Here is a 165721-nt window from a genome sequence, read left to right as displayed (position 1 = left end):
GATGTTCCGCGTTCAAGTTATTACGACTATAAACATCGAGTGAAGTCTAACAATACCGATGAACTTGCGTTACGAGCCAGGATAAACGAGCTATTCACATTAAGCCGGAACTCAGCGGGCAGCCGAACAATCATGGCAATGCTGGCTGACTCTGGAATAAAAGCAGGCCTTTTCAAAATCAGGCGCGTTATGAAGGGTATGCAGCTCATATGCAAGCAACCAGGTTCACATAGCTATAAAAAAGCAACCGTTGAACGGCTAGATATACCTAATCGTCTAAACAGGGAATTTGATGTTAGTTCACCAAATCAAGTGTGGTGCGGTGATATTACCTATATCTGGACAGGAAGGAAATGGGCCTATCTGGCTGTAGTATTGGATTTATGCACACGCCGTGTAGTGGGCTGGGCTATGTCTTCTCAACCAGATGCCAACTTAGCCGTCAAAGCGTTAGACAGAGCCTATGAACAAAGAGGTCGGTCATCGGGCGTGCTGTTCCATTCTGATCAGGGCTGTCAGTATGTTGCCACAAAATTCAGGCAAAAATTATGGCGCTATCGTATGACTCAAAGTATGAGTCGCCGGGGTAATTGTTGGGACAACGCACCAATGGAAAGGCTATTTAGGAGTTTAAAAACAGAGTGGGTTCCGTCAACAGGCTATGATTCCTTCAAAGAAGCTGAAAGAGATATTAGTTATTATTTAATGAACTACTACAACTGGCAAAGGCCGCATAGTAACAATGAAATGCTTGCGCCAGCAGTTGCGGAAGAAAAACTTTATTTACTGTCCGGGATTAGTTGACCACTACAAAGTGGAACTTGAACTGGTATGTGGGCTTTAGCCTTTTTATAGGAGGGAACTCATCCCAACTTAAAGAGTTAGCTTCTAAATATGACCAGTAAGCAAGAAGCGCCCTTGAATAAGAATTTATGTCTTTTAGTCTCTTGCAGGCTACCAGGTCAAAAAACCAAGCATTCACAGGGTGAACGAATTTTGCTTCAGACGTGTATAGGGTTGGTAGGGATACTAAACCTTCTGATTCAGTTTCTTGATCTTTTACCTTCACCATAGCTGAGCGAATAAGCTGAGCCATATTTGCCTCTGTCTAAAATAAAAAAGCCAACTAACTTCAAGCTTAAGTATAGCTGGCTTTTGAATTTTTCCAGATTTTTAAAAGTGTAGTGCTAAGTTTTCTACACTAACCTGTCATAGTAACAAACTCTTCTGACCCCGTCGGGTGAATTGCCACTACCGAATCAAAGTCTGCTTTGGTGGCGCCCATTTTCATGGCTACGCCAAAGCCCTGGATCATTTCATCTACGGCAAAGCCGATGCCGTGCAGGCCAACGATTTTTTCGTCCTCACCGGCACACACCAGTTTCATTTTGCATGGCTGGCGGTGCTGGGTTACTGCGGTATACATGGCCGCAAAGGTCGAAGTGTAGACCTTGATGTTGTCTTCACCGTACTGTGCGATGGCTTCTGGTTCGGTCAGGCCGATGGTGCCGATGGGCGGATGGCTGAAGACCACAGTCGGGACCAGGTTGTAGTCCATTTTGGCGTTGGGCATATCCGGGTTAAACAGCCGCTCTGCCAGCATACGACCAGCTTTAACCGCGACAGGGGTCAGCTCAATGCCGCCATCCATAATGTCACCCAACGCATAAATGCCAGATACCGAGGTGTTCTGATATTCGTCTACTTTGACGTAGCCGCCTTCTGTGATGGCCACATCGGTGGCAGCCAGGTTGATTTTATCAGTCACTGGCTCACGACCAATCGCCCAGATCACTTGCTCCACTGTGTGTGACTCGCCGTTTTCCAGGTGCAGCGTCACACTGCCGTCGTCGTTTTTGTTCAGTGATTTAGGCACGCTGTGGGTGTGTAGTTTGGGCCCTTCTTTGTCCATGACTTCGGTCAGGGTATCGACCAGGATAGGATCAAAGGTACGTAGCGGGGCATGTTTACGCACAAACAGATGTGTTTCTGTGCCCAGGCTGTGTAGTACGCCTGCCAGTTCAACGGCAATGTAGCCTGCGCCAATCACGGCTACGCTTTTGGGTTGTGCCTTGAGCTCAAAGAAATCATTAGAATCTATACCCAGCTCCGCGCCTGGGATATTCGGAATAGACGGGCGGCCACCCACAGCGATACAGATATGGTCGGCGGTGTAGTGCTCACCGTTGACTTCAACCGTGTTGTTGTCGACGAATTTAGCAAAGCCATTGATCACGGTCACGCCATTGCTGGCCAGGTACTTGTTGTAGCCCTGGTGAATACGACCAATGTAGGCTTCGCGGCTTTCAACCAGTTTGCTCCAGTCGAAGTCTTTAACTTCTACATCAAAGCCATAATCCGGTGCGTACAGCTTAATGGCTTCGGCCACCTGGGCACCGTGCCACATCACCTTTTTGGGCACACAGCCCACGTTTACACAGGTGCCGCCCATATGCTTAGCTTCGATGAGTGCCACTTTGGCGCCACGCATTGCAGCGCGGTTGGCTGAGGCAATACCACCGCTACCGCCACCAATGGCGATATAATCAAAATGTTGTGCCATGATTAATTCTCTATAAATGCTGATAAATGGCACTAGCTTAACACTATATTAGCCGGGGCAAAGTCCGGTGGGATAAATTTTTCCGATAGAGGTCATCGCTTTTTTCGATGGCACACGGATAAAGTCCATCAGGTCAAACTAACACCGACTGAACAAACCCCGATTTAATTTGTCCGGATTGGCTGGTGTACCTTGTTTTTTTTAAAGAAACACCCCAAATACAAAAGATAATCAAAGATCAACAGAGAGGCGTTATGACTAACCCGTTAATTGGCATGGAAGGCTTGCCACCGTTTTCAAAAATTAAACCAGAACACGTTGTGGAGGCACTGAAACAAGCCATCGCACATTGCCGAGACACCATAGACGAGGTGCTGAAAAACGATTCATACAGCTGGGAAAACCTGGTGCTGCCACTCGAAGAAGCCGACGATAAGCTGTCGCGCATGTGGTCGCCGGTTTCGCATATGCACTCGGTGGTTAATAACGATGCATTACGTCAGGCATTCGATGCTTGTCTGCCTTTGATCTCAGAATACAGTACTTATGTAGGTCAACATCAGGGCCTGTATCAGGCATACAAGTCGCTCAAAGAATCAGACACCTTTGCAACACTGAGCACAGCCCAGCAAAAAACCTTAGAAAACGCATTGCGTGACTTCAAGCTGTCGGGCATTGCGCTGGCACCAGAACAACAAAAGCGCTACGGCGAGATCAGTGCGCGTTTGTCTGAATTATCGTCTAAGTTTGGCAATAATGTGATGGATGCGACACAAGCCTGGACTAAGCATGTGACCGACGAAGCTGCGTTATCAGGTCTGCCTGAGTCCGCACTGGCACTGGCGGCACATACAGCGCAAAGCAAAGAACTTGAAGGCTGGGTGTTCACGCTGGACATTCCTTCGTACCTGCCGGTCATGACGTATGCTGATAATCGTGAGCTGCGTGAAGAAATGTACCGTGCTTATGTGACCCGGGCGTCTGATCAAGGTCCGAATGCCAACGAATTTGATAACTCAGAGTTGATGAGCGAAGAGCTGGCACTGCGCCATGAACTGGCTCAATTACTGGGTTTTGACAGCTATGCGCATAAATCACTGGCCACTAAAATGGCACAATCTCCTGAGCAGGTATTTGCTTTCCTGAACGATTTGGCGCTACATGCCAAGCCTCAGGCCGAAAATGAGCTGGCAGAGTTAAAAGCATTTGCAGAAAAAGAGTACGGAGCCACAGAGCTGGCTGCCTGGGACTATGGCTATTATGGCGAGAAGCTGAAACAGGCCAAATATGCTATTTCTGACGAAATACTGCGCCCTTACTTCCCGGCAGATACCGTGTTAAATGGCTTGTTCGAAACCGTGAACCGTCTGTTCGGTATTAAAGTGACTGAAATTCAGGACTTTGATACTTATCACCCGGATGTGCGCTTCTTTGCAATTCACGACGCACAAGGCACTCTGCGTGGTCACTTCTATCTCGACCTGTATGCCCGTGAGCACAAACGTGGCGGCGCCTGGATGGACGACTGCATGGGTCGTAAAGTACGTGCCAGTGGCGAGTTACAAACGCCAGTTGCCTACCTTGTGTGTAACTTCAATAAAGCGGTAGGTGATAAACCTGCACTGTTCACTCACAACGAAGTAACCACTTTATTCCATGAGTTTGGCCATGGTATTCACCATATGCTGACTCAGGTTGATGCATCAGCGGTTGCGGGTATCAACGGGGTAGCCTGGGATGCGGTAGAGCTGCCAAGTCAGTTCCTGGAAAACTGGTGCTACGAAGAAGAGGCACTGGCGTTTATTTCCGGTCATTATGAGACGGGTGAGCCATTACCAAAAGCACTACTGGACAAGCTGCTGGCGGCGAAAAACTTCCAGTCAGCCATGCAGATGTTGCGTCAGATAGAGTTCTCTTTGTTTGACTTCCATATCCATGCGGACTTTGACCCGGCCAAGCCATGTCAGATCCAGCACACTTTGAATGCGGTCAGAGAGAAGACTGCAGTCGTCAAGGCGCCGGAATTCAATCGCTTCGCACACAGCTTTAGCCATATTTTTGCTGGTGGTTACAGCGCAGGTTACTACTCGTATAAATGGGCTGAAGTGCTGTCGGCTGATGCGTTCTCGCGTTTTGAGGAAGAAGGGATCTTTAACGGTCAGACAGGTACCGATTTTATGCAGCATATCCTTGAGAAAGGGGGATCTGAAGATCCTATGACGCTGTTCACGCGTTTCCGTGGTCGTGAACCCAGTGTCGACGCACTGCTGCGTCACAGTGGCATCGAAAAAGCGGCATAAGCCGTCTTTCTGGCGGCTTTTTGAACATCTGTTCCCCGCATGCCGCCAGACCTGACTTAAAAACACCACATAAGTCGTTTGTGTGGTGTTTTCCATTCGCAAATTAGACAGTTCGCGCTATGCTGTTTTAGAGAACCAACCTTGTAGGGACCGCTGCATGAGCAATTTAGTACTGGCCATTGATGACGATAAACTGGTACATCACATTGTCGAACAATCCTTATTGCACAGCTGCAAAGTTATCCACGCATATAGTGGCGAAGAAGGGCTGAAAATGGCCCAGGAGCAACAGCCAGATATTATATTGCTCGACATAGAAATGCCCGGCCCATCGGGCTTTGAAGTGTGTGAGCGGCTCAAAGCGAATCCTCAGTTGTGTGATATTCCGGTGATGTTTTTGTCGTCTAAGAGTGCCATTTCTGAGCGAATGCGCGGCTACAATGCCGGCGGGGCCGACTATATTGTTAAGCCTTTCGACAGCGATGAAATGCTGGCGCGCATTAAGGTGCTGGATGAATACCGTCGCCAATCGCTCAAGCTTAAGCAGGATGTGCAAAAAGCACAGATCACAGCCGAAATCGCAATGTCGGATTCTGGCGATATGGGTCGGATCATGCGTTATGTGGGTCAGTCCTATCATGCTCATGACCTCAATACCCTGTCTGAGTACTTTTTTGAATTTTTTGTACCCTTGCAATTGCAGGTTGCGGTGGCGTTCTGGTATCACGAGGGCGAAGTTTTTTATTCTCAGGAAGGCGCCATTCAGCCACTGGAGCAGGAGCTGCTGGAGAAACACCGCGATGGCGATCGTTTTGTGGATTTTGGTCGTCGCACCATTATTAACTATCCCAAAGTATCTTTGCTGATTAAGAACATGCCGATGGATGACGTAGGATTATATGGCCGTTACAAAGATTTATTGCCGCATATTCTGGAAGCCACCAATGCCAAAATTAAGGATATGGAAGTCAGTGAGGTGGCTTTGAATAAAGTAGAGCAAATTGGCCTGGCGTTTGAGTCGCTGAGCGATCAACTGGGTGATGTTGCCACGGCATTTAACAGCAAGCTGACTGAGTTTTCGGCGTATGTGGCCGATGAGCACGCCAATGGCAAGCAGGCTGAAATAAAACAATTGTATGAGCACTTTTCACTGGTTAATGATGAATTCTCGATTATTCGCTATAAACTGGGTGAAATCACCGAAGTTCGGCATGAACTTATCCAGAGTTTAAACCAGATGGCTAAACCCTGGGGTGAAGAAGACGTGCCAGCACAGACAGATATCGAGCTGTTTTAATCGCAGCTCAGCATGCGCAAGACAGAGATTTCATAACCGTGATGATCCAGATATAATCTCTGCGTTACTATTTGCGGAGCCTGCTGTTGATCATCCATACCCCTTTTGCCGAAAACCGTCCTTATTTAGCGCGAATTGAACAACAGTTTGCCTTGCAAACCTGGCAGCAGGACAATCCTAATTTTCGTTTAACCTTTGATGAGGCCGGATTGCAGCTATTAAAGCTTGATGAGCCTAAGCTGGGGGGTATCCGGGTTGACTTTGTTACGGGAGCGAGCGCACATCGTCGTAAGTTTGGCGGTGGTAAAGGGCAGGCCATAGCGAAGGCGGTGGGGCTAAATAAAGGGGCAACTCCTGTGGTACTGGATGCCACTGCGGGGCTAGGGCGAGATGCCTTTGTGCTGGCAGCGCTGGGCTGTGAAGTGATCTTACACGAGCGCCACCCGGTTGTGGCGGCGTTGTTGTTTGATGGTCTGGAGCGCGCTTATCAGGATGCTGAGATAGGTAGCTGGATGCAGCAAAATATGCGGATGGTGTTCGGCTCCAGCCACGATCTGCTCGCACAGAGCGAGCTACAGCCAGATGTGGTGTATCTGGATCCTATGTTTCCGCATCGTGAGAAATCGGCGCAGGTTAAAAAAGAAATGCGGGTGTTCCAGTCTTTGGTCGGCGGAGATGCCGACGCCGATGCCTTACTACCGTTTGCTCATGCACTGGCATCGAAACGTGTGGTGGTCAAGCGACCCGACTATGCGCCATTTTTGAATGAGCAAAAACCCAGTATGCAGATCGAAACCAAAAAGAACCGCTTTGATGTGTATGTTAAAGCGGCAATGAAGTAATACCAACCTCCAAAATTCTGCTTGTTATCTCGCACTCGATTTGAGCGCTAAGAAACAGGCGGCTCATCCGGTCATCCCGCACTTGATGCGGGAACTACCAGCAGACGGCTCAGCAGATCACCCATGGCACCAACACCAAACCCACCTCCGGTCTTCCCGCACTTGATGCGGGAACTACCAGCTGGCGGCTCAGCAGAGCACCCATGGCACTAACACTAAACCCACCACCGGTCATCCCGCACTTGATGTGGGAACTACTAACAGACGGCTCAGGGGGGCATTGGTGGCCGATACAAAATGCTCATGGTTCCCGGCTCGGGGGCCGGGATGACAAAGGCTCGGGGGCCGGGATGACAAAGGCTCGGGGGCCGGGATGACGGAGGTTGTGAATCATCGATACCGTATTCAATGGCATTGAGCTGGTATATCGGCAGAGTAGCGAGCGGCAGAGCCCCTCAGTCAGGACCACACGTAAAGTCATAAAAATGGATGTCCAAACAGATTTTGACTACAACAGAAAGACTGCCAAAGCACCTGTCAGAGCTGCTTGTCATCTGTATGAAGTAAAGTTCCTGTAAAAGGTATTTACTTCTTCTACGCCAAAAGTATGTTTTTAAAATTGGCTGGTTGATTTCTGAGCAATCTACATCAAACTGTCATAAAACATTAATAGTCTACGCCCGAATTTGAATCAATATGGCTGTAGTATCTAATGCGTGTTTCTACTTTTACTCGGCTGCTTGCCGTGTTACTGGCTCTGGCCAGTATCGTGCTGGCCGCCACTTTGTTCTGGGCCAGTCAGGTCTTTAGTGAATTAGACAAACAAAACAACGCTTATGTTACGCTGAAAAACACCATACTGATCGATCTTGCCGGTACGATCGAAGATTATCTGAGCACAGGTGACAGCCAGGAGCTCAGCAAGGCCAGCGAACAAATAGCGACCCTCAAACAGCATCAATTGACAGCGTTGCCTTCAGTGCTTGCTTCTGACATGACGAATCAACTTGATGCACTCGATAGCGACATTAATGGTAAATACCGTGCCCTTGGTAAGCTGTCGGGCAATGAAATGGCGCTGCTGGACAACGCCATCAGACAAATGTCGGGCTCGGCATCCTCTTTAATGAGCTATACGGCCAAAGCTCCTGATCATCCGCTTGCACCACGCTATTACGCGCTGGCATCAGATTACTATGGGGAAGTCAGCAACCTCAGTATTTACACCTATCAACTGGTGATCCACTTTGAGCAGCAAACACGTCAAAACCTGTTAAACAGCGTGCGTCGCCTTCAGGATTTGGCACAGCAGATAGACCGCCTGGCCGACTTAGGGGTAATGAGTGAAATTGACGAAGACGAGTTATTTCTGGGGGCTGAGGCAGAAGATTTAGCATTGGAGATCAAAGCAGAGTTGATCAGCTGGCCTAAGCGTTTCAGTCGCGACCTGGAAAATACCTTGGCTCAGGCTGAACAGCGCCAGCAAGGCATAGCTCAGCTGCGAGGGGATATTAAGGCGATTTCTGCCTTGGTACTGAGTGCTGAAGAAGCCCTGCAGGCAGAGCAAAATACACTTAAGCAAAACGTCTTTACGATTTTTGGTGTGGCCATTGGTTTACTGGTGTTGTTGGCTATTGCTGTGTATATCGTGCAGTTTAGTCAGGTACTGACGCCACTTCGCCAGCTCCGCAATGGCTTTGCGTTCCTGATAGAAAGCAATGAGCTGAAAAATATCGACAGTCAGAATGCCAATACTGAGATTGGCGAAATAGCCAGTTACTTTAATCAGCTGATTGAACGTCAGCGTGGTGAAGCGCAGGAACGGGAGCAAATGCTGGCGGTGATCAATGACTTTATGCAGGATATGAACACCAATCTGGCCAGTATCAGTGAGCTGGCAGAAACCACCTCCTCTCAGGTAGAGCAGAATCAGCATCAGCTTGATGAGATCAAAGCGCTGGGTTCAGAGGCCAGTGAAATTAATCAGCAGGTCTCGGATAACGCCAGTGAAACTTTCTCTGCGATGAAGCAAAGTGTGAGCTATGCCGAGTCAATGCTCAGCGCAAGTTCCAGTACCCAGCAACGAGTGGAGCAGGGTTTGTCCAGTCTCAACGAGCTGTTAAACGGGGTGGCTGATGTGGGCAAAGTGATTGAAATGATCCGCACCATTGCAGAGCAAACCAACTTGCTGGCACTGAACGCGGCCATTGAGTCGGCGCGTGCCGGGGAACACGGACGAGGGTTTGCAGTGGTGGCTGATGAAGTACGTAAGCTGGCTCAGCAAACCCAGGACTCGTTGTCAGACATCAATGAACAGCTGAATATTCTCAGCGATAACTCAAGCAAAGTGTCGTCGCAGATCAGCGCACTGGCAGACGAAGCACAGCAACAAACTGAACATGCCCAGGAACTGAAGAGTAATTCCGAAGGGGTTGCTGAGCGCGCTCAGGGGGCCAGCCAGGTGGCTGAGCATGCCATGGAGCTGGCTCAGCAACAAAGTTCGCTGGTAGATAACTTCAGCAGTGCGATGGCCCTGATGAAACAACAGGTGAACGGCTCAAATCAGCAGGTAAGGGATATTCAATGCAGCTTGCAGGAGCAGATGATTAAAATTCGTGAAAGTATTGGTATTCAATAACTCACATAGATGTTCTTTGCTCGCTGACATAATTCATTGATGTCGGCGAGCAGCTGCTCACCTTTTCGTCTATTTCTGGTAACTTGCCGATATCTTTGCTACAACTTGGCCATGCGTTATCTGCTATTAAGGACAGCAAGATGAATTGGTTAGTTAACACGCTGACGGCAAGTTTATTTGCTCTGGCTCTGAGCGCCTGCTCCGACAGTGCACAACAAGCCGACCCTGATTTCACTCCGCAAAACACCGAGCGCAGCTTTTTATCCGACAATAGTCCGGTCGTTTTTATCGATGAAGCTCACCATAACTTTTTAACCATGAATGGCCGTTTCCGGCCTTTTACGCAGGTACTACAAAGTGATGGCTATACGGTTAAAGCGAGCAAGGTTGCGTTTAGCGCTGCGCACCTGAATCAGGCTGATATTTTAGTGATAGCCAATGCGCTGGACAAACACCGGGCTGACTGGAATCCCCCCTTTGGCAATGCCCTGACCATGCAAGAAGTCACAGTGGTGACAGAGTGGGTTAAGCAAGGTGGCGCGTTGTTTTTAGTGGCCGATCACACGCCGTTTCCTAAAGTGATAGAAAACCTGACCCATGCACTGGGGTTTGAATTCAGCCATGGTCACGTAGGTAATGCACAGTTCACAACTCATGATAATACCTTAGCACAGCACGCAATTACCTTAGCGATCGTGCCTGCGCTGAGAAAGCTGCCTGGTGCGGCATCCATGACAGGGTTTGGTCTGACGGGCGCAGTGGGTGGTGCAGCTTCAGCGGCAGCAACAGACCAATCGACAGGTCAAATCGAACAGGTTCGCTCGTTTGGCGGCTCGGCATTCAAAGCGCCAGAAGGTGCGATTTCATTGCTTACACTTGGCCCGCAAGCTATGTCGGTTAACCCTCAGGTTCCTTTTCAGATCACGGCGGACACGCCACGTATGTCTGTGGATGGCTGGAGCCAGGGTGCCGTACTTGAGCTTGGTAAAGGGCGGGTCGCCGTATTTGCCGAAGGCATGATGTTTTCCTCACAAGTGGATACACAATCAGGAGAAAAATATGGGCTGGCCTCAGAAGGGGCTGAGCACAATGAAGGGTTTTTACTTAATGTGATGGGTTGGCTCGCAAACGCCGAGTGATCGTCAGGGCATACTACGGGTGACTTGGTGTGTCAGTTTGTGAGCCGATTTAGTAGCGACTATCTTTATCAAGGTGAGTGTCTTACAAAAAAGTTGAAAGCAAGCAGGAGTAATAATGAGCGACAGTAACTTAACTGAGAACTTTGAACATAAACTCAATCTGCGCAGCCTGGAGGTGGAGGATTATGCAGATCTTAAAGAGGTGATGGGGATTGTTTACCCTGATCTGGGAGGCGCCCCGTCAGAGAAGCAGTTCAAGGCTCAGCTCAGCAGCTTTCCCGAAGGTCAGATCTGTATTGAAGACCATGGTAAAGTGGTCGCTGCGGCATTCTCCCTGATTGTGGATTATGACAAGTTTGGCGACCACCATACCTATGATGAAATCACCGGTGACGCCTATCTCACCACACATGATCCGCAGGGAGATGTGCTGTACGGTGCCGAAGTCTTTGTGCACCCTGACTATCAGGGCATGCGTTTGGGGCGTCGTTTGTATGAGGCCAGAAAAGAGCTATGCCAAAACCTAAATCTTAAATCGATTGTGGCCGGTGGGCGCATTCCTAACTATCAACACCATGCGAGCGAGATGTCACCACAAAAGTATATTGAGCTGGTAAAGAAAAAAGAAATCTACGACCCCATACTCAGCTTTCAGCTGTCTAACGACTTTGAAGTAAAGCGCGTACTCAATAAATACCTACCGGAAGACAAAGAGTCCAAAGGGTATGCAACCTTACTGGAATGGACCAACCTGTACTACGAGCGCCATGAATCTCCTTTGTTTGGTGCGGTCAAAAAATCCGCCCGAGTGGGCTGTGTACAGTGGCAGATGCGTCCGCTTAACTCCGTTGCAGAGTTGACTCAGCATGTGGAGTTCTTTATTGATGCACTGGCCGACTATCAGTGCGATCTGGCATTGCTGCCCGAGTTGTTTAATGCGCCATTGATGGGCATAGAAGCGCACGACAACTCGCTGGACTCCATCAAAGCACTGGCTGCGTTTTCCAATGACGTGGTGGAAGCCATTTCCCATTTGGCGGTCAGCTACAACATTAATATTATCGCAGGGTCAATTCCGGTGATAGAAGACAAAGCACTCTATAATGTGTCTTATTTTTGCCGGCGCGACGGCACCATAGAATCGCAAACCAAAATTCACCCGACCCCGTATGAAAAAAGTGCCTGGATCATGCAAGGTGGCGACAGCCTGAGTGTGTTTGATACCGACTTTGGCAAGATTGGTATTCTGATTTGTTACGATGTGGAATTCCCGGAACTGGCGCGGCTGTTGTCAGAGCAGGGGATGCAAATCCTGTTTGTGCCTTTTTGGACAGATACTAAAAATGCCTATTTGCGGGTACGTTGTTGCGCGCAAGCCCGTGCCATTGAAAACGAATGCTATGTGGTGACGGCGGGCAGTGTGGGGAACCTGCCCAAGGTGGATGGAGCCGATATTCAGTACGCTCAGTCAGCGGTGTTTTCTCCATCTGATTTTGCGTTTCCTCACGATGCGACTATGGCTGAAACCACCCCGAACACAGAAATGACCTTGATTGTCGACTTAGACCTGGAGAAACTGCATGAACTGCGTCATGAGGGGTCTGTCAGAAACTATCTGGACAGACGACGGGATCTTTACCGCATCAACTGGCTGGGTGAACAAAAAATTAAGTAAACGGGCTATGCGCTGTGTTGGTATAGCCAGTTCACCACGTCCGGCCACAGAGATGCCGCATGTTGTCTGCGAAAAAAGCCGAAGTGACCGACTCGGCCACCGTGTTGTGCGCTCGACTGAATATGCTCTATCTGTGTACTGGCATTGCGGTAATAGCTAGCCAGCGCATTGACTGCTCTAGGCGGCGCAAATGCCTGATCGTCGTCAATCTGGATAAACTTCATCGCGCAAGTCAGGCGCTCAAACCCATCTCGAATAGGTTGTCCGGCGTTATCGACTATATAATGCGGGTTGCGGCCCCAGTAGGCCCATTGTCGGGCAATGCGTTCCGGTAAGCATTCTCCACCGAGCAGGCGTCCAGGCACTCTGCCTAGCAACAAAGACAAGACAGGGATCACCGCATACCAGAGGGTAAATATTTTTGGTTTGTGAAAAGCTTCCCAGTGTTTCCAGTATCCGCTTTGTGATGCAATGCAGTAGACGCTTTTCAGGTTACTGTTGTTGTCGGCCAGCCCGACCAGCTGGCCTCCAACGCTATGACCAATGCAATGCCAGTTGAGCTCAGGATAATGTGTTTGGGTCCAGTCAATGATGGCAGCAAAGTCAAAGGCGCCCCAGGCATGCATTGTCAGGCGCGGATCGCGGAAGTTAGCGATGGCAGATTTGCCAATCCCACGGTAATCATAAGTGATCACGGCGAAGCCCTGCTGGGCCATAAAGGTTGCAAAGGCTTGGTAGTAGGTTTGTTTAACGGCGGTTGCGGAGTTGATCACAACACCCCCTGTGATTGGCTTATCTGGTAAGTACAAAGTTGCGCTCAACGCTATGCCATCCTGAGTCTGGATTGTGATTTCTTGCGTCATTTTAGTGCTCCGTGACTGTTTAAGTATTCAGCGGGTCTGTCTGAAGCGTTGATATTAGCAAGTCAGCTTTATTAATATTGGACTAAATAAGCCTTAAAGTGGTTCAAAATGGACAAGATAACCAGCTGTAGTGACGTATCCCAGCGGACGATTCAGATTGCGTTTTTTATGCCGGAACAATACTGGTCGGGGAGTATCGCACTCATTGTCGATGTGTTTACAGGTATCAATATGCTCAGAGAGCAGGCCGGGCACTATGATACGCCAACCTACAACACGCACTTTTTACATGAACCTGATATGTATCCAAAGGGCCTTTCGCCGTGTCAGTTTCCTTTGCGTCCACTCGATGCTGAGCATTACGATGTCGTTGTAATACCTGCAATCTGGTCTATCACACCCAAGGCGCTTGCGCAGTACAGTCAGGTTTTCGACTGGCTGAGGCACCAGCAGCGCTCAGGTGCACATTTTGTCAGCATCACCAGTGGCGCCTTTTTTCTGGCTGAAGCCGGCGTATTATTTGGTGAAGACATTACATTACACTTCGCGTTTCAAAGTCTTTTTCGCTCTTTATATCCGGGTAACCGAGTGAGGACGGATAAACAGTACCTGACGTCAGGAAAAGTGTGGAGTAGTGCAGGGCTCAGTCCAACATTTGAGGTGATATATCAGTTAGTACGCAAGTACAGTGGTGAGGCACTGGCTCAGGTATGTGCCAGATATTTTATGCTGGACTACCACGTGCAACCACCCGTTGAGGTCGCTGATGCGAACAGCCGGGATATGTTGATCAGTGCTGTCCGTGATTGGCTAGAGCGTCATTATTATCAGGCGCCGACGAATCAGGACATTGCCAGACAGTTTCATATGAGTGCTCGTAACCTGAATCGGCGTTTCGCCAGTGAGACCGGGCTGACACCTCAGGGCTATCTGCAAAACTTGCGTCTAGAGAGAGCAGCCAAGTTGCTGGTCAGCACCAAAATACAGGTCGAGCATATTGCGCTGCAATGTGGGTATAGTTGCGCAAGTGTGCTGGGCAAAAGGTTTAAAAAGCAGTATGGTCGCAGCCCCCTGGCGTATCGAAACTATATGAGCAGGCATAGGGGGTCTGATTGATTAGGTGCCGTTGAAGGGCGATATTCGGCGCCACTGCTGGATATCACGACTGGGTTAATCTGATTCTAATCCGTCGATTTCAATACCGAATTGTGTCCTGATGACGGGCTGCTTATTTGTGCAAGCCAGGATTCGGTTAATCGATTTACCGAGCAGTGTGTGCAATGAATAAACCACCCTGGTTTACGATCAAGATTAAGTCGCATACCCTGGTAAAAATACTACAGGCTTTCGCTTTTCGCTCATGTTTTGGTGTAAGCTGTTGTTTTTATGGTTTTTGGTGAGTGAGGTGTTTTGGATTACATTCAATTTGCAGCCAAGGTGGAGCGTTTAGCTTAAACAACAAAGGAAATGACTATGTTAAACAAGAATAAATGAAAAGTCTCTCTTCTGACTGCAATAACATGCCGCGCAATATGACCCCTCAAGTTGCTGGTGGTACGGATCCCCTCATCGTATGTGATACAACAAGTGGTTATGGGCTTACTCATTGTGTTGCCAAAACTTGTGGTATGCATAACTATCGGGTAGTTATTTAGGCCCACTTGCTCATTGCTTAGAAACGCTTCACCGATACGTTGCTATGTAATTAGATGACATAGTGGTGAAAGCTGAAGCTTACTGTTATTTTTAAACTGCAGTTGATTACAGACCATGCCCGATTGATATTCTACTAATTGCTTACTATCTAATATACGGTGTAATTACCTCACGTATTATCTTTCCCAGACTCGATATTTAGCGTTTATGCAATCATTCTGGATTTACATACCAAGGCTGTTACTAAAGCTGAATACGAAAGTTCATTTATTTCTTTGCGGTTTATCATGAGTGAATTGTATTAAAGGGAGAAACTCCTCGACACGGCTCTTTGCCCGGAATGCAAATCAGCGTTTTATTGCCTGAGTTCGTCCAGTCTCACTGTTAACTCACTTTAGCGTTTTTATGGCCTAAAAAAAGGAAGCCGCTTAGCGGCTTCCTTTTTTAAAATAAACAACAATTAATGATTGTTACAGGCTTTCAATTTTCGCTTTTTGCTCAAGCAACTTAGCTTTGGCATCGCTGTACTCGGCCAGTTTGGCCTTTTCTTTGTCTAGTACCGCCGCAGGGGCGTTGTTGACGAACTTCTCGTTTGCCAGCTTTTTCTCAACCTGTGCCAGACCTTTTTCTGCTTTTTCAAGCTGCTTGGCGATACGGGCCATTTCGGCTTCAACGTCAATCAGACCCGCCATTGGGATCATGATCTCCAAATCGCCGATAAAGGCCGTTGCCGATGCCGGCGCATCGTCTTTGCTTGCCAGTACCTTGATGTCTTCCAGTTTAGCCAGTGAACTCAGGAAGGCCTGGTTGTCGTCCAGACGACGCTGATCTTGCTCAGACACATTGGCCAGTAATACACCAAGCGGTTTGCTTGGGCTGATGTCCATTTCCCCACGGATGTTACGAATAGCCAGGATGAACTGCTTAACCCACTCCAGGTCTTCCATCGCTTGTGTGTCTACCTGCGACGCATCAAACTGCGGGAAGCTCTGTAGCATGATGGTATTGGCTTCGATCCCAGCCAGCGGTGCAACACGCTGCCAGATGGTTTCTGTGATGTAAGGCATTAGCGGGTGCATTACGCGCAGCAGGCCTTCGAGCACAGTGATCAGGGTATGACGTGTACCGCGTTGTTGCGCTTCGTTGCCCTTGAACAGAATTGGCTTGGTCAGCTCCAGATACCAGTCACAGAACTGGTTCCAGGTGAACTCATAAATGGTGTTCGCTGCCAGGTCAAAGCGGTAGTTGTCCAGGTGCTCACTGAAGGTTTTCACTGTGTTTTGGAACTGGCCCAAAATCCAGCGATCGGCCAGAGAGACCTGCATCTCGCCACCGTTGAAGCCACAATCCTGCTCTTCGGTGTTCATCAGCACGTAACGGCTGGCGTTCCACAGCTTATTACAGAAGTTACGGTACCCTTCGAGACGGTTCATATCCCAGTTGATATCACGACCGGTTGAGGCCATGGCCGCCAGGGTAAAGCGCAGCGCGTCGGTGCCGTGTGCTTCAATACCATCCGCAAAGGTCTTGCGGGTGTTCTTTTCAATCTTAGCGGCCAGCTGTGGCTGCATCATGTTACCGGTACGTTTTTGAACCAGGCTTTCCAGATCGATACCATCGATCATGTCCAGTGGATCCAGTACGTTACCTTTCGACTTTGACATCTTGTCGCCATTTTCGTCGCGGATCAGACCGGTCACGTAAACGGTTTTGAATGGTACCTGGGGCTTGCCTTGGTCGTCTTTCACAAAGTGCAGTGTCATCATGATCATCCGGGCAACCCAGAAGAAAATGATGTCGAAACCGGTTACCAGCGTGTCTGACGGGTGGAACATTTTCAGGTCGTCAGTGTTCTCTGGCCAGCCTTGCGTTGAGAAGGTCCACAGCGCAGAGGAGAACCAGGTGTCCAGTACGTCATCGTCCTGGCTCAGCACCACGTCATCTGCCAGGTTGTTGTCGCGGCGTACTTCGGCTTCGTCGCGGCCAACGTATACATTGCCTTCGTTGTCGTACCAGGCCGGAATACGGTGTCCCCACCACAGCTGACGAGAAATACACCAGTCCTGAATATCACGCATCCAGGAGAAGTACATGTTTTCGTACTGTTTAGGCACAAACTGGATGTCGCCGTCTTCAACGGCTTTGATTGCTGGCTCAGCCAGTGGCGCAACGCGTACATACCATTGGTCAGTCAGCAGCGGCTCGATGACGACACCAGAGCGGTCGCCGTATGGCACGGTCAGGCTGTGGTCGTCGATTTTTTCCAGCAGGCCGGCTTGCTCAAACTCGTCAACGATCAGTTTACGGGCATCGAAACGGTCCAGGCCATGGAAGCGCTCAGGTAATGGCGCATCCAGCTCCAGTGGCTTGCCATCAAAAGTGAAGGTTTCGCCTTCGCTTAAAATCGCCGCATCTTTGTTGAATACGTTGATCATAGGCAGCTGATGACGCTTACCAACTTCGTTATCGTTGAAGTCGTGCGCTGGTGTGATCTTCACACAACCAGTGCCTTTTTCCATGTCTGCGTGTTCGTCGGCAACGATTGGGATACGACGGTTGACGATTGGCAGTAAGATCTCTTTGCCGATCAGGTCCTGATAACGCTCATCATCCGGATTGACTGCCACACCCGTGTCACCCAGCATGGTTTCAGGACGCGTTGTTGCAACGACTATGTAGTCTTTACCGTCTTTGGTTTTAACGCCATCGGCCAGCGGGTAGCGCAGGTTCCACATGTGGCCCTGCTTGTCTTTGTTTTCTACTTCCAGATCAGAAATCGCAGTGTGCAGTTTCGGATCCCAGTTCACCAGGCGCTTACCGCGGTAGATCAGGTCATCTTTATACAGACGAACAAACACTTCTTTCACCGCTTCTGACAGGCCGTCGTCCATGGTAAAGCGCTCACGATCCCAGTCTACTGACGCGCCAAGGCGACGTAGCTGTTTTGTGATGGTGCCACCTGACTCGTTTTTCCACTGCCAGATACGGTCGATGAATTCATCGCGGCCCAAATCATGACGGGTTTTGCCTTCTTCGGCTGCCAGTTTACGCTCAACCACCATTTGAGTTGCGATACCGGCATGGTCCGTTCCCACCTGCCATAAAGTATTTTTGCCCTGCATACGCTGGTAGCGGATCAGGGTGTCCATGATGGTGTCCTGGAAAGCGTGGCCCATGTGCAGGCTACCCGTGACATTCGGTGGCGGGATCATGATCGAATAGGCATCGCCCTGACCTGATGGCTTAAAGTAGCCATTCTCTTCCCAGCCTTGGTACAAAGACTGTTCGATATCTTGCGGATTGTAGGTTTTATCCATTACACAGAACCTTAAAAAATACTTTAGTTGTCAATTTCTTTGGTTGAAATTTCAGCGCCGAGCTGACGCAGTTGCATGAACCGCTGGCGTGCCGCGTGTTTGGCATTGCTTTCAACCGGCACAAAATCATAGATTTTGTCGAATCGGCGCACAAAATCTGGCAGCTGTTGTGCCAGATTAATTAATATGGTGCGTCTGCCAACAGGTGGCATTTGGCCGATCTCGACCGGTGCGCCCCCTTTGGGGCCTTCGCCTTGCAGGTTATGAGGCACAAAACTGTCGGCCTCAAAACACCACAAATGCTCGTCAACCGCATGGGCATCTTCAACGCTGTCTACGTAAATAAAGACACGTTGTCCGGCGCGATACAGCTTAGCGGCGCTGCGTGCGGCGAGATCAAAATGAGCCGGCACTGGTTTGCCCGGCTCATTGTCTTGCTTTAATACAAAAAAGCGTGCGTTGATGGTCATGACATGTGGTTTTCTAGCTAGCGAAACGCCCTGTCATAGTGGGTAAGTCTGCATATGACACGGCGTTCAAAATAAAGCCGCATTCTGACACAGAATGCGGCTATCATCAATCAACGTGGCGGGGTGACATGGGATGTCACGCCATCAATTAGTCCTGAGGTTGCTCAGTGACGTCCACGCGGTTAAGCAGGTATTGCATTAACATAGGCACCGGACGACCAGTTGCGCCTTTGTTGGCACCACTACGCCAGGCTGTACCTGCGATATCCAGGTGTGCCCAGTTGTACTTCTTGGTGAACTTAGATAAGAAGCAGGCTGCGGTGATGGTACCAGCAGGACGTCCACCCAGGTTGGTGAAGTCGGCAAACGGGCTTTTCAGTTGTTCCTGATAGTCATCCCACAATGGCAGCTGCCATGCACGGTCACCACTTTGCTCTGAGGCTTTTAGTAAGTCATGGGCCAGCGGGTTGTGGTTCGACAATAAACCTGTTGCATGGTGGCCCAATGCAATAATGCAGGCACCGGTCAGGGTCGCCACGTCAACCACGACTTCTGGTTCAAACGCTTCAACATAGGTCAGTGCATCACACAGTACCAGTCGACCTTCGGCATCGGTGTTGAGTACTTCAACCGTTTGACCCGACATCGTGGTCAGGATGTCACCCGGGCGGTAAGCGTTGCTGCTTGGCATGTTCTCACAGCCAGCCAGTACGCCGATAACGTTGAGCGGCAGCTGCATCTGTACCACGGCACGCATCAGGCCCAGTACGCCCGCGGCACCACCCATGTCGTATTTCATTTCATCCATGCCTTCGCCTGGCTTAATTGAAATACCACCGGAATCAAATGTCAGGCCTTTACCGACGAACACGATAGGGGCTTGCTTTTGCGGGGCACCATTATAGTGGATCACCGACATCACGGATTCATTGTCACTACCGCGACCAACGGCCAGATATGAGTGCATACCCAGCTCTTCCATTTCTTTTTCGCCAACCAGGTTAACCGTGACGTTGTCGAATTCATCGGCTAATGCCTGAGCCTGCTCACCCAAGTAGCGAGGGTTGCAGATATTGGGCGGCATGTTGGCAACATCTTTACACAAGGTTGCGCCCGCAGCGATAGCCAGGCCATGCTCGATGGCGCTCTCACCAATCGGCAATTCGCGACGCGTTGGGACGTTAAAAACGATTTTACGCAACGGACGACGCGCTTCGCTCTTTTTGCTCTTCAGCTGGTTAAAGGTATAAAGGCTGTCCTGAGTGGTTTCGACGGCCTGGCGAACTTTCCAATAAGTATCGCGTCCTTTAACGTGCTGTTCAGTCAGGAAGCAAACGGCTTCCATTGAACCTGTGTCGTTTAAGGTGCTGATGGTCTTGGCGATGATCTGTTTGTATTGTTTGTCGTCCAGTTCGCGCTCTTTACCACAGCCCACAAGTAGCACACGTTCACTCAATACGTTTGGTACATGGTGAAGTAAAAGCACCTGGCCGGGTTTACCTTCTAGGTCTCCGCGGCGCAGCAGGTTAGAAATATACCCTTCGCTGATTTTATCCAGCTGCTCCCCGACGGGTGAAAGGCGGCGTGGTTCGTATACGCCGACAACAATACACGCACTGCGTTGTTTTTCTGGGCTACCACTTTTTACGCTGAATTCCATTGCGACTCCTGAGTCAATGTGCTGTCTTTTTTGAACTTTTTATGCCTCAGCCACTCAATTTCTGAAGGCTGAACTAAAAACCGGCTAATTGTCGCGTGCATTTGGCGCTTTAGCCTGTTGCTTTAGTAGGATATTTGGATCCGATGGCATATAATAAAGTGATTAAAATAACCAGTTTACTCAAAATTTCCTACTATTCCAGTGAAATGAGACGTTTTATAGGGGCGGACATTGCTTATTTTTCGATACCTGACTGCTGAGATATTAAAATCTCAGGTCGCCGTTTTTATGACCCTTATGACCATTTTCATCTCGCAGAAGTTTGTCCGGATCCTGGCAGAGGCCTCAGGCGGCAGTATTCCGGGTAAACTTGTCATGTCTTTTCTTGCACTTAATTTGCCCAAACTGGCGGTGTATATTCTGCCATTGAGCTTATTTTTGGGCATTATTCTGGCCTATAGCCGGGTCTATGCCGACAGCGAAATGACGGTGCTTAAAGCCTGCGGTGTCAGTGAGTGGTACGTCGTGCGGGTAACCTTGGTATCGAGCTTTGTGATTTCATTGATGGCGGCCGCGCTGAGCTTATATGTGGCGCCATGGGCTGGTGAAAAAGAAAACCAGCTGCGTGAACAGGCCAATGCAGAATCCGGACTCAGCCAGATCCGGGCCGGACGGTTCCAGCAAACGGGTAACGAAAAAGCCGTGGTGTTTGTACACAACACCAGTGATCAGGGCAAAGAGCTGAATCGTGTGTTCGTAGCCCAGTTACCCGATCGCGAATCAAATCAGGCGGCACGGATCGTCTTTGCTCAGAGTGGCCGAGTAGTGGAAGAAGGCTCTGGTGAGCAGCAACTGGTACTCAGTGATGGCAAGCGGTTCGAAACAGACGGCTTCAGTCAGGCCCTGAACAAAACCGAATTTAGCAGCTATCAGGTGCAGATCCGCGAGCAGGAAATTGAACAGCGGCGCCGCAAACTCGAAGACTTACCCTCGGCTAGCCTGCTGAAAATGGGCACACCCGAGGCCATTGCTCAGTTCCAGCTACGTTTATCTGTGCCAATTTCTATTATTTTGCTGACCTTATTGGCGGTACCGCTTAGTGTGGTGAACCCCAGGCAGGGTAAGTTTGCCAAACTGGTGCCAGCGATTTGTATTTATCTTGGCTACTTTATCATGCTTAATGCAGGTAAATATCTGGTGGCAGAAGGCAAAGTACCGACTTCGGTGGGACTGTGGTGGATCCATTTGTGTGTGTTGTTTATTGGTGCTTACCTGATTGCTAAAGGGCGGCCTTTTGGTGTCTGGGTGCGTTCCATGCTGTTGAAACGGGAGCCACAACAATGATGAAAACTTTGGACTGGTATCTCGGACGCAGTATTTTGCAAACCACTGGCTTTGCGCTGCTGGTGTTTGTGGGTATCAATACCTTAATCAAATTTATTGAACAATTGCGCTCAGTCGGTCGTGGTACCTATGAAGTGATGGACGCCTTGTTGTTCACTTTGTACAGCATGCCCAGCGATATTGTGGTGTTTTTCCCAATGGCAGCCCTGATTGGTGGCCTGACCGGGTTGGGCGCGCTGGCTTCGAGCAGTGAATTGGTGGTGATGCAGGCGGCGGGCATGTCGCGGTTGCAGATCATCGGCTCAGTGATGAAGTCGGCGATTGTACTGGCGCTGTGTATGATGGCGTTAGGCGAGTGGGGCGCACCACAGGCAGAACAAACCGCTAAGCAATTGCGTAACCAGGCAATTAATGGCGGCGAGGTATTTGAAGCACAGCAGGGGGTGTGGGCCAAAGATGGCAGTAATTTCATCAATATTGCCAATATTGAGAAGTCCGGCAATCTGCAAAATATTAATATTTATCATTTTGATGATGACCTGAATCTGCTGAAAATCACCAGGGCTAAGTCGGGCACGGCAACTGACGAGGGCTGGCAGTTACGAGCCATTGAAGAAGTGCTCATCGAAGAGGAGCAGATCCGTACAGAGTACGCGCAAACGCTTGTTTATGCTTCTCAGCTTACACTGGACCGCCTGGATGTCGCTTCAGTCGAGCCTGACGCATTGTCCTTTTCCGGTTTGTGGTCGTATTTACAGTACCTTGAACAGAATGAGCAGGATACCAGTAACTATGAGCTGGCGCTGTGGCGCAAGGTCATGCAGCCGGTGACCATTGCAGTGATGTTGCTGGTTGCTTTGTCCTTTATTTTTGGACCTCTGCGCTCGGTGAGCATGGGCGCACGTATTATCATGGGCGTGATCACCGGACTCATCTTCCACCTGAGCAACGAGATTTTTGGTCCAATCGTTATGGTCTATCAGATCCCGCCTGTGGTGGGGGCGGTGATGCCCAGTGTGCTATTTACCGCGACGGCATTTTACCTGTTAAACCGACAGCGCGGTTAGTAAAGGTATTGAACACAAAAAAGCCTGACTCGGTCAGGCTTTTTTGTTGCTGTTCTTGTGCTCGGCAAGCTAGTCCAGGCTATCGTAAATACGTTTATTTTCTTCTTTACTTAATACCACCACTTCGGTGCCACAGATCATATCCTGAAGCGCACGTTTGTGTTTGAAATCGACCAGCACCAGCAGGTTACCTAGGCCTAATAGCGCACATAATGCCCGTGCACAGGCTTTGGGCCAGCTTAGCAACTGGCCATCTGGGGTTTGTACTTTCAGTCGCCAGGCACGCATACCTATGGTCTGGCCGCTCTTGGTCCAGAAGTAAGCAAAAAACAGCACAGAGACGGCAATCAGCACAAAACCACGGAAAAATGACAACAGAGGAGAGGCCTGGATCAACGCTGAAACGTCTTCATGGTTGCCTTGTGAGAGCCAGCCTGCCGAGATAAAGCCTTCAATCACCAATAAAAAAACCACCATTGATAGCATTGCAAATGCAATCACGACCAGACCATCATAGATCAGAGATGCAAGACGACGGGTTAAGCCCGCACGGGGAAACGAAGCCATGTAGTTCACTCATTAAAGTCGAAATATGGCTTATTCTACCTGATTTTTAATCTAACACTAAAAAACCCGATTAGTTTTCAGTAGCTGTTCATTTACCAAGCACTTGAACGACGTTTTGTAAAAAACGCTTGCTACCCTCCCGCCAATTTGTATAATGCTGGGCATAGAGACGAAGGCATATAAAACAAAGCCTAAGCTCAAAGTGGTTTTTCTTTATTTTCTCTAAGTTAGAAGATAAAAGAAAAATTATGCCAGTGTGATGGAATTGGTAGACATGACGGATTCAAAATCCGTTGCCTTCGGGCGTGGCGGTTCAAGTCCGCCCACTGGTACCACTTTTTATAACCCAGCTTTTTAGCTGGGTTTTTTTATGTCTGAAATTCAAGGCAACATACTGAAGCAGTGTGGTGTCGGACTTGAGCCCCACGCCGGGCGTGGCACTGATGTAAGTTAAGAGTCCGCCCACTGGACCCACTTTTTATAACCCTGACCGAATAGGTCGGGGTTTTTTTATGCCTGAAACTTATATGTTAAGTAGAGTCGGACTTGAGCTCCACGCCGGGCGTGGCACTGATGTAAGGTAAGAGTCCGCCCACTGGTACCACTTTTTATAACCCAGCTATTAAGCTGGGTTTTTTTATGCCTGTAATTAGATATGTCATATTTATGCCGAGTGTGGAGTCGGACTTGAGCCCCACGCCGGGCGTGGCACTGATGCAAGGTAAGAGTCCGCCCACTGGACCCACTTTTTATAACCCAGCTATTAAGCTGGGTTTTTTTATGTCTGTTTTTCAGCATGAGATTTTTAGCGAAGCAAAGTGGAATCGGACTTGAGCCCCACGCCGGGCGTGGCACTGATGTAAGGTAAGAGTCCGCCCACTGGTACCACTAGCTATTAAGCTGGGTTTTTTTATGCCTGTAATTAGATATGTCATATTTATGCCGAGTGTGGAGTCGGATTTGAGCCCCACGCCGTGCGTGGCGCTGGTGTAAGGTAAGAGTCCGCCCACTGGTACTACTTCTTATAACTCTGACCGAATAGGTCGGGGTTTTTTTATGCCTGAATTTTGATTGCTACAAAATGAACTGCGCACTATTTAAGGACGTATTTTTGATACAGGAAACTGGTCTGACCGGTCCCCTTTTCTTGGGCGCAATAATCACGATTGTGCCGGATTTTGAGTGTTATTCTTTACGGAGGTATTGTGCGTCTTTTCCATATGATTTATCTGAGCATGTTGCTACCTGCCGGTTATGTTTTTTCAGCAGAGCAAGTGACAGCACAACAGTTTGTTAATTTACAGCAAGGTAATACCAGCGTTGCCGGGTTTCGGCGAGCGCACGCCAAAGGGGCTTGTGTTACGGGGTATTTTGAGCCCAATGGGCAATTGTCTGCTTTAACTCAGGTGCCGATTTTTGCGCTAGGCACAGCGCCCTTTATTGGACGCTTTTCAATCGCCGGTAATAATCCCACCGCGCCTGATCTGAAATCACCCGTCAGGAGTCTGGCTGTCAGCTTCAATATCAGCCCAACGCAGCAATGGCGCATAGCGATGAATACGCCACCGGTGATGGCGGTATCGAATCCGCATGATTTTTATCAGCAAATCGTTGCAATACAAAGTGGTCCGCAAGCACTTAAAGCGTTTTTTAACGCACACCCTGAGACCCAGGATTTCTTAAACTGGAAGGCGAGCTACACACCAGCCCAGAGCTTGGCGCTGGAGCGCTATCACAGCATCAATGCATTTTACCTTGAAAATTCACAAGGAGAAAAACGCGCGGTGCGTTGGTATTTTGAACCCTTGGGTCATCCTATGGGGCCGACATCGGATACCGACAACGCTTTGTTCGACGAGCTGTCAGCCAGACTGTTGAAGGGGCCCGTAAAATTCAACTGGGTTTTTATCCTGTCAGAAGAGACGGATGATGAGAATGACCCAGCTCTGCGTTGGCCAGAGAACAGAGAACATGTGGTTGCGGGCAAGATCGTCATTGAGCAGATTGATATGGGACTGAATGCGCAGTGCCAGTCAATAAACTACGATCCTTTAACTTTACCGAGTGGCGTTACGGCAACGGCTGACCCCATATTAAGAGCCCGCTCAGCGGCTTATGCAGAATCCTACCGTCGCCGGGCGAAGGAAAAGTTACTGGAGGTACTTCAATGATGACCGATTCAAAGTACAGCTTGGCACTTCGCATTACACATTGGCTAATGGCGGTCTTGTTAGCGTTTATGCTTGTTTCCGGGCTGCTCATGATCCGGTCTTTGGAAGGGTGGCAACTAAACGTGTTGGGGTTACATAAAGCGATTGGGTTTGTTGTGCTTGGGCTCTTTTGTTTGAGAGTTGTCTTTAAATTCACTCATCCAGCCAACCGGGCATTGCACAACGAGCTAGGCTGGAAAAATAAGGTGGCAGACTCGGTGCACGGGCTAATGTATGTGTTGATGGCAGGCATGCCAGTGACTGGTTTATTATCTCAGTACTTTGCAAGCAGGCCAGTCAGTATTTTCGGGCTCTTTAGTTTTCCTGCGGCTGAGCAGAGCAATATTATTTTGTATTCGATGGCCAGAGAGCTGCATGGTTTGCTGGCAGCTGGTTTAATCGCGCTGATTTTATTGCACCTGGGTGGTGTGATGTATCATCAGTTCATTAAACAAGATAATACACTCAAGCGGATGATATAAAAGTTGCGAGCAGGGCAATTGCAGCTAAGTCTAAAGCTTACGACTGACTGTATCAATCTTGCTCTGAAGAGAGTGAGTTGGCCAGACTTATCTGTTCTGGTTGGCTTTATATTGGCATACCTGACAGGTGTGCCTAGTTGGGTGTATTTGTGCTCTGATAAGTGTGCTAACACGTATTACGGGGGTTGAAATAAGAGCTGAGTTACTCCGGAACTGTGTCATAAGGTAACAAATGATAAATTTTTAGCTTTGCTCAACGTCTAATACTGATAGAGTAATGCGGTTTTTAGTGTGTGCTTGTATCGAAAGAAAAATGGACCGGATCAGAGTAAGTAGCAAGTGATGTCAATTGCAACGTGCATAATGCCGTCACGGATGTACGCCATTCAAGCTCTGAGGAAGTTCACTTTGTTGTATCTTAGGCCGATTATGGGCGGTTAAACAACTTCCATCATTTGACCGACTTTGTCAGTACGCCATACTTATAAACCATCTTTTTGACACTTATATTTCAACGCTAGAGAGATTAAATGAAAACGTTAATTGTATTGCTTATGACCGCTGTATTTGCTTTTTCAGCCCATGCAGATGAAAAATCCATTCAGCACCTCAAGGTCGCAAATGTGACGTCGGTTGAAGATGCGCGCAAGATTTTTATTGAAAAAACGTCAGAGATTAGAAGTAAAAGAGACCTGGATGCGGCCGAGCTTCAGGACATCCATGTTATCACTTACACTCTTGAGAAAAGCGTCGAGTTTTTCACACTCAACCTGATTGGTGACAAGAAAAAGCTGGCAGAAGACATTGCGGTTGTGGTTGAAGATATTCACATCAATTCAGAAAGAAACCGTAAAGAAGAGACACAAAAGCACTTAAATCAGTACTTTGTGCTGGCAGACAAATTCATCAAGAGTTTCTAATTTAATCCCTTTCTTTGATTCATGTCTTGAGTACGAGCCATTTCAAATGGCTCGTACTCATCCTCTGATAAACGACAAGTTCCGCAAACCGACTGATCTGGCCCTCTTGTAACTTATGGCCAGCATGCAAGTGTTATCGATGGGATAATAAAAATTTCACCTAATATCTATCCAATTTGATGGAGCAAATAGGATGCTAACTGTGTTAAAAATTTTTGATGTAGACCCTTTACCTAAGGTATGGGTTCGCAAATTTTTGCCTGGTTATTGAACATGTTTTCTCGCCTCAAAATAGAACACTTGATTAAGCAAATTGGTATGAAGCCCGGTCAAATTACCCAGCCTGGCTATCCGATGTAAAGGACTGCGACTTTGCATATTGCTTTGCCGTCATACCAAATTGCTTTTTAAAACACGCACTGAAATATGAAGGTGAATTAAAGCCACAGTGTTCAGCGGTTTGAGCTATATTGTACCCGGCAAGTAACTGTGGCAGAGCCTGATACAAACGGTACTGACGCAGATATTCATTGGCTCCGATAGACGTCACGGATGTTAATTTACGGTGCAGCTGACGTTCGCTCAGGGCCATTTCGCTGGCGACCATAGAGACGGTTAATGTTGGATCGCTGAACAGAGTCTCCAGCACCGATTCCAGTTTATCTAAAAACGCGAGCGTGGCGGGGTTATTGGCAAACTGTTGCTTCGGCGTTTCCGGTGCTTGTTTCAGGCGCTTAGTGGCAGGCATAAGCTGCGCTTTCAACTGAGCTTGCGTTGCTTCTATCAGTTTGAAGGTATTGCGTATTTTTAGTTTGAAAGCGTCCAGGTTAAAGGGCTTAGTGAGGTAATCGTCTGCTTGTAGTGCTAGTCCTTTAAGGTGTTTTTCTTCATTCAGGTTCGCAGTGACTAACATCAACGGAATATGGGCGGTCAAAGGGTCGGATTTTAGCGCTTGTGTGAGCGCAAAGCCGTCCATAACGGGCATCATGACATCAGAGATGACCATATCCGGTAACTGAGCACGAGCCAGTGCTAACCCAGCTTCACCATTGCTAGCTGTGAGCACCTGATAGTCCGGATCTAATACGGAATGCAAAAATTCAAGCATGTCGGGCGTGTCATCAATTAACAAAATACAGTGAGCCTTATCAGGTTGCACTTGCGAACTCGAGGCTTTGACGCTGCCGTGGGCCTGAGTATGCGCATTGGTAAGGGGTAAGCTCACGGTAAAACAACTGCCCTGGCCGATTGCAGACTCAAGCTGGATCTGACCACTGAGCAAAGTGACTACTTCTTTGACTCGGTTCAGGCCCAGTCCCAATCCGGAGCTAAATTCATGACCCGCCCGGGTTCGGTACTCGGGTTCAAAAATAGGATCATGATGCTCAGGTGCGATGCCAATTCCCTGATCCGATACTCTGAGTATCACATGCTGCGTTAAATGATCTGCTTCCAGAGAAAGATTGATTTCACCGCCGTCATAACTGTATTTGACAGCATTGCTAAGCAGGTTGCTGATGAGTTGCTGTAGTAGGTCTGGCGGTGCGCTCACCATTAACCCGGGTTCTATCTGTTGAATACAGCTAAGGGACTTGTCGGTCAATAAGGACGCAAAGGCGCTGAGCTGCTCTTGCAGCAACGCAGATATATCCTCACGTTGCCATTTTTCCAGCGTGATAGTCGCTGCCGGTGAGTTGTTCGATGAAATAAACATCAGATGCTCAATGAGTACTTTGAGTCGCTTGGTGTTACTGATCACCAGATTGACCATCTGGGTTTTCTGGCGTTCGTCAATACTATTGCGTAATTGCTCTGCCGGGCCCTGAATTAAAGTAACCGGCGTCATCAGCTCATGCGATAAAGTTTTAAGCAGGGCTGTTCGTTGTGCTTGTGCTGCCTCAAGCTGGCTGTTTTGCACTTGCATTGTATGCGTATGGGCACGAATTGTATCCTGCAATTGTTGTTGCCGACGTTTCAGTGCTGACACTCTGATGCGATAGGTGCAGTAAATCAGCAAAATTGCCAGCAGAACATAGCTTGTCTTGGCCAGTGCAGAGGCATACCATGGTGTGCGCACCTTAAAGTGTAATTCAGACACTTGTTCAGACCAGTTGCCCTGATTATCGGTGGCCTTCAGTCGCAGGGTATATTCTCCCCATGGCAGGCGTGGCATCATCAAGGTATGCTCATTCCCTAGTTCGACCCAGGTATCGGCCACGCCAGACAGCTGATAGCGAAACTTTTGTTTAATGTTATTGATCAGATCACCATTGGCCACGCGCAGACGCAGGCTTGCATGCCACGGGTCAATGGCTGGAACAGTACGGGTATTGTAATAGTGTTGCTGTTCTCCCTGAGGCGCCGTGATTGTCATAAGGCTGATTTGAGGACGTGGGTCAATCCGTACTAGCTTATCCGGACTCAGGTGCGTTATTCCTTCTGTGGATGCGAACCAAATGTGTCCGTCAGAGTGTGTCGCAGTGCCTTCCAGGTAGCCCTTCCTAAACAACCCGTCTCCATGGTTATAAAATGCGACTGCACCTGAACTATTCTGCCAATGCCATACCCCTTGTCCGGTTGAGACCCACACAGTGTGTTTATCATCAAAAGCCAGACTGGTCGCACTCAGTTTATTTAGTGGCTCGGGTAAGTCCTGCCAGCGTTGCTGCTCAGAGTTGTAAAGGCGCAAGCCGCGGTCTGTTTGCACCCAGATTTTTCCATCGGGTGCAGGCATGACTGAATATGTTGCAGTAAAGGGCTGACTGGCAGAGCCCGGAATGGCTTTAAACTGTTCAGAGCTGAGCGAATACACCTGTAACCCTGAATCGGTTGCCAGCCAGAGCGTGTCTTGTTCTTTTGCCAGGTGATGAAGCTGATTGCTCAGTAGTGGGCTATTTGTACTGGTGAAGCGGGTAGTTGCCCGGGTATCCGGAGCAAATCGACTCAGGCCATTAAAACTGTGTGCCAGCCACAGTGACCCGTCGTCGGATTGCACCAGGGTATTGATTGCCTCAGGAATCGTGTAGTCAGCCAGGTTGTAGCGGGCATCAACCTGTGCATTTTCCGGATTCACCACCAATAATTCGTGATACATAGCGGCCCACAGGCGTCCGTCTGGTGTCGGTGTCATCGCCTGAGCAGAGTGACTATCGGAAGACACGCAACGTTTAAACTTGCCGTTTAGTGTGTACTGACACAGGCCTGCCAGTTGATCTGCAAGCCACAGATAGCCATTGAACTGCATCAGCTGATTAATTTCATACTTGCCTGTGTCACTGGGGTGAGAAAATGCAAAGTTACTCATGGCGCTGTGATTAACGGATTCAATAATCACGCCTTCGTTAAAGGTGCCATAGATGCGTAGGCTGTTGTCTTTGTATAAAGATAAAAGGGGCGGATATGATTGTATGTGAGTTATCACTCCATCGCTAAGTTTTAGCATTCCTGTATTCAAAGACGCTGCATGTATTTCTCCTTGCTCTTTATACAAGTCAAAAACATAGCCAACCGTATCAAACTCATTGGGATCCCGGTAGGTGAGCTCAACCTTATTCTGGCTCTGGTTATACACACCCAGACCAAGCCCGTGCATTGCCACCCAGATTTGACCGTCTTCGACAGTCCAGAGTTTATTGGCCATAACGGACTCTCCGGGTGGCAAAGTGACGGGGGTAGCCTTGCCACTGGTCGGGTCAAATAAATACAAACCGCGTGTGGTTGCCAACATCAGAGTGTGCTCTGATGCCTGTGCTATCGAGAGGATCTTAAAGCGCTGCACCACGTTGTTAATATGAGTCTTGACGGGGAGTAGTGCATCTTGACTCACCATATACAGACCGTCAGCAGCGCCTGCCCAGAGTCGGTTGTCCTGAGCCAAAAACAAGGTATAGATATTTAGTGGCTGAGTGCGTCCGGCGATGCTGAGGGGGCGAAAGTGCTCGGAATGCGGCCTACGCACCTCCAGCCCCTGTTTGCCAGCAACCCAGAGCTGCTGCTGTGCATCAATCAGGATGTCTCTGATCCACAATGCGTTGCTGAGGGTCGGAGTATGGTCACGAGAAAAAACCTCAATGGCAGCGCCATCGTAGCGCGCCAGCCCTTTGTCGGTAGCGAACCAGGCAAACCCCGTGTGATCCCGCTCAATATCAAATATCCGGTTGCTTGGTAAACCATCTGCCACGGTTAATGTTGTGTAGGCGGTTGCAAGTGCACTAAAACTAAGTTGCAACATCAATAGAAGCGTTATGAGTTGAAGTAAAGCAGGTCGCGAGGCAAATCTCATGTATTTAAATCTTTGTTATTGTTGTTTTTATTTTTAATTGAGGGAAGTTTTAACCAATTATGAGTGGGTATCATAGCCTGCAAGCAGGCAAAAACAAACCGCCGGTTTTAGAGGAAATGGCTGGAAATTATCGAAATATGTCTGATTTCGGATACAGAACAAGACCGTGAACAAGGTACAATTTGAACCATTATCACTCCTGAACCAGTGCTTATTTGGGGGTTCTGTGTATCAGGTGAAGCAGTACAAAGGAAGAAACAATATGAACAACAAACAACTTAGCTCGCTCAGTTTACTGGCCTTATGTATCGGTACTCTCTCGGCATGCGGAGGTGGCTCAGATAATAGCCTCAATCAGCCTGACTCAGTCAATGTGGCTGCCAATAAAAATAGTAATACTCAGAATAACTCTGATACTGGTTCGAGTAATGGAGACCAGGTGACGGGTGACGAGAATAAATATAGCCAGCGTGGCCGGGTGATTGATGGCTATGTATCCGGGGCCAAGGTTTGGCTGGATCTGAATAATAATGGCTCGCACGATGCTGATGAGCCCAGCGCGCGCTCGACAGATCAGGGAAGCTATCTACTTGAACTAACAGCCGCTCAGAGACAATGTAGTGTGTATGTACCCACTTATGTTGATGTGCCAGTAGGTGCGATTGACGAAGATTTAGGTGAAGTGACTAAGGCCTACCAGCTGGTATTACCTCCTTCACTTGAGGCCATTGAAGATGACCGTATTGCGGCGCATGTCACGCCACTGACTACGGTATTGTGGCAGTCACTGAGTGAGTCTGAGACCTTCAAAGGAAAAAGCTGTGCTCAATTGCAACAGGAGCCCAGATTATTAAGTGAGTTGCTGAACATCTTACGTCAAACCACGAACGAAGTAATTGCACATTACAACATCTCTGAACAGCAGCTGTTCAGTGATTACATTGCGAATGAGGACGAGCAGGCAAAGCAGTTGGCAGAGCGGATTGTATTGGGGCTTCAGGCAAGTCTGAAAAAGCGCCTTGAGTTAGCAGAGCAATACCCGGATGCGGATGAGATCCGCGTTATTCACTACCCGAAAACGCCTCGGTCTGAGCACAGCAGCGAACAACTCTGGTATCGCGACATTGTGGTATTTGGCAAAGGCGATAGCACTTTTTTCAGTGAAACGGCACAAATGGATAGCGAGCTGGAAAACGTGGTATTTGTCGAGTATCTGAGAAACACGGTATACCAACCCTGGGGATCAGCGGGTCAATACAAGCAGCAAATTGACCTCATCAGAGAGAATGCGGAAGATACAGGTCGTTGTGTGTTTGAAGAGGGCGTTTCGGTATCCCTGCAAGGGATTGAATATAAGCTCTCAAACTCACTGGATCATAAACGTGACAATGAAGTACAACGCTGCGACTGGCAACAGGACTTTAGCGCGAGGACTGAGCGTTTGCTGTCGATCTCATATGGCACAGAATTGGTAGAAAAGCATACTCAGATAGAACAGCGCAACGAGATGCTTGACGGGTTGACTGACTGGCATTCTCTGGTAAACAAGCACACCGTACTGGCCCCGCAAGAGTTGGCAGACTATTTCGTTGCAAGCGGCTATGAATTAGAAAAGACACTGACCCTGCCTGCTTTTAGCTGGTATAAGCGGGTGACGGATGATAGCGGTGAGCACCGGGTGATGACGGAGCGATTTGCTGACAAAGACTGGCTCAGAACCACCTATCAAAGCGATGGCACTTACACAAAACAATGCAGTGAAGATGGTATAACCTGGGGATCATGTCAGTGATAATTGTGTTTACGCTCTAAGTGCAGAATCAGTAATTTCACGCCCTCTTGAATTTGATTGATTTGTTTTGCGCAATAACCGCGTTCAACTATGCTTATCATCAGACAGAACAAGGGGGTTGTGATGGCTTTAGTTGAGCTCATTTATGTCAGTACTGTTACTGCGCCTTTGTCGGACGAGCAGCTGATAGAGTTAAGCCGTTACTGTAAAAGTACCAATCAACTCATGGGGATTTCCGGTATGCTACTGTACGACGGTCATCATTTTATGCAAGTGATTGAAGGCGAGAGAGAGCACGTTGAGCGCTTGTATAAAAAAATCCAGCAAGATTCGAGGCATTCAGGTGTCGCTGCGCTGATTGTGAATGATATTGCCAGGCGTAATTTTGCGCGTTGGTCCATGGGTGTCATTGATCTGTCAAAGCATGCGAGCTATCGCAAGGTGAAAAACTTGCGTCCACACAGGCGCCTGCCTTTGAGTTATAAGCTACTTAAATCGTTTCGGGATCATGAAATGGAGTTCGATGAGCGAGTTCGCAAATCATTTGGTTAAATATATATTTTGGAAAACATAGCTGCTGCCACACACAGCAGCTATGTTTAGGTATTTGCGCTAAGCTAGCTTTCTTGACCTGTCTCGGGTTTTGGATGAGGAAGCACAAGGTTAAGCACTATGCCCAAAATGGCACACAGGCTTACCCCTTGGAGGCTAAACTCGGTGCTGCCAAGCTGCATACCGCCAATACCAAACACCAGGATCAGGGCGATGATACTCAGGTTACGCGGTGCACTGAGGTCAGTGTCTGACTTAACCAGTGTGTTTAGACCAACCACCGCAATAGAGCCGAATAACAGGGTCATAATCCCGCCCATAACCGGGGTTGGGATGGTCTGTAACCCAGCCCCCATTTTGCCAACAAATGCCAGTACAATCGCAATGACAGCGGTCCAGGTCATTACCTGAGGGTTGAAGTTACGGGTAAGCATCACCGCCCCGGTGACTTCTGAGTAGGTGGTATTGGGTGGGCCACCAAACAAAGAGGCCGTAGAGGTGGCCAGGCCGTCGCCCAGTAAGGTGCGGTGCAGGCCGGGCTTTTCCAGGTAATCTTTACCGGTAACATTACTAATCGCCATCATATCGCCTATGTGTTCAATGGCTGGCGCAATGGCTACGGGCACCATAAACAAGATGGCAGGCCAGTAAAACTCCGGCCAGACAAACGCAGGGACGGCCAGCCAGCTAGCATTGGTCACCGCATCAAACTGCACTATGCCGAAAAACAGTGATAAGGCATAGCCGGTAATAATGCCTGCCAAAATGGGAATGAGACGAAAAATCCCTTTGGCGGTGACGGCAACCACTAAGGTCACAACGAGTGACAACAAGGAAATGATCAAAGCCTGTTCATAGGCAACCAGTTGCATGCTGCCATCTCCACTTTTACCCATGGCCATATTAACCGCGACGGGGGCAAGCGCGAGGCCGATCACCATGATCACAGGGCCGACAACGACAGGAGGTAAAATTTTGTGAAGAATATCAGCCCCTTTAAAGCGTACCAGTAAGCTCAGTAAAATATAGGCAAACCCGGCAGCCATGAGTCCCCCCATGGTCGCTGGGATCCCCCATACCTGTACGCTGGCAATGATGGGCGCGATAAAAGCAAACGAAGAAGCCAGAAAAACAGGCACCTGTCCGCGTGTCACAAACTGGAACACCAAAGTACCCAGACCTGCGGTAAACAGCGCTACATTAGGATCCAGACCGGTTAGTAGTGGCACCAGTACCAGCGCGCCAAAGGCAACAAACAGCATCTGGGCACCGCTCACAATAGTTTTGAGCGATGTGAAAGAAGTCATTGATATGTTGGACATTCAGCGTGCCCTACACTGTGCCAAAGATTTTATCACCTGCATCACCGAGGCCAGGCACTATGTAGCCTTTCTCATTCAGGTGACTATCCAGTGAAGCGGTAAAAATCTCTACGTCCGGGTGGGCTTCCAGAGTTTTGTCTACCCCTTCAGGTGCAGCAACCAGCACAATGATTTTGATTTCTTTACAGCCCGCTTTTTTCAGCATGTCGATGGTCGCAATCATAGAGCCACCTGTGGCCAGCATAGGGTCGATCACCAGACTCATTCGCTCTTCAATGTTACCAACCAGCTTCTCAAAATAAGGCACAGGTTCGAGCGTTTCTTCGTTACGTTGCAGGCCGACCACACTCACCTTTGCGCTTGGGATTAACTGCATCACGCCTTCCATCATGCCCAGCCCTGCGCGCAGGATTGGTACAACGGTGATTTTCTTGCCTTTGATGTGTTGTACAGTCAGGTCGTCACCCTGCCAGCCCTTGATCGTGATATCTTCTAATGGAATGTCCTTTGTTGCTTCATAGGTCAGCAGGGTACCCACTTCCTGACATAACTCGCGGAAGCTCTTAGTGCTGATCCCATGCTCACGCATCAGGCCTAGTTTATGCTGTACAAGGGGGTGTTTGATTACATGAATGCTCATTGAAAAGATACTCCAGATAAAATTTATCGCTATTTTAGCTTAGCTCTCCGATAATTACCCTGAGATAACGCAAATAATTTATTCAATGAGTTAGGCGAAGTTTACAGGGGTAACCCGGGCTCAGTTCTGGACGAGTTGTTGGCTTAGTGTGAGGATAAAGGAAGCGGTATTGTCTGCCCCTGGTTTTGGGGTAAAGAGAGCGAAATGACACGTCTTGCTGACAGTTTGTGACGATGCTGCAGATAGCCAAAATGCTTGCTTAGTAACCGTGATTGTAAGCCATTGTCCCGGGCTTTTTCCAATGCCCGGGTCAAAATAGAGATATGCACTTTATTGTCTGGATGAAGATAGAAATGAAAATCCAGTGGATAGCTCAACACCAGGTGAGGTTCTATGATTAATCCATCACTGAGAGTGTAATCATCAATTTCATTGATACCCCGTGAAAAGTAATCAAAGCCACGGTTACCGTCGACCAACATGCGCAAAATAGTCGCGTGATCGCTGGCACTTTCAATGAAGGGTAGGCGGTTTGCCTGCCAGATTTGCGTGTCATACCAGCCTGGGGCAAAGACGCCAATTAATTCACTGGCTCGTAAAGCATCCAGTGATTGTATCGCGTCAAAACGAGACTGGTTACGCTGATGGATTAGCAGTAGTCTTTTACCTATCAGCCCTTGTGTCAGCGGCACTGCTATTTTGTGGAAAGTCGCATCGCGCTGTGGTGTTGCCAGGCGCATGATCATGGTGATCCGGCCACTGTTAAGCAGGCGGGATTCTCTCATGTATAAGGGGTTAGGTGTCATGGTTAGTGCAAGCTCATAGCCTAAGTCAGCCAATGCGCGATGGAGTAATTCACTGATATACTTTTGCAACTTAACCTGACGAACAGGCAGGGTGATCTCAATGGTATAGTTAGAGGCTGTGTCTGATTCCGACGCTTGGCTAACACCTGTCAGGAAACAGAAAACGCACAATATCAACACAGACTTCATTGACAACTCCAACCAGTTTACTTCAATCTGACATGGCAGGTTACCCTCACTGCCGTTGCTTAGAGTATAGCTGAGATGTACTTTCTCGGAAGAAAATTGGTCTAGTCAGAAAATTGGAAGGTTGGAGTCTTTCTAGAAAAAGGCGCATGGCGAGCAAACCCCGCCATGCTTTAGCGCATATTTAGAATAGTGTGCGGATAACACGTAGACCAGATGATGGAGCCATTTGGTCAGCGATGACTGTAGCACCATCTTGCGCTTTAAGCGTCCATGCAGGTGAAGAGTTGAGTGCCGGACTGTAAAGCGCGTCTTTTCTGACAAACCCCAGGTGAGAGTCAAAATAAACGTTGTAGATGGTAGAGGGCGAATATTCCATACCGATTGCATTAACAGACCCATCAGGATCCACATGCATGGCTGACTGCCAGGCTAGGTTAATGTTTAGGCTCTTGTTATGGCTGGACAGAACATTTAACTGCTGGTCCAGTTTATAAGTCGTGATAGTAAAGGCCGTATCCTCACCAAACACTAAAATGTTCTTCTGATCGTCTAACTTTATTGCTCTATGAAAATCGCTCACAATATTCTTACTTTGCCAGCTGTGTGTCGACTTAAACGTTTTGTCTAGCTTAGCGACAAACACAGCGACATAGTTAAGGCCAAATTCAGAGTGTGTTTCCTTTAACAAGCTACCAGAGATGGCTAGCTGATCGGAGTCGATAACCACTAACTGAGCGGCTTCAATTCTGTGAGCACCAAAATTATGTACGAATGGTTCACTGATCAGAATTTCACCAGAGGTCAAATCAATTTGTTGAATCGTGGTTGCGTAACTTTCATCCTGAGCACGTACGCTTTGCAGGCGGTAATACTGGTCATTCCAAAGCACTGCGGAGGTAATATCACCAAACCTTTCGCCGCCAGTGTTATTTTGCGTTTGTGTATACCAAACCTCATCTCCAGTTTCAGAGAATTTAGCTGTAACACTGTAAGACTTTCCAGCGTTGTAATCGGTAAAGTTGCCACTGGCGACTAATTCACCACTCGGTAGTTCTAACAATGTCTTAAGTGGCGGGTATCCGGGTTTAGAAATCGTCTTTTCCCACACCAGGTTGCCATACACGTCCAGTTTTGCCAGCCAGTTGTCATTGCCTTTTTGAGATAAGATGATGGTGCTATTGTCTGCGGTAGATATGGCGGTACTTGGATTAGAGCTTACATTTTCAAATTGTACATCATATACAGCAACCGAGAGGATCTTTGTGTCGCTCCACATGGATTCATTACCTGCGATATCAACAACCTGCATTTGCCAGCTATATTCACCAGCAGGCAGCATCAGATCGAGCGTATTTTTATCTGTTGCCTTGGCTGTATAGTGCTCATGCGTTGAGTTATTGGTTGCGCTCACTACATAAGATACTAAGTTGTCGTTGTTTTCCCAGTTGAATGTCACTTTGTGTTGTTCACCTTGTACATTCATTGTCGTGACCACATTTGCAGGTGCTTGCGGTGCTTCCAGTACAAGCTGCCATATTGTTGGCTCTGATTTGTGGCCATAGGCATTGGTGATGCTTGCCTCAAGCTGATATGAACCAGGCGTTAGCTCGCTAAACACCAGTGGCTGGCCGTCTTTTGAATCCAGGCTCAGGTTAGCCGGTCCATGTAGTGACAATTGCAGATATAAACCGTCTTCCTGCTCGGGTGGTGTGTAAGTCAGGGAGTATCCAGCTTCAGTCAGCTCAATGTTTGGCTCTGTCATCGCTGCTGGAGCCTCAGGGCCGAGCAAAGCAAACTCCTGCGCTTTTGACCAAGGACCAGCCTGACCCTGAGCGTTTGTTGCGCGGTAGCTCATCTTATAGTCGCCAAGGGTGAGCTCGGTTAACTCAACCTGAGCTTGTGCCGATCTTAAGATGGTTTCAGATTTATTGTGTTCGACTTTGAGTTCATAAAATTCAGCATGGTTCACTGGATTCAGGGAAACACTGAGCGAGTCTGTATTGCGCAGTTGTGCGTCTAGTTCACTAAACGTCAATGCAGTGTTCACTGCGTTGGTTACTTTGACATTGAAAGGTGCGGCACTGGTGTGTACTTTATTGTCTTTATCAACGGTTTCAATGGCTAGTGTTACGGATGAGTTACCCCAATAATAGGCATCCCAATCCAGTACCCATGGTGCAGACTGGATAGTGTCGACTTTCTTGCCGTTCACTAACAATGAGATCTCTTTGACTTGGCTTTCATCTGAGACTGACACGGATACCTGAGTAGCGGTTGCATTTACAACACTGTTTGCAGAGTGCGATACCACAGACACAGAGAGAGTCTGATTATCATCGTTACTATCTGGTTTTTTTTCAGTATCCTTATTGTCTGTTTTCGCAGTATCAGAGGCTTTCTCAACAAGCTGCGAGTTATCGGAACTCGAGCCACATCCGGTTAAGGCAAGGCATACTGCTAAACTGAGTGAAGAAAGAGGTAAGTTTATTATTTTCATTAAGTTAACTTCCGTGATTTTTGAGCGTTTCAGTATATTGTACCCCTTTTGTATCGGAATAGAAAACAGCATAGGCGGATGGCATTGTGCGCTAAATTGTATTCAACTGGTGCAATGTGTGTAATAATGTCAACAGGTGTAAACGGGGCAATTATGAACTACATAATTAAGTCAAGTGTATTGATGCTGGTTGTGCTGGCTTTTGCAGCTCAGGGCTTGTCCACAGTCGTGATGAACTGTGAGGTACATATGCAGGGTCATACAATGCATGGCTCTGCTATGCAGCACAAAGCTCAGACAAATCATATGCATGGTGGTGAACACAGAGCTGAGACTGTGCTTGTGCACACAGATTCCGCAGCAGACTGCTGTGAGAGTGATTGTGCATGTCCCGCAAATGCCTGTAGTAACGTACAATTATTACCTGTTGCAGAATTTTCTCTCACAACAGACTTAGTGTTCCTTGCTGCCATTTGGCATGACGATCAACTCCCCATTGCCGTCGCTCAGTCCTTATATCGCCCCCCCATTTTTGCCTGACCCAGGTGAAGTGCGTCTGAAATTCGGCGCCTGACCTGTCAATCCAACTTCTTAAGATGACTTCACTGCGCGGTGCAGTGTGATGTTTATATGATTCTGATCTGCTCTCGTTATTTGAATGGGCAGGCAGAAGAAGACGGAGGCAAATGATGTCTTTTACTACCAATAAATATGGTCTATTTCTGAGCGCCTGTTTGTGCTCGCTGCTGAGCCTGAGCAGCCAGGCTCAGCCGGGCCCGTTACAGGCGTTAACTGTTTATAAAACGCCAACCTGTGGCTGCTGTAAAAAGTGGCTGTCACACCTGTTGGCGCAAGGCGTTGCGGCGCAGGGCAGGGAGCTGGCGTCTTTAAGTGCGCTTAAATCACGTCACGGTATTGCACCGCGTTACCGCTCTTGTCATACCGCGCTCAGCCATGACGGCTGGGTATTTGAAGGGCATGTCCCGGCAAAGTTTATTCAGCAATTTCTGGCCAACCCTAAAGCGGATGCCATTGGGCTGAGTGTGCCTGCCATGCCGCTGGGCTCGCCTGGCATGGAAGTGGATGAGCGTTTTATGCCATATCAGGTCTTACTGCTGATGAAAGATGGCAGCCATCAGGTTTATGCGCAAATCGATACTTATGAGGAGCAGTTTTGATGCCGTTTTTAATTCCTGCAACAGCCCGTTGCGCGCTACTGGGCGCACTGATAATGGCAACCAGCTCTGTACAGGCCTCTTTGCCTTTACAAAAAGCCATAGAGCAGGCAATTGCTCAGGATCCTTTATTGCAAAAACACCAACATCAGCAGCAAGCGACTTATGCGCAAGGCCTCGCCGCTGGTACGCTACCCGATCCCAAAGTGTCCTTGTCTATGATGAATCTGCCGGTGGATGGCTGGCAACACGACCGCGAGGCAATGACTCAGCTTAAGGTGGGCGTGAGCCAGCATTTTGGCCGTGGCGATGAGTTAGCACTTAAACGCGAGCAACTGCAGATTGCCAGTGAAGAATATCCATTGCTTCGCGCCGATCGGGTTGCGCAAATACGGGCACAAGTCAGTCAGCTATGGCTCGATACCTATCTGGCCGAGCGTACCATTGCTTTGATTGAGCAGGATAAAGCCCTGTTTGAGCAACTGGTCGATGTCAGTAAAGCCAGTTATGCCAATGTGGTCGGGCGGACCCGCCAGCAGGATGTGATCCGCGCGCAACTCGAGTTGGTGCAGCTCGATGACCGCCTCAGCGTTGAATACCAAAAACGGGAATCTGCGCGTGCACAGCTGCTGGCCTGGCTGCGAGGCGCTCAGGCGCATATCGCCTGGTCTGATATCAATTTGCCAGAGACCTTGCCTCAGCTAAAAGTGGCTGTCCCGGCTATTTTTATGCAGGGTAAGCCGGATGCAGCGCGACTACTGGCACGGCTTACCAGCCATCCGGTGGTGCTGGCACAGGATGTACGTATTGAGGCGGCTGGCAAAGGGGTTGCGATTGCTCGCCAGCAATATAAGCCGCAGTGGGGTGTGAATGCCAGCTATGGATATCGCAGTGATATGCCAGATGGCAGCAGCCGCGCCGACTTCTTTTCGCTGGGGGTGACGCTGGATGTGCCTTTATTTACCGACAACCGTCAGGACCAGTGGCTGAGCTCTGCTCAGTCAAATCGCGAAGCCATCAAAACCGATAAATTGCTGTTGCTGCGTGAGCTGTCCGGTCAGGTTGAAAAAGAGGCGAGTCAGCTAAGGCGATTGTCAGAGCGTCAGACCTTGTATCGGGAGCAGTTGCTGCAACAAACACATGAGCAAGCAGAAGCTGCGCTCACCGCCTATACCAATGATAACGGCGATTTTGCCGAGGTCGTGCGAGCCCGCATTGCCGAGCTCAATGCCAGAGTCGCGGCCAAACAAATTGACGTCGATGCCCTTAAAGCCGTTGCCAGACTGAACTATTACCTCACCACCTATCAGCCAGGAGTGAATGATGAATAATACGCTGAAACTATTGCTAGCTGGCTTATCAGGGGGCGCGCTGAGCTATGTCCTGATGACGCTGACCGCCACACCCTCTCATACCGCTGATGCAGAGGTCGATAGCAACCAGCCGCTCTACTGGGTGGCGCCAATGGACAGTAATTATCGCCGTGATAAACCCGGTAAGTCGCCTATGGGCATGGATCTGGTGCCTGTTTATGCCGAAAGTGAAGAGCAGGTGCCCGGCGCCGTCACCATTTCTCCTGAAGTCGTGAATAACCTGGGCGTGAGAACCGCTGCGGTTGAAGTGGGGCCGATGCACAGCACGATTTCGACGGTGGGTTATGTGCAATATGATGAAGACAAACTGGTACACATTCACCCGCGCGTCGATGGCTGGGTTGAAACCCTGTACATCAAAGCGGCCGGCGAGCCGGTGGAGCAGGGGCAGCCTTTGTATTCGCTCTATTCGCCGCAGCTGGTGAATGCGCAGGAAGAATTTTTAATCGCGTTAAATCGTAATAATGCCACCCTGATCAAAGCGGCACGCGAGCGTTTAATGGCGCTGCAATTGTCGGCCGATTTTATCGCCAGTTTAGAGGCGCAGCGTCAGGTGCGTCAGACCATCACCTTCTACGCCCGCCAAAGCGGTGTGATAGCCGAGCTGAAGATCCGCGAAGGGTTTTATGTCAATCCAGGTAATACCCTAATGAGTATTGCCCAGCTGGATCAGGTCTGGGTGGAAGCCGAAGTATTCGAGCGCGATACCGCGCTGGTCAAAGCCGGTCAGCCCGTTACTATGACGCTGGATTATCTGCCCGGTGCGCGTTGGCAGGGCAATGTAGACTATGTTTATCCAACCCTCAATGAAACCACTCGGACCCTGCGGGTACGTTTGAAGTTTGACAATGCAGCAGGGCAACTGAAACCCAATATGTTTGCGCAGGTACTAATTCAGGCCGGCAGTAAAACACAAGCCATGCAGGTGCCGAGCGAGGCGGTGATCCGCACCGGTAAGCAGGACAGGGTTGTTGTGGCGTTGGGCGACGGGCGCTTTAAATCTGTGGCCGTTACTTTGGGTCGGGTAGGGCTGCAAAGCACTGAGATCCTCGATGGACTTCAGCAGGACGATCGGGTTGTCACTTCAGCTCACTTCCTGATTGATTCGGAGTCCAGCAAAAGCTCTGACTTTAAGCGTATGAGTGCGGATGCAAAACCAACTCAGGTCTGGATGGCCGGTACTGTGAACCACTATGAGGCGCAATCGGACGTGATCAACATGACTCATGATGCTGTGCCCGAGTGGGAATGGCCCGAAATGACCATGGATTTTCAACTTGCTGAGACGCTCGACAGCAGTGCGCTTAAAGCCGGTCAGTCGCTGCATTTTGAGGTCACCAAAACGGATGCCGGGTATGAAATCACCACCATTCACATCATGGCTGAACCGACCTTACCAACGGCGACCGTGGATGGCCATATCAAAGCAATAGATGCCGCCTCGCGTACCGCGACTATCCATCGCGGCGCCATAGAGAAATGGGGGCGGGCAGCGGCCACCATGGACTTTGTGATAGCCGAAGACATCGACCTGAGTGCGTTTAATGTTGGCGATCAGATAACCTTTACCTTCGAGGTGGGGGATGATTTTGTTGTGACCAAGATGCAGCACGGTGAGCAAGACTCTGCCATGTCTGAACATGCGCATCATTAAGCCGGGAGTATTATCATGATAGCAGCAATCATAACCTGGTCTTTGCACAATCGCGTACTGGTCTTGTTGAGCACGCTGATGCTGGTGGCAGGCGGCCTGTTTGCACTGAAGCAAACGCCGGTCGATGCCATTCCGGATCTATCGGATGTGCAGGTCATAGTCAAAACCAGTTATCCGGGCCAGTCGCCGCAAGTGGTCCAGGATCAGGTGACTTTTCCGTTGACCACCGCCATGTTGTCAGTTCCGGGGGCAACCACAGTGCGGGGATACTCCTTCTATGGCGATTCCTATGTGTATGTGATCTTTGATGACGACACGGATCTTTACTGGGCGCGTAGCCGGGTACTGGAGTATCTCAGCCAAGCGGCCAACTTACTGCCACCGACTGCCAAACCACAACTTGGACCGGATGCCACCGGGGTGGGCTGGGTGTACATTTATGCCCTGACGGATCGTTCGGGTAAGCACGACATTAGCCAATTACGTAGTCTCCAGGACTGGTTCTTAAAATACGAGTTACAGACGGTGCCTGGGGTCTCCGAAGTGGCTTCTGTGGGTGGTATGGTTAAGCAATATCAGGTGCAGGTTGACCCGGATAAACTGCGCGCCTATAACCTGCCCCTGAGTCATATTCAGCAGGCGCTGCAACGAGGTAACCAGGAAACCGGCGCGTCAGTTATCGAGATGGCAGAAGCTGAATATATGGTGACGGCCACCGGATATATTCGTTCGGTCACTGACATTGCCCAGATCCCGCTGGGCCTCAATGCACAGGGCACCGCATTGACCTTAGGTGATGTCGCGCAAATAACCATCGGCCCGCAAATGCGACGCGGCATTGCCGAGCTTAACGGCGAAGGTGAAGTGGTTGGCGGCGTGGTGGTCATGCGCTTTGGTGAAAATGCGCAGCAGACCATAGCCGGTGTGAAAGCCCGGCTGGATGAGTTGAAGGCCTCCTTACCCGAAGGGGTTGAGGTGGTCACTGTGTATGACCGCAGCCAGCTGATTGAGCGGGCGGTTGATAACCTGTGGCAAAAGTTGCTTGAAGAGCTATTGGTGGTGGCCGTGATCTGTGCCGCTTTCCTGTTCCATTTGCGCTCCTCGCTGGTGGCGGTGATCACTTTGCCGTTGGGGATCCTGGTGGCCTTTATTGTTATGTATTTTCAGGGGATCAACGCCAACATCATGTCGCTTGGCGGGATTGCCATCGCCATCGGTGCGATGACCGATGGGGCAATCGTGATGATAGAAAACCTTCATAAGCACATGGAAAAGACGCCGCTGACCGACGACAATCGCTGGCAGGTTGTGGCGAAAGCCGCCACGGAAGTGGGTCCAGCCCTGTTCTTCAGCCTGCTGATCATCACCGTGTCATTCCTGCCGGTGTTTATTCTCGAAGCGCAGGAAGGGCGCATGTTTGCGCCGCTGGCATATACGAAAACCTATGCCATGGCAGCAGCTGCCGGACTGGCAATTACCCTGGTCCCAGTGCTGATGGGCTACTTTATCCGTGGCAAAGTCACGCCGGAGCGCAAGAACCCGCTCAACCGGCTGCTTATAGCCGCTTATATGCCACTGCTGCGACAGGTGATGCGTTTCCCTAAGACCACGCTTTTGGCAGCGATCGCTCTGACTGTGGTGGGCTTTTATCCGCTGAATAAAATCGGCAGCGAATTTATTCCGCCACTGGATGAAGGCGATCTGATGTATATGCCCACCACTTATCCGGGGATTTCCATCGGTAAAGCGCGTGAGCTGTTACAGCAAACCGACAAACTGATTGCCACAGTGCCCGAGGTAGAAAATGTGTTTGGTAAAGTCGGCCGTGCCGAATCGGCCACCGATCCTGCGCCACTGACTATGATTGAAACCTTTATTCAGCTTAAGCCTCGCAGCGAATGGCGTGAGGGCATGACCACAGAAAAGCTCAAAGCCGAACTGGATCGTCTGGTGAAACTACCGGGTGTCAGCAATGCCTGGGTGATGCCCATCAAAACCCGTATCGATATGCTCGCGACGGGGATCAAAACGCCGGTCGGGGTTAAGATTGCAGGCCCAGATCTAACCGTTATTGAATCGCTTGGTCAGCGTCTCGAAACCATTCTCAGCAAGGTACCTGGCACGGCGTCTGTGTATTCTGAGCGAGTTGCGGGCGGGCGTTATATTAAAGTGGATATTCGCCGCGAGCAGGCCAGTCGTTTCGGGCTAAACATTGCCGATGTGCAGCAAGTGGTGGCCACCGCCATTGGTGGTATGAATGTTACCCAAACCGTAGAGGGGCAGGAGCGCTACCCGGTCAATTTGCGTTATCCGCAGGATTATCGTAGCTCGCCCGAGCAGCTGGCACGGTTGCCAATCGTGACGCCTACCGGTCAGCGTATTGCGCTTGGGGATGTGGCCGATGTGTACGTAGAAAGTGGCGCGCCGGGGATCAAAAGTGAGAACGCCCGCATCAATGGCTGGACCTTTGTCGACATAGACGGTGTAGACCTGGGCAGTTATGTTGAGCTGGCGCGCAGTGTGGTCGCCGAAGAGCTGGCATTACCCGCCGGGTACTCATTAAACTGGGCGGGTCAGTATGAATATATGCTCCGGGCTCAGGAAAAGCTCAGTTATGTGCTGCCGCTGACTTTGGCAATCATCATGTTGCTGTTATACCTTAACTTCCGTCGTTTTGGTGAGGTGGCGCTGATCCTCCTGACTCTGCCTATGGCCACTGTGGGCGGTCTGTGGCTGATGTATTTGCAAGGCTTTAACTTCTCCGTCGCGGTGGGGGTTGGCTTTATTGCGCTGGCCGGTGTGGCGGTCGAGATTGGCGTACTCATGCTAGTGTACCTGGAGCAGGCGTTTGAAGACCTGCAAAGCGAGGCCAAAGCACGGCAGGTTGCTGTAAGCGAATCACAATACATAGATGCTTTGCTACATGGTGCTGCACTACGGGTACGGCCGGTGATGATGACCGTCGCGACTATCATCATTGGTTTGCTGCCGATTTTGTATGGCACAGGCACTGGCTCTGAAATCATGAGTCGGATTGCTGCGCCTATGGTGGGTGGTATGCTCAGCGCACTGGTGTTAGCGCTATTGGTATTGCCAGTATGTTATAGCCTGATGAAAAAGCCCGCGCTGCAACGCTTTAACGCGCAAATTCAGCAAGGTATTTAACAGCTAGGTTGGAAAAGTCAGGCCATTATTGACTTGAGTGGCGGCCAGAAACTCATCAAAGGCACTGACTTTTCCCAACAGCGCCACTTTGGTGGCGTGCCATTCACGGCGCTGATAACCGCCAATTTCCTGCCAGGCGGCCATCTCATCGGCACTCGGGTAATAAATGGTGGCGCCATTTCTGAGCAGGCCACGCTGACAGTAAAGCGCGGCCCGACGTGCCATTGGCAGGTGCTGGGTAAAGGTTTTCTCTGCGCCTTCCCAAACGGCAATGCGCAGCTTTCTTGGCAGCGAATTGAGCCACTGCTGATTAATAACCGATACCCAGCCATCCTGCACCGAATTAATCAAAGATACGGCCCCTATGTGGCGATTTAGCCCATTTGGACCGTTATATAATCCCGTTACCGACGGGTCCAGGGCATCGAAACGTTTACTCGCCGCCAGCATGGCTGCTTTTTTCCAGGCCACCTGAACCGGTGTGGTGCCACAGAGTTGATAAAACTGTCTGAGTACCTGACTGGCGGGCACACGAAAGATCACATCAATGATATCGCTGGGCGTTTTCAGCAACTTGCCGTACTGACGTGTAGAGGTCAGGGTTCTGGCGCCGGGCAGATGATACAGCAAGATTGCAATCTCGCTCTGAGCACGGATCTGATCAGTGACCTGTTGCTGCCATAATTTTGAGGTGATGAGATTCAGGTAAGACTGAGACTGTGCAGCCCAAAAGGGAATATTGAGAATATCGAGCTTAGGCACAATAGGTGACAGGTTAGAGACACTCAGCAGTGCCCCCTGAATGGCACCTCTGGAAACCTGTACAGCTAGCTCACGGCCAACGCCCTGTTGGCCTTTATCGCGGATCTCCACGCAGATTTTGCCATTAGAAAAGTCTTCAATATTGCGTTTCAGCTGCTGGTGCATATGAGGGGAAGACAGCCATAGCTCGGTATTATAGGGGGAGGCAAAAACTAAACGGTAACGTGCTCCGGTGCAGTCTGGTTGCTTTGCTTGAAGCTCTGTTCCCAGCAGAGGCAGCAAGGCGGTACTCTGGCGCAAAAAAATACGCCTGCCAGGGGATAACAGACTATTGGGTTTACCTAAGCTGCTCATACCTTCACTCTAAGTAACTGCAACCCAACTGCATCAGGTCTAAATGAACTTATGCTGTTAAGTCTAGACCGCATTGAGTTAAATGAAAATCAGTCTATGGATCACCATAACGAGCGGTGCTTTGTATAGGAGGCGATTTTTAATCATAAGTGAATGATGCAAAGTCTGGGTAATGCTCGCCGAACACGATTATGTTGTCTAAGCTTATGAGGACTAGGGGCAAGTCAGGAACTTATTTGTGCAGTTAAAACAGTCACTTTTGTTATTCAAAGTGGCCGCCATTGGTGCGGCGTTGATCATTGCGACGGTGAGCTGGTTTCTCTACCGGGAGCTGGATCATAGCAAGCAACTCAACGATCATTTATTTAAATTACAAACCCAAATCCAGCGGCTGTTGGATCAGGAAGAGCGGTTTGTGATTGAAAGGCAGAAAGCCTCCTTGCTCTCTATTGATGACTATCGTTATGCATATCGGGATAGCTTCAATGAGCTGGTCGCTTTACTGGTGACTGATCATCAACATCTTGAGTTGCTGTTTAAGCTCGATGAGCAGGTTAATCAGTTCGCCGAATTGTATGAGCAACTGGCCTCTATGCAGGCGTTGCTGGGCTATGATAAAGACGATGGCGTGTATGGTGAGTTCCGCAGTAAAGCACATGCTTTGCAGGCGCTTGCCAAAGAGGCTCAAGATCCGCAACTGGAGATCTTACTTTTGGAGTTGAGGCGACGGGAAAAAGACTTTTTGCTCCGGCTCGACAGAAGCTATCTAAATCAACACGGCGACCTGATCCTGCAAGCTAAAAATCGTATCCGGACAAAGTTCCCTGAGCGTGCAGAGGCATTTGGGTTGACGCTGGAGCATTATCAGAATGGTTTTGTCGTATACACCAATGTATTGCAAAAACAGGGGCTGGATCATAACCAGGGCGTACGTGGTGAGTTGGGTGAGCTAAAGTTGGCGATACGCGGCCATTTTACGATTGTGGCTAAACAGCTGTTCAGTGCGTATCAGGAGGAGCAGCAACAGCTGATCTTGATCAGTTTGCTATCAATCGTACTCAGTAGCGGCTTTAGTCTGCTCCTGTTGTACTACCTTAATAGTCGGGTATCCGCGCAGGTTATGGCGATTGGCAGAGTGCTTGTCAGGGTCGCTAAGCATGAAGACTTTTCTTTACGTGTCAATCTCAAAAGTGAAGATGAAATTGCCCAGATAGGTCACCATCTGGATGAACTGCTCGACTTTATCGAGACCCTGATGGCCAGGCTCAGTGCAGCCCAGCAGCGGCTAATTGAAGAGGCCAAAATGGCGAGCCTGAGCAATATGGTCAGTGGCTTTGCCCATGAGCTAAACACCCCGCTGGGCATTGCCATTACCAGCCAGTCTCATCTTAAAGCGCAGGTTGAAAATATGCGCCGCGATTTAGATAGCGGACAGCTGAAGAAAACCACGCTGACCAATCTTATTGGGGAGGCAGAGTCGGCTCTTTTTTTGCTGGAAAACAACCTGCATCGCACAGCTTCACTCATTGACGACTTTAAAAAGGTATCGGCACAGCAGCATTACGACACGGAGATGGAATTTGACTTGAAAACCCTGGTGGAAGGGGTGTTTGACTGTTATCGCAGCGAACTGCCTGAGAAGGAGTACAAAATTGAAATTGAAATACCGGATAATCTGATCCTCAGTAGCTATCCCAATGTGTTTAATCAGATCATCGGATATAGCCTGAACAACAGTGTATTACATGGTAAACATCCGGACAGACAGCTGACCATCATAGTCTCGGCGCATATCGTGAATGACTATGTACACTTCTATTTTAAAGACGATGGACAGGGTATTGATAAGGAACTACTGCCTGTGATTTTTGAGCCTTTTGTCACGTCAAAACGTCACTCGGGCGGCACAGGTTTGGGATTAAGTATCATCTACAACCTGGTGACTCAAAAGCTAGGTGGGGAGATTAAAATACAAAGCCCCGCTCATGGCGGGGCTTGCTTACACATTATTCTGGCGAATACCGCGTTTAAGATGGTATCGCCAGAGCCATGTGATTAGGCTTTTTTGCTGGCAACCCATTCGTTCACGAATTGCTCTAGCACGTTCAGTGGCACTGGACCGTTTTTAAGTACTACATCGTGGAACTGACGGATATCGAACTTGTCGCCCAGCTCTTTCTTAGCAGCTTCACGTAGTTCAACAATTTTCAGCATACCAATCTTGTAAGCCGTCGCCTGAGATGGGATCACGATGTGGCGCTCTACCATTTTCACTGCATCAGACTTCGCGTTTGGCGTGTTGTTTACATAGTAATCAATACCTTCCTGACGCGTCCACTTCATTGCATGGATACCTGTGTCTACAACCAGACGACAAGCACGCCATAGTTCCATCGCTAAGCGGCCAAAGTCAGAATATGGGTCTTCATACAGGCCCATTTCTTTTGGCACCAGCTCAGAGTATAGTCCCCAGCCTTCAGTGTAAGCGGTATAGCGGCCAAATTTACGGAACTTAGGCATGTTTTCTAGTTCCATAGCAATGGCGATTTGCATGTGGTGGCCAGGAATACCTTCGTGGTAAGCCAGTGCTTCCATCTGGTAGGTTGGCATGGCTTCCATGTCATACAGGTTGGCATAATACACACCCGGACGTGAGCCATCCGGAGCTGGCTGCTGATAGAAGGCTTTACCTGCTGATTTTTCACGGAAAGCTTCTACGCGTTTAACTATCATGTCGGCTTTTGGTTTGACGATGAACAGCTCGTCAAGACGACCTTTCAGATTGTCGATCATGGCAGTCGCGTCTGCCAGATACTTGGCTTTACCTTCTTCAGTGTTAGGCAGGTAGAACTGCTTGTCGGTACGCATGAACTGCATAAAGGCTTTCAGATCGCCTTTAAAGCCGACTTTTTCTTTGATTTCACGCATTTCATCATGAATACGTGCAACCTCAGACAAACCAATTTTGTGGATTTCTGCCGCAGTTAAATCTGTGGTGGTGGTGCGCGCCAGCGCATTGTTGAAAAACTTCTCACCATCAGGGAACTTCCAGGCACCATCACGAGTATCAGCACGCTTCTCAAGCTGTTGCAAGTAGCTGATTAGTTTAGAGTAGGCTGGTTTAACTGCGGTTTTAAGTGCTTCTGTTGCCTCACCGATCAGGGCTTGCTTCTCACTGTCTGCAATGTCTAATTTATTGACCTTACGTTTAAAATCAGCCAACAGAGTCGAATCTTCACCACTGGCAAACGGTGCCCCTTTGATGATGTTTTTGCTTGAATCAATGACGTGAGGGAATACAAACTTAGGCGCAATAATACCTTTGTCAGCACGTGTAGTCAGGTCTTTTTCCAGCTGCTCGAATACCACAGGCACTCCATTTAGACGTGAAATATACGCTTTGGCGTCTTTTACGTCAGTGATTTGGTGCTGGTTGATCAAAAATGCCGGGACCATTGAGTGAGTACCGTACATCTGATTGACTGGATAGTTGTGATAACGCCATTTGTAGTCGGCAATCTGATTTTCTAAGCCTTGCTTGAACAAGTCATAGCTTACCTGAGTTTGTGCATCCAGTTTGCTACGGTCAATCGCTTTTAAAGCAACCAGGTCTTTCTTGGTGAGTTCCAGATCCTCTTTTGCTCGCGCTTCAGAGCCATCATCCCATTTGTCGTAGTCTTGCTTAATACCCAGGTAAGTTTGGTAAACCGGGCTGCGCATAACGCCGCGCATAAAAACTTCATCAAAAAAGGCATTGGCCTTTTCTACTTCGCTTTGTACTACTTGTTGGGTTACTTCCGCCTTGGCGGTGTTAGTTGGTTGCTCTGCAGTTTGCTGACAACCTGAGAGGAGCGCTGCTGCCACGGCTGCGGCAAGGAGTGTCATTTTACGCATGGGTTACCTTTTTTATTGTGTTCCACTTGGATTAGGGTGTTGGTGCATTATCACCAACAAAAATTGTCTCCGGCAGGTGTATTTTCATCTACCGGCAAGCTTACCAGCCCAATCTTATCCTAAGAGCAGGTATCAGACGAACAATTCTAGCAGGTCATTGAGATATCTGTGGCCCTTAATTGTTACCAACCATGAATCACCCTGATCTATCAGCAGGTTTTGCTCTATCGCCCGGGCAATTGCGGGTTCAATATCTTTCAGTGATAAACCGGTATAATCGCAAAAATCCTGTTTTGCACAGGGGGCATGCAAGCGAAAACAGTTCATAAAGAATTCAAACGGGCGATCTGCGGGCTCTACCTGCCAACTGTCGTATAAATAGGGTTTAGTGAGATCCATGTAACCGCGCGGATGCTTAACTTTAACGGTACGCACTATCTCGTTGCTATCTGGTTGTGTAATTTTGCCATGAGCCCCACATCCAATACCCAGATAATCGCCGAATTGCCAGTAATTCAGGTTATGTCGACATTGATAACCGGCCTTAGCATAGCCGGAAATTTCGTATTGCTGATAGCCGTGTTTGGCAAGCAGTGCCTGGCCTTGTTCCTGAATATCCCACAAGATTTCGTCCTGAGGCAGCGTCGGTGGTTTAGAGGCAAACTGTGTGTTTGGCTCAATGGTGAGCTGATACCAGGATAAATGGGGTGGGTTCAGATCAATCACCTGTTGCAGGTCGCTCAGTGCGTCTGCAACGGACTGGTCTGGCAGGCCGTGCATCAGGTCCATGTTAAAGCTGTTTAGCCCGGCATCGTGGGCTTCCTGAGCTGCGTGGCGGGCTTCCTGCTCTCCATGAATACGACCCAGAGCCTTGAGTTTATCCGCCTGTAGACTCTGTACCCCGATGGAAATACGGTTGATACCTGCTGCGACATAGTGTTTAAAGCGGTCGGTTTCGACTGTGCCCGGATTGGCTTCCAGGGTGATTTCTATATCATCGCTAAAGCCTGTCAAGGCTTCAATTTCGCCCAATAGTTGCGTGTAAGCGTCACCACTGAGCAAGCTGGGTGTGCCACCACCTATAAAAATGCTATGCAGTTTACGGCCCTGTACCAGGTGCAAATCGGCACGCAAGTCCGCAAGCAGGTGCTGAATATATTCCTGCTCGGGGATCTCGCCTTTTTGACCATGACTGTTAAAGTCACAATAAGGGCACTTTTGCACGCACCAGGGCACGTGAATGTATAAGCTTAACGGTGGGAGTTTCACAGCTGACCTTTAAAATGTGCCAGCAATTGCTGTAATGCCTGACCTCGATGGCTGAGGGCATTTTTCTCTGCTTTGCTCAGTTGTGCTGAGGTACACTGATTGCTTTCCACCCAGAATACTGGATCATAACCAAAGCCCTGTAAGCCTTGTTGATCGTCGGTTATGCGTCCGTCCCAGCTGGCCTGGCAAATGACCGGCGTTGGGTCATCGGCATGGCGCATGTAAACCAGTACACACCAGAATCGGGCAGCACGCTCTGTAACGCCTGTCATTGCTTCCAGCAGTTTATCGATATTATCCTGATCGCTGGCACCTGCACCGGCATAGCGGGCCGAGTACACACCAGGCGCGCCGTTAAGTGCGTCAACCTCCAGACCGGAGTCATCCGCAATGGCAGGCAAGCCCGTGATTTTGGCTGCATGACGGGCTTTAATAATGGCATTTTCCACAAAGGTTGTGCCGGTTTCTGCGACATCACCTACGTTAAACTGGCTTTGCGGCAGGATTTCGATATTCAAATCTTTAAGCATGCTGCCAAGCTCGGCAACTTTGCCCGGATTACCTGTGGCGAGAACGATTTGTCTGGTCATATTAATCTACATAAAACTTTTGCTGAAATTTAAGCACGTGTCGGGTATTGCCCTGGCGGATCGTCACTTCAAACCGATAGGTGTCTTCATGATCTACGTCCATTTGTGCCAGGTAGTACACCGCATCACCCTCAACCACCTCTTTAAATGTCAAGTTAGTTTTGGTGCCGATCAGGCTGCGCGCATGCCCGGTTAATGTTGCACGCTGTGCGGTGTGGTTAGCATCGTCTGCCAGCACAGAAATATTAATGATGGCTTTACTGTTACTGCGGGTTAACCCATACGCGCTGGCAATGTTGGGTTGAATAAAGGTCGACGGAAAAGCGATATAGTGTACCTGCCAGTCACCGAGTTGTTTGTACTGGCCTCCTTGTGGATTAGAGGCCTGTGCTGGCTGAGCAAAAAGTAGCACGGCCAGCATTGAAATAAGTGTCAAAAAGGGTTTCATTATTACTACTCCGAATGCTTAACGTAGCAGATCCATCACTAAAATTTGTAAAAACTGCATGCCAATCAATACCACTAGAATCGACAAGTCGAGGCCGCCCAGAGGTGGAATAATTTTACGAATAGGGCGCAGCATGGGTTCAGTAAGCTGATCAAATACCGCAGCAATCGGGTTATAGCCCTGTGCCACCCAACTAAGAATTGCGCGGATAACTAATACCCAGAACACCAGTGAGAAGGCTTCTTTGACCACGGTCAGGGCACCTGAAATAGCAGCCTGCATAGCGTCCCAGTAGCCGCCAAACATCAGCATCAGCACCGACATTTTGGCAAACCCAACCAACAGCGCCAACACCAATGAGGCCAGATCTAAACCGCCTAACCCCGGGATCAGTTTACGCAATGGGTTCACGGCAAACGATGTCGCTTTGATCACGGCCTGACTCAGCGGGTTATAAAAATCCGCTTTGACTAACTGTAGCCAAAAACGCAACAGTACGACCATTAAAAACAGGTCAAAAATAATCCCTACCAAAAATTGCATGGCGTTCATTGTGTGTCCTCTAGATTTGTTGTTCCATTTCTTCTGCCCGTGCAATACAGGCATCCATGGCATCGGCCACGGTTTGTGGTAACTGGTTTGCTTTTAAATGTTCAACGGCTGCGTGTGTGGTGCCGCCTTTCGAGGTAACGTTAGCACGCAATTGCGCAATGCTGATGTCAGGTTGAGACAGCGCCATTTCGGCAGCGCCCAGTGCGGTTTGTTGCACCAGTGCACGTGCCTGTTGTGATGAAAAACCCAATGCAATGGCCTTTTCTTCAATGGCTTCCATAAACAGGAAAAAGTAGGCAGGTGACGACCCGGTAACGGCAATGACATCATTAATTTGTGACTCTTCATCCAGCCAGATGGCGATGCCGGTTGATGAAAAGACCTGTTCAATATAGGTTTTTTCTTCATCACTGATATCAGCGGCAAACAGGCCAGATACACCGCGACCAAGCAATGATGGGGTGTTCGGCATGCAGCGCACAAGCTTAACGTCTTGTGCCAGCATTTCTCTGAGACGTTTGACGGTGATCCCTGCCGCGACAGAGACAAACAGTTTAGTGCTGATATCCAGCCCGGCGTCCACAAAAGTCTGGCACAGCTCGGCCATCATTTGTGGCTTTACAGACAGTACGATGACATCGGCTTGTTGAACTGCTTTGAGGTTATCTTGCTCGGTACGCACCCCGAAATCGGCATGGGCCTTAGCGAGCTTTTCAGCATTGCGATTGGTTGCGATGATGCTCTGTGGCGCAAAGCCGTTTTTTATCATGCCGCCAATGATGGCGTAGCTCATGTTTCCGGTCCCGATAAATGCAATCGTTTTATTAGCCATTAGGAGTGTGTCACCTTATTGTCGTTTGCCAAAAATGTCCGTGCCTATGCGTACCATGGTTGCACCACCCTGAATTGCCATTTCAAGATCGCCACTCATGCCCATCGACAAGGTATCCAGCTGTTGATATTGAGTCTTTAGTCTATCAAAGCAAGCCTTCATTTGGCTAAAATATTCCAGCTGTTGTTGTGAATCATCGGTTTGCGCTGTGATTGTCATGAGCCCGCGCAGCTCCAGCTGACGCGCGCCGTCGATATAGGCGGCCAGTTCATCAAGCTCATCCAGAGCACATCCTGATTTTTGCTCGTCGTTACTGATATTCACCTGGATCAGAACGTTAATCGGCATCAAATTATTGGGTCTTTGCTCATTGAGACGACGCGCGATCTTGAGACGATCGACACTTTGTACCCAGGAAAAATGCTCTGCAATCTGGCGCGATTTGTTAGATTGAATGGGACCAATAAAATGCCATTCAATGTCTTTTTGCTGCTGGAAGTAGCGGACTTTATCTACGGCTTCCTGGACATAGGACTCACCAAACCGGCGTTGTCCGGCAGCATACGCTTGCTCAATGAGTTCAACCGGTTTGGTTTTTGATACGGCCAGTAATGCGACCTCTTGGTCTGTGGCACACTTTTGCTGCGCTTTTGCTATGCGATCATAGGCGTTGTTCAGCCGTTCTGCTATTGTAACCATATTATTATTTGCTCGTTGTGGAGTCTTAGATGGATATTACTGAATTATTGGCCTTTAGTGTGCAACACAAAGCATCGGATTTACACCTTTCGTCGGGGGTTTCACCGATGATCCGTGTCGATGGCGATGTACGCCGGGTAAACATTCCTGCACTGGAAGCGAAGGATGTTAACAGCCTCGTTTACGATATTATGAATGATAACCAGCGCAAGGACTATGAGCAAAATCTTGAGGTGGATTTCTCGTTTGAAGTACCTAACCTGGCGCGCTTTCGTGTCAATGCGTTTAACGCCAGTCGCGGCCCTGCGGCGGTGTTTCGGACCATTCCCAGCTCAGTGCTGACACTGGAGGACTTGGGCGCGCCGGACATTTTCCGAAAAATTTCGGATTGTCCGCGTGGTTTAGTGCTGGTCACGGGCCCTACCGGGTCGGGTAAGTCAACAACACTGGCTGCGATGGTGGATTACATCAACAGCAACAAGCATCACCATATTCTAACCATCGAGGATCCGATTGAGTTTGTGCACGACAACAAGTTGAGCCTGATCAATCAGCGTGAAGTGCACCGTGACACGCACAGTTTTAATGCTGCACTGCGCAGCGCGCTGCGTGAGGACCCGGATGTCATCCTGGTGGGGGAATTACGTGATTTGGAAACCATCAGACTGGCGATGACTGCCGCAGAAACCGGTCACCTGGTATTCGGCACACTGCATACTACCTCAGCGCCTAAAACCATTGACCGTATCATTGACGTTTTCCCTGGTGAGGAAAAAGACATGGTGCGCTCTATGCTGTCTGAATCATTGCAGGCGGTTATTTCGCAAACCCTGGTGAAAAAAGTCGGCGGTGGCCGGGTCGCAGCTCATGAGATCATGATGGGGATCCCGGCAATTCGTAACCTGATCCGTGAAGACAAAATTGCGCAAATGTATTCATCCATTCAGACTGGTGCTATGCACGGTATGCAGACGATGGATCAGTGTCTCACCAATTTGGTGAATCGTGGCCTGATCACCAATCAGGATGCACAGGCAAAAGCCCATGATAAGAGTCAGTTTGGTACCACATATTAACCCCCGGAGGTCATGATGGAGCTTGTACATTACCTGCAAATGATGAAAGACAAAGGCGCATCGGATTTGTTTGTATCTGCCGGATTGCCTGTGAGCGCTAAAATTGATGGCGAGTTACGTGCACTGGATGATGATGTGCTTGATGCTGAGGCATCTCAGGCAATGGTCGAGTCGGCCATGAGTGAGAAGCAAAAGCAGCTGTTTCACGACGAAAAAGAGTGTAACTTTGCGGTGGCAAATGAGATTGGTCGTTTCCGGGTCTCGGCGTTTTGGCAGCGAGACTGCGCGGGCATGGTGATCCGCCGTATCGTAACGGATATTCCTGAAGTCACCGACTTGGGCCTGCCCTCTGTGCTGACCGATGTGATCATGTCTAAGCGTGGTTTGGTGTTGTTTGTGGGTGGTACCGGCACGGGTAAATCAACCTCATTAGCAGCTTTACTGGGCTATCGCAATCGTAACCAGCGTGGCCATATTCTGACTATCGAAGATCCCATTGAATTTGTCCACCAGCATCGCAAGAGTATCATTACGCAGCGAGAAGTCGGACTGGATACCGAGAGCTTCGAAGCGGCATTGAAAAGCTCTTTGCGTCAGGCGCCTGATGTGATCCTGATAGGTGAAATCCGTTCTCGGGAGACCATGGAATACGCCTTAAGTTTTGCTGAGACGGGCCACTTGTGCGTAGCGACTTTACACGCCAATAATGCCAACCAGGCGATTGACCGGATCATGCATCTGGTGCCGAAGGAAAAGCACGATAAGCTGAAATATGATCTGGCATTGAACTTGCGCGCCATTGTTGCGCAACAACTGGTCCCGTCGGCCAAAGGGGAAGGGCGTGAAGCTGCTATTGAAGTACTGCTTAACTCACCCATGATCGCGGAACTGATCAAGAAAGGGGATATTGGTTCAATCAAAGAAACCATGTCTAAGTCCAAAGAAATGGGTATGCAAACCTTTGATCAGGCGCTGTTTGACTTGTACAAGCAGCAAAGGATCAACTATGCCGATGCATTACACCATGCCGATTCACCCAATGATCTTCGCTTGATGATAAAATTGCAGAACAATGAGCAGCAAGGCGCGGGCTTTTTGCAAGGGGTTACTGTTGACGGCCTGGACGATAAAAAGCGCTGATAGTGCGTTGCACGGGGCCACACTGGCCCTGTGTTTGCTTGCCTGTTCGCTGTCTGTGCAGGCAGCGGCGAAAAGCAGTGAGCAAGTTGATGAGACACATAACGCGGTGGAAATGTATATCCGTGACGATGTGTATAACGACTATTTGCGGTTTCTGAATGGCCGTGCACCACTTGAAGTCACCCAGTTTTCTGGCGATTACACCCGCAGAGATGTGGTGGATATGGTGCTGGTACAACAGGCCCTGGCGCTCGGTGGCTTCAAAAAAACTTTCATCTATCGACCCGGGAACGTTAATTTTCGTCATTCCAATCTGCTTGTGCAGGGTAAGTTACTACTGAGTTTTGATAGCTTCTGGCTTGATGATGCGCAGGCCAAAGCCGATAAACTGTTTATCAGTGATGCGGTGATCCGTCGCGGTGAGTATTTTGCCGGGATTTTTTATGCGCCGGAAAATTTAGCTGTTGCGCGCCTGACCCGGTTAAGTGAGTTGGGTGCACTCAGTGCTGTATCAACCAGCCGCTGGCGGACAGACTGGAAAACGCTAAACAGCTTGGGTCTTAAGCACATAATGAATGAGCCCGTGTGGGCCTCACAGGCGCAAATGGTTAATCGTCAATGGGTGGATTTTATGTTGATGCCTTTGATGCCAAGCCTGAATAATGAGTTCAGGCTCGATGACATTTTGCTGGTAGCACACCCTAATTTAGTGGTCCAGCTTGATGGCAGTCGCCATTTTGTGGTATCGCGGCTTCACCCTGACGGAGAACGGGCATTTAAAGCATTGCAAAGCGGGTTAAAGCAACTCAGATCACAAGGACGGATCCGCCAGGCCTATCAGCAAGCTGGATTTATCCCCGATCTGAGGCGTTACCGGGTACTTAACCCCATTGCGCCTCAAAAAAACTCTCCAAAATGATGATGGCCGACATGCCGTCTATCTTATCTTTCGCCAGTGAACGGTACCCACCTTGTTCAAATAAGCGCGCTTTGGCATCGGCGGTTGTCAATCGCTCATCCTGAGTCTCGACAGGAAGCCTGAATTGATTGTGCAGGCGGTTGGCAAATTTCTTAGCACGGAAGGTCAGATCCTGGTTTGTCCCGTCCATATTTAATGGCAAGCCGACTACCAGCAAATCGGGCTTCCACTGTTCGATATAGGGCGCGATATCCTGCCAGTCGGGAATGCCATCACGGGCTTTTACGGCGCCCAAACTGCTGGCCGTGCCAGTAAGCTCCTGGCCAACGGCCAGACCGATACTGCGGGTACCAAAATCAAACCCAATGACCGTACGCTGGCCGGGTGCTTTTTTTTCGTTATTACTCATTGTGTATTCTCAAACATTAGGCGCAGAAATCGCCACACCAGTGTGACGATTGCGTGAGCACTCAAGCGTGGCCGGCCTCGGTGCTCAGTTGCCCGGCATCAATGCCCAGCATTTCGACGGCTTTTTCCCAGCGCTTCTCCGGTGGGGTATTAAAAATGATGGCCGGATCAGCTTCAATGATCAGCCAGGAGTTTTCCAGGATTTCTTTTTCGAGTTGCCCTTGTTCCCATCCTGAGTAACCCAGTGTGATGATAAATGAATCAGGACAGTTATGTGAGGTCAGCGATGCAAGCACGTCTTTTGAAGTGGTGATCATGATATCTGAACTCAATTCACGACTGGACGCATAGCCAGGTTTGGGGGTATGCAGAACAAATCCGCGGTCAGTATGGACTGGCCCACCCGCAAACACAGATTGACCTGCAGCCTGACTGGATTTGTCGTTATCTATTTCTATCTGGTCGAGCAGCTCACCCACAGTCACATTAATAGGGTGATTGACGACCAGGCCCATTGCGCCTTCTTCGTTATGCTCACAAATGTAAGTGACTGTGTGCTTGAAGAAGGGATCTTGCAAATTTGGCATGGCGACCAAAAAATGATTGGCGAGTGATTGCATAGCGAGACCCCCTTTTCGTTACTCTTTAGTATGGTCGAGTTTTGCCGCAATGGCATCAAAAAACTTGTCCATGATGGAAATATCATACGCGGCTTCTATTTCCTTCACACACGTTGGCGCTGTCACATTAATTTCGGTCAGCTTGTCACCTATGATGTCCAGACCAACAAAAATGAGTCCTTTTTCTTTTAAAACAGGCGCAACGGCTTCGGCAATTTTACGGTCACCGTCACTGATAGGGCGTGCTTCACCGCGACCACCCGCAGCCAGATTTCCCCGGGTTTCGCCGCCTTGCGGAATACGAGCCAGGCAGTAAGGCATCACCTCGCCATCAACCACCAGAACGCGTTTGTCGCCGTCTTTGATAGCCGGGACATAATTTTGCGCCATGGCAAAACGACTGCCGTGCTCGGTGAGGGTTTCGCAGATCACGCCGATGTTTGGGTCGTCGTGGCGTACTCGGAAAATAGAGGCGCCGCCCATGCCATCCAGTGGTTTTAGAATGATGTCACCATGTTTTGTCAGAAACTCGCGGATCTGTGCACTTGAGCGTGTCACTAAGGTGTCTGGTGTGTGCTCGCTAAACCAGGCTGTAAAAAGCTTTTCGTTGGCATCACGCAAACTTTGTGGCTTGTTAATGACCAGTGTGCCGGCTTGTTCTGCACGTTCCAGCATGTAAGTGGCGTAAATGTACTCGGTATCGAAAGGCGGATCTTTACGCATCAGGATCACATCCAGAGCGCTCAGTGCGATATCGTCTTTCTCTGCCAATTCGTACCAATGTTGCTCGTTGTCAAACACGGTTGCTTTGGCGGCGGTTGCCCGGGCTTCACCCTGGTACAAGTACAGATCCTGCATTTCCATGTAATAAAGCTCATAACCACGTGCCTGTGCTGCCAGCATCATGGCGAAGCCAGTATCTTTTTTGATATTAAAGCCACTGATTGGATCTGAGATGATCCCAAGTTTCGCTGCCATTGGGGTAACCTTATATAAAGTGAATCAATTCAACTGCTAACTGTATGACTAGGATATGAGGGCGAAACTGGCGTTTTAAAGGGCCAGGTCGCCGAACTCAAGTTGTAATGCGCTGAGTACGGTCAGAGCGGCTGTTTCCGTGCGCAGCACGCGTGGGCCGAGGCGAATATCGACAAACCCCTGTTGTGCCGTTGCAGCCATTTCTTCATCGGTAAAGCCCCCTTCAGGGCCAACTAAAAAGCGAATACCGTGCTCAGGCACCGGCAGCGTTTTGATAGAGTGCTCAGCTCTGGGGTGAAGCGTGAGCTTAAGTGCCTCACTGGATTGCGCCAGCCACTCATCAATTGAAACGGGCGGGTGGATAGTGGTAATGGTGTTGCGGCCAGATTGCTCCGCAGCTGCGATGGCGATTTTTTGCCATTGCTGATGTTTCTTTGCCAGGCGCTCACCGCTGAGCTTGACGCCACAACGGGTGGTAAATAAAGGGGTAATTTCAGTGATCCCCAGCTCAACTGATTTCTGGATGGTAAAGTCCATCTTATCTCCGCGGGAGATGCCCTGACCAAGGTGAATGGACAGCGGAGACTCAACGTGCTTATCAAGAAACTGCTCTGGTGTGACTCTGACTTTCTTTTTACTGACTTCGCTGATGGTTGCCAGGTATTCTCCGCCCTGGCCATTAAACAAACTCAGTTTATCTCCTTCGCTCATGCGCAGTACTCGGGCTACATGCCCGGCAGCATCATCGACAAGATCAATCGTCTGGCCTATGGCAAGGTCGGAAGGCTGGTAAATATGAGGTATGCGCATGGTGGACTATTCCGCTGTTAAATAGCCGTAATGGTAAGGGGTTATGTACAGCGAGTCCAGCACCTATTCGGCTTTGTCAGTGTGGTGCTGTGCAAAGTCGATAACGGTATCCTGGGTGGTTGCGGAGACGGTGGAATGGCATGTCAGATGGTTGTTATTAAAGGGGTCTCTGAGCGGGTGATAGACATACCCCCGAGCCGTTTGCTCGACGGTGATGCGTTGACGATGTAATGAATTAAAAATAAACCTTTGTGTCTCGTCGGCGAGGTGATAGTCAATTGCGTAGATCAACACGCCACGTACTTTATGATGCTCGTGCAGGTAAGAGGCCAGCTCAGATACACTGATTTCATTTGCAAAGTCACAGTAGCAGTAATCTTTCACCTGTTCCTGAAACATCATTTTCAGCATCTGTTTGGTGTTGTCTCCAGCGATCAACAACTCACTGGGCACGTCAGGGTGCTGCGCTTTCAGATGCGCAGCGAATTCTCTGCTGAATTCCCAGTTGCTGTCGACCAGCAAAAAGTTTTCTAGGTTTAAACGCACTAACAGGCCTGGTTACATTGAGAACATGTTAATAAGTAAATAGCCTATTGCGCAGAAAACAGCAAACTCCAGACAAGCAATCCCAATATTGTCCTGATGGTCGACTTCCAGCCCAATGTCCACTCTGGGTAGCGCCAGTTGCAGCAGTAAGTAACTGATACCATACAAAAGTAGCCACATGACGCCGCAATGCATGACAATCACAAACAGGTTTTCGACCACTTTGGCACCATGGTACGGCGCACTGTGCAAACCGGCATAAATCGCCAGTGCCAGCCCAATGCTCTTGCCAGCATAGCGGATCCCGATAGAGGTATTGGCCAGATTAAAGTTTTGTTGCAAAGAAGCACCCTGGTTATATTTGGCAAAACGGCGCTCACGAATTTTACTGTCCAGTGCACACATTAACTGAACGACCAAAAAGCTCAGTGTAACGACCAGTAAATTGCCAAAGCCTTGTGGGTGGATCCAATGGTACAGCCCAAGGACTAAAATCGTATTGCCAATCAACATGCCTGAGTCGACCACCGCGGCACAAACATTTTGTTTTAAAATAGCCTGCTCTTCATTGAATTGATAGAGGATCCACTTTCGATGAATATGCTGGCCAAAGTAAATAAAGACCAGAATAAGCAGTAGTATAACGCCACTGCGAAATGATTCTGCTTGTAACACCATCATGCCAGTGTCATTGAATACATAGGCACAACAGATCACCAGCACGGCAAGGTGGGTGGCATAACTGATCCCTAAAGCAAAATTATCCCGTTTAGCCAGCTCGTCTTCCAGCATTTGTCTGGCGCTGAACTGGACATATAAACGTAAGGCGACCGTGAACAGACAAATCACGACAAAACTCACTAAGATGGCGAAAAAGTTGATATTGGCTAAAGACAAATAACTCATGCTAAGTGTAAGGTGATGACAGTTAAGTTTACTATAACACCGCTTTTTGCAATTGCACTGGAGATTTTTCTATGGATTTCGGTGGCTTGCCCCATGCGCTTGGGCATCTTGCACTCGAACGCTGTCAGGCACTTTTTGCCCAACACACGAATAATCAGGCCGTTTTAAGGCTACTCGCCCTGAGTGATTTTGCCTATCGTATTTTGCAACGTCACCCCGAGTGGGTCGATTGGTTGCTGGATGCCGAACAGATGCGGCTGCGGACTTGTCCACCACCACTGACTGAGCCGCTTTGTGAACTCGATGAAGTTAGCTGCTTTAGGCAGTTGCGGGAATACCGCAAGCGCTACTGGCTCAAGCTGATGTGGCTCGACCTGGTGGAAGGCAATCCTATTGACGACAGTATCGCTTATCAGTCACGGTTGAGTGAAAAGCTGATCGACGCGGCAAATCGCTGGGCACACGCGAGTGTGGCAAAAAGTAATGGACAGGTGTGCGATGAGCTGGGCGAGCCTGTACCTATGCTGGTGCTGGGGATGGGCAAGCTGGGCGGAGGAGAGCTGAATTTTTCCTCAGATATCGACCTGATTTTTACCTATCCATTTGCCAAACCCACTGAAGGCGGACGCCGCAGCATTGAGGCACAGGTGTTTTATACCAAAGTGGCACAAAAGCTGATTGCAGCATTGGATCAGTGCACTGCCGATGGTCAGGTATTTCGGGTCGACATGCGTTTGCGCCCCTTTGGTGATAGCGGCCCCTTGGTGATGAGTTTTGCTGCCATGGAAGATTATTATCAGGATCAGGGCCGAGAGTGGGAAAGGTATGCCATGCTTAAGGCACGTCTGCTGGGTGAGAAAAATCACTACTGGGATGAGTTTAAAACCTTGATACGTCCGTTTGTTTTTCGACGTTACATCGATTTTTCAGTCATTGAATCCTTGCGCAAAATGAAGCACATGATTGCGCAGGAAGTAAGACGCAAAGGGCTTACAAACAATATTAAGCTTGGTGCTGGCGGGATCCGGGAAGTCGAGTTTATTGTTCAGGCGCTGCAGATGATCCGCGGTGGCCGTGAGCCTGAGCTACAGACACCGTCTTTGTTATCGGCATTGCAGCAACTTCAACATCTGTCTTTAATCCCCGTCGAAGTGGGCCAAGTGCTGTCGCAGCAGTACCTTTTGCTGCGCCGCACAGAGCAGTATTTACAAGCTTTTGACGATAGTCAGACACAAACGCTGCCGGATAACGAACAGGATCAGTTGCGTTTGACTGTGTTGCTTGAATGCACCCAATACAGCGAGGTACTCAAAAAGCTGGAGCATGCTCAGGCCGCGGTCAGAGCAGAGTTTACCCAGGTGATAGGCGAGGAGCCTGAGTTGGGGGAAGCGCTTGCACCAGAGTTTGTTTCAGCGTGGGAGCAGCGCGATATCAGTTATCTGGAATCGCCCCTGCCTGAAGCGGTCAGTGAAGCCTGGCAAAAATCACTCGATGCGTTTCATCTGGGATTGAGCAAAATACAAATGGGGACGCGTGGTAGAGATGTACTGGATAAACTGATGCCTGCACTACTCAGTGAGATTACTCGGGCACCCGTTGCAGAGATTCTGGAGCGGGTGTTGCAGGTGATACTGAAAGTTGCCTCGCGAACGGCGTATCTTGAACTGTTGTTTGAAAACCGCGGAGCACTGCAGCAGCTTATTAAATTGTGTGCGCACAGTGTCTGGATAGCAGAGCAGGTGGCCCGCTACCCGATTTTGCTGGATGAGCTGATCGACCCGGCGGTGCTTTATCGTCCTTTACCGCTGAGCGCCTATTACAGTGAAGTACAGCAGTACTTTTTGCGCATCGACAGCGAGGACCTCGAATTACAAATGGAAGCGCTGCGCCAGTTCAAGCAAACTCAGGCGCTGCGTATAGCTGCGGCAGATGCTACGGGTGTATTGGATATCATGAAAGTGAGCGATCACCTCACTGCACTGGCAGAAGCCATTATTGCTAAGGCCGTAGATATTGCCTGGCAACAAATGGTGGCGCGCTATGGTGCACCTGAAGGGGCTGATGTTGAACACAAAGGCTTTGCCGTCGTGGCCTACGGAAAAGCGGGTGGGCTGGAGCTGGGGTATAACTCAGATCTGGACCTGGTGTTCGTCCATAATCGCGATGGTAACAGCGTCACGACAGGTGATAAGTCGATCTCTTCCCGTCAATTCTACTTAAAGCTGGCGCAGCGCCTGATGCACTTGTTCAATACCCGCACTAACTCGGGGATTTTGTATGAACTAGATACCCGCTTACGACCGGAGGGCAATTCGGGCTTGCTGGCCATCAATATCGAGAGCTTCTATCAGTATCAACAGCAGCAGGCCTGGACCTGGGAACATCAGGCGTTGGTGCGCTCGCGTATGGTGCTGGGTGAGCCTGAGCTTGTCTCGCGATTTAACGAGATCCGCAGCGAAATTTTGTGTCACAGCAGGGACAGTGACGCACTTCGTAAAGACATTGTTGAGATGCGTGAAAAGATGCGGGGACATCTGGATAAGAGCACAGATACACAATTTGATCTTAAGCAGGGCGTAGGTGGTATGACAGACATTGAGTTTCTTGCTCAGTATCTGGTTTTGAATTATAGCTATGCGCATTCCGAGTTGGCGCGTTTTCCCGATAACATTCGCATTTTCGAGATGGCATATCATGCAGATGTCATAGATGAGGCCACTCAAAGGGCACTGACGCAGGCGTATTGTGAGTTTCGCGATCGGTATCACTTACATAGCCTGAACGCAGCAGGACGTTGTGTGCCCATGCAGGATGTCTCTGAACTGGTGGTTGCAGTGCGGGCTGCCTGGCAACAGTTATTAGGGTAAGGCCAGAGAAAGTGCTGCTTTCTCTGGCTTCAATAACTATTTAGTCAGGCGGCGACAGTTTTCACGCACAAAGCGTGATGGGTTTTGGGTAATGACTGCCGCCCTCTGGCGGTGACAGAAGAAGGTATAGACTTCAAATTCAAAGTCGTCGTTAATGGCGGTGCCAACCTGATAGAGGGTTGAGACAAAGTTCGTGTCGACTCGGAAGTTGTGTTTTACGACATAGTCTTTGTCCAGATACCAGAAAAGCTCAATGTCTTCTTTTTTCGCGTAATTGCTCAGTACACCACGCAGGGTCTCCCCGCTGTCAAAACGACGGGGCTGGATCTCACCGGTCCAGCGCTGTGGTGCGGGTTTTACCACTAAGCCGCGCTGTGCGATGGCATCGTCCAGCGGGTAGGTGGGTTTACCCAGTTCCAGTACGTACTTGTCCCGTTCAGTATTACGCTCGTTGAAGTTGCGTTTAAACCCCTCGTAGAACTGCGTAAACCCCTGTGCGGCGGCATTGGTGGTATCTCTAAATTCCATTGAGGGGAGATTGCCATACAAAAAATAATACGCAGCCCACACCAATAATACACCTAACGACAGGTGTTTGGTCCAGAACCACATGTTTGATAAGCGTTTTGAACGTTTCTTAGCCATACTGTCACGACACACTTAATGCTAAAGGTTACTAATAATACGACGGCGCGTTTTCATCCGGGCGCGTTTTAAAGCGTCGGTGCAACCACATATACTGTTCCGGGGCCTGTGCAATGGCCAGCTCCATACGCTGATTAACCCGTGTGACGTCGGTTTGAGGGTCGCCACTGGGAAAAGCTGCAAGCGCGGGCTGAATTTCTATATGGTATTTGCCCTGATCATCCCGGGCGCCATGTAAACTTAATGTCTCACAATTTTTGCTTCCTGCAAAGAGCAGCGTTCCCGTTGTAGAGGCAGCATCAGGTACAGCAAAGAAAGGGGCAAATTCACAGCGGTTACGACCATAGTCCTGATCGGGCAGGTAATAACAGAGCTTTTTATTCTTAAGTGCCTGTAGTAACCCCTTTACGTCACGCTTACCAATTAAGAATTCATTTGAGCGCAGCCGGCCTTTGGTCATAAAGTACTCCATCAGCGGGTTATTATGCGGGCGATAAAAGCCGATACCAGGCTGCTCTGTGCCCAATACTCTGCCAAGCATTTCCAGGTGCAGCATATGTGGCACTAATAAAAGGACGCCTTTGCCATTACTCTGTGCCTGTTCAATATGTTCCATACCTTTGATTGAGCCTATCACGCGGTTGATACGCCACTGTGGCCACCACCATGCCATCGATGTTTCGAATGTAGCTATGCCGGTGTTTTCCATATTTTTTAATACCATATTGGCACGCTGCTGTTCATCCATTTCAGGAAAGCACAAACGCAGATTAACATCGGCAATATGACGACGCTTCTTCAGCAGGCGATGCACCAGGCGGCCAAGCATTTTTCCCAGCCACAGTTGCAGGCCCTGCGGAAGCCAGGACAGGGCATATAAGAAAAACACGCTGAGCCAGGTTGGCCAGAACTTAGGGGCTAAAAATGCCAGCTTAAAGGTGGGGTTGTTAACCAAAGGTGGACTCTCGTTCAAACTTCAAAGGGTTAGTTTAGCGATATCGGCTGACCAGCTCAAGAGAGTGGCAATGAGCGCCGACCTCTTATTCATGCCAGAGCATGGCTGAATGGGGGCAGAAAAAAACCGGCTTGCGCCGGTTTTTTCAGAATTTACTTAGGGTTAGCCTGCAACCAGGCCTTTATTGATGGCTTCTAAGTCGCTGCGACTCAGGGTACCCGCTGCCTGCTTCAGTCTCAGTGTCGACAACACGTATTGATAGCGAAGATCCGACAGGTTGCGCTTGGCGTTATACAGGTTCTGAGTACTGATAAGTACGTCAACAATGGTACGTGTACCAACTTCAAAACCTGCTTCTGTTGCTTGTAATGCACTTTCAGCTGACACAACGGCCTGCTCCAGCGCACGATACGTAGCAACATCTGACATCACCTGATTGTAAGAGGTGATCACTGAGCGAGTTACGTTACGCATTGCAGCTTCCAGGTCTTCACTGGCAGCAACGTAAAGTGCACGCGCCTGATCGGTGGCTGCTACAGTTTTACCGCCAGAGTAAATTGGCACGTTTAACGTCAGGCCAATACTGGTGCCATCAGTGCGAGGCTGTAATTCAGCGCCTTCGCTGTTGCTCAATGTATCAGTATAAGACGCAGTCAAGTCTAGCGTCGGGTAATGGCCAGACTGAGCCAGGTCGATTTGATCCTGAGCGATATCTAACGCCGATTTAGCAACCTGCAATGACAGGTTTTGCTCTTTAGCCAGAGCAATAAAGTCGTTGGTCTGCTTGGCGGGCTTCACCGTTGAGAATCTATCGGTATTGAGTTTATTCAGCTTAGCATGGTACTTACCTGTGATAGTACGTAGGGTCTCACGGGCAGTTTCGACATTATTCTGTGCCAAAATCTCGTTTGCCACAGATTGGTCAAACTGTGCCTGAGCTTCGTGTACGTCTGTGATGGCGGTCAGTCCCACTTCATAGCGCTGTTTGGTTTGCTCCAGCTGGCGCTCAATGGCGCGTTTTTCGGCCTGTACAAACTCCAGTGTATCCAGCTTGCTCAGTACGTCGAAGTAGCCTTCTGCAACACGTACAATCAGATCCTGCTGCTGCTGTTCATAATTGGTCAGCGACTGCATTGCTTGTTTTTCTGCAATGGTCAGGTTCTGCCAGGTCGCCATACTAAAAAGAGTTTGGTTCAGTGTCACTGTGCGGGTCAGTTGGTCTCCCCAGGTATCAACAACGGTGTAGCCGGTTGTATCGCTTTCACCAGGCAGTGTAGATTCACCATCGTTGTCCGTATAATTCATGCGGAATCCCAGTGACGGTAAAAGATCGCCAAGGGCTGCGTCCTGGGCATATTTTTGTGCGTCAGCCTGGGCTTTGGCTTTTAATACAGTGGGATCGTTTGCTGTGGCAATTTCGTACACTTGCAACAGATCTTCTGCCTGTGAGGCTGTGCTGGAAAGGGCGCAGGCAACACCGATAAACAGAGATAGAATGCTTTTTTTCATTATTTGCTCAGTCCTTAGACAATTTTCATTGTCGGCATGTTACCTTGTTTTCGTCAATTCCTATATAAGGAAAGTGGCAAATCCGTCAGAACAAGTGTAACAGAATATAATACGGTTCAGTTTGGGGCTTCCCCGGTTAAAGAACGGTAAAATAAAGTAAAATTCGAGAACCCCTATGATGGGGGCTTGGGGTCAAAAATTAAACCCCGATCATGAAAAAAATGGGATTAAACATGAAACCAATTGCACAATTTAATCATCAGGATGTCGAATTTAATGAGCCCGAGCGCTGTTATGACAAATTCTTTAAGATTGACCTGTATGCATTTAAACATGCCCTGTTTGCAGGTGGCCAGTCACAGACCATTTATCGTGAAATTTTAGAGCGGGGCCACGCGGTAGCTGTACTGCCATACGACCCCAAAACGGATCAGGTATTGCTCATTGAACAGATCCGTATTGGTGCGCTGGCAACGAAGGACTCTCCCTGGCTACTTGAGTGCATCGCGGGCATGGCGGAAGGGAGCCAGGATTATGAGGGGGTGGTGCGCAAAGAAGCGATGGAAGAAGCTGGACTGGTGTTAGATGAGTTGCATTATATGACGTCGTATTTATCTAGTCCGGGTGGTTCCACGGAGCGTTTGTACTTATATCTGGCCAAAGCCGACCTCAGTGAGGCTGGTGGTATTTATGGTTTGCCTGAGGAAGGTGAAGACATCAAAGTACATGTGATGCCTTTTCCCGAGGCCATGGCACGGCTCGAAAATGAGGAAATAGATAACGCTGCTACTGTGATTAGTCTACAATGGTTGGCGTTACATAAACCCGAGATGTTGGCGCAGTGGCAATCTCAGTCCATCTAAAATGAGGTCGTTTGATCAGCGGTTATGCAAAAAGAGTACATCCAGTCATTACCCAAATACATAACTTTATGCGAACGCAACTATCTGCGGGCGCTAAAACTGCTTCCTGAAGAAAGCGTAGGTAGCAGCCGTGAAGTACACCTGGGCGCAGCCAGCTACCAGATCCGCGTTGACGGCATTGCCCGTTACACCACAGATATTGCGGTGGTGCAGAAACAAAAGATCAGCGCCCACCTGGATGATTTTGCTTTATCTGTCCGTCTATACCACGATGCCAAAGTGGCCGAGGTGATCCATCACGATTTCCATCAGCGCATTAAACCGTCCTATCGCTATCCCAATCCGGACATGCACCATAAAGACGAAAAATATCAGCTCAATGCCTTTTTGGCCGACTGGTTAATGGCCTGCCTGGAAAGCGGCCGGGTACCACTCAACTGGGATGTCAATAATGGCCTGGTTTGAGCAGTCATATCAGTTCAGCGGTACTGAGTTACGTCTGGCACATATCACAGACAGCCACCTGTTCGGGACTCGTGAGGGATGTTATTTTGAGGTCAACACGGCGGCGCATTTTAGCAGGGTGCTTGATGCCCTGGCTGGCGAGCAGCTCGATGGCGTGGTATTTGGTGGTGACCTGACTCAGGATCACAGTAGCGCCTCTTATGCATTGTTTGCAGAGTTATTGGCGCAATCAGCGCTCGATTGCCCACTCTTTTGGGTGCCGGGCAATCACGATGATCTTGCCTTGCTGGCGCAGATCAGCGAGGGACAGATCAGTGCCGCTAAGTACCTGCAGTGCGAGCAGGGTGATATTGTGTTGCTTAACAGCAAGGGCCCGACACCCGCAGGCTGGTGCGATAAAACGCATCTGGCAGAGCTAGAGGCAGTACTGTGCGACGCAACACGGCCGGCATTGGCATTTTGCCATCATCATCCGGTCCCGATTGATGGTTATCTGGATAAACATATGCTGGAAAACGGCCCTCAGCTGCTCAATACACTGGTAAACAGCAAGCGGGTTGAGGCACTCATTCATGGCCACGTACATAATGCGTATTCATTGCGGTATCGAGGGTTATCTGTTTATGCCACGCCTGCCACCTCTATTCAGTTCGCTAAGCATACGATGCAATGGCAGCAGCATAATACAGGCCCGGCTTACCGGTTAGTTCACTGGACCGAACAAGGTCTGCACACTGAGGTCAAATGGCTCGCAAATTAATCTATATTCATGGCTTCAACAGCTCGGAACAATCCTTTAAAGCACAACAATTAGGGCAGTGGCTTGCTCAGCAGTCGATAGACTGCACGTATCTCACACCCCGCTTACATTACGACCCGGCGATAGCAATGCTCCAGCTGGAGCAATTGATAGACAAAGACACTGCGCTGATCGGGAGCTCACTGGGTGGGTTTTACGCGACTTATTTGTCACAACACCATGGTGTGCGCGCTGTGGTCGTGAATCCGGCGGTCAGGCCATTTGAACTATTGCATGACTATCTTGGACCTCAGTATAATCCCTATCAGCAACAGCATTACACGTTGACGCACCAACATGTTGAAACTCTGCGTCAGCTCTACGTTGAGTCACTGCACTCACCAGAAAATATTTTATTGCTACAACAAAGCGGTGATGAAGTGTTACCCTATCAACAGGCTGTAAACTACTTCAGCGCCAGCCCCAGTCGCATTGAGTTTGGCGGGGACCATAGTTTTATTGGTTTTGAGCGGTACTTTGACACCCTTGTCAGGTTTCTCGAAATCACCAACACGAACAAAGAAAATCAGATCCAATTATGAGTCAGCAGAATTATAATGCCGAAGCCATTGAGGTGTTGAATGGCCTGGAGCCGGTGAAACGCCGGCCTGGCATGTATACCGACACCACACGACCCAATCACTTGGGTCAGGAAGTAATAGACAACAGTGTCGATGAGGCCCTGGCTGGCCATGCCAGCAAGATCGATGTGATCCTGCATGAAGACAATTCGCTCCAGGTGATTGACGACGGGCGTGGCATGCCGGTTGATATTCACCCCGAAGAGGGGATCCCCGGCGTAGAGCTGATCCTGACCAAACTGCACGCTGGTGGCAAATTCTCAAATAAGAACTATCAATTTTCCGGTGGTCTGCACGGGGTGGGGATCTCTGTGGTCAACGCCTTATCAACCCGGGTTGAAATCACGGTTAAGCGGGATGCCCAGGTATACCAGATGGCATTCGAACATGGCGACAAAGTCGAAGACTTAGAAGTGACTGGCACAGTTGGTAAACGCAATACTGGTACTTCAGTGCAATTCTGGCCAGATCCCAGTTATTTTGATTCCGCCAACTTCTCGCTCAGCAAGCTCAACTATCTGCTCAAAGCCAAAGCCGTGCTGTGCCCGGGTCTACGTATTCGCTTTATCAACAAGCAAACCAAAGAAACGCAGGAATGGTGTTATGAATCAGGTCTGGAAGATTACTTAAAAGACAGTGCCAAAGGCTATGAAACACTGCCGAAAAGCCCGTTTGTGGGTAGTTTCAGTGGCTCTACAGAAGGCGTTGACTGGGCATTGCATTGGCTGCCAGAGGGTGGTGAGTCGATCACCGAAAGTTATGTAAACCTCATTCCTACCGCGCAGGGTGGTACGCATGTCAATGGCCTGCGTCAGGGTCTGCTGGAAGCCATGCGTGAATTTTGTGAATTCCGTAACCTGTTGCCACGTGGCGTGAAGCTGACCCCCGATGATGTCTGGGACAAGTGTAGTTATGTGTTATCGGTGAAAATGCAGGATCCGCAATTTGCCGGTCAGACCAAAGAAAAACTCTCATCGCGTTCTTGCGCCACCTTTGTTTCTGGGATTGTCAAAGATGCTTTCAGTCTGTGGCTGAATGAGCACACCGACACCGCCGAAGCATTGGCTGAGCTGTGTATCAGCAATGCCCAGAAACGTATGCGAGCGGCCAAGAAAGTGGTGCGTAAAAAGGTCACCAGTGGCCCGGCATTACCCGGTAAGCTAACCGATTGCTCAGGTTCAGAAACCGAACGTTCCGAGCTGTTCCTGGTGGAAGGTGATTCCGCGGGGGGCTCTGCCAAACAGGCGCGTGACCGCGAGTTTCAGGCCATCATGCCGCTGCGTGGTAAGATTCTGAATACCTGGGAAGTGGATTCCGGGCAGATTTTGGCCTCGCAGGAAGTCCACGATATCTCTGTGGCGCTGGGGATCGATCCGGACTCTGAAGACTTGTCAGCGCTGCGCTACGGTAAAGTGTGTATTCTGGCCGATGCTGACTCCGACGGACTGCACATTGCGACTTTGTTGTGCGCCTTGTTCGTTAAACACTTTCCTGAGTTGGTGCGTCGTGGTCATGTGTATGTGGCCATGCCGCCGTTGTTCCGTATCGACGTGGGCAAAGACGTGTTTTACGCGCTGGATGAAGATGAAAAGCGCGGCATATTAGACCGCATTGAAGCTGAGAAAAAGCGCGGCAAAGTAAACGTACAGCGCTTTAAAGGATTGGGTGAAATGAACCCGATGCAGCTGCGTGAAACCACCATGGATCCCAATACCCGTCGTCTGGTGCAACTGACCCTGGATGAACCAGAAGAAACGCTGGAAGTGATGGATATGCTATTGGCTAAGAAGCGTGCCGGCGACAGAAAGACCTGGCTGGAACAACATGGTGATAAGGCAGAAGTGTAAGCTGGCTGCCATGGTGCTGCGCCGATGAAGCGTGCCACCAAGTATTAAATTCGGATGATTACGCCAACGCGATAACTCGTGTGCGGTACAACAAACAATAAGGTGTATCATGACAGATCCGCAAACCCTGTCGTTACAGGGGATTGAACAACTGGCGATGGGCCGCTTCACAGAAGACGCCTATCTCAATTACTCCATGTATGTGATCATGGACCGGGCCCTGCCACACATCGGCGACGGCCTTAAGCCAGTACAACGGCGTATTGTGTATGCCATGAGCGAGCTGGGCCTGTCGGCCGCAGCCAAATATAAAAAGTCTGCCCGTACTGTGGGTGACGTGCTGGGTAAATACCACCCGCACGGTGACAGTGCTTGTTACGAAGCCATGGTACTGATGGCGCAGCCGTTCTCCTATCGCTATCCATTGATCGACGGTCAGGGAAACTGGGGTGCAGCTGACGATCCTAAGTCATTTGCAGCAATGCGTTATACCGAAGCGCGTTTGTCTAAGTTTTCAGAAGTGCTGCTCAAAGAGTTGGGCCAGGGCACGGTTGACTGGATCCCGAACTTTGACGGCACCATGAATGAGCCGATGGTGCTGCCGGCTCGATTGCCACATATTCTGCTTAATGGGGTTACCGGTATTGCCGTAGGTATGGCAACTGATATTCCACCACACAATGTGCGCGAGTTGGCTGAAGCCTGCTGTACTTTGCTGGACAAGCCGAAAACTACACTGGAAGAAGTGCTGGAGATGGTACAGGCGCCGGATTATCCGACCGAAGCCGAGATCATCACACCGAAAGCAGAAATCCAGAAGATTTACACCACCGGACGCGGCTCGATTAAAATGCGTGCGGTGTATGAAGAAGATCAGGGCGAGGTGGTGATCACCGCGCTGCCCCATCAGGTATCCGGTGCCAAGGTGCTGGAGCAAATTGCGGCGCAGATGACGGCTAAAAAGCTGCCTATGGTGGCTGATTTACGTGATGAATCGGATCACGAAAACCCAACCCGCATTGTGGTGGTACCGCGCTCTAACCGGGTGAAAGTTGAGCCACTGATGGCACATTTGTTTGCCACCACAGATCTGGAAAAGAACTACCGGGTTAACCTCAACATGATTGGCCTGGATGGCCGCCCTCAGGTCAAAGACTTACGTACTATCCTGGCCGAGTGGTTGGTGTTCCGTCGTGATACGGTACGCCGTCGCTTGCAATACCGCCTCGATAAGGTGCTGGCGCGCTTGCATATTCTTGAAGGTTTAATGATCGCCTTTTTGAATATCGACGAAGTGATTGAAATCATCCGTACCGAAGACAAGCCTAAAGACGAGCTGATGAGCCGCTTCGGGCTGTCGGACAAACAAGCCGAAGCCATTTTAGACTTAAAGCTGCGCCACCTGGCGAAGCTTGAAGAAATGAAGATCCGTGGCGAGCAGGATGAACTGAGCGCCGAGCGCGACAAGCTGGAGCAAACGCTGGGCTCAGAGCGCAGAATGTCGACGCTGCTGAAAAAAGAAATTCGCGAAGCCGCCGAATTGTACGGTGATGAGCGCCGCTCACCGGTTGTTGAGCGCCTTGAAGCCAAAGCCCTGAGCGAGAAAGATCTTATTCCATCGGAATCAGTCACTGTGGTGCTGTCTGAAAAAGGCTGGGCCCGGGTTGCCAAAGGCCACGACATTGATGCCGAAGGGCTCAATTACCGTGCCGGAGACAGTTACAAGGCATCGGCCAAGGGCCGCAGCAACCAACCTGCGGTGTTCCTCGACAGTTCTGGCCGGGCATTTGCCACCGATGCCCACAGTTTGCCATCAGCCCGAAGTCAGGGGGAGCCCATGACCGGGCGCTTCAACCTGGCAGCAGGCACCAACTTTGAGCATGTGGTAATGGGCGAAGAGCAGTCGCTTTATTTAATGGCCACCGATGGCGGCTACGGCTTTATTACCGAGTTTAACGACCTGGTCAGCAAAAATAAAAACGGTAAGGCCCTGGTCAGCATCCCGAAAGGGGCTGAGCTGATGGCACCCATCACAGTGGGCGATGTGGCGACCGACCGGTGTATGGCCATTTCTAACGAAGGCCGGATGCTGATCTTCCCACTGCGCGATCTGCCTAAGCTGGCCAAAGGTAAAGGTAATAAGATCATCTCTATCCCAAGTGCCAAAGTACAGGCCCGGGAGGAGTTTGTAAAAGTGCTTGCCGCAATTCCGGATGGTTGCGCTGTAACCTTACATGCCGGCAAGCGCAAACTCACACTTAAACCCGGCGACCTGGAGCACTACTATGGTGAACGCGGTCGTCGTGGTAACAAGCTACCCAGAGGCCTGCAACGGGTCGATGGGTTTGAGATTGAGTACAATGGCAATGACGTCGCTGAAGCAGACGACAGCGAACAGCCATCGAGCGAGTCTTAATCTATCGAGTGGACATTGTGCATGCATGATGTCCACTTGCTTTTCTACACTCTGTACTCATGAACATCAAACTTATCACCAGACAGAGGTTTCCTCTTCACGTGCCCGGGTATTACACAGTGGCTGTTTTTTTATTTAAAAAGACAGGTGTGGACACTCACAACAGGGCGACTACTTAATCATCTTTTTGTATGTAATTTCTTCTATTTTCTAATGCTGCTTTTCTGGCAAACTAAGAAAGTTTATAGGGAAAAGAAGAAAAAAAGCATAGCGCTAAATGTATTTTTGATCTTCCTCGTTTTAAATATGTTTGTACATTTGAGATGGTTTTTGAATGGTGAATTTGGGCCTATTGTTGTTGAAAGGGAGGATGTTTTAACTGATTTACTATCTATTTTTTCTTGTTTTTCTTTGCGTTTGTTCCTTTGAGGAGATTAAACAAAAATGCTCGGACAGGAGTGATAAACTTGGGTAGAAGATGATAATGAGCTGGAGTCATCAGGCCATACATGGATGCTAAAGCCATGTAATTCTTGATGTCGATCACCTAACAAAAAGGCAGGAAAGTATACACATCAAGAAGGTGATTACCGAGGTACGTGAATGTGTCTCTGCCGAGTGTCAAATTGCAGAAGCTAGATGGGTAGCTTTAAACTGACTGGATAATCGTTAAGGGCTGGCAGAGCGGCCTGCTTTTGGTCAGAGGCCGCCTGTATGCCATGGCGTGAGTTTTAGTTAACCAATGACCGATAACTCTCAATCGCACTGGCTTTTTCTTCACGAATAAGGGCGAGCAGATCCAGTCCGTCCTCCTGCCAGCGAGCGGGGATCGCCATGTCATCAATGCGGAACTGATCTGAATCTTCGTTCACAATACACAGCTCGTCGTGTATCGCAAAGACCCCATGGTCGAACGGCTTGCCAGGAGCAGCTTGTTTAACATAGAACCTTTCTCTTTGATTCTTAGCTGCTTTTTTCAGTGCTCTGTGATGACAATAGGGGTTATTACCGCGCTTGCCAAAAAACACATGAGCGGTCCAGTGACAGCCTGCACGGCATACAGAGGCAAACTCACAGCTGCTGCATTCGCCCCACAGGTGGCGGGTGGCATCTTCGGGTGTGGTGATGTCATTGATACGCAGCTCCGGACTATTCTGGTAAATGTCCTGCAACTTACGGTCGCGAATATTTCCGCCTGTATATTGATCGCTTGGTAGTGATGGACAACCCTTGATGCTGCCATCGGCCTCAATGCCTATTGCATTTTGACCTGCGCTACAGCCACGGGTGAAGGCCCACTTTGCCTCGGATGCAATGGGCTCTTTCAGTAATCGCTCATAAGGTCCAAAATAGCCAATGTTATTACCCATGTGCACACGTATACCCTCGCTGTTACCCCGTTTGGACAGGTAGGCGAGCAACGGGAACACATCCAGGAGTTCATAGGGCTGTAATAAGATATGTGAGTTTTCGACGGCATTTCCCATAGGGACCGTGAGAGCCAATTGCCACGCGGAAATACCTGCTTTGAGTAACTCTTCGTACAGGGAAGGAAGTTCGGCAATGGACTCGCGATTGACCTGTGAGTTACAGCCAACCGGGATCCCCGCTTCACGCAGGTGTGCAATGGTTTCAAAACACTTTTGCCAGGCGCCTTGTTTGCCTCTGAGTAAGTCATGGCTGCGTTCCATCCCGTCAATGGATAAAGAGACCGCCGCAATCCCTGCTTCCTTCATCCGTTTAGCTGTGCCGAGAGAAATCCCGTAGCCACCCGTTGTCATGGTTGCCTTCATGCCTTTTTTGGTGATCTCTGCCGCAATTTGCAGCCAGTCGGGGCGCATAAATGCTTCGCCCCCGATTAGGGTGACTTCTTTAATACCCAGATCTGCCATCTGTGCGACTAAATCCAGCGCTTCACTGGTAGATAATTCATCAACTCTCGCATCGCCTGCTCTCGAACCACAGTGGTTGCAGGCGAGATTGCATTTCAATGTAATTTCCCAGACTGCATAAGTTTGTCTGTATGCAGCATTTATTCGAACATCAGATCTGTGTGTTAAATCAGTCATACTGGCCCCTAATCATTTGGTATTGTGCGTATTACTAAGCAGGCTGTTAGTCAGCCAGACTGCATCCGTAGATTTGTACACCCGGACCTAGCGTATCTGCACACATCAAGTCATGTGCCATACCTTTACTCAGATAGTTGTTGCTCAGCTTTGAGCCACCTTCAATTTTTGCTAATAGCTCTTCTGCTTCGATGACTGCTTTTACGTTTTGTTTAGTTGTTTTCATGGTATTTCCTTGTAATGAGTTATTTATCAATCATATGGCCTGTTGACCTTGTCAGTAGCGATAACTGAGCTACTGATGCACCGAGTTCGATATGCAAGTCAGTTCTAATCGGTACGCCGTCAATCATGCGAGTTCTCTTGATGGCTGTCAAAATCAGTGAAAATATAAAATAAACTTTTAAAACAGATATTTAAGTCGTTGTGTTATAAGTGGGATTGAACTCAATAAGGTTTGATAAGTGGATATTGTGGAGGAGCTGAGTTTGAGGTGTGGCCGGTTAACCGTAAGGATGGTTAAGATGAAATGATCGGGCAAGTGATGCGATTGCACTCAAATAAAAGTGAGTAAATATTTTATTGCGCAGGGCGTCATAGCTGGCGGTGATCAAACAAGGAACCATTATGAAACATCTACCGCATATATTAGGACTGGCTGCTCTGGTAGCCACATCATCAGTGAGCGCGGCTGCATTACCTGACCCCCAGGCATTGTTGCAACAATATCTTTCAGGTGATTACAACGATGGGGATGCGCCTCTAAATGCCGTTATGGGCTATTTTCAGCATCATGATCGAGAATTGAGAGAGGTGCTTTCAAATCAATCTCCGGAATTGGTCGATATACTGGAGAGCGCGAGCTATTGTTATGCCGCAATTGCCACAAAACCCAGCCCGGATTTATTACCGGAGCTTTTTCACTACCAAGACGGGCGCTGTCTTGTAGTCCAGGATGAAGTGAAGGATCAAGGACGCTATTACAGTGACAGTCAGTGTCGAATTGATATCGACTATAAAACTGAAACAGACATCGATTTTTGTGTGCGAGAATTTGACCACAAAGCGGAAAAATATGGCAGCACCGCTGATTTGCACTCTACCAGCGATGCATGGATGCCTGGCTACAGTGCCACATTACCTGTTACCACTCGTCCTCAGTCTTTTAGTGAGATCCCACTGTTGCAACGCAGCACCTACAAAAGAGTGCACAATGAGCAAGGTACGTGTCACCTTGAAATGCGTGTGTATAAAAACATGGATCAACATAGCGCAACTCCCGTCATGCTCATCCATGGCGGCGGGTGGTTAGCAAGGCTAAAAACGGCACGCTTGATGGAGGCGCAAATAGCCCAGCTGACCGAGGCTGGCTTCGTTGTGTATATGCCTTTTTATCGTCTTGCTCAGGACCAGGAGGCGGGACCTGCGTGTAATAATGTGTCGATTGAGGATAGTAAAAACGACATAAGAGATGCTTATTTGTGGGTATTGTTTAACAACTACAAGTACACACACAGCTTCAAATCTATTCGTTTATTGGGGCAGTCTGCCGGCGGGCATATGGCGGTATGGCTGTCGCAGCAGTTTCCATTCTTAATCAACAAAATCGCGCCTATGTTCCCGGTTGCAGATTTTGCTCATCAGCTGAAGGAATTGCAAGATGGCAGCTATCCACACAGCTATATCAAAAATATGCTTGCAATTTTGTCCGGCAAATCGGATTGGCAAGAGCTCAGTGGTAATGAGCCACTGATCGTGAATAACAGCCTGTTGGAATACATAGAGCAATATCCTGGCATCGCCCCTGATATGTTTATCAGTCATGGGATGGCGGATATCATCGTTTCTCCCAGCCAATCGCTGAGGCTTTGTAACGCACTTTCAGGCGATATTAGCGATGGACCCGCTCAGGTTAACACGCTTAAGTTTAATCAGCAGTATGCGCAAATCCAGTGTCGCAGCGGTAGCGAGCTACACCTGCTGGAAAATGCGGGGCATCACTTTGATGGCTGCGGGTTAGGTTTATGTGATGTTGGCGGTGAGGAAGGGAGTGTTGCCACCAAAACACTGATGGAAAATATGGTGAACTGGCTGAAATAACCAGACGCAAATAGCCATTCATAGAGTGTTGCGGGCCTGTCTGATAACGACGACAGGCACGCAACGCTTTTATTTCAGACGAGTACTACATAGTCAGGCCCTGCTTTATGTGTGATAGCAGTGCGGTTACTTTTTTCTGCGGGTACTTTCTGCCCGAATAAAATGCATAGAGAATAAGGTCTTCAGGCTCATGGTCTAACGGAATTTTGACCAGTGTACCCGCTGCGATTTCCGCCTTGCAGGCATGCTCAGGCAAGATGGCAAACCCCAGTCCTTTAAGAGCAGCAGCTTTAGCCATATGGCCACTGTTTACCTTGTAACGTGATGGCAGGTGTAGGGTCTTATTGCCCTTAAAGCGCCAGGGTGCCCCCTGAAGTACAGTGAAACTGGAGATGCAGGGCATCTTGCTGAGCATATCAAGAGAGTCAGGCATACCCCGGGAAGTAATTAATTCCGGGGAGGCGACAACGCAACTTGGAAAATGGAGCAGTGTTTTAGCCACCCAGCCTGAGTCTTCCAGTGTGCCGCGGTCAAAGCGCACTATCATATCAAAGCCTTCGAGCACCCCTTCAGTTGGATTGAGTTGCGTGTCACAGCTGAGTTGTATATCTGGATGCAGCTGGCAAAAGTGCGTAACAAGCTCTGCCAGAATGGGCAGATCCGGGATGACAATTTTAAGGTGGCCCGACAGCTGACTACTTTGCTGTGACACTTCAACCAGTGCATCATTCATCGCCAGCGTCAGTGGCTTGAGTGTCTGATAAAGCTCGGTACCAGCAGCAGTGGGACGCATTTTACGGGTTGTGCGCTCCAGTAATCGGACATTCAGGTGTTGCTCCAGCAAAGCGACATGCCGACTCACATTAGAAGTGGGTAACTGGCGTTGTTGTGCTGCGCGTTTAAAACTCAGTTGTTCATACACAGCCAGAAAGCTTAGCAGCCACTGAAGATCGCTTCGCTCTATCATGATTCTCTCATTAAATGGGATTAACAAAGTCATACTAGCATATTTATCCCATTTGGTTGCTTTGTAACACTTCATGAAGACATCAATGAATGGAGAAAAGCATGCAAGAAAAACGTCGAATTGCGATTGTCGGCGCAGGTATCGCTGGCATGGCATTAGCACTGCTGGTCAGAAAACAAGGGCATCAGGTTGTTTTATACGAGCGTGCGCAGGCACCTGCTGCGATGGGGGCTGGCGTTACCTTGTGGCCAAATGCATTATTTGTATTGGATCAAATGGGTCTGACGCAGCAAATCGTTCAGGCTGGTGGCTTGCCTGATGCACTATGTCAGTATGACCATCAGGGCACTGAGATCAGCGCGCTGAGTATTAAGCAGTTAAACAAATTAAGTGGTTATTCAACGGTAACTATACTGCGTCGTGATTTGATCCGCTTATTGGCTGACGCGTTAACAGCCCTGGGGGGCGTGATCCGGTTTAATACGAGCGTTTCTCACGAGGAAATTGACGGGCTTAGGAAAGAATATGACCTGGTTGTTGGAGCGGATGGCAGGATGAATTCGGCGGTACGTCAGTACTTGTATCCTCAACATGTTCAGCCAGTGTATCAGGGCGTGGTAAATGTCATTGGCATAAGTAAGGCTGAGCCAGGGACGCTGAACAATAGCATTTGTGATTTTCGTCGTCCGGGCGAACGTTTTGGCATTGTACCGGTAAAAAATAACTTCTGTTTCTGGGCTGGTGCCTGGCGTTCAGTAATTGAGAAAAACCGACCTGGAAAATCCTTTTATCATGAGTTAAATCAGCGTTTTAGTTCTTGGGCTGAGCCCGTTCGGTCAGTGCTCAAAACGGCTGATACTGACGCGATACAGGGTATTTTTGTGCATGATCTGGATACACTGCCATATTGGCACAAAGACAATGTTGTTCTCATCGGAGATGCGGCTCATGCATCACTGCCGACTTCGGGGCAGGGAGCCTGTCAGGCACTGGAAGATGCCTGGCACCTATCAGAATTGATATCAAAATATGATGAACCGTCATTTTTGCTCAGTACATTTTACCAGCGACGTATTACCAAAGCGACGGCTGCTCAGCATAGTGGCCGACAGCTGGCTCAACAGCTCTTTTTTGAGCATAACAAAATACCGTCAGAGAGTGCAGCGCTTCCTCTGAAAGAGCTGAGTCGGCTATGGATGCAAGGGTTAGCGCTGTAGTAAAAATGGAGACTGTCACAGCAGGTGAAACAGTTTGCCATAGTCTGTTTCACCGTCACTCGTACATCTGTACCAGCCAGTTTATTGCTGCTCCGTTGGCTGACAATTGGCAAAAGAAACGGATTCGCTAACGCTGAGTTCGCCCTGACGCTCAACCACAAAAAAGTAATAGGGGCGATGGGGGCGATACTCCTCCGTACAGGTTTGCCCGTCAGACAGGCACTGCTGGGTCTCAATGTTAAGCCGAGTGGTTGCTGTGGACAGTGGGTTACCCTCACTGGAGGTATAGCTGGCCGTGAGTATTTCTGCAGTCAGGGTGTCGAACCGGTAGTCGCTGTTGCAATGATTGTCGTTCCGCGCCCCCATATCTAAAAGTACTACACTGTGGGTTTTGAAATCGACATCAAAAACTTGTTCAATACTGTATTGATAAAACGTGTCTTCAAATTCAGACGCGTTATTGAATACCTGAATATGTTTTGAAGCAGGTTGCCAGGGATCAATATATTTGCCCCAAAAGAGCACCTCAGCAGAGGCTTCGCGCATTGTGATATTAGGCTGAGGTTGCCATGGCGCGGGTGCTGCTGCTTTTGCGCTTACCTGTTTTCCGGCCGTGTTAGTATCGGTCGATGGCGTGTTGCTGGCCTTGCTGTCCTGAATACACCCTGTCAGCAGTAATGAGATCCCGGTGAGTGTGATTATTTTAATAAGCATATGGTTGTCCTTTGCGTTGTTTATCTCAGTTCACTTTAATCAATCTCCTGGTAAAGGTGTTTATGCTAAATGTTATCGCCTGTAACCATTGTGGTTTTTTGTGTACCTTCTTCGATTGTGGCGATGGGCTGTGCGTTTGATCGTGGGGTAGAGCTGCAAGGTTGCCGCTGAATACGGTTCATGACTCAGGTGGATCGCCGGGGTCGGCCTGGCGTTTACGTTGTTCCTGCTTTGCTTTGGCGACATTTTTGAACACAGGTGGTGGGATGGGAAACAAAGAGAGTAATGGAAAAATCGCCATCACCAGATAGGCTCCTTTGGGCATGCCTTTGGCCCACCTGACTATCCTGACCAGGCACCAGAGGCAGGTTACAACCAGTGTGAAGAGCAGCGCCACTCGCATGAGCAGGTCAATTAGGGTGAAACCTTCGGTGTCCATAGTCTTTGTTCCTTTAAGTCAGATAGGATACGAGATAGGGACGTGGCGGCGAAAAATCAAGCAGCTTGTATTACATTGAGATTATTTAAAAAATTTTAATTTCGCATATTTTTAAGTGTAAATTAATCCATTTTTCGTACTTTATTGTTGATTTTTTGTGTTTTGAAGCGCATCATATCGGCAGATTGCAAAGATAATAATGGAAGCACTCATCCTAATGGAATAGGAAATCGCATCGTACAATGGACGTGGATGTGTCATTACTTTGTGTTGTATTAGCCTGAATTTGGATGAACCGAACGAGTTTATTACCATGCTAAAAACATCACTTTCTTTGATTGCCCTGGTGGCGTCTTCCGTATCTTCCTTGAGCTATGCAAATACCTGTACTGGTCAGCTATATGGCATTAATGCAGGGCGTGGCGATGTAGGGATCTTATTTGGTCTGAATGAGCAAAATAACAGTGCGTTTGCTCAGACACTGGCAGAATTTAGTGCATCTGCACTGGCCTACGATGAAACCAGCAAGCGAATGTATTATCTCTCAGCCCCCAGGCCCTTTGAATATCAGGTTGACGTGAGTCATCTGAACCTCAGTGCTGAGCAATTAACACACTTACCGATTGAAGGTAAACGCTTTAAATATCTGCGCCTGGCCTACTATGACTTTGCAACTGACACCCACACTGTGGTTGGCAGGAGCTCTCAGGTATTAAGTATGGTCTACGACCCTGAGCGTGATGCGCTGCTCGGTACCGATTTTAAAAAACTCTATGAGATTAACAAAAATACGGGTGAGGCGACGGAGCTGGGCGCTCTGGGCTCGCTCAAAGGTAAGTTTCGCGGCGACCTGGTGATCCAAAATGGCAACTGGTACCTGATCACCAGTCGCAGTGTTTATCAGATAGACAAAACGACCTTCCAGGCAACCAAGCTGGCAAATCACAGCCTGACTGCGGCAACCGGAGCTGCGTTGAACCAGGCTGGTGACATAGTTGTCAGCCGCACGTTGATCAACGACTATGGTCACGTTAACCGTTCTAAGCTCTATAAGCTGAATCCACAATCAGGTAATACGTGCTTGCTTGCTACCGTGCCGGTCAGGCTTAATGATTTAGCGGTGAATACGGATCAGCCTGTTGCCTGTTATACAACACCAAGCTGTGAGACAGATCCTGAACCGACCTTTACGCTGGCGCCACTCACAGATACTGTGCCTGAAGGTGGGCTGCTGCAATACCAGGTCACTCTAAGCAACTCTTATTATCAGGATGTGACACTCGATGTCAGTGTTCTGGATGGTACGACGTCTGCGGATGACTATACGGCGCCGATTTCCAGTATCACCCTTAGTGCCGGACAAACGGACGCGACTATAGCAATTCCGACCCTGGATGATGCAACGCACGAAGCCGCTGAAACACTGACTTTACGGGTTGAGGGTGTGGCAAATACCAGTGGGACAGCCACATTGAGCGGGACTATTGAAGACAATGACCCAGCCTGTATACCAGATGACTACACGCGTATCCACTATCAGTTTGTCAGTGAAAGTGCGGGTTATAACAACGACTGGGGGATCAGGGTCAATGGCAGTTATGTCAAGTTGCTGGATGAGTACGGTGGTGCAGGTAGCTATGATGTGCTAGATGGCGCCAGTTATGACTATGTGTTGTCAATCAATGGCAACCCAAATCAGTTGACCTCCAACTATCGTGTATACGGTGATAAGCAATACTGGGAAGACCAAAACGACCGTGACTACAACGATTTTGTATTGAAAGTCTGGACATCCAGTATTCAAAAAGGGTGTGATTAATAAGTTCAGGACTGCCTCAGGCAGTCCTGACTAGCAGGTGAGGGCGGTTATTCACCTTGTATAAATGCGTGATATTCCGGACCCAAATGCCTTAGCAATTGCTCACGTCGCATCTCGGTGTCATTGCCCTGCAAATAGCCTTTGATGGCATATCTTAGCGTCATCGGCTCCTTATCCTGTGGGTCGAGTAAGTAGTTTGCCAATGTTTCATCACTTTGCGAATAGCCCAGTGTTGCCAGGTTTGCAATCCCATCCATCGCTGCAGCGCGAATACTCAACTCACGAGATTCATAGGAAGGGCCATGCGTATGATCAGAAGAGATTTTTGGCGCGTACGTATAGTCCGGTTTGGAGATGGCAATCTCGTATAGCTTGTTGTTTGCCAACGGGCTGTTTAGTTCACTCAATATATGAACCGCAGACCAGCGTCGCATCTGGCCCGCAGCAGTGAGCTCAGTATCGTCGTAAATTTTGATCAACTCAGGTACAACTGTGTGCGCGTTTGCACGCAGGGCTTCCAAAGATTCCGCATACTGTTGATTGGCATCCTCTCCCATACCAAACAAGTTATTGAGATGGGCTTCAATCATTTGCTCCAGCTGAGCATTACTGTAATTTATTGCACTGAGATCAGGCTGTGGATTCAAATCTTCTGCTTCAGTGATAAGTTCTGTTGGGATAAGACTGAACAAATCAAAAGGGTAATGCTGAATACGTACCCCTGCTTCTACGCGGATACTTTTCGCTCTGAACTGTCCAATTTGTGGTGTGTTGTCTGGTAAAGCTGCCAGGGTTAGTCCCGCAGCAGGCGAAAACCATACGCCGTCGAGACGGTGTGAGAGTGTGACCTCGCTTGTGCCCAGGTATATCACTGCTAACGAGCCACGAGTATGATTTTCAATAGCGGGCAATGTTGCCAGATCGCCATATATGTAAAGTGTCGTGGGGGTGTTTTTTTGCTGTTCTTGTTGTATGACGATTTTACTGTTGTCACCTGCTGTCAATGCCATCAAGTGAAACACCCCGGGAGTAAGATGCCAGCTGGAGTTGGGCTCAAGAGTGACACTTTGGTAATTACCCGGCTGACTAACTTGTGCTTTGTTGAGCGGTGCCTGCGCTGCTGTGACACTGAGCTGGCTTTTTGCTGTACCTATCTGCCAATTCAACGCTTCAATGTTCATGTCCAGTGCCGTTAGTGGCTGTAAGTTAGCCCCTGGTTTGAGTGGTTGATTGTTATATTGCCTGGCATAGAACTGTGTGTTGCCAGGTGGCACCAGTTCAAAGCTCAGTTCTGTAAACGCCAGTGCATGGCGCATAACATGATCTTCCCCTGATATATCGAACGTTTTATAACTGACTGCGGATCCCGGAACTTTCTTAACATCGCCCGATGACAGGTGTTCAATTGCACTCAACTGCACTGAGCTGGACAGTTCTAGCGACTCTGAAGCTATCAGAGGTATGTGCTTTATTGCTGTGGTATTTAGCCTGAATAGTGCTACTGAGCAGGTAACATCCGTCTCTGTTGTTTCGCAGGTTACGGGCTTAAGCGGGTCTGACACTTCAGCATTATTGTCAGCAAATGCAGATACAGGCAGGCCGAGTGCTATGACCACAGGCAGAAAATGGGAGTACTTCATACAATACCTCTCAAAAGCCCCTTTGCAGGGGCTGAGTGTTAAAACGAGTGTTATCTTGGGCCTGTCGCGACACAGATCCACGGAGGTGGCCCCATACTGTGTGGGTTATGACGGCATTCTACTTTGGTTGGTTGTTTACCGTATTTATTTACAAAGCCAGATTTTGCTTGTGAACGAACGGTTGATTCAACTCCTCCCGCAGCAGTATAAGTGACTGTTTTTGAAGGCTCCATTGGGCGTGTTAACCCAGATGCTGTTGATTTATTAATAATTTCAGCATCTTTATCTGCATGATATGGCGGTGGCGTAACAAAACGATGATTGATAGTGTAGTTTGCCTGCTGTTCCGCGCTGGCACGCATGGCCGGAGTTGCATCTTTGCCATTTACTGCGAACCACCACAACCACAAAGCTTCATAGGTGTTCGAGCCATTATAACTCCAATTGGAATCACAGCTTGAACCACTACAGGCGCCACCGGCGCTACCATGTGCTTTGTCCATGTGTCTTGCTTCGTGCACTAAGGTTGCAGCCCGTCCAATCACATCCTGATCATACAAACCCGGACGGCTGATGCTCATTTCTGACCGTTTTACCCATTCCCAGCTGTAGAATTTTTTCTTCCATTTGAATCTGGCATAAACACCTTCATCGCAAATAGAATGGGTGTTGTGTACGTCTTTTTGAGTCTCGTGATAGGCCCAGCCTAAAATCGAGTTATCACCAGATTTATCTGCATTATCCAGTAACCAGATACTGTTAAATAAGCGCCCCTTAGGCGACGTGTAATCACATGCATTACCGGCAAAGCTGCTTTCATTGACTGCGAAATTTGAGCGATAGGTCGAGTACTTGTTACTGTCACAGGATTTTCGACCAATGGCAGCTTCGAATCTCGCCGTCGCATCATGTTTACTGTGTGAGCGTCCACACATTTCATAGCTGTCACTCCCGTAAGAGAGCGTTGCAACCTGGGCCGTTGCTGTACAATACCATGGTAATGGATAACTTTCTGAACGACAGCTGGCACGTACGTTGGAAAGTGGATTACCATTTGCACGTTGCTCAAGCGAAGAGATTGCCGCGGCTTTCCCTTGTTCCTGAGTATGACCATAGGCGCTTGCGGAAATTGTTCTAGCAGCGTTTGCGGCAAAGGAAGTTGTCGCGATTGCTACTACCAGTAGGGTATGTTTCATTCATTTTCCTTATTGATTTTGTAGTGTCACAGAGAACCTGATTAGGGTACATTGCGCGGAATTTAAACACAATATATTAATTTTTAAATTACATTAGTTTTATTCATGTATCTGAATGTAATAGTTCTACGTCAGTGTGATAAGGAACTTGTAGCCAGGGTGCTCACGCTGGATAGCTCTGATCTGGCAAGTGGACACCTGCAATAGCGAATAAACCAGGGTAAAGTGTTTGCGGCTTCCGTTATACCAATTTGCTATATCTGGATGTCGACATTGCCAATGAGCAGCAGTAGATCTGTATCACCTATATCTTCACCCAGTTGAGAAAAGAGAGTAGAAACTTGCCCCCTGTGATGAGTCTGATGATTAAAAAAGTGCATAAGCACACTATTCAGAGGCTTGCTGAAAACAATGCCTTTGGTATTTCGGTAGGTCAGGATGGCGTTTAAATCGGATTCTTGTAGTTCACTGATAAAACATAAAATGTGTTTGTCGAGCCACTGACGATGTGTAGTCAGGCGAGTCAGGTCATTAAAAAGGCACTGGTCCAGGCTGGTGGGGTCTGGCTGTTCCAATATGGGTTGCAGAGCTCTGGCGCAGGCAGCGTTTGAAGCAAAGCGCTTTAGCCAGATAGTGTCAGCCACCACAAGGTGGTTTAAGGTGCCCAGTACCGAGCCAAAAAAAGCCCCCTGGTCCTGTGTTAATGCCGCTTCGCTCAGACGCGCCGCTGCCTGAAAGACTTTTTTATTCATCCATTGGTTGTAGTCGGCGAGTAATCCGAACTGAGTAAGTTGGTTCATAGCTGTTTCCTTCAGAATACCTGCGCAGAGTTATAAACCACGGTGAGCCGGTAACACAAGTCTTATTCAGGTTCATCATCTTGTAAAAAAACTGCGCTAGCGCAAGCAATTTTTTTTCGACTCAGCTAAAATACTCGGTTATACGTTATTCTCAGCCGTGCTGTCTGATGGGGTGCTTGTAATGGTACCTGTTTCACTCAGGTTTGTGCGGTGTTCTTTGCTCAATGACACGGGGTTTGTATGTCTGACAAGTGCTATATCACGGCGCAACAATTACTTGAAGATTCATTTCGACTGGCGGCTCAGGTTTATGAAGACGGCTTTCGTCCTGACTTTATTATCGGCATTTGGCGAGGTGGTGCGCCTATCGGGATTGCGGTTCAGGAATACTATGATTACAAGGGCATAGAAACAGACCACATTGCGGTGCGTACGTCGTCTTACTATGGTATCGGCAAGCAGTCGAAAGAGATCAAAGTACACGGTTTGCATTATATTGTTGAAAACGCCAATGCAGGTGACTCTTTGCTGATTGTGGACGATGTGTTTGATTCGGGCCGCAGTATTTATGCGCTGCGTGAAAAGCTCGAAGAGCTGATGCGCCTGAACCTGCCAAAAGACATTCGTGTTGCCTGCCCGTACTACAAGCCGACGAATAAAAAAGTCCCAATGACGCCGGATTACTTTATCCATGAGTCGGACGAATGGCTGGTCTTCCCCCATGAGTTATCAGGATTAACGCCGGACGAGTTGATTGCCGGAAAATCAGATTTGGCCAATATCAAAGACTTGTTTACGAAGTAAATCAGGCTGAATTGTTATCTAAAAAGCCGCACTGAGCGATATCAGTGCGGCTTTTTTGTGGGCGCAGATCTGTTACACTCGCGCTATTGTGCTTATTGATATGAATTTAGCTCTCTATGACTACTGCTACGCCCGATTATCAGGCCATTTTGCAACAGGTTGCACAGCAAGTGCAGCCCCTGTCCCATCAGGGAAAAGTGGCTGATTATATTCCTGCTTTGGCTGAGCAATCTCTGGGACAATTTGCCATCGCCTTGCACACTGCCGACGGGCAGACTTATCGTGCGGGTCACTGCGATAGCCGTTTTACCATTCAGTCAGTCTCCAAGGTGATGACTCTGACGCTCGCCTTACAGCGTTATGGCGATGAGCTTTGGCAGCGGGTAGGTAAAGAGCCGTCTGGCACGGCATTTAATTCATTGACTCAGCTTGAGTTTGAAAACGGCATTCCCCGTAATCCTTTTATCAATGCCGGTGCAATCGTCACCTGCGATGCTCTGTTCAGCCGCCTGAGTGCGCCCATCCACACTATGCTGGAGAGCTACCGCAGCCATACCGCTAATCCTAAGGTGAGCATTAACAAGGTGGTGGCACAGTCTGAGTACGACCATCGCTACCGCAATGCCGCCATGGCCTATCTGATGAAGTCATTTGGTAACTTTGACAATCAGGTTGAAGAAGTGCTGTGGTCGTATTTTAACTTTTGCGCTATTGAGCTGAATGTGTGTGAACTGGCGCAGGCATTTTCTTATCTTTCAACCGGCGGCGTATGCCAGCAAAGTGGCCAGCGGGTACTCAGTGCACGGCAGACACAGCAGCTTAATTCTCTGTTGTTTACCAGTGGGTTGTATGATGCTGCCGGAGACTTTGCCTATCGGGTAGGTATGCCGGGTAAATCCGGGGTGTCGGGTACCATAATCGCAGTGGCGCCAGAGCGCTTTACGGTAGCGGTGTGGTCGCCGGGGTTAGACAAAGTGGGTAATTCCGTGGCTGGTATTGCGGCGCTGGAGTTACTGGCAGAAAAGCTGGGCACCGCTTTGTTTTAGCGTGATGTGCAAATAAAAACGGGCGCTGCGGCGCCCGTTTTTATTACTTACTGGTCCCAGTAGGTTTGTTCCAGCGAGTCTTCTCGCTCTGGCAAACCTCGCGACAGGCGCGGCGAGTGCTGAACTAAGACTTCATAGCTGGCGCGGTTAGCATATTTGCTGATCTGCGCCAGTGAAGAGTAGGTGATGGCATGCTGCTCATGCTTGGCCGAATTGGGTACATTGATCTTGTGATACACATTGGCAGACAGGTCATGCAATACCGCTGCTAGTGCACAATCCCCGGCACCATTGGTGTTTTTAATGGTGTCAGGACCACCCATGTAAGGGGCGGTGTGGCTGTATGCTTTGATTGGCTTTTCGCAAGCGCTGCGACGCATTGCTCTTGAGAATTCATATTGATTGAATTCAGGAATGGCGCCAGGCAGTAGCGGGTATTCGGTTTCGCGTTTCTTCTCATCATCAACGTAACCGGCCATAAACAGACCTTTTGGACCGGCCGTACAGATCACTAAATCTACCCAATCGAGTGCTTTATCAGCAGCCAGTAAGGGATCGTCAAAGCCAGTGATGGCTTCGCCTTCTTCCTCGTTCATGGCCAGAATATCAACGTGTTTTTCAACAAATTCTGCCCACCACGTGGGGTCTTGTTCGATCAGGAACTTAGTGCCGAGCGTGAGTACGACAGGCACACCCGCATCGTTGGCATACTTCACTGCCTGCATGGTTGCCTGAGTCATGGTTTCTTCGCCTGAGGTACGCATCAGATAGGCGCTGATCACCAACGCTGAGGCGTTTTCAATCAACGACTTGTCGATAGACTCTGGTTTCAGGTGGTTCATCATACCGGCGCTGATCGCGAAGGTACGTTCGCCACTGTCGTCAATCAGGGTAAAGCAACGACCGATAGGACCGGGCACAGGTTGCAGGTAATCAAGATCGACGCGGCTGGAGGTGTTACACAAAAACTTGTAGGCATAGCTGCCTATTTGAATGTTTTCGCTCATTACGCCCAACAATACCGAACGGCTATCTGCCAGCACGGAGTAGTTGTGCATGGTATTGCCTATGGTGCCGCCAGCAAATTCATAGTCAATCATGTCATCACGTTTCAGGCGGTCATAGAGCGCGTTGGTGACATCATTGTCTATCACTTGAGACATACCGCGTTGCAGCCCAAACTCATCAAGGAAGGCCTGATCAACCTTAGCTTCGATATCCACTACGATTTGGTCAATACCACAAATGTAGTTGCGTTTAAGTCGATCAACGACATGTAACTGGTTAATTATAGGGTCTTTATCTTCGACTGGAAAATAATGTTTATGTCTTCTGCGGCCCGGAAATTTCATGTTTTACCCGTGTGTGTTGAGCTCGTCAAATAAAAAAAGCGGCGAATTATAGCTTAATTTGATGTCAATGAGCCATGGCAATTTGCTAATTTTAGCAATATAACTGTCACAGTGCGCAGTTCGCGACAATACGCTAGAATATCTCTCATTTTGTACCCAGGAGCACACAGGTGGACGAACAACAGCAAGATCTTTATTGGATGCAGCGGGCACTGGAGTATGCCGACAAGGCCGAGCAGGAAAATGAGATCCCGGTTGGTGCCGTGGTGGTAAAAGACGGTGAGCTGGTTGGGGTGGGCTGGAATCGTTCGATCTGTTGTCATGACCCTTCCGCGCATGCCGAGATGTTGGCGATCAGAGATGCCGGTCAGCGCGTCGAAAATTATCGACTGGTGGATTGCACCCTGTATGTCACGTTAGAGCCTTGCCCTATGTGTGCCGGCTTGCTGGTGCATAGTCGTATTAAGCGGGTGGTGTATGGCGCATCGGATGCAAAAACAGGTGCCGCGGGATCGATTATGAACTTATTGCAGGAACCCAAACTCAATCATCAGGTTGAGGTTACGTCAGGGGTATTAGCGGAGCAATGTGGTGATAAGTTATCGGCGTTTTTTCGCCGTCGTCGTAAAGAGATAAAAGCACAGAAAAAAGCCAGGCAGGCCGACTTAAACGACAAAGCGGCTCAGGGTTGAGCCGCTCTTTCGTCTGCCGCTATCTGGATCAATGCATAGATACGGCGGCGCAGTAAAATTTTACGGTGAATGTTGCGGAGCATAATACGGCGACGATTTGGGCTCGTGTTGCGCGTGTTACGCTTAAATTGATGAGTACGACGTCTTCTTAGCATCGTAACCTCCATTTTGAGTGAGAGAACAACTACGCGCGACAGCTATATCGTAATAGTGTGTCAGCCTGATGACAGGCGCTGAAATTCACACCGGATACCTAACTGGACGCCTTGCAGATCAGTGAGTGGGTTTCTCTGAGTCCGTATTGGCTTGAAGGGCCCCATTTTCGTCTAACCAGATCAGGGCGTCGTAGTACCGGCGAATATTATCTACATAAGTTACTGCCACATCGCCGCGCGCATATCCATATTTAGTCTTTCGATAGTAGCGCTTTTTGGTGAGCAGTGGTAGTCGTTTTTTCACCTCGGCCCAGCTCATTGGGTCTGCGCCCTGGCGTTCGGTCAGCTTACGAGCATCATTCACATGACCCCACCCAACGTTATACGCAGCCAGTGCGAACCAGGTTCTGTCTGGTGCACTGATTTGCTTGGGAATGCGGTTAATAAGCTTACGCAAATAGCGAGCTCCACCACGAATATTTTGTTCGGGTTTCAGTCTGTGGGTTACGCCCACCTGCTTGGCGGTACGTTGGGTCAGCATCATGATCCCACGCACGCCTGTGGGAGACTTAGCTCTGGGGTTCCACATGGATTCCTGGTAGCTCAATGCGGCCAGTAAGCGCCAGTCGAGCTGGTGTTGCTCCGCATATTGGATAAACCAGTCCTGATATTTTGGCAGCGTGGATTTACTTGCTTCGACGAAAGCCAGAGTGTTGACATAGTTAAAGCGTTTGACATGACCAAAGTACTTTTCTTCAAGTGCCGCCAGCTGTGCAGAGTGTTGCATCTTGGCAAAAAACGGCGGCAGTAACGCAAATAATGAATCGTCTTTATCGTGACGCAGCACCCAGGCAACCGGATCGGCCTGAGTGACTGAAAAGGCGATACTGACATTGGGATGATAGCGCCGAAACAGTGCCAGAGAGTGCGAGTCAACAACGGTATACTGAACATCACCGTCTATGATCCCTTGCAATAGTTCTTCCTGATCACGGTCGTCGACCGCCTGCCAGCTAAGTTCAGGGTATTGCTGCTGTGCTGTTTGTAAAGAGAGCACATGGTGGCTGTCGGCTAAAACGGTAACGGGGCCGTTTAACTGAGCAAAATTACGTGGTCGGGCGTTCCCTTGCTTAAACACTAATTTTTGGCTGATCTCCCGATAGCTAGGGCCAAACCTAAAGTGAGCTGCTCGCTGCGGATGATAGCTGAGTCCGGCTGCAGCAATGTCCAGATCGCCATTTTGCAGGCGTTCAAACAGCTTTTTCAAACTGAAAAAAGGCACCATCTGCAGCTCAACGCCTAGTTCATCAGCAAACTGCGCTGCCAATTCATATTCAAACCCCTGTTCACCGCCAATACCCTGATAAAAGGTCGCGGGCCCAACCAAAGTCCCAATGCGGATCACTTCCTGCGTTTTGATCCGCTGCAACTGAGTGGCAGGCATTTTTTCGCAGCTGCTCAATAACAGCACACAGCACAGTATCAGCACAGAGGAAAGTACGCGCATAACTGACTTTTGGCTCCTTGGTTTAACGTCGGTGACAGAGGGGTCCATGCTCGCAATTAACGGCCCTTTTGTGAAGGGGCTTTTTTTCGATAATTGCTAAATTTGAGTTAAATAAGGAGGCCAAATCGACTATAATGGCGGCCCAAAATATCGTTCAATCCTTAACCCCGGATGAAAATACCTATGTTGATCCTACGTGGTGCACCTGCACTTTCTGATTTCAAAGTTCAAAAAATCCTTAAAAGCTGCAACGATGCGCAATTGCCAGTTACTGGCGTGTATGCCGAGTTCATGCATTTTGCTGATCTGACAGCGGAACTTTCTGAGTCTGAACTGGACAAGCTGAGCAAGCTTTTAAAGTATGGCCCGACCATTGCCGAACATGCGCCTGAAGGAACCCTGATCTTAGTGACGCCGCGCATTGGCACGATTTCGCCCTGGGCTTCTAAAGCCACAGACATTGCCAATAACTGTGGTCTGGATAAAGTACACCGCGTAGAGCGTGGTATTGCCTACTATGTTGAGGGCGCGCTGAGCGCTGAGCAGACAGCTGAGGTAGCTAAGCTATTACACGACCGCATGACTGAGTCAGTGCATAGCAAACTGGAAGATGCGGGTCAGTTATTCCGCGTGGAAGAGCCGCGCCCAATGTCATCTGTAGACATCCTTGGCGGTGGCCGTGAAGCGCTTGTTACTGCAAACGTAGAGCAAGGTTTTGCATTAGCGGATGACGAAATTGACTACCTGGTAGAAAACTTCACTAAACTAGGTCGTAACCCGAACGACATCGAATTATTCATGTTCGCACAGGCGAACTCAGAACACTGTCGTCACAAAATCTTCAACGCTGATTGGACAATCGATGGCGTAGAGCAGCCTAAGTCGCTGTTCAAAATGATCAAAAACACCTTTGAGACGCACCCGGAAAATGTTCTGTCTGCCTATAAAGATAACGCAGCGGTCATGAAGGGGTCTAAAGCGGGTCGTTTCTTCCCGAATAAAGACGGTGAGTACAGCTACAATCAAGAGAACATTGAAATCTTGATGAAGGTAGAAACGCACAACCACCCAACGGCGATTGCGCCATTCTCAGGTGCATCAACCGGTTCTGGTGGTGAAATTCGTGACGAAGGCGCAACCGGTCGTGGTTCTAAGCCAAAAGCGGGTCTTGTTGGTTTTACTGTCTCTAACCTGCGTATTCCGGGTTTTGAGCAGCCGTGGGAAACTAACTTCGGCAAGCCAGGTCGTATTGTTGATGCTCTAGACATCATGATCGACGGTCCACTGGGTGGCGCGGCGTTTAACAACGAATTTGGCCGTCCTAACCTGCTGGGTTACTTCCGTACTTACGAAGAAAAAGTGAACAGCCACAATGGTGAAGAGGTACGTGGTTACCACAAGCCAATCATGCTGGCAGGTGGTTTAGGTAACATCCGTACTGAGCACGTTCAAAAAGGTGAAATCCCTGTAGGCGCTAAGCTGATCGCACTGGGTGGCCCGGCGATGAACATCGGCTTGGGAGGTGGTGCAGCCTCATCAATGGCATCGGGTCAGTCAAACGAAGATTTAGACTTTGCTTCGGTACAGCGTGAAAACCCGGAAATGGAGCGTCGCTGTCAGGAAGTGATCGACAAGTGCTGGCAGCTAGGCGACGAAAACCCCATTGCGTTTATCCACGATGTGGGCGCGGGTGGTCTTTCAAACGCATTCCCTGAGCTTGTAGATGACGGTGGCCGTGGTGGTAAATTCCAACTACGTAATATCCCGAACGATGAGCCGGGCATGGCACCACACGAAATCTGGTGTAACGAATCACAAGAACGTTACGTACTTGCCGTAGCGGCAGAAGACTTTGCGCGTTTTGAAGAAATCTGTAAGCGTGAGCGCGCACAATACGCCGTTATCGGTGAAGCAACAGAAGAGCGTCACTTGACCGTTGCGGATAGCCATTTTGATAACAACCCGGTAGACCTTCCACTTGAAGTACTACTTGGTAAAGCACCTAAGATGCACCGTGACGTTGAGTCAAAACAAGTTGAAGGTGAAGCACTTAAAACAGATAGCATCGACGTAGAAGAAGCGGCTAAGCGTTTACTGCGTCTACCAACTATCGCTGAAAAAACATTCCTTATCACCATTGGTGACCGTACGGTAACAGGCCTGGTGGCACGTGACCAAATGGTTGGCCCTTGGCAGGTACCAGTAGCAAACTGTGCTGTAACGGCAGCTGCGTTTGATACTTACCACGGTGAAGCCATGTCAATGGGTGAGCGCACACCTGCAGCACTGCTAAACTATGGTGCATCAGCACGTTTAGCAGTAGCAGAAGCGTTAACTAACATTGCTGGCGCAAACATTGGTGGTCTTGAGAACATCAAGCTATCTGCAAACTGGATGGCAGCAGCGGGTCACCCAGGTGAAGACGCAGGTCTTTACGAAGCAGTTAAAGCTGTGGGTGAAGAGTTATGTCCAGCACTTGGCCTAACGATCCCAGTTGGTAAAGATTCAATGTCGATGAAGACAACATGGCAAGATGACGGTGAAGATAAAGCGGTTACAGCTCCTCTTTCTCTAGTAATCACTGCATTTGGCCGTGTAGAAGACATTCGTAAAACAGTTACACCTCAGCTTCGTACAGATAAAGGTGACTCAAGCCTAATCCTAGTTGATTTAGGTGCTGGTCAAAACCGTATGGGTGCATCAAGCCTTGCACAGGTTTACAAGCAACTTGGTGATAAGACGCCAGACGTTGATAGCCCAGAGCTGTTAAAAGGTTTCTACAATGCGATGCAAGCACTTGTAGCTGACGAGAAGCTACTTGCTTACCATGACCGTTCAGACGGTGGTTTATTCACAACGGTCGCGGAAATGGCCTTCGCAGGTCACACCGGTGTGACAGTAAACCTGGATAGCCTGACAGGCTCTGACATCGAAGCGCTTTACAACGAAGAGCTGGGTGCGGTAATTCAGGTTCGCAACGACGACCTTGCAGCAGTTGAAGCTGTGTTAGCTGATAACGGTCTTGCAGCAATCAGCCACACTATCGGTGCACTAAACACGGAAGACAAAGTTATCTTCAACCGTGGCGGCGAAGCAGTACTTGCCAATACACGTACTGAACTACGTACTATCTGGGCTGAAACGACTTACAAGATGCAGGCACTGCGTGATAACCCTGAGTGTGCTAAGCAAGAATTTGATGCCAAGTTTGACGAAAAAGATCCTGGTTTGAACGTAAAACTAAGCTTTGACATTAACGAAGACGTAGCAGCACCTTACATTGCAACCGGTGCTAAGCCTAAGATGGCTATTCTACGTGAGCAAGGCGTTAACTCACACGTTGAAATGGCAGCAGCATTTAACCGTGCAGGCTTTGCTGCAGTAGACGTGCACATGAGTGACATCCTTGAAGGTCGCCTGACGCTAGAGCAGTTCAAAGGCCTGGTAGCCTGTGGTGGCTTCTCTTACGGTGACGTACTGGGCGCGGGTGAAGGTTGGGCTAAGTCAATCCTGTTCAATGACATGGCACGCGATCAGTTCCAAACCTTCTTTGAGCGTCAAGACACGTTCAGCTTAGGTGTGTGTAACGGCTGTCAGATGCTATCGACACTGAAAGAGCTAATCCCGGGCACTGAACACTGGCCACGCTTTGTAACCAACAAGTCAGAGCGCTTTGAAGCACGTTTCAGCCTGGTTGAAGTACAAGAAAGCCCGTCAGTATTCTTCCAGGGTATGGCTGGTTCTCGTATGCCAATCGCGGTATCTCACGGTGAAGGTCACGCTGAGTTTGCAAACGACGCAGCAGTAAAAGCAGCACTTGAGTCTGGCACAGTGGCAGTTCAGTACGTTGATAACTTTGGTAACCCAACCACGCAATATCCGAACAACCCGAATGGTTCACCAGAAGGGATTACCGGTATTACGTCAATGGATGGCCGTGCAACAGTCATGATGCCACACCCAGAGCGTGTATTCCGTGCCGTCGCTAACTCTTGGCACCCGGATGAGTGGAAAGAAGATAGCCCGTGGATGCGCATGTTCCGTAACGCACGTAAGAATGTTGGGTAAAACACGACCGAAACGAAGTTTCGCAGCGTGTTTTACGTCAGTCTGGATGACGAGCCGGATCGCCGCTTCAGGACGAATCAATATGCAGTGCCTTAATAACCGAAACGAAGTTTCGCAGTTAGTCGAACGCTTTTCAGGGACGAAGAGCTGGGCCGCAGCTTCAGGACGAATTAGTTTGCACTGCCTTAACTAACTTTAAAGAAAAGGTCATTTCGGTGGCCTTTTTTATTGCCTGTAATATCAGCCTGTTCATCGTTTAGTATTATTTGCCCCTTATACTTTCTCTCCTTAAGTTTTCTGTGCAAATACCGATAAGTTGTTTGAATTAGTGGCTCTCTTAATCGCCAGAGCGATGCAGGAGGCCAATAATGGCAATCAAGGAGTGAGTATGGATATACAAATCCACCCAGGCAGCGCGTCTGTAGGTAAACCCGTATCGCATTCACAGGTTCGTGATAACAGCGACAAAGTCTCTGCTGCTACCCCAGACCAAGAAGCACACAGTGACGAAGAAGTCGACACAGTCCCCCCGTTGCTGTCAAAAGAGCTGGATGAAGAGGCGGGACAATACAAAGAAGACAACCCGGTATTCAAAGAGGATTATGAGGAGCTGGAAAAAGCCATGGAGTTGATCCAGGCTTTGATGCGCAAATTACAGTCCCAGATCAACAAGTTAATGCAGTCCGTTCAGCAGCGCCACTTGCAGGTGCAACAGCACGCAGAAGCTGAAACGCCTGAGGAATCAGTGGCGATTGAGCATATAGGGTTGAAGCAGTATCGTGACGCCTCAAAAGTGGATGAAATTGAAGTGCTTGAACAGCAATTGTCCGAATACAAGCAACAGGAAGCCGATATTCGCGTTAACATGATAAAAATGATCCTCGCTGAGCGCGAGCGACTGGAAGAGCTCAAGCGCAAGGGCAAATTATAATAGTGGGTATGGCCAAAGTGATGACTAACTTGTAAAGGACTTTTGCAGGCTTAACATCTTCTTACTTTGGCAGACATTACATCGCCATCAAGATCCCTTACACTTAAGCCTGTTTCCACTAACTGCCAGGTACCTATGCGGCGCTTTTTTCTTATTCTGCTATTTGCTCTGTTTACGATAGGGATCACTGTCTATTATTTTCGCGTGCCACTGACACTTACCATTGGCAAGCAAATACTGACTGAAGAGCAGGGCTTACTTGAGTGCTTGGACTGGTCAGTAGACAGCTGGGATCGCCTGGCGGTAGAGCGACTTTGCTGGCGCAGTGAAGCGGTGTCGGTTGAAGTCAGTAACGCCACCTTTGATGGTGAGCATTTTCAGGTAGCCAGTATGATGGTGACTCATCAGCATACCCAGACAGATAATGCGACTGAGGTTGCTCATTCTCCGGCACCTTTAGAGCTCGACTTGCCAGAAGGTATGCCTAGTTTTGAGGTTGAAGCGCTTACCGTATCCAGTCCTTTGCTGCCAGAACCACTCAATCTCAGTGTAACGCAGACAGGGGATTTCGCTTTTGCCGTCAGCGGAGATGTAGAGGCAGATGTTGTCCTCAGTGATACACAATTGCGTACAGAGCTGAGATTGTCCAGCCCGGTTATACAGACGTTTTTACAGCAGATAAAACTCCCGGTTGCTGTTTCTGAGCTCACCGGAACTATCGGATCAACATTTGATGGTCAGGCTGTCAATATGAATATCCAGCTGGACAGCTTATTGGTCTATCCATCGGCTCAGTGTCAGTCAGTGCTCCAGGTTAACGGGGTTATCTCAGGACACTGGGATCTTACCAGTCTTAGCGGTAAGCTGGACTTGAGTCAGCTTCCGATTAAAGTGAATGCATCCGGTTGTGATTTGCTGTTTGCCCAGGTGCCAAAGCCCTGGTTGGACACCTTCTGGTCCGGGCAGTGGCAGATCCGCATGCCTGAGCCTGTGACATTTGATACAAGCATGGTCAACTTACCAATATTGCGTATGAATGGGGCGAATGAAGTCACGTATGCCACGCTCAGCGAACTTGACTATCAGGCTGCTGAGAACCGGGTACGCGGTAAGTTGAGAATCTCGCATAAAAGTGAGGTACTTAATCTGCTCGATGCACAAGCGGATTTTGTACTGGCTGGCAAGCAGCTCGATAGTGCGGGCACCACTATAATTGAAGTGTCTCAGGCACCGGCAGAAATGCCTCTTGATTGGCAGGATCTGGCTTTGCAAGGTCAGTTCTCATTGGCTGGAAATATTGCTGAGCTGCTGACATTCAATACCACAATACGGCCGCAGGCCAATTCAGTATCTCTGAAAGAGATGCGATTAGATAACCTGTCAGCCACCCTGTCCACTAGTACAGTATTGGCCATGACTGCAGACAATAAACCGGCAGAACATAGACCATTTCAACAGATGCAGTGGGAGCTGGAAACGCAAGCTGAGCGCTATCAGATAGGTTCAATTCAGGGACGTAATCTGGCGTTGAGTAGTCAGGGAGGTGTCAATGGTCAGCTGGAAACGACCATGAAAGCAGACATTCAGATTGGTTCAGTTAAACGTGATGAGTTCCGTGGCAAAGGCCTCAGCCAGCAGCTGGAATTTACAGGTCACTGGCAACCTGCGGGGCCGCTAGGCAAGCTAACAGGTAGCTCTGCTATTGAGCTGCTCGCGCATCCGCAATTAGTACTCAGAGATGTTGTGCTGCAAAGCGAAGGGAGTGTTGCAGGAACCGAGCAGTGGGCATTAGAACACCGGCTCACTTTGGATAATCTTGAGCTGCAGCTTACACATCGCCTGGAAGCCGGGTTAATGCCATTTACGCTGACTCTGGCCGAGCATGGTCTGGGTGCATTGCAATCGCTGGCTAGTCAGTTTGTACCTAAGCTCAAGATTGAGCAGGGTCTGGTAAATGCTGAGGTTTCCGGCGAGTTGACCCGTCAGATATTTGATTTTAGATTTGATGTGGATGATGCTGCATTGTTGTATGAGCACCATTATGTCTCTGAGCTGGATTTACCTGTAGAAGGCAAATGGCATGCTGGCGAATTAATCATAGAGTCTTCCCCTTTAAGCATTAAAGAAGTGCGCTCAGGACCGGTATTAACAGAGGTGCGTGGCCAGCTAACGTCTGATAATAATCTGCCGGTATTACGAGAGTTTAGTGCCAGGGTCTTTGATGGTCAGTTAGCAGCTGAGCAGATCTTGCTGAGTAAACAAGATCAGGAGATTTTAGTAACAGCCAGTGGTCTTGATTTGATGTTGATCTCCGAAGCCGGCCGGGAATCAGGGGTTGAGCTGCATGGCAGGATTTCTGGCAGATTACCTGTGTTTATGCGTGGTGGTCAGGCTGAGATCCGCGATGGTTTTCTCAGTAATGAGATAGATAGCATGCTGAAAGTAGAAGATAATGCGTCATTTAATGCGTTAAAATCTCAGCGCCCAGAGCTGGAAACTGTGTTTGGTGTGCTGGATGAGTTAAGTATTGAAACCCTGAGCTGTGATGTGAATATGGCTCAGAACGGACAGCTGGACCTGGCTGTGAAAATTGCCGGTGAGAACAAACAGCAAAAACAACCTGTGAATTTTAATTATACGCACAGTGAAAATATCTATACCCTGTTCAGGGCATTGCGCCTGAGTGATGAAATCACTCAGGAAGTGGAAAAAGCTTTAAACCAATAGGAGCAACTCAGCATGAAATGGATGCTAATTTTGGTGTTTGCTTGTTTGGTATCGGCCTGTACACACAAAGTACAGGTGGAAACCAAAGAGCCTATCACCATCAACTTAAACGTCAAAGTTGACCACGAGATCCGTGTTAAGGTCGACAAAGAGCTGGATGATCTGTTCAGCGATGACAGTGAACTATTCTAAGGAGCCAGATCATGAATGCATCTAAGTTACTGACAACGATTGCCGCGGCTTGCATGAGCTTTTCGGTGTTTGCTATTTCACTGGATGACGCCAAGTCCCAGGGCTTGGTGGGAGAAACCGCTGCCGGCTATCTTGGCGTGATTAAAGGCAGCAGTGAAGTCCAAAAGCTGGTTGATGAAGTAAACAGCAAGCGTAAGGCCAAGTATCAGCAACTTGCCAAGAAAAATGGCATTAGTCTGAGCCAGGTCGAAGCTATGGCAGCTAAGAAAACCTTTGCGAAAACGGCGCCGGGCCATTTTGTTAAAGTTGATGGTAAATGGGTTAAAAAATAGCATTTAGGGCGGCTCAAACCGCCCAATGCTTAATCCTGGCGCGGGTGACACTGGCGTAGCAGTTGCTGCCAAAATGCGGCGCCTTTTCTGCGTGCCAGGCGGATATTATTATCCGGAATAGATTCCGGGTCGTCGTAGGTTTCCAGTGCCTCAGCCATACTTGCTTCACGGATCACATGCAAAGCAGGGTAAGGGGCACGGTTGGTATAGTTGGCCGGATCATCTTGCTCTGAATCAGCGAATACATAATCTGGGTGGAAGTTGGCAAGCTGGAAAACCCCTTCGTAGCCTTGTGCGACCAGCAATGCATTCGCTAAATCTACCAAATCTAAGAAGTCATCAAAATCGTTAAAGCCAGCGGTGAAAATAAGCAGGCTGGTTTCCCGCTCTGGTGTGTCGGCCAATACCTGACACTCATCCAGCATGTCCATGACGGCATCTTCGTGTTTTTGTGACTCGCAGACACGGTAATGAATGGCGTTTTGCTCAACTTCCTTGCGGGCAAACGGGCAGAAGTTATATTTTACAATTACTGAGCTGACCCAGTTTTGCATCGCTTTGACGGCAATATGGTGCATTTATTTTCCCAAAAGAGCGTTTATCATAGAAATACTGCGCGCTATGGCGCCTTGATTGCGTGCCAGGCAGGCTTTTGCGCGTGCCCCAAGTTCTGTGGCATCTTGCTTTGCGCGCAGATAGACCAGCAAAGTATCGGTAAGCATCTGAGGATCTGCCACCTCTATAGCACCTTGCATCGAGATCAGCTCGGGGTAAATATGGGCAAAGTTATAGGTATGTGGTCCAGTCAGCACGCCCACCGAGCAGGCCGCGGCCTCCAGCGGGTTGTGGCCGCCGCGTTCAATCAGGCTACCGCCAATGTAGGCAACCTGACCACATCCGTAAAGGAGCTTTAACTCACCCAGAGTGTCTGCCAGCAGTACTTGTGAGGATGCGTTGTATTGCTGAGAGCGACGGCTATAGCTAAGTGTCTGTGCTTCAATCAAAGCCGCGACTTTATCGAATTGTTCGGGGTGTCTGGGGGCTATGATCAACAGCGCGTCGGGTAACTGAGTCAATAGTTGTTGATGTGCCGCTAACACCTGCTCGTGCTCCAAGGGATGCGTGGAGCCAGCAACCCAGACTGGGCGTGTACCCAGTTGCGCTTTAATCGAATCAATTTTTTCCTGCTGATTATCATCCAGGCTGATATCAAATTTGATGGATCCCGTTACCGCTACTTTTTCTCTTGCCAGTCCCAGCTCGACAAACCGCTCCGCATCTTCTTTGTTGTGGCTTGCAAGCATGTCTATCTGGTTCATCAGAAATTGGCTTAGAGGTGCTACTTTTTGATAACCGGCCTGAGATTTTTCTGACAGGCGCGCGTTGACTACAGCAACGGGGCAGGCTGCCTTTTTAGCGTAATAGAACAAGTTTGGCCAAAGCTCAGTTTCAAGCACCAGCAGGAGTTTAGGGCGTAGTTTTCTGATAAATCGTCGTGTCGCGAAGGCAAAGTCGATTGGCAAATAGCAAATCGTGATGTCTCGCTCCTCTTTGTGAAACAATTGAGTGAGTTGCTCCCGTCCTGTTGGTGTGTTGCATGTCAGTACAAAAGGGGTATCAGGGTATTCGGCCAGTAATGCCCTGATAAGCGGCGCGGCGGCCAGTACTTCGCCGACAGAGGCACAATGCATCATAATCGCTTGCTGTGATGTGCCAGAGGGAACAACACCGAATCGTTCAGAGAAATTTGCTTTATAAAAAGCGTTCTTTTTTCCTCTGATAACGTATAGATATGCCACAATGATTGGGCACAACACGAGCAGTAGCAGGGAATATAAATGTCGAATCATGGCAGCCATCAGTGTAAAAAAACGCTTATTTTACCTTGTCGGTCTGAAAAAGCGATAACAGGCGTACAAATTATCACAGTTGTTGAGGTGCCCCGTGGACTGGAATTTGCTAGGATCGGACAAAATCTCCAATTTCAAAGGTTTTAAGTTGTCCTTTCGTAAAATCACGCTGTCTTCTTTGTGTCTGCTGGGTGCAGCGCAGTCTTTTGCCATGCCAACGGCTTTTTTACCGTTAGGCAAAGACAACATTCTTGAATACCAAATAGATCAGATGTTTGCCTTAACGGGTACAGTGCCTATGGCTAAGCCTTATCGTATTACAGAGATCAATAAAACCTTGTTTCAGCTTGAAACACTTGATCCGGCTTTGTTTCAGAGTATTAAAACCCGATTAGCGCCTTATCTACAAAGAGACGCGATTACGCGCCGTGGCGTTAAGTTGCGGATAGACTCGGGTGAAACACAGCAACTTGCGAATGATCGTGGAAACCACAGTAGTGAGTATGCGGAGCTATCGATTGATGGAGTATGGCGTGGTAGTGACACCAGCCTGGTTCAAATCGGCGCGGAGTATCGTGTGGATGCTGGTAAGGTTGTGCCCTATAACACTTTCTATGCCTTAGGTGGAGATAACCTGCAGCTCACTTTAGGCTATAAAGAGCATTGGTTCTCACCGTTCAAGCACAGTGCTCAGGTATATTCAAACAATGCCAAAGCCCCATTGTCTGCTTCGTTAGGATTAAACCTACCGCTGGATAATTGGTGGAATTTTGACTTCGAGCTTTTTTACTCCGAACTGGATCGTGTTGAAAAAGGCATTAATTACCAAGGCGAGTTGCATGACGGCACACCAAAACTTGCAGGTACGCACATCAGCTTTGAACCGCTGGACAATTGGAAAATCGCCATAAACCGCATGATGCAATTTGGTGGGGGACCGAGAAAAGTTGACGTTAAAGATGTTGTAAAAGCCTATTTTGACCCTGCCGGCAATGACAATCGAGGATTGACAGGCAGTATGGATAATGAGCTGGGAGATCAATGGGCTACCATCACCAGTACATTTACAACCAACTGGATACAACCTGTTCAGTGGTATCTTGAATATGGTGGGGAAGACACCAAAAATCATAAGAACTACCAATTTGGTAATACGGTAGCCAGTTTTGGTGTGTACTTACCGTCATTGACCACAGATATCACATTGCGCTATGAGTATACGAATATGCACAGCCTCTGGTATGTCAATGAGATATACTCCAAAGCTGGCAATACCATAGACGGTTTTGTGGTGGGCCATGCTGCGGCAAATCAGCGCACATTTGGTGATGCGGCGCCCACAGATGCGCATATGCTGGAAGTGAGTTATCGAGAGAATCTTGAGTCTCTGTGGCGAATGAAACTCTCAACGGTTGACAATACCAGTAATTACCTCAATGAACTTGGTCAAACTGGCGATGTGTATGAGCAAGCTGTCGAGCTGTCTGTGTCCAATACTCGACAGATGTACGACAAGCAAGTGGAAACATCATTGACCTACGGGAAAGACGTTTTCGGAGAAAGCTACACTTGGTTGTCCGTCAATGTATACTGGTAACTGGGTGCGAAGCGTCTCCCCATTATTTAAACACGGGTTATATTTGATTTTGCAACGAATGCAAAGTCGCATTATTTTTTAAGGATCACTATGTCAATCAATGATCACATCAAACAAAGTTATCAGGCCAGCTTAGAGCGACACATGGCATTGTTCGCAAAAATGGCTGATTATCACGCCCAGTCACTGGAATTGTTGGCTGCTTGTAAAGCAACGCTGGAAGCGGGTGGCAAGGTGATCTGGTTTGGTAATGGTGGTAGTGCGGCTGATGCGCAGCATTTGGCTGCGGAGTTTGTGGTTCGTTATAAGTTAGAGCGTGGCCCTTTGGCGTCCATTGCGTTAACAACTGATACCTCCATTTTGACCGCACACAGCAACGACTACCACTTTGACACGGTCTTTGAGCGCCAGGTTCAGGCCCTTTGTAAACCTGAAGATTTGGTGATTGGTCTGACGACATCCGGTACCAGTGAAAACATTAACCTTGCGCTCAAAGCGGCGAATGAGATCGGTGCTTTTACGGTTGCTTTAACTGGCCGCAGTGGTGGAACAGTGAAGGACATTGCCAGGTTGCCAATTATCATAGATTTTGACGAAACCGCGCGGATCCAGGAAGCACATATGTTTATTGGCCACTGGTTATGTGAAGCCGTGGACATGGTCATTGCGGAGCAATCAGCATGAATCTGAGTGCGCTGAGAAACTTAAACCAGGCTAAAGTTCTGGTAGTCGGTGATGTTATGCTGGATAGATATTGGCATGGCGACACAGGGCGCATATCTCCGGAAGCGCCCGTCCCGGTCGTCAAAGTCAGTAGTCTTGAAGATAAGGCCGGTGGTGCCGCAAACGTGGCGAAAAACATCGCCCACCTGGATGGACAGGTTGGGTTGTTGGGTCTGATTGGTGAAGATGACAATGGTCGCCAGCTGGAGTCTATTCTGGCAAAAGAGCAGATTGCGTCGCAATTAGTAACGGTTGCTGAACTGCCAACCATAGCCAAAATGCGCGTGATTAGCCGTCATCAACAGGTTGTCCGGTTAGATCTTGAAGAGCCATTTGTACAGTCTCATAGTCAGCTGCTTTTGACCCGTCTGGAACAGGTTGTCAACGACTATGATTTTGTCCTGTTCTCGGATTACAACAAAGGGGCCTTAACCTGCATTGAAGAGATGATTACCGTGGCCAAAGCGGCAGGAAAAACGGTTCTGATTGACCCGAAATCGTCTGATCTAAGCCGCTATCGAGGCGCAGATTATATTACACCTAACCTCAATGAATTCCGCCTTGCAGGTGGAGATAACCGTGATGAAGTGACGCTGACAACCAGTGCCAGAGCGCTGATAAAGCAAGCTGGCATAGGGGCTATGCTGTTGACTCGCTCAGAGCAGGGTATGTCGCTGATCACCCAAGATGAGAAACACGATTTTGCTGCACAGGTCCAGGAAGTGAGCGATGTGACAGGTGCAGGCGATACTGTGATTGCGACACTGACGACTATGCTGGGGGCAGGGTTTTCACCCAGTGAAGCTGTGGAACTGGCTAATCTGGCGGCAGGCATCGCCGTTGCTAAGCTGGGGGCTGCCACAGTGACCCCGGAGGAGTTGAGCCGTAAGTTGGGCCAGTACTTGCGCCAGACTGGCGAGCATTACCAGACGCCATATGAGGAAGTGCTCAAGCATATTGAGTTTGCCAAGCAAAACGGCGAAACCATCGTGTTCACCAATGGCTGCTTCGATATTCTCCATGCCGGGCATGTCCGTTATCTGGCGCAAGCAAAAGCCAGAGGTGACAGACTGGTCGTGGGACTTAACAATGATGAGTCAATTTCCAGACTGAAAGGTCCGGAGCGGCCAATCAACCCACTCAATGAACGGGCTATGGTGTTGTCTGCGCTGGCCTCTGTTGACTGGGTGATCCCCTTTGGCAAGGAGAGTGAAAACGATACACCTGCTAAACTGATTGAGCAGATCAGCCCCCATATTCTGGTGAAAGGCGGTGATTATCAGGTATCCGAAATAGCCGGCGCTGATCATGTCTTAGCAATGGGCGGGCAGGTTGATGTCCTGCCATTTCTGGATGGATGCTCGACGTCTAACATCATTGCCAAAGCACGAGAAACAGACTAACTCTGCGAACTAATAGAGCGAAAAGCCGGTTTATACCGGCTTTTTTGTCATTGCATTGCGATAGGCATCGAGACATGTTTGCCAGTCGCCCTCAGAGCAGAAGAATTGGGTTGAACGGGATGCCTCTTTTTTAAGCGAACGTGCCAGCCGGTCGAGGTTCGCTTGTTGCCAGGCGGTCTCGGGTGTTCTGAGTGCGCCCTTATCAAAATCAATCAGATAAACCTCGCCGCTCTTGTCAAAGAGAATATTGTTGCAATTTAAATCGTCATGATACGCTCCGGCCTGATGAAAGCGAGCAAGAGTGGATGCGACCTGCTGCCAATCTTGTACAGATAGCGGTGCCGATTGCAGCCGTTCACATAAGCTTTGTGCACCAGCGATGGCATCCGTTAATATATCGGCGCGATAAATTCCGGCTGATACGCTCACGCGAGCTCCTAAAGGCGTTGGAACCGGTAAGCCCAGATTGGCAAGCTGATTGAGTAAATCCAGTTCCAGATACACCCGGGTATGTTTTAGGCCGGTATACAAGTATTGATCTTTGAGTAACTTGCCAATCAAGCCACCACGCCAATAATGTTTGAGCACCGCAATATTATGCGGTCTATAGCGCACGAACCAGGCCGCTGCACGCCCTTGCTTAGACGTCACAACGGCGTTGTGTTGTTGCCAGTAGGTCAGGTTAAACCAGTCCAGAGACAGGGTCTCAGGTGTATGGCTGGTGCGAAGCAAATAATGAGTATGGTGTTTTTCTATTTTTAGCATGACTTCTCTGTAGTGCGCGCTGCAACGACAAGCGCCAGTGTAACGACTTTTCCCTTCGGGGAAAATCTCACTGGTTGCAAAATGATGGGTTTTATTTAAGATCGGATGCTTATTTTCAGTTACAGGCGAAGTGTGTGTCTCAGGCAATTTCTTCTATTTGTATTCTTCGGCTTTCGGCCATTGGTGATGTATGCCATGCCGTTGCAGCGGTTCAGGCGATTCAGCGGGCGCACCCTCAGGCAAAGATCACTTGGGTGATTGGCAAGGTTGAAGCCATGCTACTGGCGGATCTGCCTGGGGTGGAGTTTGTTATTTTTGACAAAAAGCAGGGCAAAGCGGCGTTTAAGCAGCTAAAAGCCCGCTTCAAAGGACACAAGTTCGATGTGCTTCTGCATATGCAGGTGGCATTTCGAGCTAATCTGGCCGCCCGGTGTATTCCTGCAAAAGTTAAAATTGGCTTTGATAAGGGTCGCTCCAAAGAGCTGCATTCACTGGTGATCAACCAGCGCATTGAGCCACAAAGTGAACCGCATGTGCTCGAAGGGTTTCAAAATTTTGCCCGTGCGATAGGGGCTGAGTGTGACGCCCCACGCTGGGAAATGCCGGTGAGCGATACAGATAAGCAGGAGGCAAGCGCTCTTTTAAACGGGCTGACACGCATTTTTGTGATTTCTCCCGCGGCCAGTAAAGCCGAACGAAACTGGTTGCCTGAACGGTATGCTGCACTGGCTGATCATGCTGCGGCGCAAGGCTTTAGCGTGGTGCTTACCGGTGGACCGACCGAACTCGAGCGTAACCTCAGTGATGAAATACTCCGCCACGCTCAGTGCGACATTGTAAATCTGGTCGGTAAAACCAAACTAAAAGCCTTGTTGTGCGTGTTGGAGCAAGCACAGCTGGTATTGGCGCCAGACACCGGACCTGCCCATATGGCGGTGACGGTTGGCACGCCCGTGATTGGTTTATACGCTCACTCTAACCCTAAACGCACCGGTCCATACCTTTATCAGGATTATGTGGTCGAGGTTTACCATGACAACGTTTTGGCACAAAAGGGCAAAACGACACAGCAGCTCAAATGGGGCACTCGTGTGAAGGGCGGCGATTTGATGAGTCAGATCTCTGTTGAACGGGTGACCCAGATGTTCGATCATGTAGTACAGCAGGAACAGTTATGACACACAAAGCCGTATTTTTGGACAGAGATGGCGTGATTAATCAAGACCATGCCTATGTTCACAAGATTGAAGACTTTCAGTTTATTGATGGTGTATTTGAAGCATGTCAGCACTTTCAGGCTCAGGGCTACAAACTTATCGTCGTCACTAACCAGTCAGGTATCGGCCGAGGTTATTATAACGAAGCCCAGTTTGAACAGCTGACAGACTGGATGTGCCAGCAGTTTCTGGCCCATGGCATAGAGATTGAGCGTGTGTATTTTTGTCCTCATCATCCACATAAGGCCCAGCCTCCTTACCAGCGAGAGTGTGACTGTCGTAAACCCAATCCAGGAATGTTACTTCAGGCTATTGAGGAGTTCGATATCGACCCCAAGCGCAGTGTAATGGTTGGAGATAAAGGCTCTGATATGCAGGCGGCGCAGGCTGCAGGCGTAGCAACCAAGATATTGGTGGAATCTGGCCAGACTTTCACAGCAGAAGTGCGGGCAACGGCTGATTACGTGTGTGGCTCACTTCGTCAGGTTATTGATGTGCCTCCGTTTATCTCATAAACGTTTACAATACACTGGTGAACAAGATAATCACAAACCGTGCAATTAAGGTGCGAACCTTTTAAAATATCAACAATGATCTAAATGACACAGCCGGTATTGACCATAAACGATATCGGCATTTTAGTGTGTGCCAGGTGTACACACTCCGTGCAACTAATGGAGACTCCCGATGAGAGCAGCGGCATTTTTCAGCCAGCTTCAGCAACAGATTGAAGAAGTAAAAGCTGAGGGTTTATACAAAAAAGAACGTGTGATCACTTCTCAGCAGCAAGCAGAAATCGCAGTATCAACCGGCGAAAGTGTTATCAATTTCTGTGCAAATAACTACCTAGGTCTGGCCAACCACCCAGACTTGATAGCTTCTGCTCAGCGTGGTTTGGACGATCATGGTTTTGGTGTGGCGTCTGTGCGCTTTATCTGTGGTACTCAGGATATCCATAAAACACTGGAAGCCAAAATCAGTGATTTTCTGCAAACCGAAGACACCATCCTGTACTCTTCGTGTTTTGATGCCAACGCGGGTCTGTTCGAAACCATTTTAGGTCCGGATGATGCAATTATTTCGGATTCACTGAACCATGCATCTATCATTGATGGCGTGCGTCTGTGTAAAGCAAAACGTTTCCGCTATGCCAACAACGATATGGCTGACCTTGAAAAGCAGCTGATCGCTGCTGATGAGGCAGGCGTAAAAACTAAGCTGATTGCAACTGACGGGGTGTTCTCAATGGATGGGGTTATCTGTAACCTGTCTGAGCTATGCGATCTGGCGGATAAATATGATGCTCTGGTCATGGTCGATGACTCTCACGCCGTGGGCTTTGTTGGCGAAAATGGCCGTGGTACGCCCGAGTATTGTGGTGTCATGGATCGTGTCGACATCATCACTGGTACTTTAGGCAAAGCACTGGGTGGCGCTTCAGGTGGTTATACATCCGGCAAAAAAGAGATTGTAGAGTGGTTACGTCAACGTTCTCGTCCTTATCTGTTCTCAAACTCGCTGGCTCCGTCTATTGTTACAGCTTCAATCAAAGTGCTGGATATGATGAAAGAAGGCCAGGCATTGCGTAACAAGCTGTGGGAAAATGCCGCGCACTTCCGTACTAAGATGGAAGCAGCAGGCTTTACCTGTGCAGGTAAAGATCATGCCATTATTCCGGTGATGCTGGGCGATGCAAAGGTGGCATCGGATATGGCGGACCGTTTGCTTGCTGAAGGTATTTATGTGATTGGTTTCTCTTATCCGGTGGTACCAAAAGGCCAGGCACGGATCCGTACTCAAATCTCTGCGGCGCATACCACTGAGCAGCTAGACAAAGCGATTGATGCCTTTATCCGCATTGGTAAAGAGCTAGGTGTCATCTAATTAGTCCTGGTGGCGTTCAGCTATAAGCGAATTTTAACGCAGGCCATGGGCTTGCGTGTTTCTAACGAGTGAAAACACATGAAAGCATTATCCAAGTTAAAAGCAGAAGAAGGGATTTGGATGACGGATGCGCCCAAACCGGAAGTAGGGCATAACGATCTGCTGATCAAAATCCGTAAAACCGCCATTTGTGGTACTGATGTCCATATTTATAAGTGGGATGAATGGGCACAAAACACCATTCCAACTCCTATGGTGGTTGGGCATGAATACGTGGGCGAAGTGGTCGACATGGGTCAGGAAGTGCGTGGCTTTGAGATTGGCGACCGCGTATCGGGCGAAGGCCATATTACCTGTGGTCACTGTCGTAACTGTCGCGGAGGCCGCGTTCATTTGTGTCGCAACACAATTGGTGTTGGGGTAAACCGCGAGGGCTCTTTTGCAGAGTATCTGGTTATTCCGGCGTACAACGCGTTCAAGATCCCTGATAACATTTCAGACGAACTTGCTTCTATTTTTGACCCATTTGGTAATGCTGTACACACGGCGCTGTCGTTTGACCTGGTTGGTGAGGATGTACTGATCACAGGCGCGGGTCCTATTGGGATCATGGCCGCTGCCGTTGCAAAACACGTTGGCGCCCGTCACGTTGTAATCACCGACGTGAATGAATATCGCCTTGAACTGGCTCGCAAAATGGGTGCTACTCGTGCAGTGAATGTCGGCCAAGAAAAGCTTGAAGATGTCATGACAGAGCTGGGCATGACTGAAGGCTTTGATATTGGCCTGGAAATGTCGGGTGTGCCTGTGGCATTTAACAGCATGCTGAATAACATGAACCATGGCGGTAAAATTGCCATGTTAGGTATTCCACCAAGTGATATGGCGGTAGACTGGAATCAGGTTATCTTTAAGGGCTTAGTGATCAAAGGCATCTATGGCCGTGAAATGTTCGAAACCTGGTATAAAATGGCCAGCTTGATCCAGTCGGGCTTGAACCTGGAGCCGATCATTACCCACCAGTTCCACGTTGATGAGTTCCAGCAGGGCTTTGATACGATGATCTCTGGTCAATCGGGTAAAGTGATCTTAAACTGGGATTAAGGTCCAACCTTACCTTGTTGAAAACACCTCGGGCCTGTGGCCATCAACGAGGTGTTTTTTGTGTCTGCTTAATGAATTGAGAGTATTATGAGTTTTAAACATATTTCAGTGGCCCAAACGAAAGACATGTTGGCGCAATCAGATCTGGTTATTGCGGATATTCGCGATGCTAACTCGTTTGCACAGGGACACATTCCCGGCGCCGAGCACCTGTCTAATGATAATCTGGGACACTTTTTACAGGAAAAAGAGTTTGAGCAGCCTATCATCGTCGTGTGCTATCACGGTGTCAGCTCACAGGGGGCCGCAAATTATCTTGCTGAGCAAGGGTTTGAAGATGTTTACAGCATGGATGGTGGCTTCACACAGTGGGCACAGGAGTTGCCTGATAGCGTGGCAAAATGAAACTGTTAGGCTCCCACGATAATCCTCGCGCGGTTCAGGGAGTCGCAGACTACCTGAGGACTCAGCATATTGAATGCCGTGTTGTCAGTGAAGATGGACACATTACGTCAGTGTGGGTGAGCACCGAACAATGGTCTCAGGCAAATGAAATTTGGCAGGACTTTGTTACCAACCCATACCATGACAAGTATCTTGCGGCTTCCTGGCAGCTGTCTCCTAAAGATTCACCTTTGATATACCAGGGCACCAAGCTGAATTTGTGGCACCGTTTTTGCCAACTGAGCTGGATGCTTAGAGCTGTCTTTATTATCTCGCTGGGTATTTATCTGAGTTTCTTTATTTATGGTGTTGAGCCTGTCTTTAGTACCTTCCAGTTTGAGCCTCATACACCCTGGCGTTGGATCACACCGGCTTTTTTGCATTTTGGCTTGCTGCACCTGGTGTTCAATCTTTCCTGGTGGGTATATTTGGGTAACCTGATTGAGCGTCGTTTAGGTAACTGGGTGTTAAGCGCGATTTTCATTGCTGGCGCTTTGCTGAGCAACTGGATGCAGTACCTGTTGGCTGATGCTAACTTTGGTGGGCTTAGTGGCGTGGTTTATGCTCTGTTAGGGTTTTGCTGGATCCACTCTGTATTACATCCAAACTCATCGCCGTTGATAAGCACGCCTGTTGTTGGCTTTATGCTGGTTTGGATGGTAATAGGCTTTACAGATGTTTTGTTTATCAATATGGCAAACTGGGCGCATTTATTTGGCTTACTCGCCGGTATTGGTGTGGCAGTGTTGACCCGGGCCCGGGATTGAGCAGTGAACTAATCCGCAGATCAGCCTAGTGATATAAATATTTGGTAAACAGCACTTCCCGGATAATTTCTTGTCCGGTCTCTTCTTTTAATAAAGTTTTAAGCTTTTCAGCACAACGCTGACGAATTTCCTCACGTCCGGTTAGTGACTTTATTGTTTCTTCTGGCTCTTTACTCAATATCTGGACTATGGCGTCACGCAGTAATGGGGTGTGGTGTTCGACAACCGCGATATTGCTTACGTCATCAAGCATTAAATCGACCGTGACGCGCACATAACCCAACTTTTTATTGGATTGTCCGATATAGTTGGTAATGATGTCAGGCTCAAATCCAAAGTAACCAACGGTTGATTCAGCGCGTAAGTTTGTACTCACACAAATCAGCACAATTGCCATCAACGCGACATAGATACGATTCATAATAGCCTGAAAATACTTAACTAAATACCAACAATAGGATTAGTTTATACGTAAAACCGGGTTATGAACAGCAGTGAGTTGGGGAAAGGTAAACTTTTTTGCCGGAGTAAGCTTTGCTATTATGACGCGGTTATTACCTGAATTGAATTATCGACTTGTTTAATCTGCCAAATTTATTGCGTTCAAGCTGGGGGTCACTTGCCCAGTATAAGGACATCATCCCAGACAGGTTGCACCCATTGTTGTGCGAGACTGGCTCTTTGACTGCTCTGCTGCGCGCCAAGTGTGGTGTTTTGCATGTAGAAGTGCTCAGCGAACAAGTGTGTAAGTTGGAACATGAGGTGAAGGTTATCCTAAAGTGTGACAGTGCGCTGTGTCGTGAGGTCGTGCTATATTGTGATGATACCCCTGTGGTGTATGGGCAAAGCTGGATCCCTGAGAGTGCGAATTCACTCGGCCTAAACAACATAGGCAGCACGCCGCTGGGAGAGCGTTTGTTTGATCAGCAGGCATGGAAAAGGGGTGAAATTGAGGTAACAAAGCTACAGAAAAAGACATTACCCTCATTTTTACCTGGTAAAGGCACATTAGATAGCGATATCTATTTTGCAAGGCGCAGTGTGTTCACGCGCCAGGGTAGCAATGTGCTGGTGTGCGAGATATTCCTGAATGGAGTTAAGGTATGAAGCTATCTCGGCTTCGAGCTGATCACATCGAAGAATACAAACAGTTAATGCGTGTCGAGAAGCCGATTGGTACTTTGCTGCTGATGTGGCCAACACTTTGGAGCTTATGGATAGCATCTGACGGTGTACCAAACTGGCATTTGTTGCTCATATTCGTTCTGGGCACTTTCATGATGCGAAGCGCAGGTTGCGTAATCAATGATTTTGCTGATCGTAAAGTAGATGGCGCGGTCAAAAGAACCGCGCAAAGGCCTCTGGCCAGAGGTGCGGTGAGTGAAGGTGAGGCGTTGACCTTGTTTGCTTCACTCATTGGTGCTTCTTTCATCCTGGTTCTGATGCTCAACTGGCAGACCATTTTATTGTCTTTTGGTGCTTTGGCGTTGGCGAGTGTTTACCCTTTTATGAAGCGTTACACACACCTGCCTCAAATCGTGCTGGGGGCTGCGTTTAGTTGGGGGATCCCAATGGCCTTTATGGCGGCTCAGGAAGCGGTCCCTGTGGTTGCCTGGGTGCTGTTTATTGCTAACCTGCTCTGGACGGTTGCCTATGACACTAAGTATGCCATGGTTGATAAAGATGACGATGTGGTCATCGGGATCAAGTCCACTGCCATTTTGTTTGGACGCTGGGACAGGCATGTGATTGCTGGGTTGAATTTGGCTTTTCTGGCTTGCATGGCCTGGGTGGCGACTCAGGTAGCTATGTCAGTGTGGTTTTGGGTTGGGTTTGCAGTTGCTGGGATCTGGCTTGCAAAATTACAATGGCAGATCAATGACAGAAGCAGAGATAAGTGCTTTACGGCATTTTTGAGCAATAATTATGTGGGTCTGGCAATGTTTGCAGGTGTGGTCGCTGGCGTTTAATAAGCGAATAAAACGGTAGGGCTGAAATGACGTTAAGAAAGATAAGGGTGAGCGAATTTTTTACTTTCTGACTCCATTCTTTAGGCCCAAAACCTCGCCATTAGAACTGAGTGTATTGCTTAAAACTCGCTCAAAACTCCCATTTAACTAAACAGGACAAGAAAAACGGTTAGCCATATCGGTTAACTGTTTACGGCCGTTGCAACCGCATTTTTCTGTGCTGTTTGTTCAATTAATGACAACAAGTTACTGACGTGTGAACCACTCCCAAGTTGGTGACTGGTTTGCACGACAATCTGTTCATGACTCGCATCCTTGTTAGTCTTGAGTAAGATTAGCTCAGGGTCCTGTGCAATGACTTTAGAATGTTCAATGCTTGCAATTGCAAAGCTCTGGCTATTCTTCAGCCCATCAATCACCTGGCTTATATTGCCGATTTTGACATTGGTTGACTTGTTAAGCCCTTCAACCGCCTCATTGAGCATGTTCTGCACCTGTTTTGACTGGGAAAAGCAGCCATACATAGGATACTGAGCAAGCTCGCTGCGACGAATACTGTCTTGTGTTGCAAGTGGATGTTGTTTAGCAACAAACAAAACAAGTTGGTCGGGCAGATGGATATCACTCACTAAGCTGGTTGCAGACTCCAGGTAAACACTGATATCGATTTCGCCAAGCTGAAGCTTGCGAAGAAGATCGTGTTCACTTAAAAGTTGCATTTCAACTTTGACGTTGGGGAAATCCGCCAAAAACTGTCCACATGACGTTGGCACTATACTGCTTGCTTGTGCAGTGTAACCAACAACAACGCGCTGCTGATCACGACCAAACAAGCTCTGCTTGATAGTGTTTCTCGTTATGTCTAATTCCGACAAGGTCGACTTACAATAATTCAAAAAAAGCTCGCCTTGCTCGGTCAGTTTGACGGAGCGGGTAGAACGTTTGACAAGTTCGCAGCCAATCTCATCTTCCAATGTCTGAATGCTTCTGGTGAGTGCGGAAGTACTGATGTTGGTTTGTTCTGCGGCTTGCCTAAAGTGGCGTAAATTGCCTAAAGCAACGAATTGCTCGAGTTGTTCAAATCTCATGTGAAATTCCTTTTATTTCAACAAAAATGCAATGACAACGTTGATTCCCTAATACTAATACAGTTTAGAGAAACATCCAAGTGAATTTTTTACATTTCGCTTACAAAAACTAATCTGGATACTGATCACGTATTGCGACGAATTGTTCCAGATTTTCTACAAACAGATCAACCAGTTTGGGATCAAATTGTTGACCTCGTTGGCTTTTTATCTCCGTTAGAATTTCTTCAAGTGTCCAAACAGGCTTGTAACATCGAACACTACCCAGTGCATCGAACACATCTGCAAGCGCTGTAATTCTCCCAGCGATGTCTATTTGTTCACCTTTCAGACCTTGAGGGTAGCCACTGCCATCCCACTTTTCATGGTGTTGGTGAGCGATGATCGCGCCACATTGCAAAATATCATTTGTTGAGTTTTTTAGTATTTCATAACCTTGTTGGGCATGAGTCTTCATTATTGCCCATTCTTCGTCATTCAGCTTTCCAGGTTTATTCAGAATGACGTCCGGAATACTTATTTTTCCTATATCGTGCAAAGGTGAAGCGAGCTTTATAATTTCGGCCCTATAATCGTTCAATCCAACTAGTTTGGCCAGTAATAAACTGTAATGCGCCACCCGCTTCACATGTGAGCCCGTTTCTTTGGAGCGCTTCTCAACCGCTTCTCCGAGTATATAGGAGAGCTCTTTTTGTGATTCTTTGACTGTTTCTCTGAGATTCAGGTTGTCGTATGCAAGAGCAATGTTGTTAGCAAAAAATGCGAGTAACTGACAATCGGTAGGCTGCAACAGACCTTTTTTACTGACATACAGCATGGTCTCTAACCCAGCCTGGCTGGTAAAATAGCCCACATATTCATGATCAGATTTACTGGATGTTTTACGATTATGTGTTTCTATAAAGCGGCTTTTCACTTTATCGGGCAGTGCGGTTTGTTCTGGCTCGATACCAGCGCCAGAGGCGGCAAGTAGCTGAAATTCAGCCCCGGCGCCATTTTGTTTGTTGACTGCGGCCGCGCAATAAATGTCCGAATCGCTGAGACCCATCACATCAGCAACGTGAGACAAAATGGTTGAAGCAAAGTCTTGAACATTATTACATTTCAAAAAGCTGGAGGATGCATCGATAATGCGCTCAAGCCCCTGTTTGTGCCGTTCAATCGTCTGAATATCGCGGTGAGAGCGCAACGCTGAGTAGAGCAAGGTTTTTAATTTAACAGCCGTCAGCTCGGTCTTGTTTTTGTAATCATTAATGTCGTAGTCGCGTATAACAGACTCTTCTGGTGCCTCACCGGGTTGCCCGGTGCGCAGAATAAGGCGAATATCATGGTTGGCCATGTCGTTACGGATAAATTTGATAAGATCCAGGCCAGCATGGTTGCTCTCCATAACAACATCAATTAAGCCAACAGAAATGGACTCCTCTGAGTTCAGTATGTCCATTGCCTGTTTGGCGGAATAAGCATGATGGAAGCGCAGCGGTTTTTGCTCAAACCGAAAGTCCGATAGCACCAATTTGGTGACCTGATGAATGTCTTCTTCGTCATCGACCACCAGGATATCCCAATATGCATTATCTATGGTAATTTGCTCATCATCCTTAAGTGGCTCATTTGAAAAGAGAAAACTGCTCACATAGAACCTCTGCTCAGTATGCATTCTCTGTTAGTATAGCCAGCAAAAAACTGAGTTGCTTAATCTTGTATTGGCTTTTTTTCAATATTGTTAAGTTCTATCGCAATGGCATCACAGGAAATGTGGATCTCATATAAGGAAAGAAGCAAAGAGAGTGTCAGGCAGCACAGGCTGGCGCCAAACAAGATTATTCCAAAAACAGCTACGTCGATAAATAGTGCAAACATCGACAAGGTACATAGTAAAAAGGCGATTACCCCCCATACCTGCATCAGTCGAATAAGCTTGATGCGTTTTTTGAGGTTATCAATTTGGGCAATAACCAGAGGCCTGAGGTGTTCACCCTCTCTGGCGTTTAACTCTCTGATCAGCTGGGCCAGCACTAAAAACCGGTTGGTATATGCCAGCAGCAGCAGGGAGATTGCGGGGAACAATAATCCAGGTGTGGTGAGCGTCATTTTTGTACTCCGTATAAGCACGCTACAATAGTGATTATCATAGCAAAATTTTGGAGTCCAGCGATGAGTAATGCAATGTTTGACTGGACGTGTGTTTATCGCACGGATAACCCGTTAGAGGCCCATATTGTTTTGGGCTTATTGACACAAGCGAGGCTCAAAACACATGTCGAGGGTGCAGTGCTGACCACCGCATTGGGAGAGGTACCATTTTGTCAGGAGACAATAAAAATATTTGTCTGCGCGATAAAAGTACCCGAGGCGGAAGAAATCTTGGTAAACTACCAGCAAAATAACTTATCGGAAGATTGGCAGTGTCGCGGCTGCTCTGAACACAATGGTTCAGGGTTTCAATATTGCTGGCACTGTGGAAAAAGCTATGACGAAAGCAAATAATTTTCAGCGTATCAGAGAGCTAAATTATTTACAGAAGGCAGTCCTTGCCGCGGCTATATTAGAACGTATGCTACCCAATTACGGCTTGTTCAGTGAGGCAACTGGATTTGGCGATGAGGCGATATTACGCAGTGCGCTCAATGTATGCTGGGAAAAAGTGCTTTTGCCAAAAAGCAAAATCAGTCTGGAAAAGCAAATCGAGAAGATCGAGCCAAATGTTCCAGAGCTGAAAGATTTTGATATGTTCGGCACGTATGCGGCGATCGATGTTGCAACCGCACTCCTTGGCTTTATTCAGGGAGTGATGAGCAAAGATGAGAGTGAGTTTGTCAACGTGGCGAAGATCTCTCAGGCGACTGTCGCAAGGTACATTGAGTTTTTGCTAATGGCAGAAGACATTCAGCCAGACAATCAACAGGTCAGAGAGCACCCTTTAATGCAGTACGAAATTGACGTACTTAGTGAGCTGATTGAGTGTGTTGCTGACATGCCTCGCATTGATAATCAATCGGTTAAAACACTCAAGGCATTGGCGTTGAGCGATGGGCAGACCAATATAGGTCTGGCAATTGAAGTCTGATTTTTTGTCCAAATTTTTAGTAGTGGAGAATCAAAATTGCGAATTTTAGGTATCGAGTCTTCTTGTGACGAGACGGGGATTGCTATCTATGATGATGAGCAGGGACTCTTGGCACATCAATTATACAGCCAGGTAAAAGTTCATGCTGATTATGGTGGGGTTGTTCCAGAGCTGGCTTCAAGAGATCATGTTCGCAAAACCATTCCGTTAATTGAGGCCGCTTTTAAACAGGCGGGCTGTGGCCCTGAGTCTCTGGATGGCATCGCCTATACAGCAGGTCCTGGATTAGTGGGTGCCTTGTTGGTGGGCACTTCTATTGGCCGTTCACTGGCATTTGGCTGGAATATCCCTGCTGTGGCAGTGCACCACATGGAAGGTCATTTACTGGCCCCGATGCTGGAAGAAGAGATGCCTGAATTCCCGTTTGTAGCGCTACTGGTCTCTGGTGGTCACACTATGATGGTTAAGGTCGCTGGGATCGGTGAATACGAGGTGCTGGGCGAGTCTGTGGATGATGCTGCGGGGGAAGCCTTCGATAAAACGGCAAAGTTGCTTGGGCTGGATTACCCCGGAGGTCCAATGCTGGCTAAGCTTGCGACAAAAGGTGTGGCGGGTCGGTTTGTGTTCCCACGTCCCATGACAGACAGACCCGGGCTTGATTTTAGCTTTAGCGGGCTTAAAACGGCGGCTGCCAATACCATTAAGTCGGCTGGCGATGATGAGCAAACCAAAGCGGATATTGCCCATGCCTTTCAGACGGCTGTGGTTGATACGCTCGCCATTAAATGCAAACGGGCGCTGAAAGAGACAGGAATAAAGCGCCTGATCATTGCAGGTGGTGTCAGTGCCAATACGGAGCTGCGTACCAAGCTTGAGCGCATGATGCAGGGCATGAAAGGGAAGGTGTACTACCCGAGAACTGAGTTTTGTACAGACAATGGTGCGATGATCGCATACGCAGGCATGCAGCGCCTGAAAGCCGGGCAAACCGCCGAACTGAGTATGAAAACCCAACCGCGTTGGCCGCTAGACAGCCTGCCTCCGTTATAAGAGGGAACGGTTAGTCTACGTTCTTTTTGCCGAGCTTTGGCTCGGTTCCGTTCAGGAGTCGGCGTATGTTGGCTCTGTGACGGAATATTATCAATATTGTAAGAAAACACACAGGCAGAGTGTACAGGGGCTTTATCATCCAGGTATAGGCGGGTGCAGCTAACACGGTGACAATGGCCGCCAGTGACGAGTAGCGCGTGAGTGCGACAATCAGTAGCCACGTGCCAATTAACATTCCCCCCAGTGACAATCCAATAGGCAACAGAGCACCAAAGGCCGTTGCAACGGCTTTACCACCATTGAAATGAAAAAACACTGGGTAAATATGGCCCAGGCAGGCACATACTGCGACTATGCCCAGCCAGATGGGTTCAATACCAAGAAAGTAAGCACCCCAAACGGGGACTGTACCTTTAAGGATATCAAATACCAATACCAGTACGGCGGGGAGTTTACCGCCAAGACGCAGTACATTGGTTGCGCCTGGATTGTTTGAGCCTGCAAAGCGGGGATCGGGCAAAGAAAAGAGTCTCGAAATCAAAATCGCGGAAGAGATTGAACCAAATAAATAAGCACAAACACATATTAAACTGACTATCACAAGCTTCCTTATTTTTTCTTGCCGTTATTTGGGCTATCATCGTCGCTTTATTTCAAGGCGGCTGGGTACGTGAAAAAGCCGATCCGAATCAGTCATGTCAGGAGTTTACATGGACACGGTCTATATCTCGCAATTACACGTCGAGACCATAATAGGAGTTTACGACTTTGAAAAAGAAAGTAAACAAAGCCTTTTCTTTGATATAGAGATGAAGACCGATATCTCGGCTGCTGCGCAACAGGATGACATAACTCTGGCCGTGGATTACGCCAGGGTGAGTGAGCGAGTAATAGCGCATACCGAAGCAAGCCGGGTTGAGCTGCTGGAGACACTGGTTGAGCAACTTGCTGCCATTATTTTGCAAGAATTTGCAATTCAGGCAATCACCATTCGGGTCAGCAAGCCGGCAGCCGTTCCTCAGGCACAAACTGTTGGCCTGGAAATCATGCGGACAAGATAATATGGCGCACGTTTTTATCAGTATTGGCTCCAATGTGGAGCGTGATCGTCATTTTCGTCAGGGGCTTAGGGCCCTTATTGAATATTTTCCTGATTATATTCATTCAGATGTCTATGAAAGTGAGCCTGTAGGCTTTAGCGGTAAAAATTTCTACAACTCCGTGTTTGCGACACACACGGATATGTCTTTGCCAGACTTATGCGCTTTGCTCAAGCAGATAGAGCGTGATAATGGCAGGACGCCTCAGGATAAGAAGTTCAGTCCCAGAACACTGGATCTGGATATCCTTTTTTACGACGATATGATTTGTGATACCCCAGCACAATTGCCACGAGATGAGATCACCAGGAACGCATTCGTGTTAAGGCCGCTGGCAGAAATAGCGCCCGAATTTATTCACCCTGTGCGAGGCTGCAGCATGGCTGAAATCTGGCAAGCATATGACAACCAAAAACAAAAACTATGGAAAGTGGAGTTTTCCTTATCATGAGTATCATTGAAATTATTGTACTGGCTCTGATCCAGGGGTTGACCGAATTTTTGCCTATCTCCAGCTCGGCGCATTTGATTTTGCCTTCGCAGATATTAGGCTGGCAGGACCAGGGGTTAGCGTTTGATGTAGCCGTTCACGTTGGCTCTTTGGCTGCTGTATTGATTTACTTTCGTAAAGAAGTGGCAGATATATTAGGTGCCTGGTTTAAATCGTTCGGCAAACAAGGTGTAACGGAAGACAGTCGCTTGGGCTGGTGGATCATTGTCGCGACGATCCCGGGTCTGGTCATTGGCTTCTTGGCCAAGGATTTGGTTGAGGACTTTGCCCGCAGCGCCTGGGTCATTGCGGCGACTACCATTATTTTTGGTCTCTTACTTTGGTATGCCGATGCCACAGCAAAACAAACTAAGACCATTTACCAGCTCAACTGGCGTAGTGCCCTGATCATTGGTTTTGCACAGGTGGTTGCCGCTTTACTGCCCGGTACATCACGCTCTGGTATCACCATGACGGCCGGTATGATGCTCGGACTAAATAAGCAAAGTGCGGCTCGCTTTTCGTTTTTGATGTCGATCCCGATTATTGCCGCCGCAGGTGGTTATTACACGCTTAAGCTGGCCACCGGAGATGAAGTGATTGATTGGGGAGCCATTGTGACTGGCACTATTTTATCTTTTATTTCCGCTTATGCATGTATTCACTTTTTCCTTAAGGTCATTGAACGCATGGGCATGTTGCCGTTTGTAATCTACCGATTATTGCTGGGCCTGTTTTTGGTTGTATTCCTGATGGTGTAATGTCTCAGGGTGGGCTTAAAAGCGCGCCAACCAGCCTATATCGCTTTACGGTAGTACACCACATCCACAGGTCCGTCCGGGCCTGTGTGTTTTCCTTCTTTTAAAAATGTCATCGACAACTTTTGCATGATATTAATTGAGCCCAGGTTGTCTTTCAGGGCAATGGCGCTCAAATAATCCATCTTATTCTGCTCAGCTAGGTGTTCTGCAATATGCTTAGCGGCTTCAGTGGCATAGCCCTTTCCCCAGGCCGCTTGTTTGAAGCGCCAACCGATCTCCAGGTCTCGTTCATCCATGTCACCCTCAAAGAAATTCATGGGGCGGATCAATACCCAGCCCAGAAAAGTATCGTCGTCAAGTAAACTGCAATGCCACAGGCCCCAGCCTTGTTGCGGGTGAGTAAATTTTGCCAGGCGTGGGAGATAGAATTGCTCAATTTGCGCTCGGGTAGTGGGCTGGCCATTGGTAATGTAGCGCATAACAGCAGGATCACTGTCGAGCTCAATGAGCAGATCACCGTCCTGCTGTGTCATAAGGCGGTATTTTAAGCGTGTTGAAGGCGCAATTATCATCATTGTTATACTGCTTTTATCATCAGAATTGTCTAAGATAGCCGGCCCAAGTTTGAGGAGAGAAGTGTGGAAAACTCGGTACTGGCATTGCGAGCCCAACAAATAGCATCCGCGCGGCGGGAATTCAAGGCCCGGGGATCAAAATTACCCCGTTGCGAGCGGTGTTTACTGGCCGAATCTTTATGTATCTGTGCCGGTATCCAGGAGGCTGAATGCAACAGTGCAGTATGCTTGCTGATGTATCACAATGAGAGTTTCAAACCTTCGAACACCGGCCGTCTCATAGCGGACATTGTGCCGGACAATCATGCGTTCCGCTGGGACCGCACCGACCCTGACCCTGATTTACTGGCATTACTGAATGATCCTGCCTATCAGCCTGTGGTGGTTTTTCCGGCGGAGAATGTTGAACCTGAACGGGTGATACATCAGGTGACGCGACAAAGTGGCAAAACGCCGCTCTATATTTTTCTCGACGGAACCTGGAGAGAAGCGAAAAAAATGTTCCGAAAAAGCCCTTATCTGGATCAGTTTCCTGTCTTGTCCGTGACTCCGGAAAGCTTGTCTGATTATAAGTTGAGGGTAGCTCCGCATGCTCACCAGCTGGGAACAGCGGAGGTTGCTTGTGTGGTGTTGGCTGAAAATGGCGAAACACAGGCTGCGGAATATCTGACACAGCATTTTGTCGATTTTCGTGATGCGTATCTGAAAGGGAAGAAAAGCAAATTGGCGTGAGCAGTTAAACGCGTAATACCAATTTGCTTAATTAAGTGTTCTATTTTGAGGCGAGAAAATATGTTCGATAACTAGGCAAAAGTTTTGCTATTTAGTTGTTCTAAATGAGAAATTTTTAACACAGTTAGCGTCATATTTGCTCCGTCAAATTGAACAGGTATTAAGTGAAATTGGTATGAATTTAAGAGGGATAAAAATAAGAAGAGCGCGACCCTTGCGGGCCGCGCTTGACGGAATCTTCTAAATAGCGTCCTGCTATGTTGATGAGATCAACTCCTTACATGCTCGTCCATGTCTCGCCTTGCGTTGTCATTCTGCGAGATGTACATCCTGTACTGTCCTTAAAGCAATCAGCGCTCCCATATGCTGACTCAATCCGTGCTTACCATCCCTTGTGTCGTCATCCTGACTTGTTCCTGTTTCCCTGTATTCCTGTGCACCATCCACCTGTGCATCAACGTCCTTACTTAAACGGCATATCCTGTTGTCCGAAGCCTAATCCTAGTTCCTGACACTCCTACCGCACAAACTCCCTGACCAGCAACTCAATCCTTTTCCCTGTTGCTTTGTGCTCTCCCCTTGAGATGACTAAAGTATATGAGACTCTGGGTGAGATAACACCACAAAAAAACGCTTTGAAATTCGGGTAAATAACTTGGTTACAAAAAAACTTGTTATCTAACAAAGACCTTTTTGTATTTTGTTGATAAAGTCAGCGTTATCTTCATAGATAGCGACAAGCTTAGTGAGAGATGTCTTACACATAAACGTCCGTATGTCGCTATTTAATAAAATTGCAATATGCCGAACTATCGGCTGTATTTTGCCTGGTTTCGGGTTACCATATCCTGAGAATAGTAATTGTTTTTATTTGGAGCTCCTATGAAAAGTGCAATCGTAACTCTGCTTGCTGCTGTTACTAGTTTATCTGCTGTCGCTGCGGATGAAGTAAACATCTATTCCTATCGTCAACCTTTCCTGATCCAGCCGATTCTGGATGACTTTACTAAGCAGACTGGTATTAAAACCAATGTGGTGTTTGCGAAAAAAGGCCTGATTGAGCGAGTCAAACGGGAAGGAAAGCATGGCCGTGCCGATCTTGTCCTGACGTCGAACTTCAGTGCGATGATCCAGCTTGAGGAGCTTGGACTGACTGACCCGATAGACAGTGAAACGGTCGATAAAAATATTCCAGCTAGCTTTCGGGATCCGGATGGCCACTGGGTCGCATTGACCAAGCGTGTACGTAATGTTTATTCCTCAAAAGACAGATCGGGCAAGCTAACCAGCCTGAGTTATGAGGAGCTTGCTGATCCTAAATACAAAGGCAAAATTTGTACGCGTTCAGGTAAACACCCTTACAACCTGGGACTGGTAGCGTCCATGATTGCACACCATGGTGAAGCTGAAACCAAGACCTGGCTGCAAGGGGTAAAGGCGAATCTGGCACGTAAGCCACAGGGTAACGATCGTGCGCAAGTGAAAGCCGTAAAAGAGGGCCTGTGTGACCTGGCGCTGGGTAACAGCTACTACTTTGGTAAAATGCTGGAAGACAGCAAGCAAAAAGCCTGGGCTGATGCAGTTTATATTAATTTCCCAAATCAGGCCGACCGTGGCTCGCACTTGAATGTTTCGGGTGTAGTAATGACCAAGTACTCGAAAAACAAAGAAAATGCCTTGAAACTGATCGAGTTTATGACCGACAATAAAGCCCAGAACATGTACGCGTCGATGAATATGGAATATCCGGTTAAACCGGGCGTCGAATTGTCGAAACTAGTGGCATCCTGGGGCACTTTTAAGGAAGACAGCTTACCTTTGTCCGAGATCAGTAAATACCGTCCGATGGCGCTTAAGCTCATCGATGAGGTAAAATTTGACCTGTAAATGCAATTAAAACAAAGTCTGTCCTCGTGGCAGTGCATGGCGTGGTTGATAGGCATAGCTCTGTCAATCCCGCTGGCATTTCTGATTTTCGAAGCTCTGCAAGGTGAATCGGAAGTATTCAGCCACTTGTGGCAAAGTGTGTTATGGGACTATACCCGTAACACCATATTGCTGATCGCCGGTGTAGTGACGCTCAGCGCACTCATTGCTCTGCCGCTGGGGTGGTTAACAGCTTACTGTCAGTTTCCAGGTAAGCGGATATTTGAGTGGGCATTGATGTTACCCCTCGCTCTGCCTGCTTATATCATCGCTTACGTTTACACTGACTTACTCGATTATGCCGGGCCGGTGCAGATTTGGTTACGACAGCAATTTGACTGGCAGGGGCCAGATGATTACTGGTTTTTTGACCTGCGTACTTTGCCGGGTGCGATAGTCATGATAGCGCTGGTGCTCTATCCCTATTTATATTTGATTTTCAAAACCGCTTTGCGAGAGCAGTCTTTCAAACTGGTGCAGGCTAGTCAGCTGATGGGCATGAGCCCGGCGCAGAGTTTCTTCAAAGTCAGCTTACCTTTGTCTCGCGGCGCAATTGTTGCCGCATTGGCGCTGATCAGCATGGAAACCATGGCAGATTTTGCCACCGTCCATTATTTTGCGGTAAGCACCCTGACGACGGCTGTGTACGACACCTGGCTGGGATATTACTCACTGACCGCCGCAGCCAAGATCTCAGGTATCATGCTGTTGTTTTTATTTGTTGCGCTGTTACTTGAGCGTATGAGTCGCAAAACACAAGTGGTACATGAACGCCAGTCCGGGGTTAATGACACCTATCTTTACGATTTAACGGGTTATCAGGGGTGGCTGGCCTGGGGGTTCTGTATGCTGATCCTCGCAGTGGCATTTTTTGTACCGGTTGGAATACTCCTCAATTACGCGTGGCATTATTTTGATCAGGCCTGGAATGCGGAGTTTTTTAATTACGCGTTGCAGAGTTTGAAGATAAGTTTGTACGTGAGTGTTATCGCTATGATGATCAGCTTATTGGTGGTGTATTATCAGCGTATTGAACCGGGCAAACTCTCCCCAATACCAGGCCGGTTTGCCAGTACCGGATATGCGTTACCGGGTACAGTTTTGGCAATTGCGGTGTTGTTACCGCTCACTTTAATGGATACCAAACTAAACGAATGGTTCGATGGCACTGGTTTTGAGCCAGGTTTGTTACTGAGTGGTACTTTGTTCGCTATGGTTTTTGCCTATGTCGTGCGGTTTTATGCGATTGCTCATGGTGCCGTGGAATCGAGCTTTGTACGTATCAGCCCGAGTATTGATATGGCGAGCTTATCACTCGGAAAAGGGCGTTTTCAGACCCTGGCCCGGGTTCATATGCCCCTGCTTAAGCGCGGGTTGCTGACAGCTGGCTTATTGGTGTTCATTGAATGTATGAAAGAACTGCCAGCGGCACTGCTGTTAAGACCATTTAATTTTGAAACCCTGGCCACTCATGTTTATCAGTACGTCAGTGATGAACAACTTGAGCTGGCCTCTATCTCTGCCTTGTTTATCGTCCTGGTTGGACTGATCCCCTTATACTGGGTTAATCGCTCAATGGAACAACACAACTAATGCCAAGCTTAGAAATCCAATCGTTACACTACCATTATGATGGTCACCCTGTGATACAGCAGCTTGATTTGACAGTGGCTGAGAATGAAATAGTTTGCCTGCTCGGTGCCAGTGGCTGTGGTAAAACGACAACCTTAAAGGCCATTGCCGGGCTATTGCATCCTCAGCAGGGTGAGATCCGTATTAATGGCAAAAGTGTCAGTAGTGAACGACATTTTGTGGCGCCTCAGCACCGTAATATCGGTATGATGTTCCAGGATTATGCGTTGTTTCCACACCTAACTGTTGAGCAGAACATCGCTTTTGGTCTCAAAAAACTGAGCAAGTCTGAAAAGCACAGTCGTGTGGCACAAATGTTGGAACTGGTGCACCTGGAAGGCTATGCGAAACGTTTCCCCCACGAGCTATCAGGTGGTCAGCAGCAACGGGTAGCGATTGCCAGAGCCCTTGCATACCATCCCAACTTGTTGTTGCTGGACGAGCCGTTTTCAAACATTGATGCGCAGGTACGCTTTCAGTTGATCAAAGATATTCGCGATATTATTAAAGATCAGCAGGTATCGGCGATTTTTGTTAGTCACTCCAAAGATGAAGCCTTTGCTTTTGCCGACAGGCTAGCCATCATGCATCAGGGGCAAATTGCTCAGCTAGGCACACCCAAAGAGCTCTTCCAGCACCCAAATAGTCGCCAGGTAGCGGAATTTTTGGGGCAAGGTGCCTACGTAGCGGCACAGCGCCACAACGGTGCTCAGGTTGAAACCGCGTTTGGATCTGTGGAGTCTCTGATTGACATTCATAGCTCGGTACAGAAAGGACAAATATACCTCAGGCCCAGCCATATCGAACTGTTCAATGCAGAGCCGGGTCAGGTTGAAGTGACGCAATATCGCTTTGTCGGGACTGAGTATTTGTATGCCATTGAACTGGAAGGTCAGATGCTGGAGGTGGCGATGCCATCAGATAAACCACTGGATCTCAGCAGGCCGGTGAGTTTGAAAATTAAGCCCCATGCGATAAACTTCTTTTCTTAAGGCATAACAATTCGTTACATTACCTAGTAGTAAAATAGGGAAGTGCGGTGACAGGGCGTGAACTGATGTGCCCACAATGAAGGGGCTCAACCGCATCTTTCAGGGCTCAGTATGGCGGGTTTTTATGTCAGATGTTATACCAATTTGCTCCTTCGAATTGAATAAGTATTAAGTGAAATTGGTATTCGCGCGTTGATATAATGATAGGATGGGGTAATGGCGCAAGCACAATCCGGGATATGTGCCGAGGCAAATCTGCATGGTTTGCACTTATTTTTTAACGTACTGGATGGCCAGGATGAAGTCGTGCGCTCCGCGCTCAGTCAGGCTGGCAGGTTACAGGATGAACTCAGCGACCGTTTTTCTGAAGCTATGCTGAGCAGTTTTGTGGCCATTGGTGCACAATACTGGCCTCACATTTACCCAGAGTTTATTCCCCCCCAGCTTAAAAGCTTCCCCCTGATTAAAAGCAGTGAGCACTTGTGCCACAGCCAGCCCTTCGATCTACTTTATGTGATCCGCTCTGACAGAGAAGACGTTAATCACCTGTTTGCGCAAAGTGTACTGCATATGCTGGCGGGCAGTGTTGAGTTGGTTGCTCAGGTACGCGCATTTCGATTTCTCGATGGTCGTGATTTCAATGGCTTTGTCTATGGCGCCGATATCCCCCATGGACGCTTCAAACGCCAGGTTGCGCTGGTGAGCAATCCGGATGGCCTGGATGATCAGGGGAGTTACATTCATGTACAGCGTACTCAGTTTGATCTGGCCCGCTGGCAGGCGTTACCCTTATCGGATCAGGAACAGCTAATGGGACGTACCCGGCTGGACAATGAGTTGATTGAAGATGCACCCCCCTACAATCACGCTCGGCTCAACGAGATAAAAGACAGTGAAGGAAAGCCTTTGTTACTCAATCAGAGCATGCCGTATGGGGATGTTTATGAACAAGGCAGCCTGTGGCTCAGTTGTGCAGCGAAAGGCAATGCGTTTGAACAACTGCTGCATAGCCGCTTTGGGTTATGCGGTGACGGTGATTACGACCCGTTGTTGGACTATTCTCAGGGAGATATGGGGGCGGCGTTCTTTGCGCCATCGCTAAAATTTTTAAAGCAAATGGCGCACAAGTAATTCCTATCAGACGTTATCAAACAGGGTTTTCACACGCTCCAGAGTTTCATCAATTTCAGAGACCTTAGCAGGGGCAATAAAAATGGTATCATCACCGGCAATAGTCCCGAGCACGCCATCTGCAGAGCCTAAAGAGTCCAGTAGCCGGGCAATTAACTGAGCGGCTCCCGGGCTGGTGCGAATAATGATCATCATCTCATTATGTACTATGTCAATCACCAGCTGGCGCAGCGGGCTTTTGGCTGTAGGCACGCCCATTTCTGCCGGTAAACAATACACCATTTCCTGTTTGGCATTGCGGGTCCGGACAGCACCGAACTTGCTCAGCATACGAGAGACTTTGCTTTGGCTGATGTTATCGAATCCCTGCTCTTTTAGGGCATCGACTATTTCACCTTGAGAACCAAAATTTTCTTCTTTTAACAGGGCCTTGAAGGCTTTTACGAGGGCTTCTTGTTTTTCCTGCGGCTGCATACTCTGTACTTCTTTGTGACTCAACTGCTAGGATTTTACACAAAACCACCCTGTTACCCAAATTTATGCACGAGAAGTTTCTTCAAGCGCGGAATATTTCCTGTATGTGAAACCTGTATTGAGGCGTAAACCATTAGTAGCAGTATTTGTCGCGAACTTTACAACTATAGTCGAAAAAAAGACGAAAATTGCGCGGATAAATTTGTTTTTGGCGGCGCTTTTCATTATCTTTACAGCACATTTAATTCCACCTTCAAATTATGGAGAATTCCAATGAAAGTTGCTGTATTAGGTGCCGCTGGCGGTATCGGTCAAGCATTGTCTCTTTTGCTTAAAAACGGTTTGCCTGCTGGTTCTGAGCTTGCGCTATACGACGTAGCGCCAGTAGTACCTGGCGTAGCGGTTGATCTGTCTCACATCCCTACAGCGGTAAAAGTTGCTGGTTTTGGTAAAGATGACCTGGATGCAGCGCTGGTTGATGCAGACATCGTTCTGATCCCTGCGGGTATGCCACGTAAGCCGGGCATGGACCGTGCTGATCTGTTCAATGTGAATGCAGGCATCATCAAAACTTTGTCTGAAGGCATTGTTAAGAACTGTCCTAAAGCCCTGGTAGGTGTGATCACTAACCCAGTTAATGGCACTGTGCCAATCGTTGCTGAAGTGTTCAAAAAAGCAGGCACTTACGATCCGGCTCGTGTATTCGGTGTAACTACACTGGATGTTATCCGTGCAGAGACTTTCATCGCTGAGCTGAAAGGCCTGAACGTAAGCGACGTGAAAGTGCCAGTGATTGGTGGTCACTCAGGTACTACTATTCTGCCTCTGCTTTCTCAGGTTGAAGGTGCAGAGTTCTCTGATGAAGAAGTCGCTGCACTGACTAAGCGTATCCAGAATGCTGGTACTGAAGTGGTTGAAGCTAAAGCGGGTGGCGGTTCTGCAACTCTGTCTATGGGCGCAGCTGCGGCACGTTTCTGCTTCTCACTGGTTAAAGGCCTGCAAGGCGAAAACGTCGTTGAGTACGCGTACGTTGAAGGCAACACTGGCGATGCTACTTTCTTCGCACAACCTGTACGTCTTGGCAAAAATGGCGTAGAAGAGCTACTGCCATACGGCGAGCTGAGCGCGTTCGAGCAACAAGCAAAAGACGACATGCTGGCTACTCTTGAAAAAGACATCAAAGAAGGTGTTGATTTCATGGCATAATTGCCAGCTTGCTGAGCAATATTACTCAGTGTAAGAAATTAAAAAAGCCTGTCATTAGACAGGCTTTTTTGTGTCTGTTAACAAAGTCGTTAGTGCAGGATACGGGCACGAATGGTGCCTTCAACCGCGCTCAGCTCTTTTAATGCAACTTCGGAGTGATCGCTGTCGACATCAATCACCACGTAACCAATGCTTTCATCGGTTTGCAGATATTGGGCTGCGATATTAATACCATGTTGTGCGAAAGCCTGGTTAATTTGCGTCAGTACACCAGGGCGGTTCTCATGCACGTGCAGCAGACGACTTCGATTAGATAGTTCAGGAAGAGAGACTTCCGGGAAGTTCACCGCTGTGACGGTTGAGCCGTTGTCAGAGTACTTAGTTAGTTTACCGGCCACCTCTATCCCAATGTTTTCCTGCGCTTCCTGTGTAGAGCCGCCAACATGTGGCGTCAGAATCACATTGTCGAACTGGCGCAGTGGTGAGACAAACTCTTCGTCATTAGACTTAGGCTCGACCGGGAATACATCAATGGCAGCACCTGAGAGCTTACCCGCACTGAGCGCTTCAGCCAGGGCGTCGATATCCACTACAGTGCCGCGTGAGGCATTGATCAGGATCGCGCCTTGCTTCATCACCTCCAGCTCAGCCATACCAATCAGGTTCTTGGTTTGCGACGTTTCAGGCACGTGTAAACTCACCACATCAGCACGTTGTAATAGCTGAGTTAAGCTCTGAACCTGCTGTGCATTACCTAAGGTGAGTTTATCTTCGATGTCGTAAAATTCGACTTTCATACCGATGTTTTCAGCCATGATCCCCAGCTGGGTCCCTATGTGGCCATAGCCAATGATCCCCAGTGTTTTGCCGCGCGCTTCAAAGGAGCCAATAGCTGATTTGAACCATTCACCACGGTGTGCCATGGCATTGCGTTTTGGAATGCCCCGTAACAGTAGCAGGATCTCACCGAGTACCAGCTCAGCCACTGAGCGCGTATTAGAAAATGGGGCATTAAATACGGCAATACCGCGCTTTTTAGCCGCGTCCAGGTCAACCTGATTGGTGCCGATACAGAAGCAGCCAACCGCAACCAGCTTTTCAGCGGCTTCCAGCACGGTCTCACTCAGGTGAGTGCGTGAGCGGATCCCAACAAAGTGAACATTTTTGATTCGCTCAATCAGTTCACTTTCAGGTAGCGATGTCTTTACGTACTCGATATTGCTATAACCATTGCGCTTGAGTGTTTCAACTGCGCTTTGGTGTACGCCTTCCAACAATAAAATGCGAATTTTGTCCTTTGACAACGATACCTTACTCATGACTTATTCCTGTTACTTAATTTGTGGCCCCTCAGGGGTACCTGTAATGACGATGTTGGCGCCGCGCTGAGCGAACAGGCCATTGGTGACAACACCGACGATTTGATTAATTTTTTCTTCCAGTTCTGCTGCCTGAGTGATGGACAAGCCATGCACGTCTAAAATCACGTTGCCATTGTCCGTCACGACGCCCTGCCGATAGACAGGATCGCCTCCCAGCTTGAGTAACTCACGCGCCACATAGCTGCGTGCCATTGGGATCACTTCAACTGGTAAAGGGAACTGGCCCAATACGTCAACATGTTTAGTGTTGTCGACGATACAGACAAACTGTCTTGCAACCGCTGCCACTATCTTTTCGCGCGTCAGTGCTGCACCACCACCTTTGATCATCTGGTTGTGCGCATTGATTTCATCCGCACCATCCACATAGATGTCCAGATCAGAGACATCATTAAGCTCAAACACCTCGATCCCCAGCGCCTTCAGCTTTTCTGTGGAAGCCTCTGAGCTTGAAACCGCCCCCTTAATGGTATCTTTGATACTGCCTAATGCATCAATAAAGTGGTTTACGGTGGAACCTGTACCCACACCAACAACCGTACCAGCTTCGACATATTGTAATGCCGCCCAGGCAGCTGCTTTTTTCATTTCATCTTGAGTCATAACGCGATCACTGTTTTAGTTAATTATTGGTTCGCAATTATACGCCCAAAGCGCAGAAAAGTATGCCAGATGCCTTTAATAGAGGAATTAATGATCTGGCACTATATTGATGAATCAGTGGTGAAGAAAATACATTATCAATGTCTTTACCACTGATAGCATTTTTGCGGCGTGATTATGGTTGGTAAGGGCACGTCCCAGGCTTCTGTTGGCAATGCCGGAACTTTCTGACAGTCATGTGCCAGGCCAATTAACTTTGGTTGTTGCCAGTTCTCACGATAATAACGCGCCAGCGTGCGATCATAGTAGCCACCTCCCATACCGAGGCGATTGCCAGCGTCGTCAAACGCTACCAGTGGAAGCAGTAAATAGTCTAACTGCGCCAATGGGCAAATTTCGCTACAATTTAATTCTGGTTCTAAGATAGCATAGCGATTCTGCCTCATGGGTGAGTTTTTTTCATACTTCTGAAACAGCAAAGTGACTCCGCTAAAAGGGTGGATCACTGGCAGGAAAAGCGACATTCCTTTTGACCAAAGTGATTGAATTAAAAGGTTTGTTCTGAGTTCGCCATCGTTCTCTAGGTAGATCCCGATTCGGGCCTCTTTAGGTAACTCAGTGTGTTGAATAAAATTAATAGTCAGTTTTTCTTCTGCATCTTTTTGCTGTTCTTCTGAGAGGCTGTTACGAAATTTTCTAATGTCACTCCGTATTTTCTTCCTTGTAGTTGCAGTATTTTCATCTAAACGTGAATTTATTTTCATTACATTGGCACCAACTCTGGGAAAGCGAGGCTGATGCCTAAAACAACCAGCAGTAGCACCAACAGTGATAGCAGAATGTACAAGAGCTTTTTAGAGCGTTTAGGAGGTTCACTGTCCAACTCAAGTTCGCTGAACAGGGTTTCGTCTTCCCATTCATCCTCTTCACTTTGTTCGTTTTGTACTTGCTTGCCATCGATACGTTGCTCAAGTTCATCCAGCTTTTCTTCAATGCGGATCAGGCTGCTGGTGATGTAGTCCAGGGCATCAAAGACTCGTTCATTCGCGGCGTTTTGAGCGACTCCCGCTGCTGATGAGGTCTGTGCTTGTAGTTTGCTCTGGATACCGTATACCGCAAGTAACTTTGCCTGTTTAAGGCATTTCTGTTTATCTGCGGGACCAAACAAAGGTTTACCTGAGGTAAAGTCGGCAACCTTTTGCTCTGATACTTTTAACTTGGCTGCGAGTTGCTCTATGGCCGCCTGGCTGTCGGTACCGGGCTTAAAGCCAGAAAACACAACGCGAAATTGCTCGCTCATGAGGTTTCCTCACTATCTGTACTTCGGGCCCACGGCTTATTCTGATCCCTGCGATTTGTTGTTAACTTATTGCTGAGTAAGCGGAATAAAAAACATGGGCATCGTCAATCGTTGTTTTGAGTATACCTAACTTTTCTGATCAGTGTGTGAAGTTATCTGTGCGGGTCACGAGGCAAAGAACAACGGCGCCTCAGTTGGGCGCCGTATTGTCGTCATTCAGCCGGAATCAATATTTCGCTGATTGGTTGTATTTGAGCGAGTCGGTGATGAATTCTCGCAGGTCCTGATTGGCCTGGGTGAGGTCAGGACGACGCAGGTACATCATGTGACCGGAACGATAGCCCTTAAAGCGCAATCTGTCCTGCATTTTTCCACTGGGATCAAGGTGCCAGAGGTTGTACTTGCCATCAAAGTAGTTGGTGGCACCGTCATAGTAACCAGACTGCACCATCACGTTCAGGTATGGGTTTTTCGCCATCGACAATCGCAGTTGTTCCCCAACGTCGTTATTGTTGCGGTCCCAGGGTCGTACATCGCCAAACATATTGTATTTTATGTCGGTTTTATAATTCAGCTCGAAGCGGAAATAATGATTGATTGCCGGTGTGAATGCGTGCAACCAGGCATCCAATTCCGGCCAGTAATCTGGACCTTCACCCGCCTCTCGTTTATCAATCCCGAGGTAGCGAGAGTCCAGGCGACCAACAGTATAACCGCGTTCGCGTAACAACTCCTTCCAGAAGGCATGGTTGGGAATGTCGAGGTTATTTTGCAGTACGAACTGCTCTGATAGTCCACTGAAGTGTGCGACTTTTTTCGCAACTTCCTGGCGAGCCTGTTCACTCAGCATCGCCCCTTTGGCCAAAGCGGGCAGGTAGTGGTCGAGTGTATAGGCTTCGACCTGCTCAAGTACGTTCAGCAGATCCTGATTCTGCAGCTCTTCAGAGAGCGCATTGTGATACCAGGCAGTTGCGGCGAAATATGGCAGGCGATTGGCACTTTTTACTGGACCCTGACGTTTAATACCAATATCTGTGGGAGAAACCAGTACAACCCCATTGAGAAATAACCATTGCTTGTTTTGTAGCTCATGGGCTAAGCCGGAGACGCGGGTTGTGCCGTAGCTTTCGCCTATCAAAAATTTTGGAGAGAGTGCACGTCCATTGCGGTTAATGAAGGTATTCAGCCACCTGGCCAGATACTCGATGTCTGCATTCACACCAAAAAAGCGTTTTTGCAGAGTCTGTTTGTCGGCCATAGTGCCATCTTGTTCAGGTAGCACGCGTGAGTAGCCCGTATTGACTGGGTTAACAAACAGGATATCGGCTACATCCAGCACAGAGTCCGGGTTATCTTTCAAACCATATGGCTGCATCGGGTAGCCTTCATCGTCTATTTTCAGCACTCGGGGGCCTGTGTAGGCTATGTGCATCCATACCGATGCTGAACCTGGCCCGCCATTAAATGAGATAAGCAACGGCCGAGTGGCGGGATCTTTGACGTTACTTTTTTTATAGTAAGTGTAGTGCAGAGTCGCAATAGGGTGGCCTTGCTTATCCCATACTGGTTGAGTGCCCGTGGTGGCCGTGTAGGCAAAGCGCGCTCCGTTAAAGGTGCCTTTGTGCTCGGTGATAACCTGCGCATCGATTTTTTGGGTTAAATGACCTTGGGTATCAGTTTGTGCAAGTCCTGTTTGCGGCAGCGTGGTGAGTAGAGTCGCAGTAAGTGCGAAAAGTAATGGCTTCAACAACATGTTCTTGTAATTTTTTGATGAAATGAATTGGCTTATTTAAGACGGATATTGTGGAGAATTCAAAGAACTTGAGACTAATAGCCAAAAAACAGGCTACGTGTTCCGTGTGTTAATTTTTATGGTCTGACTGGTTTCTTTTTTGTATTTTAAATGGCAGGAACGGGTGGAGGTTCAGCGTATGTTTGTTGCTGTCTGTTTACAATTTAATTGAGTCGTGAGTTTTTTTTGTCACAGAAATCGCGTATATTTAATCCTTATGTCTGTAGTATTAAAGTATTTAGCGCTGTTAAATTCTTGTATCTCTTCCCTTTTCTCGTAGTTTTAGTAGAGCATCGTAATGCAAAGAGTATTAATCGTCGAAGACAGTAAGGTTGTGCAGCAGATCCTACGCCACCTTGCGTCACAACACCTGGATGTGGAAATTGATTATGCCTGGTCACTGAAAGAGACCCAGGCATTGCTCGAGAGCCAACATTACACCCTGGCACTGGTGGATCTGACCTTACCTGATGCGCCGGACGGTGAAGTGGTTCAGTTAACTCTGAGCCGCAACGTTCCTACGGTGGTATTGACCTCCAAAATAGATGAATACAGTCGTCAGCAAATGCTTGAGATGGGGGTCGTGGACTATGTGATTAAAGATAATCGGGATTCCTATTTGTACGCCATCAAATTGGTATCGCGCTTGTTGCGTAACGAGGGGTGTCAGGCGCTGATTGCTGACGATTCTATGATCAGCCGTGCAGTCATGCGGCAAATGTTGGAGAAGCAACTGTTCACCGTATTCGAGGCTCAAGATGGTGAACAAGCGCTCAATATGCTCAATGCCAAGCCAGAGATAAAGCTCCTTTTGACTGACTACGCCATGCCAACTATGGACGGTTTTGAGTTGGTGAAAGCCGTGCGAAATAGCCGTGGGCGTGATGATTTGGCAATCATAGGTTTGTCTGGAGCGGGTAGTCACGGTTTATCAGCTAAGTTCATTAAATATGGTGCCAATGACTTTTTAACAAAGCCGTTTATGAACGAAGAGTTTCACTGCCGTGTAATGCAAACGATGGACCAGCTAAACCTGATCGCGGATATCAAAGAATATGCTCACCGGGACTTTCTGACGGGTCTCTATAATCGCCGCTATTTTTGTCAGCACATGGATAAGGTACTCAAAAATAAACCGGACCAGTTCACGCTGGCCTTGCTTGATCTGGACCATTTTAAGGCGATCAATGATCAGCATGGTCACCTTGGCGGTGACAAAGTCTTGTCCCAGGCAGCGGAATTGCTGAGTAGTTCATTTAACCATTGCTTAGTGGCTCGTGTGGGTGGAGAAGAGTTTGCAGTGCTGATGCCTGGCAATGACCTGAATGTGGCCAAAGACAGCTGTCAGGATTTTAGAGAGCGATTTGCAAATACTCAGTTTATGATCCAGGACGAGTCGCTGCACTGTACACTGAGTGTAGGGATCGCACGTTGCGATAAAGCGACACTCAGTGATGTCATGCGTGCGGCAGATAATGCATTGTACCGAGCTAAAGAAGCCCAACGAAACTGCGTCATGGTCAGTGAAAGCTAAATCGGCCCACGGCTAACTCACCTTTGCACCATTTCAAGTCAGACAACAAACAAGCGCACCAGTTCGGTGCGTTTGTCCTTTCTAAAACGTGATAAAAATATCTTAACCAAATAAAAAATAAAGACTTTTAGTTTTGGCACAAAGGTTGGATTACCCCCTGTGACAGGATCAGCTGCCCTGGGGGGGCAAATAATGAAAATGATAAGCGCAATAATTAAACCATTTAAGCTGGATGAAGTCCGCGAAGCCTTAGCCGAACTTGGCATTGAGGGCATGACCGTGGTTGATGTAAAGGGCTTTGGCCGTCAGCGTGGTCATACCGAGCTGTATCGTGGAGCCGAATATCAGGTTGACTTTATTCCTAAAATTAAGCTGGAAATTGCCACGCGCAGTGAAAATACCCAACGTGTTGTTGACGCTATCACTGAGATCGCCAGCACAGGCAAAATTGGTGACGGTAAAATCTTTGTTTATGACCTCGAACAGATAGTCCGGATCCGTACCGGTGAACTCGACGAAGAAGCGATTTAAGGGGCAAGACGATGGAAAACACGATAATAGAATTACAATTCTCTCTGAACACATTTTACTTTCTGGTCTCCGGTATTCTAGTGATGTGGATGGCCGCGGGGTTTGCCATGCTTGAAGCAGGGCTGGTTCGCTCCAAAAACACCACTGAAATCTTGACTAAAAATATCGCTCTGTATGCTATTGCCTGCACTATGTTTTTGCTGGTCGGTTATAACATTATGTATGTGGATAATATTGAAGGCGGAGTAGTACCTAACTTTGGCGCTTTGATTGGCAGCGCTGCGGCGGATGCGGACCATGCTCTTGAATCTGACTTTTTCTTTCAGGTCGTGTTTGTAGCCACGGCGATGTCGATTGTCTCTGGCGCGGTTGCAGAGCGCATGAAGCTCTGGGCATTTTTACTGTTTACAGTCGTCCTGACAGGCCTCATCTATCCGATTGAGGGATACTGGACATGGGGCGCCGGGTTTTTGTCTGAGATGGGTTTTGTAGACTTTGCGGGTTCTGCCATTGTGCATGGCGCCGGTGCAGCTGCCGCATTGGCTGGGGTGCTGCTGCTGGGAGCGCGAAAAGGTAAATATGGCAAGAATGGAGAGATTTATCCAATTCCAGGTTCAAACTTGCCATTGGCGACACTGGGCACCTTTATTTTATGGATGGGTTGGTTTGGCTTTAATGGTGGCTCTCAGTTATTTTTGGCTGATAAAAGTAACGCCATTGCAGTGAGTCAAATCATGGTTAATACGAATGCAGCGGCTGCGGCTGGTGCCATTGCGGCGTTGGTAGTGTGCAAACTGATGTGGAAAAAAGCGGACCTGACCATGATCTTAAATGGTGCGCTGGCAGGCTTGGTGACCATTACTGCTGAGCCTGCATCACCGACACCCATACTGGCCTGTATCCTTGGTATGTTGGGTGGATCTTTAGTGGTATTCAGCATTGTTGCATTGGATAAACTGCGCATTGATGACCCTGTTGGCGCGATCTCTGTTCATGGTGTGTGTGGTGCGCTGGGTATTATGATGGTGCCATTCTCCAATAGTGACGCCAGTTTTGCGACTCAAGCCATTGGTCTGGTGACTATTCTGGGCTTCGTATTCATAGCGTCATATATCGTCTGGGGTATGATCAAAACGCTGATGGGGATCCGTGTCGGGGAAGAAGAAGAGCTCAGTGGCATGGATCAGCATGACTGTGGTATTGATGCTTACCCGGAATTTGTGACCATTCGCAACAAGTAGTGAAGAAACAACCAAAAAGTGCGGCTCATCGCGCTTTTTGGTTTAAGCGAAAGTTAATCTGAGATAATCTAGCATCCATTAACTCTCAGCAAATATTCCATGGGCAATGGCAGACAATAAAAAAGCACCGAGCAAACCCCGCAAATCCCCACGTAAAACACCTGCCAAATCAGGCAAGAAAAAGACTGCCAAATCTGCAACGACAATAAAGCACCGTTTGAGTGCATTTCGTCGCCGGGTCCTGAGTTCGCTGTGGTCGTTGTGCTGGAAGCTGAGTCTGGCCATGGCGTTTGCCGTTGCCGGTTATGTGGTTTATCTCGATGCCAAAGTCAGTCGCCAATTTGAAGGCAATAAATGGCAACTTCCAGTACAGGTATACGCCAGGGCGATGTCGTTTTATTCGGATCAGTACCTTGCAGAGCAGGAGGTGATTTGGGAGCTGGAGCGGCTGAATTATTCACGTGTTAATCGTATTAGACATACGGGACAGTTCGTGGTTCAGGGGCGCACCATCACCGTTTATCGCCGTACTTTTGAGTTCCATGACGGGGTTGAACAGGCCCGTATATTCACGCTGAACTTTGCAGGGAAAAAGCTTGCCAGTATAGTTAATGAGCAGGGCAGGCGAATTCAGGCGGCAAGGCTGGAGCCTGTGCAAATTGCCCGGATAGGTAATGAAAGCCGTCAGGACAGGGAATTTGTACCACTGGCGAAGATGCCAGATATTCTCAAAGATACCTTGCTGGTTGTTGAAGACAGGGCGTTCTATGACCACCATGGGGTATCCGTTTGGTCAATCATGCGTGCCCTCTACCATAATATTCGTGCCGGACGCACTGTGCAGGGGGGCAGTACCCTGACCCAGCAACTGGCAAAGAACTTTTATCTGACCCGAGAGCGCTCTTTGCTGCGAAAAGTCAATGAGGCCTTTATCGCCCTTATTTTAGATTTCCGTTACAGCAAAGATGAGATCCTGGAAGCTTATCTCAACGAAGTCTATCTGGGACAGGCTTATAATCAGGGGGTGCATGGAATGGGTCTGGCTGCCGAGTTCTATTTTGCAAAGCCGGTCGATGAACTTGAGTTTGATCAGATTGCCATGCTGGTTGCTATGGTGAAAGGCCCTTCGTATTACAATCCACGCCGTTATCCGGAGCGCACGATGGAGCGACGCGATCTGGTCCTCAGGTTGATGGCTGAGAATGGCCTGATCACCACGAATGAATACCGCCAGGCGCTGGAGCGGCCCATCAGTATACAGCCATTAAAAGAAAGCCTGATGCAAACCTATCCGGGATACCTGGAATTGGTCAATCGCGAGTTACAACGTCTGTTACCGGACGAAAACGTGGTGAACGCCGGGATCCGGGTATTTACTTACTTCGATCTACAAAAACAGACGGCCATGGAAGATGCCATCAGTGAGGGGTTACCCTATCTTGAGCGACGTTTTTCGACGGCGCAACTGGAAGTGGGTATGGTTTCGGTGAACATTGAAAAAAGTGGTGTTTCTGCACTGGTCGCCGGGCGTCAGCTACGATACTCCGGGTTTAACCGGGTACTGGATACCCGCCGTAATGTGGGATCTCTGGTAAAGCCAGCTATTTACCTGTCAGCGCTGGAACAACCCCAGTATAATTTGGGCACTTTGCTTGAAGACGCTCCGCTGCAAGTCACCAATGCAGCTGGCAAAACCTGGCAACCGGAAAACTTTGACCACAAATTCCGGGGAGCCGTGCCGCTGTATCGTGCATTTAGTGAAAGTATTAACATCCCTGCTGTGAACCTGGGTCTGGATGTAGGCGTTGATTCGGTTGCCCAGACTATGCAACAGTTGGGAATAGATAGTGATATTCCTCTTTACCCTTCTATGTTGCTGGGCGCTGTTGAATTGTCGAGCTTTGATGTCGCACAGATGTACACGACACTGGCCGCCAATGGTCAGTATGCCTCACTCACGAGTATCTCTGCCATTACCAACACCACGGGCAAGCGTTTGTATCAGCATCACATTGCCCGGCAACCTCGCTTTTCTCAGGAAGCCATGTATATGACGCGTTATGGACTTAAAAGAGTAACAAAAAGCGGCACTGCAAAGCGCCTGAACCAGCATTTTCCGTCTGTTCAGTTGGCTGGTAAAACGGGAACAAGCAATGAGTTGAGAGACAGCTGGTTTGCGGGGTTCGATCATAATACCGTGACGGTGACCTGGGTCGGCCGTGACGACAATAAACCTGCAAAACTGACTGGGGGCCGAGGGGCGCTGGAACTCTACATTCGCTATTTAAAACCCCTGAACCCGCAGGCGATAGCGGATCAGCGTCCTCAGGGAATACGCTGGGCGTTCATCAATGAGCAAACCGGAGAGCAAGCGGCACCACATTGTGGCCCAACTATCCAGTTACCCATACGTATTGAGGAATTTAACCCACGCCCCGGGTGTGGTTAACCCGAAGGCTGGTTTCAATCAGTTACTCGGTTTTGAACTTAGCGATCAGCTGTTTTAACGTGGCCGCCATATTACTGAGTTTCTGAGCATCACTCTTTGTGGCCTCAGCCGAACTCAGGGTGTGGTCAGCAAGGTGGCTTATTTCACTTGACTCTGCCAGTGCCTGTTGCGTTGCAACAGCCTGGCGTTTTACCTGATCGCTGATCACATGACCCTGCTGGTCAATATCGGCCATACTTTGTTCAGCGGCGCTGAGTACCTGGTTTGTCTCATTCGCTGCACTGACACCTTGTTCCATTTTTTCGACACTGCTGAGCATTTTCTTTTGCGTATCATTCGAGGCTTGTTGTAATGAATGAATGATAGAGTGGATTTCTTCAGTCTGTTGTTGAGTCCTCTGCGCCAGAGTACGTACTTCGTCTGCCACAACGGCGAATCCGCGCCCTTGCTCGCCAGCCCGTGCCGCTTCTATGGCAGCGTTGAGTGCGAGCAGGTTGGTTTGCTCCGCAATTTCACTGATCCCCAGGCTAACCTTACTGATGTCCTGACTATCCTGGGCCAGCTTATCCAGCGCTATACGACTTTCTTCGAATTCTTGTTGCAATACCGTCATGTGCTCTGCCAGCCGGGTGGTATTTTCACTGCCCTGCTTGACCTGCTGCGCGGCAGTGGCGGCCAGCTCTGTGGCATGATGAGCTGAGTTTTCAACGGCATCCGCAGCATTGGCCATTTCACTGAGTGCCTGATGAACTGTCTGGATTTTAGCTTGTTGCTGTGCCACGTCTTCTCTGGTGTCCTGGCTTATCTGGCTGAGCTTATCTGTTGCGCCGTATAAGTCGGTTGATGTGGTTCTGACATTCCCCAGCAAGTGGACAAAGGCATCCAGCACGGCATTATACTGGCGCAAGATTTCGCTCAGCTCATCTTTGCCCCGAGGGACCGCTCTGACTGTTAGATTGCCCCTGGAGGCGTGTTGTGCTGACGCTGAAAACTCCGCAATGGTATCCACCACAGCAAAATAGAAACCGAGCATAAGATAAAGTGCTAATAGCAGGCTGAGCACAGAGGCCAGCGCCACCAGATTACGGATCCTGCGTTCGCTCGTCAGTTTGTTATCGAGGAGTGTTTTCAGTGTCGGCGTTGCTTCGTTGACCAGACCACTGAGTTGGGTCAGCACATCACGATGCGCGCTGTTAAATGCACTGTTGGTCAGCTCAATGTCATCGGGCTCAAGCAGTTTATCTTTGATGGCTCTGTGGTAGTTATCAAGTGAACGATTCAGCGCTGAAATTTTGTCTTTGAGACGTTTATTTACTTGTTTATTATGCGTTGTTGCCACGCCCAGTTTGTCGTTCAGCTGCGCTTTAACCAGTGGCAGGACTTTGTTTAGGTTAGACAGTGCGATAAACGAATCCGGCGTAAAACGGCCTCGACCAATGATATCAGTAGCTTGCTGAGCAATGCTGTTTACCTGGGCTATCACGTTTGGCAGGGATTCGACCAAAGAGCGATTGAGGTAAGAGCGGCTGAGATCATTGTCTATGGCGAGCTTAGATGTGATTGACAGGTGTTCCAGTTCATTACCTGGCTTTAGACCGGTGGCAAAAGGACTGCGTGCCAGCACCTGAGCATTACGCTGGGCTTGCTGGTTAAGTAGGTTTTCCAAAATAGGAGGATAAAATTGTAACCCGGCACGCTGTTGCTGACTGATCTGAATAGATTCGGTCAGGGTTGAGTTCAGAAAAAACAAGCTCAGACTGAGTGGTACCAAGAGAATACCAAATACCAGGCTGATTTTAGTTTTGTATTTTAGCTGTGCCATAAAAGCGATGGCTGGGCTGGCGGCTGATCTGAGTCCTGTCATAATGTTATCTTTGCTTATAAGTCACTGTTAGGAGACCGAGAATAAGCAAAGAATAGTTCAAAGCATCGAAAGTTTTTACTGTCAGCCATAAAAAAGCCCCAAACGGGGCTTTTTAGATAGGTGAGCAATGCGGATTGATCAGGCAGCAAGCTTCGCAAAAGCGCGTTCTGCGGCCTTGATTGTTTCAGCAATATCTTCGTCGCTGTGCATGGTGCTGACAAATCCGGCTTCGAACGCGGAGGGGGCAAGATAGACACCTTCTTCCAACATCAGGTGGAAAAAGCGCTTGAAGCGCTCAAGGTCGCATTCAGTCGCCTGCTGATAGGTGTCAACACGTGTAGCTTCGGTGAAGAAGAAGCCAAACATACCGCCGGCATAGTTGGTGGTCAGTGCAATACCCGCTGCATCTGCAGCACGCTGGAAACCGTCACAAAGTTGCTTGCTTTTGGTCTCAAGCGTATCGTGCAGCCCGGGCTCAGACAGCAGCTCAAGGGCTTTCAGACCAGCGGCCATGGCAATCGGGTTACCGGATAGTGTACCGGCCTGATAGACTGGGCCTACAGGGGCAATATAATCCATGATTTCACGCTTACCACCAAATGCACCCACAGGCATACCTCCGCCGATCACTTTACCTAAACAAGTCAGATCCGGCTCTATATTGTAATAGGCCTGAGCACCGCCGAGTGCAACCCTAAAGCCCGTCATGACCTCATCGAAGATCAGGACAGATTGATGGGTATCACAGATCTCGCGCAGACCTTCCAGAAAACCTTCGACCGGAGGAATACAGTTCATATTGCCCGCCACAGGTTCAACAATGATACAGGCGATTTGATCCGGGTATTGTGCAAAGATGGCTTTCACTTCATCGATATTGTTGAACGATACCGTGAGTGTATGTTTGGCAAAATCAGTGGGGATCCCCGGAGAGTTAGGTACGCCCATTGTCAGCGCGCCTGACCCTGCTTTAACCAACAGAGAATCCGCATGGCCATGATAGCAACCTTCGAACTTCAAAATTTTATCTCTGCCGGTATAACCGCGAGCCAGACGGATGGCGCTCATCGTCGCTTCTGTGCCTGAGCTGACCATACGTACCTTGTCAATTGACGGAACAAGCGCTTTGACTTTTTCAGCCATTAGAATTTCGCTTTCTGTCGGAGCGCCATAGCTTAGGCCATGTTCAACGGCATCCAGCACCGCTTGTTTAATTTGAGGGTGGTTGTGGCCCAGGATCATAGGTCCCCAGGAGCCAACATAGTCGATATAACGTTTGCCATCGGCATCAAAGGTATGCGGGCCTTCAGCCTTATTGATAAACAGTGGCGTGCCACCCACGCCGTTAAACGCACGAACGGGTGAATTAACGCCACCCGGGATAGATTCCTGGGCACGAGAGAAGAGATCTTGACTGATTGTCATAATGTGTCCTTTGTTATGTGCATAAGGTATCTGGTGTTTTTACCAAATACCTCAAATCATGAAAACGAGTGTAACAACTTAGCTGTCGCGCTTGCGGCTGAACCAGGGCACATCCACTTCATACTGCTCAACCTTGTCGGCAACGCCCAGTGTCAATGCAAACAGCGCCATGCGGATCAACACGCCGTTTTGAACCTGACGGAAGATAGCCAGGTTATCGTTATTGTTTAAATCATTATCCAGCTCGTTGGCATCCCCGCGGCTGTCGCGCGGCAGCGGGTGCATCAGTACCGACTCCGGTTTACAATGCGCGTCATAAATCGCCTGACTGATGCGAAAGCCACCCCGGTATTTATTGGCTTCTTCCTGTGACGGGAAACGCTCTTCCTGAATACGTGTCTGATAGACGATATCTGCAGCCAGGTTACCTTCCATCTGAGATACCAGCTCAATTTGATGGCCAGCATTGCTGACCGCATCAAGAATATAATCTGGCATCTGCAACCCGTCCGGGGCAACCATGGAAAAGCGCACATTTTTGTAGTGGCACAGTAATTTAGAAAGGGAGTGGACTGTTCGACCATATTTAAGGTCGCCAACCAAAGCGATGTGCATGCCGTCAATGCCCCGCTCAAATCGCCCCAGTTCACGTTCAATCGTCAGCAGGTCCAGCAAGGCCTGAGTGGGGTGCTCGTTCGGACCATCACCACCATTGATTACTGGCACGTCAGAACCCGTGGCAAATTCTGCCACTGATCCTGCGTCCGGGTGGCGCATTGCCACTGCATCCGCATAGGCCGAGATGACTCGGGCTGTGTCATACAGGGATTCGCCTTTGGCTAAAGCGGAACTTTGCATACCTGTGGTTTCGCGGACCGTACCACCAAGCAAATTAAAGGCGGTTCCGAAACTGACACGCGTTCGGGTACTGGGTTCAAAAAACAGGTTGGCTAATACAGCACCTTCTAATACGTTGGTACGTTTGTGCTTCTTAGCGTAGGGTTCCATTTTTTTAGCAACACTGAAAATCAGCTCAATGGCATCTCTGTCGAGTTCGTTGACGGAGAGGATGTTTTCACCTTGGAAACTTAACATGCGGCGATTCCTAATCACAGATTGACAACAGGAGGCGGGGAGCACTCCTAACCGAGCTCGCAAAGCAGGGGCATAAAGCACACGCTGCGTTGGGTAACTGGAGCGACATAATAGCACAATTGTGGTTTTTTGGGCGTGGAAAATGACGGCTTACTCGCCGCCATACTGTGATATCAGAAAACCGGTTTCAAGATAGCGAGCATCACAATGATCAGCAGCAAAATAACCGGGAATTCGTTAAAAATACGATAGAAGCGATCGCTGCGCTGATTTCGGTCGTGCTTAAAGTCTGCCAGGAGTTTGAAGCAATAGGCATGATAGAGATACAGCATGATCACCGGTACCAGTTTATAATGCAGCCACAAGTTTGCGCGGAACCATTCGCGCCCGTAACTGGTGATCAGTAAAATGCCAAAGACTGCCGTGAGAATTGCAAACGGAGTGACAAAATAGAGCAGACGACGCTCCATAATTTTAAGCATTGCCGAGCAGGGTTTCTCGTCAGTCATAGCATGGTAAACAAATAGCCTGGGCAGGTAGAAAATCCCGGCGAACCAGGCAACCATAAAAAAAATGTGCAGCGCTTTGTACACGAGCAGAGTAGTCATAAATCCCCTTGATTATCTTTACATTCAATTACAGCAAGCTGTTTCTCGTAGTGAGAATATGGCGGATCTGATCCCACCTTAGCAAGCCCATAATTTGTTCGTTATTCTTTTGATTATACACGTATACTGCGCCTGAACGCTTGTCTTTGAGAATGTCGAATGCGTCAGCGAGTGTGGCTTGTGTACTCAGACCTTGCAGCTCAATATAGGTAATTGTCATGCTCTGCTCTGAAATCAAACTGAGGTCATATTCCGCGAGTCGATAACCATGCTCCGCGTCGTGCACTATCAGAGGTGTCTGACTGTCGATGGCTGACAGGGTTTCTCTTATCTGATCCTTATCATCTGAATAGAGGAGCTTGAAGCCTTCATCCATTTCTTCCATGATCCCCACCTTTTGCAGGGCCTCCTTGGCGGGGGAAACCTGATAGGGTAACCCCTGGAAATCAAGCTGTTGCAAGAAAATTGACCGGTTACCAAATACCTGCAGTGCGGTGACATAGGCACAGGAAATCACTATCATAGCTGGCACCACAATTTGTGGACTTGAAGTCAGCTCCATGACCGCAGTTAATGCAGCCAAAGGCGCATGTAAAGTGGCCGCCAACAGGCCTGCCATACCCAGTACGCCATAAGTGCCAGCAACACTGACGTCCGGTGAAATATACTGAGCGAAATATGCCATCAGGGTGCCAATTAATACGCCTAAACCAATCACCGGTCCAATGATACCACCAGGTATCCCCAATCCAATGGCAAAGATAGTGGCGAGTAGTTTAGCAATCAGAATCGTGGTGAGTAATTGAAGTTCGCCGGGGGTTTCGACTGCAATCTTGATGGCGCTCATGCCTGAGCCCATGGCTTCGGGTACCAGATAGCCGATCAGGCCGGCCAGTAACCCTGCGAGCATCAGACGGGGAAACATACTGATGGGCTTAAACGTTTTTATGATGAGCATCAGGTTTTGGTTAAATGCAAAGGCGATGGCGCCAAGTACAAAACCACACAAAATGAGAAATGGATAGTGCCAGAAAGAGAGTGTTGAAACGCTGATCAATGACAATTCCAGATCATGGCCAAACACATATTGTGTGGCCAGTGCCCCGGTGACCGCGGCAAGCATAATAGGTACAAAGATATGGATCTTATATTCCCTCAATACCACTTCCATAACGAAAATCACCGCAGCCAGAGGTGTATTAAATGACGCGGCGATACCGGCTGCAACACCACATCCGGCGAGTGTACGGGCAGCGTTCATGGGGAGGTGTAGACGCTCTGCCAGAATACTGGCACCGGTCGCACCCATGTGCACGGACGGGCCCTCACGACCAACGGAAAAGCCACTGATGAGCGCGACGGCACCGCCAAAAAATTGGTTTACCGAATTCCAGATTGGCATCTGTCCGTAGTGCTGTTTGATGCGATAGATAACAAATGGGATACCCAGGCGGTAGTGCTTAAAGCCCGTCAGACTGGCAAACAAGGCGATCAGTAAAGCAGCGCCAACAGGCAGTAAAACGCGCTGGTGCTCTGGCAATGTGGTGAAATCATCCGGACTATCTAAAAATACGCTTTGTACCAATAATATGGTCAGACGAAATAAGATGATCAAGACTGCTGCAATCAAGCCGGCACCAATGCCCAGCAAGCATAGCTGAATGGACGTTTTTGGCTTCGCTAAGCGACGGCGTAAATTATCGAGCGACATACAATATTGGCCTGTAGAGAGTCTTGGTTGTAAGCAGCCTAGTGCCTTAGTGCTGCATTGAGTACCTTTAATGCACCTGATAAGTGTATCAAATATTCTAAGTCCTTGTAATTAAGTAAATCAGGCAATGGCCTACTTGCGTAGGAGTTTAACGCGTAACCCCGCTCACAGCGAAGGTGACTCTATACTTGATTAAAATAGTCAGGTATTAGATAATTCCGCTATTAAATGTACAGGGGTCGAATACACATGTCTGATCAGATACCGATTAAATTTTCCGACGCGGCGGCAAATCGCGTGAAAGAGCTTATCTCTGAGGAAGAAAACCCTAACCTCAAGCTGCGAGTGTATGTGACTGGTGGCGGATGTTCTGGGTTTCAGTATGGTTTTACTTTTGATGAAAAAACCAATCCAGGTGATTTAGAAATCGAGAAAAATGGGGTGTCTATGGTTGTGGACCCTATGAGTATTCAATACCTGGTTGATGGTGAAGTAGATTACACCGAGGGCCTGGAAGGCGCACGTTTCTTTGTCAGTAACCCTAATGCAACGACGACTTGTGGTTGCGGCGCGAGTTTCAGCGTATAAAACGACTTTCAATTGGCGTTTTTAAAACCCTGGCCATGCACTTGCATGGCTTTTTTGTTTCTCTATTAGACAAACAGCTACCATTCTTTATCCCTGAGTTCTGGTACAGTATAAGGTACTGTGTTGATTGTCTGTGGGAAGTCAGAGCAGTCTTTCTAACCTGGGTTGGTAAGGTGCATCATAAGCACAAAAAATCCCAACACCAAAGTGGAAAAAGCGAGAATATAGATGAATCCGCGTTTACCTTGTTTGAGCGGAACGCCGTTGACGCGCAAAAAGTAATACCAACCCACACACAGCAAAATGGGTAGCAAAAATATGAGCCGGATCATCAAAAATTCTCCTAAAATTTGTTATTTTGTTACAGACTAGCTCTAAACCACTATTTTTTAAAGAAAAAATAAATTATTTCGTATACTGGTACAAGTTATAAAATTTTTGTTAAAGTGTCACAGTAATCTTACCTCTCTATTTTAGGTAAGAAAGTTGAAAATTTAATTAGGTGTTAGAGAAAAGATCGTCTATACCTAATTTGGTACATAGGAACAAGCCAGCGTAAATCGGTATTTCATGATTTGTTTACCCGGCTTGCTATATAACAAGCCGCCAGTCGAGACGGGCAAATTTCGTATGGCGGTATTAATTAATCATCGAGTAGGAGATGTTTTATTATGATGGGGAAAACGGTTTCTTCTGAAGAAAACAGTAAGTTGACGAAGTGGCTGAAGTCAAAACGTCACGAGAAAGGTCATACAATGCGCAGTCTGGCCCAGGTGTTAGGTACACCGCATTCTTTCATTGGCAAAATTGAAAATCAGGAACGTCGCTTAGACGTGATTGAGTTTCTGCGTTACTGTGAAGCGCTGGAAGTCGACCCATATGAAGGTCTGGCTCTTATCAAAGAAGAGCAGATGTAAACGACTGGCATTGCCAGTATGTGTGCAGGTGCAAGGAGCTGCACCTCTATCCTCTTAAAATGGATCTGACACACCAGTCATTTATTCCGCCGTTACTTCCCCTGACTATGATAGTTTCGCTCTATCTCGTAGAGCTTATGACGAATGGCATACAAGAAGATCAGAGACGGTACAACCATCAGCGCTGTCAGTGCGAAAAATACCGCCCAGTTTCCGCTTAGCCAGTCATCAATCACGACGCCGCTGTAGCTTGATAACACGGTTCTGCCCAGGCTACCAAGAGACGCCAGCAAGGCGTAATGCGTCGCGCTAAAGGCACGGTCGCACAACATAGAAATAAACGCCACCATGGCCACCAGTGACCAGGCCTGAGTAAAGCCATCAATCACGATTGCGAGGGCATATAAATGCTCTTTTGGCCCTGCAATGGCTATCCAGGAGAACATTAGGTTGGATGCGGCCATCGCAACACCGCTGATAAACAGCCCTTTAACGATGCCATATTTGTGGTTAAAGATACTGCCCAAAAACGCAAAAACAATCGTGATAAGGCCAGTTCCGAGCTTTGAATATTGAGCTATCTGACTGTTAGTAAAGCCAATTTCTTTGTAGAAAACGATAGACATACGGGCCAAAAAGGCTTCACCGATCTTGAATAAGAAGATAAATGCCAGCAGTGCCAAAGCCGCTTTCACGCCATTTCGGTTGAAGAAACTGCGAAACGGTTCCACCAGTGTAACGGCAAGCCACGCGAGAATACGTTGTAGCCTGCTATGATCCAGCCCGGCCAGTCTCGACTGATATTGTGTCTGTAGCTGTTGTTGGGTGTGCTCGCGGTGAGACTGAGGTTCTTGCGCTGTCAGTGTGATGCAAAACAAAGCCGCCATGATCATGGCCAGTAATGCGTAGATGTCGGCCCAGCTTACTCCGGGCAGATCCGCCGCGAAAAACGGAATAGCACCTAGCAGGGCGTATCCACTCCACCACCCGGACGTCGCCATGGCAGCCGCGGCGGTAGACTTTTCACTTTCCTCTGGGGGAAGGATGTCGATCCGATAAGCGTCTATTGCAATATCATGGGTAGCCGCACTCAGAGCAATAATGAAACACAATAATGCAGCCTGATAAAGATCCGCTTTGAGGTCGACCTGACTTAATGCCAGTGCTGACAGCGCAACAATCAATTGCCCGGCTGCTATCCAGCTACGCCTTTGCCCCAGCCACTGAGTCAGTAATGGCAGACGAACCCGATCCAGCAGAGGGGACCATAAAAAGTTGATGGTGTAGGCACTGAACACGATACCAAACAAGCCTATCATACTGCGGCTCAGGCCCTCATCTTTGAGCCAGGCAGACATCACTGAACCAATGAGCACCCAGGGAAAGCCCTGGCTAACCCCAAATGCAAATATGGTGAGCAAGCGCTTATCCCGATAGTAGCTGGCATAGTCACGCAGGCTGGATGAAATAATCATAATGTTTTCCAACATAGTATCACCCCGCCATGTGGCGGGGTGATACCGGGTGAGAGGTTATTAGAAGGTCTCTTCCGGCAGCATTTCAATGCTATGGATGATCACGGGCACTTTGGGGATAAAGGTGTAACCCAGTTTCTTGTTGTAATCGGTTTCGACCTGCATAATTTTATCCAGCGTATCAAAGCCATCAGATACGCTGCCAAACACTGCAAAGCCCCATCCGCGCCCTGGATTAAGGTGGTCATTGTCATCCATATTAAAGAAAAACTGTCGAGTACCCGAATGTGGCTTATTGTCCTGATAGGCCATCGCTATGGTATACATATTGTTTTTCAGGCCATTGCCGCTTTCGTTAAAAATAGCCGGACGTTCAAACATGCCATCATAGTCTTTGTCATAGCCACCACCCTGGATAACAAAATCGCGTTCGTTCGCCTCATCCCGTTCAACGCGGTGAAAAACAGAGCCTTTGTAATCTCCGTTTATCACATAAGTCAGAAAGTTATTAACAGTAATAGGGGCGCGGGAGCGGTCCAGTTCGACGATCACTTTACCTAACGAAGTATTGATCTGAACCTTGGGAAACAGATTGTCTTTCTGGACGAAACGTCCTTCTTTATTGTTTGCAAATGAGAAACAGCTCACCAATGCCAACATGAACAGAATAAGGGTACGAAGCATAGCAAGGCCTTTTATTGTTGTAAAAAGTTGATTAATTCTTTATCTGACAGCATACGCGTGATCACCTGTTCGGCGAGACGGTTTAACTGTCCCTCAACTTGAGACTGATCATGTTTCAGCGGTTTACTGAATTGCGCTTCACCGTTAAAGGGCTTTGAAAAGGTTCGCTGCCCTTTGACTACTTCAACAACAAAGTCTGCATTTGCCGTGCTTTCGTGACGACTGAGAGATTCATCAACCTTGGCAACAAAGGAACGAATACGCAGTGTCAGCTCAGTGTCACTGTGTTGTGTCAGCGTCACGCCATTGGCTTCCAGTGCCTGAGAAAGCAGATTGGTTATGGTGACTGGCAAATTCGCATTTGGCAAATAAACAGCGGGCTCTTGCTCCAGTACTTTAATGGTAAATTTAGTGGTACGGTTGTCGACAACCTTAATTGCCATTGTATTGGATAGCTGACTGATATTACCACCCTGATAACTGGGATTGAGGATCACAGATTTGGGGGCACTACTACATCCGGCCAGTAGTGTGATTGCTGCACCAAAGAGGGTGGCAGAAAATGCTAAACGCATGATTAGCTCCTTTTAATAGAACTGAGTACCGTAAACTTTTTATTATTGCCTATCACCTTACAATTCCCGAACAGGCGCTGCAACTTATCAAGGTAATCAAGGTGACGATTGCCAATGATCCTTAACTCCCCGCCATTTCTCAGAGTATGCTTGGCCTGCAAAAACATCTGCCAGGCGATGTGGTCGGTGATCGCCTGTGCCTGATGAAAGGGGGGATTACATAACACCAAATCTGCGGTATTGGGTGCAAAGTTACTGAGGCAGTCATTTTGAGTAAACTGACAATCTGCCAGCCTGTCTGGCATATTAGAACTGACATTCTCCCTGGCACTGGCCACCGCCATGGCAGACTCATCCACAAAAGTTACCTGGGCATTTGGCATACGTGCCAGAGTTTGCAGTCCGATCACGCCGTTACCACAGCCCAAATCGATTACCCGCAATGGCTTCTTACCTGCCGGCAGGTAATTCATAAAAAAGCGTGCGCCGATATCCAGTGAATCCCGAGAAAACACATTGGCATGGTTGTGAATTGTGAAGGGCGAGTTTTCCAGAGGCCAGCTGACCGGGAACTTGTCAGCTACGGGTTTGCCTGTGGTGGCACAGAAGATCAGGCGAGATTTCTTCACCGCCAGGCTGGTGGTCGGCTCTTGCAAAAAGTGGCTGAAACTTTTCAGTGTAGAAGTATGAATTTCTTTGGCTTTACCTGCTGCTACAACGGGTATCCCCGGAGCGAGGTGGCTAAGCCGGGATAGCTGATGTTGCAGCAGTCCGGCATTTTTTGGCACTTTAATTAAAATCAGATCGCACTGCGTTGGCAGGTCAGCCAGACTAGTCAGCTGGGTAAATTTAGCGTCGTCCAGCATCCAGTCCAGCTGATTTTCGGCCAGGTTATGGTTTGTCGCCTGTTGGGCCACGAATGAGTCACTCACCTGTGTGATCTGCCACTGTGGGTGATCTTTCAGTTGTGCTGCCAGCGTACAGCTTAATGCCCCAAAGGCATCATTGAGGATCAGGATGTCGCGTGCATCCGGGTAGGCTGTGGTAATATGGTCCAGCAAGTATTCGTCGGCCGCATCCCAGGCTTGCAGGCTGCGGTTTTTTTGCTCTAGGGGAAAACGATGCAGGGTCAGAGCCGTGCCGGCCAGTACAGCGTCGGTGATCATGACGGGGCTAATCTCACTCATGGTTGGTGTCAACACTTTGCAAAGTGTTGGCAAAACTAACAGAACACGTAATATAGCATGTCGAGACTGAACAAAGAATGTTTGCCCGGGCAAACGCCGCAATTGCCGCCTGGCTTTGAGTTTTTACCCACCTGTATCGGGTTTGAGAAAAGCTTGTCGCTGTATGAACATTTGGCGACAACACTGAGCTGGCAGCAGCCCAGTATCACACTTTTTGGCCGAACCTCGCCAATTCCCAGGCTCCAGTGTTTTATTGCCGACCCGTCGGTATCTTACGGATATTCGGGCACTCAACTCAACAACACCCCCTGGCCAGATGTACTCAGAGCAATGCGTTCCCGCCTGAAGCGTGAGTATGGGCAGGACTTTAATGCTCTGTTGGTTAATTGGTACCGAGACGGTCAAGACAGCATGGGCTGGCATAGCGATGATGAAGCTGAGCTGGGCCTCAACCCGACGATTTTTTCCTTATCGCTGGGGGCAACTCGCGCGTTTAAAATTCGCGACAAACAGACTCGCGAGACAGTGACGCTACCCCTGTCTACTGGATCTGGGCTATTAATGACGGGCCGCAGTCAGCATGACTATCAGCATGCACTACCCAAACAAGCGGGGGTCACTCAGGGCAGGATCAACCTGACGTTCAGAACAGTTGGTTAATGGCGCATAAATGCGTATAGTATGCGCTAAATTTTCTCCGTACTGGGAGTGAGTTATGTCAATGCAACAACAAATCTACAGCAAACTCGCCGATGCTATTGCGTGCAAACACCTTAATGTTCTCAATGAAAGCCATATGCACAGCCGGGGCAGCGAGTCACACTTTAAAGTGATTGTGGTCAGCGACAAGTTTGCCGGACAGCGCCTGTTACAGCGCCACCGTTTGATCAACGAGGTATTAAAGGAGGAGCTGGCAAATCACATTCATGCGCTGGCGATCCACACTTATACCCCGGAAGAATATGCCGAGCAGCATGGTGAAGTACCAGATTCACCGAGCTGTCTCGGTGGTTCAAAATTCGACAGCGAGTGATCAGACCTGTGTTTTCAGGATCTGCATTTAAACTAACGCGGTTTTCATAATACAGAATATGTAGGAATAGACATGGTCATCAAACCTAAGATCCGTGGTTTTATCTGTACTAATGCCCATCCAGTGGGCTGTGCCGAGCACGTAAAAGAACAAATTGCTTATGTTAAGGCTCAGGGCCCAATCAATAATGGCCCTAAAAATGTGTTGGTGATCGGCGCATCAACCGGTTATGGCCTGGCTTCTCGCATCACCGCTGCATTCGGTGCTGGCGCAAAAACTTTAGGTATCTTCTTCGAGAAAGAAGGTACAGAGAAAAAAACGGCCTCTGCTGGTTGGTATAACACAGCAGCATTTCAACAGGCTGCTGATGAAGCTGGCCTGTGGTCAAAGAACATCAACGGCGATGCTTTCTCAGATGAGCTAAAAGCCAAAGCAGTTGAAACCATCAAAGCCGAAATGGGCAAAGTAGACTTGATCATCTATAGTCTGGCATCTCCGCGCCGTACCGATCCTAAGTCGGGCGAGACCTTTTCATCGGTCCTAAAGCCAATTGGTCAGACAATCACAACCAAAAACCTCAACACCTCTAAGCGGATCATCGACGAAGTGACCGTAGAGGCGGCTAACGAGGAAGAGATCGCCAACACAGTGAAAGTGATGGGTGGTGAAGACTGGGAGCTGTGGCTGGAAGCGCTAAAAGAGGCGGATGTACTGGCCGAAGGATTCAAAACATCGGCATACACCTATATTGGCAAAGAACTGACCTGGCCTATTTACGGTCATGCGACTATCGGTAAAGCCAAAGAAGACCTGGACCGTGCCGCTGACGCTATCAAAGCCTCAACAAAAGCGTTAAATGGTGAAGCTTACGTGGCGTCATTAAACGCTGTAGTAACTCAGGCGAGCTCGGCTATTCCGATTATGCCTTTGTACATCTCTACGTTGTTCCGCGTAACCAAAGAAGATGGTACTTACGAGGGAACTATCGAGCAGATCCAGGGGTTGTTTAGCGAAAACCTGTACGGTGAGACGCCACGTTTTGACGAAGGTGGCCACCTGTTCCAGAACTATAAAGAACTGGAAGACGGTGTACAGGCACGCATCAAAGTGATCTGGGATAAAGTAGATACCGACAGTATTGATGAGCTGACAGATTACGCTGGTTATCACAATGAATTTCTGAAGCTGTTTGGCTTCGGCATTGAGTCAGTAGACTATGATGCAGACGTCAATTCTGTGGTTGAGATTAATCATCTAATCTAGCCGACAAGCGGGCGAATTCGTGTAGTTCGCCCGTTTTAACATGTGCCCACAGTAGAGAAAACCCCTTCCCAATTTGCCTTTCATTTTTCATCAATACCACTTTGGTCTATATTTAAATTCTTGCAGTGATGCCCAATGAACTAAATCCATTGTTAAGTCGTATTATTTTCATATTTCCACTCGCATAGTCAGTACGATTAATGTTAAAATTGCGGAAATATGTAAGGACTATATACCACGGTGCTCGTTTCCCGTTGCGGACAGGTTGGCCCGACTTTGTGTATGTTGTGCCAGCTCTTTGACTCCAATACAACTCAGAGAATAGTGCCGTGGTAAGTAAAGATTTATCAATTTCTTTCCGTTAATGTAATGCAAGTGCGTATGATCAACATAAAAAAAGGTCTGGACTTACCCATAGAGGGCGCACCACAGCAAGTTATTCATGATGGTTCTGCTGTCAAACGAGTAGCTGTGTTGGGTGAAGAGTTTATTGGTATGCGTCCAACCATGCGAGTCCGTGTGGATGACCAAGTCAAGAAAGGCCAAGTTCTTTTTGAAGACAAAAAGAATCCTGGCGTCAAGTTTACTGCGCCAGCCTCTGGTGTAGTTAAAGAAATTAACCGTGGAGCCAAGCGTGTTCTTCAGTCCGTTGTGATTGAAGTACAGGGCGATGAGCAAATCACTTTCGACAAGTTCCCGGCTGCTGAACTCGGCAACCTGGATCGTGAAAAAGTGAAAGAAGTGCTGATCGAATCGGGTCAATGGCCAGCGTTGCGTGCACGTCCTTTCAGTCGTGTAGCCGTACCTAGCGCGTCGCCAAGCTCGATCTTTGTTACCGCAATTGACACTAACCCTCTAGCTGCGGATCCTGCTGTTGTGATCGCTGAAAACGTGGAAGCGTTTGAAGCTGGTCTGGCTGTGGTTTCGCGTCTGACTGATGGCAAAGTGTTTGTTTGTAAGCAAGCTGGCAGCAAGGTGCCGAGCTCTTCGCTTTCTCAGGTAGAAGTACATGAGTTTGCGGGTGTTCACCCTGCTGGTCTGGTTGGTACACACATTCACAATCTTGATGCTGTTGGCGCTAACAAGCAAGTATGGCACCTGGGTTACCAGGATGTGATTGCTTTTGGTAAGCTATTCCTAAGCGGTGAAGTCTACTCAGAGCGTGTTGTCGCTTTGGCTGGTCCGAGTGTGAAGAACCCGCGTCTTGTTAAGACTCAAGTTGGTGCGTCGTTAACCGATTTAGTTGCAGGTGAACTTGAAGATGGTGAAAACCGGGTCATTTCTGGCTCTGTGTTAGCTGGTAAAACAGCCACTGGTCCTCATGCTTACCTGGGTCGTTACCATGTACAGGTTTCTGCGTTGTCTGAAGGTCGCGAAAAAGAGCTGTTTGGCTGGATCGCACCAGGTAGTACTAAGTTCTCTGTAACCCGTACCTTCATTTCTCACTTTGCGCCAAGCCGTCTGTTCAAGATGACTACCTCTACCGGTGGCTCAAAGCGTGCGATGGTGCCAATTGGTAACTATGAGCGTGTAATGCCGCTTGATATCCTGCCAACTCTGTTGTTGCGTGACCTGATCTCTGGTGATCTGGACAGCGCGATTTCACTGGGTGCGCTAGAGCTGGATGAAGAAGATCTGGCGTTGTGTACTTTCGTTTGTCCAGGCAAATACGACTATGGATCAATCTTGCGTGATTGCCTGACTACAATCGAGAAGGAAGGTTAAAATGGCCTTAAAGAAATTTTTAGAAGACATTGAACCTCACTTTGAACCTGGCGGTAAACACGAAAAGTGGTATGCCCTGTACGAAGCAGTTGCAACTGTTTTCTACACGCCAGGTTATGTCAACAAAGGCGGCACTCACGTACGTGATAATATCGACCTGAAACGTATCATGATCTTAGTATGGATGGCGACATTCCCAGCTATGTTCTTCGGTATGTTCAACATTGGTCACCAAGCAGCTATCGCGCTGGGCAATGGTTTTGAAATTGCAAACACTTGGCAGGCGGCACTATTCCAGCTGTTTGGCGGTGAGCTTACGGCTGATTCTGGCTGGGGCGCGAAGATGTTCTACGGGGCCTGTTTCTTCCTGCCGATTTACGCGACTGTATTCATTGTCGGTGGTTTCTGGGAAGTATTATTTGCCTCAGTGCGTAAGCACGAAGTGAATGAAGGTTTCTTTGTAACATCAGTACTATTTGCTTTGATCCTGCCTGCAACGATCCCGCTATGGCAAGTTGCGCTGGGTATCACCTTCGGTGTGGTAGTGGCAAAAGAAGTATTCGGTGGTACAGGTCGTAACTTCCTGAACCCGGCACTGGCTGGTCGTGCATTCCTGTTCTTCGCATACCCAGGTGACATCTCAGGTGACACAGTGTGGACAGCGGTAGACTCTTTCTCAGGTGCAACTTACCTGGGTCAGGCAGCAACAGGCGCGCTTGATTATGACAACATGGTACTGTGGTGGAACGCATTCTACGGCTTTATTCAAGGTTCAGTAGGTGAAACTTCTACACTGGCTATCATGATTGGTGGTTTGTTCCTGATTTATGTTCGTATTGCATCGTGGCGCATTGTCCTGGGTACTTTCCTGGGTATGGTTGTGATGTCTATGCTGCTGAACATGATCGGCTCAGACACTAACACAGTATTCGCTATGCCTTGGCACTGGCACTTAGTACTGGGTGGTTTTGCATTCGGTATGTTCTTCATGGCAACCGACCCGGTATCTGCGTCTTTCACAGACAAAGGTAAGTGGGCATATGGTGCATTGATTGGTGTAATGGTTGTGCTTATCCGTGTTGTTAACCCGGCATACCCAGAAGGTATGATGTTGGCAATTCTATTTGCAAACCTGTTCGCACCACTTTTCGACCACATGGTTGTGCAGTCAAATGTGAAGAGGAGATTAGCACGTGTCTAGTAACAATGAATCTATCGGCAAAACGCTAGGCGTTGTTGTTGGCCTATGTTTAGTGTGTGCGGTTGTCGTATCGTTTGCGGCAGTACAGCTTCGCCCACTACAGCAGGCAAACAAAATCGAAGACGTGCAGCGCAACATTTTGGCGGCTGCTGGCGTTGAGAACGTTGAAAACGTGTCAGAAACCTACAACCAAGTGATTGATGCACGCGTTGTAGACATGAACACCGGTGAGTTTGTAGACACAGATCCTAACTCATTTGATTTCACTATGACTAAGTTCGATGCAGAGCGCAGTGTAGCGCTTCCTAAAGAGGAAGACGTTGCTGGCATTCAGCGTATGACGACTGAGTCTCCGGTTTACCTTGCAAAGAACAGCAACGGTAAATATGAGTCTGTGATCCTGCCAATTCAGGGTTACGGTCTTTGGGGTATCATGTACGGCTTCGTAGCATTGGATTTGGATGGTGAAACCATTCAGGCAATCAAATTCTACCAGCACACTGAAACTGCGGGTCTGGGTGGTGAAATCCAGAATCCTAAGTGGACTGCAACCTGGGAAGGCAAAAAGCTACCAATCGACGTAGTGAAAGGCACAGCAGGTAACGATGTGCATAAAGTAGATGGTCTGTCTGGTGCAACGTTAACGTCTAACGGTGTTGAAAATACATTTACGTTCTGGACAGGCGACGATGCGTTTGGTCCATTCCTTGCGAAAGTACGTGAAGGGGCATTGAACTAATGGCAAACTCAAAAGAAATGAAGCAAGTCCTGTTTGGACCTGTCTTCGCAAATAACCCAATTGCACTGCAAGTACTGGGTATCTGTTCTGCGCTGGCAGTAACATCAAGCCTGAAAAACGCACTGATCATGTCAATTGCATTGACTGTGGTAACTGCGTTCTCAAGCTTGTTCATCTCTATGATCCGTAACCACATTCCGTCAAGTGTGCGGATCATCGTTCAGATGACCATCATCGCGTCTCTGGTTATCGTTGTTGACCAGGTACTTCAGGCATTTGTGTATGCCACGGCAAAAGAACTGACGGTATTCGTTGGTCTGATCATTACTAACTGTATCGTAATGGGTCGTGCAGAAGCCTACGCAATGAAGTCGCCACCTCTGATGTCATTCCTGGATGGTATCGGTAACGGTCTTGGTTACTCAGTTGTCCTGATCGCGATTGGCTTTGTACGTGAGCTGTTCGGTGCTGGTGCACTGTTCGGTGTTGAAATACTGCCACTGATCTCTAACGGCGGTTGGTACCAGCCTATGGGTCTGTTGGTTATGCCATTTAGCTCGTTCTTCCTGGTAGGTGCATTCATTTGGGCACTACGTACCTGGAAGAAAGACCAAGTAGAAGCTAAGGCATAAGGGGAGAGAGATGGAACATTATCTTAGTTTATTTGTAAAAGCGGTTTTCGTTGAAAACTTAGCGCTATCTTTCTTCCTGGGGATGTGTACTTTCCTGGCAGTATCTAAGAAAGTAACTACCTCATTCGGTCTGGGTGTTGCGGTAATCTTCGTACTGGGCGTTGCTGTACCAGTTAACAACGTGGTTTATCACGCTATCCTGGCACCAGGCGCACTTGAGTGGTTAGGTTTCCCAGAAGCTGACTTAAGCTTCCTGAAGTTCCTGACATTTATCGGTGTAATCGCGGCACTTGTACAGATCCTTGAAATGACGCTGGACAAGTTCTTCCCGGCACTTTACAACGCTCTGGGTATCTTCCTGCCTTTGATCACAGTTAACTGTGCGATCTTCGGTGCGGTATCCTTCATGGTTGAGCGTAACCTGAACTTTGGTGAGTCAGTGATCTTTGGCTTAGGTTCTGGTGTGGGCTGGGCGCTTGCTATCGTATTGCTAGCAGGTCTTCGCGAGAAAATGAAGTATGCTGATATTCCTGATGGTTTACGCGGTCTGGGTATTACCTTTATCACTGTAGGTCTGATGGGCTTTGGCTTCCTGTCATTCTCTGGTATTTCACTTTAAGGTAGCGAGGAAACTATACGATGGAAACTATTGTATTAGGTGTAAGTATGTTCATCGCTATCGTTGTGGTGTTGGTACTTATCATCATTGCAGCGAAATCTAAGCTGGTACCTAGCGGTGACATCATGATCGGCATTAATGGCGATCCTGAAAAAGCAATTAAATCTGCACCAGGCGGTAAGCTGTTAGGCTCACTGGCTGATGCTGGCATCTTCATTTCATCTGCCTGTGGTGGTGGTGGTTCATGCGGCCAGTGTCGCGTCCACGTTCACTCTGGTGGTGGTGACATTTTGCCAACTGAACTTGATCACATCACTAAAGGTGAAGCCCGTGAAGGGTGTCGTCTGGCGTGTCAGGTTGCTGTTAAAACAGACATGGAGATTGAAGTTGAAGACTCAATCTTCGGTGTGAAGAAGTGGGAATGTACAGTTATCTCTAACGATAACAAAGCAACCTTCATCAAAGAGCTTAAACTGGGTATCCCTGACGGTGAGGTTGTACCTTTCCGCGCGGGTGGTTACATCCAGATTGAAGCGCCTGCACACCACGTTAAATACGCAGACTTTGATATTCCTGATGAATATCGTCCGGACTGGGAGCGTTTTGGCTTCTTTAACCTGGAGTCTAAAGTTGACGACGAAACGATCCGTGCATACTCAATGGCGAACTACCCGGAAGAGTACGGCATCATCATGCTGAACGTACGTATCGCAACGCCGCCGCCTAATAACCTGAGCCTGCCTTGTGGTAAGATGTCATCGTACATCTGGTCACTGAAAGAAGGCGACAAAGTCACAATTTCTGGCCCATTCGGTGAATTCTTCGCCAAAGACACAGATGCAGAAATGGTCTTCGTTGGTGGTGGTGCGGGTATGGCACCAATGCGTTCACACATTTTCGACCAGCTTAAGCGTCTTAACTCTGATCGTAAGATGTCATTCTGGTACGGTGCACGTTCTAAGCGTGAAATGTTCTACGTGGAAGACTTTGACGGCCTGCAGGCTGAAAATGATAACTTCCAGTGGCATGTTGCACTTTCTGATCCTCAGCCTGAGGACAACTGGGAAGGCTACACAGGCTTCATCCACAACGTACTTTATGAAAACTACCTGAAAGATCATGAAGCACCAGAAGACTGTGAATTCTACATGTGTGGACCACCGATGATGAACGCGGCGGTTATCAACATGCTGAAAGACCTGGGTGTTGAAGATGAAAACATCCTGCTTGATGACTTCGGTGGTTAAGCTGAAATACATATGATCTTAAAGTGGTTTTTAAGATAAAATGGAAGCCCCTTAGCAGTTATGCTGAGGGGCTTTTTTTATGGGTAATGCTCCGCACCAGGCGGGGGTTACTGGCAATTGAAATACAAGGGATGACACTGATGCTAAGACAGAGCCAGTTCTGTTTCATTTTCTTATTAAGTATGCTGCTTGTGGCATGTGGCCAGGCAAACAAATCAGCTGAGCCTATTGTGCTACAGGGCAGTACGATGGGCACAACCTATAACATTAAGGCTTTTCCACAGCAAAGCACACTGACTAAAGAGCAGTTACATACTGAGGTTGAGGCCGCGCTTAAGGCGGTGAATCAATCTATGTCAACCTATATTCCAGATTCAGAGATCAACCAGTTTAATCGTCTGGCTGCCAACCAGGTCATGCCGATAAGCGATGATTTCAGGAAGGTGATTGCTGAGTCCATCCGTTTGGGTTTGTCTACTCAGACACTGGATGTGACTATGGGGCCTCTAATTGATTTGTGGGGGTTTGGCCCTGACAAGCGTCCGACTAAGCGACCTTCTGAGCAGCAGCTGGCGCAAATGCGTGGGGAAATTGGTCTCGACAAGCTCACGCTGACAGACGCTGGCCTGGCAAAATCACTGGACCATCTGGAGCTGTCTTTCTCTGCCACGGCAAAAGGCTATGGCATCGATAAAGTGGCAGAACTCATCGAGTCTCATGGTATCACCAACTATATGGTGGAAATTGGTGGTGAGCTGAGGTTGGCGGGCACAAAGCCGGGTGAAGAGCCCTGGCGTATTGCCATTGAGAAGCCGGATGCTCCGGTTGGGCAACGACAAATCCACAAAGTGATTGAGCCGGGTAAGAACAGTGTGGCGACGTCAGGCGATTATCGTATTTTCTATGAAATGGATGGTGAGACCTTTACCCACCTGATCGATCCGGGTACGGGCAAACCTGTCAAACACGATCTGGTGTCTGTGACGGTATTACACCCTTCTGCGATGACAGCCGATGGACTCGCGACAGCGCTAACCGTGATGGGCACGGAACGCGCCAGAGCCTACGCCGAGCTGCACGACTTAGCGGTCTACTTGATCAGCAAAAGTGATGACGGCCTGAAGGTGTATGCCAGCAGTGCATTCAAGCCTTATTTATAAGCGGATCTGTGTCGCGAACGTTTCAACTTAAGCGCGTTTAGTTATATAATGAGCACAATTCACCGTCACACATCCAAACCTGTGGATGAATATGCAAAAGGGGCCTGAGATGTCACTATTTTTACTTACCTTCGGATTGCTGTTGTTGATCGCCGTTGCGATGGCGGTAGGCGTTATAGTACAGAAGAAATCAATGGCCAGTAGTTGTGGTGGACT

Annotated in this window: 146 protein-coding genes and 1 tRNA gene (1 of these 147 running past the window's edge); 83 read left to right on the top strand and 64 right to left on the bottom strand. The window is 48.5% G+C overall.

Going from position 1 to position 165721, the window contains the following annotated elements:
* Positions 1 to 804, top strand: an 804-nt coding sequence (locus tag CWB98_RS06235) for an IS3 family transposase (protein WP_138544048.1), incomplete at its 5' end; no start/stop codon positions are given.
* Positions 805 to 1201: 397 nt separating this feature from the next.
* Here CWB98_RS06235 and gorA read toward each other — a convergent pair.
* Entirely contained in the window at positions 1202 to 2563 is a 1362-nt protein-coding gene (gene gorA, locus CWB98_RS06230) for a glutathione-disulfide reductase (RefSeq protein WP_138544047.1), read from the bottom strand.
* A gap of 254 nt (positions 2564 to 2817) precedes the next feature.
* Here gorA and prlC point away from each other — a divergent pair, with 254 nt between their 5' ends.
* The 6 genes from prlC (at position 2818) to CWB98_RS06200 (ending at position 12454) form a co-directional block, all read left to right on the top strand.
* Entirely contained in the window at positions 2818 to 4863 is a 2046-nt protein-coding gene (gene prlC, locus CWB98_RS06225; protein WP_138544046.1) for an oligopeptidase A, read from the top strand.
* 157 nt (positions 4864 to 5020) lie between these two features.
* Positions 5021 to 6160, top strand: coding sequence for a response regulator transcription factor (locus tag CWB98_RS06220; protein ID WP_138544045.1), 1140 nt, complete (start codon positions 5021 to 5023; stop codon positions 6158 to 6160).
* Positions 6161 to 6246: 86 nt separating this feature from the next.
* Entirely contained in the window at positions 6247 to 7002 is a 756-nt protein-coding gene (locus tag CWB98_RS06215) for a class I SAM-dependent methyltransferase (protein ID WP_054014482.1), read from the top strand.
* Between the two features lie 712 nt (positions 7003 to 7714).
* Positions 7715 to 9640, top strand: a complete 1926-nt coding sequence (locus CWB98_RS06210) for a methyl-accepting chemotaxis protein (protein WP_138544044.1) — start codon at positions 7715 to 7717, stop codon at positions 9638 to 9640.
* Positions 9641 to 9780: 140 nt separating this feature from the next.
* Positions 9781 to 10779: a DUF4350 domain-containing protein gene (locus CWB98_RS06205; RefSeq protein ID WP_138544043.1), complete on the top strand. Its 999-nt coding sequence runs from the start codon at positions 9781 to 9783 to the stop codon at positions 10777 to 10779.
* 115 nt (positions 10780 to 10894) lie between these two features.
* Positions 10895 to 12454: a bifunctional GNAT family N-acetyltransferase/carbon-nitrogen hydrolase family protein gene (locus tag CWB98_RS06200; RefSeq protein ID WP_138544042.1), complete on the top strand. Its 1560-nt coding sequence runs from the start codon at positions 10895 to 10897 to the stop codon at positions 12452 to 12454.
* 5 nt (positions 12455 to 12459) lie between these two features.
* Here the strand turns inward: CWB98_RS06200 and CWB98_RS06195 are convergent, their stop codons facing one another.
* Positions 12460 to 13317 (bottom strand): alpha/beta hydrolase family protein, encoded by an 858-nt coding sequence (locus tag CWB98_RS06195; protein WP_138544041.1) that lies wholly within the window; start codon positions 13315 to 13317, stop codon positions 12460 to 12462.
* A 108-nt stretch (positions 13318 to 13425) separates the two neighbouring features.
* Between CWB98_RS06195 and CWB98_RS06190 the strand changes: the two genes are divergently transcribed.
* Positions 13426 to 14433 carry a GlxA family transcriptional regulator gene (locus CWB98_RS06190; protein ID WP_138544040.1) on the top strand — a complete coding sequence of 336 codons (1008 nt, stop codon included), beginning with the start codon at positions 13426 to 13428 and terminating at the stop codon, positions 14431 to 14433.
* A gap of 1010 nt (positions 14434 to 15443) precedes the next feature.
* On the opposite strand, the gene CWB98_RS06185 is transcribed toward CWB98_RS06190, so the two are convergent.
* The 3 genes from CWB98_RS06185 to pepA form a co-directional block, all read right to left on the bottom strand.
* Entirely contained in the window at positions 15444 to 18290 is a 2847-nt protein-coding gene (locus CWB98_RS06185) for a valine--tRNA ligase (protein ID WP_138544039.1), read from the bottom strand.
* Between the two features lie 23 nt (positions 18291 to 18313).
* The gene (locus CWB98_RS06180; protein WP_046004999.1) at positions 18314 to 18760 is read right to left on the bottom strand and encodes a DNA polymerase III subunit chi; all 447 of its coding nucleotides are present in this window, start codon (positions 18758 to 18760) and stop codon (positions 18314 to 18316) included.
* A 148-nt stretch (positions 18761 to 18908) separates the two neighbouring features.
* Positions 18909 to 20420: a leucyl aminopeptidase gene (gene pepA, locus CWB98_RS06175; RefSeq protein ID WP_010383127.1), complete on the bottom strand. Its 1512-nt coding sequence runs from the start codon at positions 20418 to 20420 to the stop codon at positions 18909 to 18911.
* Positions 20421 to 20651: 231 nt separating this feature from the next.
* Here pepA and lptF point away from each other — a divergent pair, with 231 nt between their 5' ends.
* A complete protein-coding gene (gene lptF, locus CWB98_RS06170) occupies positions 20652 to 21764 on the top strand; it encodes an LPS export ABC transporter permease LptF (RefSeq protein ID WP_138544038.1) in 1113 nt (370 codons plus the stop codon).
* Positions 21761 to 22831, top strand: coding sequence for an LPS export ABC transporter permease LptG (lptG, locus tag CWB98_RS06165; RefSeq protein ID WP_138544037.1), 1071 nt, complete (start codon positions 21761 to 21763; stop codon positions 22829 to 22831). The genes lptF and lptG overlap by 4 nt, the downstream gene beginning before the upstream one ends.
* A 69-nt stretch (positions 22832 to 22900) precedes the next feature.
* Here the strand turns inward: lptG and CWB98_RS06160 are convergent, their stop codons facing one another.
* Positions 22901 to 23398, bottom strand: coding sequence for an RDD family protein (locus tag CWB98_RS06160; RefSeq protein ID WP_138544036.1), 498 nt, complete (start codon positions 23396 to 23398; stop codon positions 22901 to 22903).
* 250 nt (positions 23399 to 23648) lie between these two features.
* Between CWB98_RS06160 and CWB98_RS06155 the strand changes: the two genes are divergently transcribed.
* The 4 genes from CWB98_RS06155 to CWB98_RS06135 all read left to right on the top strand — a co-directional run bounded on the left by CWB98_RS06155 (position 23649) and on the right by CWB98_RS06135 (position 27010).
* Positions 23649 to 23733 (top strand) — tRNA-Leu (locus CWB98_RS06155).
* 885 nt (positions 23734 to 24618) lie between these two features.
* Entirely contained in the window at positions 24619 to 25569 is a 951-nt protein-coding gene (locus CWB98_RS06145; protein ID WP_138544061.1) for a catalase family peroxidase, read from the top strand.
* On the top strand, positions 25566 to 26090 hold the full coding sequence (locus CWB98_RS06140; RefSeq protein WP_138544034.1) for a cytochrome b: 525 nt from the start codon (positions 25566 to 25568) through the stop codon (positions 26088 to 26090). The genes CWB98_RS06145 and CWB98_RS06140 overlap by 4 nt, the downstream gene beginning before the upstream one ends.
* Before the next feature lie 530 nt (positions 26091 to 26620).
* Positions 26621 to 27010, top strand: a complete 390-nt coding sequence (locus tag CWB98_RS06135) for a DUF6746 family protein (protein ID WP_138544033.1) — start codon at positions 26621 to 26623, stop codon at positions 27008 to 27010.
* Between the two features lie 334 nt (positions 27011 to 27344).
* Here the strand turns inward: CWB98_RS06135 and CWB98_RS06130 are convergent, their stop codons facing one another.
* The gene (locus CWB98_RS06130; RefSeq protein WP_171045596.1) at positions 27345 to 31241 is read right to left on the bottom strand and encodes a hybrid sensor histidine kinase/response regulator transcription factor; all 3897 of its coding nucleotides are present in this window, start codon (positions 31239 to 31241) and stop codon (positions 27345 to 27347) included.
* A gap of 313 nt (positions 31242 to 31554) precedes the next feature.
* On the opposite strand from CWB98_RS06130, the gene CWB98_RS06125 reads away from it, so the two are divergent.
* Both CWB98_RS06125 and CWB98_RS06120 read left to right on the top strand, forming a co-directional pair.
* Positions 31555 to 33084: a hypothetical protein gene (locus tag CWB98_RS06125; protein WP_138544031.1), complete on the top strand. Its 1530-nt coding sequence runs from the start codon at positions 31555 to 31557 to the stop codon at positions 33082 to 33084.
* Between the two features lie 123 nt (positions 33085 to 33207).
* Positions 33208 to 33636 carry a BLUF domain-containing protein gene (locus CWB98_RS06120; RefSeq protein ID WP_171045595.1) on the top strand — a complete coding sequence of 143 codons (429 nt, stop codon included), beginning with the start codon at positions 33208 to 33210 and terminating at the stop codon, positions 33634 to 33636.
* 65 nt (positions 33637 to 33701) lie between these two features.
* Here the strand turns inward: CWB98_RS06120 and CWB98_RS06115 are convergent, their stop codons facing one another.
* From CWB98_RS06115 to CWB98_RS06100, 4 genes are all read right to left on the bottom strand, one after another.
* Positions 33702 to 34958 carry a uracil-xanthine permease family protein gene (locus CWB98_RS06115; protein ID WP_171045594.1) on the bottom strand — a complete coding sequence of 419 codons (1257 nt, stop codon included), beginning with the start codon at positions 34956 to 34958 and terminating at the stop codon, positions 33702 to 33704.
* Between the two features lie 10 nt (positions 34959 to 34968).
* Positions 34969 to 35598: a uracil phosphoribosyltransferase gene (upp, locus tag CWB98_RS06110; RefSeq protein ID WP_054014499.1), complete on the bottom strand. Its 630-nt coding sequence runs from the start codon at positions 35596 to 35598 to the stop codon at positions 34969 to 34971.
* Between the two features lie 143 nt (positions 35599 to 35741).
* On the bottom strand, positions 35742 to 36593 hold the full coding sequence (locus CWB98_RS06105) for a hypothetical protein (RefSeq protein ID WP_138544029.1): 852 nt from the start codon (positions 36591 to 36593) through the stop codon (positions 35742 to 35744).
* A 181-nt stretch (positions 36594 to 36774) separates the two neighbouring features.
* Positions 36775 to 39090, bottom strand: a complete 2316-nt coding sequence (locus tag CWB98_RS06100; protein WP_138544028.1) for an Ig-like domain-containing protein — start codon at positions 39088 to 39090, stop codon at positions 36775 to 36777.
* A 153-nt stretch (positions 39091 to 39243) separates the two neighbouring features.
* On the opposite strand from CWB98_RS06100, the gene CWB98_RS06095 reads away from it, so the two are divergent.
* From CWB98_RS06095 to CWB98_RS06075, 5 genes are all read left to right on the top strand, one after another.
* Positions 39244 to 39630, top strand: coding sequence for a hypothetical protein (locus tag CWB98_RS06095; RefSeq protein ID WP_138544027.1), 387 nt, complete (start codon positions 39244 to 39246; stop codon positions 39628 to 39630).
* 149 nt (positions 39631 to 39779) lie between these two features.
* The gene (locus CWB98_RS06090; protein WP_138544059.1) at positions 39780 to 40268 is read left to right on the top strand and encodes a DUF411 domain-containing protein; all 489 of its coding nucleotides are present in this window, start codon (positions 39780 to 39782) and stop codon (positions 40266 to 40268) included.
* Positions 40268 to 41596, top strand: a complete 1329-nt coding sequence (locus CWB98_RS06085; RefSeq protein ID WP_138544026.1) for a TolC family protein — start codon at positions 40268 to 40270, stop codon at positions 41594 to 41596. The genes CWB98_RS06090 and CWB98_RS06085 overlap by 1 nt, the downstream gene beginning before the upstream one ends.
* Positions 41589 to 43292, top strand: coding sequence for an efflux RND transporter periplasmic adaptor subunit (locus CWB98_RS06080; protein ID WP_138544058.1), 1704 nt, complete (start codon positions 41589 to 41591; stop codon positions 43290 to 43292). The genes CWB98_RS06085 and CWB98_RS06080 overlap by 8 nt, the downstream gene beginning before the upstream one ends.
* Positions 43293 to 43307: 15 nt before the next feature.
* On the top strand, positions 43308 to 46457 hold the full coding sequence (locus CWB98_RS06075; protein WP_138544025.1) for an efflux RND transporter permease subunit: 3150 nt from the start codon (positions 43308 to 43310) through the stop codon (positions 46455 to 46457).
* A 3-nt stretch (positions 46458 to 46460) separates the two neighbouring features.
* On the opposite strand, the gene CWB98_RS06070 is transcribed toward CWB98_RS06075, so the two are convergent.
* Positions 46461 to 47573 carry a TRAP transporter substrate-binding protein gene (locus CWB98_RS06070; RefSeq protein WP_138544024.1) on the bottom strand — a complete coding sequence of 371 codons (1113 nt, stop codon included), beginning with the start codon at positions 47571 to 47573 and terminating at the stop codon, positions 46461 to 46463.
* 238 nt (positions 47574 to 47811) lie between these two features.
* On the opposite strand from CWB98_RS06070, the gene CWB98_RS06065 reads away from it, so the two are divergent.
* Complete coding sequence (locus tag CWB98_RS06065) at positions 47812 to 49632, top strand: sensor histidine kinase (RefSeq protein ID WP_138544023.1); 1821 nt, start codon at positions 47812 to 47814, stop codon at positions 49630 to 49632.
* Here the strand turns inward: CWB98_RS06065 and CWB98_RS06060 are convergent.
* The 7 genes from CWB98_RS06060 to CWB98_RS06030 all read right to left on the bottom strand — a co-directional run bounded on the left by CWB98_RS06060 (position 49629) and on the right by CWB98_RS06030 (position 55857).
* Complete coding sequence (locus CWB98_RS06060; protein ID WP_138544022.1) at positions 49629 to 51467, bottom strand: DUF885 domain-containing protein; 1839 nt, start codon at positions 51465 to 51467, stop codon at positions 49629 to 49631. The genes CWB98_RS06065 and CWB98_RS06060 overlap by 4 nt on opposite strands.
* Before the next feature lie 132 nt (positions 51468 to 51599).
* Positions 51600 to 52736, bottom strand: a complete 1137-nt coding sequence (gene hemW / locus CWB98_RS06055; protein ID WP_138544021.1) for a radical SAM family heme chaperone HemW — start codon at positions 52734 to 52736, stop codon at positions 51600 to 51602.
* Positions 52733 to 53326, bottom strand: a complete 594-nt coding sequence (rdgB, locus tag CWB98_RS06050) for an RdgB/HAM1 family non-canonical purine NTP pyrophosphatase (RefSeq protein ID WP_138544020.1) — start codon at positions 53324 to 53326, stop codon at positions 52733 to 52735. The genes hemW and rdgB overlap by 4 nt, the downstream gene beginning before the upstream one ends.
* Position 53327: 1 nt before the next feature.
* A complete protein-coding gene (locus tag CWB98_RS06045) occupies positions 53328 to 53774 on the bottom strand; it encodes a DUF4426 domain-containing protein (protein ID WP_138544019.1) in 447 nt (148 codons plus the stop codon).
* 18 nt (positions 53775 to 53792) lie between these two features.
* Positions 53793 to 54326 carry a YggT family protein gene (locus CWB98_RS06040; RefSeq protein WP_138544018.1) on the bottom strand — a complete coding sequence of 178 codons (534 nt, stop codon included), beginning with the start codon at positions 54324 to 54326 and terminating at the stop codon, positions 53793 to 53795.
* 10 nt (positions 54327 to 54336) lie between these two features.
* Positions 54337 to 55158, bottom strand: a complete 822-nt coding sequence (gene proC, locus CWB98_RS06035) for a pyrroline-5-carboxylate reductase (protein ID WP_138544017.1) — start codon at positions 55156 to 55158, stop codon at positions 54337 to 54339.
* 15 nt (positions 55159 to 55173) lie between these two features.
* Entirely contained in the window at positions 55174 to 55857 is a 684-nt protein-coding gene (locus tag CWB98_RS06030; RefSeq protein ID WP_138544016.1) for a YggS family pyridoxal phosphate-dependent enzyme, read from the bottom strand.
* A 29-nt stretch (positions 55858 to 55886) separates the two neighbouring features.
* Here CWB98_RS06030 and CWB98_RS06025 point away from each other — a divergent pair, with 29 nt between their 5' ends.
* Genes CWB98_RS06025 through CWB98_RS06015 form a run of 3 tightly spaced genes read left to right on the top strand, consistent with a single transcriptional unit; the run spans position 55887 to position 58992 of the window.
* Complete coding sequence (locus CWB98_RS06025) at positions 55887 to 56933, top strand: type IV pilus twitching motility protein PilT (protein ID WP_054014515.1); 1047 nt, start codon at positions 55887 to 55889, stop codon at positions 56931 to 56933.
* Between the two features lie 15 nt (positions 56934 to 56948).
* Complete coding sequence (locus tag CWB98_RS06020) at positions 56949 to 58073, top strand: PilT/PilU family type 4a pilus ATPase (protein ID WP_138544057.1); 1125 nt, start codon at positions 56949 to 56951, stop codon at positions 58071 to 58073.
* Positions 58045 to 58992, top strand: coding sequence for a hypothetical protein (locus CWB98_RS06015; RefSeq protein ID WP_249364619.1), 948 nt, complete (start codon positions 58045 to 58047; stop codon positions 58990 to 58992). Before CWB98_RS06020 ends, CWB98_RS06015 begins: the two co-directional genes overlap by 29 nt.
* Here CWB98_RS06015 and ruvX read toward each other — a convergent pair.
* The 6 genes from ruvX to CWB98_RS05985 all read right to left on the bottom strand — a co-directional run bounded on the left by ruvX (position 58955) and on the right by CWB98_RS05985 (position 63260).
* Complete coding sequence (gene ruvX, locus CWB98_RS06010) at positions 58955 to 59401, bottom strand: Holliday junction resolvase RuvX (protein WP_138544015.1); 447 nt, start codon at positions 59399 to 59401, stop codon at positions 58955 to 58957. The genes CWB98_RS06015 and ruvX overlap by 38 nt on opposite strands.
* A 61-nt stretch (positions 59402 to 59462) precedes the next feature.
* Complete coding sequence (locus tag CWB98_RS06005) at positions 59463 to 60020, bottom strand: YqgE/AlgH family protein (RefSeq protein WP_138544014.1); 558 nt, start codon at positions 60018 to 60020, stop codon at positions 59463 to 59465.
* Positions 60021 to 60038: 18 nt separating this feature from the next.
* Positions 60039 to 60998: a glutathione synthase gene (gene gshB / locus CWB98_RS06000; protein ID WP_138544013.1), complete on the bottom strand. Its 960-nt coding sequence runs from the start codon at positions 60996 to 60998 to the stop codon at positions 60039 to 60041.
* Positions 60999 to 61073: 75 nt separating this feature from the next.
* Positions 61074 to 61808 carry a 16S rRNA (uracil(1498)-N(3))-methyltransferase gene (gene rsmE, locus CWB98_RS05995; RefSeq protein WP_138544012.1) on the bottom strand — a complete coding sequence of 245 codons (735 nt, stop codon included), beginning with the start codon at positions 61806 to 61808 and terminating at the stop codon, positions 61074 to 61076.
* Between the two features lie 63 nt (positions 61809 to 61871).
* Positions 61872 to 62354, bottom strand: a complete 483-nt coding sequence (locus CWB98_RS05990) for a hypothetical protein (RefSeq protein WP_171045593.1) — start codon at positions 62352 to 62354, stop codon at positions 61872 to 61874.
* 12 nt (positions 62355 to 62366) lie between these two features.
* Positions 62367 to 63260, bottom strand: a complete 894-nt coding sequence (locus CWB98_RS05985) for a hypothetical protein (protein ID WP_138544010.1) — start codon at positions 63258 to 63260, stop codon at positions 62367 to 62369.
* A 71-nt stretch (positions 63261 to 63331) separates the two neighbouring features.
* On the opposite strand from CWB98_RS05985, the gene glnE reads away from it, so the two are divergent.
* Positions 63332 to 66127: a bifunctional [glutamate--ammonia ligase]-adenylyl-L-tyrosine phosphorylase/[glutamate--ammonia-ligase] adenylyltransferase gene (glnE, locus tag CWB98_RS05980; RefSeq protein ID WP_138544009.1), complete on the top strand. Its 2796-nt coding sequence runs from the start codon at positions 63332 to 63334 to the stop codon at positions 66125 to 66127.
* A gap of 36 nt (positions 66128 to 66163) precedes the next feature.
* Here the strand turns inward: glnE and CWB98_RS05975 are convergent, their stop codons facing one another.
* From CWB98_RS05975 to tolC, 3 genes are all read right to left on the bottom strand, one after another.
* Entirely contained in the window at positions 66164 to 66772 is a 609-nt protein-coding gene (locus tag CWB98_RS05975) for a TcpQ domain-containing protein (RefSeq protein ID WP_138544008.1), read from the bottom strand.
* Between the two features lie 31 nt (positions 66773 to 66803).
* On the bottom strand, positions 66804 to 67727 hold the full coding sequence (gene lpxL / locus CWB98_RS05970; protein ID WP_138544007.1) for an LpxL/LpxP family Kdo(2)-lipid IV(A) lauroyl/palmitoleoyl acyltransferase: 924 nt from the start codon (positions 67725 to 67727) through the stop codon (positions 66804 to 66806).
* Positions 67728 to 67889: 162 nt separating this feature from the next.
* Entirely contained in the window at positions 67890 to 69236 is a 1347-nt protein-coding gene (tolC, locus tag CWB98_RS05965; protein ID WP_138544006.1) for an outer membrane channel protein TolC, read from the bottom strand.
* A 233-nt stretch (positions 69237 to 69469) separates the two neighbouring features.
* On the opposite strand from tolC, the gene CWB98_RS05960 reads away from it, so the two are divergent.
* The 6 genes from CWB98_RS05960 (at position 69470) to parC (ending at position 76207) form a co-directional block, all read left to right on the top strand.
* On the top strand, positions 69470 to 70099 hold the full coding sequence (locus CWB98_RS05960; protein ID WP_138544005.1) for an NUDIX domain-containing protein: 630 nt from the start codon (positions 69470 to 69472) through the stop codon (positions 70097 to 70099).
* Positions 70100 to 70123: 24 nt separating this feature from the next.
* Positions 70124 to 70564, top strand: a complete 441-nt coding sequence (locus CWB98_RS05955; protein WP_138544004.1) for a DUF1249 domain-containing protein — start codon at positions 70124 to 70126, stop codon at positions 70562 to 70564.
* Positions 70551 to 71324 (top strand): metallophosphoesterase, encoded by a 774-nt coding sequence (locus CWB98_RS05950; protein ID WP_138544003.1) that lies wholly within the window; start codon positions 70551 to 70553, stop codon positions 71322 to 71324. Before CWB98_RS05955 ends, CWB98_RS05950 begins: the two co-directional genes overlap by 14 nt.
* On the top strand, positions 71309 to 71905 hold the full coding sequence (locus tag CWB98_RS05945; protein WP_138544002.1) for a YqiA/YcfP family alpha/beta fold hydrolase: 597 nt from the start codon (positions 71309 to 71311) through the stop codon (positions 71903 to 71905). The genes CWB98_RS05950 and CWB98_RS05945 overlap by 16 nt, the downstream gene beginning before the upstream one ends.
* Complete coding sequence (parE, locus tag CWB98_RS05940) at positions 71902 to 73791, top strand: DNA topoisomerase IV subunit B (RefSeq protein ID WP_138544001.1); 1890 nt, start codon at positions 71902 to 71904, stop codon at positions 73789 to 73791. The genes CWB98_RS05945 and parE overlap by 4 nt, the downstream gene beginning before the upstream one ends.
* A gap of 109 nt (positions 73792 to 73900) precedes the next feature.
* Positions 73901 to 76207 (top strand): DNA topoisomerase IV subunit A, encoded by a 2307-nt coding sequence (gene parC, locus CWB98_RS05935; RefSeq protein WP_138544000.1) that lies wholly within the window; start codon positions 73901 to 73903, stop codon positions 76205 to 76207.
* Positions 76208 to 76938: 731 nt separating this feature from the next.
* Here the strand turns inward: parC and CWB98_RS05930 are convergent.
* Positions 76939 to 78198 (bottom strand): radical SAM/SPASM domain-containing protein, encoded by a 1260-nt coding sequence (locus tag CWB98_RS05930; protein ID WP_249364617.1) that lies wholly within the window; start codon positions 78196 to 78198, stop codon positions 76939 to 76941.
* Positions 78199 to 78322: 124 nt separating this feature from the next.
* Positions 78323 to 78502, bottom strand: coding sequence for a hypothetical protein (locus CWB98_RS05925; protein WP_138543998.1), 180 nt, complete (start codon positions 78500 to 78502; stop codon positions 78323 to 78325).
* A gap of 401 nt (positions 78503 to 78903) precedes the next feature.
* On the opposite strand from CWB98_RS05925, the gene CWB98_RS05920 reads away from it, so the two are divergent.
* Positions 78904 to 80376, top strand: coding sequence for an alpha/beta hydrolase (locus CWB98_RS05920; protein WP_138543997.1), 1473 nt, complete (start codon positions 78904 to 78906; stop codon positions 80374 to 80376).
* 85 nt (positions 80377 to 80461) lie between these two features.
* Here the strand turns inward: CWB98_RS05920 and CWB98_RS05915 are convergent, their stop codons facing one another.
* Positions 80462 to 81343: a LysR family transcriptional regulator gene (locus tag CWB98_RS05915; protein WP_138543996.1), complete on the bottom strand. Its 882-nt coding sequence runs from the start codon at positions 81341 to 81343 to the stop codon at positions 80462 to 80464.
* A 101-nt stretch (positions 81344 to 81444) separates the two neighbouring features.
* Here CWB98_RS05915 and CWB98_RS05910 point away from each other — a divergent pair, with 101 nt between their 5' ends.
* The gene (locus CWB98_RS05910; RefSeq protein WP_138543995.1) at positions 81445 to 82560 is read left to right on the top strand and encodes an FAD-dependent monooxygenase; all 1116 of its coding nucleotides are present in this window, start codon (positions 81445 to 81447) and stop codon (positions 82558 to 82560) included.
* 81 nt (positions 82561 to 82641) lie between these two features.
* Here the strand turns inward: CWB98_RS05910 and CWB98_RS05905 are convergent, their stop codons facing one another.
* The gene (locus tag CWB98_RS05905; RefSeq protein WP_138543994.1) at positions 82642 to 83274 is read right to left on the bottom strand and encodes a hypothetical protein; all 633 of its coding nucleotides are present in this window, start codon (positions 83272 to 83274) and stop codon (positions 82642 to 82644) included.
* A 178-nt stretch (positions 83275 to 83452) separates the two neighbouring features.
* On the bottom strand, positions 83453 to 83713 hold the full coding sequence (locus CWB98_RS05900; protein ID WP_171045587.1) for a hypothetical protein: 261 nt from the start codon (positions 83711 to 83713) through the stop codon (positions 83453 to 83455).
* Positions 83714 to 84026: 313 nt separating this feature from the next.
* Between CWB98_RS05900 and CWB98_RS05895 the strand changes: the two genes are divergently transcribed.
* The gene (locus CWB98_RS05895; protein ID WP_138543993.1) at positions 84027 to 85532 is read left to right on the top strand and encodes a hemolysin; all 1506 of its coding nucleotides are present in this window, start codon (positions 84027 to 84029) and stop codon (positions 85530 to 85532) included.
* Between the two features lie 47 nt (positions 85533 to 85579).
* On the opposite strand, the gene CWB98_RS05890 is transcribed toward CWB98_RS05895, so the two are convergent.
* From CWB98_RS05890 to CWB98_RS05880, 3 genes are all read right to left on the bottom strand, one after another.
* Entirely contained in the window at positions 85580 to 87172 is a 1593-nt protein-coding gene (locus CWB98_RS05890; RefSeq protein WP_138543992.1) for a hypothetical protein, read from the bottom strand.
* A gap of 50 nt (positions 87173 to 87222) precedes the next feature.
* Positions 87223 to 88368, bottom strand: a complete 1146-nt coding sequence (locus tag CWB98_RS05885; protein WP_138543991.1) for a hypothetical protein — start codon at positions 88366 to 88368, stop codon at positions 87223 to 87225.
* 254 nt (positions 88369 to 88622) lie between these two features.
* A complete protein-coding gene (locus CWB98_RS05880; RefSeq protein ID WP_138543990.1) occupies positions 88623 to 89168 on the bottom strand; it encodes a DinB family protein in 546 nt (181 codons plus the stop codon).
* A 240-nt stretch (positions 89169 to 89408) separates the two neighbouring features.
* On the opposite strand from CWB98_RS05880, the gene CWB98_RS05875 reads away from it, so the two are divergent.
* Together CWB98_RS05875 and glsB are read left to right on the top strand one after the other, a co-directional pair.
* The gene (locus CWB98_RS05875) at positions 89409 to 89972 is read left to right on the top strand and encodes a phosphoribosyltransferase (RefSeq protein ID WP_138543989.1); all 564 of its coding nucleotides are present in this window, start codon (positions 89409 to 89411) and stop codon (positions 89970 to 89972) included.
* Between the two features lie 116 nt (positions 89973 to 90088).
* A complete protein-coding gene (glsB, locus tag CWB98_RS05870; protein ID WP_138543988.1) occupies positions 90089 to 91018 on the top strand; it encodes a glutaminase B in 930 nt (309 codons plus the stop codon).
* A 47-nt stretch (positions 91019 to 91065) separates the two neighbouring features.
* Here the strand turns inward: glsB and CWB98_RS05865 are convergent, their stop codons facing one another.
* Positions 91066 to 92370: an inosine/guanosine kinase gene (locus tag CWB98_RS05865; protein ID WP_138543987.1), complete on the bottom strand. Its 1305-nt coding sequence runs from the start codon at positions 92368 to 92370 to the stop codon at positions 91066 to 91068.
* Positions 92371 to 92540: 170 nt separating this feature from the next.
* On the opposite strand from CWB98_RS05865, the gene tadA reads away from it, so the two are divergent.
* Positions 92541 to 93062, top strand: a complete 522-nt coding sequence (gene tadA / locus CWB98_RS05860; RefSeq protein WP_138543986.1) for a tRNA adenosine(34) deaminase TadA — start codon at positions 92541 to 92543, stop codon at positions 93060 to 93062.
* Here tadA and CWB98_RS23900 read toward each other — a convergent pair.
* Together CWB98_RS23900 and mltF are read right to left on the bottom strand one after the other, a co-directional pair.
* Positions 93053 to 93217, bottom strand: a complete 165-nt coding sequence (locus CWB98_RS23900; RefSeq protein ID WP_164881437.1) for a hypothetical protein — start codon at positions 93215 to 93217, stop codon at positions 93053 to 93055. The two genes, tadA and CWB98_RS23900, sit on opposite strands and share 10 nt — an antisense overlap.
* Before the next feature lie 118 nt (positions 93218 to 93335).
* Complete coding sequence (mltF, locus tag CWB98_RS05855) at positions 93336 to 94724, bottom strand: membrane-bound lytic murein transglycosylase MltF (protein ID WP_138543985.1); 1389 nt, start codon at positions 94722 to 94724, stop codon at positions 93336 to 93338.
* Between the two features lie 183 nt (positions 94725 to 94907).
* Here mltF and purL point away from each other — a divergent pair, with 183 nt between their 5' ends.
* From purL to CWB98_RS05830, 5 genes are all read left to right on the top strand, one after another.
* Complete coding sequence (gene purL, locus CWB98_RS05850; protein ID WP_138543984.1) at positions 94908 to 98792, top strand: phosphoribosylformylglycinamidine synthase; 3885 nt, start codon at positions 94908 to 94910, stop codon at positions 98790 to 98792.
* A gap of 388 nt (positions 98793 to 99180) precedes the next feature.
* Complete coding sequence (locus tag CWB98_RS05845; RefSeq protein ID WP_249364616.1) at positions 99181 to 99723, top strand: hypothetical protein; 543 nt, start codon at positions 99181 to 99183, stop codon at positions 99721 to 99723.
* 135 nt (positions 99724 to 99858) lie between these two features.
* On the top strand, positions 99859 to 102450 hold the full coding sequence (locus tag CWB98_RS05840) for an intermembrane phospholipid transport protein YdbH family protein (protein ID WP_138543983.1): 2592 nt from the start codon (positions 99859 to 99861) through the stop codon (positions 102448 to 102450).
* 12 nt (positions 102451 to 102462) lie between these two features.
* Positions 102463 to 102642, top strand: a complete 180-nt coding sequence (locus CWB98_RS05835) for a YnbE family lipoprotein (RefSeq protein ID WP_138543982.1) — start codon at positions 102463 to 102465, stop codon at positions 102640 to 102642.
* 11 nt (positions 102643 to 102653) lie between these two features.
* On the top strand, positions 102654 to 102974 hold the full coding sequence (locus CWB98_RS05830; protein WP_138543981.1) for a YdbL family protein: 321 nt from the start codon (positions 102654 to 102656) through the stop codon (positions 102972 to 102974).
* 29 nt (positions 102975 to 103003) lie between these two features.
* Here the strand turns inward: CWB98_RS05830 and CWB98_RS05825 are convergent, their stop codons facing one another.
* Both CWB98_RS05825 and waaA read right to left on the bottom strand, forming a co-directional pair.
* Entirely contained in the window at positions 103004 to 103552 is a 549-nt protein-coding gene (locus tag CWB98_RS05825; RefSeq protein WP_138543980.1) for a DUF1415 domain-containing protein, read from the bottom strand.
* Complete coding sequence (waaA, locus tag CWB98_RS05820) at positions 103553 to 104824, bottom strand: lipid IV(A) 3-deoxy-D-manno-octulosonic acid transferase (protein ID WP_138543979.1); 1272 nt, start codon at positions 104822 to 104824, stop codon at positions 103553 to 103555.
* 148 nt (positions 104825 to 104972) lie between these two features.
* Between waaA and CWB98_RS05815 the strand changes: the two genes are divergently transcribed.
* From CWB98_RS05815 to hldE, 3 genes are all read left to right on the top strand, one after another.
* Entirely contained in the window at positions 104973 to 106421 is a 1449-nt protein-coding gene (locus CWB98_RS05815; protein ID WP_138543978.1) for a capsule assembly Wzi family protein, read from the top strand.
* Between the two features lie 90 nt (positions 106422 to 106511).
* Positions 106512 to 107105, top strand: coding sequence for a D-sedoheptulose-7-phosphate isomerase (locus tag CWB98_RS05810; protein ID WP_138543977.1), 594 nt, complete (start codon positions 106512 to 106514; stop codon positions 107103 to 107105).
* Positions 107102 to 108547: a bifunctional D-glycero-beta-D-manno-heptose-7-phosphate kinase/D-glycero-beta-D-manno-heptose 1-phosphate adenylyltransferase HldE gene (gene hldE, locus CWB98_RS05805; protein ID WP_138543976.1), complete on the top strand. Its 1446-nt coding sequence runs from the start codon at positions 107102 to 107104 to the stop codon at positions 108545 to 108547. Before CWB98_RS05810 ends, hldE begins: the two co-directional genes overlap by 4 nt.
* Before the next feature lie 30 nt (positions 108548 to 108577).
* On the opposite strand, the gene CWB98_RS05800 is transcribed toward hldE, so the two are convergent.
* Entirely contained in the window at positions 108578 to 109312 is a 735-nt protein-coding gene (locus CWB98_RS05800; RefSeq protein ID WP_138543975.1) for a 3-deoxy-D-manno-octulosonic acid kinase, read from the bottom strand.
* A 134-nt stretch (positions 109313 to 109446) separates the two neighbouring features.
* Here CWB98_RS05800 and CWB98_RS05795 point away from each other — a divergent pair, with 134 nt between their 5' ends.
* The 6 genes from CWB98_RS05795 to glpG all read left to right on the top strand — a co-directional run bounded on the left by CWB98_RS05795 (position 109447) and on the right by glpG (position 114728).
* Positions 109447 to 110490 carry a glycosyltransferase family 9 protein gene (locus CWB98_RS05795; RefSeq protein WP_138543974.1) on the top strand — a complete coding sequence of 348 codons (1044 nt, stop codon included), beginning with the start codon at positions 109447 to 109449 and terminating at the stop codon, positions 110488 to 110490.
* A complete protein-coding gene (gene gmhB / locus CWB98_RS05790) occupies positions 110487 to 111044 on the top strand; it encodes a D-glycero-beta-D-manno-heptose 1,7-bisphosphate 7-phosphatase (RefSeq protein WP_138543973.1) in 558 nt (185 codons plus the stop codon). The genes CWB98_RS05795 and gmhB overlap by 4 nt, the downstream gene beginning before the upstream one ends.
* A 172-nt stretch (positions 111045 to 111216) precedes the next feature.
* Positions 111217 to 112413, top strand: a complete 1197-nt coding sequence (locus CWB98_RS05785; RefSeq protein WP_054014562.1) for a glycine C-acetyltransferase — start codon at positions 111217 to 111219, stop codon at positions 112411 to 112413.
* 78 nt (positions 112414 to 112491) lie between these two features.
* A complete protein-coding gene (gene tdh / locus CWB98_RS05780) occupies positions 112492 to 113517 on the top strand; it encodes an L-threonine 3-dehydrogenase (protein ID WP_138543972.1) in 1026 nt (341 codons plus the stop codon).
* Between the two features lie 87 nt (positions 113518 to 113604).
* Positions 113605 to 113922: a thiosulfate sulfurtransferase GlpE gene (gene glpE, locus CWB98_RS05775; RefSeq protein ID WP_138543971.1), complete on the top strand. Its 318-nt coding sequence runs from the start codon at positions 113605 to 113607 to the stop codon at positions 113920 to 113922.
* Positions 113919 to 114728 carry a rhomboid family intramembrane serine protease GlpG gene (glpG, locus tag CWB98_RS05770; protein WP_138543970.1) on the top strand — a complete coding sequence of 270 codons (810 nt, stop codon included), beginning with the start codon at positions 113919 to 113921 and terminating at the stop codon, positions 114726 to 114728. Before glpE ends, glpG begins: the two co-directional genes overlap by 4 nt.
* 25 nt (positions 114729 to 114753) lie before the next feature.
* Here glpG and CWB98_RS05765 read toward each other — a convergent pair whose 3' ends face one another.
* Entirely contained in the window at positions 114754 to 115149 is a 396-nt protein-coding gene (locus tag CWB98_RS05765; protein ID WP_138543969.1) for a flagellar basal body-associated protein FliL, read from the bottom strand.
* A gap of 155 nt (positions 115150 to 115304) precedes the next feature.
* On the opposite strand from CWB98_RS05765, the gene CWB98_RS05760 reads away from it, so the two are divergent.
* Both CWB98_RS05760 and ubiA read left to right on the top strand, forming a co-directional pair.
* Positions 115305 to 115835, top strand: a complete 531-nt coding sequence (locus tag CWB98_RS05760) for a chorismate--pyruvate lyase family protein (protein WP_171045592.1) — start codon at positions 115305 to 115307, stop codon at positions 115833 to 115835.
* Positions 115832 to 116698 carry a 4-hydroxybenzoate octaprenyltransferase gene (gene ubiA / locus CWB98_RS05755; RefSeq protein WP_138543967.1) on the top strand — a complete coding sequence of 289 codons (867 nt, stop codon included), beginning with the start codon at positions 115832 to 115834 and terminating at the stop codon, positions 116696 to 116698. The genes CWB98_RS05760 and ubiA overlap by 4 nt, the downstream gene beginning before the upstream one ends.
* Positions 116699 to 116880: 182 nt before the next feature.
* On the opposite strand, the gene CWB98_RS05750 is transcribed toward ubiA, so the two are convergent.
* From CWB98_RS05750 to CWB98_RS05740, 3 genes are all read right to left on the bottom strand, one after another.
* Positions 116881 to 117786 carry a LysR family transcriptional regulator gene (locus CWB98_RS05750; protein WP_054014569.1) on the bottom strand — a complete coding sequence of 302 codons (906 nt, stop codon included), beginning with the start codon at positions 117784 to 117786 and terminating at the stop codon, positions 116881 to 116883.
* A 109-nt stretch (positions 117787 to 117895) separates the two neighbouring features.
* Positions 117896 to 119422, bottom strand: a complete 1527-nt coding sequence (locus CWB98_RS05745) for a DUF3369 domain-containing protein (RefSeq protein WP_138543966.1) — start codon at positions 119420 to 119422, stop codon at positions 117896 to 117898.
* A gap of 59 nt (positions 119423 to 119481) precedes the next feature.
* Entirely contained in the window at positions 119482 to 119880 is a 399-nt protein-coding gene (locus tag CWB98_RS05740) for a DUF2721 domain-containing protein (RefSeq protein ID WP_138543965.1), read from the bottom strand.
* A gap of 63 nt (positions 119881 to 119943) precedes the next feature.
* On the opposite strand from CWB98_RS05740, the gene CWB98_RS05735 reads away from it, so the two are divergent.
* The 3 genes from CWB98_RS05735 to tsaD are packed head-to-tail and all read left to right on the top strand — an operon-like array spanning position 119944 to position 121906.
* Complete coding sequence (locus tag CWB98_RS05735; RefSeq protein ID WP_138543964.1) at positions 119944 to 120276, top strand: DUF7577 domain-containing protein; 333 nt, start codon at positions 119944 to 119946, stop codon at positions 120274 to 120276.
* Positions 120260 to 120856, top strand: a complete 597-nt coding sequence (locus tag CWB98_RS05730) for a YjaG family protein (protein WP_138543963.1) — start codon at positions 120260 to 120262, stop codon at positions 120854 to 120856. Before CWB98_RS05735 ends, CWB98_RS05730 begins: the two co-directional genes overlap by 17 nt.
* Positions 120857 to 120892: 36 nt before the next feature.
* A complete protein-coding gene (gene tsaD / locus CWB98_RS05725) occupies positions 120893 to 121906 on the top strand; it encodes a tRNA (adenosine(37)-N6)-threonylcarbamoyltransferase complex transferase subunit TsaD (protein WP_054014574.1) in 1014 nt (337 codons plus the stop codon).
* 10 nt (positions 121907 to 121916) lie between these two features.
* On the opposite strand, the gene plsY is transcribed toward tsaD, so the two are convergent.
* Entirely contained in the window at positions 121917 to 122507 is a 591-nt protein-coding gene (gene plsY, locus CWB98_RS05720) for a glycerol-3-phosphate 1-O-acyltransferase PlsY (protein ID WP_138543962.1), read from the bottom strand.
* A gap of 109 nt (positions 122508 to 122616) precedes the next feature.
* Between plsY and folB the strand changes: the two genes are divergently transcribed.
* From folB to CWB98_RS05705, 3 genes are read left to right on the top strand one after another with little or no spacing between them, the layout of a single operon-like run.
* The gene (folB, locus tag CWB98_RS05715) at positions 122617 to 122967 is read left to right on the top strand and encodes a dihydroneopterin aldolase (protein WP_138543961.1); all 351 of its coding nucleotides are present in this window, start codon (positions 122617 to 122619) and stop codon (positions 122965 to 122967) included.
* A 1-nt stretch (position 122968) separates the two neighbouring features.
* The gene (gene folK / locus CWB98_RS05710) at positions 122969 to 123457 is read left to right on the top strand and encodes a 2-amino-4-hydroxy-6-hydroxymethyldihydropteridine diphosphokinase (RefSeq protein ID WP_138543960.1); all 489 of its coding nucleotides are present in this window, start codon (positions 122969 to 122971) and stop codon (positions 123455 to 123457) included.
* Positions 123454 to 124257: an undecaprenyl-diphosphate phosphatase gene (locus CWB98_RS05705; RefSeq protein ID WP_138543959.1), complete on the top strand. Its 804-nt coding sequence runs from the start codon at positions 123454 to 123456 to the stop codon at positions 124255 to 124257. Before folK ends, CWB98_RS05705 begins: the two co-directional genes overlap by 4 nt.
* 35 nt (positions 124258 to 124292) lie before the next feature.
* On the opposite strand, the gene CWB98_RS05700 is transcribed toward CWB98_RS05705, so the two are convergent.
* The gene (locus tag CWB98_RS05700; RefSeq protein ID WP_249364614.1) at positions 124293 to 124832 is read right to left on the bottom strand and encodes a GNAT family N-acetyltransferase; all 540 of its coding nucleotides are present in this window, start codon (positions 124830 to 124832) and stop codon (positions 124293 to 124295) included.
* Positions 124833 to 124895: 63 nt separating this feature from the next.
* Here CWB98_RS05700 and CWB98_RS05695 point away from each other — a divergent pair, with 63 nt between their 5' ends.
* From CWB98_RS05695 to CWB98_RS05675, 5 genes are all read left to right on the top strand, one after another.
* Complete coding sequence (locus CWB98_RS05695; protein WP_138543958.1) at positions 124896 to 125564, top strand: tRNA-uridine aminocarboxypropyltransferase; 669 nt, start codon at positions 124896 to 124898, stop codon at positions 125562 to 125564.
* Positions 125565 to 126446: 882 nt separating this feature from the next.
* Entirely contained in the window at positions 126447 to 127451 is a 1005-nt protein-coding gene (locus CWB98_RS05690; RefSeq protein WP_138543957.1) for a Fe(3+) ABC transporter substrate-binding protein, read from the top strand.
* A complete protein-coding gene (locus CWB98_RS05685; RefSeq protein ID WP_138543956.1) occupies positions 127452 to 129083 on the top strand; it encodes an ABC transporter permease in 1632 nt (543 codons plus the stop codon). It begins immediately after the preceding gene.
* Positions 129083 to 130114 carry an ABC transporter ATP-binding protein gene (locus CWB98_RS05680; protein WP_138543955.1) on the top strand — a complete coding sequence of 344 codons (1032 nt, stop codon included), beginning with the start codon at positions 129083 to 129085 and terminating at the stop codon, positions 130112 to 130114. Before CWB98_RS05685 ends, CWB98_RS05680 begins: the two co-directional genes overlap by 1 nt.
* A gap of 216 nt (positions 130115 to 130330) precedes the next feature.
* On the top strand, positions 130331 to 131245 hold the full coding sequence (locus tag CWB98_RS05675; RefSeq protein ID WP_138543954.1) for a Dyp-type peroxidase: 915 nt from the start codon (positions 130331 to 130333) through the stop codon (positions 131243 to 131245).
* Between the two features lie 6 nt (positions 131246 to 131251).
* Here CWB98_RS05675 and argR read toward each other — a convergent pair whose 3' ends face one another.
* Complete coding sequence (gene argR / locus CWB98_RS05670) at positions 131252 to 131719, bottom strand: transcriptional regulator ArgR (RefSeq protein WP_054014583.1); 468 nt, start codon at positions 131717 to 131719, stop codon at positions 131252 to 131254.
* Positions 131720 to 131992: 273 nt separating this feature from the next.
* Here argR and mdh point away from each other — a divergent pair, with 273 nt between their 5' ends.
* On the top strand, positions 131993 to 132925 hold the full coding sequence (gene mdh / locus CWB98_RS05665; protein WP_054014584.1) for a malate dehydrogenase: 933 nt from the start codon (positions 131993 to 131995) through the stop codon (positions 132923 to 132925).
* An 89-nt stretch (positions 132926 to 133014) separates the two neighbouring features.
* Here the strand turns inward: mdh and serA are convergent, their stop codons facing one another.
* The 5 genes from serA to CWB98_RS05640 all read right to left on the bottom strand — a co-directional run bounded on the left by serA (position 133015) and on the right by CWB98_RS05640 (position 137963).
* Positions 133015 to 134244, bottom strand: a complete 1230-nt coding sequence (serA, locus tag CWB98_RS05660; RefSeq protein WP_138543953.1) for a phosphoglycerate dehydrogenase — start codon at positions 134242 to 134244, stop codon at positions 133015 to 133017.
* A 12-nt stretch (positions 134245 to 134256) separates the two neighbouring features.
* Complete coding sequence (rpiA, locus tag CWB98_RS05655) at positions 134257 to 134910, bottom strand: ribose-5-phosphate isomerase RpiA (RefSeq protein ID WP_138543952.1); 654 nt, start codon at positions 134908 to 134910, stop codon at positions 134257 to 134259.
* 146 nt (positions 134911 to 135056) lie between these two features.
* The gene (locus CWB98_RS05650; RefSeq protein ID WP_138543951.1) at positions 135057 to 135674 is read right to left on the bottom strand and encodes a 5-formyltetrahydrofolate cyclo-ligase; all 618 of its coding nucleotides are present in this window, start codon (positions 135672 to 135674) and stop codon (positions 135057 to 135059) included.
* Positions 135674 to 136210, bottom strand: a complete 537-nt coding sequence (locus CWB98_RS05645) for a hypothetical protein (protein WP_138543950.1) — start codon at positions 136208 to 136210, stop codon at positions 135674 to 135676. The genes CWB98_RS05650 and CWB98_RS05645 overlap by 1 nt, the downstream gene beginning before the upstream one ends.
* A gap of 226 nt (positions 136211 to 136436) precedes the next feature.
* Complete coding sequence (locus tag CWB98_RS05640) at positions 136437 to 137963, bottom strand: S10 family peptidase (RefSeq protein ID WP_138543949.1); 1527 nt, start codon at positions 137961 to 137963, stop codon at positions 136437 to 136439.
* Between the two features lie 337 nt (positions 137964 to 138300).
* Between CWB98_RS05640 and CWB98_RS05635 the strand changes: the two genes are divergently transcribed.
* The 4 genes from CWB98_RS05635 to mrcB all read left to right on the top strand — a co-directional run bounded on the left by CWB98_RS05635 (position 138301) and on the right by mrcB (position 143757).
* Positions 138301 to 139536, top strand: coding sequence for a GGDEF domain-containing response regulator (locus CWB98_RS05635; protein ID WP_138543948.1), 1236 nt, complete (start codon positions 138301 to 138303; stop codon positions 139534 to 139536).
* Positions 139537 to 139728: 192 nt separating this feature from the next.
* The gene (locus CWB98_RS05630) at positions 139729 to 140067 is read left to right on the top strand and encodes a P-II family nitrogen regulator (RefSeq protein WP_138543947.1); all 339 of its coding nucleotides are present in this window, start codon (positions 139729 to 139731) and stop codon (positions 140065 to 140067) included.
* 11 nt (positions 140068 to 140078) lie between these two features.
* A complete protein-coding gene (locus CWB98_RS05625; protein ID WP_138543946.1) occupies positions 140079 to 141308 on the top strand; it encodes an ammonium transporter in 1230 nt (409 codons plus the stop codon).
* 106 nt (positions 141309 to 141414) lie between these two features.
* The gene (gene mrcB, locus CWB98_RS05620) at positions 141415 to 143757 is read left to right on the top strand and encodes a penicillin-binding protein 1B (protein ID WP_138543945.1); all 2343 of its coding nucleotides are present in this window, start codon (positions 141415 to 141417) and stop codon (positions 143755 to 143757) included.
* A gap of 22 nt (positions 143758 to 143779) precedes the next feature.
* Here mrcB and CWB98_RS05615 read toward each other — a convergent pair whose 3' ends face one another.
* The 5 genes from CWB98_RS05615 to CWB98_RS05595 all read right to left on the bottom strand — a co-directional run bounded on the left by CWB98_RS05615 (position 143780) and on the right by CWB98_RS05595 (position 150460).
* Positions 143780 to 145621, bottom strand: a complete 1842-nt coding sequence (locus CWB98_RS05615) for a methyl-accepting chemotaxis protein (RefSeq protein WP_138543944.1) — start codon at positions 145619 to 145621, stop codon at positions 143780 to 143782.
* 138 nt (positions 145622 to 145759) lie between these two features.
* A complete protein-coding gene (gene hemL / locus CWB98_RS05610) occupies positions 145760 to 147046 on the bottom strand; it encodes a glutamate-1-semialdehyde 2,1-aminomutase (RefSeq protein WP_138543943.1) in 1287 nt (428 codons plus the stop codon).
* A gap of 78 nt (positions 147047 to 147124) precedes the next feature.
* Positions 147125 to 148141, bottom strand: a complete 1017-nt coding sequence (locus tag CWB98_RS05605) for an aspartate carbamoyltransferase (protein WP_054014594.1) — start codon at positions 148139 to 148141, stop codon at positions 147125 to 147127.
* Between the two features lie 173 nt (positions 148142 to 148314).
* Positions 148315 to 148749, bottom strand: coding sequence for a CopD family protein (locus CWB98_RS05600; protein ID WP_138543942.1), 435 nt, complete (start codon positions 148747 to 148749; stop codon positions 148315 to 148317).
* Between the two features lie 28 nt (positions 148750 to 148777).
* On the bottom strand, positions 148778 to 150460 hold the full coding sequence (locus CWB98_RS05595) for a chloride channel protein (protein ID WP_138543941.1): 1683 nt from the start codon (positions 150458 to 150460) through the stop codon (positions 148778 to 148780).
* Positions 150461 to 150709: 249 nt separating this feature from the next.
* Here CWB98_RS05595 and erpA point away from each other — a divergent pair, with 249 nt between their 5' ends.
* Complete coding sequence (gene erpA, locus CWB98_RS05590) at positions 150710 to 151048, top strand: iron-sulfur cluster insertion protein ErpA (protein ID WP_054014597.1); 339 nt, start codon at positions 150710 to 150712, stop codon at positions 151046 to 151048.
* 155 nt (positions 151049 to 151203) lie between these two features.
* Here the strand turns inward: erpA and CWB98_RS23895 are convergent, their stop codons facing one another.
* Complete coding sequence (locus CWB98_RS23895) at positions 151204 to 151380, bottom strand: hypothetical protein (protein WP_164881440.1); 177 nt, start codon at positions 151378 to 151380, stop codon at positions 151204 to 151206.
* Between the two features lie 339 nt (positions 151381 to 151719).
* Here CWB98_RS23895 and CWB98_RS05585 point away from each other — a divergent pair, with 339 nt between their 5' ends.
* Positions 151720 to 151965 (top strand): helix-turn-helix domain-containing protein, encoded by a 246-nt coding sequence (locus CWB98_RS05585; protein WP_010382949.1) that lies wholly within the window; start codon positions 151720 to 151722, stop codon positions 151963 to 151965.
* Positions 151966 to 152057: 92 nt separating this feature from the next.
* Here the strand turns inward: CWB98_RS05585 and CWB98_RS05580 are convergent, their stop codons facing one another.
* From CWB98_RS05580 to CWB98_RS05565, 4 genes are read right to left on the bottom strand one after another with little or no spacing between them, the layout of a single operon-like run.
* Positions 152058 to 153440: an AmpG family muropeptide MFS transporter gene (locus CWB98_RS05580; RefSeq protein WP_138544053.1), complete on the bottom strand. Its 1383-nt coding sequence runs from the start codon at positions 153438 to 153440 to the stop codon at positions 152058 to 152060.
* Positions 153441 to 153500: 60 nt separating this feature from the next.
* Entirely contained in the window at positions 153501 to 154100 is a 600-nt protein-coding gene (locus CWB98_RS05575) for a peptidylprolyl isomerase (RefSeq protein WP_138544052.1), read from the bottom strand.
* Between the two features lie 35 nt (positions 154101 to 154135).
* Complete coding sequence (locus CWB98_RS05570; RefSeq protein ID WP_138543940.1) at positions 154136 to 154699, bottom strand: YajG family lipoprotein; 564 nt, start codon at positions 154697 to 154699, stop codon at positions 154136 to 154138.
* A 2-nt stretch (positions 154700 to 154701) separates the two neighbouring features.
* On the bottom strand, positions 154702 to 155865 hold the full coding sequence (locus CWB98_RS05565; RefSeq protein ID WP_138544051.1) for a methyltransferase: 1164 nt from the start codon (positions 155863 to 155865) through the stop codon (positions 154702 to 154704).
* 78 nt (positions 155866 to 155943) lie between these two features.
* Between CWB98_RS05565 and CWB98_RS05560 the strand changes: the two genes are divergently transcribed.
* From CWB98_RS05560 to nqrM, 11 genes are all read left to right on the top strand, one after another.
* Positions 155944 to 156546 (top strand): alpha-ketoglutarate-dependent dioxygenase AlkB family protein, encoded by a 603-nt coding sequence (locus CWB98_RS05560; RefSeq protein ID WP_138543939.1) that lies wholly within the window; start codon positions 155944 to 155946, stop codon positions 156544 to 156546.
* 55 nt (positions 156547 to 156601) lie between these two features.
* Complete coding sequence (locus tag CWB98_RS05555) at positions 156602 to 156919, top strand: BolA family protein (RefSeq protein ID WP_054014600.1); 318 nt, start codon at positions 156602 to 156604, stop codon at positions 156917 to 156919.
* A gap of 72 nt (positions 156920 to 156991) precedes the next feature.
* Positions 156992 to 158182, top strand: coding sequence for an enoyl-ACP reductase FabV (fabV, locus tag CWB98_RS05550; protein WP_138543938.1), 1191 nt, complete (start codon positions 156992 to 156994; stop codon positions 158180 to 158182).
* A 381-nt stretch (positions 158183 to 158563) separates the two neighbouring features.
* Complete coding sequence (locus CWB98_RS05545; protein WP_138543937.1) at positions 158564 to 159907, top strand: Na(+)-translocating NADH-quinone reductase subunit A; 1344 nt, start codon at positions 158564 to 158566, stop codon at positions 159905 to 159907.
* Between the two features lies 1 nt (position 159908).
* Positions 159909 to 161108 carry an NADH:ubiquinone reductase (Na(+)-transporting) subunit B gene (locus CWB98_RS05540; protein ID WP_046002970.1) on the top strand — a complete coding sequence of 400 codons (1200 nt, stop codon included), beginning with the start codon at positions 159909 to 159911 and terminating at the stop codon, positions 161106 to 161108.
* Complete coding sequence (locus CWB98_RS05535; RefSeq protein ID WP_138543936.1) at positions 161101 to 161847, top strand: Na(+)-translocating NADH-quinone reductase subunit C; 747 nt, start codon at positions 161101 to 161103, stop codon at positions 161845 to 161847. The genes CWB98_RS05540 and CWB98_RS05535 overlap by 8 nt, the downstream gene beginning before the upstream one ends.
* Positions 161847 to 162479, top strand: a complete 633-nt coding sequence (locus CWB98_RS05530) for an NADH:ubiquinone reductase (Na(+)-transporting) subunit D (RefSeq protein ID WP_054014604.1) — start codon at positions 161847 to 161849, stop codon at positions 162477 to 162479. Before CWB98_RS05535 ends, CWB98_RS05530 begins: the two co-directional genes overlap by 1 nt.
* Before the next feature lie 10 nt (positions 162480 to 162489).
* Positions 162490 to 163098: an NADH:ubiquinone reductase (Na(+)-transporting) subunit E gene (nqrE, locus tag CWB98_RS05525; RefSeq protein WP_010382927.1), complete on the top strand. Its 609-nt coding sequence runs from the start codon at positions 162490 to 162492 to the stop codon at positions 163096 to 163098.
* 20 nt (positions 163099 to 163118) lie between these two features.
* Positions 163119 to 164345, top strand: coding sequence for an NADH:ubiquinone reductase (Na(+)-transporting) subunit F (gene nqrF, locus CWB98_RS05520; RefSeq protein WP_058797332.1), 1227 nt, complete (start codon positions 163119 to 163121; stop codon positions 164343 to 164345).
* A 131-nt stretch (positions 164346 to 164476) separates the two neighbouring features.
* On the top strand, positions 164477 to 165505 hold the full coding sequence (locus tag CWB98_RS05515; RefSeq protein WP_138543935.1) for an FAD:protein FMN transferase: 1029 nt from the start codon (positions 164477 to 164479) through the stop codon (positions 165503 to 165505).
* A 109-nt stretch (positions 165506 to 165614) separates the two neighbouring features.
* A protein-coding gene (gene nqrM, locus CWB98_RS05510) for a (Na+)-NQR maturation NqrM (protein ID WP_046003082.1) crosses the window boundary here: on the top strand, positions 165615 to 165721 show its 5' portion. Its footprint extends 106 nt past the window's final position; 107 of the gene's 213 nt are visible here — the first part of the coding sequence; it begins with the start codon at positions 165615 to 165617; its stop codon lies beyond the right edge, outside the window.

The organism is Pseudoalteromonas rubra (genome assembly GCF_005887115.1).
Lineage (GTDB): Bacteria > Pseudomonadota > Gammaproteobacteria > Enterobacterales > Alteromonadaceae > Pseudoalteromonas > Pseudoalteromonas rubra_F.
This window is presented reverse-complemented; position numbering and strand designations above follow the sequence as displayed.

What these genes read in the sequence shown, in the direction of transcription:
- gorA (WP_138544047.1), bottom strand. Translation starts at nt 2,563, where the DNA reads ATGGCACAACATTTTGATTATATCGCCATTGGTGGCGGTAGCGGTGGT.
- prlC (WP_138544046.1), top strand. Translation starts at nt 2,818, where the DNA reads ATGACTAACCCGTTAATTGGCATGGAAGGCTTGCCACCGTTTTCAAAA.
- CWB98_RS06220 (WP_138544045.1), top strand. Translation starts at nt 5,021, where the DNA reads ATGAGCAATTTAGTACTGGCCATTGATGACGATAAACTGGTACATCAC.
- CWB98_RS06210 (WP_138544044.1), top strand. Translation starts at nt 7,715, where the DNA reads ATGCGTGTTTCTACTTTTACTCGGCTGCTTGCCGTGTTACTGGCTCTG.
- CWB98_RS06205 (WP_138544043.1), top strand. Translation starts at nt 9,781, where the DNA reads ATGAATTGGTTAGTTAACACGCTGACGGCAAGTTTATTTGCTCTGGCT.
- CWB98_RS06200 (WP_138544042.1), top strand. Translation starts at nt 10,895, where the DNA reads ATGAGCGACAGTAACTTAACTGAGAACTTTGAACATAAACTCAATCTG.
- CWB98_RS06195 (WP_138544041.1), bottom strand. Translation starts at nt 13,317, where the DNA reads ATGACGCAAGAAATCACAATCCAGACTCAGGATGGCATAGCGTTGAGC.
- CWB98_RS06190 (WP_138544040.1), top strand. Translation starts at nt 13,426, where the DNA reads ATGGACAAGATAACCAGCTGTAGTGACGTATCCCAGCGGACGATTCAG.
- CWB98_RS06185 (WP_138544039.1), bottom strand. Translation starts at nt 18,290, where the DNA reads ATGGATAAAACCTACAATCCGCAAGATATCGAACAGTCTTTGTACCAA.
- CWB98_RS06180 (WP_046004999.1), bottom strand. Translation starts at nt 18,760, where the DNA reads ATGACCATCAACGCACGCTTTTTTGTATTAAAGCAAGACAATGAGCCG.
- pepA (WP_010383127.1), bottom strand. Translation starts at nt 20,420, where the DNA reads ATGGAATTCAGCGTAAAAAGTGGTAGCCCAGAAAAACAACGCAGTGCG.
- lptG (WP_138544037.1), top strand. Translation starts at nt 21,761, where the DNA reads ATGATGAAAACTTTGGACTGGTATCTCGGACGCAGTATTTTGCAAACC.
- CWB98_RS06160 (WP_138544036.1), bottom strand. Translation starts at nt 23,398, where the DNA reads ATGGCTTCGTTTCCCCGTGCGGGCTTAACCCGTCGTCTTGCATCTCTG.
- CWB98_RS06145 (WP_138544061.1), top strand. Translation starts at nt 24,619, where the DNA reads ATGATTTATCTGAGCATGTTGCTACCTGCCGGTTATGTTTTTTCAGCA.
- CWB98_RS06140 (WP_138544034.1), top strand. Translation starts at nt 25,566, where the DNA reads ATGATGACCGATTCAAAGTACAGCTTGGCACTTCGCATTACACATTGG.
- CWB98_RS06135 (WP_138544033.1), top strand. Translation starts at nt 26,621, where the DNA reads ATGAAAACGTTAATTGTATTGCTTATGACCGCTGTATTTGCTTTTTCA.
- CWB98_RS06130 (WP_171045596.1), bottom strand. Translation starts at nt 31,241, where the DNA reads ATGTTGCAACTTAGTTTTAGTGCACTTGCAACCGCCTACACAACATTA.
- CWB98_RS06125 (WP_138544031.1), top strand. Translation starts at nt 31,555, where the DNA reads ATGAACAACAAACAACTTAGCTCGCTCAGTTTACTGGCCTTATGTATC.
- CWB98_RS06120 (WP_171045595.1), top strand. Translation starts at nt 33,208, where the DNA reads ATGGCTTTAGTTGAGCTCATTTATGTCAGTACTGTTACTGCGCCTTTG.
- CWB98_RS06115 (WP_171045594.1), bottom strand. Translation starts at nt 34,958, where the DNA reads ATGTCCAACATATCAATGACTTCTTTCACATCGCTCAAAACTATTGTG.
- upp (WP_054014499.1), bottom strand. Translation starts at nt 35,598, where the DNA reads ATGAGCATTCATGTAATCAAACACCCCCTTGTACAGCATAAACTAGGC.
- CWB98_RS06105 (WP_138544029.1), bottom strand. Translation starts at nt 36,593, where the DNA reads ATGAAGTCTGTGTTGATATTGTGCGTTTTCTGTTTCCTGACAGGTGTT.
- CWB98_RS06100 (WP_138544028.1), bottom strand. Translation starts at nt 39,090, where the DNA reads ATGAAAATAATAAACTTACCTCTTTCTTCACTCAGTTTAGCAGTATGC.
- CWB98_RS06095 (WP_138544027.1), top strand. Translation starts at nt 39,244, where the DNA reads ATGAACTACATAATTAAGTCAAGTGTATTGATGCTGGTTGTGCTGGCT.
- CWB98_RS06090 (WP_138544059.1), top strand. Translation starts at nt 39,780, where the DNA reads ATGTCTTTTACTACCAATAAATATGGTCTATTTCTGAGCGCCTGTTTG.
- CWB98_RS06085 (WP_138544026.1), top strand. Translation starts at nt 40,268, where the DNA reads ATGCCGTTTTTAATTCCTGCAACAGCCCGTTGCGCGCTACTGGGCGCA.
- CWB98_RS06080 (WP_138544058.1), top strand. Translation starts at nt 41,589, where the DNA reads ATGAATAATACGCTGAAACTATTGCTAGCTGGCTTATCAGGGGGCGCG.
- CWB98_RS06075 (WP_138544025.1), top strand. Translation starts at nt 43,308, where the DNA reads ATGATAGCAGCAATCATAACCTGGTCTTTGCACAATCGCGTACTGGTC.
- CWB98_RS06070 (WP_138544024.1), bottom strand. Translation starts at nt 47,573, where the DNA reads ATGAGCAGCTTAGGTAAACCCAATAGTCTGTTATCCCCTGGCAGGCGT.
- CWB98_RS06060 (WP_138544022.1), bottom strand. Translation starts at nt 51,467, where the DNA reads ATGCGTAAAATGACACTCCTTGCCGCAGCCGTGGCAGCAGCGCTCCTC.
- rdgB (WP_138544020.1), bottom strand. Translation starts at nt 53,326, where the DNA reads ATGACCAGACAAATCGTTCTCGCCACAGGTAATCCGGGCAAAGTTGCC.
- CWB98_RS06045 (WP_138544019.1), bottom strand. Translation starts at nt 53,774, where the DNA reads ATGAAACCCTTTTTGACACTTATTTCAATGCTGGCCGTGCTACTTTTT.
- CWB98_RS06040 (WP_138544018.1), bottom strand. Translation starts at nt 54,326, where the DNA reads ATGAACGCCATGCAATTTTTGGTAGGGATTATTTTTGACCTGTTTTTA.
- proC (WP_138544017.1), bottom strand. Translation starts at nt 55,158, where the DNA reads ATGGCTAATAAAACGATTGCATTTATCGGGACCGGAAACATGAGCTAC.
- CWB98_RS06030 (WP_138544016.1), bottom strand. Translation starts at nt 55,857, where the DNA reads ATGGTTACAATAGCAGAACGGCTGAACAACGCCTATGATCGCATAGCA.
- CWB98_RS06025 (WP_054014515.1), top strand. Translation starts at nt 55,887, where the DNA reads ATGGATATTACTGAATTATTGGCCTTTAGTGTGCAACACAAAGCATCG.
- CWB98_RS06020 (WP_138544057.1), top strand. Translation starts at nt 56,949, where the DNA reads ATGGAGCTTGTACATTACCTGCAAATGATGAAAGACAAAGGCGCATCG.
- ruvX (WP_138544015.1), bottom strand. Translation starts at nt 59,401, where the DNA reads ATGAGTAATAACGAAAAAAAAGCACCCGGCCAGCGTACGGTCATTGGG.
- CWB98_RS06005 (WP_138544014.1), bottom strand. Translation starts at nt 60,020, where the DNA reads ATGCAATCACTCGCCAATCATTTTTTGGTCGCCATGCCAAATTTGCAA.
- gshB (WP_138544013.1), bottom strand. Translation starts at nt 60,998, where the DNA reads ATGGCAGCGAAACTTGGGATCATCTCAGATCCAATCAGTGGCTTTAAT.
- rsmE (WP_138544012.1), bottom strand. Translation starts at nt 61,808, where the DNA reads ATGCGCATACCTCATATTTACCAGCCTTCCGACCTTGCCATAGGCCAG.
- CWB98_RS05985 (WP_138544010.1), bottom strand. Translation starts at nt 63,260, where the DNA reads ATGAGTTATTTGTCTTTAGCCAATATCAACTTTTTCGCCATCTTAGTG.
- glnE (WP_138544009.1), top strand. Translation starts at nt 63,332, where the DNA reads ATGGATTTCGGTGGCTTGCCCCATGCGCTTGGGCATCTTGCACTCGAA.
- CWB98_RS05975 (WP_138544008.1), bottom strand. Translation starts at nt 66,772, where the DNA reads ATGGCTAAGAAACGTTCAAAACGCTTATCAAACATGTGGTTCTGGACC.
- tolC (WP_138544006.1), bottom strand. Translation starts at nt 69,236, where the DNA reads ATGAAAAAAAGCATTCTATCTCTGTTTATCGGTGTTGCCTGCGCCCTT.
- CWB98_RS05960 (WP_138544005.1), top strand. Translation starts at nt 69,470, where the DNA reads ATGAAACCAATTGCACAATTTAATCATCAGGATGTCGAATTTAATGAG.
- CWB98_RS05955 (WP_138544004.1), top strand. Translation starts at nt 70,124, where the DNA reads ATGCAAAAAGAGTACATCCAGTCATTACCCAAATACATAACTTTATGC.
- CWB98_RS05950 (WP_138544003.1), top strand. Translation starts at nt 70,551, where the DNA reads ATGGCCTGGTTTGAGCAGTCATATCAGTTCAGCGGTACTGAGTTACGT.
- CWB98_RS05945 (WP_138544002.1), top strand. Translation starts at nt 71,309, where the DNA reads ATGGCTCGCAAATTAATCTATATTCATGGCTTCAACAGCTCGGAACAA.
- parE (WP_138544001.1), top strand. Translation starts at nt 71,902, where the DNA reads ATGAGTCAGCAGAATTATAATGCCGAAGCCATTGAGGTGTTGAATGGC.
- parC (WP_138544000.1), top strand. Translation starts at nt 73,901, where the DNA reads ATGACAGATCCGCAAACCCTGTCGTTACAGGGGATTGAACAACTGGCG.
- CWB98_RS05925 (WP_138543998.1), bottom strand. Translation starts at nt 78,502, where the DNA reads ATGAAAACAACTAAACAAAACGTAAAAGCAGTCATCGAAGCAGAAGAG.
- CWB98_RS05920 (WP_138543997.1), top strand. Translation starts at nt 78,904, where the DNA reads ATGAAACATCTACCGCATATATTAGGACTGGCTGCTCTGGTAGCCACA.
- CWB98_RS05915 (WP_138543996.1), bottom strand. Translation starts at nt 81,343, where the DNA reads ATGATAGAGCGAAGCGATCTTCAGTGGCTGCTAAGCTTTCTGGCTGTG.
- CWB98_RS05910 (WP_138543995.1), top strand. Translation starts at nt 81,445, where the DNA reads ATGCAAGAAAAACGTCGAATTGCGATTGTCGGCGCAGGTATCGCTGGC.
- CWB98_RS05905 (WP_138543994.1), bottom strand. Translation starts at nt 83,274, where the DNA reads ATGCTTATTAAAATAATCACACTCACCGGGATCTCATTACTGCTGACA.
- CWB98_RS05900 (WP_171045587.1), bottom strand. Translation starts at nt 83,713, where the DNA reads ATGGACACCGAAGGTTTCACCCTAATTGACCTGCTCATGCGAGTGGCG.
- CWB98_RS05895 (WP_138543993.1), top strand. Translation starts at nt 84,027, where the DNA reads ATGCTAAAAACATCACTTTCTTTGATTGCCCTGGTGGCGTCTTCCGTA.
- CWB98_RS05890 (WP_138543992.1), bottom strand. Translation starts at nt 87,172, where the DNA reads ATGAAGTACTCCCATTTTCTGCCTGTGGTCATAGCACTCGGCCTGCCT.
- CWB98_RS05885 (WP_138543991.1), bottom strand. Translation starts at nt 88,368, where the DNA reads ATGAAACATACCCTACTGGTAGTAGCAATCGCGACAACTTCCTTTGCC.
- CWB98_RS05880 (WP_138543990.1), bottom strand. Translation starts at nt 89,168, where the DNA reads ATGAACCAACTTACTCAGTTCGGATTACTCGCCGACTACAACCAATGG.
- CWB98_RS05875 (WP_138543989.1), top strand. Translation starts at nt 89,409, where the DNA reads ATGTCTGACAAGTGCTATATCACGGCGCAACAATTACTTGAAGATTCA.
- glsB (WP_138543988.1), top strand. Translation starts at nt 90,089, where the DNA reads ATGACTACTGCTACGCCCGATTATCAGGCCATTTTGCAACAGGTTGCA.
- CWB98_RS05865 (WP_138543987.1), bottom strand. Translation starts at nt 92,370, where the DNA reads ATGAAATTTCCGGGCCGCAGAAGACATAAACATTATTTTCCAGTCGAA.
- CWB98_RS23900 (WP_164881437.1), bottom strand. Translation starts at nt 93,217, where the DNA reads ATGCTAAGAAGACGTCGTACTCATCAATTTAAGCGTAACACGCGCAAC.
- mltF (WP_138543985.1), bottom strand. Translation starts at nt 94,724, where the DNA reads ATGCGCGTACTTTCCTCTGTGCTGATACTGTGCTGTGTGCTGTTATTG.
- purL (WP_138543984.1), top strand. Translation starts at nt 94,908, where the DNA reads ATGTTGATCCTACGTGGTGCACCTGCACTTTCTGATTTCAAAGTTCAA.
- CWB98_RS05845 (WP_249364616.1), top strand. Translation starts at nt 99,181, where the DNA reads ATGGATATACAAATCCACCCAGGCAGCGCGTCTGTAGGTAAACCCGTA.
- CWB98_RS05840 (WP_138543983.1), top strand. Translation starts at nt 99,859, where the DNA reads ATGCGGCGCTTTTTTCTTATTCTGCTATTTGCTCTGTTTACGATAGGG.
- CWB98_RS05835 (WP_138543982.1), top strand. Translation starts at nt 102,463, where the DNA reads ATGAAATGGATGCTAATTTTGGTGTTTGCTTGTTTGGTATCGGCCTGT.
- CWB98_RS05830 (WP_138543981.1), top strand. Translation starts at nt 102,654, where the DNA reads ATGAATGCATCTAAGTTACTGACAACGATTGCCGCGGCTTGCATGAGC.
- CWB98_RS05825 (WP_138543980.1), bottom strand. Translation starts at nt 103,552, where the DNA reads ATGCACCATATTGCCGTCAAAGCGATGCAAAACTGGGTCAGCTCAGTA.
- waaA (WP_138543979.1), bottom strand. Translation starts at nt 104,824, where the DNA reads ATGATTCGACATTTATATTCCCTGCTACTGCTCGTGTTGTGCCCAATC.
- CWB98_RS05810 (WP_138543977.1), top strand. Translation starts at nt 106,512, where the DNA reads ATGTCAATCAATGATCACATCAAACAAAGTTATCAGGCCAGCTTAGAG.
- hldE (WP_138543976.1), top strand. Translation starts at nt 107,102, where the DNA reads ATGAATCTGAGTGCGCTGAGAAACTTAAACCAGGCTAAAGTTCTGGTA.
- CWB98_RS05800 (WP_138543975.1), bottom strand. Translation starts at nt 109,312, where the DNA reads ATGCTAAAAATAGAAAAACACCATACTCATTATTTGCTTCGCACCAGC.
- gmhB (WP_138543973.1), top strand. Translation starts at nt 110,487, where the DNA reads ATGACACACAAAGCCGTATTTTTGGACAGAGATGGCGTGATTAATCAA.
- CWB98_RS05785 (WP_054014562.1), top strand. Translation starts at nt 111,217, where the DNA reads ATGAGAGCAGCGGCATTTTTCAGCCAGCTTCAGCAACAGATTGAAGAA.
- tdh (WP_138543972.1), top strand. Translation starts at nt 112,492, where the DNA reads ATGAAAGCATTATCCAAGTTAAAAGCAGAAGAAGGGATTTGGATGACG.
- glpE (WP_138543971.1), top strand. Translation starts at nt 113,605, where the DNA reads ATGAGTTTTAAACATATTTCAGTGGCCCAAACGAAAGACATGTTGGCG.
- glpG (WP_138543970.1), top strand. Translation starts at nt 113,919, where the DNA reads ATGAAACTGTTAGGCTCCCACGATAATCCTCGCGCGGTTCAGGGAGTC.
- CWB98_RS05765 (WP_138543969.1), bottom strand. Translation starts at nt 115,149, where the DNA reads ATGAATCGTATCTATGTCGCGTTGATGGCAATTGTGCTGATTTGTGTG.
- ubiA (WP_138543967.1), top strand. Translation starts at nt 115,832, where the DNA reads ATGAAGCTATCTCGGCTTCGAGCTGATCACATCGAAGAATACAAACAG.
- CWB98_RS05750 (WP_054014569.1), bottom strand. Translation starts at nt 117,786, where the DNA reads ATGAGATTTGAACAACTCGAGCAATTCGTTGCTTTAGGCAATTTACGC.
- CWB98_RS05740 (WP_138543965.1), bottom strand. Translation starts at nt 119,880, where the DNA reads ATGACGCTCACCACACCTGGATTATTGTTCCCCGCAATCTCCCTGCTG.
- CWB98_RS05735 (WP_138543964.1), top strand. Translation starts at nt 119,944, where the DNA reads ATGAGTAATGCAATGTTTGACTGGACGTGTGTTTATCGCACGGATAAC.
- CWB98_RS05730 (WP_138543963.1), top strand. Translation starts at nt 120,260, where the DNA reads ATGACGAAAGCAAATAATTTTCAGCGTATCAGAGAGCTAAATTATTTA.
- folB (WP_138543961.1), top strand. Translation starts at nt 122,617, where the DNA reads ATGGACACGGTCTATATCTCGCAATTACACGTCGAGACCATAATAGGA.
- folK (WP_138543960.1), top strand. Translation starts at nt 122,969, where the DNA reads ATGGCGCACGTTTTTATCAGTATTGGCTCCAATGTGGAGCGTGATCGT.
- CWB98_RS05705 (WP_138543959.1), top strand. Translation starts at nt 123,454, where the DNA reads ATGAGTATCATTGAAATTATTGTACTGGCTCTGATCCAGGGGTTGACC.
- CWB98_RS05700 (WP_249364614.1), bottom strand. Translation starts at nt 124,832, where the DNA reads ATGATGATAATTGCGCCTTCAACACGCTTAAAATACCGCCTTATGACA.
- CWB98_RS05690 (WP_138543957.1), top strand. Translation starts at nt 126,447, where the DNA reads ATGAAAAGTGCAATCGTAACTCTGCTTGCTGCTGTTACTAGTTTATCT.
- CWB98_RS05685 (WP_138543956.1), top strand. Translation starts at nt 127,452, where the DNA reads ATGCAATTAAAACAAAGTCTGTCCTCGTGGCAGTGCATGGCGTGGTTG.
- CWB98_RS05680 (WP_138543955.1), top strand. Translation starts at nt 129,083, where the DNA reads ATGCCAAGCTTAGAAATCCAATCGTTACACTACCATTATGATGGTCAC.
- CWB98_RS05675 (WP_138543954.1), top strand. Translation starts at nt 130,331, where the DNA reads ATGGCGCAAGCACAATCCGGGATATGTGCCGAGGCAAATCTGCATGGT.
- argR (WP_054014583.1), bottom strand. Translation starts at nt 131,719, where the DNA reads ATGCAGCCGCAGGAAAAACAAGAAGCCCTCGTAAAAGCCTTCAAGGCC.
- mdh (WP_054014584.1), top strand. Translation starts at nt 131,993, where the DNA reads ATGAAAGTTGCTGTATTAGGTGCCGCTGGCGGTATCGGTCAAGCATTG.
- serA (WP_138543953.1), bottom strand. Translation starts at nt 134,244, where the DNA reads ATGAGTAAGGTATCGTTGTCAAAGGACAAAATTCGCATTTTATTGTTG.
- rpiA (WP_138543952.1), bottom strand. Translation starts at nt 134,910, where the DNA reads ATGACTCAAGATGAAATGAAAAAAGCAGCTGCCTGGGCGGCATTACAA.
- CWB98_RS05650 (WP_138543951.1), bottom strand. Translation starts at nt 135,674, where the DNA reads ATGAAAATAAATTCACGTTTAGATGAAAATACTGCAACTACAAGGAAG.
- CWB98_RS05645 (WP_138543950.1), bottom strand. Translation starts at nt 136,210, where the DNA reads ATGAGCGAGCAATTTCGCGTTGTGTTTTCTGGCTTTAAGCCCGGTACC.
- CWB98_RS05640 (WP_138543949.1), bottom strand. Translation starts at nt 137,963, where the DNA reads ATGTTGTTGAAGCCATTACTTTTCGCACTTACTGCGACTCTACTCACC.
- CWB98_RS05635 (WP_138543948.1), top strand. Translation starts at nt 138,301, where the DNA reads ATGCAAAGAGTATTAATCGTCGAAGACAGTAAGGTTGTGCAGCAGATC.
- CWB98_RS05630 (WP_138543947.1), top strand. Translation starts at nt 139,729, where the DNA reads ATGAAAATGATAAGCGCAATAATTAAACCATTTAAGCTGGATGAAGTC.
- CWB98_RS05625 (WP_138543946.1), top strand. Translation starts at nt 140,079, where the DNA reads ATGGAAAACACGATAATAGAATTACAATTCTCTCTGAACACATTTTAC.
- mrcB (WP_138543945.1), top strand. Translation starts at nt 141,415, where the DNA reads ATGGCAGACAATAAAAAAGCACCGAGCAAACCCCGCAAATCCCCACGT.
- CWB98_RS05615 (WP_138543944.1), bottom strand. Translation starts at nt 145,621, where the DNA reads ATGACAGGACTCAGATCAGCCGCCAGCCCAGCCATCGCTTTTATGGCA.
- hemL (WP_138543943.1), bottom strand. Translation starts at nt 147,046, where the DNA reads ATGACAATCAGTCAAGATCTCTTCTCTCGTGCCCAGGAATCTATCCCG.
- CWB98_RS05605 (WP_054014594.1), bottom strand. Translation starts at nt 148,141, where the DNA reads ATGTTAAGTTTCCAAGGTGAAAACATCCTCTCCGTCAACGAACTCGAC.
- CWB98_RS05600 (WP_138543942.1), bottom strand. Translation starts at nt 148,749, where the DNA reads ATGACTACTCTGCTCGTGTACAAAGCGCTGCACATTTTTTTTATGGTT.
- CWB98_RS05595 (WP_138543941.1), bottom strand. Translation starts at nt 150,460, where the DNA reads ATGTCGCTCGATAATTTACGCCGTCGCTTAGCGAAGCCAAAAACGTCC.
- erpA (WP_054014597.1), top strand. Translation starts at nt 150,710, where the DNA reads ATGTCTGATCAGATACCGATTAAATTTTCCGACGCGGCGGCAAATCGC.
- CWB98_RS23895 (WP_164881440.1), bottom strand. Translation starts at nt 151,380, where the DNA reads ATGATCCGGCTCATATTTTTGCTACCCATTTTGCTGTGTGTGGGTTGG.
- CWB98_RS05585 (WP_010382949.1), top strand. Translation starts at nt 151,720, where the DNA reads ATGATGGGGAAAACGGTTTCTTCTGAAGAAAACAGTAAGTTGACGAAG.
- CWB98_RS05580 (WP_138544053.1), bottom strand. Translation starts at nt 153,440, where the DNA reads ATGATTATTTCATCCAGCCTGCGTGACTATGCCAGCTACTATCGGGAT.
- CWB98_RS05575 (WP_138544052.1), bottom strand. Translation starts at nt 154,100, where the DNA reads ATGTTGGCATTGGTGAGCTGTTTCTCATTTGCAAACAATAAAGAAGGA.
- CWB98_RS05570 (WP_138543940.1), bottom strand. Translation starts at nt 154,699, where the DNA reads ATGCGTTTAGCATTTTCTGCCACCCTCTTTGGTGCAGCAATCACACTA.
- CWB98_RS05565 (WP_138544051.1), bottom strand. Translation starts at nt 155,865, where the DNA reads ATGATCACCGACGCTGTACTGGCCGGCACGGCTCTGACCCTGCATCGT.
- CWB98_RS05560 (WP_138543939.1), top strand. Translation starts at nt 155,944, where the DNA reads ATGTCGAGACTGAACAAAGAATGTTTGCCCGGGCAAACGCCGCAATTG.
- CWB98_RS05555 (WP_054014600.1), top strand. Translation starts at nt 156,602, where the DNA reads ATGTCAATGCAACAACAAATCTACAGCAAACTCGCCGATGCTATTGCG.
- fabV (WP_138543938.1), top strand. Translation starts at nt 156,992, where the DNA reads ATGGTCATCAAACCTAAGATCCGTGGTTTTATCTGTACTAATGCCCAT.
- CWB98_RS05545 (WP_138543937.1), top strand. Translation starts at nt 158,564, where the DNA reads ATGATCAACATAAAAAAAGGTCTGGACTTACCCATAGAGGGCGCACCA.
- CWB98_RS05540 (WP_046002970.1), top strand. Translation starts at nt 159,909, where the DNA reads ATGGCCTTAAAGAAATTTTTAGAAGACATTGAACCTCACTTTGAACCT.
- CWB98_RS05530 (WP_054014604.1), top strand. Translation starts at nt 161,847, where the DNA reads ATGGCAAACTCAAAAGAAATGAAGCAAGTCCTGTTTGGACCTGTCTTC.
- nqrE (WP_010382927.1), top strand. Translation starts at nt 162,490, where the DNA reads ATGGAACATTATCTTAGTTTATTTGTAAAAGCGGTTTTCGTTGAAAAC.
- nqrF (WP_058797332.1), top strand. Translation starts at nt 163,119, where the DNA reads ATGGAAACTATTGTATTAGGTGTAAGTATGTTCATCGCTATCGTTGTG.
- CWB98_RS05515 (WP_138543935.1), top strand. Translation starts at nt 164,477, where the DNA reads ATGACACTGATGCTAAGACAGAGCCAGTTCTGTTTCATTTTCTTATTA.